Genomic DNA, 197,643 nt, shown 5'->3' on the forward strand with positions numbered 1-197,643 from the left:
GCGTCGACGACCTCGACGGCATCGAGTCCAAGGCGGTCACCACCGTCGCGATGGACTTCGGCCGCATCACCCTCACCGACGCACAGGTCGTCCTCTACCTGTTCGGCACACCAGGCCAGGAGCGCTTCTGGTTCATGTGGGACGACCTGCTGAACGGGGCGCTCGGGGCGATCGTGCTGGTCGACACACGGCGCCTCGACCGCAGTTTCCCGGCCGTCGACTTCTTCGAGAACCGAGGACTTCCGTTCGTGGTCGGCGCGAACTGCTTCCACGGCGACCAGCCGTACACCGCCGAGGAGATCCGGGCGGCGCTGCATCTGTGTGACCCGAGCACGCCCGTCCTCATGCTCGATGCCCGCTCCCGGGACGACGTGCGCGGTGCGCTGCTCTCGCTTCTGGACATGCTCATTGCCCAAGCGGGCGTCGTGGCGCCCGGCTGACACCCCTGACGCGTTGGAGATGGGTGGCGCGGGGGCAGAGGGGCCTCCGTCGGGCTTCGGCTCCGTGGAGCCACGAGCCGGACAGCGTGCGCGTACGGCGCAGGGCCGGGCACAGCGCTTACGCGGGCAGGAGGACCCGGTCGGCGGCCTCGGGAAGCCGGGCGACCTCCTCCGCGGTCAGAGCCGTACGGCAGCGGGAGTGGAGCACGGCGGGAAGACGGCGGGCCTCGACGACGAGGACGCCGTCAATCTCGAGCGCGCCCCGGCGGCCGACGGGGGCACCGCGGATGGCGAGCACCGGCGCGACGTCGACGCGTCCGCTCAACTCCCGGCTCAGAGCGGCGGGGGCCCGCTGTGCCTGCCACTTCACGCCGTCCAGCGTCTTGCACTGAGGGCGGCAGACCCGGTTGGCGTGAGCCCGGGGGCTTCCCAATGATGTTGTCAAGCAGCGCTGTTCGAGCGCTGGATGGGACGACCATCTGCGGCGGCACTCTGCCGGCGATGGAGCCCGAGGGGACGTTTCCTATGCGGACTGCGCTCATCGCGCGGTAAAAGGGCTCAGCATTCGGGTCCGCGTCGATCGTGAGTTGGGTGAACATCTGGCGTCGGGGCCGCGTCAGCTTCCCGGCATGCGAAGGTCCTGATCAACCCCCGAGCGGTCATGGGTCTTCGTGCTGCCGGGAGCCGTTGCGTGCGACCCTGGCCGGGGTGGTGGACTGGTGGAGCTGCCGGACCGGGGCCCAACCACGGTGACGGACCGGCAGCCCGGGAGCGCGGCTCCGTACGGCGCGGCGGGCTTCGTGGGGGCGGGTGGCGGTGGGGGCCGTGCCCGCACCGCGCGGTCAGCGCCCCTGCCAGGGGTAACGGCGGGTGAGTTTCGCTCCCGTTGCGCTGGGCGTCGTTGACGCGTCCGGGTCAGTCAAGGGCGCGGCCGACTTCGCGGAGGGCGTCGCGGGCCTGGTCGGCATCGAGGAGGAGCGCGAATTCTTCGAATGCCAAAGCCATCACCTCGTCTGGGGTGGGGTGCTGGCCCTCGGGCGCGCGACGGACGGCGAGCTGGGCGGCGCCACGGGCCACGATCTGCCCGCGTTCGGCGTCGTCGAGGGTGTCGTCGTTGAGCGGGGCCAGGACCTGCCGCCACAGCGTCACCGCTCGCTCTCGTTTCGGGGCGCGGGCACTGCGGTGCCGGGTGCGGGGGCGTCGTTGTCCTCGTCGTCCTTGGGCCAGCGGCCGAAGGGGCCGTCGGGCTGTTCGGGTGTGGCGCCGAGAACGCCGGGGCCCTTGGTGCGGTGCGGCGGCAGCGGAATCACGTCGGTCACCTTATGCGGCAGCGGTCCGGACAGGGAGCGGGCGGCGCCGGGCGCCGGCGCGGTCATGTGGCGTGACCGAGGGACTGGGCGAGGTACTGCGGGGTGGTCCATCCGCCGACCCAGTACCTGCGCGGCGGGTCGAAGCGGTGACGGACGACGCGTCCGTCCAGGGTCCAGGCGACGAAGTCCTCCAGGTCGGCCTCGACGGGGTACCAGTGCAGCCCGGCCCACCGGAACAGGCCGGTGATGACCCGCCAGGGAAGATGACGTTGGGTCGGGGGCCGTACGCGTATGGCGGGGACCTGGTGCATCTAGGTGTGCTGGCGCAGGAGGTTGACGATGCCGTGACCACGCTCGGTGATGCTCGTTGAGTCGGGTGGCAGGCCGGTGCTGATGTGCTGTCTCTCGGTGCTCTTCCCGCCTCGGGGTGGGGTTGCAGGGTTAGTGCCCGCCCTGTCATGGCAGGTGGCCCCTGGTCCTCACCCTCGGGGACTCTGTTGGTCAATTCGGCTATGCGATCGATCCCCGGTAGACAAGCGGCCGGAAGCAAGGTCAAGGAGATACGCACAGTGTCAAGGGAAGAGCCAGGCCGAAATGTTCTGTCTGAGGACTCGGCCTCTCGTCAGACTGCTAGCCGCGTGGGCAAGGCGTCCGTCCGCCCGTAGGTGAGCACCTGCGCGAGGACCTCGCGGAACCGGACGACGTCTTCGGCCGGAGCTTCGATGACGGCCGCGATCTCGCCGTCGTCCAACCGGAGGCTTTCGAGTGCCTCGGGATCCAGCGAGATGCGGAGGACGTTGCCGTCCAGGACGGCTTCGCGCACGCATCCGTAGGCTGTGCCCTGGTCAGCGGTGACGAGGCAGTGTGTATCCATGCCCAATGCCACCTCCTGTTCATCGGGCTCTTCCTCGCCCGCCATGAACATCAGGATGAAGCCGCTACCGTCTTCGCCTTCCGCAAGGCCGGCCTCCGTGAAGTAGCCGTCAGGATCGATCTCCGTGCTGGCGGCGCGAGCGGTGAATCGGTATGTCATGACGAGGTTGTATCAACGCGGTCGGACAAGGTGTCCAGGAGGGGGCATCGACGTCATCGCAGCCAAGGCGGGGCAAGACGACACCGTCACTACTGAGCTTGTTGCCGTGATGTCGTCAAGGTGAGGCTGGTTTCGGTGAGGCATCCGTCGATGAGGTTGCTGCGGTATTGGATCTGGCGGAGGCCATGCCGGAGGGTGCGCATCAGGTGGTCTGGGTCGGTGAAGGCGGTGTTGGCCTGGCTGCTGCGTCGTAGCAGTGACCAGAGGCCTTCGACGGGGTTGAGGTTGGGTGCGTATGCCGGCAGGAAGTAGCAGGTGATCCAGTCGTGTGCATCGATGAACGCTCTCAGCCGGGCGTCCTTGTGGACGTTCAGGTTGTCCCAGACGAGCACAATGGGTGCACCGAGCTGCTGATGGGCGGCGACGAGCAGGTCGCGGTAATCGGTCCAGGTGAAACTGCGTCTGCCGCCCCGCTTGTGATCGACGTGCCGCTTGAGCCGGTAGATCAGGCGTGAGCGTTCGCCCGGCTTGTAGCAGGCCAGGGCCGCGATGGAGAAGCGGCGCTGGGAGCGTCCCCGCACCCGGATGAGGGGTGTGTCCGCGTCGGGCCCAGCTGCGGGTGGTGGGCGGCGTCATCGAGAAGCCGGCTTCGTCTTCGAAGCACAGCCAGGCCCCGAGCGCCGCCGCGGTGTTTCCACGTGGGGCCATGTCTCCTTCACCCAGCCGGTGACCGCTTCTTCGTTGCGCTCCAGAGCGCGGCGGGCGGGGACCTGGTGGCTGAAGCCGTGCCGGCGCAGCATCTTCGCGATGGCCGAGAGCGACATGCTCTTGTGGAACCGGCGCCCGATCAGCGTCTTGATCCGCGTCAGCGTCCAGGTCTGGTCCGGCCAGCCGTGTGCGACGGGGCCCCTGGCCAGCTCCTGCTCCAGTACCGCGAACAGCTGCTCGCTCAGTTTGGGCAGCGACACCGGACCCACTGAGCGAAGACCGTCCGGGCCTGTTTTCTGCCAGGCCAGGCGCCACCGCTGAACGGAGCGCACGCTCACCCGTAAGCCTTTGGCGACCTCGGTGTTGGAGGCGCCGGCGCCGAACCGTTCGGCGGCCTCCATCCGGATCCGCTCACGAAACGCCTGCCGTTCAGGCGTCAGCCCACCACCCTGCGGATACCTCATACAAACGGCATACCGCGACGATCACACGCCGTCAGCCCCCAACGACACCACGCCAACAAGCTCAGTAACTACGCCTCCGGCCGGGCACTCAGCCGCTCCTCCGCCCTCATGGAAGCCCAGGCCCGCCAATGGGCGAACCCGCGCAGCCGGCTCGCCTTGGCACGGCGGATGTATCGGCTGCGCTTCCCGGACGAGGACCCCGCCGGCTTCACCCGGCACGAACTCCTTGGCCGCGAGGGCAGACGCGTTAAGGACTGCTACCGCGCCCAGGCGGCCCGCACCGGCGTTGCCTGGCGAGGCCGCCGCTACATTCCCGGCGACTTCGACAGCGGCGATGCCGTAAACCAGGCCATCACCGCCGCGGCCCAATGCATGTACGGCATAACCCCCTAGTAGGACTCCGTTAGGTCTGTCTTGATCTTGGTGTCTTCCTGTGGGGCAGGGGTTGGTGGCAGGTGGTGCAGATGCCGGTCCAGCAGTTCAGCAGGTCTTGGAGGGCGTCGAGGATCTGGTAGAGGGTGAGTCCGGTGTGTCGGTTTTTGGGGCCAGCCGCTGCTCGGTGAGGAAGGCGTGGGCGGCGGTGACCAGGGTGGTGTGGTGGTGCCAGCCCGGCCAGGAGCGGCCTTCGAAGTGGTCCAGGCCCAGGCCGTGCTTGAGTTCCCGGTAGTCGTGCTCGATGCGCCAGCGGGTCTTTGCCAGGCGGACCAGGTCGGCGATCGGGGTGTCGTTGGGAAGGTCGGACAGCCAGAAGCGGGTCGGCCCGTCCTCACCGTCGGGCCATTGGGCCAGCAGTCGCACCTGGGGCAGGACGCCGTCCCATCGGCGGTGCTCGGTCACCGCGGCCTGCTGGGCCAGCCGGCGCGGACGCACCCCGGCCGGCCGGACCGGCACCGCGAGGAAGCGGGAGGTCATCGGGCCGCGAGAGCCTTCGCGCCAGGTCACCTCCTCGAAGGCTTCCGCTCCGGCGGCCGTGGCCAGTTCCGCAACCGTCACTGGTGGCTGCCGGTAGCGGGGAAGCGGCGGGCGTCCAGTGCCGGAGAAGGCCGGGGCGACGGGGTGTGCGTCATGCGGCTGGAGGGTCAGATCACCGCGGATGCCGACCACGTACGGGATCTCTCGCTCGGCCAGGGCGGCGCGGAAGTCGGCGTTCTGGCCATAGCCGGCGTCGGACACCACGACCGGCGGCACGAGGTGCCACTCAGCCAGTTCATCAAGAGCGTCCAGGGCCAGCCGCCACTTCTCCCGGTGCCCGACGTCTGCTGGGACGCCGGTTCGCCGGCGCCGGACGGTGTCCTCGGTCCGCTCCTTGGGCAGGAACAGCCGCCAGTTCAGCGGGCAGGAGGCAGTTTCGGAGATCGCGTGCACGCTGACGGCCACCTGGCAGTTGGCCTGTTTGCCCAAAGCGCCGCAGTATTGGTGGGCGACGCCGACCGACATCCTTCCGTCCTTGGGCAACGACACGTCGTCGATCGCCCAGGCGTCCGGGGCGATCTGCGGCACCATCCGCTCGGCGATCCGCCGGCGCACCGGCACAGGATCCCAGGTGGACTGGTTCACGAACTGCTGCAGGTTCTGCTCGTTGCCGTCCGGCAGGCGAGAGGCCATGGCCTGGATGGACTTGCGGCGGCCGTCCATCATCAGTCCCCGCAGGTAGCAGTCACTCTTGGCCCGCTGGTCCTTGCGCGGCACCGACGCGAACACATCCGCCACGAATAACGCCAACTTCACCCGAACACGGTTCACTTCATGTGCGTCCACACAGTCACCATGCCCCTGAACACGGCCAGCAGACAGACCTAACGGAGTCCTACTAGGGCCTGTTGCGAAAGTTGATCAAGGTCGTGGATGATCGCCAGCCGTGGGACGTGGTGATCTGACGGACAACCAGTGGGAGCGTCTGGAGCCGTTGCTGCCGGCCGGGAAGAAGCCCGGCCGCCCTCGGACTTGGACACATCGGCAGCTGATCGACGGCATACGGTGGCGGACCAGGACCGGGGCGCCGTGGCGGGATCTTCCTGGGCGTTATGGGCCGTGGGACCGAGCTTATGACCTGTTCCGGCGATGGCAGCGCAACGGCACCTGGAATCGGATCTTGGAGAAGCTGCAGGCCGATGCTGACGCACAAGGTCTGATCAGATGGGACGTCAGCCTGGACTCCACAATCTCTCGGGCCCACCAGCACGCTGCCGGAGCGCGCAAAAGAGGGGACCTGCAGAAGGAGCCTCCCGGAGGCATCGACACCGAACCCGACGACCACGGCATCGGGCGCTCGTGCGGCGGCCTGACCACCAAGCTGCATCTGGCGGTCGAGCAGGGACAGAAACCACTGTCCCTGCTCGTCACCGCCGGCCAGCGACACGACAGCCCCCAGTTCCAGCTGGTCCTGGACGGTATCCGGGTCCCCCGAACCGGGCCGGGCCGACCACGTACGAAACCGGACAAGGTTCGCGCGGACAAGGCGTACGGCTCCCGCGCGAACCGCGCCTACCTGCGCAGACGAGGTGTGCGGTGCACTATCCCGGAGAAGGCCGACCAGGTTCGCAACCGCAAGAAGCTCGGTTCCCGGGGCGGCCGCCCGCCGGAGTTCGACAAGGACGACTACAAGGAGCGCCATGCCGTCGAGTGCGGGATCAACCGCCTGAAGCGCCACCGCGCGGTCGCCACGAGGTACGACAAGCTCGCCGTCCGATACCACGCGATCGTGCTGATCGCAGCCATCAACGAGTGGCTGTGACCAGCAGGGCCGCGACACCCCTTACTGGGTGGCGGGTTCACCGGAGTACCGGTCCAAGCCCGCCTTCCAGCGACGTTGCTGCGTGAGCCAGTGCACGTAGCGTGGTGAGGCGTCGCGGAGATCGATGCTGATCGGGTAAGGGTCGAACTCGTCCAGGAGCAGTTTGCGGAGGAATTCGACCATGCCGCAGGAGAACAGGGTGAAGTCCTCACGGGTGTGGCGACCGCAGACCAGGACCGGCCACCGATCAGGGTCAGCGTCGGTGGTCAGCCAGCAGAGGATGTCCGCGCCGGATGTGACACCCCAGGCGAGGATGTGGTCCGGGTCGATGTCGAGGCCCTCCTGGCCGTCCAGCATCTCCCAGGTGTAACGAGCGTTCTCCGTCTCCTCCTCGAAGGTCCCGGGATCCCATTGGATGTACTCCTTCGGCAAGGGCAAGAGGATGCAGACTTCCTCAAACGAGCCAGCACCCCACACGGACATGAAGGCCATGTAGTCCCGCGGGAGGCGCGTGCCCCACCTCGCCTCCGCGGCCGCCCAGTCGATCTCCTCGTCAGTGCCAAGATCAGCAGGAAGAATCCTGGCCAGCGCTGCGATACCTGTCGGGTCTTCCATGGCAATCCCTTCGATCAGACCGCCGAGAGCCTACGAGAACCCACTGACAACCAGCACGGTGGAGCCAGATGTTCCTGGCTGGGGCCAACACTTTCCCAACAGGCCCCAGTACTCCAGTGCGGTTTCGTGAGCTATCCAGCGGGTTCGTCGACGGTGGGCCCTGACCCCGGAGTTCGGACACCGGAGAGACTTGGATCTTGATGGTCCAGGAGAACGGAGTCCCCGTGGGGATGAAGCACTACCCCGCCGAGTTCAAGGCCGACGCGGTCGCGTTGTACCAGTCGCGTCCGGGAGCAACGATCAAGTCGGTCGCCGCCGACCTCGGAGTGAACACCGAGACGCTGCGGAACTGGATCCGGGCTGCCGACGGACGCCGCTCCGGTGTCCGCTCCGCCCCCGCGACGGCGTCGCAGCTTGCCGGTGACGCGGCTCAGGCGGAGCTGGCCGCCGCGAGGAAGAGGATCCGCGAGCTGGGGGAAGAACGCGACATCCTCCGCAAGGCGGCCCGGTATTTCGCAGGGGAGACGCGCTGGTGAACCGCTGCCAGTTCGTTGAGGACCACCAGCGCCGGTACGGCGTGAAGCGGCTCTGCGACATTCTCGGGATCGCCCGCTCGAGCTTCTATTACTGGCGCCGCACCACCCCGGCCCGCGTGGCCCGCCAGGCCGCCGACGACCGGCTCGCGGCCCGGATACGCAAGGTTCACCGGGACTCCGACGGCACCTACGGCGCCCCGAGGATCACCGCCGAGCTCCGCGACGAGGGCGGCCAGGCGGTCAACCACAAGCGCGTTGCGCGGATCATGCGGACCATCGGCCTCGAAGGGGTCCGTCTGCGGCGCCGGCACCGCACCACCATCGCCGACCCGGCCGCCGCGAAGGCCCCTGATGTGATCGGCCGCGACTTCACCGCGAACGAGATCAAACCAAGTACGTCGGCGACATCACATACTTGAGCGTCAGCGGCGGAAGATTCTGCTATCTCGCGACGGTGATCGACCTGTGTTCGCGCCGCCTGGCCGGCTGGGCGATCGCCGACCACATGCGCACCGAGCTCGTCGTCGACGCCCTCGCCGCCGCGGAACGGACCCGCGGCAGGCTCAACGGGGCGGTGATGCACACCGATCACGGGGCCCAGTACACCAGTCGGGTCTTCGCGGATGCCTGCCGCCGGGCCGGTGTCCTGCAGAGCATGAGCGCCGTCGGGTCCAGCGCGGACAACGCCGCCGCCGAATCGTTCAACGCCAGCTTCAAAAGGGAAACGCTGAAGGGCCGAAAGGGCTGGTCAAGCGAGCGCGAGGCCCGACTCGCCGCCTTCCGCTGGCTCCACCGTTACAACACCCGACGCCGTCATTCCCGGCTCGGCCAGCGAGCCCCGATCACCTACGAGAACGCCGTCCACCCAGCATCAACTACCCAGGCCCGAGCCGCATAGACGTGTTCAAACTCCGGGGTCAAGGCCCGCCGCCGGCAGTGAACGTCCACGCGGGCCGGTCCTCGCGCATCCGCTCGGCGTCGACCCGGATCATCGCATCCACCCCCTGCTCGCCGAGCCACTCGAGGATCAGCAGCGTCACGTCCTCCAGGCCCTGAGCCCCGTCCCCTCACACGCCGGACCTCAGGCACCCGCGGGCGCATACGGAACAGCGACAGGGCTGGCGTCGTGGCACGGTCACGTGGTGCGCGCCTGACCTCATGCCCGGTCCCCGCCCTGGTCCGGCCCGGCGGTTCCGGGGCGGCCGCAGGCCCGGACGTGGGAGCACGCCGGGCCTGCGGGTGTGTGAGGATCAGTCAGACGTAGTACGGGTGCATGAAGTGCGTCTGGCCGTATACGAAGCTGTTCGGTGAGGACTCCCAGCCCAGGAGGGCGCCGTTGAACATGGCGTCGGGCTTGGCCGTCCAGGTCCACAGGCGGACGACGCCGGTGGACGAGTCGCCGTACATGGCGCCGAGGTCGTCGCGGCCGTCGCCGTTGTAGTCGCCGACCACCAGCTGCATCGACGAGAATGTCAGGCTGCCGCTCAGGGTGAGCTTCGGCGTGGGACCGAAGGCGGTGCCCGTGGAGACAAGGGTCCGGACCGTGTCCGTGCCGTCGGTGTGGTCGTACCAGAACATCAGGTCGTCGCGGCTGTCGCCGTCGAAGTCACCGGTGCGCGGGTGGGCGCGGTTCCAGTCGAACGTGGTGGCCGCCGGGCCTGTCCACCACGTCGCCGGGGTGGTGAAGACACCGGTCGGCGTGGTGGGGAAGACGTACGTCTTGATGCTGTTGTCGCCCTGGCCGTAGAGCAGGCCCACCTCGTCGCGGCCGTCGCCGTTGAAGTCGCCGGTCACGAACTTGGAGCGGGAGGCCAGCCAGGTGCCCTTGGGGCCGGACCACTCGGACGGGATCAGCCGCACGACACCACCGTTGCCGTTCGACGTCAGCGTCCACAGCTTGGTGACGCCCGTGGTCCTGTCCACGTTCCAGATCGCCACGTCGTCGTAGCCGTCGCCGTTGTAGTCGCCGGCCAGCGGGGTCATGTAGGTCTCGTGGAAGGTGACGTGGTTCGGGACCACCTCCCACGCCTTGGTCGGCTCGCCGTAGGTGCCGTCCGCCTTGCCGAGCGCGATGAACAGCTTGACGCTGCTGTCCCCGTAGCCCTGGATCGCCATGAAGTCGGCGCGGCCGTCACCGTTGAAGTCGCCGGTGGCGCGCTTCATGTGCTCGTTGCCCCACTGGCCCACGGCCGAGGCGTACGTCTTCCGGTAGCCACTGAGGCTGCCGTCCGGCTTGCCGGAGAAGCTGTACGTGGCGTCCGTGCCCTGGGGGAAGTCGTACCAGGCCGACATGTCGCTGCGGCCGTCGTGGTCGAGGTCGCCCCGAACGGCGGTGTTGCTGGACCACACGGCGGCACCGGACGCGTCGCGGATAACGAAGTCGCCGGAGTCCAGGAGGGCCGCTCTGCCGCCGGTCGCGCTGGTGCCGGACTGCCACAGGATCGTGGTGCCTGCGGCGTCGCGGACCACGAGATTGCCGTCCGCGCCGAAGTGGGCCGTCGCGCCCGCGTTGCCGGCCGTGCCGGTGGACCACAGAGCCTTGCCCGCGACGGACGTGACGACCAGGTTGCCGTCCGCGCGCATCGCCACCCGGGCGGAGGCCGACACCAGGACGTCGCCCGCCCGGAGCGTCTGGTCGGCCGCGAGGGCCGAGCCGAAGCGCATGCCGTCCGTGCGGGTCGCCACCGCGCCCGTACGCGTCTGGGACGAGCCGAAGCAGCCGCCCTGCCAGGAACGGGTGTTGATGCCGACCAGCTCGAAACCGCCGCCGGACTTCTGGCGCAGGAGCGGGCCGCCGGTGTCGCCCGCGCAGATCGCGTCGTCGGCGGTGGCGCCCGAGAGGGACAGGGCTCCGCTCGTGACGGCGTCCACGCCGAAGGTCGCGGCGTGCAGCTTGTCGGGGCGCCACTCGGTCTTCGTACGGCCGAAGCCCGCCGCCTTCAGGACCTCGCCCTGGGCCACGGGCGTGGCGGCCAGCGGGACCGGGGTGACGCCGGTCGCCGGGGCGGTGAGGCGGGCCAGTACGAGGTCGGTGCCCTCGCGCGGCGCCAGCTCGACGACCTCGCTGACATGGCCGCCGGTGCCCGTGAGGTCGTTGCGGCCGACGGTCGCCACCGTCTTTAGGTCGGGTTTGCCCGCGGCAACCGTGCCACCCGCCACTGGGTCGGCGGCGAAACACGCGGCGGCCGTGAGGACCCACTGCGCGTCGATGAGCGCGCCCGAGCAGGATCGTGTCTGGTCGCCCTCACCGATGCGCAGGTCCGCGGTGAATGCGTACGAGGCGTCGGTGACGGCGGCGCCGACCACCGCGTTCGCGGGAATCGAGGTGCCGAGCAGACCGGCGGTGATACCGGCGGCTATTGCCGTCACCCAGGCTGAACGAGGGGATCTTCCGGTCACAGAGGTTCCTATCTGTTCTGTCGGAAAGGGTGATCAGCGGCCCGGAGGGATTCTCCAGGTCGCGGAGCTCCTCCACGGCGCGGCCGTGGAAGCGCATGGCCCGGGCCGGGCCGACGTCGTCGACACGGCGCTCCCAGAGGGCCGACGGGCCCTCTGGGTGGGATACGGGATGGTCGGGGTGCGCGTCGACGGCGACGCGGACCGCGCAGCCGGTGACGGTGACGGCGGTGACGGCCAGGTCAATCTCATGGGTCGTCATGCGGTCCGGAGTGAGCCCCACCACGAGGCGATGGAGCAGCGTCACTCCGGCCAAGCGATCGTCGTGGGGTTCGCTGCGCAGGTTGTGGGTGAACTCCCGGTGCTCGTCGAAGCCGTCGGCGTGCAGCAGGAGGCCGCTCATGTGATCAGCGGGCAGGCTGTTGACGAGGTCAGCTCCGCACCGGCCGCGGGCGCGGTGGTGGCGAGCTGGGCCGGGGTCACGTTGGTGACCGGCCGGTTGAGGCGGGCCAGGACCACATCGCGGTCCGTGCGCGGCACGATCTCGACGACGCGGCGCTCGGCGCCCTGCGTGCCGGGGAGGTCGGAGCGGCCGATGACGGAGGTGGTCGTCTTGGCGGGGACGCCGGACGGCACGGCGAGCGAGGCGGCCGGGTCCTCGGCGAAGCAGCTGGCCGCGGTGAGCAGCCATTCGGCGTCGACGAGGACGGCGGAGCAGCCGCGGTCGTGGGCACCGATGGTGATCTGTGCGGTGTAGGCGTGGGTGGTGTCCGAGTCGGCGACCGGTGTGCCGCCGGTGATGGCGACGGCGGGTGCCGCGCTCAGCGCGAGCGACCCGGCGGCCAGGACCGCGCCGAGCGCGGCCAGACGGGGACGTCTGATAGAAGACATACGAGTGGTTTCCTCAATCACAGGGCGAAGGCGACTAGCTGGTGACGCGGATCTCGACCAGGACGTGCTCGCGGCCGTCGACGGACTCGCCGACGCCCTTCCACGTGTCCGCGGGGATGTCGTACTCGACCTGGTCGCCCTCGGCGGTCATCTCCAGGTGGGTGGTGGTGGAGTCATCCGTCTTCACCCCGTGCACCGAGGGCAGTTCGAGGGTCAGAAAGCCCTCGTCGGCGGTGACCTTGAAGCAGACGTCCTCGTGGTCGCGCGCGAGGAACTGCAGGAGGTTGTCCCCGCTGGCGCAGTCGGCGAGCACGATGTGGCCGTCGCCGCGCTTGAGGACGACGTTCTGCTCGGCCAGGATCTTGTCGGCGTTGGGGTAGTTGTAGTCCTCGACGGCGTAGCCGGGCGCGGCCTCGGCGACGGTCCCGGTGGAGGACCCGGAGGCGGCACCCGCGCCGCCCTGAGCGAGCACGGCCCATGCCAGGGCGCCGGCGGTGGCCGCGGCGCCCAGAATGCGCACGAATGCGCTGCGTATCTTCATCACAGTCCTAGAAAGTCGACAGTTTTTGGGTTCAAGCCCCTTATCGAAGCGGGCACTTGGCGAGCACGTCCAATTCCTAAAACGGATAGAAATCGGGCGACCGGTGAGTGTGGATCGCGTTTCGCGCCACACTCGGGAAAGTGTTGTAGTGATCTTCGTAACGACTTCGTAATAGCTCGCAATGCGGCCCGCAGAGAGGCGGCGGGGAAGAAAGGAAATGGGTGCGAAGGAAAACTCCGCGACCTTACCGCCCTGCGCCGTCAGGCCACTCAGCTCGTCTTGTTGAGCTCCTGCGTGACCGGCCCGTCCGGATCGGACTGGAAGTACAGCGTGTCCTGATCGTCTACATAGAGCTGGATCCCGCCGGTCTTGCCGAGCCCGCCGTCCTCGACCCCCAAGTACACGAAATCGCTCGAAGTGCCCGGATCCTCATAATCCCAACTGCCGCTGAAATCGACCGGATCCGCGCCCTCGCTCGTCGTCACACGGGTGGCCGAGAACGTGCCGTCCGCCGAGAGCTCGATCTGCCCGCCGTCGTCGTTGCGGTACACGCCGGGCAGCTTCTCCGGGTCGACCGCCCCCGAGCACCCCGAGACGAGCACCGCGGAAGCGGCAAGCACAGCGAAGAGCCACCGTCCACTTGCCCTCTTGCGCATCACGGGCCCAGCGTAACGTTGAACTCGATCACCTGGGTCTTGGGCGACATCGGCCCCTCGTCACCGACGACCTTGTCGACGAACGCGCCCACGGTGTCGCTCCACCAGTCCGTGTACCCGATGACCGGCGGGTGCGTCGCCGACTCGATGTCCGATTCGTTGTACGCGGTGTAGCGCCAGGTGACCGATCCGTCCGGGTTCTCCCGGATGGGAGTCATACGGACCTGATGCGAGCCCAGGAACGTGTACGCGAGGTTGCCGGTGAGCCCGCCCGTGGTGAGCGTCCCGTAGTCCGTGACGTACTTGCCGGCGCCGTCGAAGCCGCTGAGCATGTAGTCGTCCATGTAGGTGTGACCCAGCTCGTACTTCCCGGTCCGCTGCCATTCGTTGAGGAAGTAGTCGAGGACCCCCTGCGTGTGCGCGTGCTCACGGTAGATGCGGGTGAACTCGTCGTCCGGGCCGAAACACTGTGACCTGGGGCCGGTGCCGGTGAGCCAGCTCCACCCCAGCTCCCACGGGTTGGTGTTGTTACGGTGCTCGATCGGGTCGCCGAACGGTGTCAGGCAGCTCTCGGCGCCGTCGGGCAGCCCGGTCTCGCCGTCGATCGGCACCTTCGAGTTGTCGATCGCGTCCTGGATCGCCTGCTGGATCGCGGCCTGGATGACCAGGATCCGCGCCTCGGTGGCGGCGATGGCCGCCTCGGCAAAGGACTTGCCCGCCGCGAGCTCCGCCTGCCGGGCCTTCGTCGCGGAGGCCTGCGCGTCAGCGGCGTAGGCCGCGGCGGTCGAGGCGGAGCGCACGGCCCGGTTGGCCGCGTCCCGCGCCACACTGCTCGCCTTGCGGGCCGCCGCGGCCGCGTTCGCCGCGGTCTGCGCGGACTGGGCGGCGGAGGCCGCGGAGGCTTCCGCGGCCGCCGCGTTCTTGCGGGCCTCCTCGGCGGAGGCCTTGGCGTCGGCCGCCCAGCCGTCGGCCTTGCTGGCCCACTCGGTGGCTTCCTGGGCGGCCTGCCGGGCGATGGCCGCGGCCTCGGAGGCGCGTGCCGCGTCCTCGAGCGCGTCCTCGGCGATCTTGGCCGCCCGCGCGATCGCCGCACGGATCGCGCTGATGTGCGTGGCGTGATCGTGGTCGATGCGCGCGAACTCGTGCTGCGTCGTGCCGATGAACTGGCGCAGCATGTGCGTATCGCCTTCGAGAGCGACCTTCGCCGCGGCCTGTACGTACGGGCCGCCGGTCTCCAGGAGCGTGGTGGCCGCCACCTTGTCGTCCTCGTGGACGGCCGCGGCGCGCTCCACGTGCAGGAAGGTGTGCAGCGCCTCGGCGGAGCCGTCCGTCAGGGCGGCCTCGGCGGCACGCCGTACGGCGGTACCGGTGGAGGAGTCCGCGAGGAGCGTGGTGATCTCCACCTCGTTGTCGTCCCTGGCCGCCTCGACCGCGCCCTTTTCCAGGAACGTCCTGATGGTGGCGGCGTCCTCGGTCTGCAGCGCCGCCGCTGCGGCCTCGGCCACGTTCTGCGTGGAGATGGCGGCGACGGCCGCGGCGTTCTCCGCGTTGTCCTGCTGCAGCGCGATGACCCGGTCGGCCTCGATCCAGCGCAGTACGTCCTCGTCCGAGCCGGCCAGCGCGAACTCGGCGGCCTCGCGGGTCCACGTACCGGACCGGTCGAGCAGATGGACGGCGGCCTGCCGGCCCTTGCTCACGGCCTCCCCGGTCCGGCCGTCGGCGAGCGCCGCCTCCATCGCGGTGATCAACGCGACGAGTTCGTCGGACAGCCGCGCCTCCTGCGTACGCTCCCGGTTGGCGCGCTCCAGACGGTCGGTCTCCTCCCTCCGCTGCTGCTTGGCGACCTCGATCGCTTCCTCGGTCTCCTCGTTGAGCCGCGCGATCTCGGCGTCCCGGGCCTCCTGCTCGACCGTACGCGCCTCGGTGACGGCGTCGTACGCCTTGTTCGCGGCCTCCACGGCGGCGTTCGCGGCGGCGGTGGAGCGGTTGGCGTAGTCCACGGCCTCGCCGGCGTGCCGGGCCGCTTCCTCGGCGGCATCGGCCGCCTTCTCCGCGTGGTCGGCCGCGCTGTCGGCGGCGGCGGACGCGGTACGCGCGGCGGCGGCCGACCTACGGGACAGGGTCGAGGCCCGGCTCGCGGCCGCCGTGGCCCGGCCGGCGGCGGCCTCCGCGATGGCGGCCTGGCGCTGCGCTTCGGCGGCCTCGGACTGCGCGGCACCGGCGGACACGGCGGCGTCGGCCGAAGCGCGCGCGGCGGCGGCCGAGTCGACCGCGGCACCCGCGGCGGCGTTGCCCGCGGCCTCGGCCGCATCGGAGGCGAGGGCCGCGAGCCTGGCCTTCGCGGCCACGGTGCGCACCCAGTCGACCATGAGCCGCGCGGCCTGCGCCGCCTGGTTGGCGGCCTCCGCCATGTTCGCGTTCTTGGAGGCGCTGATCGCGGCGCGGTAGGCACGCGATGCGGCGCGCCCCGCAGCGGCGGCGGCTGCCGCGGCGGCGTTCGCGGCGGCCACGGAACGCCGGGCCGCGGCCTGCGCGGTACGCGAGGCGGACACCGCGGTCGACGCGGCGGCCGCGGCACCCTGGGCGGCCCGCGCCGCCTTGTTCGCGGCTCTGGCCGAGCGCTGCACGTCCTGCTCGGCGGCCTGCGCCTCGGCCTTCGCCTCCAGCGCGGCCGCCTTGGCCTTCCCGGCGGCCTGGACCGCCTGCTCGGACAGCTCGACCGCTTCGTCGGTCTTGCGCTCCGCGCGCCGCCCCTCCGACTCCACGATCTTGACCAGCTGCTGGATCTCCGCCGACTCCTCGTCCCGCGCCCGGGCGATGTACTGCCCCGTCGTCAGGAACCACTGGATCGCCCGCGGCGATCCGTCGTCGAGCGCCCGCTCCGCGTACTCCCGCACCTGCGGCGAGGCGGTCACGAGGATGGAGGTCACCTGGACGCGCTGGTCCTCGCCGTGTGCGTCGTACTGCCCGGTGCTGAGGAAGTCCCGCAGTGCGAAGTCCGTACCGGTCGCGAGCGCCTCGGAGGACTCACGCTTCACGGCCTTGCCGCCATGCGCGTTGACCGTGGTCACGGCCACTTCGAGGTCCTCGTGCACCGCCGACTCGAAGCCGCCCTGCAGATAGGCGGCGACCGCCGCGTCCCCGCCGGACAGCGCCTGCCCGATCCCGGCACGCGTCGCCTTGCCCGCGCTGACCAGGGCCTCGGTGAGCGTGAACCGGTTGTCCTCGGCCGTGGCCGCCGGCAGCCTCTCGCCGAGGAACGTGGCCACGTCGTCCGCGCTGCCCACGAGCGCCGCCGCCGCGGCCGTGCGCACCGCGCGGCCGCCGGTCCGGTACGCCTGCACGACCTTGCCGCGGTCGGTATCGGGCAGCCGTGTACCGCCGTCGGCCGCCGCCGTGCCCGCCGCGTACGCGGGCCGGGACCCGAACGCCCCCAGGGGCAGTGCGGTACCTGCCGCGATCCCGCCGAAAATGGCCAGTGACTGACGTCTGCTAAATATCCGCGGTGGTTGTGACATCACGACTCCCGTCTCGATTACGAGGGGAAGTCTCGTCACCCCCCTGCGGTCCAAGACCTCTATCGAAGCCGGGGCTTGGTGGACTCGTCCAATGCAGAAACCGGGTAGAAACCGGGTAATCCTCGAGTATCCGTCATGATGTACGTCACGCTCTGAAAGGGTTGTGATGATCTTGATAACGAATTGGTGGAGATCCCGATTTGGGCTTGGAGTCACCGCCGTTCGGATGCAGTTGGGCCCCGGGGATCGCGACACGACGCTGTTGGTCAATTCGGGGGCAGGCCCTTCTCGGCCCCGCCGGGCTTCGGCTCGGCGGGGCCGAGTGCTGCGAAGTGGCGGGTGCGGGTGCGGGCCCGGGGTGCGCCGGTGAGGTGGGCGTCGATGCGGGCGAGTTTGATTGCGGCGCCGGTGAGCTGGTGCTGGGGGCCGGTTTTCGCGAGGCCGCGGTAGCGGGGTCTGCGCAGACCGCAGCGTTGGACGCCCTGGGCGATGGCGCCCTCGGCTCCGGCGCGGGTTTTGTAGCGGTCCTTCCAGGTGTCGTGTCCTGCTCGGCGCGGGCCTGGCGGAGGGCTTCGTGTTCTTCGCGGGGCCGCGGGGCCAGGCACCGACCGAGGCTTGAGGTGGTGCACTGCTCGCGGACCGGGCAGGGGCGGCACTGGCGGTCGTTGAAGATCCCGCACAGCTGCGGACGTACGCGGAAACGACCGTGATCAGGGGGCCCTTCCTGTCTGGAGGAGGGGCCGTCTGCTGTATGCAGTGCGCCACGGACGTGCGGTGCCGGACCTCGTCTCCAGGGGGGTGCCGACCTCGCGCTCGCCCACGATTCCGTCCCGGCCCGGCTCGCCGCACGGACGGTGCGGAGAAGCCCTCCTCGCCGAAGCGGTGCCAGGAGTCGCTGCGGGGTGGGGCGCCCACGCTCAGGGTGAACTGGGTGGTGGCGTTCGGGTGGTAGCCCACCGGGGTGGAGGAGAACGCGCCGAACTCGCGGCCGATGGGGTCGGTGTTCTCGTCGAACCCGATCGGCGCGCCACGCGGGGGCAGTGTGGGTGCGGCGCCCTTGAACTCCGCGTACCGCTGCTCGGCGAGCAGCTCGAGCGTCTTCCTGCGGTCCTCGTCGGTGAGGGAGTCGTGGAAGCCCTGGGAGTAGTTGCGGGCGATGTCGTACATGACGACCGCGGCGACCGCCTTGATGCGCTCGACGAACTCGCCGCCGGTCACTGACGAGGAAGGCGTACAGGCCGGCCTCGTCGGCGGTTCAGACCTTCTCGGCGGTCACGCGCGGGTGGTCGGTCGTGAGCATGGTGATGTCCTCGACGTCGGGCGTCAGGATGGTGATGCGGCCCGGCTGAGCGAGGGCGGTGGCGCAGAGCATGGCGTCGATGGCGTACTTGTGGCCATGCAGCCCGGCCGCGCGCAGTAGGGTGGCGGCGGCCTGGGCGAGGGCCTGGGTGACGGGCTCGACCCGGAGCCGGGAGAGCGTCCACTTGAGCGCGGCGTCGTTGATCTTGGGGTGGATCACCTCGACGAGGACCGCGGCCGAGGTGAGTACGGGAAGGTCGGCGTCGCGGGCGGCGGTGAGCCATTCGTGGACTTCCCGGTCGCGTTGTACGGCTTTAGTACTGCAACGGTGGTTGGTCTGAGTGCTGGGCAGTTTTCAGGGGCTGTTTCCGCGTCGTTTGTAGTGGCTGGTGCGGGCTTGGTGTTGGCGTCGTCGGCGCCAGTGTGACCAGTGCAGGATGTGCTCGGCAGGGGCGGGGCGGCGGTCGGTGAGGCGGGTGATCAGGCGCCGGATTTCAGCGAGGCTCAGGTGGGTGAGCTGGGAAGATCCGTTTCGGCTTTCTCCGCATCCAGCTCCCGCGCCCGCAGGACGGTCAGGCAGGCGTGGGCTGCCATGGCGAGGGTCATGTGCCGGTGCCAGCCGGGATAGCGGCGGACCTGGTAATCGTCCAGGCCGCACTCCTGCTTCGCCGTCTGGAAGCATTCCTCGACCGCCCACCTGCTTCCGGCGATGCGGATGAGCTCGTCCAGCGTGGTGCCGGCGGCACAGTAGGCGATGTAGTAGGAGATCTCCTCGGGGCGGCTGACGCTGCGGCGGGCGATTACCCAGTGGCGGCGGTCCGGACGGTGCCAGGGCCGCACCTCGACACGGGCCCAGTCGTAGATGCGCTGGCCGTGGGCGCCCTCGCCGCAGGACCGGCGTTTCCACTTCTGGCGGGGCAGGTTCGAAAACAGGTCGTGGACAGGGTGGTCGAGTGCCCAGCGGGTGACGACGGTGTCGTGGCGGGTGGTGGCCATGACGTGGAAGACGTCCGCCTGCTCCAGCTCGAACCGCCAGCCCTTGCTGAAGCCGTAGGCGGCATCCGCGGTCACCCAACCGAACGGAATACGGTCCGCGATGGCCCGGCGGACCATCGTCTTGGCCATGGCCATCTTCGTCTCGAACGCGACCTCGTCACTGATGCCCGCCCGTCGGCAGCGCTGGCGGTCGTCCGTCCAGGACGTGGGCAGATACAACCGGCGGTCGATCAGCGTGCGCCCGCGGCTGGTGGCGTAGGCGAGGAACACGCCGATCTGACAGTTCTCGGTGCGGCCCGCGGTTCCGGAGTACTGCCTTTGCACGCCGGCCGACCGGAGACCCCTTTCCAGGAAGCCGGTGTCGTCGACGATCAAAACGGCATCCCGGTCTCCGAGGTGTTCGACGACGTAGTCGCGGACATCGTCCAGGACCTCGTCGGCGTCCCACTCGATCCGGTTCAGCATCCGCTGGATACGGTCCGGGACGTCATGCCCGGCCTCCTCGGCCAGCGCCCAGCCGTTCTTGCGCTCAAGCGGAGCAATCAGCCCCCGCATGTACGCGAGAGCTGATTCCCGCCCGACCTGGCTGTCTGGCTGTTGCATTGTCGGCCCCGAGGGATGCCACCACGTGTGCTGGCGGGTGTCCGTGACCTCATAGGAGCTTGGCCACCAGTCCCATCACTGAGCTTCTTCAGCGTTGCCTCTCCAGGGTGAGGACGGCTTTGGCGATTGACGTCATGCGGTTTGGGCTGCATCGGGATCTGCGGAAGATCCGCCAGGACTTCAGTCGTGCGACGCCGCGTTCGACCGGTGCCCGGGCAGCGGCCAACGCCCGGTTGACGGTCTTCTCGGTGGTGGTGAGTTGCTGCAGGGGCTTGCGTTTGATGCCTGTGGTCAGCCAGGGGCCGCCGTCCTGGTAGGCGAGATCGGCCAGGATGGGGACGCCCTGGCGCTCGCAGATGCGGATGATGCGGTGGGTGCGGGCGGCGGTCAGGTCGTGGGCACGGCCCGGCAGCGCGGGTGAGAGCCACAGCAGCCGACCGCCCGGATCGGTGACCACCTGCACGTTCACCCCGTGCCGGCGGTGCTTGTGGGAGTAGTCCGCGCGTGAGTCGCCGACCCGGTCGCACTCGGCGAGCGTGCCGTCCAGCAGGACCAAGTCGGGGCCGGCCTCGCGCAGGACTTTCAGCAGACCCGGCGCTCGTTCGGCGAGCAGGTGGATAACCGTGCTGGTGTAGGCGTGGGCGGTGGACTCGCTGACCCCGAACCCGGCAGCGATCTTCGCCAGGGTCACATGTTCACGCAGGTACACCAGTGCCATCATCGCGCGCTGAGACGGGCGGAGCTTGCAGCGCCGGTCGCCCTCACGGGTGACGATGAGCATGGTGACCCACTCCACGAGCGCATGGGGCAAGTCGAGTGCGGCAGGATAGATGACCAACGAGGCCCCCGAGCAGCGTGATTGAGACGTCAGACACCTCGATCAACAGCCCGGGGGCCTCGTTCGTTGCGGCTCGCGACTGTCACCTGATCGGTGGCCAGCTCGAAGAAGCTCACTGTGTCCGTCTGCCCGGGCAGCACGCGCTGTTCATACGGCTCGGACGGAAGGACGGCAGACCGAGCATGACCCAGCCAGCGAAAGTGATGGGGATTCTTGGAATCGGCTCCGGCCGCAGTTCCGTGAGGCCGACGCGTGTGGCCATGCGGTGCGGGAAGCTCAGAGAGCCCCGGGGGCGCCCGTGACGGCGAACTGCTCAACGGCACGGCGAAGTTGTTCAAGAAAGTCTCTCAGGTCGGCAGCCACGGAATAGAAGTCGTCGTTCCAGGCTGCGGTCCTGGACTTGTGGACTGCGCCGTTGCCCGTCAGAGCGAAGAGTCTGCCCCCGCCGTCGCTGCCGAATACGACTCCGTGCGCGCCGTTCGTGAGGGGGACCGCGCCGTACTCATCCAGGTGCTCAGTCACAGTGGAGGGTGGGTGGATGAAGTACCCGTTGCCTATGTCGGGCATGGACACGCTGTCAATCACGGCGTAGAGCGACAGCAGGGCCCCATGTTCCGGCCGGTGGTTCGCCAGAAGGGCGACCGCAGCCCGCGTCTCATCATCTGCCGGCGCCACATTGTTGTTCCCCGCGGGGTAGCCGTGCGTCTCCTCGAAGGATCCCATCAGCCCGCTCACGCCTTGTGACACCTCCTGGCACCACGCGTGCAGCCAGGATGAGTCGAGACCACGCTCAGCCACGCAGTAGTCCTCTGAAGTCGAGTCGATGGTGCACGCCGCTGGCGTGCGGCTTCGCCATCTCATGGGCAGATCAGGATGTGGGACCGAAGGGGGGCGAACGAGGCCCGGCCGTACATCGCTCGCTTGAGTGTTTTGATCCGATTCACGTGTCCTTCGACGAAGCCAGAACTCGAGGGTCAGACCAGCGCCTGACGGCGTCGAGGTCATGGCGGAGGATGCGCCGAAGCCCTGCATCGGCTTCGGCGCATCCTGCTCGGCCTGACGGATCCACTCCAGCAGCAGGTGGCCGCGCCGGTGACGCACCAGGTCGGCGAAGACGCGGGCCAGGTCGCAGACACGGGTGAGGTCCGGGCAGGCGGGCCGGACCTCCAGCAGTCGCCTGCCCTGGCTCTCGGTCAGGGTCTCGCGGGGCCGCATGATCCAGGAGGTGATCTTGCGGGGGCCGGGGGTGTTTGCCCAGGGCGTCCGGGTCGGCTTCCTTGACGCCTTGGTGTAGGCGGTAGCCCGGTCATGGCAGATGATCTCCGCGCCGGGATGCTCCTGTCGGTGGACTTCAGGCGTCGACGGCCGCTGTCCTGGAGGCGGGACCCGATGGGCTCGGTGCTCGGCGGGCAGCGGTGGTGCTGGGCTGGGACAGTGCCTCCGCCTCCCGCGTCGAGGGAGCGGGAGCCCGTCTGAAACGGCTGGAGGGACGGGGCTGGCTGGTCGGTCGAACTGCGTGGCGTCATGGCCACCGCGATCACTCGAAGGCGACCATCCATGCCGACCCACCGCCAGGTACTTCCCCCGGAGGCTTCGGGTCACCGGGGATCAGCGCGTTCCTTGTCGCCTGCCACACCCTGCGCACGTGAGCGGGGTCGTAGTCGCGGTAGTCGTCCGTCGCCTTCAGCCAGAACGAACCGTTCGGCAGGACTTCGACCTCGCTGAAGGCTCCGGTCGAGCGGAGAGCGTCCGCGCCGCCGAGCGCCTGTGCCGCCGGTTCGGGAGCGACCGTGATCCAGGAGTACCCACGCAGCCGGTCCGGCCATTCCGTCGTGTTCGCCGCGGGGTCCGACCGCATGCCGCGCAAGCACTTTTCCCACTCCGTCTGGCTGTCCGGGGTCTCGTGCGAGAGATGGGCGAAGACGACGGGGTACGCGTGGGCGAATTCGCGCAGGACGGAGGCCAGCGTGCGCTGGTTCGCACCGCCTCTCCCGGTGCCGAGGAGCTGCTGTTCCTCCACGTGCCAGCGGAGCCTCACGTGGCCGGCCAGGTCCTCGTCGAAGGCGACGGACAGCCTGGCCGGGCCCGGCCCGCCTGACGTAACCTCCTCGCCCCCTCCGACCTCTACTGCGACCGACTCGGCCCGGGCCTCGATCTGCTCACGCAGCCACGGCACGGAATCGGGACCATACGGGTTGTACAGCACGCCCCAGGAATCGGCGGGAGAGGCGGTGATGTAGCCCCACGCCGCGCCCGTGTCGCCTCCGAGCAGGGCATGGGGAATGCTCTGGTATCCGCTGGCTGCGACCTTCACCGCCGGGTTGAACGCCTGAACGTCGAGGCCGCCGGAGGCGGACTGCACGCCGTCGGTCAGCCACGCCAACGCGACCCGGGTCGCCGAAGGCTCGTCGTCGCAGCGAACGGTCAGCTCGGCGACAAGGCCACGGCTGAGCCCCGGTGCCCGGGGCTCAGAAGACATGGTCACCGACTCCTCCAGAGGAGCTGCCCTGCAGACAAGCCAGCAACCAGTCGGGCTCATCGGGAACCCGTGCGGGCGTTGCCACCACTGGTTTCCTTAAGAATTGAGGCGGTCCAGGAGGACCGGGGTGTGGCTGACGGGTTTCTGCCGTTGATGGCTCGGAAGGATTGGCCGCCCGGTCCTCCGGGACGCTCCGACTGCTGATTGAGAGCTGCGGGCATCGCCGGTTAAGGAACTGTTGGCGGAGTGTTCCTCGGACCACGAAGAAGCTGGTCCACGGAGGAACGGAGCAACGCGGTTGAGCGCGCGTCACGCACGCATATGGGTCGGCATCGACGCCGGCAAGGGCCACCACTGGGCGGTCGCCGTCAACGCCGAAGGCGAGACGGTGTTCTCCCGCAAGGTCGTCAACGATGAAACCGAGATCCTCCAGCTGATCGCGGCGGCCTGCGAAACCGGGGACGAGGTGCGCTGGGCGGTGGACATCTCCGGCCGCGCCTGCACACTGCTGCTCGCCCTGCTCGTCGCGCACGGCCAGCCGGTCGTCTACGTGCCAGGCCGCACCGTGCACCGGATGTCTGGTGCCTACCGCGGCGAGGGCAAAACCGATGCCGAGGACGCCCTGGTCATCGCGGACATCGTCCGGATGCGACGGGACTTCACTGCGCTGGGCGTCCCGGACGAGACCGTGGCTACGTTGCGGCTGCTGACCGCGCACCGTGCTGACCTCATCGCTGACCGTGTGCGGCTGATCAACCGGCTGCGGGACGCCCTGGTGGGCATCTGCCCGGCCCTTGAGCGGGCCTTCGACTACTCCGCCGCCAAAGGCTCCGTCGTGATGCTCACCGAGTACCAGACCTCTGCCGCTTTGCGCAGGATCGGTGTCAAGCAGCTGACGACCTGGCTGGAGCGCCGCAAGGTGCGCGGCGCCGGCGACGTTGCGGCCCGCGCGGTGGAGGCCGCTCAGTCGCAGATCACCGCTCTTCCTGGTGAGAAGCGGGCCGCCAAGCTCGTGTGCGATCTCGCCCGCCAGCTCCTCGCCCTGGACGAGCGGATCAAGGACACCGACCGGGAGATCCGCGACACGTTCCGCCTGGACGAGCGCGCCGAGATCATCGAGTCGCTGCCCGGCATGGGGCCGATCCTCGGCGCTGAATTCGTTGCCATCGTCGGCGACTTGTCCGGTTACGACAGTGCCGCCCGCCTGGCCTCGCAGGCGGGCCTGGCTCCCGTGCCGCGTGACTCCGGCCGCCGCACCGGCAACAACCACCGGCCCAAGCGTTACAGCCGACGCCTGCGCTGGGTGTTCTACATGGCCGCGCAGACAGCGATGATGCGCCCCGGTCCCTCCCGGGACTACTACCTCAGGAAGCGCGCCGAGGGGCTGCACCACACCCAGGCGCTGCTCGCGCTCGCCCGTCGCCGGGTCGACGTGCTGTGGGCCATGCTGCGTGACAAGAGGCTGTTCACCTCCGTCCCGCCGGTCACGCAGGCGGCTTGACACGATCATTGAGAATCCTTCCCGTCTCTCCCCCCGGGGAATGCCGCGTTGCCGTGGTCGACCGTCCTCCGCAGCTGCCTCTTTCTTGCCGAACACCGGTTGACCGGCGACTTTCTCTGACCACCGCACTCTCTCTCAGGGCAGGAACTCCCAGAACGGGCCGTCAAGCGCAAGGCTGCGGGAACACACCGTCACATCCTCGCCCCTGAGATACGCCAGCAACCAGTCGCTGAACGTCATCTCGTGGAGAGCCCACGCCGGACTGTCGAGCTCCTGGACCACTACGCGCCAGGGCAACGAGGTGTTGTCGGGAATGCGAAGGAAAACCCATTCACCAGTCGTAGCCGAGGCCACCGGCATCAGCTCACCGGGGCTCGACCCTGCCGGACTGGGCAGGAAGTCTGCCATGTCCTGCTCTCGCCACATCTCGAGGTCGCCCCTGATTGTTCTTCCCAGGCTGTGCAGAAGATGGCCGGCGGGGTGCTCCAGGTACAGCTGCCCGTTGATCTGGACCGATCCGTAGGCGTCCACGATCTCGCGGAAATCCGCCGGGAATTCGAAACCGAATTCCTGCTCCAGTTCGACCCATGGCGCCGGGTCCGACCAGTTGAACCCCGGTTCTCCCAACAGGGCTGCTATCTCTGACATTGCTGCCACCATGGTTCCTTCCATCATGGCGGGCCGATGCCGCAGGGGCTGCCGGGCCGGTGCAGGCGAACGAACGTCCCGGCGTCGGTCAGGCGTGTGCGGTGTCAGCCGCCGAAGCGTCTGCCGCCGGTTACTGGATGTCCAGCACGGGACCGTGCCGGACGTCGTTCCGGCAGACGAAGACGCGGAGCTCGCCGAACCGGCCGACGTCCGCACCAGTCGGCTCGTAGGCGGCCTTGCGGGCCTGCGGGTCCAGCTCCCTGTCTTCCAGCGGCCACCACCGGTCGCTCGCACCGTCCCACTCGCTGCTGTCCGCCTTGAGGAGTAGCTCGACGTCTCCGTCGCAGTCGGGGCAGAGGAGATTTCTCTTGTCCGTCGCGTGCCAGCTCGGCCACCCTGCGACCTTCCAGCCGCGCGCGACCGAGAGAGCGTACTGGTACCGAAGGCCCCGGTCCACCTCGACCAGACGCCTCATGATGTCGTCGGGCAGCTCTTCCATCCAGGGAAATTCGGTGACCCGCTCGGGCGAGATGCTGCATGGGCGCAGCTCATACGAGTCATTGAAGGGCTCGGTCCGGTGGAAGGAGTGGTCGGCGGCACGCCCCGTGCTCTGGGCAGAATCCAGCCAGAGAAGTGAGACGGCAGGCCCCGCGTACTCCGAGTCGACGTACTCCACATAGTGATCGTTCGGGCACCAGTAGACCTGCAGGAGATCACACTCCGCCGGGTAAGGGATCTCCGGGAAATCACGCCGGAAAAACTGCGCCACGGATTCCATGGGGCGCGGCATACGCGGGCCGCGGTCGTCTGTCGGATGTTCCTCGCAGGCGGGGCGCGCAACGCCCTCTACCTCGAGCAGGGGGCCGCCGACATGGCTGTCGGCCTCCCGGGGGGCGCCCGGCCTGGGGTGCAGGCGCACGGTGGTCCGGCGCCACGGGGAGAGTTCAGGGATGACCTCGGTGATGTCCACCTCGGGATCACGGGTGGTGTGCACGAGTCCTCGGTCCTTTCAGAATTGCCGATTGCCTCGCCGCAGACGGCGGTCGCCGTGATTCCCGGAGCTTGGCGACCGGGGCCACGCGACCTGAAGCGGCGGAGCTGAGCCTGGCCGCCCCGCGCCGTCGACCCGTTGTTCGACGGGTCGACGGCTGCGCGTACTCCTGCCCCTCGCCGCCCCGCCCTGGTGTTCACGCACCGCACCCCCGCTGAGAGTGCCGATCTTACCGACGCTCGACGGCTTGCCTGGCGGTCGCCCGCGCCCGCCCCTGACCAAGGCTGATCCTTCAGGAGGCACCCCTGTAATATTGCTGCCGCCGCCCCACCTCACGAAGCAACGAGTCCCCGGCATATTTCCGGAACTTCTCCCAATTCTCCGGATAGCCGAGCAAGTGGTCGGTGATCCTGATGCTGGTCATCTCGCGGATGGACGCCCGCCCACTGCCCAGGAGGCGTTCCAAGAACTGAGCGCATCGGTGTGCGAGTTCCTCGTCCAGCGGGAGGGGTGCCGCCAGGAGCGGCGTCAGGACACCTTGGACGAAGACTTCGCTGGCAAGCGTGTAAGAACCCACCTCCACTGGGTCACAATGACCTGCGAAGGCAGACTCCTGTTCTTCCTCCTCCAAAGCGATGATCTCCTCCCGCTGCTCCGGGAAAAGCTCCCACAGAAACCTCCGCACTAATGCGGAGTCCGTGGAACAGGAGCCGTCCTGCCCTGCATATCGCAGATTCCCCACCACGGGGCCACACCTCCTCAAAAATCCCCAAGCGAACGAACCCGCTGGAAGAGTTCCCGCAGATCTTGCGGCACCATCCGACCAACACGTGAAGCAGTCACCGCCCCAGACCGCCTCCGCTCGGCCCACGAGGGTGGCTTGCACGGGCAGTACGATCCGTCCATGGTCGTGGACATGGCACGGGACGGGAGACAGGACACGCTCGAGCTGGTCTACCGGCTGACGCACGGGCCGGCGCCATGCTGGTGGTGATCGCACCGAATACCGCGGCGGTGTCGTTCGTGACCGCCGTCTTCTGAGCCGCGATGATCTAGGTCCTGTTGCGAAAGTCCCGCCTGCCCGGCGACGCCCGGCACGTACTCTCGCCGCACCGGGCACAGGACCAAGTACGTCCAGTACGAGGGCCTGCACCCGGCACGCCGAGAGCACGCACCGAACGCCGCCGGGCCCGCCCTTCGGGCGGACGACGGGACTTTCGCAACAGGCCCTAGTGGCTCATCCAGAACGTTGAACGGCCATGGAAACGGCGTTCGGTGAGGTCTGCCCGGGGGCGGCTCAGTTCGGCAGCCTTGCTGCATAGATCCAGTCGAGGCCGTCGTATCCGGTTTCGTCGAGGTGCTCTGCTCGGGTCAGGCCAGCGCGCATTGCCACGCGTTGCGAGGCGATGTTGGCCGGCCGGACGCGGGCGATCAGTGGGAGGTCGGGCACGTGGCGGAGTGCCCATGTAGTGACCGTCGCTGCGGCCTCGCTGGCGAAGCCCTGGCCCCAGGCCGGGGTGGCGAAGCGGTAGAAGAGGTTGAGGACTTTCATGCCGTGCAGGTCCATGGGCTTGATCCCGCAGAATCCCAGTTGCAGGGCGGAGCCATGGCGTCGGACGACCCAGTATCCGTATCCGCACCGCTGCCACTGGTCGTTCCAGCGGCGATACAGTTCCCCGGCCTCGTCGAGCCGGGTGAGCCCGTCGGAGGGGTTGTGCAGGCAGGTTTCGGGATCACGGTGGATTGCGAAGATCGCGTCGATGTCGGCTTCGGTCGGACGCCGCAACGACAGTCGGGAGGTCTGCAGTTGTTCGTCTGTCGGGTTCGGGTCGCTCATATGAAGATCGTAGAAGTGTGTCAGATAGCCCTTGCTTCATTGAGGGGGCAGGTGAGCGGAAGGACGCGCTCGGTCAGTTGCCCGGTAAGGTGGGCGTCGGTGAGCCAGTCCGCCTGCGTTAGCTGGTCGACCGGCTGCTGCAGCTCGCCGGGGGCAACCGTGGCCTGGGTGGCGAGAGTGGCCAGGGCGATGCCCCGGCCGCCGGGACCGAGGCGCCCCCAAGGTGTCGGTCTGGGTGGCCAGCGTTATGGCGAGCAGCCGGGTGCCGGCGGTGGCTTTCGTCTTGCGGAGCTTCTTGTCCGAGATGACCTTCTGGGCCCATCCGGAGAGTTTGGGCCGCATCTTCTTGCCGAACGTGAACGGGCCCGTCCCGTCCTCGAAGGGCGCCCGAGAGGGGACGGTGATCGGGAGGTCTCCGGCCGGGAGGCAAGCAGGTCACCGGCGGTGCACTCCTCCCACGAGGGAGACTGGATGGCCCCTCGGCGCCGCGCCTGCGTCCGGCCGATGCTGCCGTCGTCGGGGGGACTCTCCCCATGGCGCACCACTCCCGAGTAGCGTCGTATGCAGCGACTAGGAGGAGGTCACCGTGACTGCACAGCCCGAGCACCCCGGCACCGGCCCGTTCACCCCGCCGATGCGGACGCTTGCCGAGCTGCGTGAGGCGCTGTCGACGTGGGGATTTCCCGGCGACCGGCAGAAGTTCGAGGCCGAGCTGGACGCTATCGAGCTGGACGACCTGACGAGGGTCCGCGAGATCATTTAGGCGTACCGGCACCGTATCCTCATCCGGTACAGCCCCGGCGCCATGGCCGCGCTCGCCCGCCCCACCGAGGACGTCGAGGCGGAACTGAGCCGCAAGCTCACCGAGGCCGCCCGGTGACCCACGCGTTCTTCAGCGATCCCGCGGAGAAGCCTCACCGAACTCAGCCGGACCGAGCGGGGGCGCCGTCGAGAGCGTCCGACGCACGCTTGAGGACGACCCCACACAGGGGCGAAGCCTGCCGGACGCCGATCCACGCAGCGAATCCCGCGTGGTCGAGCTGCTGCCCGACCAGACCGGCGGGCGCGGCATCAGCATCGTGTACCGCTACAGCGAAGACCTGGACGCCGTCCTCATCCTCTGGCTGATCGCCGGCCCGTAGGCGGTCCGGCGTCGGTCGCTGAACAGACTTCCCCTCGACGGAGCCGGCAGATCGCCAGCACGACGGTCTGAGGTGGCCCCAGCAGCAGCCACGCTCCCGACTGGTCCCAAGAGACATCCGGACGTGCGCCTGGTCGTTGACCAGGCATGGCCGACCCCGTGACCATCACCGTGAGTACACCCCGCCCGGCGCGCCACATATCGACAGCCTCCACCTGGAGCTGCACGCCGAACCCGGCGCCCGTCTTACCGTCCACCTCAGCACGCCTGCGCTGACCTCGGCAGACATCCCCGCACCAACACCACCCTGCTCGGCCGCCTGCTTGTCGGGACGCTGGAAGGTCAGCCCCCCCGCCTGGGGTACTTGCCCACCCCGGGATCGGTGAAGCGGACCCCATACAGCTTGAGGATCAGCTCGCCTATCTGCCCCCGTGCCCACACTGACCCGAAAGTCCCCGGTCGGAGGGGATGTGACCGAGGACAGCCTGCCGCACGGCGGCCTGCTCGGCCGCCGACAGGACCTGGTGCTCGCCCACGCGACGGCCTCGCGGGCGGGACAGCAGTGCGTCCCGCCCGCCGGACTGCCACTTCGCCCACCAGTTGTCCACGGCCCTGGCAGACACCTTGAACAGGGCGGCGACCTCCACCCGGTCCCGGCCCTCCACCAGCGCGAACACCGCAAGCAACCGCACAGCCTCCTGCGTATCCGGCGACCAGGCCCGCGCATCCCCCACCAGATCACTCGCACACCATCAACCAGCCTGAACCCAAAGCGTTTCGGTCAATAGGCCCCTGAGCGAACTTACAAAGCAGATGTCGGCGGTTCGAAACCGTCCGCGCCCACCAGTGCACAGTAAGAAGGCCCCGACCGTCATGGTCGGGGCCTTCGTCGTCCGGGGGCCGGAGGCTGCTCCCCGACCCGTCTCAGTGCCAGCCGGGCTCCGCGCACGGGTCGTCGACAAGCATCGCCGTACGGTGTGCGCCGGCCGAGCACTCCCATGCCGGCGTGCCGTCGGCGAGGACGGGGTGGTACCCGAGGCTGTGTGTGGGGCACACGGGCCAGACCGTCGCGTAGCGCGCCATGATGTAGTCCTGCACGGCCTCGGCGGTCTCGCAGGCGACCTCGGGCCGGTGGATGCCCTGGATCGAGCTGTTGCCGACCTGGGTCAGCCCCGTCGGCTCCAAGTCGTCCGGCGGCGAGGACGACATCGCCTCCTCGATGTCGATGCCGGTGTCCTTCCTGGCCTGGCGGATGAAGTGGCCCATGTAGCAGCCGGCGAGAGTGATCCTCCGCTCCTGCACCAGAGGGGCCACCCGCTCCGGGGGGGCCTCGCCGTTGTTCACGTAGACCTGCCCCAGGAAACGCAGGAGGTCGTTCTCCGCACTGATCTCGCCGAGTCCGAGCCACAGCCGGTCGCACAGGTCGCGTGCCCAGGAGAGGAAGGCGTCGTCGGTCAGGGGGTCGAACGGAGGGGTGGGCACGGGTGACAGAGCTCCTCGTGTGACGGAGGCCGGGGGTCGGCCGTCGCGGTACGGACGGTCGGCCCCCGGCCGGTGGATCAGGTGCCGGAGGGCCCCTGGCTAACTACGGTGATAGCGTCCCCCGCCGGAGAATGTCTGCCCCGCGCTCCAGGCGTATTTCTGCCCGGACAGCGTTGCCACTCCCTTCCAGGAGACCAGGACCGTGTCACCGGGGTCGAGGTAGCAGGTCCAGATACTGCACTTGAACCAGCCGCGTCCCTTGGCCTTGTTGTTGCTGAACCAGTATCCGTGGAACTTGTACTTGCCGTTCTCGCCGTGGCTGTAGGTCTCCTTCTTGACGTAGAAACCGTCGACGTGGAGGGTCCACTGGGCTCCGGAGTGGATGTAGGCGTTGCGCCACTTCTTCCGGAAGGTCAGGTAGTGCGAGACGGCGCAGCGGTTCTTGCTGTTGCAAGTGCGGCGGATGCCGATGCACGTATATTTCGTGCACTGATGCTGGTCGCGGTACTTGAGGCTGGTGCCGCCGAGGTCGATACCGCTCACCGGGTCGCCGCACACGTACTCGTAGGCGTTGCAGCTGCCCCCGTACACGGGGTCCACCGAGAGGAACCGGCCGAGGGCCCGGTCGTAGAGCCGGACACCCATGACGATGTCGCCGGTGACCGTGCCGGAGGAGCGCTGGAAGCTGCCCAGCCACCCGTATGCGCTCCCCGACGATCCGGTCGTCTCCCGCCCGTACTCGTCGAAGTGCTGAACAGTGACGGCGCTGCCGTCCAGCGGAAGCTGTACGGAGATGTCACCGTGGATGTTCGCGAGCTGGAGCACGGTGGAGCCGTCGGCCGCCGTCCGTGCCGCCATGCCCCCGTCGAGGTCGGAGACGTAGCGGGTCACGGAGGTGCCGTCGGAGGTCCAGGTGGGGCTGTCGCAGGCGCAGCTGTAGTGGTTGGTCACCTTGGCGTCCTGCTGCCAGCCCGTCTCCGTCCGCGACTCGGTGGCCTGGACGGCGAGGCGGCCCGCCGCGTCGAGTTCCCAGGTGCTCCGGTCGGAGCCGCGGGTCTGCGAGGCGGCGAGGTCGTTGGCGTAGTAGGCCAGTTCCGTGGAGCCGTTGACCGTGGTGCGGCCGAAGGCGTCGTAGGTGTGGGTGGTGAGCCGGTCGGCGCTGTCGTAACTGTGGCCGACCGTCTCGGTGACGTCGTCCGGTGTGGCGCTGTCGCAGTCGTCCGAGCGGGTGGTCAGCGAGGTCCGGTTGCTGTTCGCGTCGAACGTGTAGGAGCGGGTGGTGCATCCGGCCGCCGTGGTGTCGGACGCCTCGGTGAGACGCCCCGCCCCGTCGTAGCCGTACTCCGTGCCGACCCCGATACCGTCGCTCTGCGTATGGCCGGCCTGTCGGCCGTGGGCGGTGTAGGTTGCCGTGTCCGCGAGGACCGGGGTGCCGTCGGCGGCGGTGTAGGTCCTGCCGGTCCGGTGCCCTTCGGCGTCCGATGTGACGGTCAGGGTGTAGCCGCCCGGCAGGGTCTGCCGGGTCAGCCGGCCGTCGGCGTCGTACTCCGCGCTGAAGGTTCCGGCCACCGAGTCCGTTAGCGTCTTCGGGTTCCCGGCGGTGTCGTAGGTGTAGGTGAGGGTCGACGGTGCCGAGTCGGTGACCTTCACGGGCCGGTCCAGGACGTCATAGGCGGTCCTGGTGGTGTTGCCCGCCCCGTCGTCGTAGGAGACGGCCCGCCCCAGGCTGTCATAGCCGTGGGCGATGGTCCTGCCGCCGGAGGACTGGGTGAGGGATCTGCCGGTGTACTCGTCGTAGGTGAAGGCGGTGGCCGGTACCGCCTTCCCGATGCCGCCGGTCACGTCGGTCCGCACCGTGCGGCCCGCCGCGTCCGTGGTCGTGGTCGTGGTGCGGGTGATCCCGGCCGCGCTCTCCGCCCTGCTCGCGACCTGTCCCCACCGGTCGTAGGTGTGGACGGTGGTCACCAGCGCCGTCGGGTTGCTTTCGCCCCCGGTGACGGCGGCGGCCGGTGCGGTCCGGCAGAGCAGCCCCGCCCACTCGGGGCGGTTCCCGCAGACGCCGGAGCCGTCCGCGGTGTAGTAGGTGTGGACGAGCGTGCCGGCGTCGGAGCCGTCGGAGGCCGGGCGCCGCGTGGTCGCGATCCGGTCGGCGGCGTCGTAGGTGGTACGCGTGGTGATCGCCTTGCCGCCCGGGTCCTGGGTCCGGCTGGTCTCCTGGCCGGTTGACCAGTCGTAGGTCGAGGAGGTCCGGCGGACGTCGCCGTCCGTCGGGTAGCCCTCGACCGAGGCGCCGGTCGCCGTCGTGGTGACCAGGTCCGAGACGTCCGCGTCGGCGGGCCGGTTCTCGTCGTAGGTGTAGGACACGTGGGTCCGCGCGTTGACGACCGTTCCGGCGGGAAGCGTGGCCGTGCCCGTACCGCCGGTCATCGCCTGGGTGAGGGTGACCGGGTGGAGCGGGCCGTACTCCTCGAGGAGCCGCCAGCCGTCGGCGGCGTAGACCGAACGGGAGGACAGCAGCTCCGCGCGCTCGGCCGTCGTCAGCCCGGTCAGCCCAAGGGACGCCAGCTGGTCCGCGGCCCCCTCGCCCTGTCCCAGTGCCAGCTCCCGCTCGCGCGCTCCGAGTTCGGCCACGATGTTTCCGTGCGTGTCGTACTCGGCGGCGCTCAGGGCACCGCCCGGAGCCGCCGCGTTGACCTCCTGGCCGTTCGCGTTGATGTAGCTGATGCTCGCCCGCGCGTACGACGTGGCGGACAGGTCGCCGCCGGTGCTGGAGGAGGGCACCGCATCGGCGGGGAAGAGCGCGGTCGCGTCGGTGGGCGCGTCGTTCTGGGCCCAGGCGGACACGGCCGCCTGGTCCATCTGCCGGGGCGCCCGGCCGCCCGTCAGCGGCACGTCGTAGACCACGGTGCTCACCGCGGTCCCGGACGTCTGGTGCGCCGATCCCTCGGCGAGAGTGGGCCGGAAGACCTTGAGGAGCATCCCCGCACCGGCGGTGAGCGCCGATCCGGCCTTCCCGTACGAGAAGGTCCAGGGCAGCTCACCCGGCTCGGTGAGGGTGGTTACCCGGCCGTCGGCGTCGTAGGTGTAGCCGACCTTCAGGGCGGGGGAGATCCGCGGGTCCCAGACCTGGCGCAGCCTGCCGGAGGCGTCGTAGGCGTACGTGGCGAGGGTTTCGGCCGTGGCCTTGTCGGCGCCGGGGTCGGTGGCCCATTGCCGCAGGGCCTTGACCTGGTTCACGTAGTCGCCGAGCGTGTCCGGCCCGGCGGTGGTGGAGCCGGCGTAGACGAACTCCAGTACACGGCAGCCCCGGGCCGACGGGGTGGTCTGGCAGACCGCCGCCGTGACCGCGCTGGTGGGGGAGATGACGTACTTGGGGCGGGCCAGCTTCTTGCCGCCCACGGTGATCGTCTCGGACGCCACGGTGACGGTGGTGTCGTCGGCCGCCGATGACGTGGACGCCAGGGTCCAGGTGGGCACCCCGGCACCGGACTTGGTGAATACGGTGACGTTGGCGTCGCTGTCCTTGAGGGTGAACGTCTCTCCCGACAGGCTCCCCGACAGCGAGAGCGAATCGGCGCCGGGCTCGGCCCGCCATCCCCCGTCACCGGTCGCGGTGAAGGCGACCGAACTGCCTTCGGAGCCCAGCAGTTCGACGGAGGTGTCGGAGGTCCTGCGGATCTGCGTGTAGCCGTTGTCGCTGCCGTCGGCCGTCACCGAGGCGGACCACTGGGCGCCGAAGATCGGGGCCTGGCCCTCGGTGTCGGTGTTGTTGGCGCGCGAGGAGTAGGTACGGGCCACGCCGGCGTCGAAGCCCGACGCGTCCGTGGCCGTCGCCGTGTAGTCGCCGGTGAGCTGGTTGACCTCGCCGGGGCCGATCTCGGCGTGCGGCGCGGTGCCCGCGTCGCGGTCCAGCGTGACCTCGGTGGTTTGGGAGTGGCCGCTGGTCGTGCCGTCCGTGAACACGGCGCGCAGGTCGATGAGGCCGTCCTCGGACAGCGAGGCAACGGTGTTCCACACCAGCTTCGGCGCCGTTCCGCCGGTCACACCCACGGGCCACGAGGGAACGGTGCTGCCCGAGGCGGTGACGTCAGCGACCGGGACGGTACGCCACACGTCGGTCTCGCCGCGCCGGTACTGCCAGGTCACTCCGGTGTAGGAGGGCTTGCCCCTCGCGGCCAGCGTCAGCCGGCGCGCGGTGGTGTCGCCGTTGCGCGGGGCGAGGACGGCCGCACCGTCCTCGCCGACGCCGAAGCTGTAGGCCGTCGTGGCGGTGGAGAGGTTCCCGCCGGAGTCCACGGTCCTGGCGTACAGGGTGTGCCAGCCCTCGGACGGCGAGATGGAGATCGTCGCGGCGTCACCGCCGGTGCCGTCGGTGGTGTCGAGCTTCTTGTTCGGCACCACGGGGTCGTTCAGCCCCCAGTGGTAGCCGGCACCGTCGGTGGAGGTGGTGTCGAGCGTGCAGGACACCGGGCCGTCGGCCTTGGCCGACCAGCCGTTCTCGCCATAGGTGTCGCAGGAGATGGACGGCGCGTTCGGCTTGGCGGTGTTCAGTACGAAGGTGGTGTACGGGCTCCAACTGCCGTAGTCGGTACCGTCGTGGGCCCGGACCCGGTACCGCAGGTGGGTGCCGGCCGGAAGCGCGTTGGCCGACGGCACGGTCAGTTTGGCCGTGGACCCGGACGCCACGGACGGCGAGGTGCCGGTGTACGTGTAGGTGGTGTCCGCGTAAGCCGGATCGGGCGTGATCTCGAACTGAGCCTTGGTGGCGGAGCCGTCGGGGTCGGTCACCTTCGCCGACAGCGTCGGGGTGAGCGAGGTGACGTACCGCCGACCGTTGTAGGCGTTGACCTGCGAGGGCGAGATGGCGAGTGAACCGGGCACCGACGGATAGGAGTTGTACGTCACCGTCAGGTGCGGCTCGGCCGAGTGGTCACCGGAGGCGAAGTTGGCCGAGCGAAAGCGCCGCCAGGTCAGCGAGTCGGTCTCGGAGACGGCGGCGACCCGGATGCCGTGGTTCGCCGCGCCGTCGGCCCATGCCTGCACGATGGCGTCGATGTCGAAGTTCATCGTGCCGGCCGGGCAGGAGCTGTTGTAGCCGAGCGCGGCCTTGTTGGTCACCGCGCCGGTGGTCGTAGTCGAGGGCTGGGCGGACCAGGTGATCTCCGACGAGGACCAGGCCGACGTGATGCGTCGTACCTGGGTGCCCGAACCGGCTGTGGAGCAGGTCGAGGAGTAGTACGAGTACAGCGACAGGTCGGTGTCGGTGATGTGCTTGCCCTTGAAGGGGGCGACATCGAACTTCAGGTACGACCGGGCCTTCGTCGTACCCCCGTCGTACGTACCGGACTTCAGCTCCGGTGAGGAGACCTGTGAATCGGTGTAGTTGGTGGCCACCCAGGTGTCCGTGGTCACCGCGAGGGTGGTGGTGGGGTCGACGGTGACCGGGTAGGTGAGGTCCTTCTTGAAGTAGTCGGCCTCCGGGGCGAGGACGAGGGCCTGGGAGCCGTCGGCCGCCGTCTCGATCGTGGTGGGGATCCTGGCCGGGTGCGCGGATTCGCCCGAGGCGTCGTTCTGGGAGGAGTCCCACATCATCGGTGCCGGGGCCTCGGCGACCAGCTTGCCGTTGCCGTTCTTGAGGAGTAGGCGACCGGACTCGGCCTGGGAGAGCTTCAGCCCCTCCAGTTTGACGGGGATCCTGTACTCCAGCGGCCCGTCGGGGGCCCGGTCGAGCAGGACGTTCTGGCTGAAGCCCTGGGACAGGGCGGTGACCGTGAGCTTCTGGCCGTCCGCCAGGCCGTAGACGGCCGTGTCACCCTTGATCTGCGGCTTGGGCAGACGGTCCTCCCAGCCGATCCCGAAGGAGGCCGTGCCCCTGGACACCGACGCGAGCGCCGTGTCCCCGCCGTCCGACAGCTTGATGTCGGCCGGGGTGTTCTTCGGCTTCAGCTTGGTGCCGGTGTCCGACAGCCTGGTGTCGATGTCGCGCCACTCGCCGTCGACCTCGGTACGTATCGGCTCCGCGTACGTGGCGGTCTGCAGCTGACCGTTGGGCAGTGCGTAGGTCGTGGAGGTGGCCGACCGGCGGTCCGTCACCTCGATCCTGCGCTTCTGCAGCCGGGCCGTCAGGAGCGCCTGGGCCACCGAGTCCGCCGAATCCCCCCGCGCGGTCGCGGGGTCGGCCTGCGCGGCGTTCCCCCGGGGGGCCGACTCCGCCGCGGGCGCCGAGCCCGTCACCGGTCCGGAGGCGAACGCCGCCCCCGTACCGAGGGACACGATCGCGGTTTCGGCCGCCAGGGCCATGGCGACCCAGAGCGCTATTCGCCCTCGGGTACGCGGAGTTGTCCTCCGCGTGCGCGGCGGGTATTCCCGCCGCCGGATGGATCTCACCTAAGTGCTCCTCGCGAAGATGCGCCTGCTCTGTCCGTTGGTCACAACAGGTACACGCATGTGAATGGATTGTGATGATAAGGGGACCGCGTGAGGGAGTTGACGGGGGGGCCTCTATTGACCGAAACGCTTTGGGTTCAGGCTGGTTGATGGTGTGCGAGTGATCTGGTGGGGGATGCGCGGGCCTGGTCGCCGGATACGCAGGAGGCTGTGCGGTTGCTTGCGGTGTTCGCGCTGGTGGAGGGCCGGGACCGGGTGGAGGTCGCCGCCCTGTTCAAGGTGTCTGCCAGGGCCGTGGACAACTGGTGGGCGAAGTGGCAGGCCGGCGGGCGGGACGCACTGCTGTCCCGCCCGCGAGGCCGTCGCGTGGGCGAGCACCAGGTCCTGTCGGCGGCCGAGCAGGCCGCCGTGCGGCAGGCTGTCCTCGGTCACATCCCCTCCGACCGGGGACTTTCGGGTCAGTGTGGGCACGGGGGCAGATAGGCGAGCTGATCCTCAAGCTGTATGGGGTCCCTGCGGGTCGGGCCGCGTGAGCACCACGTGGGCGTCGACTTCACAGGGCACGGCCCGTTCCTACCGGTGCGGGCGGTCGAGCACAATCCGACCCCCATGGACGATGAAGGCAACGCGCCCGCGTGGTGGGACCGGTCCGCAGAACCTTCCGCGAATGTCGTGCTACGCACCACGATGACGGACGACCCGGTCTTGCGCCGGAAGGTCATGGAGCGTTTCGCCGCGCCGGATTCCGGCTGGGTGGGGTTGTTCCCGACGGACACAGAGCTGGACCGGCTTTGGTGGGAGCTGCGTGGTTCGCGCAGCCACTCCGATCAGTAGCCGTCGATAGGGGCCGCTAGTGGCGGCAGGTCGGGTCCGGACATGCGCGATCCCTACGGACGGCTTCGGCTGCCAAGGCCCGCGCCGGAGCCGCGGCCGCGCGGGTCGCTGCCGTCCAGGCCGAGCCCGTGGCGCCGGTCATCGTGTCCGGCCGCCGCGCCGCTCCCGGCCGTCGACGACGTCGACCAGCAACAGCAGCTCGTTCTCGAGGACCTAACCCGCGAGCAGGCCATCGACTGGCGCACCCGCACCGGGCACCACCTCGTCCGCGTCGGCCGCCGCTGCGATCAGGCGACGGTCTGCCGTCCCTGGCCCTGCCCATCCGTGAGGCAGGGTCAGGGACGGGGTCTGTCAAACGAACGGTGTAACCAGGGTGGTTGGGTCACTGGTGGGCTGCTGAGAGTCGGCCGTCGAAGGTGATGTCGAAGGTGTTCAGCGCGGTCTTCCAGCGCATGGTCCAGCGGGCCTGGATGGCGTCTCTTGTCGTGGTGTAGCCGATCACGGTTAGGGAGTGCGCCGGGGGCGTGTGCTGATGGGCTTTCGCTCCCTGCCCGCAAGGTGGGCCATCGTGCCACTCTCCGTAGTGAACGGGCAGTTCAACGCGGGAGGTGCAGGATGGCCCTGTCTCAGCATGACTTACTCCGGCTGCTTGAGTCACTACGTTCGGCGGACGGGCTCGAACTCGTCCGCAATGTGGCTGAGCGAATGCTCCAGGAGCTGATCGAGGCCGAGGCCACGGCCCGGATCGGCGCGGAATGGAACGAGCACACCGAGACGCGCACCGCGCTTCGCAACGGCCACCGCGACAAGACGCTCAGCACCCAGGCCGGCGACCTGGACCTCGCGATCTTCAAGCTGCGGTCGGGGAGCTTCTTCCCCGCGCTGCTGGAGCGGCGCCGCCGCATCGACCAGGCCCTGTACGCCGTCATCATGGAGGCCTACGTCCACGGCGTGTCCACGCGGGCGGTCGACGACCTGGTCAAGGCCCTCGGCGCGGAGACCGGGATATCCAAGAGCGAGGTCTCGCGGATCTGTCAGGACCTGGACGGCCAGCTGACCGCGTTCCGTGCCCGGCCCCTGGACCACGTCCGCTTCCCGTACGTCTATCTGGACGCGACCTACTGCAAGGCGAGGGTCGAGCATCAGATCGTGTCCCGGGCCGTGGTGATCGCCACCGGGATCACCGAGGAGGGCGGCCGGGAGGTGCTGGGCGTGATGGTCGGCGACAGCGAGACCGAGGTGTTCTGGACCGAGTTCCTGCGCCACCTGCGCGAACGCGGTCTGACCGGGGTCCGGCTCGTCATCGGCGACCACCACTTGGGACTGGTCAAAGCCATCCGCAAGGTCATGCTCGGGGCCGCCTACCAGCGCTGCAGGGTTCACTTCCTGCGCAACGTGTTCAGCGTGATCAACAAGGAAGCGGCCGAGATGGCCGCCGCCACGATCCGCACGATCTTCGCCCAGCCCACCGCCGATGCGGTCCGCACCCAGCTCGACACCGTCGCCGACATGCTCGGCAAGCAGTTCCCCAAGGTCAAAGACATGCTGCTGGAAGCGAAGGACGACCTGACCGCCTTCGCCGCCTTCCCGGAGCGACATTGGAAGAAGATCCAGTCCACCAACCCGCTGGAGCGGATCAACCGCGAGGTCAAGCGCCGCACCGATGTCGTCCAGGTATTCCCCAACGACGACGCGCTCCTGCGGCTGGTCACAGCCGTGCTCTTCGAGCTGCACGACGAATGGATCGCCTTCCCCCGCCGCTACCTGCCCGAGGGAAGCATGGACCAGCTCTACCCCTCCGAGCGCCCCGAAAGCGCCCCCGCGCTACCCAACACCACCAACACGACCGCCGGATGATCGGCTACACCACGAGAAGGGACACGACCGCCTGCGCTGCGGTTTGATCCAGTCCATGTTGTGGCCTCTCGTGCCGTCCCTCATATCAAACCCGAGGAGGGCAGCGGCCGCAGACCCCTTGGCCGGCGTCTCGGGCACACGCAGCCCCCATCTGGCAGGCGCTGACCGTGCCTGCGCCAGAGCGGAGGTGCAAGGTTCTCCCACCGACTCGGCCCGTATCCCCGCACCTGGCTGAGCGACCTGTGTCGCTGCCTTGGGGCCGGTTCCGCCAAAGCGACGGCCACGGGGTTCGGGCGGTCGTTCAGTGGGAACCCGGGACAACAGCCGTCCGACCGAGCAGTGTTGCTCGGCACTGCCCACTGCAAGGGAGTACCTGGGTGATGGATTCACTCACGTTGATCACGGGTGAGGGGCAACAGGTGGAAAAGGGAAAGGAGTTCGCTCCGCTGGCCGTCATGGCCCGCGCCGGCGGCGAGCCGGCCGGAGGCCAGGTGGTGAGTTTCTACGTGGACGACCCCCAAGGAACCGGCACCGACTTCCAAGGCGGTTCTCCAGTCATGATCACCACGTCCTCGGACGGCACGGGCAGCACGGATGTTCCGCTCATCGCCGGTGAGTCCTCGGGCATTGTCCAGATCAAGGTCATCGCGGACGGAGCGCACACTGATTTCCCTCTGGAGGTCGTGTAGAGCCGTCAACCAGGGCGCGGGTGAGCGACGGATTCACGAGCAGGCTCATCGATCGCCGGAAGGATCTCGCGTCCGCTCGGCCTCGTTGACGAGGTGGAACCGACGCGCCGAGGCCGAGGAACGCAACGAGCCGGGCCCGGCCGCCGCCGATGCGCCCGCGCGGGTGGCGGCCTGAACAGTCACCGACGCCGAGTTGGCCGGGGCATATTGGGACGACGGCTGGTGAAGCACTTTCGGCAGACGCCGTCCAGCAGGGCGGGTGCGCTACCGGTGGGGGCGAGCGAGAGGCGCAGAACGGGCGAGGGAAGCCTGCCGTCGGGTGTCGCCTGTCGGCAGACGGTCGCAGTCATGACGCGGACCCTGCCCGGGCCGATCAGACCGGCCCGGCGTATTCGATCGCAGAGGACGGCACAGGCACGGACACCGGTGTTCGAAGAATCCTCGGTATATCCAGGCTATTCCTCGCCCGTCCGGAATGGACAGCCGGCCCACCCGACCATGAAGGGCTGGGCCGCGATGACGGTACCGGAGGTGAGAGGAACCCCGGCCGTTGCTCGGCCGGGGTTCTCGAGGCGGTGCCTGTCGGCCGCACCGCGTCACGGTCCCGTGCAGCGGGAGGTCAGCGCCGCAAGGTCAGGACACCCGGCCGCCACGGCAGGCGGTTGTAGTCGCCGCCCGCGTCCGGGGACTTGCCCTGGTAGAGGAACTGCAGGTTGCAGGGGTCGATGGTCATGGTCTGGTCGGGGTTGTCGCGGACCAGGTCACCGTGGCTGATGTCGTTGGTCCAGGTGGCACCGCTGTTGGCCTTGCCCGCGAAGGGGTTGCTCTCGCTCGTGGCCTGCGGGGTCCAGGAGCCGCTGAGGCTGGAGGCTGTGAAGGAGCGGAAGTAGCGCCCGTTCGCGCCCATCGCCTCAACGATCATGAGGTACTGGTTCTGCCCCTTGACCTTGTAGGCCTGGACGCCCTCGAAGAGGTTGGCCTTCGTGTCGCTCATGATCGTTGTGTACGAGGAGCCGAAGTTGCCCGGGAAGTCCCCGATCGGCATGCTCGCGCGGTAGATCTTGCCGTTGTCGCCGGCGAAGAACAGGTACATGGTCTGGCCGTCGGCGATCAGGGTCTGGTCAATCGGTCCGGTGTCGGATCTGGAGATGCTCCCGGTGAACAGCGGTTGTGGGGAGGACCAGCCGTTGGGGTCGGTGGGGTCGCTCGACGTGCGGTAGATGAAGGGCCACTGACCCCACTGGTACGCCAGCACCCAGATGTTCTTGGGCGCGAAGTAGAACAGCGTGGGCGCCACCGCGGCCTGGCTCATCCCGCTCTGGCCGGCCGACGCCATGTCCGACCAGTTGGTGAAGGGACTGAACATCATCGAGCCGTACGACGATCCGGTCACGTTCGACGCGTAGACCAGGTGCTTGCCGTTGTGCTTCACGGCGGTGAAGTCCTTCACTGCGGCCCACCCGTTCGCCGGCTGCGCCAGCACACCCGTCGACGACCACCGGTACGTCGACGGAAGGGAACAGGTGCCGTCCGGCGGGGTCGGGGTCCCGTTCAGGCCGGTCCACTTTTGGTTGCTGCCGCCGTTGCACGTCCAGAGCTGCACCGCCGTGCCGTTGGCCGTACCGGCGCCCGCCACATCCAGGCACAGCCCGGACTGCACGCCGACGACCGTGCCGTCGGAGTTAACCCGCCACTGCTGGTTCGCACCGCCGGAGCAGGTCCAGATCTGCAGGCGAGTGCCGGCCGTGGTGGCGTGGCCAGGAACGTCCAGGCACTTGTCGCCGTACACGGTGATCTGGTTGGTGTCCGTCAGCGTCCACTGCTGGTTGGCCCCGCCCCAGCAGTCGTAGATCTGCAGGTACGTGCCGTTGGCGTGGTTGGCACCCGGCACATCGAGACACCGGTTCGAACCGACACCGCGCAGGGCGCCGGTGGACGCCGCCTGAGCCGGGGTGGCGACGAGCATCGCCGCCAACGCGGCCAGCACCGCGACCGCGGCGGCGAGCGCGGCGTATGAATGCCTGCGGCTGAAACTTCCTCTGTGCATGGGAACTTCCTCAACCTTCAGTAGGCGTTCCGGGCGGCATCCTCGGAACAAGGCGACGCCCGACAGGCGTGACCAGGTCATGACATGCGCAGTGAATTGACGTTCGCTATATCGAACAATAGTCGACATGTCGAGCAAGCTGAATAATAAGGAACCGCCGAACGACGTCAATACCTTTCGCATAGGTCGCCACAGGGGCTGAAACTTTCGAGATCCGTGTGTGCGCAATCCAGCCAGCTCAGCCTCTTGGATCTGCTGACCGATGGCCGACTTCGAGACGGGTACGTCGGCCCACTGGCCGCACGGCGCAGACCTGGCAGGATCGATCGCCCTTCGCAGTCAGGGCTCGCCATCCGAGCGGGGTCTCGAAAGTTTCGACCGGGAAGTAGAAAGTTTCTCTGTGGTGAGTATTGACGACTCATCGCCGTTACCTCAATCATCCCTGTCTGAGCACCCGTCACAGTTCGCTGTTCCGAACCGCATCGGCACTCGGCGATCCGTGCTGCACGGCAGATCACGCACGGCTGCACGACAGTTCGCGATGCCGCGTGGCGGTCCCCCACTAAGCCGCGATGGAGCACACCACGCTGCCGGGCTCCGCCCCTCCCCGCCCGTCCGCCTGGCCGAGCAGGAGCGGGCGACACAATCCCTCGCAGTTCAGTCCTTCCGTAATCTCTACCTTGGAGGCGCAGTCATGGGTTCGTACGCCCTTCCCAGACCCGTTGTCCGCCGGAAGACCCGCGGCCTGCTGGCGCTGGTCGTCGGCGTCCTCGGCGTGGTGACCGCACTGGTCGCGCCGCCGACCGCACACGCCGCCGAGAGCACGCTCGGCGCCGCGGCGGCGCAGAGCGGCCGCTACTTCGGCGCCGCCATCGCCTCGGGCAGGCTGAGCGACTCGACGTACACGACCATCGCGAACCGTGAGTTCAACTCGGTGACGGCCGAGAACGAGATGAAGATCGACGCCACCCAACCCCAGCGGGGCCAGTTCAACTTCACCGCCGCCGACCGCATCTACAACTGGGCGGTGCAGAACGGCAAGCAGGTGCGCGGCCACACCCTGGCCTGGCACTCCCAGCAGCCCGGCTGGATGCAGAGCCTCAGCGGCAGCGCGCTGCGCCAGGCGATGATCGACCACATCAACGGCGTGATGGCCCACTACAAGGGCAAGATCGCCGAGTGGGACGTCGTCAACGAGGCCTTTGCCGACGGCAGCTCGGGAGCCCGCCGCGACTCCAACCTCCAGCGCACCGGCAACGACTGGATCGAGGTCGCCTTCCGCACCGCGCGCGCCGCGGACCCGGCCGCCAAGCTCTGCTACAACGACTACAACGTCGAGAACTGGACCTGGGCGAAGACGCAGGCCATGTACGCCATGGTCCGGGACTTCAAGCAGCGCGGCGTGCCGATCGACTGCGTCGGCTTTCAGGCGCACTTCAACAGCGGCAGTCCCTACAACGCCAACTTCCGCACCGCCCTGCAGAACTTCGCCGCGCTCGGCGTCGACGTGGCCGTCACCGAACTCGACATCCAGGGCGCCTCGCCCGCGACCTACGCCAACGTGGTCAACGACTGCCTGGCCGTGTCGCGGTGCCTCGGCGTCACAGTCTGGGGTGTGCGCGACACCGACTCCTGGCGGTCGGAGCAGACGCCGCTGCTGTTCAACGGCGACGGCAGCAAGAAGCCCGCCTACACCGCCGTCCTCGACGCGCTGAACGGCGGCACCACCACGCCCCCTGCGGACTCCGGACGGATCAGGGGCGTGGGCTCCGGCCGCTGCCTGGACGTGCCCAACGCCAGTACCGCCGATGGCACCCGGCTCCAGCTGTGGGACTGCCACAACGGCACCAACCAGCAGTGGACGCACACCGCCGCCGGTGAACTCAGGGTCTACGGCAACAAGTGCCTGGACGCCGCCGGCACCGGCAACGGCACCAGAGTCCAGATCTACAGCTGCTGGGGCGGCGACAATCAGAAGTGGCGCCTGAACTCCGACGGATCCATCGTCGGCGTCCAGTCCGGCCTCTGCCTCGACGCCGTCGCGGCCGGCACCGCCAACGGCACCCTCATCCAGCTCTACTCCTGCTCGAATGGCGGCAACCAGCGCTGGACCCGCACCTGATGGGGACCCGCCACACACGGGCGCGTGGATCGATGGCGGCCCACGGTGCGGCCTCCAGGAAGACATCGCTGGTGGTCCCGGGTCGCCGCGGCAGTGGCGTCGGCCCTCGCGATCGGCATGCTCACCGCGGTGAAGCCGACGCCCGCCGCGGCGGCGACGGTGGACACCAACGCCTGGTACGTCCTGGTCAACCGCAACAGCGGCAAGGCGCTGGACGTCTCCGGCGCGTCCACCGGCGACGGCGCGCGGGTCAGTCAGTGGACGCGTCATGACGGAGCTGACCAGCAGTGGCGGTTCCTGGACTCCGGCGGCGGCTTCTACCGCCTCGCGGCCCGGCATTCGGACAAGGCTATCGACGTGGCCGGCGCCTCCACCGCAGACGGTGCCGCGATCCAGCAGTGGGCCGACCACAACGGGGCCAACCAGCAGTTCCGCCTGGCCGACTCCGACGCGGGCCACGTCCGGCTGATCAACCGCGCCGCCAACAAGGCGGTGGAGGTGCAGGGCGCCTCCACCGCCGACGGCGGCAACGTCGTCCAGTACACCGACTGGGGCGGCGCCAACCTGCAATGGCAGATGATCAAGCTGTCGTCCGGTGGCGACGGGGGATGCGGCAGCGCCCCGACGCTGGCGAGCGGCACGCACACGATTCAACGCGGCGGCAAGAGCCGCACCTTCATCCTCAGGGTCCCCGCCGGCTACGACAGCAACCGCCGCTACCGGCTGGTCTTCGCGTTCCACTGGCGGGGCGGAACCGCCGGCGACGTCGCCTCGGGCGGCACGAGCAGGAACGCTTGATCCCACTACGGCCAACAGGAACAGCCGAACAACAGCGCGATCTTCGTCGCCCCGCAGGGCCTCGGTAACGGCTGGGCCAATGCGGGTGGTGAGGACGTCACCTTCGTCGACGACATGATCCGGCGCATCGAGGGCGGCCTCTGTGTCAACCGGGCACAGCGTTTCGCCACGGGCTTCAGTTGGGGCGGCGCATGAGCTACGCCCTCGCCTGCAGTCGGGCGGACGTCTTCCGGGCCGTCGCGGTCATCTCCGGCGCCCAGATCAGCGGGTGCAGCGGCGGTACCCTGCCCGTGGCCTACTTCGGCATCCACGGCATCAGCGACTCCGTCCTCGTCATCGTGCAAAGGACGGTCCCTGCGCGACAGGTTCGCCGGTAACAACGGCTGCACCTCCCAGAACCCGCATGAGCCTGCGCCGGGCAGCCGAACGCACATCACCACCACCTACTCGGGCTGCCGTGCCGGATACCCGGTCCAGTGAGCCGCGTTCGACGGAGACCACATACCCGCTCCGGTCGACGGCTCCCACGCCGATCGGTCGCCCGTCTCGACGACCGGCAGCCGGTCCAGTGCTGCTGGACAAGGTTCCGGCCGTGGCCGGCGTCGTCGGCCGACCCAGACACCGGCCCGGCTTCGGGAGGGCGCGCCCTGCCTGCAGGGAATCGTCGTCCTCTTCGGCGGGCGGACAGGGGACGGTCCGGTTCAAGGACGGTCAGGGCGCGTGGCAGGACGTGGATGCGTCGCTGGGGCTGGGACCGCTTTTGGGCCGCGCCGCCTCGCCCCGGCCGCGCACGCGACGGACATTGGCCATCAACTCGCCGTTGAGTAAGGGAACTTCCGACGGAGCACCGCTCTGACTGTCCTCCTCCGACCGAAGCCGTCGGCGAGCTGCCTCAAGCCGCGGGCATGTGCCGGTGCCCCTGCGCCCCGTGCTTTATGACGTGCCCGGAGGCATCGACGGACCGCTGATGAGGGGCTTGAGCACCGGATGGCGGCGTGCGCTTGGGGCTCCATCACCCCCTCAGACACCGGGATGGGACCGGTCGACCGTGCAGGTTCCAGCACAGCATGCGGCCACGTTGCAGCCGAGGCCACCCGGGTCCGCAGCATCGCCCATGCGAGGGCGGACAGCCGGCGAGCACACGCACACCGCCAAGGTCGGGGTGAAGGTCGCTCAGGACGGCGAACACCATCACCCTCATCGCGGTGGGCACCGGACCTCCGTCGACGGAGTGAAACCAGGATGAGGTCTCCGAACGGGCGTCCGTGGCCTCGATACGCTGGTTCTGGATCTTGGTGCGACCGTTGCCCTGCCAGCGCCGCAAGCCTGCCGTTCCCGCGGCTGCTCAGGTCCACTGGGCGGCGTGTCTCTCCTTGGGCACGTTCACCTTCACCCCGCCGGCCAGCGATGTGAAGGAAGTCCAGTGGAACCTGGACGGTGGCACCTGGCAATCGGCGGCCACCACGGGAGCGGCTGTCACCCGCAAACCGGCCTTCCGCGCCGGCAAGCACACCCTGAACGCGCGCACCAAGGACGCGGCCGGCAACGTCTCCTCCAGCACCAGTTACACCTTCTACGCCGGCTCCGGCGCCGCGCTGCTCACCCCGGGTGACGGGGACCGTACCGCGCGCCGCACTGAATTGACTGGACAGGGCAAGCCTGGCGATACCGGGGTGCGCTACCAGTACCGCCGCGGGGAGACGGACACTTGGAAGGACATCCCCGCCAACAACGTGCGTCGCAAGGCCGACGGTTCGACCCTGCCCGCGTGGCCCGCGAAGGTCACCGGCGGCGACGCCGAGGCGCTGACCTGGAACGTCACCGACACCTTCGCCGAGGACGGCCCGGTAGACGTCCGCGTGTTGTTCACCGACGGAAGCACGACGGATGCGTCTCCGGCGACCCGGATCACGGTGGACCGCAACGCCGGCGAGGCGCCCAGCGAAGGGGTCGGGCCGGGCAGTGTGAACACGCTCACTGGTGACTTCGGTCTGTCGGCTACGGATGCCTCCGGATTCGATCTGACCGCGACGCGGTCGTTCTCCTCCCGCCGCCCGGCGAACGGGGCGCAGCAGGAGGGGCAGGCTGCGATCTTCGGCCCGCAGTGGACGGCCGGCACCGTGGCCGAGCTGTCCGAGAGTGACTGGGCGTATCTGCGCACGACCTCCGCAGCATCGGTGGCGGTCGTTGACGTGGACGGCGAGGAGATCGGGTTCAGCGCGACCAAGGACGGCGGCTGGAAGCCGGAGGCCGGAGCGGAGGACCTGACGCTGACCGGATCGCTGACGGGCACCTTCACCCTGAAGGACACCGAAGGCACCACATCGGTGTTCAGCAAACTGGACTCCTCTGCCACCACATGGCAACTGTCGCGGACCTTCCTGCCCACGGAGAACTCCACCACGACCGTGATCTCGGAGAAGGCCACCGTCGACGGCAAGGCCCTGGCCCGCCCCAAGTACGTGATCGCACCTTCCTCCGCTGTCTCCGCCGCCACCTGCGCGGGCACGCCGTCGACCAAGGGCTGCCGGATGCTGGAGTACCAGTACGCCACCACGACCACGGCCAGCGGCAGCACGCTCGGTGACGTGGCCGGACAGGTCTCGCGACTTCGTCTGTGGACCACGGCCCCGGGAGCGTCGACCTCCACCGCCACGGTCGTCTCCCAGTACACCTATGACAGCACCGGCCGCCTGCGCGAGCAGTGGGACCCGCGAATCTCCCCAGCGCTGAAGACGACCTACACCTACGACAGTGCCGGACGTGTGGTCACCATGACCCCGCCGGGCGAACTGCCGTGGACATTCCAGTACGGCAAGGCTGGCTCCAACGCGGTGGCCGGGGACGGCATGCTGCTGAAGGCATCCCGTCCGACCTTGAAGGTCGGCAGCAAGGACGAGCAGGACGGCGGCCAGGCCGCCACCTCGGTTGTCTACGACGTACCGCTGTCCGGCACCAAGGCCCCGAACCAGGTCTCACCCGGCGAAGCCGCGAAGTGGGGGCAGACAGACTCGCCCACGGACACCACCGCCGTCTTCCCCGCCGACCAGGTTCCGTCCTCGCACACCGGCAGTGACCTAGGGGCGGCCGACTATGACAAGGCCACCATCACCTACACCGACGCCTCCGGCCGCGAGGTCAACACCGGACTGCCCGGCCGGCACCTGACCGCCAAGCAGTACGACCGGTTCGGCAACACCGTCTTCGACCTGACGGCCACCAACCGCGAACTGGCCCTCGGCAATGAGGACTACCAGGTCAACACCCAGAGCGAACTGGGCATCCTCGCCGACTCCCCGGCCGAACGCGCCCGCCGGCTCGGCACCGTCTCTGTCTATTCCGACGACGGCAAGCGCGTGCTGGAGCAGTACGGGCCGGTGCACCTGGCCACCCTCACCAAGGCGCTCAAGGGCGACGAGGGCAGCCCCGACCTCCCGGCCGGAGTCCAGGTCGCCGCGCGGGAGCACACCATCAACCGCTACGACGAAGGTCGCCCCACCGACGGCACCGCCACCGTCGCCGACCAGGTCACCACCACTGCGGTCGGAGCGGCGATCGACGGCTACCCCACCGGCGGCGACGTGCGCACCACCACGACCGCCTACGACTGGGCCAAGGGCCTGCCCACCAGTGAGACCACCGACCCCAGCGGGCTGAAGCTGACCAAGAACACCAGCTACGACGCACAGGGACGCGTGATCAAGACCACGCTGCCCAAGTCCAACGGCGCCGACGCCGGGGCCACAGTGACCCGCTACTGGTCCGCCACCGGCACCAGTACCTGCGAGGGCCGGCCGGAATGGGCCGACCTGGAGTGCTCCACCAGCCCCGCCGGCACCATCACCGGGGGCGGCAACCCAACCCAGCTTCCTACGAAGACGACCGAATACGACCGCTGGGGCAACGCGGCCAAGGTGACTGAGACCGCTACTGAGCTTGTTGCCGTGATGTCGTCAAGGTGAGGCCGGTTTCGGTGAGGCATCCGTCGATGAGGTTGCTGCGGTATTGGATCTGGCGGAGGCCATGCCGGAGGGTGCGCATCAGGTGGTCTGGGTCGGTGAAGGCGGTGTTGGCCTGGCTGCTGCGTCGTAGCAGTGACCAGAGGCCTTCGACGGGGTTGAGGTTGGGTGCGTATGCCGGCAGGAAGTAGCAGGTGATCCAGTCGTGTGCATCGATGAACGCTCTCAGCCGGGCGTCCTTGTGGACGTTCAGGGTGTCCCAGACGAGCACAATGGGTGCACCGAGCTGCTGATGGGCGGCGACGAGCAGGTCGCGGTAATCGGTCCAGGTGAAACTGCGTCTGCCGCCCCGCTTGTGATCGACGTGCCGCTTGAGCCGGTAGATCAGGCGTGAGCGTTCGCCCGGCTTGTAGCAGGCCAGGGCCGCGATGGAGAAGCGGCGCTGGGAGCGTCCCCGCACCCGGATGAGGGGTGTGTGTCCGCGTCGGGCCCAGCTGCGGGTGGTGGGCGGCGTCATCGAGAAGCCGGCTTCGTCTTCGAAGCACAGCCAGGCCCCGAGCGCCGCCGCGGTGTTTCCACGTGGGGCCATGTCTCCTTCACCCAGCCGGTGACCGCTTCTTCGTTGCGCTCCAGAGCGCGGCGGGCGGGGACCTGGTGGCTGAAGCCGTGCCGGCGCAGCATCTTCGCGATGGCCGAGAGCGACATGCTCTTGTGGAACCGGCGCCCGATCAGCGTCTTGATCCGCGTCAGCGTCCAGGTCTGGTCCGGCCAGCCGTGTGCGACGGGGCCCCTGGCCAGCTCCTGCTCCAGTACCGCGAACAGCTGCTCGCTCAGTTTGGGCAGCGACACCGGACCCACTGAGCGAAGACCGTCCGGGCCTGTTTTCTGCCAGGCCAGGCGCCACCGCTGAACGGAGCGCACGCTCACCCGTAAGCCTTTGGCGACCTCGGTGTTGGAGGCGCCGGCGCCGAACCGTTCGGCGGCCTCCATCCGGATCCGCTCACGAAACGCCTGCCGTTCAGGCGTCAGCCCACCACCCTGCGGATACCTCATACAAACGGCATACCGCGACGATCACACGCCGTCAGCCCCCAACGACACCACGCCAACAAGCTCAGTACTGACCTTCAAAGCGTGGTGTCGGAGGGCTGACGGTCCATGATCCCTGCGGTATCCCGAGTACATGAGGTATGCCCAGGGCGGTGGCCTGACCGACGAACGCCGGGTCTTCCGTGAGAGGTTGCGGATGGAGGCGGCCGAGCGGTTCCGGTACGGGAGGAAAACACGGTCATCGCGCACGACCTGCGGGTGAGTGTCCGGTCGGTGCAGCGCTGGCGCAGAGCCTGGTCGCAGGGCGGGCCGGAGGCCCTGACTTCGAAGGGCCCGGCGTCGCTGCCGCTGCTGAGCGACGAGCTGTTCGCCGTGCTGGAGCGTGAGCTGGCCAAGGGGCCGGTGGCGCACGGCTGGCCGGACCAGACCTGGACCCTGTCGCGGATCAAGACTCTGATCGGGCGCCGTTTCCACAAGAGCTACACCGTGCAGGGTGTGGCCGCCCTGCTCGAGCGGGACGAGGCTGCGGTGGCCGGCTGGGTGAAGGAGACCTGGCCGAGCGTGGAAGGACCGTGGCGGCGCTCGGCGCCTGGCTCGTCTTCGAGGACGAGGCAGGCTTCTCGATGACGCCGCCGACCGCCCGTACCTGGTCCCGCCGCGGCCACACCCCTGTGGTCCGCGTGCGGGGCCGCTCCCGCCGCCGCTTATCGGTGGCCGCCCTGGTCTGCTACAAGGCTGGCGAACCCCCCCCGGCTGGTCTACCGGCCCCGTTCCGATGCACGGCCCGACGGGCGCAAGAGTTTCTCCTGGATGGACTACCGCGATCTCATTCAGAGTGCTCACCAGCAGCTCGGCGGACCGATCGTGCTGGTCTGGGACAACTTGAACACCCACTTGACGGCCGGGATGCGCCGCTACATCGCCGACCGCGACTGGCTCACCGTCTTCCAACTCCCGCCCTACACACCCGATCTCAACCCCGTCGAGGGCATCTGGTCCGTGCTGCGACGCACCACCACAGCCAACCGCGCGTTCGCCGACCCCGACGACCTGATCACCGCCGTCCGACGCGGCTTACGCCAGCTCCAGTACCGACACGACGTCCTCGACGGCTGCCTCACCGGCACCGGCCTACGCAAACCATCATGACGACATCACGCTTTGAAGGTCAGTGAGGTTTTCTCAGTGAAATGATCGAAGCGAACCGGTGTGGATCACCGGCGAGAGCGGGCCGGCCACGGCCTCGGACAGACGTAAAGCCCCTGGTAGGACAGGTCTCACCACAAGATCATGTCCGTAACCACCAGAGGCTTCACGTTGGTCACCTATGTTGTCATGCTCGATGTCCCGCGCCATGTCGTGGAGTACCTGTCGCGTCTGCTCGCCGCGCACCGACGGCACATCGGTACCCCGCGCGGCAGCCGGGCGCTTGGCCCGTTCCGCCAGGCGGCGCTGGTGCTGCGCTGGTTCCGAGAGCGCGGCTGCGTACACTGCCTGGCCCGGGATGCCGGAGTCTCACAGGCCACCGGGTACCGCTACCTGCACGAGGGCATCGATGTCCTCGCCGACCAGGCCCCGGACCTGCATGAAGTCCTGGACCGTTGTCGGCGCGAAGGTATGACCCACGTGATCCTGGACGGCACGCTGATCGAATCGAACCGGCTGGCCGGTGTCCGCGACAACGGCAACGACCTGTGGTTCAGCCAGAAACACAAGGCGTTCGGCGGCAACGTGCAGTTCCTGGCCGCTCCGGACGGCACCCCGCTGTGGGTCTCCGGCGTCGAGCCCGGCTCTACCCCCGACATCACCGCCGCACGCATTCATGCCCTGCCCGCCCTCTACAAGGCGGCGGCCGACGGCCTGCCGACCCTGGCGGACAAGGGCTACATCGGCGCCGGCATCGGCATCCGCATCCCCGTCCGACGCCCAAAAGGCAAGTCCGAGCAGGCGCTTCACGTCGACACCCGCATGTCCAACACCCTGCTGCGACACCTACGGGCGCTCGGCGAGCGCACCGCCGCCGAACTCAAGCAGCGATGGCGCACCCTGCAGCACGTCACGCTCAGCCCCAGCCGCATCGGCGACATCGCCCGCGCGGCCCTCGTCCTCAACGGAATCTGGAAGTGATCACCGTTGAGAAAACCTCAGTACCTTGGCTCGACAATTCGTGATGATTGGCCGTCGGCGGCCAGCAAGCGGGCCGCCGGCGCATCGAACGATTACGGTCTTTCGTAGCCGTACCATGGGAAGTCCGCATGGCTGGCGGGCTGATTACGCGCTCTTCTTGCTCTTTGCGCGTCTGAAATGATCCCTGACGGCGCGGAAACCGTCTCGCAGGTTAATGTACTCCAGGAATCCGGATACTGCTCTCCCTGCGGCTTTTAGGACTCGAAGGAGCAATCCTGCAGTGTCGTCCATGATGTCTCCTTGCCGAGCTGCCGGGAGGCAGAAACCTATCACTCGCCTCCCAGCAGTTTGTGTATCAGGTGCAGCTACCTCGGCCACGGTAGCCGGTGTACCGTCTGCAGGTTCGCTGCTTCGCTGCGTACGTGAGCGCCTGGTTGTATGAGCGCATGTACCGGTAGTTCCGCGCCATCTTCCGCCCGTAGTTGAATGCGGAGGGCACTCCCCAGAAGGCGCCGGCACAGCCGGCAGCGTGCTTCCAGCCACGTGAGCACATGCGGGTAACACGGCGCGGGTTCTTGGCGTAGCGAACCACGTAGCGAGCCTTCTTGGCGGGGTTGATCAGAGATGCTCCCATGCGAGCCCCGTAGTACCAGTGACGGTAGTTGGGGTTGCGGCTCTTACGCCCCCACCAGCTCTTGAACCTCTTGCGGACGCTCCACTGACCGTTGAGGTCGTACTGGTTGAGTGGGTCGCCGTTGACGTACTCGTAGGCGTTGGCGCTGCCTCCGGGTACTGGGTCCACAGACAGGAACCGACCCTGGTTCGGGTTGTAGAGCCGTACCCCCATGAGTGTCACGCCGCTCGGGGTTTCGCTGGAGCGCTGCTTTCCGCCGAGCCAGCCGTAGCGGGCGGGGTCGGTGCCGGGCAGCGGGTTGCCGTACTCGTCGTAGCTACTGACCACTGGCGTGGTGGCGTCCACCAGGGGAATCTGTGTGGCGATGTCGCCGTGCAGGTTGGACAGTTGCAGGATGGTGTCCCCGGTCCTGCTGGTGGTGGCGATCAAGTTGCCTGCCAGGTCCTCCAGGCTGCGGCTGATGCCGCCGAAGGCGTCCTCGGTCCAGTCCGGACTGTCGCCATCGCCACCGTAATGGTTGGTTCTGATGAGTGAGTTCCTCCAGGAGCCGCTCTCGTCCTGCTCCTCGGTGGTCCAGGAAGCGAGGCGATTGTCCGCGTCCAGAGTCCAGGTAGTGCGCTCGGTATCCGCGGTGATCTGCCGGACGAGGTCGTTGGTGTAGTAGCTGTTCTTGGTGCCCTCAGCCTGTGTGGTGGTGCGTCCGAGGGCGTCGTAGACAGTGCCGGCGGAGATGAGCCGGTCGGCGCTGTCGTAGGTGTGGTTGACGGTGTTGGTGGTGGGGGTGCCTCCGTCGACGTCGTCAACGGTGGTGGTCAGCAACGTGCGGTTGGTGTTGTTGTCGAAGGCGTAGGCGCGGTGGGTGGTGACGCCGGCCTGGGAGTCATCGACCTTGGTGAGGCGTGCTGCCGCGTCGTAGGTGTACTCCTGGTAGGCGCCGCCTCCGGTGTACGTGGTGCGGCTGACGACCTGGTCGTGGACGCTCTGCTGGTGGACTCGCCCTGGACGGTCCAGCCGGACTCCCAGTGCCAGTAGCGGGAGGTTTCAGTGCCGGTGGGGTCGAGGTTGAACTCGACGTCCATGTTCCACGGCAGCTTCTGCTTGTAGAGGCGGCCGTCGGAGACGTAGAAGCCGGTCACGTCGCCGATGGTGCCCATGACCGAGTCGTGGACCCTGGTCGGCAGGCCGGCGGGGCTGTCGTAGTCGTAGGTGACCGTGGATGGGGCTGAGTCGGTGACGCGGATCTTCCGGTCGCGGTTGTCGTACTGGGTGTGGGTGACATTGCCCGCACCGTCGTCGTAGCTGATCTCCCGGCCGAGCCGGTCGTTGGTGCGGCGGATGGTGGCCGTGCCGTTGGTCACGGTCGCTACGGAGCCGTTGTCCGGGTCGTACGTAGTGGTCTGCGCCGGTACCGCGGTTCCAACACCGCCGGTGGTCTGTGTCTGCTTCAGGCGGCCGGCGGCGTCGTAGGTGTTGGTTGTGGTACGGGTGACGCCGTTACTGAGCTTGTTGGCGTGGTGTCGTTGGGGGCTGACGGCGTGTGATCGTCGCGGTATGCCGTTTGTATGAGGTATCCGCAGGGTGGTGGGCTGACGCCTGAACGGCAGGCGTTTCGTGAGCGGATCCGGATGGAGGCCGCCGAACGGTTCGGCGCCGGCGCCTCCAACACCGAGGTCGCCAAAGGCTTACGGGTGAGCGTGCGCTCCGTTCAGCGGTGGCGCCTGGCCTGGCAGAAAACAGGCCCGGACGGTCTTCGCTCAGTGGGTCCGGTGTCGCTGCCCAAACTGAGCGAGCAGCTGTTCGCGGTACTGGAGCAGGAGCTGGCCAGGGGCCCCGTCGCACACGGCTGGCCGGACCAGACCTGGACGCTGACGCGGATCAAGACGCTGATCGGGCGCCGGTTCCACAAGAGCATGTCGCTCTCGGCCATCGCGAAGATGCTGCGCCGGCACGGCTTCAGCCACCAGGTCCCCGCCCGCCGCGCTCTGGAGCGCAACGAAGAAGCGGTCACCGGCTGGGTGAAGGAGACATGGCCCCACGTGGAAACACCGCGGCGGCGCTCGGGGCCTGGCTGTGCTTCGAAGACGAAGCCGGCTTCTCGATGACGCCGCCCACCACCCGCAGCTGGGCCCGACGCGGACACACACCCCTCATCCGGGTGCGGGGACGCTCCCAGCGCCGCTTCTCCATCGCGGCCCTGGCCTGCTACAAGCCGGGCGAACGCTCACGCCTGATCTACCGGCTCAAGCGGCACGTCGATCACAAGCGGGGCGGCAGACGCAGTTTCACCTGGACCGATTACCGCGACCTGCTCGTCGCCGCCCATCAGCAGCTCGGTGCACCCATTGTGCTCGTCTGGGACACCCTGAACGTCCACAAGGACGCCCGGCTGAGAGCGTTCATCGATGCACACGACTGGATCACCTGCTACTTCCTGCCGGCATACGCACCCAACCTCAACCCCGTCGAAGGCCTCTGGTCACTGCTACGACGCAGCAGCCAGGCCAACACCGCCTTCACCGACCCAGACCACCTGATGCGCACCCTCCGGCATGGCCTCCGCCAGATCCAATACCGCAGCAACCTCATCGACGGATGCCTCACCGAAACCGGCCTCACCTTGACGACATCACGGCAACAAGCTCAGTAACGCCGTGGAGGCCGACGAGGGGACGGACGAGGAAACAGCAAAGCCTGCCCTGATCACCGGACGCCACTACAAGAACGTTATCGACGACGACGGCAACCACGTCAGTGCGGGCGAGATCCGCACAGTCCCCTGGGTAGCCATCACACCGGTGGTCAACGCCATCCGTGTCCTGGAGCGCATGGTGCCCCCCGGCGAATTCCTGCTCAGCTCCACTCACCACGATCCCCAGTAGGGGGGCAGGTATCACGGCAGCCTGACCCGGGGTGCGCTCGCGAAACGGATCAGGGAGTTCGTGGCCTGGATCAACCAGGAAGCCGTCACCCAGGGCCTGTCCGCACAGACGGTCCCCGCCGACCCCCACCGGGCCAATCAGCCCGAACCGCTGGCGGCACACCCTCGCCTGGCACATCGCCCGACGCCCCGGTGGGCCGGTGGCCCTCGCCATCCAGTACGGGCACATGCGGGCCTTCCTCGACGCCCGCACCTCCGCCGGCTACGGCGCCCGCGGCCGCCGGGGCATGCACGGCGTCCTGGACGTGGAAACTGTCCTGGCTACCGCAGATGCGGCCGCGAACCTACGCGACGCGGCAGCTGCCGGCGAGCGGATCTCCGGCCCCGCCGCCGGCCGGGCCCTCATCGACGCCGCCGACACCCCCCGCTTCGAAGGAGCCATCCTCACCGCCCGCGCCACCGGGCACCTGAAGAAGATGCGGGGCCACCTTCTCTACGACAACCCCGACAGCTTCCTGATCTGCGCTTTCAAAGCGGACAACGCGCTGTGTGAACCGGATGCGGGCGCCATCGCCCCGCTGCCGTTCGCCTGCCAGACCGGCTGCGGCAACGCGGTCCGCACCGACGCCCACGCCCGGGCCGCCCGCGCGCACGCCGACCGGCTCGGACAACAGGCAGCCCACGTCCCCGGGCCGATGGCGAAAGCCCTCCACGCCGCCGCCGCGAAGTGGCGCAACGTCGCCGACACCCACGATGCAACCGCCCGCACCGCACCGGAGATCCCCGCATGAGCCACGATCAGACCGCCCACACCGCCGAACGCGAGCGAATCAACGCCGCCATCGAACGCCTCCTGACAGGCGCCCCCACCCGCTCCAGCGGAAGCCTCACCGTCGAAGCCCTCGCCGCCGAAGCCGACGTCCATCGCATGGCGCTCTACAAGCGCCACTCCGACCTCCGCGAACTCTTCAACGAACGAGTCCGCAACGAAAGAAAGCAAATGCCCGCAAGCGAAAAACGACTCCGCAAGGAGAACGCCACACTCCAGCAATCCCTCAAAGACGCACGCACCGGCGAAGCCGAAGCCCGATGGATCACCGAACAGACCATCCTCGCTGCAGCCGTCCTCACCGCTGACGCGAACAGAAACAAATCCGAGGCTGAACAGAAAAAGGAAGGGAATGTGATCCCCTTCAGAAAACCCAAAACCTGAGAGCCCGCACCGCCCTCCGTGCGGACCCTGCAACGGGCCTTCGCCGCAGAAGGACAGTCGCTGAGTGCCTACATCCGGGATCGCCGCCTCGGCGAGGCACGCCGCGCGCTCGTCACACCGTACCGGCGTATGACCATCGCGGAGATTGCCGCCCGCTGGCAGTTCGCCGACAGCGGCCACTTCGCCCGCGCCTTCCGCAAACCCTACGGCCAGACTCCGACCGATTACGCCGCGACTGTCACTCCTGAATCGGGTCTGTACGGTCAGGTGTGACTCCCGGGCCGAAAACGGCGGTTGATGACTGAGGTGGTGAGTGACACCGAGGCCGGGGAGCCGCTGTGGGACCGACGAGCGCCGTGGACGACGGGCTGTCGCCGAGCTGGTGGTCCGGGCCCAGGCCCGGTGGCGTGAAGCTCACCCGGTCACCGACAGCGCGATGGCCGGCATGACCGGATGGCAGAACGAGCGAGGAGCGCGCGCAGGTATGCGATGGCGGCCGGACCGGTCAGGACCCTGGTCCCGCGCCCGGGGCGGGCCCGGTCGGCGCGGGGGCGGCTGGTGGGTGGGGCGAGCGATGGTGCAGGATCGAGCGACGATGGCTGCTCAACACATGTGGAACCGTTTCTTCGCCCCCGAGGCCCGCTACCGGGAGCTCGGCCTGGTCTGCCTGGGCGTCGGAGTGCAGCGCGGGCCTCTGCCCGTCGTCGGCCCCCGCACGCTGGACCGGCACGTCGCCGTGGTGATCACGGCGGGCGCGGGCTGGTTCCGGCACGGCAACCGGGCCCCGCGCCCCGTCCGGGCGCCCGTACTGCTCTGGCTCACCCCGGGGGTGCCGCACCACTACGGGCCCGCCCCGGGCACCGGATGGGACGAGACGTTCGTCGCCTTCACCGGTCCCGCCACCTCGACGTACACCCGGCTCGGGTACATCAGCCCCGACCGGCCGGTGGTACCGCTGGCCCGCACCGACGAGGTGAGCGCGATCGCCCAACGGATCATCGCGGCGGCCCGGCCGGGCAACCCACTGGCCGACGTCGAGGCCGCGGTCGCCGTGCACCAGCTGCTGCCGGCCCTGCGGGAGGCCCGCGCGGACGGTGCCCCCGGCGCCTCCGGGGGCGTGGACGACCCACTGCTGGAGGCACTCGCCCGGGACGCGTTCCTGCCGCTGTCGGTGGACGGTCACGCGGCCCGGCTGGGCATGTCGTCGACCGGGCTCCGCCAGGCTGTGCGCCGGGCGAGCGGCCGAGGGCCCAAGGACTTCCTGCTGTCGGTGCGGCTGGGCCGGGCCCAGGAGCTGCTGGCCGGGACGGACCTGCCGACGGCGACGGTGGCCCGCATGGTCGGCTACGCCGACCCGGCGTACTTCAGCCGGGTGTTCCATCGGCGCGTGGGCGTGCCGCCGTCCGTCTTCCGGGCGCGCGAGTCGCGCGGCGGGACGGTGGCGCGGCCGACCGACGGCTGACACGGTCGACCCGGACCCGGACCCGGACCCGGACGGACGACGGTTGACCCCTTCGCCGGGCCCGTCCGGCGGCCCGTCACTTCCGGCGCATCGTCTCCGTCATCTCCAGGCCGGTGACGTAGTCCAGCAGCCGGGGCTGGTAGCCGGGGTCGTCCGGCCGCTGGCGGGTCATGCCGTCGTACGCCCAGGTGGCCTCGCGGGCGTCGGTGCGCCAGGGCCTGGCCTCCCAGTAGTGACCGCGGAACGGGTCGCGGGTCTCGTTCATCCAGGCCAGCAGCCGGTCGTGCAGCCGGTCCCGGACGGCGGCGTGGTCCGGGTCGCCGATCAGGTTGCGCAGTTCCCCGGGGTCCTCGGCCAGGTCGTACAGTTCGTCGCCGGAGAGCAGGTGGACGACGAGCTTGTGCCGTCCGTCGAAGACGCCGCGCATCGGCTGGAAGCCGCCGAACCCGTCGTGGTCCACCTCGTAGCGGCCGAACTCCACGAACACCTCGTCGGCGGCCCGGTGTCCGGGGTCGGCCAGCGTGGGCAGCAGGCTGTGGCCCGGCAGCAGGTCGGGCACGTCGAGCCCGTGGTGCGCGAGCACGGTCGGGGCGAGGTCGATGTGCGAGACGGGGTCGGCGGCCACGCCGCCGTGCGGGGTGGTGCCGGGAAGGCGGGCCAGCAGTGGCACCCGGGCGATCTCGTCGTACATCGCGGGGCCCTTGGCGTACAGCCGGTGCGAGCCGAGCATGTCGCCGTGGTCGGAGGTGTAGAGGACGAGCGCGTCGGGGCAGTGCTCGTCGACGGCGCGCAGGACCCGGCCGATCTGGGCGTCGACGAACTCCTGGGCGGCGAAGTAGCGGGGGTCGCGGCGCTCGTAGCCGCCGGAGCGGTCCTCGGTGAGTCGGGGTCCGGCCCAGACGCGCTGGTGGGCGGGTTTGCCGTCGAGGTCGTCGAGGACGTTGTCGTCGTGCGGGAAGACGAAGTCCCGGTACTTCTCGGCGTATTCGGGCGGGGTGATCCCCGGGTCGTGCGGCTCGTCGTAGGAGACGACCAGCAGGAAGTCGTCGTCGGTGTGGCGGGTGAGGAAGTCGACGGCCCGGTCGGTGCACCGGTGCGCGTACGTGAAGGGGCTGTCGACGCCGGGGTCGTCGACGGTGGCGGGGTCGCGGGAGGCGCGGCGCTCGTCGGGGGTGAGTTCCTCGAGGTAGCGGCGCATGTCGTACCAGTACGCGGGGTCCCAGCCGTCGGGGCAGCGGCCGTTGCCGAAGTAGTCGGTGCCGTCCAGGTGCCACTTGCCGATGTACGCGGTGGCGGCGCCGTGGTCGCGCAGCCGCCGGCCGAGGGTGGGCACGTCGAGGCCGGGGGCGAGGTTGTTGGACCAGGTGCCGTTGGAGTGCGGCCAGGTGCCGGTGAACAGCGCGGCACGGGCGGGCGCGCACACCGGCTGGGTCGTGTACGCGCGTTCGAACCGGACGCCGGTGGCGGCCAGCCGGTCCAGATGCGGGGTGGCCACGCCGGTGTCGCGGTAGCTGCCGAGCATGTCCCAGCGGGTGGCGTCGGTCATCAGCAGCACCGTGCGGCGGTGCGGGGACGGCGCGGCGGTGGCTCCGGGCGCGGGTGCGGTCATGGGGGCGGGGCACCTTTCGGGTCGGTCGGGGAGAGCGCGGCGTCGTCGGGTACCGGTGCGCCACGACGAACTCGGGGGCGCGCGGCCTGTCCGCGGTGGGAGCCGGCGCGCAGGCGGCGGAGGCGGGACGGGGAACGGCGCCGCCGCCAGTGTGCGACGGGGAGCGCAGCGGTGACCATGCACAAAGACGCGTCCCGGCAGGACTTTCGCGTACGCCGTTCGCCACCGTCCGCCGTGCCGGGCACCGCGCTTGGACGGACGCAACGGTGATCTGGACTTTTTCGGCGCGGATCTTGACAGCGGTCGGTCCCGGGCTGGATCAATGGCGGCTGCACACCCGGAACGACGACGAGGGGACCGAGCCGGTGAACGAGAGATCAGGGGGCGGCTGCTGCGCGGGCGGTGGCGCCCGGGGGGATGCGGCGTCGGTCACGGTGGACGTCGCCGCGCCGGTGGGGACACCGGCGCCCCGGGTGCCCGACTGGCACCGGAAGGCCGCGTGCCTGCCGGGCGGGCGGTTCCTGATGGGCACCGAGGACGGGGACGGCTGTCCGGGGGACGCCGAGGGCCCGGTGCGGCCGGTGACGGTCGACGAGTTCAGCGTCAGCCGGTACGCGGTCACCAACGCCCTGTTCGCCGAGTTCGTGGCAGCCACCGGGCACCGCACCGACGCCGAGAGTTTCGGCTGGAGCTACGTCTTCGCCTCCTTCCTGCCGGGCGCGCTGCGCCGGGTGTCGCCGCGCCCGCCGGGGACCCCCTGGTGGTGCGGGGTCTCCGGCGCCGACTGGAGCCACCCGGAGGGGCCCGGCTCGTCGGTCGGCGACCGGTGGGACCATCCGGTGGTGCACGTCTCGTGGCGCGACGCGAGCGCGTACTGCGCGTGGGCCGGGGGGCGCCTGCCCACCGAGGCCGAGTGGGAGTACGCGGCACGCGGGGGCCTGGAGGGGCGTCGCTACCCGTGGGGCGACGAGCTCACCCCGGGCGGCGAACACCGCTGCAACATCTGGCAGGGCCACTTCCCCACCCGCAACACCGGGGCGGACGGCTACCGTTCCACAGCCCCGGTCGACGCCTTCCCGCCCAACGGTTACGGCCTGCACAACGTGGTCGGCAACGTGTGGGAGTGGTGCGCCGACCCGTGGGCGCCCGGCTGTGACGAGCGGGTGATGCGGGGCGGCTCGTACCTGTGCCACGCCTCGTACTGCAACCGCTACCGGGTGGCCGCGCGCACCCGGAACCAGCCGGACAGCACCAGCGGGAACGTCGGCTTCCGGATGGTCACGGACGGCTGACCGGTGGCCGCCCCGACCGGGGCGGCCACCGGGGTACCCCTTATCCGAGCCGCACCTCTGCCCGGTGCACCGCCCCGAGGGTGCCCGGTGTGATGCGCAGTTTCAGCGCGGAGCCGGTCGACAGCACCTGGACGGCGGCGTCCTTGGAGGTCACGGAGGCGACGGCGCGGTTCCACGTCAGGTCGATCGTGGCGCCGTCGCGCAGCGGCCCGGAGACGCGGACGGTGGCCGTGTCGCCGGTCTCGCGGATCATGACGCTCGCGGGCGCGGACGCGGTGACGGCGCCGGCCGTCCCGCCGAACCAGAAGTTGACGCCGGTGAAGCCGAGCGCGGGGACGGTGACGCCCTGCTGGTCGTTGGTGTTGGCGAGCACGGTGACCCGGCCCGTGTCGGCGGCGCGGGCGGCGGTCTCGGCCGCCGTGGCGCCCGGCATCAGGACGTACGCGTACGTCGCCCATGTCGGGTCCGTGCCGTGGTCGAACCACAGCGTCAGGTAGCGGCGCGTGACGGGGTCGGTCGTCGCTCCCTTGTTGATGTCCGACCAGGCGCCGGTGCGCGCCTGGCGCAGCGCCTTGACGGTGGCGCCACCGGGGAAGACGTACCCGCCGTGTCCGGCGAGGTGCGCCCAGCGCGCGCCGGTGAGGGTGGCGCTCCAGCCGAGGGTGGCGGGCTGGGCCGTACCGTCGACGGTGAAGGCGTGCACGCCGTTCGCGCCCAGGTTGCGGTTCTCGACGACCGACTCGACGCCCGTGCCGTCCCGGCCGTGGATGCCGGCGCCGAGGCAGACGACGGAGTCGTCCAGGAAGAACCATGACTTCTTGGCGAGGAGGGTGGAGGACAGGCCCTTCAGGTACTGGCCGACCGCCGCGTACGTTCCGTCCGTCGCCCCGCCCACCCAGCGCACGTCGGGCCGGGCCGCGCCCCAGACCCCGCCTTCCCCGTCGGCGAGCGTCTTGCGGGAGGCGGTGGTGCCGGGCAGCCGGTACGGGTCGACGGTGGGCCAGAAGTCGTCGCTGTACTGGCCGTTGGCGTAGGTGTCGCCCCACCAGTAGAGCATTCCGGAGCTGCTGTGCCAGGCGCGCAGGTTCTCGCCGTTGCCGTTCTCGTAGTACGTGATCCGGTTCGACGCCATGGACAGGGCCGCGGCCCAGCCGGGGCGGCGGTGGACCGCCCGGTCCATGCCGGGGAAGAGCCGGTGGCCGGCCGGCTCCGGGATCGCGGCACCGGCGCCGTCGTTGACCGCCTTCAGGCGGGAGAGCTGGGCGATGCCGAGCGCGGGGCTGGTCAGGAGCGGGCTGAAGTAGTCGCGGGCGATCCAGCCCTTGACCATTCCGTCCCAGCGCGCTTTCTCGGTCGCCGAGGCGCTGCGCGCGAGCAGGGCTATGCACGCGATGATCGAGTGTCCGCGCAGGTGGTCGTCCTGGCGGATCTGCCGGGTGTCCGTCTTCTGTACGCCCCGGCTGGGCGCCCGCCCGGAGACGCCGTCCATGGCGAGGCCGTTGAAGAGGAAGGGTGCGTACGCCTTCTCGACGGAGTCCAGGATGATCTGCCGGCCGGGGTCGGTGACCTCCCAGGCGGAGCCCTTGAGCAGCGCGAACAGCATCGACAGCCCGCCCAGCATCACGGCGCCGTACGACCCGGCGTACGGCACATAGGTGTGCTGGATGAAGCTGCCGTCGGCGTAGAGGCCGTCGCCGCTCGTCACGTACGGGAAGACCGGCGAGAGCGCGTCGCGGGCGAGGGCGAGCTTGGCGGAGCTCTTGCCGATGACGCCGCGCAGGGCGAGGACGCGGCACAGGTCGACGCGGTTGGCGCCGGTGGAGGTGCCGGTGTAGTTGACGACCGCGCTGTCGGGGACGAAGTGGTCGACGGCGGCGCAGTGTTCGGCGATGCGGGCGGCGCCGAGGTGGTCGTACAGCAGGACGTCGATGTCGAGGAGGGCCTGCGGGATGCCGATCTGCCAGTTGTACCAGTTGCCGTAGCGGGCTTGGGAGGCGTTGTACGCCTGGTCGTGGAGGTGGTCGAGGCCGGTGAGGATCTGGGCGCGGAGGGTGGCGTCGCCGGTGAGGCCGGTGCCGGGCTGGGCGTACGCCTCGGCCATGGTGCGCAGCCGGTTGTAGCTGGTGCCGAGGTTGCCGGAGTACGTGTACGACTCCGTGTCCGTGTCGGGTTCGGGGTCGGCGTAGGGCAGGTCCGGCCAGAGCGAGCCGGCCCGGGGCGCCATGGCGGCGCGCAGAGTGGAGGCGGTCGAGCCGAGGGCGGCGAGCTTGCCCGCGTACGGTTCGGTGGTGGGGTCGAAACCGGCGCCGAGGATCAGCTCGCGCCAGGTGAGGCGCAGGGCGTCATAGGCGTCGGCGGCGTGGGCGGACCACGCGCCGAGAGGGGAGGCGACGGCGGCCGCGGCGAGAGCGGTGGCGGTACGTAGGAGGGCGCGGCGGGAGGGCATCGGTGGAACCTCCGGGGGAAGGGGGTGCGTCGTTGAACCCAGAACCACACTTGGGTGAGCGGTTTCTAGCACGGAGGCAACAGACCGGCAATGAATCGCACGTTCCGCCGCCAAATTGATTGTTCGAGCGAAAACGCTCACGGATCGATCAGGTGGCGGCTAGACTTCCCCTAGGCGATCGAAACCACCGAAAAGGGGAACCGGAGCGCATGCAGGCGGAAGACAGGCATCGGGCCATACTCGACACGCTGCATGAGCGGGGCTCGCTGCGGGTGACCGACTTCGCGCACGAGCTGCGCGTTTCCCCCGTCACCATCCGCCGGGACGTGGAGGCGCTGGCCGAGCGCGGGTTGCTGACGCGCGTCCACGGGGGCGCGGTCCGGGCCGAGACGCGCGGCGCGTCCGCGCCCGGTGAGGCGCTGGTGTTCGGCCTGATCGTACCGGCGGCCGACTACTACTACCCGGAAGTGATCAAGGGCGCCCGGGAGGCCGCCGCCGAGCACGGCGTGCGGCTGGTCCTCGGCATCTCCCAGTACAGCCCCGAGCAGGAGCGGGACCAGGTCCGCCAGATGCTCGCCGACGGCATCCACGGCCTGCTCATCACGCCGTGCAGTTCGGCGGACGCCGAGCCGTGGGCGGCCGGGCTGACCATGCCCCCGCACGTCCTGGTGGAGCGGCGTCCGGGCGACGAGGTTTCCGGCGCGGAGCGGGTGGTCACGGACCACGTGTACGGCGCCAGGCTCGCCGTACGGCACCTGGCGGACACCGGGCGCCGGCAGATCGGGCTGATGCTCCGCGACGACAGCCCGCACGGCGCGCTGGTGCTGGAGGGCTACCGGAGCGGGCTCGCCTCGGCCGGGCTCGACGCGCCCGAGCCTTCGCTCTTCCGGCTGCCGCCGCCGGCCGGGGACACGGCCGAACGGGAGCGGTTGCTGGGCGCGTTCACCGACGCGGTGGGTGAGGGGCGGCTGGACGCGGCGCTCATCCACAACGACCACGATGCGATCATGCTGCTCCTGCGGCTGCGGGCCTGCGGCATCGACGTACCGGGCGATCTGGCGATCGTCGCGTACGACGACGAGGTGGCCTCGCTCGCCGATATTCCGCTCAGCGCGGTCGCCCCGCCGAAGCAGGCCGTCGGCGCGGCCGCGGTGGAGCTGCTCGTACGCCGGCTCGCCGACCCGGGGCGGGCCCGGCACCGGCTGGCGATCCTGCCTGAGCTGCACGTCCGCGCCTCCAGTTCCTGACCCGCCCACGCCCCGGAGCGGGCCGCACCGTCCCGCGCCCCGCGCACACCTGACCCCGGCACGCCCGTACGCCCGCACGCACCGACCGCACCCACGGAGACCCCTCATGTTCCGCGTATCGACCGAGGGGTTCTCCCTCGACGGCCGCCCGCTGCGCCTGCTCTCCGGAGCCCTGCACTACTTCCGCGTCCTCCCCGAGCAGTGGCCGCACCGGCTGCGCATGCTGTGCTCCCTGGGCCTCAACACCGTGGAGACGTACGTCCCCTGGAACCTGCACCAGCCACGGCCCGGCGCGTACGACTTCACCGGCCTCGCCGACCTCGACCGGTTCCTGCACGCCACCCGGGAGGCCGGGCTGCACGCGATCGTCCGTCCCTCGCCGTACGTCTGCGCCGAGTGGGAGAACGGCGGCCTGCCCTGGTGGCTGCTGGCCGACCCGGAGGTGCGGGCGCTGCGCTGCCAGGACCCCGCGTACCTGGCCCACGTGGACCGCTGGTTCGACAAGCTGGTGCCGCTGGTCGCCGCGCACCAGGTGACCCGGGGCGGCAACGTGCTGATGGTGCAGGTGGAGAACGAGTACGGCTCGTACGGCACCGACACCGGCTACCTGGAGCATCTGGCCGCCGGGCTGCGGGCGCGCGGCATTGACGTACCGCTGTTCACCTCGGACGGGCCGGACGACTTCTTCCTCACCGGCGGGACGCTCCCGGGCCACCTGGCCACGGTGAACTTCGGCAGCCGGGCCACCGAGGCGTTCGTGGACCTGCGGCGGCACCGGCCGGACGACCCGGCGATGTGCATGGAGTTCTGGTGCGGCTGGTTCGACCACTGGGGCGCCCAGCACGTCGTACGCGACCCCGAGGACGCGGCGGACGCGCTGGCTGAGATCCTGGCTGCCGGGGCGTCGGTCAACCTCTACATGGCGCACGGCGGCACCAACTTCTCCACCTGGGCCGGGGCCAACACCGACGACCCGACCACCGGTGAGCGCTACCTGCCGACGGTGACCTCGTACGACTACGACGCCCCGATCGACGAACGCGGTGGTACCACCGAGAAGTTCCACGCCTTCCGCCGGGTGCTGGCCCGGTACGCGGACGGGCCGCTGCCGGAGCCCCCGGCCCCGGCCCCGCTGCTGCCGCCGGGAAGGGTGGAACTCCCCGAGTCGGTGCGGCTGTTCGACGCACTGGACCGGCTCGCGGGCGAGGAGGTGCTCGCCCCCGAACCGCCGTCCTTCGAGGAACTGGGCCTCGCGCACGGGCTGGTCCTCTACCGCTCCCGGATACCGGGGCCGCGCGGGCCCTACCCGCTGTCCGTGCACGGGCTGGCCGACCGGGCGCACGTGTTCCTGGACGGCGAACCGGCGGGCGTCCTGGAGCGGGACGCCGCCGAGGTGCTGGACGGCGTCGCGGTGCCCGGTGCGCAGGCGCGCCTGGAGCTGCTGGTGGAGTCGATGGGCCGGGTCAACTACGGGGCGGGGCTCGGCGACCGCAAGGGCGTGCGCCGGGTGCTGCACACCCGGCAGACGCTGCACGGCTGGTCTGCGCGGGGGGTGGAGCTCGGCCACGGCACGCCCGAGGGGCTGCCGTGGGGGGCCGGGCAGGCGGGGCCCGGACCGGTGTTCCACCGTGGCTTCCTGGAGGTGACGGAGCCCGCCGACGGGTACCTCGCGCTGCCCGGCCTGCACAAGGGCTACGTCTGGGTCAACGGCTTCTGCCTGGGCCGCTACTGGCAGGACCGCGGTCCGCAGCGGACGCTGTACGTACCGTGGCCGCTGCTGCGCTCCGGGCGCAACGAGATCGTCGTACTGGAGCTGGACGGGTGTGAGGGACCGGCGGCCGTGGAGCTGCGGGACGCGCCCGAACCGGGCTGACGAGCAGCCGGAACAGCCCGGAGCGGTCGAGCGGAAACCGCTCAACTACGGCAACACCGCGATCGATACCACTCCTTAATGTTCAGTTGTTCATTTGCTATTGACTCTGATCGTTCGTGGTCGAAAGATGTGCGTCATCTCGCCGCCTTCCACAAGGCCGTCGCGGCCCTCCCGTAGGAGTTCCCCATGCGCCCGTCCTCCCGTACGTCCTCCCTCGTGCTGACCGCCGCGGTCGCCTCGCTGGCCCTGCTGGCCACCGCCTGCGGGGGCTCCGGCGCCGATTCGGCGGACGCCGGGACCGGCACCGCCGAGAAGCCCGTCGAGATCACCTACTGGTCCTGGCAGCCGGGGACCAAGGAGATGACCGAGGAGTTCAACCGGACCCACAAGACCATCAGGGTCGTCCACTCCGAGATCCCGGCCGGCCTCAACGGCGGCTACGACAAGATCGCCAAGGCCGTCAAGGCGGGCAACGCGCCCGACGTCGTGAACGCCGAGTACCAGGCCATCCCGGACCTGGTCACCCAGGGCCTGCTGCGCGACTCGACCGCCGAGCTCGGCGAGACGGTGAAGAGCGCCCCGGAGTCCGTGCGGGGCCTGGTGACCCTCGGCGGCAAGACCTGGGGCGCGCCCTTCGACGTCGGCCCGCAGACCCTCTACTACCGCACCGACCTCTTCGAGAAGTACGGCGTCGAGGTCCCCCGGACCTGGGACGAGTTCCGGACGGCGGCCGAGAAGGTCAAGTCCGCCTCCAAGGGCGAGGCGCGCATCCTCGACTTCTGGGGCGACGACGTCGCCACCTGGGCGGGGCTCGCCCAGCAGGCCGGTGCCCACTGGTACGGCACCGAGGGCGACGCCTGGAAGGTGAGCATCGACGACGCGGCCACCCGCAAGGTCGCCGACTACTGGAAGGACCTGGTCGAGAAGGACCTGGTCCTCAACCACAAGGGCTGGAGCCCGGAGGCCACCAAGGCAGTCACCGACTCGAAGGCGATCGCCCTGCTCGGCGCCTCCTGGAGCGGCGGCGGCATCAAGACCACGTACCCCAAGCTGGCGGGCAAGTGGGCCGAGGCCCCGCTCCCGAACTGGGGCACCCCGGCCACCGGCGCGGTCGGCGGCAGCTCCTTCGCCCTGACCAAGGGCACCGAGAAGGCGAAGGCCGCGGCCGAGTTCGTGATCTGGGCGACCACCGACCCGGCCGCGGTGAAGGCCCGTCTCGCCACCGGCACCTCCAGCGCGCTGCCCGCCAACGAGGCGCTGCGCTCCGCCGCCAAGGACACCTTCGACACGGAGTTCTACGGCGGCCAGGACATCTACGCGGTGGCCTCCGCGCAGGTGCCCACCATCGTCAAGGGCTGGAGCTGGAGCCCGGTGCACAACTCCACCTCGCTGACCCTCCAGAACGAGCTGGGCAAGGCTCAGAAGACCGGCGAGTTCTGGCCCGCCTTCCAGGCCGCCCAGGCCGCGGCCGAGAAGGGGATCACGGACCGGGGTCTCATGCTCGCCGAGTGACCCGGGCACGCGCCCGCGCCCTTCCCCCTCCCGCCCGGGCCGCCGGGGACCCGTTCCCGGCGGCCCGCCGGCCCGTCCACGCAAGGGAGTCACCACCGATGGCATCCCGGCTCGCCCGCGGTCAGCGCAGCACACCGGCCCTCTTCATCACCCCCTTCCTGCTCCTCTTCCTCGCCACCCTCGTCGCCCCGATCGCTTACGCGCTCTGGATGAGCCTGTACCGCGAACAGGCCGCCTCCGGGCTCGGCTTCGGCGGCACCGAGACGCTCTTCGTCGGCGCCGACAACTACCTGCGCGCCCTGACCGACCCGGTCTTCCGCCGCAGCTTCCTGCACATCGCGCTGTACTGCCTGGTCTACATCCCGGTGATGGTCGGCGGCGCGCTCGCGCTCGCCCTGCTGGTGGACTCCGCGCTGGCCCGCGCCAAGCGGTTCTTCCAGCTCGCCTACTTCCTGCCGCACGCGGTGCCCGGCCTGATCGCCGCGATCATCTGGGGCTTCCTGTACACGCCGGGCCTCAGCCCGGTCATCGACTTCCTGTCCGCCTTCGGTGCGGACGTCCACCTGCTCGGCCCGGACGCGCTGGTCTTCTCCCTGGCCAACGCGACCGCCTGGCAGTGGATCGGCTACAACATGGTGATCTTCTACGCCGCGTTGCAGGCCGTGCCCCGGGAGACCCTGGAGGCGGCCGTGGTGGACGGTGCCGGGCACCTGCGCACCGCCTGGTCGGTGAAGCTGCCGATGATCCGCTCCTCCGTGGTGCTCACCATGCTGTTCACCGCGGTCGGCGCCATCCAGCTCTTCAACGAGCCCGAGGTGCTGCGCAGCAGGTCCTCCGCGATCTCCACGGAGTGGAGCCCGGTGATGTTCATCTACCAGGCGGCGGTGAGCCGCAACGACTACGGTCTGGCCGCCGCGGCCTCGCTGCTGCTGGCGCTCCTCGGCGCCGCGCTGTCCTTCGTGATCACCAAGTTCGGCAACCGCTGGAAGGACGCGTGACCATGGCCCTCGACACCACCGCCCCGGCCGCCGCCACCGCCGCCACCGCCTCCACGCCCGGGAGCGCCCCGCGTCCCGCGTCCGCGCGCCGCGGGCCGGGCACCGGCTCCGCGCTCTCCTCCCGGGTCACCGTCAACACGCTGCTCGCCCTGGTCGCCGTCTACACGCTGATGCCGCTGACCTGGCTGCTGGTCAACGCGACCAAGAGCAACGGCGACCTGTTCGGCCGACCCGGCTTCGCACTGGGCGACTTCCACCTGTTCGCCAACCTCGCCGACATGTTCGCCTACCAGGACGGGCTGTTCGCCCGCTGGCTGGGGAACAGCCTGCTGTACTCGGTCGTCGGCTCGGCCGGTGCCACCCTGCTGTCGCTGCTCGCCGGGTACGCCTTCGACAAGTACGCCTTCCCCGGCAAGGAGAAGCTGTACGGGCTGGTGCTGGTCGGCATCCTGGTGCCGCACACTGTCATCTCGCTGCCCATGTATCTGCTCGCCTCCGACCTCGGCCTGGTCAACACGTACTGGTCGGTGCTGATCCCGGGCCTGGTCAACCCGTTCGGCGTCTACCTGGCCCGGATCTTCTCCGAGTCGTACGTCCCCGCGGAGACCCTGGAGGCCGCGCGGCTGGACGGCGCGGGCGAGCTGCGGATCTTCCGGTCGGTCGCGTTGCCGATGCTTTCCCCCGCGTTCGTGACGATCTTCCTGTTCTCCTTCACCGCGAGCTGGAACAGCTTCTTCCTGCCGCTGGTGATGCTCAACGACGCCTCGCTCTACCCGATCGGCGTCGGCCTGTTCAACTGGAACGCGGTGCTGCCCCAGGAGCCGCACTACTACGCCTTCGTGGTGACCGGCTCACTGGTGTCCGTACTACCGCTGGCCATCGCCTTCCTGTCGCTCCAGCGCTACTGGCGCTCCGGTCTGACCGCGGGAGCCGTCAAGTGAACGACGCGACACCCCGTCACCCCCGCACCGTGCTCGCCATGGCCCCCCCGGTCCACCGGGCGCTCTTCGACGCCGAGGCCCTGGCACGGCTCGCCGCGGTCGCCGACACCGACCCCGCGCTGGTCGTAGAGGACTTCACCGCCCCCGAACACGCGGCGGCGCTGCGCGAGGCCGAGGTGCTGTTCACCGGCTGGGGCTGCCCGCCGCTGACCGCCGGGGCACTGGACCGGATGCCCCGGCTGCGGGCCATCGTGCACGCGGCCGGATCCGTCAAGCACCACATCACCGACGCCTGCTGGGAGCGGGGCGTCGCGGTCGCCTCGGCGGCCGGGGCCAACGCCCTGCCGGTCGCCGAGTACACCGTCGCCGCGATCCTCTTCTCCGGCAAGGGCGTGCTGCGCGCCGCCCGGGTCTACGGCGAGAAACGCGAGTGGGTCAGCCCCATCGACGTGATCGGCACCGGCGGCAACTTCCGCCGCACGGTCGGCGTGGTCGGGGCCTCCCGCATCGGGCGGCGGGTGATCGAGCTGCTGCGCCCGTACGACCTGCGGGTGCTGCTGTACGACCCGTACGTGACGGACGAGGACGCCGCCGCCCTGGGCGTGCGCGCCGTGGACCTGGACACCCTCGCCGCGTCCAGCGACGTGGTCACCGTCCACGCGCCCGAACTCCCGGAGACCCGCCACCTGTTCGACGGGTCCCGGCTGGCGCTGCTGCGTGACGGGGCCACCCTGGTCAACACCGCGCGCGGCTCACTGGTGGACACCGAGGCGCTGACCCGGGAACTGCTCTCCGGCCGGCTGAACGCGGTGCTGGACGTGACCGACCCGGAGGTGCTGCCGCCCTCCTCGCCGCTGTACGACCTGCCGAACGTGCTGCTCACCCCGCATGTGGCCGGGTCACTCGGCAACGAACTCGGCCGGATGACGCACGCGGCCCTCGACGAGCTGGAACGGTACGCCCGGGGCCTGCCGTTCGCCGACCCGGTGCGCAGACATGCGCTGGAGCGTTCCGCCTGAGCAGATCACGGCCGTCAGCCGCGACACTCCGCCGTGGAGAAGACAACCTCGCCGGTGACCGTGGTCGACAGGTGCCACATGGCGGCGGTGCGCACCAGCGTGGGCCGCTCGGGCACGTTCAGCGCGCCGCAGAAGGGCGTGAGCGCCTCCTGTACGGCGGCCACGACGACGGCGTGCTCGTGCAGGTCCTTCTCGGACTCCAGCAGGGCGACCGCGCGCCGCACGTCCTCGGCGAGGTCCGTGCTGCGCGGCGCCGATCCCGCGAGGGGGTTGGCGGTGAGCCGGCCGCCCCGGCGGGAGACCAGCAGTTCGGGGCTGGCGCCGACCAGGGTGCGGCCCGGTCCGCTCGGCACGGCGAAGGTGTAGCCGGCCGGGTCGCGGCGGGCCAGGCGGCGCAGCATGGCCGGCAGATCCGGTTCCCTGGCGGAGGTCAGCTCCAGGGTGCGGGCGAGGACGACCTTGTCGAACTCCCCGGCCCGCATCCGCGCGACCGCGGCGGCGACTGCCTCGCCGTACCGTCCCGCGGCAGGGACCTCCCGGACCCGCCACTCGGGACGGTGCCCGTCCTCGGGCACGGGCAGCGCGATCAGCGGGTCCTCGCGCAGGGGCGGTGCCCAGCGCACCGAGTCGGGCACCGCCAGCGCGGCCGGGGCGTCCGGGGCGAAGGGCAGCGCCCCCACGACCACCGGCACGGGGGCGCCCGGGCGGCGCAGCGCCTCCAGCGTCTCCCGCACCCGCCGGGCCGGGGGGCGGGAATCCTCGGGTATCCCGGCGGCGGTGCCGCGTCCCAGGATCGTGCGGTGGGGGGTGGCGAGGAAGCGGTCGGTCGCGGGGCGGTAGGACTCCAGCAGCGCGGTCGCGGCGCCGGGGGTGACCGGTGCTCCGGTGGGCCGGTGCGGGGTGTCAGGCAGCGGTTCGTGCAGGGAAAGGGACATGGCTGTCTCCAGTGGGGAGGACGTGTGCCGAGGGCCCGGGTCAGGCCCGCAGGGTGGCGCCGCCGTCGACGTACAGGTCGTGCATGGTGATGTGCCGGGCGCGGTCGGAGGCCAGGAAGACGACGGCGTCGGCGATGTCGGAGAGGTTGGCGATCCGGCCGAGCGGGATGCCCGTGCGGTAGGTCGCCGGGTCGCCCTCGATCACCCGCCGGGCGGAGGCCTCCTCCTCGCCCGCCGTCCACAGGGCGCGCTGCATATCGGTCATGGTCGAGCCGGGGGAGACCGTGTTGCAGCGCACGCCCTGCCGCGCGACCTCCAGGCCCAGGCACCTGGTGAACATGACCGCGGCGGCCTTGGACGCGGCGTAGGCGGCGAAGCCCGCGCGGGGGACGCCTCCCGCGTTGGAGGCGACGGTGACGATGCTGCCGCGGCCACGCCCGGCCGTGCGGCGGGAGGCGGCGCGCGAGACGTGGAACACCCCGGTGGTGTTGACCGCGAAGTGCGCTGCCCAGTCCTCGTCGGAGAGGCCGGCGACGGGTCCGTCGCGCAGGATGCCGGCCACGTTGACGGCGATGTCCAGCGGGCCGAGGGTCTCCTCGGTCTCGGCCACCAGCTTCTCCACGGCAGTGGCGTCGGTGACGTCCAGCGGGCGTGCGGTGACCCGCCCGTCGTGCCGGGCGGCGAGTGTCTCCACGCCCGCGGGGTCGAGGTCGGTGGCGACCACGCGGGCGCCCTCCTCGATGAGGGCCGTGACCACCGCCGCGCCGATGCCCCGGCCCGCCCCCGTCACGAGGGCGAGCCGGCCGTCGAGTCCGGGCGTCACGAGGCGAGCGCCTTCGTCACGTCGTCCAGGACGATCCGGGCGGCCAGGGGGCCGCCGGCGCTGTTCCAGGCGGAACCCTGGACGACCACGACGTGGCCCTCCTGCTCGGCCTTGAGCCTGCTGAAGTTGGGCACCTTCTCGGCCTCGGCGTACGCCTTCTCGCCGTCGGCCTTCTCGCCGAGGGTGCCGAAGAACAGCCAGTCGCCGTCGATGGTGGACAGCTTCTCCAGGCTGACCGGCTCGCTGTGGCCGGTGCCCACGCCCTGCTGGTCCTCGGGCCGCTGAAGGCCCAGGGCGGTCAGGGTGGCGCCCACGTGGCCCACGCCCCGGCCGACCGCCGACGGCGCCTTGCTCTGCCAGCGGATCACGCTGACGACCGCTCCGGCGTTCTCGCCGAGCTTCCCCTTGGCGGCCGCGACGTCGGCGTCGAAGCCGGTGAGGATCTTCTCGGCCTCGGCCTTCCGGTTCAGCGCGTCGGCCGTGGCGGTGAAGGCTTTCTTCCAGTCCTCGTTCAGCTTGGCGGTGACCACGGTCGGGGCGATGGACTCCAGCTTGGAGACCTCGCCCTTCACCGCCGTGGTCTCGTCGAGCAGGATCAGATCGGGCTGGAGCGCGGCCAGCTTCTCCATGTCGGCCTCCGCGACCGTGGCGACCACCTGCGCCTCGGCCGCCTTGTCGGCTAGGTACGTGGACACGCCCTTCTGCCCGCGCCCGGCGGTGGCGCCGACTGGCTCGATGCCGAGGGCGAGGGCGGCGTCCAGGGTGGGCTCGCTGAGCGTCACGACCTTCTTCGGCTCGGCGGGCACGTCGACCTCGCGGCCCGTGGCGTCGCCGCCGCCGTCGTCACCGCAGCCGATCAGGAGCAGGGCTCCGGCGACGACGGCGGCGGAGGCGAGGACGGTTCTGCGGGAGGCACGTGCAGGGGACATGAAGGAGCCGCTCCTAGGGAGGGTGGTGGGAAACGGAAAACGGGGCGGGACAGGGAGACGGGAACGGGGTGGGACGGGGAAACGGGATGAGACGGGGAAAGGCGTGAGAGACGGGGGAAGGGGAGACCCGGGCGGGGAGTCGGAGGGCGGAAGGGGGCGCGAGGCGACGGGTCAGGGGGTGGGACCGCCCAGCAGGCGAACCAGCCCGTCCGCCAGAGCGCCGTGCCAACAGGCGTAGTCATGACCACCGTTGAACTCGGTGCGGGTGACCCGGTGGCCGGTCGTGCGCAACGAGTCGTACAGGGCGCGGCTGTGGTCGACCATGACGCCCTCGTGCAGTCCGACGTCCAGATGGACGCGCACCGGCCGGGCGGTTCCGGTGGCGTAGCGGGCGACGAGCCAGGGCGTGCCGTGGACCGGCGGTTTGGGTCCGGCCGGCGGCGGCTGGCCGGGCCGCCACCACAGGGAGGCGGACTGGGCGAGGACGTTGCCGAACCGGTCGGGCCGCAGGTAGGCGGCGTACAGCGCGGTCACGCCGCCGAGGCTCTGTCCGGCGACCACGGTGCGTTCCGGGTCCGTGGCCAGCGGCCAGCGTCCGGCCGCCCAGGGCAGCAACTCGTCCGCCAAGAAGGCGACGAACGGTTCCCGGCCGCCGAGGTCGCGCCAACGGGTCCGCCGGTCCACGGCGTCCGGTGCCAGCACGGCCAGCGGCGGCAGCGCGCCGTCGGCGATCAGCGCGTCCAGCGTGTCGCCGAGACGGAGCCGCCCGAACCACATGTCGCCGTCGCACAGCACCACGGCCGGCAGGGGCACACGCGCGCCCGGTTCGTGACCCGGCGGCAGGTAGACCCAGGCGTCCCGGTCCCCGACCGGCGCCGAGCCCGGGACCCGGTGCCGCTCGACCCGCCCGGCCGGCAGCGTGCCCCGGCGCCCGGCCCACCGCTGGGCGGGTGCGTCGGGCAGGGCGAAGACCGAGGCGTCGGACTCCTGCCGGCGGGTGGCGACGGTACGGCGGTTGAGCGGGTCGGCCGCGGCGAACGCGGTCAGCGACCGCAGCCGCTGCTGGAGTCCGTCCGGGTCCGAGGGCGGTTGCCCGAGCGAGTTGTCGGCGGCCAGCCGGTAGGAGCCGCGGTGGTCGGCGCGCAGCCGGAGCCCCAGATGCCAGACGTCGGTGCCCGGGACCCGCTCCAGCAGTGAACCGGCCAGGTGGGCGCGGTCGGTGAGGCGGTTGCCGAGGAACAGCACCTGCCGGGTGGCGCGGTGACCCCGCCACAGGAACGTGACCGCCCGATGGCCGGGCGCACCGTCGAGCTCCTCGACGAGCGGGGTGCCCAGGCTCTCCGCCTCCTGCCAGAACTCGGCGGCCAGGGCCGCCCGTCGGGCGTCGTCGGCCCCCTCCACGGCCTTCAGGAGCCGCGCGACGCGCGGTCCCGTCACCCGCTCCGGGCGGACGTCCGGAGCGGTGGCACGGCGAGGGGTGGGTCGAGTGAGCGTGGTCATTGGCGTTCTCCGTGAACCGCTGGTCGGAGGGTGCAGGGCAGGCCAGTACTGCCGACGAAATCGTCAACAGTGAAGGTAAGGCTAGCCTAAGCTAGGCACATGTCCATCGGAATGTGTGCCCTGCACCCAGACGCTCCGGTACCCGCCGTCCGGCGCCCCGCCCCCCGGACGGCCGCCTCGTGAGCACCGCGACGTCCGCAGCCCCGCCGAGGCGGGAGCAGGGTGGGAAGAGGCCCCCCAACCCCCACCGGGGCTCCCCGGCGCGCGGCGGGCCTGCTGCTCGGCGTCCTCCTGCTCGTCGGGGCGACCGCCCTCTCCCTGGCCGTAGGGGCCAGGCAGATACCGCTCGACCAGGTCTGGTCCGCGCTGTTCGACCCGTCCGGCAGCGAGAACGACGCGATCGTCCGGGACCTGCGGCTGCCCCGCACGCTCATCGGCGCCGCCGTCGGCGCCGCCCTCGGCCTCGGCGGCGCCGTCATGCAGACCCTGACCCGCAACCCGCTCGCCGACCCCGGACTCCTCGGCGTCAACGCGGGCGCGTCGGCCGCCGTCGTCACCGCGATCGGGGTCCTCGGCATCACGTCGTTCACCGGATACCTGTGGTTCGCACTCGCCGGCGCGGCCCTCGCCGCCACCGCCGTCAACGCCCTCGGCGGCGGCCGGTGGGCGACACCGGTGCGGCTCGCGCTGGCCGGAACCGCCGTCAACGCGGCCCTGTTCGGCTACGTCAACGGCCTCTCGCTGTGGCACCTGAGCACGCTGGACGAGATGCGGTTCTGGTCGGTCGGCACCCTGGCCAACCGGGAGGCGTCCCTGCTGGCCACCGTGGCACCGCTGCTCCTGGGCGGCGCCGTGCTCGCCCTCGCCCTGGCCCGGCCGCTCGGTGCCGTCGCCCTCGGCGAGGACCACGCGCGGGCGCTGGGCACCCGGGTGCGGCGCGTGCGGGTGCTCTCCGTGGTCGCCATCACCTTGCTGTGCGGCGGCGCCACCGCCGTGTGCGGGCCGATCGGCTTCATCGGCCTGATGATCCCGCCCGCCGCCCGCGCCTTCTGCGGGCCCGACCCGCGTCGGCTCATCCCCTGCTGCGCGGTGTTCGCACCGGTGCTGCTGCTCGTCTCGGACGTGATCGGCCGCGTCGTGATGCCTCCGTCCGAGATCGAGGTGGGCACGGTCACCGCGTTCCTCGGCGGACTGCTCTTCATCCATCTCGTACGGCAGCGGAAGGTGGCCCAGTTGTGAGCCTCGTGAAGGACACCCCCGTGCGGACCCGCGCGGAGGTGCGGCGCGGACTGCTGCGCACCGGCCGCTGGTCGCTGCGCTACGGCACCCGGACCCTGCTGGTCTGCGCAGTGCTCGCCGTGCTCACGGCAGGCGCCATGGTGCTGGCCATCGGCACCGGGAGCTATGAGCTGTCCCCGCCCGAGGTGCTGAGCACGCTCGCCGGCGACTGCCCGCCGGGCGCCGAATTCGTCGTCCTCGACCTGCGCCTGCCCCGGGCCCTGGTGGCCGCGCTGGTCGGCTTCGGGCTGGGCACGGCGGGCGCGGTCTTCCAGACCCTGGCCCGTAACCCGCTGGGCAGCCCCGACGTCATCGGCTTCGGCCACGGCGCCTCGGCCGGCGCGCTCGTGGCCATCATCGTCCTCGACGCGGGCGCCGCGCAGACGGCCGTCGGCGCGGCGTGCGGCGGTGCGGCGACGGCCGCCGCCGTCTACCTGCTGGCCTGGAAGCGCGGGGTGCACGGATACCGGCTGGTCCTCGTCGGCATCGGCGCTTCCTCGGTGCTGGGCGCGGCGACCAGCTTCCTGTACCTGCGCGCCGACATCGGCAAGGCCGCGCAGGCCGCCGCCTGGACGGTCGGTTCGCTCAACGCCCGGGACTGGAACGACGTCCGAGTCGCCGCGCTGGGCCTGGTGGCGCTGATGCCGGTCGTCCTGGCGTACGGACGACGGCTGACCATGCTGGAGATGGGCGACGACACCGCCGCCGCGCTCGGGGTGCCGCCCGAGCGGAGCCGCCTGGTGCTGCTCGGCGCGGGCACGGGCCTCACCGCCCTGGCGGTGGCAGCGGCCGGCCCCGTCCCGTTCGTCGCGATGGCCGCCCCGCAACTGGCCCGCCGGGTGACCCGGGCTGCGGGCCCGAACGTCCTGGCCGCGGGGTGGACCGGAGCGTTCCTGGTGACCGCCGCGGACCTGGCCACCCAGCGCCTGACCGGCTCCGCCCTGCTGCCGGTCGGTGTGGTGACCGGCGTGGCGGGCGGGGCCTACCTGGCCTGGCTGCTGCGCGCCGAGCGCCGGGGCTCCCGGCTGTGACGGGGGAGCCGGCCGCCGAGCGGGACTGACGTGCGCCACACCGCGAGCGGTGGATCATGGCCTCCCCGCACCTCCGCCCCCGGCGGTCCGCCTCCCCGGCGGCGACCTGGACCGAACGCGCTCCGGTCCGCGCCACCCGCCTGCCCCGCGACGTGACCGGCCCGCGGGTCATCGGGACGCGGCGGTTGCCGCCTCTCGGGGGACACCGCGACGACGGCGCGTGAGCGGCCGGTGCGTACCGGAAGGCGCCGAATCCGTAGACGAAATTGTTGACAATCTTGTTTGGCTAGATTTACGTTCGACAGGCACTCACTCAGGGAGGGCGACCATGCCGAACCAAGACCGTCCGGGCACCGGGGAGCAGGCCAGACAGCTTGCGCTCGGGCAGCTGCGGCAGGCGATCCTGCGCGGCGACATGGCGCCGGCGCAGCGGCTGGTGGAGAACGAACTCGCCGAGCAGTTCGGCGTGACCCGGGCCAGCATCCGGGCCGCGCTGATCGACCTGGAGTCCCAGGGGCTCGTGGAGCGGATCCGCAACCGCGGCTCACGGGTACGGGTGGTCACCGTGGAGGAGGCGGTCGCCATCACCGAATGCCGCCTGGTCCTCGAAGGGCTCTGCGCGGCCAAGGCGGCCTCGGCCGTCGACGACGGGCAACTCGGCGAACTGAGGGATCTGGGCATGGCCATGCGCAAGGCCGTGGCCGACGGTGAGCCGTTGACCTACTCGGACCTCAACCACGAACTGCACGCCAGGATCCGGGAGTTCTCCGGACAACGGACCGCCGTGGAGCTTCTGGAGCGGCTCAACGCCCAACTGGTGCGGCACCGCTTCCAGCTGGCGCTGCGCCCGGGGCGTCCGCAGCAATCCCTGAACGAGCACCTGGCCATGATCGAGGCGATCGAGGCCAGGGACCCACAGGCGGCCGAGGCGGCCGTCCGGGCCCACCTCACCAGTGTGATCGAGGCGCTGCGCGACTGACACACGCGTCGAGGCGGGCGTCACCTGTCCAGCAAGGAGATTTCACTCATGACGCACGGCAACGCGCCCGCCGCCACCCCACGGTCGACACTGGTGGTCACCGCGCACGCGGGGGACTTCGTGTGGCGGGCGGGCGGCGCGATCGCCCTGGCCGCCTCGCGCGGGGAGAAGGTCACCATCGCGTGCCTGACCTTCGGCGAGCGCGGCGAGTCCGCCAAGGCCTGGCGCGAGGGGAAGAAGCTGGAGGAGATCAAGGCGATCCGCCGGGAGGAGGCCGAGAAGGCCGCCGCCACCCTCGGCGCCGAGGTCCGTTTCTTCGACGCCGGCGACTACCCGCTGATCGCGACCCCCGAGCTGACCGACAGGCTCGTCGGGGTCTACCGCGCCATCCAGCCCGACGTGGTGCTCACCCATCCGGTCGAGGACCCGTACAACGGCGACCATCCGGCCGCCAACCGCATGGCCCTGGAGGCCCGCGTCCTCGCCCAGGCCATCGGCTACCCCGGCGAGGGGGAGATCATCGGCGCGCCGCCGGTCTTCTACTTCGAGCCGCACCAGCCCGAGATGAGCGGCTTCAGGCCCGAGGTCCTGCTCGACATCACCGAGGTGTGGGAGACCAAGCGCAGGGCGATGGAGTGCCTCGCCGCCCAGCAGCACCTGTGGGACTACTACACCGACCTGGCCGTCCGCCGCGGTGTCCAGCTCAAGCGCAACGCGGGCCCCAACCTGGGCCTGGCCCACAGGACCATGGCCGAGGCGTTCATGCGCCCGTACCCGCAGATCGCGAAGGAGCTGGCATGAGCGGCGTCATCGTCACCGACCCGCCGAGGGCCGCGGCCGAGGACGTCGAGGCGCTCGCCGGGTACGGCGTGGCCACCGTCAGTGAGGCCATGGGGCGCACCGGACTGCTCGGTCCGGAGATCCGTCCCGTTCAGCAGGGCGTACGCATCGCCGGCACCGCGGTCACCGTGCTCAGCTGGCCCGGCGACAACCTGATGATCCACGCCGCGGTGGAGCAGTGCGGCGAGGGCGACATCCTGGTCGTCACCACCACCTCCCCGTCCACCGACGGCATGTTCGGCGAGCTCTTCGCCACCGCCCTCCAGCGGCGCGGCGTCCGCGGCCTGATCATCAACGCGGGCATCCGCGACACCCAGGAGCTGCGCGAGATGGGCTTCGCCGCCTGGTCCCGGGCCGTCTCGGCCCAGGGCACCGTGAAGGCCACGGGCGGGTCGGTCAACGTGCCGGTCGCCGTGGACGGCCAGGTGATCCGTCCCGGTGACGTGATCGTCGCCGACGACGACGGCGTGGTCGTCGTGCCCCGTGAGAAGGCCCGGCGGACGGCCGAGGCGTCCGAGGCCCGCGAGGCCAAGGAGGCCGGCGCCCGCGCCGCGTTCGTCGAGGGCCAACTGGGCCTGGACCGCTACGGGCTGCGGGAGAAGCTGGAGCAGCTGGGGGTCACCTACCAGTCGTACGACGAGTACAGCGCGGGGGAGAGGCCGTGACCGGCCCCGAGGGGGTGCGCTGCACGCTGATGCGCGGCGGCACCTCCAAGGGCGCCTACTTCCTGGCCGACGACCTGCCCGCCGACCCCGGTGCCCGGGACGGGCTGCTGCTGCGGATCATGGGCAGCCCCGACCCGCGTCAGATCGACGGCCTGGGCGGGGCCCACCCGCTGACCAGCAAGGTCGCCGTGGTCTCCCGGTCGGCCGACCCGGACGCGGATGTCGACTACCTCTTCCTTCAGGTCGCCGTGGACACGCCCGAGGTGATCGACCGGCAGAACTGCGGCAACATCCTCGCCGGGGTGGGCCCGTTCGCGGTCGAACGCGGGCTGGTGGCGGCCGGGGACGAGGAGACGTCCATACGCATCCGCATGCGCAACACCGGAGAACTCGCCGTCGCGACGTTCCCCACCCCGGGCGGACGCGTCGACCCCACCGGGGACGCCGAGATCTCCGGTGTCCCCGGGTCCGCCGCCGCGGTGGTCATGGAGTTCCCGCAGGGTGCCGGTCCCCTGCTGCCCACGGGCAACGTCCGCGACACCGTCGCCGGCACCGAGGTGACTTGCGTCGACAACGGCATGCCGGTCGTGCTCATCCCGGCGTCCGCGCTGGAGGTCACCGGTTACGAGACGCCCGGGGACCTGGAGGAGAACGCCGCGCTCGCCGACCGGCTGCGGGAGATCCGGCTCGCCGCCGGACGGCTGATGGGCCTCGGCGACGTAGCGGGCACCACGGTGCCCAAGCTGACCCTGCTCGCCCCGCCCGCGGACGGCGGCGCGGTCATGACCCGCACCTTCGTCCCCGTGCGCTGCCACACCTCCATCGGCGTACTGGGCGCCGCGAGCGTGGCCGCCGGACTCCGCCTGCCCGGCGGGGTGGGGGAGCCGATCGCGGAACTCCCGCACGACGGCGACCGCCTGCGCATCGAACACCCCACCGGATTCCTGGAGGTCGGCATCGACGTCGACCCGGGCTCCGACACGGGGCCCGCCGTGGTCCGCCGCACCGCCGTCGTGCGCACCGCACGGAAGATCTTCGACGGCACCGTCTTCCCGCGGTCCGCCGAGACGGCACCGATCCCCGCACAACGCCCTGGAGGCCCCCATGACTCCGCCGCTCGGTGACATCGCCCATGTCGGCCACGCCCAGCTGTTCACGCCCGACCTGGACGCGAGCGTCGCCTTCTTCACGGACTACCTGGGCCTGACCGTCAGCGGTCAGGACGGCGACACGGTCTACCTGCGCACCTACGACGACTACGAGCACCACAGCCTGGTCCTCACCGCCCGCGAGCACCCCGGCCTCGGCCGGCTCGCGCTGCGCACCTCCAGCGAGGAGGCGCTCCGGCGCAGGGTGGCGGCGCTCGAGGCGGCGGGTCGGCCCGGCACGTGGACCGAGGACGAACCGGGCCTCGGCAAGATCTACCTGACCACCGACCCCGACGGCCACGAGCACGCCCTGTACTGGGAGAGCGAGCACTACCGGGCACCGGACGAGCTGCGGCCGGCGCTGAAGAACCAGCCGCAGGCCAAACCAAACCGGGGCGTGGGCGTACGCCGCCTCGACCACGTCAACTTCCTCGCCGCCGACGTGCTCGCCAACGCCGAGTTCCAAGAACAGCTCCTGGGCGCCCGGCCCACCGAGCAGATCCGGCTCGACTCCGGGAAAATTGCCGCCCGTTGGCTGACCTTCACGAACAAGTCGTACGACATCGTCTACACAGAGGACTGGACCGGCACCTCGGGACGCCTCCACCACATCGCCTTCGCGGCCGACACACGCGAGGACATCCTGCGCGCCGCCGACCTCGCCATCGACACCGGCGTGTTCATCGAGACGGGCCCGCACAAGCACGCCATCCAGCAGACCTTCTTCCTCTACGTCTACGAGCCGGGCGGCAACCGCATCGAGCTGTGCAACCCGCTCACCCGCCTGGTACTGGCCCCCGACTGGCCGATCGTCACCTGGACCGAGGCTGAACGGGCGAAGGGACAGGCCTGGGGCCTGAAGACCATCGAGTCCTTCCACACCCACGGCACCCCGCCCGTCGCCTAGCGGAAGATCGGACGACGGGGGTGGGCCGCGCGGGTCGCGCGCGGCCCACCCTTCGCCGTACGCGCCCCGAGCCTCCACGGCGGCCACCAGATCGTTGCTGAGATTGTTAACAAAAGTGTTGACGCGCGGTGAACGCGGTCCTTAGCGTCGCCCCATCACACGTCCCCTCCAGGCACCGCCTCCTGGACGAGAGGAAAACAACGATGTCCTCCTCACCCGCCGCGCTGTCCGCCCGCGGCAGCAGACTGGCCCTGCTGGTCGTCGGCCTCTGCTGGCTGGCCGTCCTCTTCGACGGCCTGGACATGTTCATCTACGGCTCGGTCCTGCCCCACATGCTCGAGGAGAAGGCCCTCGGCATCACTTCGGGCCAGGCCGGCGACCTCGGCAGCTACGCCACCTTCGGCATGCTGGTCGGCGCGCTGGCCGCGGGGACGGTCGCCGACCGGATCGGCCGCAAGCAGCTGATGGTCTCCTGCGTCGCGCTCTTCTCGCTGGCCTCCGGCCTCTGCGCGGTCGCGAACAGCGTCGCCGTCTTCGGTATCGGCCGGACGCTGGCCGGCGTCGGCCTCGGCGGCCTGTTGCCGACCGCGATCAGCATGGTCTCCGACTACGCCCCGCGCACCCGCGCCGCCCTCACCATCGGCCTGCTGATGACGGCCCACCACACCGGCGGCATCCTCTCCGCCTACGTGGCCCTGTGGATCGTCGAGCCGCTCGGCTGGCGCGCCGCCTTCTGGGTCTGCGTCGCCCCGCTGCTCTTCGTCCCGGTGCTCGCCAAGTGGCTGCCCGAGTCACTGAGCTTCCTCGTCGCCCGGGGACGCACCGCCGAGGCCCGCGAACTGGCCGCCCGCTACGACGTCGAGCTGCCCGCCGCGGCGACCGGCAAGCCCGCCGCCGGCGCCCGCTGGAACAGCCTGCTGGGCCTGTTCCGCGGCGGCGAATGGGTCCAGACCCTGCTGTACTGGCTGGCCTCCTTCGGTGGCCTGCTCCTCGTCTACGGCGTCGCCACCTGGCTGCCCACCCTGATGCGCGGCGAGGGCTACGAACTGGGCTCCGCGCTCACCTTCGTCGTGCTGTTCAACCTCGGCGGCATCGTGGGCATGCTGGTCGCCGGCCGGGCCTCCGACCGGTTCGGCGCCCCGCGCATCTCCGCGATCTGGTTCGCGCTGACCTCCGGCGGTGTCGTCCTGCTCAGCGTCCACATGCCGCTGGCGCTGACCTTCGTGGTCGTCTTCCTCACCGGTGTGTTCCTCAACAGCGCCCAGACCATGATCTACGCGACCGTCTCCATCGGCTCCGCCCCCGCCAACCGCGCCACCGCCGTCGGCTGGACCTCCGGCATGGGCCGCTTCGGCGCCGTCTTCGGTCCCTGGCTCGGCGGTCAGCTGCTCGCCGCGGGCAAGGGCGACTGGGGCTTCACCGCCTTCGCCCTCGCCGGCTTCTCGTCCACGGTCTTCATCGGCATCGCGGCCCTGCGCACGGCCAAGCGGACGGCCGCCGGCAGCCCGGAGCAGAAGCTGGTCGGCGCCCACTGAGCCCGGCACCCGTCGCCGTCCCGGCCGGCGCCCCACAGGGTGCCGACGGGGCCGGCCGGGTACGTCCCGCGCAGGCGAGCGGGCCCGGTGCGGCCTCCACTCCTGTTCCGTGCCTCGGTGACGCGCCCCGTACGGACAGGACAGGTGGACGAGCGAGCCGGGCCGGCTTCGGAGAGGTCCGCCAGGTGGTGAGCGAGGGAGCAGCGGTGCAGCGGGTCGCCGGTGCCTTCGACATCGTCACGCGGGTGGCGGCCTCGCCCAGTGACACGAGCATCAGCCGGTAGTCGGGGAACGGCTCGGGCAGAAACCGGCAGTGCCGGTCCTCTCGCCCGGCCATCCGAAGCCAGACGCCGTGTGGTGCCGCCTCGAGCCGTACCAGCGCGCTGCGGCGGATCTAGGCGGCCGCGATCCGCAACTCGCCACCGTCGACCGTGCCCGCCCACGTCTGCCGCGGTGGTTCGGTCGGGGCCAGGGTACGGGTGGAGAGCCGGTAACGGTCCGTCGCGGTCAGGGTGATCGCCTCGTGGCTCACCTCGACGTGCAGGTCGGCGAGGACCGGCGTCCCGGGCTCGTGCGCGGTCGCGGTCAGGACCTGCTCGACCGCATGCGCCAGCACGGGTCCCTTCATCACCGCGACCAGGGAACCGGGCACGTTGCCGAGCGCGGACTTGATGACAGCGGCCTTCCGCCGTGCCGCTGCCGCGTCCCCCGCCACCTTGGCTACATGCTCGTCGAGCAGAGGGAGCGCCTCGTCGGCTCCTGAGCCGAGTACGGCCTCGACACCGGTGAGGGGCATGGCGATCTCACGGAGCTGACGCAGCGCGGCAGCCCGTGCCACCTGGTCATCGTGGTAGTAACGGTAGCCCGAGACCGGGTTCACCTCGGCAGGAGGCAGCAGCCCGGAGTCGGCGTAGAACCGCAAGGCGCTGGAGGTCGGACCACAGCGTCGGGAGAAGGCCCCGATCGGCACCAGCTCGGAATTCGGCACAACGCCATCATCGGGCTTCAAGCAGCTCGAAGGTCAACACCTGTGAAGAGGCCTGTCCCCATGGACGGCAACTCTCCTCTCAACCAGGGCAGTTCGAGCTGTCCTCCTCGGTCGCCATCGACTGGTTCGACACCCACCTTAAGGCCGCTGCGGACCGGCAGGAGGACTGGCCCGGTCGGACGGGTGGCGCACGGACGCGGTCCGGCACCGCGACGACGGGATGACAGGGGGGCGACCTCACGGCCGGCTTCCTGCGGCGCCGGCCCGTGCCCCCGCGGACACCGGTGCGGCGAGGCGATAACCACCGGTGATGACCGCAGTAGGAACTCTGTGCTTCTGCGCACGTCCGCGCCGACCTAGCTTGAGGAAAGCCCGATCACCTCGGGTGTCGCCGCGCGTTCACGGGCGACTGTGTCCGGCAATCCGGAAGGAAGTGCGAGTCGTATGCCCCCTACCGCCGACTGGTCGGTCGCCATCGCCGGCGAGTGCATGGTGACGAGGCCGTTCTCCATGCACTCCGAGGCGGAGTTCCTGCGCATCCGGGAACTGTTCGACAAAGCCGATGTCGCCTACGCGCACCTGGAGATGAACTTCGGCGACGCCGCCGAGGTGCACCCGGGCCGCGGTGACTGGTACGGCAGTTACATGCTCGCGGAACCCCGCGTGGCCGAGGACCTGCGGTGGCTCGGTGTGGACGTGATGTCGACGGCGAACAACCACAGCCTGGACTTCGGCTCGGCCGGGTTGTTCTCGACCGTGCAGGCCCTCAAGGACGCCGGACTGGCCTGCGCCGGCACGGGCCGGGACCTGGACGACGCCCGGATGCCCACCTACGTCGAAACGCCCCGCGGCCGGATGGCGCTGATCTCGACCACCTCCGGCAACCGGCCGCACGAATGGGCCGGCCGCCCCAAGGAGACCATGCAGGGGCGCCCCGGCATCAACCCGCTGCGGGTCACGACGACCTACGTCGTGCCTCCGCAGGCCGCGCAGCCCCTCAGGGTCGCGGCGCAGGGGCTGAACATCCTGCGCACCGGCAAGGACTGGAAGCCGGGGAAGACGGGCCGCGTTCTGCGGGACGACGAGTTCCAGTACAACCTCCCCGGAGGACAGTCGGCCGCCGGTGAGATGGTCTTCCGCGAGGGTGACGAGTACAAGATCCTCACCGAGTGCCATCCCGGTGACCTCGAAGGCAACCTGCGCGCGATCCGTTCGGCCGCCGCCATGGCCGACCTGGTCATGGTCGCCCACCACTTCAACATCGCCGAGGGCCCGCGCGGCGACCGCCCGCCCCGCTTCGTCCGGGAGTTCGCCCACCGCGCCATCGAGGCCGGCGCCGACATCTTCGTCGGCCACGGCTGGCACAAGACCCTCGGGATCGAGATCTACCAGGGCAAGCCCATCTTCTACGGGCTCGGCAACTTCTTCGCCCAGTCCGAACTGCTCGAACGCGTCCCCTACGACAGCTACGAGACCTGGGGCCACGACGTCGACGCCCTGCCGACGCTCACCCCGGACTTGCATCCCCTGCACCCGGGGCTGGACACCCCCACGCCGACCTGGTGGAGTTCGGCCGTGATCGAGGTGCACCTCACCGACGGCCGGCTCACCGGCATCACCCTGCACCCCGTCGAACTGGGCCGGGAGGTGTCCAAGGAGGCGAAGATCACCCGAGGCACCGGCAAGTCGGCGCAGCACCCCGCGACCGAGGGCCGCCCCCTCATCGCGGACCAGGTCAACGGCGCCGAAGTGCTGGAGCGCTACCGGCAGCTGTCCGCCGAGTACGGCACGACCCTGGAGACCGACGGGCACGTGGCCCGGCTGCGGCTCGGCGACTGATCCCCGCACGATCACGAACAGGAGGTACCGAGACGCATGGTGACGCCGACCCGACAGCCGACCTCCCCGCCGCGGGCGACCGGGAGGCGGGCGCGGACGCGACGACGGGGTCCCGGGGCCCTCATGGTCCTCGTCGTCCTGCTCCTCGCCGTCCTCGTCTTCCTGCCGACCGCGCTGGTGTTCGTCCGTGCCGTCTCTGAAGACCCGCGCGACGCCCTGTCCACCTTCACCCTGGACGCCCTGAAGGACTCCTACGGCTCGTGGGAGATCTGGCGGGTGCTGGGGGAGACCATGGCCATGTCGCTGGCGTGCGGTGTCATCGCCACCGCCCTCGGCGGCGCGCTCGCCTGGGTGCTGGCCCGTACCGACGTACCGCTGCGGCGGTTCTTCGAACTGGTCGTGATCGCCCCGCTGTTCCTGTCCCCGTTCATCGGTGCGCTGGCGTTCCTGGAGCTGGGAGCGCCGCGCACCGGCCTGCTCAACCAGCTCGCCCGGGACGTCGGGCTGCCCGGCTGGGTGTCGATCAACGTCATGACCTTCCAGTGGCTGATCGTCATCCTGGCACTGCACTACGTGCCCTACGGCTACCTGCTGGTCTCCGGCAGCCTGCAGAACATGGACGCCGGCCTGGAGGAGGCGTCCCACATGAACGGGCGGGGGACCCTGCAGACGGCGCTGCGGATCTCCCTGCCGGCCATCCGGCACGCCACCCTGTCGTCCGTCATGTTCGTCACCATCAGCGCCACCGGCATGTTCTCCGTGCCGGCGCTGCTGGGCGCCAAGATGGACTTCCAGCCGCTGGCCGTCACGGTCTACCGGGCCACCAACGGCTACCCGAGCGACTACGCACTCGCCGCCGCCCTCGGCACCATGCTGGTGCTGCTCAGTGTGATCGGCCTGTGGCTGTATCAGCGGGGGCTGCGGCAGTCCTCCAAGTTCGTGACCGTCACCGGCAAGTCCCGCAACCGCAAGCGCATCCACCTGGGCGGGATCAGGTACCTCTTCGTGTTCCTGCTGATCCTCTACGCCCTGATCACCACCGTGCTGCCCTACGCGGCCCTCGGCCTGCGAGCCTTCAGCACCTCCACCAACCTCGACGAGATCGACCCCACCTTCGACGTCGTCCGGCAGGTCATGGCGGCTCCCGAGCTGAAGAACGCGCTCGGCAACACGGTGATCGTGGCCGTGACCACGGCCCTGTGCGCCGTGGCCGTCGGCATCCTGACCTCCTACGTCACCGAGCGGGTCCGGCACCGGGGCTCCGGCCTGCTCAACGCCGTCGCCATGTCCCCGCTGGCCGTCCCGGGCATCGTCTTCGCCACCGGTGTGTTCGCCCTCTACCTCGGCACCCCGCTCTACGGCTCGCTCGCCATCATGGTGGTCGCCTACGTGGCCTCCTACCTGCCGCACGCCACCCGTGTCACCGGCAACGGCTTCGCCCAGATCGACAAGTCCCTGGAGGAGGCGTCCCGCATGTGCGGGGCGGGCCAGGGCCGCATGCTGTGGACCATCCTGCTGCCGCTGATGCGGCCGTCGATCGCCGCGGGCGTCATCATGGTGTTCCTGTTCACGGTGCGGGAGATCAACACTGCGATCCTGCTCTACACCCCGGACACCATGCTGCTGTCCATCCTCTCCTTCAACTACGCCCAGCAGGCGTCGCTGCCGGCCGCCGCCGTCGTCGGTCTCCTGGAGACCGCCCTGATGATCGGGTGGATCGTCGTCATGCGGGTCCTGCTCCGGCCCGGAAAACTGCACCAGCGCGCCTGACGCGCACGGACCAAGCCGCCCGAAACGCGAACGAGGTGAACAGATCGATGGACGAGCCGCACCGCGACCCATGGGACCACGGCCTGGTGGTGGAAGGACTCTTCGCCGACTACGGCGGCACGACGGCGGTCTCCGACCTCGGTCTGGAGATCGGGCGGTCCGAGTTCGTCACCCTGCTCGGACCCAGCGGATGCGGGAAGACCACCACGCTGCGCTGCGTGGCCGGCCTGCACACTCCCACGTCGGGGGAGATCACCCTGGGGGGACGGCCGCTGTACGCGCCCGGCGCGAACATCCCGCCGCACAAACGGGACATCAACATGGTGTTCCAGTCCTACGCCGTGTGGCCGCACATGACCACCGTGGAGAACGTCATGTACGGCCTCAAGGCGAAGAAGACACCCAAGGCGCGGGCACGCGCCCAGGCCGAGCAGATGCTGGAACTGGTCGGCCTCGGCGAGTTCACCCACCGCAATGCCACCGAGCTCAGCGGCGGACAGCAGCAGCGCGTCGCCCTGGCCCGCGCGCTGGCCACCGAGCCCAGCCTGGTGCTGATGGACGAGCCGTTGAGCAACCTCGACGCCCAGCTGCGGGCGCGGATGCGGGACGAGATCCGGCAGATCCAGCGCCGTACCGGCATCACGGTGCTCTACGTGACGCACGACCAGTCCGAGGCGCTGTCGATGTCCGACCGGGTGGTGGTGATGAACAAGGGGGTCATCCAGCAGATCGGTGACCCCTGGACGCTCTACCACCGGCCGGCCAACGGATTCGTGGCGACCTTCGTCGGCGAGGCCAACGTGGTGCCCGCGGCCGTCGTCGACGTGGGGGTGCGCACCTTCTCCGTGAAGGTGCCCACGCTCGGCCCGGACACCGTGCTCGACATCGCCCACGCCACCGCCACCGCCAGCCCTTCCCAGGGCGACCGGATCTCGGTGGTGTTCCGTCCCGAGTGGGTGCGGGTGGGCCGGGAGACCGAGCCTCCGCCGGACCGCCTGGACACCAACGAGTTCCGGGCCCGTCTGGTCGCCAGCGAGTTCCTCGGCGACCACTTCGAGCGCACCTACGAGGCGGGGGAGCACCGGCTGCGTGTCCAGGCCGTCACCGGTCCGACCTCCCGGCCGCCGGAGATCGGCGCCGAGCAGACGTTGCTGCTGACGCCGGACAACGTGACCTGGTTCCCCGCCGAGGACGCCGGCCCGCACGGTGACGCGGCCGGGACGGCCGCCGTGGACGAGGACCTGCCAGTCGGTGTGCGCACCGAGGTGCTCGGCAACTGAAACCCCGGCGCGCCGGTGCCCTCACGCGGGCACCGGCGCAGCCGTGCGCTGGGCGGGGCTGAGCGAGGACTCGATCTTGGCCGGCAGCATGCCGAGGAAGGTCCGGGCGGCCCGGGAGACCTCTCGGTCGGGCGGCGCGAGGATGACGGCACCCCGGGTCAGGGGCAGTCCCGGCGCCGCGGCGCGGCGCAGCAATCCGGACCGCTGGTCCTCGCGCACGCAGAACTCCGGGAGGACGGCGAGGGCCAGCCCCCGGGTGACGTAGGTGCGCATCGCCTCCAGACCGCGTGATTCGAGCACCACCCGCAGGGAGACGCCGACCTTCTCGGCCCAGCACTCGACCAGCCGACGGCTGCGCATGCCGTCCGCGAACGTCGCGAAGTCGGCCTGCGCGAGGTAGGGGACGCGGTCGGCCTCGGGCAAGGCGTGGATCTCGTCGTCGGGCCGCGCGTAGAGGTACATCTGTTCTTCGATGGCACCGAGGGTGGGGAACTCGCTGGGGGCCGGGTAGCGGCAGATGCCGAAGTCGGCCCGGCCCTGCGCGAGGGCCCGTGTGCACGCCTGCCGGGACGGCTCGTGCTTGATGACGACCCGGACGGACGGTGTCGTCTCCTTCATGGTCATGACCGCGCCGACGAGCAGGTGCTTGATGTGGTCGGAGTCGCTGACGACGGTCACGCTCGAGCTCTCCGGCAGTTCCTTCATCCGCTCCAGATGCTTGTGGAAGCGGTCGGTGCGGGCCAGCACCTCCTCGGCGAAGCCGAGCAGTTCTCGTCCCGCGGCGGTCAGTTCGGACCGGGCACCCTGCCGGCGTTCCAGCAGGGTGCAGCCCAGCAGGCGTTCGAGGTGCCGGATGCGCTGGGAGACGGCGGGCTGAGTGAGAGCCAGCTCGGCAGCGGCGGCGCGGAAGGAGCCGGCGCGGACGAGGGTCTGGAAGGTGTACATCTGGTCGAATGTCAGTCCCGCGATCAGCCGTTGGCGGCTGGTGTGACGCCAGGCGGTGGTCTCGAACGTCATTGTTCCTCCTGTCGGGCGGGCAGGGCGGGCAGGCGTGAGCCCGGGGCGGACCTGGGGTTGCCAGGCCCTCCCCGGGACGGGTGGGAGGCGTCAGTGGCGACCGCTCACTTCTTCAGCGTGGCGTTGACCTTGCTGACGAAGTCGGCGAATCCGTCGCCCTGCAACTCGGACTGGGTGGCCATGCCGTACCAGATCTCCGGCTTGGAGTACCACAGTTCCTTGGCGATGGCCCGTTCGTCCACCCACCCGGTCCGGGTGCCGGCCCCGGTGCCGTAGGTGGCCATGAGGTCGTGGCCCCCGTCGGAGCTGGCCCACTCCAGGAAGAGGCGGGCGGCATACGGATGGGGGGTCGCCGTCGGCAGCCCCATCATCCACAGGGCGGCGTTGGTGGGTGTCGGGTAGGCGTACTCGATGGGAGCGCCGTCGTCGATGTAGTCGTTGTAGAGGGTGTCGGTGCCGAACGTGACGGCGTACTCGCCCTTCACCAGCTGTTCGGCGATGGGGATCTGGCTCTCGAAGAGCGCCGGGTCATTGTCGGCCACGCCGTCCAGCCAGTCCCAGCCGTACTCGTCGGACTGGTGCAGGATCACGTTGGCGTAGTTGCCCGCTGTGGTCGCGCCGCCGGTGTCGCCCAAAGCGATCTTGCCTTTGAACGCGGGATCGGCCAGGGCGGCCACCGGGTCCGCGCGCAGCAGCTTCTGCTGCTCGGGCGTGGTCACCTCGGTGTTCCATGCGATGGCACCGATGCTCTGGTGCAGGGGGTAGATCTTTCCGGCGAGTCCGGTGCCGGGCAGGATCTTGTCGTAGTCGTAGGCGTCGTAGTTCTGGGTGCGGTAGTCGGTGATCCAGCCTTCCTTCTCGCCGTCCTGCCAGAGCTGGTAGACGTTCTGGATGACGACGTCCGCGTTGTCGACACCGCCGCCGACCTCCTGGGCCCACCTCTGGAAGAGCGTGGTGCTGCCGTCGCGGTAGAGCTTGACCTGGATCCCGTACTTTTTCTCGAAATGCTCTGTCCATGCGGTGGTCGACTTTTCCGTGGTGGCGGCGTACAGGCTGACCTCGCCCTCTTCCTTGGCCTTTTTGATCAGCGAGTCCATGCCCCCCGCGTCGGCGACGTTCTTCGGCAAATTCTCGGAAGTCCCGCTCCCGGAACCGCCGCACCCCGCCAGCAACAGCGTACTCGCGGCCGCTATTCCGACGAGTACCTTTCGGATTCTCATGCTGCCCCAGCCTCCAACTTCCTTGTTCTCGGGGGGAGACGCAAAAGTCCGTAACTTCTCGGAAACAGTAGGGCCGTGCGTCAGGGCCGGTAAGCGTCGGGTTTCTACTCCACCGATAAGGCTGGTCTTATCGCCGGGACGGAGAACATCACGGGCGGCCCTCTTGCGCACTGGTCGGGTACGGAGAAGCGTCGACAATATCGTCGGCAGTAGCGATGACGTCAGGGACAGTACACGTCACACCGCGCGTGCGGAACGGTGCTGACATGACCGAACGCGCCCGTCGGACCGGTCCGTGCACCACCCGGGACAGCTAAGGAGACTGATGCGCGTGTCAGAGCCGGCCGTTCCCTGGCGGCAGTTGCTGCCGACCGCCCTCGTCCCGAACGTGTTGCACGGCTGCGGTCAGGGCGCCGCGATGCCCGTGACGCTGCTGGCCGCGAGGTCGCTGACCGGCTCCTCGGCCACCGCCGCGACGGTCGCGGCCCTGCTGACCGCGGGACAGTTGCTGCTAGCCCTGCCGGCCGGATGGCTGGTCGGCCGGTACGGGGAGCGGCGCGTCATGCTCCTGGCGACAGCGGTGACGGCGGTGGGCGGTACGACGGCGTACCTCGCGCGCTCCGTGTGGCTGCTCGCGGCGGGCGTGCTGGTGATCGGCAGCGGCGCCGCCGTCTTCACCATGGCCCGCCACACCTGGGTCACCGTCGCCGTGCCTGCCCGGGTCCGCGGCCGGTCACTGTCCGCTCTCGCCGGGGCCACCCGGCTGGGCCTGTTCGCCGGCCCCCTGCTGGCCGCCGCCGCCATGCGGCTCACCGGCGGTGTCCGGGGCGGATTCCTGGTGGTCGTCGTCGCGTGCGTCCCGCTGGCGGCACTGGTCGTGTCGGCACCCTTCCAGGAGCCAGGCGCCGTCGGCACGGGCGACGAGGCGGCTCCGCGCGTGTTGCGTACCGTCTGGGAACGCCGCCGGGTACTGCTCACCCTCGGCCTGACGCTCTCCGTCGTCAGTACGATGCGGACCACCCGACGCATCCTCGTGCCGCTGGTCGGGACCGCCGTCGGTCTGGATGAGGTCACCGTCACCATCGTGGTCGGTCTCGCCGCCGGGCTCGACTTCTCACTGTTCTACGCGGGCGGAGTGGTGACCGACCGCTGGGGAAGGGTCGCGGTCGCCCTGCCGGCCCTGGTGGTGTTCGGTGTCTGCCATCTCGGGCTCGCGCTCGCGCCGCGACTGCCGCTCGCGGTGTACTGGTTCCTCGGCAGCACCGCGCTCATGGCGATCGCCAATGGGTGGAGCGGGGGGGTTGTGCCCACCGTTGGATCGGACCTCGCGGACCCGCGGTCACCAGCCCCGTTCCTCGGTTCCTGGCGGTTGGCCACCGAACTGGTGCCGTCCGTGGCGCCATTCGCCGTCGCGGCGCTGGCCGGCGCGCTGTCCCTGACCGCCGCCTGCGCCGCGGTCGCGGGCCTCGCCGCGCTGGCCGCGCTGCTCCTGCCGACCCACGCGCGCAAACATCTGCCCCGGCGGACCACCTGACGTCCGGGGCACCGCGGCTGCTTATCGGCTCATCACGGATGCTTTCACGCCGGGCATTGCGCTTCGCGGCACCGGCTTCCGACCATAGCGGGAACCGGAGAGGAGAGTCACATGACATTCCCAGGGAAGAGACACCGCCTCGGACGCCGCGCGGCGAGCGTCGTGACGTCCACCATTCTCGTCGCGATGTGCCTGGCGGTGGCAGCCCCGTCGGCCGCCGGAGGCGCCGGCAACGCGAATTCGGCCGCTGCTCGGGCGGAGCGGGATTCCACCGGAACCGTGCTGCGTGTGAAGGTGCACGGGAACTCACTCGAAGGAAATCTGGAGGGCGATTCACCGGACCGGGACGTCTCGGTGTACCTGCCTCCCGGCTACAAGTCCGACTCCCACCGGCGCTACCCCGTGCTGTACATGCTGCACGGGTTCACCAACACGGACCTGAGCTACTTCGGCGACGGCGCCGGGACACACATCCCCACCCTCGCCGACCGCGCCATCGCGGGCGGCACCGCACGCGACATGATCATCGTCACTCCGAACGCGATGACCGTCTACGGCGGCAGCAACTACTCCAGCGGCGCGACCACGGGGGACTGGGAGTCCTTCATCTCCCAGGACCTGGTGTCGTACGTGGACAGGCACTTCCGCACCATCGACCGGGTCGAAGCCCGCGGGCTGGCAGGTCACTCCATGGGCGGTTACGGCGCGATGCGGATCGGGATGAAGCACCCCGAGGTCTTCTCCTCCCTCTACATCCTCAGCTCCTGCTGCATCTCCCCGACCAGCAACATTCCGGACACCCCCGAGGAGATGGCGGCGTTCGAGGCGTTCACCGAGCGTCCCGACGACTACACCCAGATCCCGTCCGGCATCAGGACGGCGGTCGCCGCCGCCGCGGCGTGGGCCCCCGATCCCGCCAACCCGCCGCTCTACTACGACTCCCCGGTCAAGAACAGCGGACTGGACCCGGCGGTGTTCGCCCGGATGACCGCCAACCGGCCGCTCGCCATGGTCGACCAGTACATCAGCAACCTCAAAAAGCAACACATCGCCTTCGACGTCGGGGACGAGGACACCAACATCCTGGCGAACCTCACCGAGTTCGACCGCGTTTTGACCTCGTACGACGTGCCGCACACCTTCGAGGTCTACCAAGGCAACCACGGCAACCGTGTCCCTGAGCGCTTCGAGAACGAGGTGCTCCCCTTCTTCTCCAAGTACCTCGCGCGAAAGCCGGCGAAGGAGTCCTCTTGAGCAACACCGACCTGGCCGCCGCGACCGGCACCCAGGCCCGCACCGCCACGCGGGCCACGGCGTTGGCCGACGCCGTGGCGCGCACCGGTTGCACTCATGTCTTCGCCCTCATGGGCGACGGCAACATGCACCTGCTGCTGGCGCTGGAGGAACGTGGCGTCGGCGTGGTCGAGGTCCGGCACGAGAGCGCCGCCGTGGCGATGGCCGAGGGGTACACCTGGTCCGCGGGCCGGACCGGCATCTGCTCGGTCACCCACGGCCCCGGACTCACCCATGTGGCGACCTCACTGGTGGTCGCGGCGCGCAACCGCACGCCCCTCGTCGTGATCGCGGCCGAGACACCCGCCGGCTACCAAGGCGCCCAGGCCTTCGACCAGGCGTCCTTCGCCGCCTCCTGCGAGGCGGAGTACCACGCCATGGGCCGGGACGACGACCCCGAGGACGCCCTCGCCGCGGCCCTCGCAGCGGCAGGGGGACGGTCGCGACCGGTCGTCCTCGGGATCGCCGCCGACCTCCTCAACGCGCCGGCGCCCGAAGGCACCGCACGCGGACCGGCGGTGACGGCGGACGCCGCCGGGGCACCGACCGCCGAGGACGACGCGGTCGCGGCCGACCGGCTGGCCCGGCTGCTCACCGACGCCGAACGGCCGGTGCTGATCGCGGGCCGAGGCGCGGCGGGCAGCCACGCTCCCGACCTCCTGCGCACGCTCGCGGACCACCTCGGCGCCGGCCTGGCCACGACCCTGCCCGCCAAGGGCATGTTCGACGGCCACCCCCTCGACCTGGGCATCGCCGGCGGACTGGCCCACCCCGCCGCCGAGCGCCTGCTCGGCTCCGCCGACCTGGTCGTGGCGTTCGGCGCCTCCATGGGCCGCAGCACCACGCAGTCCCGGCACCTGTTCGCCCAGGCACACGTCGTCAAGGTCGTCAACGAGACACCCGGCGCGCAGCCGATGCGGCCACCGGGGGACGGCGGACGGACGGAGACACTGCGAGGCGACGCGACGGGCACCCTGCGCCGCACCGTGTCCCTGACGCGGGCGTTGACCGGTTCGCGCCGACCGTGGTTCAGCCCGGTCGGCCCGGCCGCCGACTGCTGGCAGGAGGACCTGCGGGACTTCGCCCCGCCGCTCCCCGGCGGCACCGTCGACCCCCGGCGCGCGGTCGCCGAGATCAGTGAGCGCCTCCCCGAGGACGCCACCGTCGTCATCAGCAACGGCCACTGCTCAGGATTCGCCGCCGCGTTCGTCACCGTGCCCGCCCGGGGCCGCTTCTTCACCGCCCAGGGCTTCGGCTCCATCGGCCAGGCGCTCACCACTGCCATCGGCGTCGCCCTGGGCGCTCCGGGACGCAAGACCGTGGTCTTCGAAGGGGACGCCGCGTTCATGATGCACGTACAGGAACTGGACACCGCGGCCCGAGCCGGGGCCGACCTGACGGTGTTCGTCCTCAACGACCAGGCGCTGGGCACCGAGTACCAGCGCCTGCACCGCGACGGCGACAACGCCGGCGCCGCCGTCGTCCCGCCACCCGGCCTCGCCCCGCTCGCCACCGCCTTCGGCGCCCGCTCGGCGACCGTGGACGCGGCAGGGAAGGGGGAAGTCATCGAGGAGGCGCTACGCCCCGGGCTCGCGGTCGTCGACGTACGCACCGCCCGGACGGTGCTCAGCCGGCACATGCGGCTCCCGCACACGCTGACCGGCCAGAACGGAGGGAAGGGACAGTGAGCGAGGAGCCGACGGCGGACGTCTGCGACCGGTTGCAAGGCACCGTCCAGACCTGCACCACCCAACTGCGGTCGTACGGCGGCCGGACCCGGTTCTCCGGGGTCGTCGACACCGTCTCGTGCCTGGAGGACAACCTGCTCGTGCGCGAGGCCCTGTCCCGGCCCGGACAGGGCCGGGTGCTCGTGGTCGACGGGGCGGGATCGCTGCGCACGGCGCTGATGGGCGACGCGATGTCCGACCTGGCGAGGGACAACGGCTGGGTGGGGGTGATCGTGCACGGAGCGGTGCGTGACGTGGCCCGGCTGCGCGAGACCGATCTGGGAGTGCTCGCCCTCGGGTCGAACCCGCGCCGCAGCGGGAAGACCGGGACCGGCACCGCCGGGCAGCCGGTGGTGTTCGGCGGCGTGGTGTTCACTCCGGGCGACACCGTGCACGCGGACGAGGACGGTGTGGCCCTGGTGCCCCGCGAGACGGAGTGAGATGACCCGGACACCGCGGTTCGCCATGCAGTTCACCGTTCTCGAACCGGTCCTCACCCGCGGGCACGCCCGCCGGCTGACCGACCTGGCCAGGATGGCCGACGACTACGGTTTGCACTCCATCGGTGTCGGTGACACGGGCTTCCGCCTCAACGAGGCGGCGGCCCGTGTCACGCTGCTCGCGCTCGGCACCACGCACACCTACGTCGGGATGCGCCCCACCAACCCCTGGACCCGCGACCCGCAGATCGCGGCGGCCTTCCTGGCCACGATCGACGGCATCACCGGTGGCCGTGCCTTCATGGAGGTCGCCACCGGTGACTCCGCCGTGCGCAGTGTCGGCCGCCGTCCGGCCACCCGGGCCCGCCTGGAGGAGTACGTCACCTGCGTCCGCGATGTCCTGGCCACCGGCCACGGACGCTATGACGGACGCGACATCCGCGTCTTCACCGGCCCACGTGACTCGGTACGCATCTCGGTCGGCGCGGAGGGACCGCGCATGCTGCGGCTCGCCGGGGCCATCGGCGACGCCGCCTCCATCGGCACCGGCCTCACCCCCGAGGTCGTCACGTGGTCCCTGGAGCAGCTCCGGGAGGGGGCACGCGAGCGTGGCCAGCGGGTTGCCGCCGAGCCGTGGTTCACCGTCCGCTGCGTCCTGGACGACGACCGGGAGGCCGCACGGGACCGGCTGCGTCCCTCGCTCGCCTCGATCCTGCACCACAGCATGCGGCAGGGGGTCGAGGGCCGGCTGGTCCCCGCACGCCACCACGCGGTGGTGCGGGAGTACGTACGCCGCTACACCCTGGCGGACCACCAGCGGGCAGGTGGCGGCAACGCGCGGCTGATGGGGGAGCTGGGTCTGGCCGACTTCGCGATGGACCGCTGGGGCATGGCGGGTGACGCGTCCGACTGGACCCGGCGCATCGAGGCACTGACCGCCCGTGGAGTGCACCGCGTGTGGTTGGCCAGCCGCGGCGGCCTCGACGAACTGGAGCGCGTGCTGCGGACCTTCGGGGAGGAGGTGTTGCCCCGGGTGCGCTGAACGGCACACGGGTGGGGCCCAGCACGCGGGATGCGTGCCGGGCCCCGTTCGCGTACGGGCCGGTCAGGACAACAGTTCCTGCCAGAAGGACAGGTTGTGCTCCTTGGGGAAGTCACGGCTCGCCTTGGAGCAGGCTGCCGGGGCGTCGCCGCTCGCCGGTGAGGTGTCGCAGGCGATGAGCGACATCAGCGTGCCCGTCCGGTCGCTGAACTTGGGCCAGGACGGGGTGCCCGGACCGTTGGGGTCGCCGGACGCGGTGAACCGGCCCCAGTACTCGATCATCTGGCGGGAGAGTTCGAGCTGGTCGTCGTCGTAGGGGAGAGTCTGGCCGAGGTAGTCCCAGAGGTAGCCGAGGTCGTCGACGTGGATCGCCCCGCCGAACGCGAAGTCGCGGGCCGCCTGGCTCTCCTGCTGGATGCGGAAGATGGACGTGAAGTGCGGGGTGTCGCTCTCGGCGAACTCGTAGGCGTAGGTGGGTACCCACTTCGACAGGGTGCGGGTGAGCTGCCAGCGAGTGAAGGAGGTGGAGCCGTTCTGGGCGTCGGTCCACGCCTCCCCCGGGGTGGCGTACTCGCTTAGCGGGTACTCGGCGAGCACGGCGTCGGCGTTCTCGCCGTAGGCGGAGCGAACGGCGGCCTGATACTGGCCGGCCGTCATCGGCGTACCGAGGTAGTCGTAGTTCTGGAAGGTGGACAGGCCGCGTTCGCTGTCAGTCTGGCCCAGCATGACCGGGACCCGGTTGAACCGGCCGGTCTGCACTGCGGTGGCCGGGTTGACCGGGAAGGCGCGGCCGCCGGTGGAGAGGCTGACGCCGGCCTTCTGCTGCGCGGCGAGCAGGTCGGCGGCGGGCCTGGCACGCAGGCAGGCCAGGACGTCGGCGGCGGTGGCGCAGCCGACCTCCTCGACGAAGGCGGTGCTCTGCGCCTGGCCGGAGGCGGCGGACTGGAGGTTGCAGCCGCCGCTCATGATGACGGCGCGGGAGAAGAGTCCCTTGGCGGTGGGGGAGGTGAGGTGGTCGCAGACCGAACCGGCACCGGCGGACTGGCCGGCGATGGTGACGTTTCCCGGGTCACCACCGAAGCGGGAGATGTTGGAGTGCACCCAGCGCAGGGCGGCCTGCTGGTCGAGGAGACCGTAATTGCCGGGGCCGTCCTCGCTCTCGGCCCGCAGCTGGGGGAGGTTGAGGGTGCCCAGGACGCCGAGGCGGTAGTTGATGGTGACGACGATCGCGCCGGTCTGGGTGACGAACTTGCGCGGGTCGGTGTCCTGACCGGCGCCGCCGGTGAAGCCGCCGCCGTGGATCCACACCAGGACGGGCGTCTTTGCGCGGGCGGAGTCGGGGACGTAGACGTTGAGGTCGAGGCAGTCCTCGGTGGTGATGGTCTTCTCGTAGCCGGGGTCCCAGCCGGGGTTCTGGGCGCACCGGTCGCCGAAGGAGGTGGCGTCGCGGACGCCGGACCACTTCGCGGCGGACTGGGGTGCCTGCCAGCGGCCGGCCCGGGCGTAGGGGATGCCGAGCCAGGCGTCGTAGCCGGTGCGGTCGGTGCCGCGGACCTTGCCGTGGCTGGTCTGCACCACGTCCGAGGTGGGCCGGCTGCCCGCCGACGTGGACGACTGGGCCTGCGCGGCGAGCGGGGTGAGGCCCAGGGCGAGCAGCCCGAGGGCGGTGAGGGCGGCGCGGACGGTGCCGCGCCGGGTGCGGGACGGTCTCATGGCTCCCTGATCTCTGCGTGCGGGTGTGCCGGGAACGGTCGACGGGGCGAGGACGTCAGGAGAGCCAGAAGTCGCAGCGGTGGTCGGTCGAGTAGCCGCTGATCACCTTGCTGGCACCGGCCGTGCGCAGCTCCATGACCGGCCAGTTCGCCGCCTTGGTGTAGCGCGGCCAGGCGGGCTCACTCTTGGCCTTCGGGGCGCCGCTGTGGGCGAAGACGCCCCAGTAGGCGGTCATCTGGTCGGCCAACTGCTCCTGCCGTGCGGTGAGGGGCTTCTCGCCGAGGGCGAAGTCGAAGAGGTAGGCGAGTTCGGCGCTGTGCGCGTTCGACATGTCCTTGCCGGGGATGGCGAAGCCGTACAGCGTCGGCGAGGTCGGGTCGTCGAACTCGTACCGGTAGACGGGCGCCTCGGCGGAGATCAGCTGCGCGGCCTGCTGGTTGGTGCAGGCACGCTGGGCGTCGGTCCGGATCTGCGTGAGGGCGTCCCAGGGGTTGTCGAAGTCCGCCAGCGGATACAGGTCCAGCACGCGCTCGGCCCGGTCGCCGTAGTCCTCGCGGACCCGCTCCTCGAAGCCTTCCGGGGTGAGGCTGGCGTACGCCTCGGAGGCGAGGCGGTTCTCGGAGCGGGTGTTGCCGGTCAGCAACGGCACCGCGTTCCAGGTTCCGTCGGCCAGCGCCTGCCGAAATGTCTTGGGCAGCACCGAGCCGCCGACCTTGGAACCGCCCAGGTACTCGCCCTGGTGGGCGACCAGGGTGCCCGGCCACGCCTTGCGCAGGCAGGCGACGACGGTGGCCGCGTCGGTGCAGCCGACGGCCTCGGCGTAGGCGACCCCGCTCTGTTCGCCGGCCGCGAGGGCCGACTGCGACTGCAGGCACTGGGAACTCTGAACCGCGGCCTTGTCGAACAGGCCGCGCGCGGACGGCATGGCCATCAGGTCGCAGACGGCACCGCCACCGGCGGACTGGCCGGCGATGGTGACGTTGCCGGTGTCGCCACCGAAATGGGCGATGTTGTCCTGGACCCACTCCAGGGACGCCACCTGGTCCATGCGGGCGTAGTTGCCGGAGCCGCCCGGGGTCTGTTCGCTCAGCGCCGGGTGGGCGAGGAAACCGAGGGCGCCGAGGCGGTAGTTGACGGTGACGACGATGACATCGCTCTTCGTGGCCATGCTGCCGCCGCCGTAGATGACGCCGGTGCCCTGGGTGTTGGCGCCGCCGTGGAACCACACCAATACGGGCAGCCGAGCACCTGGCTTGGTGCCGCTGGGGCGGTAGACGTCCAGGTAGAGGCAGTCCTCACTGACGGCCTGCTCCTCCCGTACGCCGGAGGGCTGGAACTGGAGACAGGCGGGCGACTGCTGGTCCGCCTCGCGCACTCCCTTCCAGGACGCGGGCGCGGCGGGCGGTGCGAAGCGCAGGTCCCGTACGGGCGGGGCGGCGTACGGCAGTCCCAGGAACCGGTCCGCCCGGTCGGCGGTGACCCCTTGGACCAGGCCGCTGTCCGTCCGCACGACGGGAACGGTTCGGCCCGCGTCCGGTCCGGAGGCCGAGCTGGCGGTGGACGCGGAGGCCACCAGGGCGAGGGCGGGAAGCAGGGCGGTCGCCGCGAGTGCGGCCAGAGGGCGCATCAAGGCATGTCGGAACACACAACCTCCAAGTATGGAGCCGCCGTCACGTGACCGGCGGGGCGAGCTGTGGGATGTGCGTTGTCTGTGGCCGACAGCGAACGTAACTGGTCGGCAATATTGTCAGCAATATGTGCGACATATTTTCTTCGGTCGGTGAAGGCGGATCGTGCGCGGTCACCCTCTTGTCGACCCGGGATGAGCGGCGGTTTCGGTAGTCGAACGCTCAATTGCCGCGAACTGCCCTTCCTGCTTGAAGTGTTGACCACGGACGCCACCCCGTCGACACTCGGACCGCACCCGCCCGGCGCCCGGGACCGGGCGACCTCCTCAGCCCGGCCCGTGCCGGGGGAGCGCCGGGCGGCGTGCCTGATGACGTGTGCCGCAGGGAAGGCCACGTACTGTCCTGCACCCGTTCCGGGTACGGGCGGCTGTCGGTGCGCGCGGTGCGCGGCGGCCTGGAGGTGTCGTTCACCGTCACCAACACCGGCGACCAGCGCGGCGCCGAAGTCCCGCAGGTCTACGTCGGACCGGCGCCCCACGCGCCCGTCGACATGCCGGTCAGGACCCTGGCTGCCTTCGAACGGGTGGAACTGTGCTCGCGACAGTCCCGCCGGCTCACCCTGCGCGTCGATGAGCGCCGCCTGCCCTACGGGGACACCGGCAAGGGGCGCTGGGCCCTGCCCGCCGGCCGACGCAAGGTCGAGGTCGGCTCCTCTTCCCGCGACATCCGCCTCACGGGGACCGGCACGCCGCCCTCGACGCCCTCCGCTCCCTGGCGGCCATGCCCTGCTGTCCGCCGCCCAGGGCGCCGCGCCGGCCGCGAACTGGACTCCGCGAGCGCGGCGGTCGCCGACTACCGTCGGACGCTGCTGTGCACCTACCTCTCCGCGGCGCTCCTGGCGGGCCTGGTCCTGAACGCCGCCCTCGGCTGGTCCCGGGCCGAGCCCGTCGCCGCTCTCGTCATCGCCGCCCTCGCCGCGAAGGAGGGCCTCGACGCCTGGCAGGGCAAGGGGTGCTGCGCGCCGTCGGCGCGTGATGGCGCAGGGGTACGGTGACCGCCCGTCCGGATGCGGCTGTTGTGACGTCACCGGGCCGCGCGTGCGGGCGGACGGCCGCTGAGACCGCCGGATCCTGGGGACCGGGCCGTCGCCCGGCTCCCCACAGGTCGCTCGCGCTCGCGGACGATCCGCTCTCGGCTGCCCTCGATGCCGTAGGCGATCCGCCAGGTGATGAGGCGGGTGCCCAGCGGGTCGTCCGCCGGAAGGCACCGCGGCGTCGGAGGCTGGGGTGTCCGGACGCGCAACGCCTTCACAGCCACGGCAAAGGCGCGCCCAACCGTTTCCTCAGGCGGCGACCGGACAATCTTCGACATGAACACCTCTCACCTGTCACGACGCGGTTTCCTCGCCGCCTCGTTCGGCGCAGTCCTCCTCGGTGCCACCGCCTGTGGCAACTCCTCCGACGGCTCCAGTGCCTCGGCGTCCAGCTCCTCCGGGGCGCCCAGCGGCACCCCCGCCGCCGAGGCCGCCACGACCGGCGGCGTCGAGGAGCCGCCCAGCCTGGAGAGCCTGACCTCGGAGGTGAAGAGCACGTTCCAGCAGTTCACCTACGGGGACTCCCAGACGGCGAAGTCCCTGCCCTACAACCTGTACGTCCCCGAGGACTACGACGCCACGAAGTCCTACCCCCTCGTGCTCTACATCGCCGACTCCAGCCTGGTCGGCCAGGACGTCACCGCCCCGCTGTCACAGTACGGCGCACTGATCTGGGCGAGCGCCGGCGAACAGGCCAAGCACGCCGGCTTCGTCCTCGTCCCCGAGTTCCCGTCCGTCATCATCGACGACCACGGCAGCTACACCACCACGGACTACGTCGAGATGACCACCCGCCTGCTCAGCTCGGTCACCGGCGAGTACAGCATCGACGACAAGCGGATCTACGGCACCGGCCAGTCGATGGGGTGCATGACGGTCATGTACCTGGCCGCCCAGCACCCCGACCTGTTCGCCGCCGAGCTGTTCGTCTCCGGCCAGTGGGACGTCGGCGAACTGGACGGCCTGGCCGAGCAGAAGTTCGTCTACATCGCCGCCGGCGGCGACGAGAACGCCTCCGGCGGCCAGGCCGACGTCAAGGACATGCTCGAGGAAGCCGGGGTCTCGTACCAGAGCGCCACCTGGGACGCGACCTGGTCCGCCGAGGAGTACGCCACCGCCGCCAAGAAGCTCTTCGCCGCGGGTGACGACATCAACTTCGCCACCTTCAAGACCGGCACCGTCCTGGAAGCCTCCGACTCCTCCACCTCTTCCGGACCGGCCATGAACAGCGAACACATGGCCTCCTTCGAACCCGCCTACAGGATCACCGCCCTGCGCGACTGGCTCTTCGAGCAGAAGACGGCCTGAGACCGAACGGGTCGGGGCGCGCGCCGCGACGACGCGTGGACCGGGTGAGGGGCCGCAAAAAATGGCGTCGATATTGCTGTGTATATTGTTAACAATCTTGTAGCGTGCGTAACGCCTCGACCCCGAGGCATCGGCGATGTACTTGATGCTCAGTGAGGGGAGACCCCGTGCAGCGGCTCTCTGCGTCCTTCGGACGCGACGCACTCACCCGTCCGACCGGTACAGGTAAAGGACACCCCGTGACCCGCACACGTTTCCTGAGGGGTGCGGCGTTCGCGGGTTCCCTCGTCCTCGCGGCGGTCGCGATACCGGTCTCCGCCGCGGTGGCGGCTCCCGCCACCGGCCGCGGCCACGCGGTGGACCGCGAGGACGCGGCGCTGGACTTCGACTCCGCCGCCTACACGACGATCACCGTCACCGTCGACGGCCGGCCGACGAACGTGCGCTGGTACAAGCAGATCTGCTATGTCGCGAACCCCGTCGCGGCGGCGGCGCAGCAGTCCGGCGGCCCCGGCGGCGGTACGACGATCACCGACACCGCCTGCGGCTACCAGAGCATGAACGTGTTCGTGCCCGAGAGCGCCTTCGGCGACCAGCGCGCCCCGGTCTACTTCGCCGTCAACAACAGCGGCTGGAAGGCCAGCTACCTGCGGGCGAGCGTCACCGCCGGCACCTCCTACGACAGCGCGACCAGCACCGTCGGCGCCGCGCTGAAGGCCGGTTACGTCTTCGTCGACGTCGCCAACCGCAGCCGTGGCCTGGTCGGAGCGGACGGTACGGCTCCCGGCAAGGCCCCCGCGGCGGTGGTCGACGCCAAGGCGGCCGTCCGCTACCTGCGTCTCAACGACGCCGCGATGCCCGGCAGCGCGGAGCGCATCGTCATCAACGGCACCAGCGGCGGCGGCGCCCTGGTGTCGATCCTGGGCGCCTCCGGCAACAGCGCCGAGTACAACTCCTACCTCGCCGCCATCGGCGCCGCCGGTATCGACGCCAAGGGCCGCAGCACCCTGCGCGACGACGTCTTCGCCGTCAACGCGTACTGCCCGATCACCGACCTCGGCAACGCCGACATCGCCTACGAGTGGCTCTACAACGTCCTCGGCACCCGCGACACCACCGGCTCCAACCCCTCGCCGTCGGCCGCCGCCGAGATCGCGGCCCGGTTCGCGGCATACGAGAAGAGCCTCGGGCTGCGCAACCCCGACGGCTCCAGGCTCACCGCCGCGACCATGCTCGACACCATCAAGAAGGAAGTCGTCCGCTCCGCCGAGACCTACCTGAAGGCCGACCCGGCCCACACGATCCCGCCGCTGGGCGGCACCTTCCAGATCACCTCCCGCGGCACCACCAAGTCGTACGTCAACGACTGGATCGACGTCGACACCGCCACCGGCAAGGTGCGTTCCGTCGACATGACGAAGTACCTCGCGTTCGTCGCCACACAGGCCACGCTGAAGACGACCCCCGCCTTCGACGCCGCGGGTGTCGACGGGAACATCACCAGCGGCACCGAGACCGACCTGTTCGGCCCGCCGACGCAGAAGTACATGAACTACACCGAGTACAGCTGGAACCACAACGACGTCGCCGACGACGGCAGCGGCCTCGACGACACGGGGCTGACCTGGAAGCAGTACACCGCGAAGAAGAGCACCACCGTCGACGACCAGGTGCACCTGATCAACCCGATGGACTTCATCGGCACGAGCGCCGACACCGCGCCCAACTGGTACGTCCGGCACGGCACCCGCGACCGGGACACCGCGTTCACCGTCTCCGTCAACCTCGACCGGGCGCTCGCCGCCGACAAGCAGGTCGAGAGCCTGGACTACCAGCTCGCCTGGAACCAGCCGCATGCCGGCAACTACGACGTGCCCGAGGCCATGGCCTGGATCGCCGACGTCGTCGACAAGGCCGGCGACCCACTCACCTCCCGGCACAAGCGCTGAACCGTCGGCAGCCCCGAGGCGCACAGCCGGTGCGGCCCCGTGCCGGAGCGGTGACCAGGGAGCGGGTCATGCCGCCTGGCGGACGACGATCCGGGCGGGCGGCGGGCGAGGGTCGTCCGTGTCGAGGTCCAGGGCGAATCGGGCGCTGAGCCGGCCGTGGGCCTCGGCGTCGACATGGACGCTGGTCAGCCCCGGAACGTCGGCCGCCCCCGGACCCAGCTCCTGCTGCGCCGGGGAGCGACGGTCACTGTCGCGCACGCGTTCACCGCCGACCTCGCCGCCGTCACCAGGCCGGCCGATGTCGTCGTGGTCGCCCCCGGCGTGCGCGGCCTCATCGGCCCCGAACGCATCAAGCGGCCGGGGCCACCGTCATCGACGCCGGCATCAACCGCGCCCCCGACGGCCCCACCGGTGACGTCCGCGCCGCGGAACTCGAGGGCGTCGTCGGCCGTATCACGACCCGTCCCTGGCGGTGGGTTCTCGATGACCATCGCCATGCATGTGGTCAACACTCTCCGGGCCGCCGAGTGGGCTGACGAATACGAGTCCGTCCCCGCCTAGCGGTTCCGCCTCGGGTGCTGCCTGATGGCGTGGGCAGCACCCGGCACACGCCCTGCCGTATTCCGAGGCAGCCGCGGCCGCCGGGCGACGGGTAGCTCCCGGGCAGTGGCCGTTCCGGCACGGCGGATTCCGTCAGCGTGTCTCGCGACGTGATCGACGACATCGGTGCACGGGTCAGTCCTTGCCCATCTGGTCCTCGTCCGACAGGTGCTCCACCGTCTTGCCGGTCTCCGTGAACGTACGGGTCACATGACCCGAGGAGTACACCCACAGGATGCGCAGCGGGGTGTCACCGACGTTGCGGAACAGGTGGGGGACGGGAGAGGGGATGTAGGTGGTGTCGAACCGCTCCAGCTTCGTCACCTCGCCGTCGACCCAGACCTCCGCCTCACCGTCGAGGATCGTCACGTGCTCGTCGCAGTTGTGCGAGTGCATCGGAGCCCCAGAACCCACCGGGTACACACTCATGCCACTGGTGATGAGGTTCTCCCCGCCGGCCGACGGCGTCGTGATCAGGGGCGTCGTCACCACGGCACCGCCCCGGTCGAGCAGGGGCACGGACGCGGCCTTGATGATGGTGGTCATCGTGGGGGCTCCTCTCCGGTTCAACGTCTTGCGTCGGACGACGTTAGGTCGCGCGGGCGCGGATCGGTGCCCTGTCACGCGCAGGTTTACGTTGCGCTCCGGGAGGGGTGTGCTTCCTCCGCCCGGCTGTACCGTCACCTGTCACCGCAGGGCTTCGACCCGTTGCGGAAACGCGTCGGAAAGAAAAGGCAGGTATCGGCCGGATGAGGCTCCCCGTTCTCACCGAAGAGGAAATGGACCAGCGACAGAAGGAGCTGGCCGCGCGTATCGCCGGCCGCCGTGGCGCGGTCCGCGGCCCCTTCCGGGTCTGGCTGCACAGCCCGGAGATGTGCGAACGCGCCGAGTCCCTCGGCGCGTTCGCCCGCTTCGACTGCAGCCTGCCCAAGCACCTGCGGGAACTGACGCTTCTGATGGCGGCCCGCAACTGGGACGCGCAGTACTCCTGGAACGCACACGTCCACCAGGCCGTCGAGGCCGGCGTCCCGGAGGCGGCCGTCAAAGCCATCGCCGAGAAGCGCGAGGCGGTCTTCGACAACGAGGCCGACCAGGCGTTCTACCAGTTCTGCAAGGAGATCCTGGAAGAGCACTTCGTCACCGACGCCACCTTCGCCGCCGCGCAGCAGCACTTCGGCAACAAGGGCCTGGTCGACACCATCGGCGCGCTCGGCAACTTCACCATGCTCGGCATGTGCCTGAACACCTTCCAGGTGGACCTCCAGCCCGACAGGGAACCGCCCTTCCCGGACATCCGCGGCTACGGCCGCACCGCCGGCGGCCGGGCCCCCGAGCTGCCGTGACCCACCACTCCTTCTTCCCGCAGTGCTTGGCGCAAGGAGGCGTCAGCTCATGAGAAGCAGCAAGAGCACCAGCACGTCCAAGATCCTGGCTGTCGCCTGCCTGGCGACCGCGATGGTCGTCACGGGCTGTTCCGGGAGTGCGAAGAGCCCGGGCAAGTCCACCTCCGGCACACTGGCCGTCAACTGGGGCGGTTTCCCGGAAAGCTGGGCGCCGGGCGCCGAGATGGAAGCCGGCTACATGCGCGTCCCGTACGAGAACCTGGTGGCCCTGGACGCGAAGGGCGAGATATCCCCCGCCCTGGCGACCAAGTGGGAGCAGACCGAGAAGGCGCTGACCCTCACCCTGCGCGAAGGGGTCACCTTCCACGACGGCACCCCGTTCGACGCCGAGGCCGTCAAGGTCAACCTGGAGTCCATCCGCGACGGCAAGACCGCCTACGCGGGACCCCTGAAGGTGATCGAGTCGGTCGACGCCGTCGACGCGCACACCGTACGGATCAACCTTGCCGAGCCGACCCCGTCCCTGCTCACCACGCTCTCCACCCGAGGCGCCCCCATGGGCAGTCCGAAGGCCATCGAGGACGGCACGATCGCCCAGAGCCCCGTGGGCACCGGCCCCTGGGCCTACGACGCGGGCTCGTCCACCAAGGGCACCCGCATGGCGTTCACGTACTACGACGGCTACTGGGGCGGCAAGGACAGCGTCGGCTTCCAGACGGTCGAGCTGTACGCGATCCCCGAGGACAACGCGGCCACCGGCGCCCTCGCCACCGGCGAGATCGCCCTCACCGACACCGAGACCACCCAGCTCGGTCGTATCGAGGGCAATTCCAGCCTCGAGCACCTCTCCTACCCGGCGATCCGCAACAACCCGATGTTCTTCGACCGCGGCCCCGGCGGCGCCTTCGAGGACGCCGACGTGCGCCGCGCCGCCTGCTACGCCCTGAACACCGAGGAGATCGTCAAGCTCGAACCCGACTTCAAGGCCCGCACCCAGCACTTCGCCGAGGGAGAGCCCGGACACAACCCCGACATCGCCGGGTACACCCACGACCTCGACGAGGCCAAGCAGCTCATGGCCAAGGCCGGCAACCCGGAGGTCTCCGTCGAAGTACTGGCCGCGCCCTTCAACGAGAAGCAGCTCCAGGTCTACGCCCAGCAACTGGAGAAGATCGGCATCAAGGTGTCCGTGCAGTCCGCGGCCCCGCCCCAGTACTTCTCGCAGTGGAACAGCGGGCGCTACGCCCTCGGCCTCGGCTCCAACGACGAGCTGACCCCGTACGACTGGTACAAGGCGTGGTTCGCCGCCGACGCCCCCGGCAACCCCTCCCACGTGGAGAGCGCCGAGCTGAAGGCCGCCGCCGACGCCGCCATCGCTGCCGGTGCCTCCGAGGAGGCCGACGCGCTGTGGCAGAAGGTCACCAAGATCATCTCCGACGAGGCCCTCACCTGCGCCCACGTGGCGGGCGAGGAACTGGTCGCCTGGAACACCAAGGCCGTCACCGGGGTCAAGCCCTCCTCCCAGCCGTGGGAGACCAACCTCGTCGACTACAGGGCCCTGCGGCCGGCGGGGAAGTGAGCGATGAGCAAACTCATCGCCTACCGCCTGGCCCTGGCCCTGCCGCAACTGGCCACGGTCTCCCTGCTGGTGTTCCTGCTGACGTACCTGGTGCCGGGCAGCCCGGCCGCGGCCGTCCTCGGGGCCGGGGCCACACCGGAACGCCTGGCGGAGGTCGAGGCCGACCTCGGCCTGGACGCGTCCTTCCTCCAGCGCCTCGCCGACTGGTTCGCCGGCGCGCTCGGTGGTGACCTCGGCACGTCCTACACCAACAGCCTGCCCGTGACCGACCTCGTCGCCGAACGGCTGCCCGCCACGCTCTCCCTGGTCGGCGGTGGCTTCCTGTTCGCCGCCGTCTTCGGGCTCCTCCTCGGCGTGCTCGCCGCACTGCGGCCCGGCCCCGTCGACCGGCTCGTCAACGGCGTGACGTCACTCGGGCTCGCCATCCCGGAGTTCTGGTTCGGCCTCGTTCTCTCCCTGGTCTTCGCCGTGCAGCTCGGCTGGGTCCCGGTGGTGGCCTACACCCCGTTCGCCGAGGACCCCGCCGCCTGGTTCACCGGCATGATCCTTCCGTCCGTCGCGCTCGGCGCTCCGGCCGCGGCCATCGTCGCCCGCCAGACCCGCAGCGCCATGGCCAAGTGCCTGACCGCCCCCTACATCGACAGCCTCACCGCGGTCGGCGTGCCTCGCGGCCGCATCGTGCTGCGCTACGCCCTGAAGAACGCCATGATCCCCGTGCTCGCCTCCACCGGGCTCACCTTGCGCATCCTGATCGGCGCGAGCTTCGTCGTGGAGACGGTCTTCGCCATCCCCGGCATGGGACAGCTCCTGCTGCACAGCGTCATCGGCAAGGACTTCCCCGTCGTCCAGGGCGGCGTCCTCGTCGTCGCCGTCCTGGTCATCGGCGTCAATCTCGTTCTTGATGTGGGCTACGGCCTGCTCGACCCGAAGGTTCGCCCGCAATGACCGTGACCGAAGCAACGACACAGGGAGCCGGCCGGCCCGGCCCCGGCACACCGCGCAAGCAGGGCGGCCGTGACCTGCTGAGCCGCCTGCGGCGGCAGCCGGCGACCCTGGCCGGCGTCGGCGTCCTGATCCTGATCGTCCTCGTCGCCGCCGCCGCGCCCCTGCTCGCACCCCACGACCCCACGGCGCACAACTACGACGCCGTCCTCCAGGGGCCGGGCGCGGAACACTGGCTCGGCACCGACGACCTCGGCCGGGACACCCTCAGCCGCCTCCTGTACGGCGCCCGGATCGCCCTGCTGGTCTCGGTCGGCTCGGTCGGCGTGGCCCTGCTCATCGGGGTGCCCATCGGCCTGCTCCTCGGCTACCGGGGCGGCTGGACCGACCGGCTCGGCTCCCGGCTGCTCGACGTCTCGGACGCGCTGCCCGGCATCATGGTCGGGTTCACCGTCATCGCCGTCATGGGCCGCGGTCTGGTGCCGCTGATGCTGGCGGTCGGCCTGATCTTCTGCATGAGCTTCGCCCGGCTGACCCGCGCGGTGACCCTCGCCGAGCGGGAGCGCCAGTACGTGGAGTCCGCGCAGGTCGCCGGCCTGCGCACCTCGGAGATCCTCTTCCGGCAGGTGCTGCCCAACCTCACCGGCCCATTGGCCGTGCAGGCGGCCGGCTTTCTCGGGCACGCGGTGGTCATCGAGTCCGTCCTCAGCTTCCTCGGCCTCGGCCTCGAGTCCGACACCGCCTCGTGGGGAGCGATGCTCTCCCTGGCCGCGGAGCAGCAGGCCGAACAGCCCTTCCTGCCCTTCCCGCCCGGTGTCGCCCTCGTCGTGACCGTGCTCGCCTTCAACGTGATCAGCGACGGCATCAACGACGCGCTCATGGGAGGCGGCCGCGCGTCGGCGCGGCGCCGTTTCCGCGGAGGCGTCAAGCCCGTGCCCTCGCAGCCCCCGGCGTCCGGGAAGGGCGCGGCCGACACGGACGACGACGCCGTACTCGCCATCCGCGACGTCACGGTCACCCTCGACGGGCCGGACGGCCCCGTGCCCCTGGTCCAGGACGCGTCCCTCACGCTGCGCCGCCGCGAAGTCCTCGGGCTGCTCGGGGAGTCGGGATCGGGCAAGTCGATCCTCGCCCGCTCCGCGCTCGGCCTGCTGCCCCGCGGCGTCCACCTGACCGAGGGCTCCGTCCGCCTCGGCGGCGTGGAGATCGCCGGGCTCGGCGAGAAGGAGATGCGCGCCCACCGCGGCTCCGGGATCTCCGTCGTCCTCCAGGACCCCATGACCGCCCTGTCCCCGGTGCACACCGTGGGCCGACAGCTGTGCGAGCCGCTGCGCCTGCACTTCGGCATGACGAAGGCGAAGGCCCGCGAGCGCGCCGTCGAACTCCTCACCCGGGTCGGCGTACGGGACGCCGAACGGCGGCTCGACGACTACCCGCACCAGTTCTCCGGCGGCATGGCACAACGCGTCGCCATCGCCATGGCCCTCGCGGCCGGTCCCGACGTCCTCATCGCCGACGAGGCCACCAGCGCGCTCGACGTCACGACGCAGAGCCAGGTCCTCGACCTGCTCCTCGAACTGCGCGACGAGTTCGACATGTCCATCGTCCTGATCACCCACGACCTGGGGGTGGTCGCCGAGACCTGCGACCGGGCGGCCGTCATGTACGCCGGCCAGGTCGTGGAGGTCGGCGAGGTGTCCGACCTGCTGCACCGGCCCCGCCATCCGTACACCGCGGCGCTCTTGGCCTCCAGTCCTTCGGGCGAGGTCCCAGAGGGACGTCCGGGGCGCCTGCCCACCATCCCCGGTCACGTCCCGCCCGCCGGGTCCTGGCCCGCGGGCTGCCACTTCGCCGACCGCTGCTCCTACGCCGAGGACAGCTGCCGGCAGCGCCCCGTGTCCTTGGAGGAAGACGTGCGCTGTGCCCGTGCCGAGGACCTCGTCCTGGAGGTGTCCAAGCCGTGACCACCGCGTCCCCCGCCCCGTCCGCCACCCCGGTGGCGGACCGCGGCCCCCTGCTGGAAGTCCGCGACCTCTGTGTCGGTTACCGCACGGGCCGCGCCGCATCCTGGCGGAAGACGGCCACCAACGTGGTCGACCACGTCAGCTTCGACATCCGGCCCGGCGAGACCCTCGGTCTCGTCGGCGAGTCCGGTTCCGGCAAGTCGACCATCGGCCGCGCCCTCCTGCGCCTCGTCGATCCCGCCGCCGGCACCATCACGTTCGACGGCCGCGAGGTCACCGCCTTCGGCCGGTCCACCCCCCTGTCGTACCGGCGCGACGTGCAGGCCGTCTTCCAGGACCCCGCGTCCTCGCTCAACCCCCGCCACACGGCGGGCGAGGCCGTCACCGGCCCGCTGCGCCGCCACGGCAGGGGCGTCCGCGGCGAACGCGAGGACGCCGCCGCCGAGGCGTTCCGCATGGTCGGCCTCGACCCGGCCCTGCGCGCCCGCTATCCCATGGAACTCTCCGGCGGCCAGCGCCAGCGCGTGGCCATCGCCCGCGCGATCGCCCTCAGGCCGCGCCTGGTGGTGTGCGACGAGGCGGTCAGCGCGCTGGACGTCTCCACCCAGAGCCAGATCGTCAACCTCCTGGCCGACCTCCAGGAGGCCACCGGGATCAGTTTCCTGTTCATCACCCACGACCTGCGACTGGTGCGCCACATCGCACAGCGCGTCGCCGTCCTCCAGTCCGGCCGGCTCGTCGAGTTCGAAGAGACGGAGCAGCTCTTCCGCTCCACGCGCCAGCCCTACACCCGCAGGCTGCTCGCGGCGATCCCCGCCACCGACCCGGAGGGCAGGGAACACCGTCGAGCCCGCCGCGCTGCCCACCGGAGTGCCCCGCCCCCGAGGAAACTGTGAGGTCAGAACCCTTTACACAGTTGAACGATCACTTAACCTGAAGCCCCCGCCAAGAGGCCGTCCCGTTTCGGGTCCTGTCCTGGCCCGGAGCGGGACGCCGTCACGGCCCGGGAGGAACCTTGGACCGCCTTCTCCTCATGCACAGCTTCGTCACCGTCGCCCAGGTGGGCAGTTTCAGCGGCGCGGCCAAGAAACTGGGCTCGTCGGGCTCTCTGGTGTCCCGGCACGTGGCCGAACTGGAACGGCAGATCGGCGTACGCCTCGTCAACCGCACGGCCCGCTCGGTGAGCCTGACCGAGCCGGGCCAGCGTTACGCGGAGTTCGCCGCCCGCATCCTGGACGAGATCGAGGCCGAGGACGCCGGCATCGCCCAGCGCCACGACCGCGCCGAAGGCACCCTCAGCGTCATCTGCCCGAAATGGATCGGCAGCCTCGACCTCGGCGACGCGATCGCCGCGTTCTCCGCCGCCCATCCCAAAATCCACATCCGCTTCGAGCTGGGCGGCATGTCGGACCGGACCTACGACTTCCTGGACAGCGGGTTCGACGTCGCTTTCCACACCCGGGACCTGCGGGACTCGAGCGTCCGTCTGAAGAAGATCTCCTCGCTGCCCTTCGTGCTGTGCGCCTCCGGGGAGTACATCGAGCGGCACGGGGCCCTGTCCCACCCCAACGACCTCGCCCACCACGACTGCCTCGTGCACGTCAACGACCCGGTCTGGCGGCTCGGCCACGGACACGCCAGCACCCTGCACAAGATCCGCAACATCGCGTTCTCGTCGAACTCCTACATCGCCCTCCAGAAGGCCGCCGTGCACGGCCGGGGCATCGCCCTGCTGCCCCAGCGCCCGGTCCACGACGACATCGCCGCCGGCGCCCTGAAGGTGCTGCTGCCGGAACTGGCGGTGCCCGACCGCCCGCTCTACGCGATCTACGGCCCCGGCCAGGACACCCCGCGCAAGGTGAGCGTCTTCCTGGACTTCCTCGCCGAGTGGTTCTCCCAGAACCCGATCCCCGCCATCCGGCCCTGAGCCTCGCCCTACGGGCCCGGAGCTCGGAGCCCCGCCCTCCGGCCCTGAGCCCGTCCTCCGGCTCCCTGGTCCCGCGGCGCAAGAAAGGGTTGCGCACCCGGCGCCCCTCGGGCCATTGAGGCCCCGCGCCCGCAAACCTACGCTCACCAGGCGAGACGGAAACGAGGAATCCATGGGAATCCAGAGAATCGAGTCGGTCACCTACAGCATCGACGACCTCGGCGAATGCGTCCGGTTCTTCGAGGACTTCGGGCTCTTCCTGGTGGAGCGCACCGACGAGCACGCGGTGTTCGAGACGCTCACCGGACAGACCCTCCACCTGGACACCGACCCGAGCCCCCTGCTGCCGCCGGCGGTGGAGGACGGCCCCACCCTGCGCGAGGTCGTGTGGGGCGTCGACACCCAGGAGGAACTGGACCGGCTGGTGGCCACCGTCGCCCGCGACCACACGGTCCGCGCGAGCGCCGACGGCGTCCACCACACCGTCGACCGCAGCGGCTTCGGCGTGGGCCTCACCCTGGCCCGGCCCAGGGAGGTGACCGTCGGCCCGCGCCGCGCCAACACCCTCGGCAGCGTCAACCGCTGGAACGAGGCACTGGAGCCGCTGACCCGCGCCTTCCCGCTGCGCATGTGCCACGTCGCCCTCAACATCGCCAAGGAGGGCAAGGACGAGGCCGTCGCCTTCTACACCGGCCTCCTCGGCTTCCGCCCCACCGACGTCGTCGAGCCCATGGGCGTCTTCATGCAGGCCCCTGGCGACGACGACCAGCACACGATGCTGCTCTGCCACCGCCCCGACCGCGTCTCCATGAACCACATCGCCTACGAGGTCCCCGGCTTCGACGACGTCATCGAGGGCGGCAACCACATGATCGAACGGGGTTGGCGCGAGGCCCGCAAGCTGGGCCGGCACACCGTCGGCTCCAACGTCTTCCGCTTCCTGCACGCCCCCTGCGGCGGACGCGTGGAATACGCCGCGGACATGGACCGGGTCGACGACAGCTACGAGACCCGCGTGCACCGGGAGACCCCGCCGCACCACATCTGGGCCCTGCGCACCAACCGCGACAAGGACGCCCCCGCCTCCTGAATCCCTTGAGAGGGCACCCACCCATGACCACCGACCACGGCTACCCCGCCGTCCGCATGTACATCGCGGGCCAGTGGTGCGAGGGCGAGACCGGACGTACCGCACCGATCGTCAACCCCGCCACCGAGGAGGTGATCGGGGAAGTCCCCCTGGCCACCACGGCCGACCTGGACCGCGCGCTCGACGCCGCGGCCCAGGGTTTCCAGGTGTGGCGCGCGACCCCCGTCACCGAGCGCACCCGCATCCTGCACGCCGCCGCCGACCTGATCGGCGAGCGGGCCGCGGAGATGGGGCGCACCTCCACCCGGGAGCAGGGCAAGCCCCTGAGGGAGTCCACCGGCGAGGCCCGCCGCACCGCCGGCACCCTGCGCTGGCACGCCGACGACGCCCGCCGCGCCTACGGCCGCATCATCCCCACCGACCCCGGCACCGTTCTGACCGTGCGCCGCGAGCCCCTCGGTCCCGTCGCCGCCTTCGTCCCGTGGAACTTCCCGGTCGGCGGCCCCAACCGCAAGATCTCCTCCGCGCTCGCCGCCGGCTGCTCCCTCGTCATCAAGGCGTCCGAGGAGACACCGGCCACCGCGATGGAACTGGTCCGCTGCTACGCCGACGCGGGCCTGCCGCCCGGCGTCCTCAACCTCGTCTTCGGCGAGCCCGCCGAGGTCTCCGAGCACCTGATCGCCTCGCCGGTGACCCGCCTGGTCGCCTTCACCGGCTCCGTCCCGGTCGGCAAGCTCCTCGCCGCCAGGGCCGGCCAGGTCATGAAGCCCTCCCTGATGGAGCTGGGCGGCCACGCCCCGGTCATCGTCTGCGCCGACGCCGACCCGGTGAAGGCCGCCCGCAAGGCCGCCCAGGCCAAGTGGGCCAATGCCGGACAGGTCTGCACCTCGCCCAGCCGCTTCCTGGTCCACGAGTCGCTCGTGGAGGAGTTCACCGCCGAGTTCGTCAAGACCGCCGAGGCGGTCACCCTCGGTGACGGCCTGGACGAGTCCACCGGCATGGGCCCGCTCGCCAACGAGCGCCGCCTGAAGGCCATGGAGCGCATCACCGCCGACGCCGTCGCCCGCGGCGCCAGGATCCTCACCGGTGGCGAGCGCCCGGACCGACCCGGCTACTTCTTCGCACCGACCGTCCTCACCGACGTACCCGAGGACGCGGAACTGCTGAGCGAGGAGCCGTTCGGCCCGCTCGCGCCGATCATCGCCTTCAGTGACCTCGACGAGGCGCTCGCGCTCGCGAACAGCCTGCCGTACGGACTGGCCGCCTACGGCTTCACCGACTCCGCCGCCACCGCCGAGAGACTGTCGGCGGAGCTGGAGGCCGGCATCCTGTCGATCAACCACTGCGGCGGATCCGTCCACGAGGCCCCCTCCGGCGGTGTCAAGGACAGCGGCTACGGTCGCGAGGGCGGCCCCGAGGCGCTGGACGCCTACCTGGTCACCAAGCGCGTGTCCCACCTGCTGGCGCCATGAGGTACGCGCGCATCTCGATCGGCGGGCGGGCGGTCTGGGGCCGCGTGGGGGAGCGGGACATCGAGCTGCTGGCCGACTCCCCGCTCCAGGAGGCGGACCCCGACGTACTGGGCGCCGTGCCGCGCGAGGGCGCGCACTGGCTGCCACCCGTCGTCCCGTCCGTCTTCTACGCCGTCGGCATGAACTACCCCCGGCACATCGCCCACGCCGGCGCCGCCACCCCCGAGCGCCCCGAGGTCGGCTACCGCGCCAACAACGCGCTGACCGGCCACCGCACGCCGATCGTCAAACCGGCCGAGGTGACCGGACGCTTCGAGGCCGAGCCCGAACTCGTCGCCGTCATCGGCCGCACCCTCAGGCGCGCCACCCACGAGGAGGCCCGCGCGTCGATATTCGGCTGGACCATCGGCAACGACATCAGCGCCCGCACCTGGCAGCACCAGGACCGCTCCTTCTGGCGCAGCAAGAACAGCGACACCTTCAAGCCCATGGGGCCCTGGATCGAGACCGATGTCGACGCCCTCGCGCAGACCACCACCCTCCGTGTCAACGGCGGGACTCGCGCCGAGTTCGCCACCGGCGACATGGTGTTCGACCCCTTCGACCACATCGTCGAGCTCACCAAGCACGTCACCATGCACCCCGGTGACGTGCTGTGGATGGGCGCCGAGTCGACCTGCCAGCTCGAACCCGGCGACACCGTCGAGGTCGAGATAGGCGGCATCGGCGTGCTGTCCAACCCCGTACAACTGGAAGAGGAACGAGGAAACCAGCCATGAGCGCAGCACCCCGCTACATCCACCACGTCAACTTCCCCACCACCGATCCCGACCGCACCGCCGAGTGGTACACCAAGGTCTTCGGCATGAAGCGGATCATGCCCAAGTCCAACACCCGCGTGGTGCTGATGACCCGCGGCAACTTCGACCTGCACTTCACCCCGGTCGAGGAGATGGAGCGCATGGCGCCCTACCACTTCGCCGTCGAGGTGGACGACTGGGACGACTTCCTGGCCCACCTGGGGGAGCTGGGTATCCGGCACACCCGGCCCATCGAGCGCCCCGAGAACCAGTCCAAGTTCTGCTACATCCACGACCCCGACCACACCATGATCGAGCTGGTCTGGCACGGCAAGCGCCCCAACTGATCAGCGCCGCTGAGGAGTTCCTTCCATGCCTTACGCCGATTCCGACGGCACCTCCCTCTACTACGAGCGCCACGGCAGCGGCCCGGCGATCCTGTTCGTGCACGGCAGCGGCGGCCACCACGCCGCCTGGTGGCAGCAGGTCGCGGCCCTGCGCGACGAGTTCACCGTCGTCACCGTCGACCTGCGCGGCTTCGGCAAGTCCGACAGCTCCATGCCCCAGTTCGACGGCCAGGACTTCCCCGGCGACGTCGTCGCGGTCCTGGAGGCCGAGGACCTCACCGACGTCATGCTGGTCGGCCAGTCCATCGGCTCCGTCGCCGCGCTGCGCGCCGGCCTGCTGCGTCCCGACCGGGTCTCCTCCGTCGTCCTCGGCCACTCCCTCGGCGGCATCAGCCACCCCGAGCTGAGGGAACTGTCCGCCGCCGACCGCGCCGAGGCCGTCAAGCTGCCGGTCATCGACCGCCTGCTGACCAAGCCGTTCCAGCGCGAGCGCGCCGACCTCACCTTCCTGTTCCAGCAGATGGGCACCTTCAACGTGGCCAGGATGCAGGACCTGCGCAACCTCGACACCAACGGCCCCTCGCTGGAGGAGATCCAAAACTCCGGCGTCAAGGTCGCCTTCCTGGCCGGCGAGAAGGACGCGGTGCTCGGCGTCAAGACCGTCACCCGCGCCCACGAACTGCTGCCCGGCTCGCACCTGGAGATCGTCCCGGGCGCCCCGCACTCCATGTACTGGGAGACGCCCGAGCCGTACAACGCCGCCATAGCCAGGCTGCGCCGCACCCTCACCGCCCCGAAGGAAGCCGCATGAGCAACATCAGCCTCGACGCCGCCGAGGAGATCATCGAGGCCGCGCAGAAGCGCGCCCAGGCCATCGGCAAGGCGGTGAGCGTCGCCGTCGTCGACGCCGGCGGCTTCGTCGTCGCCGTCCGCCGCCCCGACGGCGCCCGCCCGCTCACCCCCGACATCGCCCGCGCCAAGGCGTACACCGCCGCCGTGATGCAGCGCCCCGGCAGGATGCTGAAGAAGTGGCAGGAGAGCCAGCCGGTCTTCTTCTCCCAGCTCTCCCAGCTGCCCGGCGCCGCCATGCCCATCATGGCCGCCGACGGCAGCGTCACCATCAAAAGGGACGGCGAGATCATCGGCGGCCTCGGCATCGCCGGTGGCACCGCCGACGAGGACCAGGCCATAGCCGACGAAGTCCTCGAATCCCTGGGCTACGAACTGGAGTTCGCCGCCTGGGGCGTCGCGGGCAAGCCCGCCGGCCCCGACTCCCCGAAGGAGAACTGACCATGGCGGACACGTTCAACTACCGCATCGACCACCACGGCAGCCTGGTCCGCCCGGCCGGCCTCGTGCCCGGCGACCCGGAGTCCGTGGCGGCCGCGGTCCGCGAGGCCGTCGTCTACCAGCGGAAGCTGCGCTCCACCGTGGTCACCGACGGCGACTTCCCCCGCGAGGACTTCCGCGGCGCCGTCCTCGACACCGTCACCGGCTTCCGCCGTACCGACGAGACGGGACCCGACGGCCTGGTCCGCTGGGTCGCCGAGTCGCTGCCGAAGGCCGACGGCCCGCTGCTCGCCGACTGGGCCGGACGGCTCGCCGAGCAGACGGTGATCGCCCCGAAGGCCTCCCTGCCCTCGCCCGCGTACCTCGCGGCCACCACGTACCAGCCGGGCCTCGGCGTCTCCTCCGCCCGCGAACTGGGCGAGGCCCTCGCCGAGATCATCCAGGCGGAGATCGCCCTGCTGGTCGCCAGGGGCGTCCGCCTGATCCAGCTCAACAACCCGCTCCTGCTCGGCCAGACCGGCACCGAACCGGCTCCCGGCGGCGCCCTCGTCTTCGAGGACGCCCTCGCCGTCGACGCGGCGGCGGTGCGCCTGGACGAGCGCCCCGAGGGCGTACGTGTCGGGGTGGCGCCCGGCTGGGCGGCCCCGGACGCGGTGGACCGGGCCCGCGCCGAGCGGATGTACGCCGCGATCCCGGCCGACCGCTGGGTGCTGCCGTTCGACCAGGGCACCGTCGCCGAGACCGACCTCGTGCGGGCGCTGCCCGAGGGACGGGACTTCTGCCTGGGCGTGGTCGACGCGACCCGGCCGGAGCTGGAGGACATCGGCACGGTGATGTCCCGCATCGACCCGCTGGAGGCGTTCGTCGACCTGGAGGACGCGGCCGTCGCCCCCTCCCGGGGCTTCGCGGACGTCGCGGCCCGGCCGCTGCTCGACGCGGAGGACCAGCGCCGCAAGATGGTGCTGGTCGAGACGATCGCCCGGTACTGCTGGGGGAACGAGTTCTGACCGGAGGCGGCGGGGGCCGGTCCGGGCCCCGGTTCCCGGGCACTCCGGCCCCTCGCCGCCCTCCGCCACCGGCGGGACGATCGCACGGCCGCGTGCATGCGGGGTACGCACAGCCACGCGCGCACGAGGTGCCGTCGCTGGCCGGGCGGGCCCGGACGCCCGCCTTCGGCACCCCGCACGTGCCGTGCGGCCGGTGCCGAGCCTCCTCGGCGTTCGGCGGCGCCGGCCCCCTCGCTCCGCCCGGGCGCACGGGTCCCGCCATCGGGCCCCGGCACCGGTGACGGCGGCCGGCGCCAAGTCGTACGGCAGCACCGGCCGAACCGGCCGGTGGCGCCGCCCCTCGGGGCCGAGCACCACCGGGCGGCGCACCCGCGCGTCCAGTGCGTCGACCGGCCGGACCCTGGCGGCTGGCCGGCCGGCGAAGCGGCCGACCGGTCCGGCGGGTGCCGGTACCTGCCCGGGGCCCGCGCCGTCAGAGCACCTCGGCGAAGGTGACCGACCGGTCCGTCAGCAGCGGCCACACGGTCTCGACGATCTGCTCCTTGAAGTGCGGGGCCGCCTTGTGCGCCTCGAACCCGGCAGCGTCCTCGTAGCGCTCGTACAGCAGGAAGCCGCCGGGCTCGTCCGCCACCGCGTGCACGTCGTAGGCGAGGTTCGCCGGTTCGGCACGGGTCGCCTCCCGCGCCGTCAGCAGGGCGGCTCGCACCGCGTCCGCGTCGGCGGGCGCGCAGCGGTAGTGGGCGACGACTGCGTAGGCCATGATGTGTCTCTCCTCGGCTGCTCACGACTGACGGGCGTACCGTCCGGCCAGCAGATTCCAGCACGGATCAACTCCCGGTCCACCTGCGCGCGGTGCAAGCAATGCCTGCCGCCGCCGGGCTGGTGGGCCGGCCCCGCATGGTGTGTTGTCGCTTCCGGCCCTGCACGGCCGACCCGTTGGGACCGTGGTCACCGATACCGCGGTCGACGAAGGAAGTGATCTGATGCGCAACCTGGAAACGCTCCTGGGCGGAGAGTGGGTGACGACCGGCGAGTGGATCGACGTCCACGACCCGGCCGACGTCCGCGCTCCCGTGGCCCGCATTCCGGCCCTGTCCGCGAAGGACGTCACCCGGGCCTACGACCACGCCGAGCAGGGTTTCACCGTCTGGAAGCGCACCAGTCCCTTCGAGCGTGCCCGCGTCTTCACCGAGGCCGCCCGGCTGCTCCGCGAGCGGCTCGACGAGATCGCCGCCGACGTCACCGCCGAGAACGGCAAGACCGTCGCGGAGGCCCGCGGCGAAGCCGGCAAGGCCGCCGACTTCCTGGACTACTACGCCGGCCTCGCCCGTCAGGGTTACGGCACCCTCCTGCACGACGCCCGTGCGAACACCCGCACGCACACCCAGCGCGAACCCATCGGTGTGATCCTGGTGATCAGCCCCTGGAACGACCCGCTGATCACCCCGGCCCGCAAGCTCGCGCCGCTGCTCGCCACCGGCAACGCGGCCGTCTTCAAGCCCGCCACCGACACCCCGATGTCGGGGCTGCACTTCGCGCGCGCCCTGCACGACGCGGGGCTGCCGGCCGGTGTGCTGAACGTCGTCACCGGACGCACCCGCGAGATCGAGGACGCCCTCCTCGACGACCCGCGGATCGCGGCCGTCACCTTCACCGGCTCCAACGAGGTCGGCAACTCCATCCGCCGCCGCCTCGGTTACCGCAACGTCCGTTTCCAGGGCGAGCTGGGCGGCAAGAACGCCTCCGTCGTCCTCAAGGACGCCGACCTCGCCGCCGCGGCGAGGACCGTCGTCGCCGGCTCCTTCGGCCAGGCCGGACAGCGCTGCACCGCCACCAGCCGGGTCGTCGTCGAACGGCCGGTGTACGAGGAGTTCACGCGCCTGCTGGTAGCGGAGGTGGAGAAGCTCACCGTCGGACCCGGCAGCGACCCGGCGACCACCCTGTGCCCCCTGGCCGGCCCCAAGCAGCGCGACAGCGTCCTCGCCGACCTGGCCAGGGCGGTCGAGGAGGGGGCCCGGGTCCTCACCGGGGGCGGTGCCGACACCGAGGGCGACCGCGCGCACGGCTGCTATGTCCGACCGACCGTGCTCGGCGATGTCACCCCCGAGATGGCCGTCTGGCGGGACGAGGTCTTCGGCCCGGTCCTGGCCGTCCGTGCCGTCGACGGCTTCGCGCAGGCGGTGGAGGCGGTCAACGACTCCGTGTACGGACTGGCCGCGGCCGTCTTCACCCGCGACATCGGCGCCGCCTACCGCTTCGTCGACGAGGCCGAGTGCGGCCAGATCGCGGTCAATCACCCCACTCCGGGCTGGGACGTGCACCTGCCCTTCGGCGGCTTCCACGACTCGGGCACGGGCTACAAGGAGCAGGGCGACGAGGTCCTGCGCTTCTCCACCCGCGTCAAGACGGTCGCCGTCCACTTCGGTGCCTGAGCACGTCGTGCACGTCATGAGAGAGGAGGATGCCGATGGCTGACGAGACGATCGGCGTCGTCGGCGCCGGCATCGTGGGTCTGGCCCTGGGCCGCGAGATCACGCTGCGGCGCCCCGGCACCCGGGTCGTGGTGTTCGAGAAGGAGCGGGAGGTCTCGCTCCACCAGACCGGTCACAACTCGGGCGTCGTGCACGCCGGCATCTACTACACGCCCGGCAGCCTGAAGGCGGACCTGACCGTCCGTGGCGTGGCGCTGCTGCGCGAGTACTGCCAGGAACGCGGGCTGCCCTACCGGGAGATCGGCAAGCTGGTCATGGCGGTCCGCCGGGACGAGCTGGGCCGCATGGAGAGCCTCTACCAGCGGGCGAGGAACAACCACGTGCCCGACCTGCGCAAGGTCTCCCAGGAAGAGATCAGGGAGCTGGAGCCCCACGCCGGCGGCATCGCCGCCCTGCACTCGCCGCGCACCGCGATCACCGACTACCCGGCGGTCGCCCGGGAGTTCGCCAAGGACATCACCGGCTCCGGCGGCGAGGTGAAGCTCGGCTTCCCCGTCACCGGCATCACCAGCGTCCCCGGCGGCATCGAGGTCGCCTCCGGACAGCAGCGCGTCATGGCCGACCGGTTGATCCTGTGCGCCGGTCTCCAGTCCGACTCGGTGGCCAGGCTCGCCCAGGACAAGCACGAACCGAAGATCATCCCGTTCCGCGGTGAGTACATGCTGCTCAAACCCGACCGCGCCCACCTGGTGCGCGGCCTGATCTACCCGGTGCCCGACCCGCGCTACCCCTTCCTCGGCGTGCACTTCACCCCGCGGGTCGACGGCACCGTCGAGGTCGGCCCCAACGCCGTGCTGGCCCTGGCCAGGGAGGGTTACACACTCGCCAGGATCTCCCCGAAGGACCTGCTCGGCCTGGCGGCCTACCCTGGTACCTGGAGGATGGCGGCCCAGCACTGGCGTACCGGCGTCAAGGAGTACCGCGGGTCGCTGTCCACCACGGCCTTCATGCGCGACGCGGGGCGCTACGTCCCCGGTGTCGGCGCGAAGGACGTGGTACGCGGCGGAGCGGGCGTCCGCGCCCAGGCGCTGGACCGGGACGGCACCCTCGTGGACGACTTCCGCATCCACCAGGTCGGCCGGATCACCGCCGTGCGCAACGCCCCCTCGCCGGCCGCCACCGCCTCCATGGCGATCGCCGAGCACATCGCCGGCGCCGTCTTCGGCGACGCGTGACAGCGTGCCGCACGACCTGCCGCGCAATCTGAGAGGGCGGTTCGTGAGTTGATGTCCGTTCCGAGGTGAGGTTGGGGCAGGGCTGCTGGTCGCGGACCTTGTCGGTTACTGCTTCCTGGCGAAGCTGCCGGTGTCGATCTCGGTGAGTATGCCGAGCTTGACCAGGCGTTTCAGCTTGGCGCGGGTGCCTTCGATGTTCTTCGGCAGCAGTACGTGGTCGAGGGCTTCGCAGACATCACGGGCCCGCATCGGGCCACTGTCGTCGTTGAACACGGCGAGGATGCGGGGGTAGTCCGGGTGGTCGGGCAGTTCGGGTGAGGCGGCCTGGGTGGGGAGCCGGTCGGCGAGGACGGTGACGGTCTTCCGGGTGATCGCCAGGTGCTCGAGGTGAGTCTCGGCCTCGCGCAGTCGCCCCTGCAGTTGCGTGATCTGGGTGCGGAGATCGTCGGCCAGGGACCGGGCGGCCTCCTCCTGGAGGCCGAGTGCGTCGAGTAGGGGCTCGATGTTCACGCTGCCACCGCCTGCGCATCGCGCCAGGTGGGAGTGTTCGCGCCGGTGAGGCGTCGGGCCATGACATGGGTCATCGCCCAGTAGACGCGGGAGGCGGAGGAGGACGGGCGGTGCTCGTAGTCGCGGACCAGACGCCGGTGCAGTATCAAGATCCCGTAGGTCTGCTCGACCCTCCACCGCTTCGGCTGCGGAACGAACCCCGCCTGATGCGGGTTGCGTTCGACGGTCTCGACGTCGATGCCCAGGCCGGCGCCGTGTGCGACGACCTGGTTCTTGAAGCCCTGGTCGACCAGGGCTTTGCGGACGGTGCCGCCGGCGTGCTCGACGACCTGGTCCAGCAGGGCGATGCCCGCGGCGTTGTCGTGGCTGTTCGCGGCCAGCACGATGACGGCGATGACCAGCCCGAGCACGTCCACGGCCAGTCCCCGTTTGCGGCCCGGCACCCGCTTCGCCGGATCCCGGCCGGTCGTGGAGGCGGGGACCCCGGCGGCCGCGTGGACACTCTGGGTGTCCAGCACCATCAGGGTCGGGTCCTCTAATCGCCGGGCCTTCTCACGGACCTGGCAGCGCAGGAGTTCGTGGATGACCTGGTCTGTTCCGTCGTCCCGCCAAGCAGCGAAGTAGTAGTACGTCGCGCTCTTCGGCGGTAGATCGTGAGGCAGGTAGGCCCACTGGCAGCCGGTCCGGCCCTGGTAGAGGATCGCGTTGACGATCTCCCGCATCTCGTAGACGCCCTGGTGGCCGCTGACCGAGCGGTGCCGGTCCTTCCACGCGGTGATCACCGGCTCGATCAGAGCCCATTGCTCGTCCGATAAGTCGCTCGGGTACGGCTTGCGTTCACTCACCCCGCCACACCAGCAGACCACCGGCTGCGGACCGGCAGATTCCGCCCGTGCCCACACCATCAGGCGACGACAGAGCCACTCAAAAACTCACGAACCGCCCTCTGAGAACCCCCTGCGTGCGGCGTACTTTCGCGCAACAACAGCTTGCATCCCGGGCTCTCTGCAAGGCCCCGGTACCCGCCTAGCGTTCCTTCCGCGACACCGCACCACCCCCCTACGAGAAAGAGAGCCCACGACATGTTCGTCGTCGACACCCAGATCCACATCTGGAAGGAAGAGACCCCGGACCGCCCCTGGGTCCCGGGCGCCCGCGAGCGCATCCGCCTCAACGGCCACCGTGAGGACCCCTTCTCGTACGAGGAGGCCCTGGAGCTGATGGACGAGGCCGGCGTCAACCGCGCGCTGATTCTCCCGCCGTCCTGGGAGGGCAACCGCATCGACTACGCCCTGGAGGCGTGCGAGGCCCACCCGGACCGCTTCGGCATCATGGCCCGCGTCCCGCAGGACAACGAGGCCGAGGGCACCGCGATGCTCAAGGACTTCGCCCAGAACCCGCACATCAAGGGCACCCGCCTCACCTTCCACCGCCCGCAGGACCGCAACTGGATGATCGACGGCACCAACGACTGGTACTGGCCGATCGCGGCGGAACTGCGCATCCCCACGATGGTCCACGCGCCCATCTGGAAGCGGGAGCTGGGCGAGATCGCCGCCAAGCACCCCGAGCTGAAGATCATCATCGATCACATGGGCATCATGGCCCGCTGCGTCGACGACGCCATCGGTTACTGGGTCCAGGAGACCGCCGACCTCGCCCCGCACCCGAACATCTACGTGAAGGTCTCGGCGCTGCCGGGCTACTCCACGCAGCCGTTTCCCAACATGAACATCCAGAAGTACGTGCGCGAGATGGTCGACAAGATGGGCCCGCAGCGCTGCTTCTACGGCACCGACATGACCCGCCTGCTGGGTCACGGCATCACCTACACCGACACGATCGAGCAGTTCACCAAGCACTGGGACTTCACGCCCGAGGAGCTTGAATGGATGATGGGCCGCGGTATCTCCGAGGTCCTGAACTGGCCGTACGAGGGCTGAGGGACCACACGAGATGACGGAGAGCAAGAACAGGCCGGGCGCCGACGGCGGTGACGCCGTCGTCTCCGCCTTCAACGCCGTCGGCGCCGACTACATCTTCTGCTCATCGGGGTCCGAGTGGGCCCCGGTGTGGGAGTCGCTGGCCCGTCGGCACCGCGACGGCGAACCGGCGCCGACGTACCTGGACCTGACCCACGAGACGGTGGCGGTCGGCATGGCCACCGGGTACGGGCTGGTCGAGCGCCGCCCCCAGGGCGTGCTGCTGCATGCCGCCCCCGGCCTGCTCCACGGCTCCATGGCCGTGCACGGGGCGCTGCTGGCAGGCGTCCCCATGGTGGTCACCTCCTCGGAGTCGACCACGTACGGCGACGGCCCCGGCCAGGACCCGGGCGGCCAGTGGTACCGCAACCTGTCCATCGTGGGCGGCCCGCACCACGTGGCCCAGCCGTTCACCAAGTGGGCCAACGAGGCCGCGCACATCAGCACCCTGCCCACGATGATCACCCGGGCGGCGGAGCTGGCCTGGCGGGCCCCGGCGGGCCCCGCCTACCTCAACATCCCGTTGGAGATCTTGCTGGAGGACTGGAACGGCCGTGAGGCCAAGCCCGTTGTCAAGCCGGGCTCCATGCACTCCTCGCCCGAGGAGGTCGAGCCGGTCGCGCAGATGATCCGCGAGGCGAAGAACCCGGTAGTCGTCACCGAGACGGCGGGCCGCGAAGCGGGCGGCTTCGAGTCCCTGGTCGCCTTCGCCGAGGCGTGGAACATCCCCGTCGTCGAGCCGGACTCGGCGGTGTGTGCGAATTTTCCCCGCACCCACCCCCTTCACGCCGGCAGCGACATCGGGCCCTGGATGGACGAGGCGGACCTGATCCTCCTGGTCAACTGCCGGGCCCCGTTCTACCCGCCGAGCCGCAAGCCATCCAAGGCGAAGATCGTCGTCATCGACCAGGTGCCGCAACGTCCGCACATCGTCTACCAGGTGCTCTTCGCGGACGTCTACCTGGAGGGCAACGTCGCCAACACCCTGCGCCAGCTCGCCAAGCGGGCGAGGGATCTGGACGAGGCCGCGGTCACCGCGCGCCGCGCCGCCCAGGAGGAACGCCACACCGCCGAACGCGCGGCCGTCACCGCAGCCGAGGCGAAGGCCGAGCAGTCGGAAGGGGTGGACCCGGTGCTGGTCGCCGCCACCCTCCGCAAGCTGCTGGCCGGCCGGGACGGCATCGTCGTCGACGAGACCATCACCCACAGCAAGGCCGTGAAGCGGCACCTGCAGACCGACGCCCCGGACTCGTACTTCTACGTTCAGGGCGGCCTCGGCCAGGGCATCGCGGTCGCGCTCGGCGTCAAACTGGCGGCCGGGGAACGCCCGGTGGTCCTCACCATCGGCGACGGTGCGTTCACCTACAACCCGGTGATCCAGTCGTACGACGCGGCCAACACCTACGACCTGCCCGTGCTGATCGTGGTCTTCAACAACCGTGTCTACAAGTCGATGAACCTCAACCACCGGCGCTTCTACCCCGACGGCGCGGCAGCCGAGACCGGCGAGTGGCTCGGCACCGACCTGCACCGCCTGCCCCGCCTCGCGGCCTTCGCCGAACCCTTCGGCATGCACACCGAGACCGTCGACACCACCGACGCCCTCGCGCCCGCCCTGGAGCGCGCGCTGAAGGCCGTGGCGGAGGGCACCACCGCCGTCGTCGACGTCCTCGTCACCCGCTGACCCAGGAGACCTACGCACCATGACCGACACTCCGACCCCGGCCCCGAAGCCGGGCAAGGTCCGCGTCCCCGCCGACGAACTGCGCACCTTCGCTGCCGCCCTCCTGGAGAAAGGAGGCATGAGCCCCGAGCACGCCCGCACCACCGCCGACGTGTTCGTCTGGGCGGCGCAGCGCGGCGTCGAGTCGCACGGCGTGGCCCGCGTGCCCGCCTACCTCGACCTGCTCGCCAAGGGCGTGGCCAACGCGAAGCCCGAACTCAGGGTCGAGTCGACCACCCCGGCCGCCGCCGTCATCGACGCCGACCGCGCCCCCGGCCCCGTCGCGCTGAGCGCCGCCGCCGACGAAGCGGTCGAGCGGGCCCGCACCTACGGCATCGCCTCCGTCGGCGTACGCCGCACCGTGCACACCGGCGCCATCGGCTACTACGTCTCCAGGATCGCCGAACAGGGCCTGGTCGGCCTCGGCTTCGTGGCCGGCATGCCCAACATGGGCTACACGGGCGTCAAGGGCGCGGCGGTCGCCACCAGCCCCCTCGCGATCGCTGTCCCGGCCGCCGACCACGCTCCGCTCCTCCTCGACATGGCGACGGCAACCATCGCTCTCGGCAAGATCCGCCAGGCCAAGGCGAACGGCACCCCGCTGCCCGAGAACGCCGCCGCCACCGAGGACGGCACCCCCACCACCGACCCCGCGCTCGCGACCATGCCGCTGCCCCTGGGCGGCGCCAAGGGCTCGGGCATGTCCCTCGCCTTCGAGCTCCTCACCAGCGTCCTGGTAGGTGCGCCGATCTTCTCCGCCTTCCACTCGGACGACCCGGCCGGCCGAAAGCACCGCCAGAACGCCCTGCTGATCGCCGTCGACCCAGCGGCCTTCGGCGGCAGCGCCGAGGACTTCACGGGCGCCGTCGACACCACACTGGACACGCTGAAGGGCCTGCCGGTGGCGGAGGGCGCGTCCGGCGTGTACTACCCCGGCGAGCGCAGCGCTGCCGTCGCGGCGGAACGCGGCGCGAACGGCGTGCCGGTGGCACCCAAGGTTTGGCGCGACCTCTCGCAGGCTGCCGAGCAGTTCGGCGTCAGGCGGCCCGACGCCACCTGACACGGGGCCGCACGTCGCCGGCCAAACTAAAGGAGGGACGGCCGGCGACTTCCTCCACCTCGCGCCCGCGGTGGACTTGAGCTGCAAGTTCACCGGGACGTAGCGCTGTGTGGCGTCGCGCAGGACAGCGGTTGAGATGCGCTCGCTGCGCGGGCCGGTAAACAGGTGGCGTGGGGATTGGGCCAACGGACAGGATGTGCAGCTCAGTAGCCAGCGAGGTGTCGGCGGGCAGGTTGGACAGCCAGAACTGCACGGGTTAGTACTGCAACGGTGCTTGTTCTGGGTGCTGGGCAGTTTTCAGGGGCTGTGTCCACGTCGTTTGTAGTGACTGAGTCGAGCTTGATATTGCCGTCTGCGGCGCCATGTCGACCAGTGCAGGATGTGGTCGGCCGGGGTGGGGCGGCGGTCGGTGAGTCGGGTGATCAGGCGTCTGATCTTGGCGAGGCTGAGGTGGATGAGCTGGGAGGATCCGTTTCTGCTTTGTCCGCGTCCAGCTGTCGGGCTCGCAGGACGGTCAGGCAGGCGTGGGCGGCCATGGCCAGGGTCATGTGGCGGTGCCAGCCGGGATAGCGGCGGACCTGGTAGTCGTCCAGGCCGCACTCCTGCTTGGCGGTCTGGAAGCATTCCTCCACCGCCCAGCGGCTGCCCGCGATGCGGATCAGCTCGTCCAGCGTGGTGCCGGCCGGGCAGTAGGCGATGTAGTAGGAGATCTGGCTCGGGTCTGCTGACGCTGCGGCGGGCGAGAACCCAGTGCCGGCGGTCCTCGCGGTGCCAGGGCCGGACCTCGACGCGGGCCCAGTCGTAGATCCGCCTGCCGTGGGCTCCGTCGCCGCAGGAACGGCGTTTCCACTTCTGCCGCGGCAGGCCGGGGAACAGGTCGTGGACGGGATGGTCGAGGGACCAGCGGGTGACGACGGTGTCGTGGCGGGTGGTGGCCATGACGTGGAAGACGTCAGCCTGCTCCAGTTCGGACCGCCAGCCCTTGCTGAAGCCATAGGCGGCGTCCGCCGTCACCCAGCCGAACGGAATCTTGTCGGCGATGGCCCGGCGGACCATCGTCTTGGCCGTGGCCACCTTCGTCTCGAAGGCGACGCTGTCGTCGATGCCGGCCCGGCGGCAGCGTTCCCGGTCGTCCGTCCAGGACGTGGGCAGATACAGTCGCCGGTCGATCAGGGTGCGTCCGCGGCTCGTGGCGTAGGCGAGGAAGACGCCGATCTGGCAGTTCTCGGTGCGTCCCGCGGTACCGGAGTACTGCCTTTGCACGCCGGCCGAGCGGATGCCCTTCTTCAGGAACCCGGTGTCGTCGACGATCAGGACGGCCTCCTGGTCTGCGAGGTGTTCGACGACGTAGTCGCGTACGTCGTCCAGGACCTCGTCGGCGTCCCACTCGATGCGGTTCAGCAGCCGGTGGATGCGATCGGGGCCCGCGTGCCCGGCCTCCTCCGCCAGCGTCCAGCCGTTCTTCCGCTCCAGCGGAGCTACCAGCCCCCGCATATAAGGGTTGTCCCGTAAATGATCTTTGATGTGCCTGGTGACCTGGTGGTTTCTGGGTCATCCGGCCAGCGTGAGGTTGTGCAGGCGGGCGATGCCGAGCATGGCGTGGTGGACGCCGTCGCCTTTGAGGCGGCAGTCGCGGAGGATCTTCCAGGTCTTCATCCGGGCGAAGGCGTGCTCGACGCGGGCGCGGACCTTGCGGTGTGAGCGGTTGTGCTCTTCCTTCCAGTCCGGGAGTTCACTCTGGCCGGGGTCACGGCGGTGCGGGATGACCAGGCCGGTGCCCCGGTAACCGCCGTCCGCGATCACTGTGGTGTGGCCGACGGCCTCCTTGGCTCCGGACAGCTCCCATGCCTTGCAGTCGTTGCGGTTGCCGGTGACCGGCCGGCCGACCGCGACGACGAGGCGGGTGTCGGCGTCGATGACGACCTGGTGGTTGGTGGAGTACCGGTAGTTCTTGGACTGCTCGGCGATGGTGTGGTCGCGGGTGGGGACCAGGGTGCCGTCCACGATCAGCACGGTGTCCTTGCGGAACCGCTTGCGCTGCTGGAGCGCGAGTGTGGGCCCGAGGTGGCCGATGATGCGGTCGGCCGCCGACTTGGACACCCCGAACAATGGTGCCAGTTGGCGCAAGGTGAGGTTCGTGCGCCAGTGCGCGGCGACCAGGAGCACGCGGTCCTCCAGTGGCAGGCTCCAGGGCCGGCCCTTGCGCACCGGGTCCGCACCCTCACGCCGGAGCGCGGTGATCAGCTTGCCGAACTGACGCGGGCTCAGCCCGGTGAACGGGGCTATCCAGGAAGGCTCCGACGCCGTGATCACACCAGACACAGCAAGATCATCTCACCTGTGACCAGCCGTTACGGGACAGCCCTTAGGTCGCCGGCAGCCGGTCGGGGCGGCCTTGCCGGGCCCATCAGGTCCCGCCGGTGGGGCGGACGCCCAGGGGGCCGAACTCGTCGAAGGCGAACGTGCGGTCGGGCCAGTTCTCCAGGACGTGCTCGATGCGGTCGAGCTTGGCGTCGTGCTCGGGGTCGGTCGACTCCTTCCACGTCTGCTTCCTCCACCTACTTCAGTCGCGCGACGCTTGCTGGCGGACCGAGGCCGCAGCCGCAACGACGAGACAGTTGACGTTGGACGGTGAGGAGCAGGGGGTCCTCGGGGTTGCGCAGTCGTTCGAGATCAGTGAGCAGGCGCTGAAAGGTCACGGTGGCCCCGGCCGCGTCACCCGCCAACCCTTTGTTTATCGCTAGGTATTGACGGGTGGTGAGGTGTGGGGGTGGTCCGGTCCGAGGGCTTGTCCCATTCTCTCCGCCACCTGCTCCAGCATGACAGTGGCCTCCGCCGCTTCCCCCCGCTCTCCCTGCCACCGGGCGAGGGTGCCGCGGGGGCGGCGAGCCGGTAGGCGACAGCGCGGCGGGCCTCCTGCTCGGCCTCGCTCACGCCGCCGGGTGTGAGCGGGAAAACCGCGGCCTCGTAGACGGAAATACCCGCAACGACTGCGTCAGCCAGCCCCTCTTCCTCTCCGCGGGACCCGGCGGCCGGCAGGGAAGCCACCACACGCCGAAAGTAGAAGAACATCACGCCGACCGCGTACACACTGGTCAGGCTCGGCCCCGTCACGGCTCCCCACCAACCCCACAGCGAATGACCGAGGCAGGCGGCATGATCACGAATGCCTATGCGCGCCACGCAACAGCACGATCGCGTTCGACCTCATACTCTGGCATGTGCCAGTAGAGCGGCAGGGTGGTCATCCGAGCAGCTAGCCGGTCCGTCACCGGCAGTGCGGAGACGCTTCGGAGCGGTACGCGGTTTGCCGGTGCAGCGGCGGGTAGAAGTAGAAGCGCTGCCGATACTTTCGGCGGACAGCAGGCGGAAGGGGCGGTGTCCTTTCCCCGGTCGAGTCCGTACGATCCTGTCATGTTTCCACGACTGGGAGCGGCCCGGACTCGCCCGCTGCTGCTGGCTGTAGCTGCTGGAGCACTGCTCACCGCCTGCAGCGATGATCCCCCTGCTACTGCTCCCTCGGCATCTCCATCGGTGTCGACATCGCAAACACCGGCGCCAGCTTCCACCTCGGCTGCCCCGGCCTCCTCTGCACCGACGACAACATCGCCTCTGACGCAGGACAGCCGGGCTGCCTTCCAGGCCGCCATGAAAGCACATCCGGGCGCGGACCTGGACAAGTGCACGAAGAGCACTGCACTGGACGACACGGACTGCGGGGCAGCGATCACCGCGGCCGAGCAGGTCGCCGCCGACACAGAACGACGACTGCGGCAGAAGGATCCAGAAAACGCCGAGCTGCTCTACGGCCCGGCACTCCTCACCGCCGGCGCCGTTCAGGACGGCGTCGACCGGCTGCGCCACCCGATCCCTTGCTACGGGCTCAGTGACGAACCACAGCCTCCGCCTCCACTTCGCGCAGAGGCCGAGAGCATCTGCGCCGAGGGCGCCGACATCCTGAAAGGCGAGTGGCGGATCTTCCTTACCACTGTCACTCCCTGACCTTGGAACGTCATGCTTGTCCGAGCATCCGCGCCCCCGACGTCCACGACGAGCAATCCCGGTCCCGCCGTGCGCCCTTCTGTGGTCGGCTCCACGTACGCCGGACGATGTGCCGCCGCCAAAGACACGGTCCGTGACTGCGACGGTGGGTCGTCTGCAGGGCGGTTGGGTGTCACAGCCGTTCGCCTACCAAGGCCACGTCCCGGCATGCGTTCGTTTGTGCGACTTGGTGTTGTGCGTTATGCGTTGGGGTCGGCACCGCTGATGTCGCCCAGGGGGAGTCGGGGTCGCATTCCACGGCCAGGTCTCCTAGTACTCCAGTGCGGTTTCGTGATCTATCCAGTCGGTTCGTCGCCGGAGCGTCGTCGGTAGTGGCTGCGGCGGGCTGTCGCCTGGTGTTGTCGCCGCCAGTCGGACCAGTGCAGCAGCTTGGCCGCTGACACGGTTGGTGGGGTGAAGACGGCGGCAAGTAGGTGGCGGATCTCCGGGACGGTCAGCCTGATCGGCGGGTGGCCGCGGGTGGGACGGGTTGACTGGGCGGGGCGCTGGGGCGCCGAGCTTGCGGCGACGGCGGTCAGGAAGGCCAGGGCGAGCATGGCGAGGGTGATGTGCCGGTGCCACGAGGTCCAGTTACGGACCTGGTAGTGGTCGAGTCCGACCTGGCCCTTGGCGGCCTGGAAGCACTCCTCGACGCTCCAGCGGACACCGGCGACACGGACCAGTTCCGCGAGGGTGACCGTGGCGGGTGACCAGCACAGATAGAAGGCGAGTTCGCCGGTGGTGCGGTTGCGGCGGATCAACAGGTGGCGGTGGCTGCTGGTGCCGATGTGGACCCAGGCCCAGTCGTAGTATCGAGGGCCTTTCGCACCGGCTCCGGCGCTGTGCCGCTGCCAGGCGGTGGCGGGCAGGCGGCCGGCGACGGTGTCCGCGCGGACGGTGGTGCGGCCGTGGTTGATCCGTACTCGTGTCGAGCAGGCGACGGCCATAACGTAGCCGGTGCCGCGGGCTTCCAGGGCGGCGCGAAGCTGTGGGTCCTGCCCGTAGGCTTCGTCGCCGGTCACCCACCGTGCCTTCACCCCGGCCTTCAGAGCGGCGGCGATCATCTCCCAGGCCAGGCGGGGTTTGGTCTGGAACTGCACTTCGTCGGGTATCCCGGCGGCGTGGCGGCGCTCGACGTCAGCGCACCAGGAGTGTTCGGGCAGGTAGAGCCTGCGGTCGATCAGCGTCCGCCCCCGGTTGGTGGCGTAGGCGAGGAAGACCCCGACCTGGGAGTTCTCGATGCGTCCCGCGGTGCCGGTGTACTGGCGTTGCACTCCCGCCGAGGCATGGCCCTTCTTCACGAAACCGGTCTCGTCCACGATGAGGACACCACCGTCGGTGCCGAGGTGTTCGACGGCGTAGGCGCGGATGTCGTCGCGGACGGCATCGACGTCCCAGCGGGCGTAGCGCAGCAGCCGCTGCATCGGCCCCGGCCGCGCGTGACCAGCCTGTTCGGCCAGCCGCCAGCAGTTCTTCCGCTCGACGCAAGACAGTAGTCCGAGCAGATAGGAGCGGGCGCTCGCCCTCGGCTCAACTCGGCCGAACCGGCCCGCGATCCGGGCCATGGCCTGGTCGAACATTGCCCGCCAGCGGGCGGGGTCTACGCTATGGCCAGCGGCCACCGCACGATCTTCGTTTGTCCACACACCAACCGATGATCACGCGGTGGCCGTACCCGTTCCCCGCCGGGTACGGCCACAAGATCGCAAAGTCAGACTGGAGTACTAGCGCGACGATGCCGACCAGCTGGCCGTTGTCGACGACCGGTAGCCGGCACAGCGCCTTGGATCGCGTCAGCTGCGGTCGTGGACCTGATCGAGATGGGCCGGTGGCACGTCGGCGACCGCGACACGGAGCACGAACAGGATCCCGCACAACGCCTGCCGGTCCGGCACCCGCGGACGGCCTGCCACCAGCTTCGGCCCTGGCTCGGGCAGTAACGGCTCGATGAGCGACCACAGTTCGTCCGACACGATCCACGGCCGCGACTGACGCTTCCCCACGAAGCGCCCAACGAGCAGACAAGCCGATCGTTACTTGATCCACAACTTCTGTTATGAACCGCTCCGGGTTCGTTGGAGGCTCTATGCGTTGACTCCAGCTGCCGGTTGGGGCTGGCGTTGAGCGTAGTGGTTGGTCTCGTGCTCGTGGGGCGGGATGTCTCCGATCGCGGTATGGAGGCGCTGGTTGTTGAACCAGTCGACCCATTCCGCGGTGCCGAGTTCCACGTCGGCCAGGCCGTGCCAGGGCCTGCGGGGCTTGATCAGCTCGGTTTTATAGAGGCCGATCTGGGATTCCATGAGCGCGTTGTCCAGGGCGTCGCCGACGGTGCCGATCGAGGCGTCGATGCCGGCCTCGATGAGGTGGGCGGTGAACGCGAAAGACGTGTACTGGCTGCCCGCGTCCGAGTGATGAACGAGCCCGGGACCTGCGGGGATGCCGGCCCGGTCGCGGCGCCCAGGGCCATGTCCAGAGCGTCGAGGACGAGCTTGGACCGCTTGCTGGTGGCGACCGACCAGCCGACGATCGCCCGGGAGAACACGTCCACGACGAAGGCGACGTAGACGATGCCGGACCAGGTCGCGACATAGGTGAAGTCGGCAACCCACCGCTCGTTCGGACGGGATGCGGTGAAGTCACGTTCCAGCAGGTCACAGGCCCGCCCATGGCCATCGTCGCGGATGGTGGTGCGGATCTTCTTCCCGCGTCGGGCACCCTCAAGGCCGAGATCACGCATCAGCCGGGCGACCGTGCAGCGGGCCACGGGTATGCCCTCACGGTGCAGCTGCCGCCAGACCTTCCGCACTCCGTAGACGCCGAAGTTGTCGGCGTGGACGCGGCTGATCTGCGTCTTCAGCTCTGCGTCGCGGATCGATCGTGCACTGGGAGTGCGGCTTTTGGCGGCGTAGTAGGTGCTCGACGCGATCTTCAGTCCGTGGCTGGTCAGGACTTTGCAGATCGGCTCGACTCCGAACACCTGCCGGTGGGCGTCGATGAACGCTACGAGCGTTTCGACGGCCGGTCGAGCTCGGCCGCGAAGAAAGCCGAGGCCGCCTTGAGGATCTCATTCGCCCGGCGCAACTCGGAGTTCTCGGCCCGCAGCCGCTTGATCTCCGCGGCCTCCTCGGACGTGACACCGGGCCGCCGACCGGTGTCGACCTCGGCCTTGCGGACCCACGTCCGCACTGTCTCAGCGGAACCGATGCCCAGCTTCGCGGCGACCGCCTTCATCACGGCCCACTCCGTCGGGTAGTTGGGACGGATCTCCGCGACCATGCGCACCGCACGGCTCACGAAGCTCGGGAGGGTAGGGGGACGGACGTGCCATGACTCGATCCTCTCAGGGAATCGAGCCTCCATCAGACCCGGAGCGGTTCAGAGCCGAAAGGCCCCACCCGTTCGGGTTTGATTGCAGCATCTCGTGACGCGACTGCGTCACGAGCCAAGGGGGGACGGGTTGTTCATCTTCGGTGTGTTGGCCGTGGTGCTGTTCATCCTGGCCATCATCTGGGCCGTTCTCGGAGTGCACGGTCTACTTGTCGGCCGTATGCCGGGTCACTGGCTGCAGCAACGAGTGCGGCAGCCGAGGATCTGGGGAGCGGGCGCCCTGCTGATGCTGGTCAGCTGGAACGCGCACTCACCATCACTCCTCGTCGTGGGAATCGGCCTCGTCGCACTTGGACATGTCATGAAGCCCACGCGATGAATCCGCTGACCGGGATCCTCCAGAAGTTAAACAACAAGCTAAAGGCCTGCACTCACTGCCAGCCCGACGTCCAACTCCACATCATGGACTTATCCCCCAGCCCGCAGGTGGCTCTGACTGGGAGAGCGGCGTCGCGGCCTCCTGGCCAGATGGCCCGGCCGGTCTGTCGGCCGGCGTCAGTTCTCCGAGGGGATGCGGACGGCTATCGCTTTCGCCAGACGGTCCGCCTCCCGTGACATAGGCCCGCCCTCCTGCGAGAGGGTCACCAGGCCGAGCACGTCGGAGGCCTCCTCCCGCGCCAGCAGCACCAGGTGCTCCGTGGCCTCCACCGGCGTGGAGAGGATCTCGTGCAGGTCGCTCTCGTCGAGGTCGATGCGCTCGTAGTCGTCCATGACCGGGCACCGTACCCAGCACCGCCCCGGCCACTCCGAGACCAGACGCAGGTCAGCCCCGACCGGCACGTGCCGGTCGGGGCGGACCTGAAGCCATGCGGTTGTGAAGGGCGGTCGCCTACGCGGCGAAAGGCACTGCAGGGCTTCAGCCGAACGATCTTCCCTGCAGGCAATAGGTGAGGCCCGGGGACACTGTCCCCTTCACAACCACACCCCTGCCAACACGGAGACCCCCGCCGGCATTCCCGACCCCGCGCAAGGAGCGCCGTACAGGGGCGGGGGGGATAGAAAGGTCGGAGGCCCGAAGCCGAGTCTTGGCGCTGATGCGTGGCTGCGTCAGGAGTGGAGGTGGGCCTCGACCATGCTCAGGGTCTCGGGGGCGGACAGGCCGGCTTGTCGTGCGAGGTGGACGAAGTGCCGACAAGCGTCGACGGCAAGCGCGCGGTCGGGGGCTGCGGCGGTGACGACCGCGCCCCGACCAGGCCGCATCTCGATGAGATCTTCCTCCTTGAGGATCTGGTAACCGCGGAGCACGGTGTGCATGTTGATGTTGAGTGTCTTGGCCAGGGCTCGAGCGGCGGGGAGGCGCTGGCCTTTGCGAAGGGTGCCTTCGGCGACCGCACGGCGGACGCTGGCGGCGACCTGTTCGCCTAGGCTGACCGGGGAAGCGTGATCGATTTGAACCAGCATGTCACTGGGTTCCGTTGTCTTGCTCGAGTAGCTGGTTGATGAGGGCCGCGGCGGTTTCGGCGTCGTCGATGGTGATGACGAACTGAGTCGCGTCGATGCGGGTGATCCAGAGGGCGTCGCCCTCACGCAGTGAGACGGCGCTGAGACCGGGGTTCCAGCGGTAGCCCCATCCTCCGATCTCGGTGGGTCGGGTCCATCGGGCCGTGGCGTTCTCGATCTGGCCGAGGGGGAACCGTCGGCGCAGGAGTGGGAACAGCGCCGAAGCCGCGGTGACGCCGCTTGGGGAGACCGTGACTGTGATGGCTCCGGTGGCCAGGAAGGCGGCTGGGACGATCAGCAGCCAGAGCGCCATGGGCCGGTGCGCCCCGACGAGGACGGCGATGACCAGTAGGCCGATCGCGGCGACCGCGCCGGTGGCGAGCATCCAGCCGGATGTCACGGAGCGGTGCCAGACGGAGACGGTGCCACGTGCCGGAGGCCGGTTCACGGGCGCCTCCGCTCGATCAGCCATGCCGCTCCCGATGTGGCGAGGCCGGCGACGACGGCGATGGCGAGCTGGTACGACGGGAGCTTGGCCGCCCCGTCCTGGAGGTCGGTGCTGGCCTGCAACACCACCACGAAAAGGTAGGCCGTCGCGGCGGACAGCCCCCAGGAGAAGACGGCTACCGAGCCTCCTGCCCGAGGGCCTTTGATCGAAAGGAGTGCGGCAACGGAACCGGCGGCTTCGATTCCGAATACCAGTAGATACAGGCCAAATGCGGCTCCCGGGGAGTGAAATCCGTCGGCTGTCCCGTCCAGCGTGAAGTGAGTGGCGATCTTGTCCGCGAAGGAGCTCCTGAAGAGCAGGAAGGCCCCGCCGGTGACGGCGGCTCCCACGGCGTAGGGGGTGACCGTCGACGCAGCACGGCGTCCGAGTCCGGTGCGGGGTGCTTCCCTGGTCGTCATGTGCCTCTCATCCCTTCTGTGTAACTTACAGACGATCTAGTTGTTCGCTTGCAACTAGAACATCTCTGAAGGTGTCCCCGAATTCCCTTATGTGATGTGTAACGGTCAGACAACGGCTCGATCTTGCGGTTCGGTGGCCGGTCACCCCAGAAATCGATAGCGCTTTCGGGTGTCGTTGTTAGCGTGTTGGCGTCCGTGATCACAGCATCGCGGGCAGTAACCATCCATCTAGGACGGGGAGTTACACATGCACAGACGCGCAAGTGTCGCCGTAGCGGGCGTTGCCGTGCTCGCGCTCAGCGGCATCGCTGTCCAAGGGGCCATGGCCAACCCCGCGACACCCCGAGCACACGCCGCGGCGGCCGCCGCAACCCCTGCCGAGGCCACCGCGGAGGGGCGTGCGCTCTTCGCCGGCCTGACCTTCGCCCAGGGAGATGTGGCCCAGGAGCTCGCCGACTCCGGCAAGTTCGTCGACGTGGCCGCCCTGCGCAAGGAGAACAGCACGGCGGAGCAGAGGAGGGCCGCCACGGCGCTCCTCGACAAGATCCAGAAGGAACGGCCGCAGTTCTTCGGCAGCTTCGCGGGCAAGCTCCGCTCCGGCGACCCGAACAAGGTCCAAAGCGGTATCGACGAGGCCCGGGACATCATGAAGACCCTGGCCGCGAAGGCCGAGGGCCCGGAAGCCGGGCAGGGCGTGGGCCGGTGCGCGACCGTCGTCCTCGCCGTCAACGTACTCGTGGCCGTGAACCTGGGTGGGGCCGTCAACGTCTCCGTCGCCGTCAACATCCAGGCCGGGGCGAACGTGGTCAACGAGACCAACTTGTGGTTCTCGCCCCCGAGCGGCGGGGACCAGCTCTCCAAGGACGAACAGGTTGCCGAGCTGACCAAGGTCCTGGCCGCCTGAGACGCCTCCGACGCAGCAGGTGACGGGCCTCTCCAAGGCGCCTGGAGGGGCCCGTCGCTCCCGGGAAGTCCCTTCACAGCTGTCCGCCGGCCGCCACTCCCCTTGGACATTCAGATCATGCACATACCCCGCACTCTTCGGATAAGATCTGCCCGGCCAGCCCACCGTGTCCCAGTCCCGCGCTCCTGGGTCACCGCGCTCACCGCGGGCTGGACCGTCGTGGCCCTGTACGTGGCGCAGAGTTTCCTTCCCCACAACGTCATCTCCCTGCCCGGCCAGGATGGCGCCCGAAACGTGGCCACGGTCGTCGCACCACAGGGGTGGGCCTTCTTCACCAAGTCGGCCACCGACCCCCAGTACGCGCCCTACCGCTTCCTGGACGGCCAATGGGAGAGCGCCTCGTTGACCCCCCACTCACGGGCCAGCAACGCCTTCGGGTTCGACCGTGCCTCCCGGTCACAGGGAATCGAGATCGCGCTGCTCCTGCACGAGGAGGGCATCAAGTGGACGGAGTGCGACACATCCGCGCCGTTGCGTGCATGCCTGGAACGTGCGGCCGACCAGACGACCACCCTGACCAACTCCTCGCCCTCGCCCACCCTGTGCGGGCGGGCCGCTGTAGCGGAGATGCACCCTGTCCCCTGGGCGTGGCGTCAGCTCTCCCCGGACCAGCACACTCCCAAGCGCGTAGCCGTCTGGAACGTGAAGTGCCCATGACCGAAAAAATGATTGTGCTGCCGTGGACCAACGTCTACGGACTCGCCCGCACGCTGGTAGCCCTGGGCACCGCTGGCACCCTCGCCGCGTCAAGTGCCGAAGCCCTGTTCCGCCCCGTGGCCACGGTCGGCGACTACCCTCTGTGCGACTCGACCACTTCTGCCAGCCTGTTCTGCCTGGCTCCGGACAGCTACGCACACCTCACCTGGCTCAAGTGGGGCTGCGTCGCAGCGCTCCTGGTCATCGCGTCCGGATGGCGCCCGCGGTTCACGGCACTTCCACACGCCTACATCAACTACAGCGTCTTCGCGGGCATCGCCATCGTCGACGGCGGAGACCAGATCGCACTGATCCTTTCGATACTCCTGACGCTGCCGGCTCTCGGGGACCGTCGCCGATGGCACTGGCAGACCGACCGCGACCGGACGATCGACACGACGACCGGTCGTGCTCTCGCCCTGATCGGCATCAGCGCTCTCGTCGTACTGCGCCTGCAGATGGTCGTCGTCTACCTCCAGGCGGCCGTCGCCAAGCTCCCACACCAGGAATGGCAGAACGGCACAGCCATGTGGTACTGGGGGAACAACCTCGAGTTCGGGCCCGCCCCCTGGCTCGACACCTTCGTCGCCCCCGTCATCTCCACCCCGCTCGGCGTGGCACTGATGACGTGGATACCGCTGGTCATCGAGGCATCCCTCGTGCTCTGCCTCCTTCTGCCCCAGCGATTGCGCTGGTGGGCCATGGGCGCGGGCATCGCTTTCCACCTGGCGATCGCCCTGACAATGGGACTGTGGAGTTTCGCCCTGGCCATGTCCGGAGGCATCGTCGTGCTGTGCCTGCCACTCGGCTCGACGATCCACGCCTCGACCCCGGCCAGACCGCACCGGGACACGGCCGAGCCGGACGCTGCCCAGAAGCCGACACACCAGGTTCAACCGCAGTAGAGGGCGTCTGAAAAGCCTGTCAGCGGGCAAGTCCCTGGTAGCGGGGTGGTGGCGCACGTTCGGGGGCTGGGGTGTGCGGGCTGCGTACCCGTTACTCGACGGATCTGACCGATCAGGAGTGGGAGATCCTCCGTCCGCTGGTTCCGGCGGTCAAGCTTGGTGGGCGACCGGCGAAGCACGCGCGGCGGGAGATTCTCAACGCGTTGGCGTACTGGCTGCGGGCCGGCTGTGCCTGGAGACTCCTGCCGCATGACTTACCGCCGTGGCAGACGGTCTACCACTACTGGCGTCGCTGGCAGAAGGACGGCGTGTGGGAAGAGATGCTGACGGCGCTGCGTGAGCGCGAACGGGAGCGGCTCGGCCGGGATCCCACTCCCAGCGCGGCCGTTGTGGACAGTCAAAGTGTCCGGGCCAGTGAACGTGGTGGTCTGCACGGTTACGACGGCGGCAAGAAGGTCAGCGGTATCAAGCGGCACCTGCTTGTCGACACCCGCGGCACCGTCCTGGTGACGTGCGTGAGCCCGGCCAGTGTGGGTGACCGTGATGGCGCCGCGGTGCTGTTCGCCCGGGCTGCCGATGCCTTCCCGCACCTACGGCATGTGTGGGCGGACCAGGGCTATCGCGGTGCCGACTTCCACGCCAGGGCTCTGGAGGTCACCGGCATCACCGTGGAGATCGTGCAGCGCCGTGACGGTGGTTTTCGCTCGACCTGGGCCCGGGTGGGGACACCGCCACCAGCAGTGCCCCAGTTCGCGGTGGTCCCGCGTCGTTGGGTGGTGGAGCGGACGTTCGCCTGGCTGGGACGGTGCCGCCGCCTGTCGAAGGACTACAAGTTACCTACGTGTCTGCTCGGAGAATGCCATCTACCTCGCCATGGCCATGCTCCTGGTGCGTCGCCTCGCAAGACCAGCCCGCTGACAGGCTTTTCAGACGCCCTCTACTGACTTCGGCTCTTCAAGGTGAAGTGGGTTTGTCGAGGGTCAGGCCGGTGCCGGTTATGAAGCCGTCGATGGTCTCTGGCCGGTACTGAAGGCGTTTGAGCCTGTTGCGGACGAGGCTTCGAGCCGGTCGAGGGCGACGACGGCGAGGTTGGCCAAGCTGCGCTTGACGTGTGCCCAGACCCACTCGACGGGGTTGAGATCGGGCGAGTAGGCGGGCAGGAGGAACACCGTCAGCCACTCGCGCTCGGCGATCAGCTCGCGCATGGCGTGGGAGACGTGAGTGTTCAGACGGTCCCAGACCAACACGATCGGCGCCTTGACGAGCTGGTGGACGCCGTCAACGAGTGCGATGAAGTCCCGCTCGCCCATGCTGCGGCGTGCGCCTTTGCCCGCTTGGTGGGTGCGCAGTCGGTGGCACAGCCGGGTTCGTGAGCCCGGCCGTATCGCGATCAGCCCGGCCACAGACAGGCGCCCCGAGCGGCGTCCGCTGACGGTCACGACCGGGGTGCGCCCGCGCCGGCCCCAGGTTCGTCCCCGGGGCGGCTTCCGGGTGAACCCTGCTTCGTCCTCGAAGCAGATGGAGCCCCCGCAGGCCGCCCTGGCTCTTTTACCTCCGTCCAGGTCGCCTCCTTCCACGCGGTCACGGCCTGCTCGTCGCGCTCGGCGACCCTGCGTGCGGGGACCTGCGGGCTGAAACCCAGCCGGTGCGTCAGCCTCGTGGCACCGGAGAGGCTGTAGGAGACGTGGAACTTCATGCCGATCAGCGTGGCCACCCTCGATGCGGTCCACACCTGGTCCTCCACCCAGCCGTGGGCAGCCGGGCCCTCATCGAGGTACGCGGCCAGTTTCTCCAGACAGCGCGGGGACAGCCGGCAACGGGATCCGCTCGGGCCGCGGGAAACCAGCGCCTCACGACCACCGTCTCGCCACAACTGATGCCAGTGGTAAGCCGACTTCACGCTCACCCGCAGCCGCCGAGCGACCTCTGACGGCTTGATCTCCTGCTCGAACCACTCGGCCGCCGCCATCCGTACCGACTCCCGGCGCCGACGTCCCGCAGGGGCCAGCCCGCCCCCATCCGCGTATCTCACACCACCCGGATACAGCCGCTCACCCACACCGATCAGGGGCTTCGCGAAGATTCACCCCGACGAGCCGAAGTCAGTATCCACGCCGGCTGCGCAGCCGTGATCACAGCAGTCACGGCTGGATCGTTCCAAACACCACCCCTCGCTGTTGGAAATTGTTGTGTGGGTCAAGGCGCCAGCGCGGTGGCCACCTGAGACAAGCGATCGGTTGACAAGGCGAAGAGGTTGGTGGGGTTGCGGAAGGAGTACTCGCCATCGTTCACGGAGAATCCGTGCCCGGCTACCGTCCAGCGCGCGGGGCCGGGGGCCCCTTGATCGTCCAGAAGAGCGGAGGCGAGGGTCTCGGGGTCTTCCACACTCGTGCGGGCGCGCAGCGCACCCGCCAGGCGGCCAACAGCGTCGTCGGGTACTGCATCGTCGCCGAACGCAGGCAGCAGGAGCAACAGACGGGAGTGGGGATCGGTGGTACTGCCGCCGGGCAGCATGTTGTCCGCAGCTGCCACGAGTTCGGGCCAGGACAGGCCCGGCCCCATGAAGTGCCCGTCATCCCGGGCGAGGACCTCGGCCTGGCCCCAGTCGGGGTGGTGAAGGAGGTAGTCGGTTCCGGTGTCGTCCGCGACAGTCCGGTAGACCACGTGAAGACGATGATCAGCAGCGAGCGGAACCGTGAATGCCGGCCACTCGGCCCGCTCCCAGAGTTGCCGCTGGAAGTCTCCGGCCGCGTCGTAGTCCGCGCCGAACAGCAGTTCCTCAGCCTCGTCGCTCTGGATACACGAGGAGAGGTGCCCCAGCCAGAAGAGCGGCTCGTCCAGGAGCCCGACCTGGTACGTGAGGGGACCACCGTCGTAACCCGCTATCCGGGCAGGCTGCAGGTCTGCACTGTTCATCACGGAGGACATCATGCCGCCCTGGCTCCGCGCCCTTGAGGCCGGGCGCACCAGCCGATCATTGCGGGACAGCCCTTAGCAGTAGGGCATCTTCCAGCTCATACCGCAGGTGAGCGATCCGGTCCAGACGTTGCCGGCGTAGCTGTGAGCGGTCCTCCGGTACGAGGTGCGCTTGGCGTGAGCACGTCGGCCGGCGGCATGCCTGCCGCCTCTTGTGTAACCCCGGCTCGATTTCCACCACGAGCCAGCGGCAAATCGTCCTGCGCCAACCCCGACCACGGTCCACGCCGCGTTCCTGGCAATGGATCCTCGCGACTTGCGCCAGCCGTGCCTTCTGACGTCCGCGTACGACGTGGCGGCGAAGACGGCGACGCTGGCCACGGCACAGGCTCCGGCTGATGCCACGATGCAGGCGGCGGTGGCGCCGTATCCGGCGTAGGTACGCCAGTTCTTTCGGACGCGTCGCTTGACGCGCTGGTAACCGCGCTTGATCTTCTTCCAGCTCCACCACTTGCCGTCCAGGTCGTAGCGGTTGAGCGGGTCGCCGTTGACGTACTCGTAGGCGTTGGCTCCGCAGCCGTAGACGGGGTCGATGGACAGGAAGCGTCCGGTGGTGGAGTTGTAAAGGCGGACCCCCATGAGCGTGAGCCCGGTGAGGGTCTCGGTGGAGCGTTGCTTGCCACCCAGCCAGTTGTAGCGGGTGGCTGCCTGGCCGCTGCGGGGGTTGCCGTACTCGTCGCTGTCCAGGGCGACGGGGGCCTGGGATCAGCGGAAGCTGGAGGGCTACATCGCCGTGGATGGTGGTGAGCTGTAGAACGGTGCCGCCGGTCTTGCTGGTGGTGGCGGCGAGGTCACCGGAGGCGGAGTCGACGTTCCGCGTCAGGGCTCCGGTGGCGGTGTTCTCGGTTATCCAGCGGGGGTTGTCGCCGTCGCTGTCGTAGTGGTCGACCTTGGACTGCTCCTGTGTCCAGGTGGAGCCGCTGCCGGCTTCGACCTTCCAGGAGCGGAAGCGCAGGTTGGCGTCGAGTTGCCAGGTCTGGCGCTTGCCGTTGGCGGTCTGCTGGTAGGCGAGGTCGTTGGCGTAGTAGCCGATGGTGCCGTTGCCCGGGGCCGTGGTGGTGCGGCCGAACGCGTCGTAGGTGTAGCCGGTGTCGACGATGCGGTCGGCGCTGTCGTAGGTGTGGCTGGTGGTGGTGCCTCCAGTCGTGGGGCAGTCGGCGCCGGGTGCGCCGGTGGCAGAGGTGAGGGACTTGCGGTTGGTGCGCGCGTCGAAGGTGTAGGCGCGGCGCGTGCACTGGGTGTTCCAGGTGTCCTCGACCGTGGTGAGTCAGCCGGTGGTGTCGTAGCGGTAGGTCTGGTCGGACCAGCCCGCGTGGGATGCGACCTGGCCGGGGATGGACTCGGTGACGGTGTCGGAGTAGACGATCGTTCCGTCGCTGTCGCGGGTATAGGTGCGGTCGATGGCCGCGCCGGTGGTGTCCTCGGTCTGCTTGAGGGTGTAGCCGCCGGGTAGTTTTTCGCTCGACACCGAGCCGTCGGCATCGTAGGTGGCCTGGAAGACGCCGGCGACGGAGTCGGTGGTCTTGGTGGCCAGGCCGCGCGGCTCGATGGCCGTGTCGTAGGTGAAGGTGACGGTGGAGGGGACGTTGTCGGTGACCTTGACCGGACGCCCGAGCAGGTCGTACTCGGTGTTGGTCACGCCGCCGTCGGCGTCGGTGTAGGAGATCTGGCGGCCGAGCTTGTCGTACACCTTGGTGATCGTGCCGCCGGTGGGCGAGGTGGTCTTCACGGCCTGGCCGGTGGCCGGGTCGTACTCGGTGGTGCACTCGGGGACCGCCTGGCCGATGCCGCCGGTGATGGCGACCTTGGTCTGACGGCCCGCATTGTCGTAGGTGGTTGTGGTGGTGCGGGTGACGCCGTTGGCGGTCTCAGTGACCTTGCCGGGGTTGCCCCACCAGTCGTACTCGGTGCTGGCAGGGACCCACGTGCCGTTTCATTACTCCTTGACCGGGGTCGCCTTCAGCAGGGGCAGCCACTGTGATGGCAGCGCTTGCTCGGCCCTGAAGATGTCGGCGAGTTCGGCGGGGCTGAGCACTGTGATCGTGCGTGCTCGGGCGGTGCGCCACGACCGGATGAGGCGGTCGAAGACTTCCAGGACCGTTGGCGGGCGTACGAGGTAGGTCTCGTCGTTGGCGAGCATGCGCGCGGCGGCCATGATCTTCGGCTTGGGGGACATGAGGAGCGCGATGGAGCCGCTGGGCGCAGAGGCCTTTCGCTCTGCCTCCGTGTACGTGAGGTGTCCTTGGGCCTGGCGGACATTGTCGGGGCCGATCTCACCGGTGGGCGTTGCTTCGCTCTTCGCCTACCAGGTGACCCAGCGGACGTCGTCGAAGATCCAGACGGCATCAGGGGCTGCGGGGTTGGCGTCGTCGTCGTTGCCGTAGCTCTCCGAGGCGCCGGCGAAGGTGCCGAGGTGGGCGAGCCCGGCTTCGTAGGCGCGGTACTCGGTGCCTGCGAGGCCGGCCCGCGCTTCGGTGAGGGCCCGTTCGAAGGGCTCGGGACGGTGCAGTTCGGTACGGGCGATGACGGCGAGCATCGCGGCTTCATCAACGGGGTCGAGGTCGCCGAGGACGGGCGCGTGGGCCCGGTCGCTCGGCGAAGCGATGTGGGCGAGGAAACTGCTGGTTTGCGCCTTACGCTGGAGCTCGCGGTAGTAGCGGGCCCCGGTGCCGCGGTGCGTTGAGTCTCCGCTCTGCTGCGCGAGCCGCTCGGCGATGCTGTACCCGAGGTAGTTCCACAGTGCGGCATAGCGCTGGGGTGTCCGCTCGCCCTTGAGCTGGTCCAGGGCGCGCTGTACGGCGGTGAGGGCCCAGTCCCATTGGTTGTTCCAGATAGCTTCCCAGGCTGCGACCTCGTGCCGGGCCGCGTTGTGCAGCTCACGGCAGCTTGGGGCGACGGTACGGGTGTACTGCTCGCGCTGGGAGGAGATATGGATGTCGACCCCAGCCCAGTCCTGATCATGCCTTCGGAAGACGGCGAGGTTGTCGAGCATCTCGCTCGAGGTGGTGCCCAAGCTGTTCGTCCGTCCGAACTCGACCTCGGCGTGGACTTCCGGGTGCAGCGCCCCCTGGACGTCTGGACCGGACAGGTACGACGTCAGGGACCGGCCGAGCACCATGACGGCCGCCCAGTCCTTGTTGTTGCGTGTGGCTCGGCCCGAGCCCTGCACGATGCGCGCGCGGATGCGCTCCTGAAGATGCAGTATCGACGACCGCTCCGTCACCGACGTGACCGCACTCATCGCCTCACTGGAGACACTTTCAGCCGGAATCCGGACCAACCGAGTCCTCGACGCCACGGTCCGCGACTGGGACCCCCACCGCCAGGCCCGCCTGGTGATCGCCCTCGAAGAACGCTCACTGACCGGATGCGCCCAGCGACTCGAGTACGACGCCAGCCAGTCCAAAGATTTCGTCGACGCGCTGAAGAGCCTGCGCAGCGCACAGAAGGAGACCGCCTGGCAGGCGCTGACATTCTGGTGGCCCAGAAACGGATGGCCCGACAGGAAACGCCGGACGCCCTCGCCGCACGATCACGCGGTATACGTCGTCAAGGAAGACGACACCGTCTACAGCATCGCCACGCGCTACGGTGTGCGCTGGGCGAGCATCGTCGAAGCCAATGACTTGCCCGTGCCCTTCCACCTGCGGGCGGCCCAGCAGCTCCGCATTCCCTTCGAAAGCGAAGGAAACCGATTCGTCCCCCCGCCCTTTCCACGCAGACTCCTGCCGGAGCGCACGCATCCCAGCGTGCGACAGCTCCAAGCGGTCCTCAAGCAATCCGGCTACCTGCCCGGCTGGGTGGTGGACAGTGATCACTACGGCACTGCCACCAGCCAGGCGGTCGCCCGCTTCAACAAGGAGCACGGCCTCTCACAGGGACCACCGCATTGGCTCGACACAGTCATCACCCACCGCGGCTGGGACCTGCTGCACCGCCTCGCCCACGGCAAACTGCTGCAAACGCATGAGACGGCGGACCACCCAGATGCGCCACCACCGCAGATCTGGTCCGGGCCGATCGAGGCAGAGCACCAGGAACTGAAGGACCAATCCACCCCGGAGGTCGGGGAGAAGAGCGCGCAAGCACAACAACTGCCCCAAACGATGTGAAGCTCGCACGCACAACGCAGTACTCCCCACTTGTGGGAAGTCACTCCCGCTCGCTCGGGCTCTACATTGCGCGTCCGTCTTGAACCAGGGGTCGAGGGGCACTCCCCGCTCCCGCGGGGCCGAGGGGACCTGGGGTCGCTGAATCTGGGGAACTGGGAGTCACCCCCGCTCGCGCGGGGCCGAGGCGACGGTCCTGGACGCCGACACCGCCTGGGAGGAGTCACTCTCGCTCGCGCGGGGCCGAGGCTTGCTCACCTGCAGCGTAGCAACCGGGCAAGTCGATTTTCAGTGATGTTCATAACTGATCATTTCAGAATGAGTTTGGTTCAGGGGCTTGGCAGTTGGGCGGGTAGGCGGCACAGTTCTGCAGGTGTCGGATGATCTTGTTGCTGATGACCTGTGGGACCGTGTCGCTCCGCTGCTCCCTCCTCGCCCGCCGCGGCGTCGGCGGTATCCGGGCCGGCTGCCAGTGGATGACCGTGCGGCGCTGCGCGGGATCGTCTACGTCTTGCGCACGGGCGTGACCTGGGCGGACGTGCCGACCGAGACGATCGGCTGCAGTGGGGTGACGTGCTGGCGGCGTCTGCGGGACTGGACCGAGGCCGGTGTCTGGCCTCGCCTGCACGAGATCCTCCTCGCGGAACTCCGCAAAGCCGGCCTGCTGGACATGGAGGACGCCGTGGTCGACGGCTCGCACGTCCGGGCCCTGAAAGGGGGGCTCGCACCGGACCTTCGCCGGTCGACCGTGGCCGCCCCGGCAGCAAGCACCACCTGATCACCGACCGGCACGGAACGCCCCTTGCGGTCTCTCTACAGTAACCGGCGGAAACCGTCATGACGTCACCCAGCTCATCCCCCTGCTGGACGCGATCCCCCGCATCCGCGGCCTGGTGGGCCGGCCTCGTCACCGACCACGGCGGCTGTTCGCCGACCGTGGCTACGACTACGACAAGTACCGTCGGCTCATCCGCGCTCGCGGCATCTCGCCGAAGATCGCCCGCAAGGGCACCGCCCACGGGTCCGGCCTGGGCAGGAACAGGTGGGTCGTGGAGCGCACCTTCGCCTGGCTCCACCAATTCAAACGCCTGCGGACCCGCTACGAGATACGTGCTGACCTCCACCTCGGACTGTTCCAACTCGCCTGCAGCATCATCTGCTTGAGACGACTCCGAACCTCATTCTGAAATGATCAGTAAGCCCGGAGACACCTCCGCAAGACCCGGTGCTCGACCACTCGCATCACCGCTCTCGGCCAGGCCGTGCTCACCCTGCATCTGGCCAGCTCAGAGTGAGGATGGAAAGAGCTCGGTGGCCGTGCCCGACACGCGCCGTATCAAGCCTTCTTGTCTGCGTACGACGTCACCGGCACCCCTCGCGGGCCGACGGCGGGAGGAGGGCCGTCAGAGTCCGACAGGCCCTCCCTCCTCAGAGACGTTCCCACTCCGCAGTGCGCTCCTGAGTGGCGTTCAGGCGAACTGTGCCGCGTCCTTCTGGACGAAACGCACGCCAGGAAAAGCCGGATGTGCTCTGGGCATGCCCGGTGGCAGGGCCGGAGCTAGAGCTCTGAGGACCCTTTCCATCGCTTCTTCCGAGTACCCTGTCATGGTCTCCGTCGCCTGCAGCAGCGCGCCTCCACCCTGGAGCGGAACAACCCGGAAGAACGCACCGGTGGCAGCCAGTTCCTTGCATCCGCCAAGGTGTTCCACTAGCTCCTCGGGGCAGATCGTCACCCATGCGTATCCGCGGAGCACTGCCCTAGCCGCCCGAAGGAACTCTTCCGGCTTACGTCGGAGAGCGATATCGAGGTTGGCGCGGTCAGAGAACTCGCCATACTCGATCCGGCCGAATGCGGGATTTGCCCCGGTCACTGCCGCACTCACGGACTCCACGATCCACGCACAGTATTCGGCGTTACTCAGGGCCTCATGGCCGCACTGCATGGCCGTTGAGAGACTTGAGTACGCTCCGCCATCGATCAGATGAGAACTCCGCAACCTTGCGAGTTGAAGATCTCCTCCCCCTGTAAACTCGAGCTGCGCCCAGTAAGGAAATGCACTCAATTCACTGAGGAAATCATCTTGCCGAGTGATGTCCCCGGAATATCGCTCAGCCGGACTGTTCTCGTCTCTCGACAAGGACGCGAACCAAGAGACCCCATCGATCGACCGAAGACCTGAGAACATCCTGGACAGGGATTCACTGAACCATTGCCGCACTGCTTCTCCGCGATCGCGCGGGTCAGCCGAGTCGAGTTGAACCTCAATGTAGACGTCCATCAAACCCCCTTTACCTGTGATAAGCGGCAGCTGCCACGCCGAATCGGCGTGGCAGCTGCTCTATTTTGGCACCTCCAGGTCAGCAAGCGCCACCGAGGACGCAAGCTGGCCCCTGCGAGAATATGCTAAGCGCCCATGCTGTCATCGCGGCCAGGCCGAAGCCCGATCCGGCAGCCACCCCGGGTGCATAGCCTTGCGCACCGGGGACAGGTGAACTGTACATACCCGTTGCCGAGGGCGAAGGTTCGGGCATCGGCGGCTGCGTGGACCGTGGCAGTGGGATGCTTGTCGGCCCCGGACTGGGGTTCGGGCTCGGACTGGGAGTAGAACGCCTCTTGTCGAATCCGTAGAACCTCATGCCCGGTGCCTCCGCCTCGGACCACACTCTTCCTCGTCCCTGGGCGGAAACGAATGGCTTGGCCATCAGAGCCGCACCTGCAAGGACGTCTCGACCGTCCTGCATGGACGTGAACTGTGCCCGCAGCTTCGTTACATACCGGTTCAGGTCCTTCGGTCCGTCTGACCTTCCGTAGGCGTTGTTCGGCTTCACCTCCCAGACGTAGACCTCATCGTTCCCCCAGAAAATCACATCTGCGAAGCCGTCGTTCCTTTCCTTATTCCCGCTGGCGCCTGGGATTTTGTTGGCAGCATGTCCGCTCGCCCCCTTGTCCACCGTGACGTATCCGGAAATGCCGTTCGCCTGCGCCCATTCCTGGGCCGCGAAACCCGTCTGGCACACAGCAGCGTCGTGGCCGGTCATTCGGGCCATGGCGGAAGGCGTGCATTCACTCGCCACATTCGATGTGCCGCCATTACGCACCATGGTGGCCTTCGCCCGGACGTCCCAACCACCGGCGCTGTTCATCCGACACGTGTAGCCTGACTCGTCACACTCGGCGGGGCGGTGTCCGTCGAGTTCCACGAACGACACCGGGTTCCCGCCGGTGAAGGCGTAGCGGTTGCCCGTATAGGGGTCGGTGCCGAGGCTCATGTCGGCGAGGGCGCCGTTGTACATGTCCCGGGTGGTGAAGCGGTTGAGGCCGGGGCTGTAGTCGCGGAAGCCCATGTCGTAGGTGCCGGTGTGGGCGTCCCAGCGCTTGGCGTTGTAGCGGTAGGGGTTGTAGGCCTCCTTGGTGGGGTCGGCGGCGTCGGGCTTGTCGATGCCGGTGAACTCGGACTCGTCGTCCTTGCCGTAGGCGGTGTAGCCGTACGTCGCCTTCGTGTTGCCGCTTTCGTCGGTGAGGGTTTCGACGTCGGTGTGGCTGTTGTAGCCGTAGTAGCCGTCCTCGGTCGTGCCGTCGCTGTTCTGCTTGACCTGTGACAGGCGTTCGCCCCACGGGCTGTACTGGTACGACTTGCTCAGCGCGCCGGAGACTTCCTCGGTCAGCACCTCGCCGGACAGGCCGAGGTAGCCGAACGTGGTGGTCTTGCCGTCCGCGGTCTTCGACGCGGTGCGGTCCAGCGGGTCGAAGGTGTACGTGGTCGACTTCATCGCGCCCGTGGAGTCCATGCTCTGGGACTCCACGACGTGGTCGAAGCCGTCGTACACGTTCCGGCTGATCACCTTGCCGCCCGACGTCACCGATTCCTGGCGGCCGAACGGGTCGTAGTTGTAGGTGGACGTGGTGCCGCCGACTGCGGTGGCGCTCAGCAGCCGGTTCCGGTCGTAGTCGTACGTGGTGGTCGTGCCCTTGACCGTCTGGCTGATGACGTTGGCGTTGTCGTCGTGGACGTAGGTGTCTGTGTCGGCACCGTTGCCGGTCTTGACCGACTTGGCGAGCCGGTCGGCCGGGTCGTAGGTGTAGTCCGTGGTGGAGGAGAGGTACGCCGTGTGGTCGTCGGCGTTCATCTTCTTCGCGATGTCCTGTGCCTTGTTGCCGTTGGGGTCGTAGGCGTAGGTGTGCGAGGAGACGAGGGTGCCGTTGGGTTTCTTCTCCGTCGTGGACTTGACCGGGCCGTCGAGGTAGTAGGTGTAGTCGACGGTGTTGCCGTTGGCCTTGGTCTCCTTCAGGCGCTGGCCGCGGTCGGTGTACGTGTACGACGTCACCTTCGGCGAAGCGTCCGTGGCGGACTTGCCGACGGAGACCGTCTTGACCAGGTCACGCAGGTCGTACGTGTACGTGGCGTGCTGGTCGGGGTGGGTGATCGTCTCCGGCAGGCCGTTGGCGTCGTAGGTGTAGGACGTCGACTTCTTCGCCGTGCCGTTGAGCGACTCCGTCACCTTCTGGACCTGGTTGAGGCCCGTGTAGGCGATGGCGTAGTTGTCGATCCTCGCGCTCGACGAGGTGTCGTCGATCGTCGTCAGGTTGCCGTTCGCGTCGTAGGTGTACGTGAACGTCTTCTGCTCGGTGTCGGTGTCGGCCGAGTTGTCCCGGACCAGCTTCACGCCGTCCGCGACGACCGTGCCGCCGCTGTTCTCGAACAGCTCCAGCTTGGCCGCGTTGCCGCGCTTGAAGGTGTAGGAGCCCAGGGAGACCCAGGTGCCGGCGCCGGTGGTCTGGTCGAGCGTCTTGTCGGTCGTTCCTCCGTCGTGTGTCAGCGTGTACTTGGCCGTGGTCGCCGCTCCCGTCACGTCCGGGTACTTCACGTACGCGGTGTACGTGCCGTCGGACGGGATGTTGAGCGTCCAGGTGAAGGCGTCCGTTCCGGTGCCCGCCGCGTGTGTGGCGTGGTTGTAGCCCTGCTGGCCGGTGATGTCTCCCGACGTCCACGTGCCGGTGGAGGATGTGTTCTGGGTGTCGGAGTTGTCGACCAGGACGACGTCCCTGCCGACCGGCACGCCGTCGTCCGACCGGGACTTCAGCTTGCCGTCCGGGTAGTAGCCCCAGGTCATCGTGCGGTTCGAGGAACCGCCCGCCGACGTGAGCGTCCTGGCCGTCTGCCGGCCCAGGTCGTTGTAGTCGTAGCTGGTGACGATGTCCCAGGGGTCCGTGGAGGACTTCACCCAGCCGTTGTCGAAGTAGTCGTAGACGGTGGTGTTGCGGACCGACTGCCCCTCGGACGGAGGCAGCGAGGTCGACTTGACCCGCCCGACCGCGTCGTACACCGTCTCGGTGTAGACGTTGGGGTCGTTGTAGCGGGAGTCCGCCGGGTCGTAGGGCTGGAACTGCTTGACCGGACGGTTCAGCGCGTCGTACTCGGTACGGGCGGTGAACGCCTCCGTCGTCCCGGCCGCCACGGCCCGCGGTGTGATCACCTTGGTGGTGTTGCCGACCTGGTCGTACTCGTACTTCGTCGTGCGGTACGTGATCGGCGAGGTGCCCTTGTGGGGGACCTTCACCTCGGTGGTCTTGCCGCGCTCGTCGTAGGTGATGAGCGTGGTGTTGTTCTCCGCGTCCGTCGTGGAGACGACCCGGCCGTCCTTGTCGTAGGACCGCTTCGTCGTCTTTCCGGCCGCGTCCGTGACGGCCGTGACCCGGTGGTTCAGGTCGTAGGCCGTTCTGGTGGTGTAGTCGGTGGTGTCGGCGGTCGCGTTCTTCTTCGGGTCGATGACCGTGACCAGGTTGCCGACGTTGTCGTACTCGTAGGAGAGCTTGTCGCCGTCGGCGTTCACCACCGACGTGAGCTGGTTGATGACGTCGTAGTGGTTGGTGGTGACGTAGTCGGCCGGGTCAGCTGTGGTGAGGTTACCCTTGGGCTCCGTCTTGCTCTTGAGGTTGCCGACCTTGTCGTAGGTGTAGGTCGTCCTGCGCTCGTCCGACGTGGAGGTGTCCTTCGGTGCGGTCGCGGACACGATCTGGTCGGCCGCGTCGTACACCGCCGTCGACACCGCGCCGTTCGGCGCCGTCGACTTCGTGACGTTGTCGTTGGCGTCGTACACCGGCGCCGGAGTGGTGATCAGATCGCCGGCGTCCTGGTCCTTGGGCACCGTGGAGACCAGCGGACGGCCGTAGGTGTCGTACGTCTGCGTGGTCTTCTTGCCGAGTGCGTCGGTGACCTCGGTGACGTGTCCGCGCTCGTCGTAGACGAACGTCGTCAACTTGCCCAGGGCGTCGGTGATCTTCGCCGGGTATCCCGTCGGACCGAACTGGCTGTTGGTCGTCGGGTTGCCGTTGGCGTCGGTGGCCTTGGTCATTTGACCGTAGGAGTTGTACGCGTACGACGTGGTGTAGTCACCCGCGGTCGTGGTGGCGACGCCCTTGGGGTCGGTGACCGTGGTCAGGTTGCCGAAGTCGTCGTAGCCGAACTGCCACGCGTGGCCCTCCGGTGAGGTCTTGCGGTACAGGTCGGCGGCGTAGCCGTCGGCACGGGTCTGGTACTCGAACGTCGCCGCGTTCGCCGGGTGGATGCCCGGCGCGCAGTCGCTCGCCGGGGGCACGCCGCTCTTGTTGTTCTCAGCGTCGCGCTGCCAGAGCGGGTAGCCGGTCCTGGCGTCGTAGCAGTACGCGGTCTTGGCGCCGTTGGCCTCCTCAAGGTACGTGACGTTGTTGTCGGCGTCCCAGGTCATCTTGGTGGTCTGCGACTTGGCGTTGGTCGTCTGGACCGGGCGGCCGAAGTCGTCGGTGACGTACCGGGTCTGGTGCGACTCGGCGTCGGTGACCGTGGTGTCGGTGAACTTGGTGTTGTTCCCGTTCACGGCGTAGGTGAAGCCCGTGTCACCGCCCAGGCGGTCGGTGATGGTCTTGGTCCACCAGTGGTACTTCGGGTCGTCGCCCGTCTGCGGGTAGTGGTACGCCAGCTGGGTGCCGTTGCCCCGCGGGTCGGTGACCTTGACGAGCTTGACGTTCTTGTTGCCCTGGGTGGCGTCGTAGGTGAACGCGAACACCTTCGGCTGGGTCGAGCCGTCACCGTCGGTGAACTGTCCGAGCAGGCCCTTCGTCGTGTAAAAGAAGGAGATCTTCCGGCCCGAGATGTCGGTGATCGACTTGATGTGGTCGTAGATCTTGGAGTTGGTCAGGTTGGTGTCGCTGACCTTGGCGCCGGTGTCGTCGATGTACTCGTACGACGCGTCGCCCTTCCGGTAGTGGTCGACGGTGAGCGTCTGCCGGCCGGCCGGGTCGGTGATGTACTTGAGGAACTTGGTGGGCTTGTTGTTGGACTTGCGTTCCTCGTAGGTGAACGTCTGGGTGTTGCCGTTCTTGTCGACGACGGACGTGAGGTAGCCGTCGCAGCCGAAGAGGAAGCGGGTGCCGTCCGGGCGGAGCATGGTCCAGGCGTCGGGGACCGGGTCCTTGGCCGGTGTGCAGTCCAGGCCCGCCTTGGCGGTGATGCGGTAGTGGACGCCCGCGGGGGCCTTCCAGCTGCCGTCGTCCTGCTTGCGGAAGACGTGCGTGGTGCCGTCGCCGTCCGGCAGGCGTATCTCCGTCGGGTGCGGGTTGGGGTGGAAGTCCAGCGGGGCGCCGAGCCGGATCGGGCCGGCCGCCTGGAACGACCAGCCGTGACCGGCGACGGTGTCGCTGGTGTCGAGCGAGTTGTAGGCGACGCGGAAGAAGGTGTTCAGTCCGCGGCCGGGGTTGGTGAACGCGTTGTACGACCAGACGCTGTTGCCCGCGGCGAGGTTGTTCATGACCGTGGCGCCGGCGCCGGTGTTCTTGCCGGTGTAGGAGTAGAACTTCTCCAGGCCGAGGGTGTTGGAGGTGGGGTCCTCGACCGCCACGTTCTGCTTCAGCGACGGTATGCCGTCGGTGCCGGCGGACAGCCAGCTGCCGTCGGAGACCTTGCGGATGTCCCAGCCCAGGACGTACTCGGTGCGCTTGTTGCCGGAGTCGGAGTTGATCGGCGTCTTCACCGTCGCCTGGATCGTCGCCGACTGGCCGGGCAGCAGGGCCGGTATCGCGGTGGCGGCCTGGTTGCCGCCGGTCGTGACGTCGGTGCCGTCGGGGAGCTTCCAGGTGTAGGACAGCTCCCGCTCACCGGCCGCCCAGGCGGAGGAGGTGGTGTTGGTGACGGTGAAGTCCACCGTGTACGTGGAGTTCGGCGTCATCCGCGACGGCGTCTGCGGCGCGTAGTAGGTGTCCTGCGTGGTGGAGTCGACGTAGATCACCCGCAGCAGCGGGCCGAGCTGGTAGTCGGCCGCCTCCGACGCCAGGAACAGGGTGCGTTCCTGGGGGCCGGTGGAGGACTCGTCCCGCAGCTTGACCAGCGCGCCCTCGTTGGACGACGGCGTGTCCACCCAGCCCTGGGTCAGGCCGGTGGCGTCCCACCAGTGCCGGCCGACGTCGTTCGACCACTGCGGGGTGTAGTCGGAGACCGTGGCGGAGTGGTCGCCGCCCGGCTTCGTCCAGGCCGTGGTCGAGGTGGCGTTGTTCCAGGTCGCCGTCGTCTCGTCGAAGCCGCGGGTCAGGCCGTGCAGCTCGTAGACGGCGCCGTCGGTGCCGGTGGTGGTCTGCGCCGCCCACATGAACAGCCGTGACTCCAGCACCGTCGCCGTCGTCGGGATGTCGGCGGTGTCGAACTTCAGCGCCGTGCGGGTGGTGCCGTAGGTGCTGGAGTTGTTGCCCACGCTCAGCCACTTCTGGCCCACGTTCCAGGAGTCGATGGTGTCCTGGTTGGTGGACGGCTGCGCGGACGACAGCGTCGTGTCCGTCACCCCCGACGTGCCCTGGATCAGGCGCATCGTGCGGCCCGCCTTCGGCACGCCGACGATCCGGGTGGGCGAGCCGAGCAGTTCACCGCTGACGGTCTTCACCGCGAGCTGGTAGTAGTACGACCGCCCGATCTCCGCCGAGGAAGAATCGGGCGTCGGGGTCGCGGTGGTGTCGGTGTAGGCCGTCGCCGCCTTGTCGATCGGCGCGACGAGGGTCGCCGCGGACGGCGTGAACGCCTGCCGGGTGGAGCGGTGCAGCTGGTACTCCACGATGTCCAGACCGCTGTCCCCGGATGTGTTCCGGTACGGCTTCCAGGACAGCTCCGGGCCGGTGGAGTGGATGACCGTCGGCGAGTTCAGCGTGGTGCCGACCTTGCCGTAGGTGACGGTCAGCCGCGGGATCGTCGCCGTCTCACCGCCGTAGTCACCGTCCCCCGACTCATACCGCGGACCTCCCAGCGGGCCGGAGGTGGACTCGTCGGCGGCGGTCAGCACGAACCCGTGGTTGGCCGCCGTACCGTCGACCCACTTCTGGACGGTGTCGGTGACCGGGAACTTGTGCCACTGGTTGTACTCGCCCTTGTTCTTCACGATCGACGCCGGATTCACCCAGCGCACCGCGTCCGCGATCACCGCCGTCGACGTGGAGGCGGGCCCGTCACCGAGGACGACCTTGCCGGACGTGCCCTGGGAGAAGCCGATCTGCGAGCCGCCGTTCAGCGACGTCCACTCACCGCCGGAACCGGCCGACTGATCCACCGTGTGGGTGGCGGTGCCATTCTTCCCGGTCACCGTGTACGGGGCATTGGTCGCCCGGTCGGTGGCGGCGACGTAGTGCACGTCCACCCGGTAGGTGGCCGTCTCCGGCAGCCTCGGCTGCCAGGTGTAGGTGTCGCCGCCGACCGAGTCCTTGTTGTAGCGGTAGTCGTCACCGACCGCGTACTGCGTCAGCGACGAGCCCGACGCCGGCCAGGTACCCGACGCGGCCGTGGTCCCGGCGTCTCCGTCGTCGACCTGGACGCTCGTGCCGGACAGCTCGCCCACCAGAGCGCTGGTGCTGTCCCAGGTCGCCGACGCCTCGTCCCAGGCGCCCGTGGCCCGGTGCGCCTCGATCGGCACATCCGTGCCGCCCGTGGTGTGCGCCTGGTCGAAGTACATCTCCAGCCGCGCGGCGTCGATCTTCGTGCCCGACGGGATCTCGTCCAGCGGGAACTTGATCAGGGAGCGGGCGGTGCCGGCGTCCGTGCGGCCCACTGACAGCTTCCACGACTGCCCGTAGTTCGCCGCCGGCGCCTCCTTGAGCACCATCGCGTCCTGCGACACCGACGGCGACGGTGCGATCGTGACCGTCGGATCGATGACGACCGGGTACTGGCGTTCCTTCGCCGCCAGCCACGTCGCGTCCGGCGTGACCGTCAGCCGCCAGTTCTTCCCGTCGCGGGTCAGCCTCTGCGTGACCCGGTCGCTGTAGGCGTGACCGTACGGGGAGGCGGCGTCCTTGCGGGCGTCCGTCATGAACGGGGCCGGGATCACCATCACCGGTGTCTCCGGCAGCTCCCCGAACAGCGCGATCGAACCGTCCTTGCGCGCCTTGGGCACCAGACCGTCGGTGTCCAGCGTGAACGTGAAGCTCACCGGGCCGTCCGGGCGTTCGGCCAGGACGATGTTCTCCTTCACCCGGCCCGGGCCCACCCGGTACTCCAGGTCCGCACCGTCGAGGGCGTCGTCGTAGGTGACCGTGGAGCCCTTGGCCACCGGCTTCAACGAGCCCCTCGTACCCTTCAAGCCCAGGGTGATCGCCGAGCCGTCCGGTGCCTGGAACCGCAGCAGCCGCTCCGGGTCGGAGCCGAACCAGCTCCTGCCGGTGTTCGTGGTGTTGGCGAAGTCGAAGCCCTTGGCCTTCGTGGCCCGTACGGCGGTGTCGATGGCCTTCCACGCCTTCGACTTCGCATCCCGGTACGCGCTCGGCCGGGCCGTCAGCTCGGCCTCGACCCGGCCGTCCGACAGCTGCCAGAACCGCGCGTTCGGCGTCCGCCGCCCCGTCAGCTCCTTGACCCGCTTCGCCTTCGGCTCGGCCTTGCCCTTGGCGAGCTTTTGCCTCTCGGCCATGCCCAGGTCATTATGCGGCGGGGGTCTGTCCAATTCCTTGTCGTCATCGTCCGCGAACCACCCCTTGACGGCGTCGACAATTCCCTTGTCGTCACCGTCCGAAGCGGGCGCGGCATAAGCCACCTGGGGCAACGCGGTGCTCGTCACCGCGGATACCACCAGGCACGCGACCAGCCTGCCCAGTCTGGGTCTCACGCCAGCATTTCCCTGTCTCTCAACGTCCAAACATGGATGCCGCACAACCACCTGACCTGCTGTCAGAGCTGGTCAGAGGAGACGGCGCAGGAGTTCTAGCCACGTGACTGACGCCATGTCAAGCGAACTCACAATCAGGGAATTACGGACGTTCACGGGCGCGGATGTCCGATATTTCCGCTCACTGGAAATCGACAGCCGGAGTCATGTATAAGAGCCCGGTTCCAGGAGTTCCGATGCACCTGCTCGAATTCCAGCAGTCCATCTCGAGGACGTCCGAGGGAAGATTCATGGGCGACGAAGACAGGAAGACGGCGGCGACGACCGGCATGGAAGTCAAAGGGGCGGACGGAGCCGACGGGGCCGGCGAGGCCACCGCCGACGGAGGTGCTACGCCCGACGGAGCCGCCACCGGCGACCGCGCCGCTCGGGCCGGACGCCCGGGCCGCCCCGACCGCGCCGCGCTCCTCGCGGGCGCCGCAGTGCTGGCGGCCTGCGCCGGGCTGGTCCTCTACGGCGTCCTGGACACGGGCGACGGCAACGGCAAGCCCGAGCATCGCACCGCGACGACCTCGGTGACCTACGAAGTCACCGGCCAGGGCACGGCCGACATCACCTACCAAGGCGGCAACGCGTCCGGGAAGGGCAGCACCGTCGACGGCGCCCGCCTGCCCTGGCGCAAGACCGTCGACGTCCCCGCGGGCACGCAGCCGGTCGTCAGCATCGTCCTCGGCGACCAGGGCGGCCAGGCCCGCTGCGCCCTCGCGGTCCGCGGACAGCACGTCCAGAGCGCCAGCGCCGCCGGCCGTTTCGGCCGCGCCACCTGCACCGGTTCCCTGCCGTCCCCTGTCGCACCCGCGGACGGCACCGAGGAATGACCGTTCCGGGAGCGAAGGCCACACGAATTCCCGGGAGCAGAGCGCGCGCGAGGGCACCCTGTGACCGCTTGCACGACCGCAACCGGCTGATCACCACCCCACCAGCGAAACGACAGCGAACTACACCTACGACCCCTTCGGCCGCCAGCTGTCGGTCACCAGCGGCGGTCCGACGTCGACGCTGACCGAACGGCAACGGTGGCACCAAGGCCACCTACGGCTACACCGAGCCTTTTCCTATCTCGGATGGTGAGGACGGGCGTGGTGGCTGGGCTGAAATCCGATGGACATCGCAGCCTGCGTTGACCAGGATGACGGCCGTGCCTGAGCGACGCCGAAGCTCCACCCGGCCGAAACGATGGCCGATGGTGACGAAAAGGTCGTCAAGCTCCAGGTCCCATTGCGCGGCAGAACGCTCGGTCGTCACGAGGAGACCTTGCCTTCGTCGCTGTCATTATCTGCGGCGTTGTCGCACGTTCGAGGGGCGCTCTCCCTGAGACCGCCCCAGACCATACCCCGGCCCGCTACACTCCAGCCGCCCAGCCGAACCCACAGGTCAGACAGCGAAATCCTGCTGGAGTACTAGTCGGCAGGGCCCCAGGCAGACCTGAGACCGCGGTCCCGCCGGCTCCGAGGCGCCGGCTCACCGTCCACCGCGGACGGCGGTGGCGACGGCGTGCAGCAGGGCGAGCGTCTCGCGGTGCGGCGTCCCCGAGCCGGGGGCGGTGGCGTCGGCGAGCGCGGTCAGGTCGGACTGATTGAGCGAGCCGACGGGGCGCAGCAGGCGGGCTAGTGGGTGGTGGAAGTCGTAGAGGGCCATCGTGTGTGCGGGCACGCCGTCGGGCTTGGGGGCGAGGAAGCCGTTCACCACGGCGAACCGGCCGTCGGCCGATCCCGCGACGGTGTGCACCAGCCGCGGGTCCCACCCGGCATCCAGCAGCGGCCGCGGCGCGGCCACCGGCGCCAGGGTGTCGGGGTCGAAGTACCGGTGCTTGCCGCCCGGCATCCTGGCGCTGTGCGTCACCCCGCTCGCCGACGGGCGAGTGATGTGCGTCGACGAGTTCGGGCCGCTGAACCTGATGCCGCGCAAGGGCAAGGCATGGGGGCCGGTAAGGCGGCCGCGCAGGCTGCGGGCCACCTACAACTCCATGGTCCGGCGCTCGTCGCGCTGCGCGGTCCTGCGGTTCGGCAACTGCTGCGACTGCGGACCCAGAGGCGGCTTTCACGGGGGCGTGTGCGCCTTGCGGGGGAGTGTCTGGGGGGGAGCGGATCGTGTGGAGGTGGCTCGTACAGGCCGAAGCCGAGCCACGCATGGGGGACCGTCCGGGGGGGGGCCGGTGGACCGGTTCGAGGTGGCGTCACAGGTGCGGGTGCTGCTGGTGTATTGGCGGGGAACGCGTCGGCGGTTCACCGACAGCTGGTCGTCGGTGCTTGGGCCGCAGTCCTGCCTGTCGACGGGTTTTACCCGGACGAGCCATGGCGGGCTCTGCGTATCCGTCACCGCTGATCGGCAGGGTTCGCAGAGGTCCTTGCCCGCAGTGGTGGTCATGGGCGGGGGGTCAGTCGATCAGTGGTCCTGCCTCGGTACGCGTGTGAGCTGTTGGGGTTGCGGAGGAGTCCGGCCGATGACTGGCCGGTGGCGGGGGCCGGTTTTGGGATGGCCGGTGGGCGTGGAGCGATGAGCGGTTGATGTTGGCGTGTCGGGGCGGTTACGGAAGCGTGATCTTGTTTCGTGCAACCCTGTCTAAACGTCGTGTTGATCACATCGGGTTCCGGAGCTTGGCGTGTCGTTGTCCCGTTTCCTGCCCGTTGACCTGGCGTTTGGTTGTGGCGTTGGGTGCTCATGGCAATCTTTGTTGTGAGCGTTGTGGGTGGGGTGTGGCGGGGATGTGGACCCGGTTGCGGGGCGGGGACTGTGCGGTGTCCGGACGGGGCAGCCGCGCCGGAGATCCGGAAGGCAGACGCAGTCGGCATTGGGCTGCCGGGGTGACGGTGGCGGTCTGTGCGGCGGTGGTTGCGGCGCTGGTGCCCGGCCCGGTGGCCGCTGCTGCTGACACGGGCTCGGGTTCGTTGTCGGAGGGCCGGCAGGCGTTGCAGCAGGCGCAGGAGTCCGGTGAGCGGGTGGAGGTGCTGGGCCAGCGCACGGAGCGGACCACGGTGTTCGCCAACCCTGACGGGCTGACGTTCACGCTGGAGGAGTCCGCAACTCCGGTGCGTGTCAGGGCTGCTGGTGGTGGCTGGCAGGAGCCGGATGCGACGCTGGTCAAGCGGGCGGACGGCACGGTTGTCCCGAAGGGTGCCGCCGTGGAGATGACGTTTTCCGGCGGCGGCAGCCAGAGCCCGCTGGCACGGATCGAGGACCAGGGCCGTGCGCTGGCGTTGGACTGGCCGGGCAGTCTGCCCGCTCCCCGCCTGGACGGCCCGAGTGCCGTCTACCCGGACGTTTTGCCGGACGTCGATCTGAAGGTGACGGCGACTGCGGAGAGCTTCCAGCACATTTTGGTGGTCAAGACGCCCGAGGCGGCGGCCAGCGAGGACCTCAGGAAGCTGACCTTCGGCCTGGACGCCGACCATCTGACGGTCCAGGAGGGCGCGGCGGGGAATCTGGCCGCGGTCGACGGCAACGGCGCCACCGTGTTCCGGGCGCCGCCGGCCAGGATGTGGGATTCCGCCGGCCAGGACGCTGTGGCCGACCCGCAGACCCAGTTGCTCACCACCGCCACCGGCAGCACCGGCGACGGCGTCACGGCGAGTGAGCCGTCGGACCCCGCCGAGACCGCACCGTCCGGCTCGGGCATGGAACCGGGCCAGGGCGACACCGTGGCCCGGATGGACGTCGACGTCGACCAGGATTCCCTGTCGGTGATCCCGGACCCCCAGATGCTCACCTCCACCGACGAAACAGCGTTCCCGCTGTTCATCGACCCGACCGTGACCTGGGGCGAGTCGGAACGCACCCTGCTGCGCAGCGACGGCTATGAGTCCTACGGCTGGGGCAACGGCAGCGACAACCTCGGCAAGGGCGCGGGCAAATGCGGCACCTGGAACGGCTACTACTGCGGACCCGGCTACGTGCAGCGACTGTACTTCGAGTTCTCCTCCGCCAGCCTGAAGGGCAAGAAGGTCCTGGACGCCACCTTCCGTGTGACGGAGCCGTGGGCGTTCCAGTGCGACCCGCGCTGGGTGGACCTGGTCCGCACCGACAACATCTCCTCCTCCACGACCTGGTCGTCGCGGCCCAAGGAGCTGGACTGGATGGGGGACCGGTGGGTGTCGGCCGGCCGCGGCTCGCTGTGCGACCCCGACTCACCGGATGCCCCGATCGAGTTCAACGACAACCCCGACGAGCCGAACGAGAACCTCACTCCGACCGTGCGGGACTTCGCCGCCGGCAAGTTCGACCGGCTGACGCTGGAGATTCGCGCCCACGACGAGTCGGACACCTCCGCGTGGAAGCGGTTCCGTAACGATGCCGTCCTCGCGGTGGACTTCGTCGGCCTGCCGGACAAGCCCACCGGCGTCGGCCTGCAGGGCGGCGGCACCAGCACGGCCCCGGTCTGCGAGCGTAACGCGAGTGACCCGGCGATCATGTCGGATTCCACGCCGAAACTGCTGGCCATCACGCAGACCAAGCCGGGCGGGGAGAGCGATGCCCAGCTGCGCATCTACTTCGACGTCGACGTGCAGAACGCCGACAAGACCTGGACCGACGTCACCCCGCCCTCCAGCGGCTCCCTGCGACCCACCACCGGCTACGTCGGCGACGGCCGGACGATGTCCATGAGCTGGTCGCAACTGGCGGAGAACAAGCTGTACCGGTACCACGCCTGGACCTGGTCCTACTACGGCTCCAAGCACCTGAGCAGTGCCGCCTCCGACGGCTACTGCTACTTCCGCGTGGACACCACCTGGCCCAAGCCTCCCCAGGTCACCGTCGGCAGCCCGTACACCGAATGCACCAGCACCGCCTGCGCCCCCGGGGGCGCGCCGGGCACGCCGGGGACATTCACGTTCAAGCCTGCTACCGGTGACGTCAATGTCGCCTACCAGTACAAGCTGTCCTCCTCGGCCGCTTGGTCGGCCGAGCTGCCGGGAGCCACGGCCACGGCGAAGATCACGCCCACCCGCGGCGGTCTGTACCGCGTGTATGTCCGGGCCAAGGACAGCCTCGGCTGGGGCGCGCAGTCCGTGACGGACTTCCTGGTCGACTCGGGTGACGGGCCGGTCGGGCGGTGGCACTTCAACGAGGCCTCCGGAGCCGCAGCTGATTCGGCTACCGGCGACGGCCGTGACGACGCGGCCCTGACCGGGGGAGCGGCACGGGACGACCGCGGCCGCCGCGGCCTGATCACCCACGATGCTCAGGACACCTCGCTGGCAACGCCGGTGACCGACAAGGGCCTGGCCCTCAACGGCAGCACCGGCTACGCGGCAACCAGCACCGCGACGGTGGACACCCGCGCCTCCTACACCGTCTCCGCCTGGGCCCTCCTCGAGCCCGGCGTCGCGGACAACCAGACGGTCCTGGGCCAGAATGGCGACTTCTACAGCGGCTTCTACCTCACCTATCGGGAGGCGGAGCAGACCTGGACGCTGAGCACCTCACCCACGGACGCCGCGGACGGCAACCTGAGCGACCAGATGGTGGTGGCCAGGCAGCCGGCCGCACGCGGGGTATGGACGCATCTTGCCGCGGTGTACGACGCCGCAGCCAAGCAGATCCGTCTGTATGTGAACGGCCGTCTGCAGGGAAGCGACACGGTTGCGCCGTCTTGGGCGGCCCAGGGCCCGTTGCAGATCGGTCGGGTGCTGTGGCGCGGCAATTACACGGACTACTTCGCCGGCTCTATCGACGAGGTCACCGTCTGGCAGCGGGCCCTGACCAGCGACCTCATCGCCGACGAGGCACAGTTGATGAACTCGCCGAGCTACGCGGCGGTGGAGCTGGTCGCGGACTGGTCGGCCGGCCGAGGCAGCGGCACCACCATCTCGGACACGACCTCCGGCTACGGCAAGTCGCTGGCCCTGACCGGCGGTGCGGTACTGGACGGCGAGGCGATCGTGCTCGACGGTACGGACGACGCGGCAACGACGTCCGGACCGGTGGTTGACGACACCGGCTCCTTCTCGGTCACCACCCTGGTGTCCCTGGACGCAGCCAAGCTGGCTGCCAAGCCGGTTGGCTACACCGGCCAGGTGCTGGGCCAGCGCACTGCGGGCGGCTCGGCGTGGGGCATCTGGTACGAGCGGACCGGCAGTACCACGGTGCTCGACGAGGAGACGCTGGAGCCGAAGACCGTTCCTGCGGGCGTCTGGCGCTTCGGCCGCCTCAACACCGACGGCACCTTCTCGGCGGTGGTTTCCGAGGACAAAGCCGCGATGGACGGCATGGTCCGCCTGACCGGCGTCTTCAACGCCTCCAAGGGCACGATCAGCCTCTACCTCAGCAACGTCCAGAACGGGGACTCGCAGGCTTTCACCGCGAAGATCGGCTCGGGTGACCTCGCCATCGGCAAGGGCTTCACCGGCGGCTCGTGGAAGCACTATCTGCCCGCCAGCGTGGCCGAGGCGCGAGTGTGGGCCGGTGCGATGGCGACTCCACGGCAGGTGGGCGAGGTCGTGGGCGACTGACGAAGCAACGGGTGAAGGACAGCCGCTGGACGGTTGTCCTTCACCCATCGGATGACGGCAGACCTGCGGCGGTCTGCGAAAGACGTGGGGCACTTCTTCCTTTCAGTACCGGGTGGGGCGAGAACGATGGTGTTTGGCATAGGCACTACAAAGAGCCATGGCGGCAGGGCGCGTCGCCGTGTGACACGGCTATTGGGGCAGTCGCTGGCCCTGGCCCTGATCGTGCCGACCGGCCTGGCGCAGGTCGCCCAGGCCGCGGACGCAGCGGGCTTGGGCCGCCCTGACGTGCCGAAGTCGCCGGTGACCCAGGTCAAGGCTTTCGACGGACCCGGTGCGAAGAAGGCGCGGGCCAAGGTGGCCAAGGAGCGCAAGGCCAACGCGGCACAGGCAAAGCGGGCGACGGGGGAGCGTAAGGCATCCTGGCCCAAGCACGGCGCCGCATCGATCGCACTCCAGCACGGCGCGGACAGCACCGCAGAGCCAGGCGGTGTCTCCGTAGCCCTGCAACCGGCACCGTCCAAGTCGCGTTCGTCGGCGGACTCCGTCGCTGCGGCCGGCGACGCGCAGGTCACCGTGCTGAACCAGAAGGCGGCCCGGAAGGCCGGCGTCACCGGCGTCCTCCTGACGGTCGCAGCCGACACCCCGGGCACGGCGGAACTGAGCATCGACTACTCCGGCTTCGCCTCGGCGGTCGGCGGCGGCTGGTCCCAGCGCCTGCGCCTGGTCCGGCTGCCCGAATGCGCGCTGACGACGCCGAACAAGGCGGAGTGCCGCAAGCAGACACCGCTGCCCACCGACAACGACCTCGAGGACCAGACACTCTCGGCAAAGACTCACCTCGGCCGGTCCCAGGCGGGGGCGTCCACGCAGCTCATGGCCGAGGCCGGCAGTGCCACGTCCGGCGCGACGGTCCTGGCGGTCACCGCCGCCTCGGCCGGTGCCGGCCAGTCACCCAACGGCGCAGGCGACTTCTCGGCGACGAAGCTGTCGGAGTCCTCCTCCTGGCAGGCAGGCGGCAGCTCGGGTTCCTTCACCTGGTCGCACGACTTCACGATGCCGCCGGCCGCGGCGGGCCCGGTACCGCCGCTGTCCCTGTCCTACGACTCCGGCAGCGTCGACGGCCGCACCGCGACCACGAACAACCAGACCACCACCGTGGGCGAGGGCTTCTCTCTCACCGAGTCCTACATCACCCGCACCTACGGGACTTGCCATGAGGACGGCCACAGCGAAGTCTTCGATCAGTGCTGGAAGTACGACAACGCGAGCCTGGTCCTCAATGGAAAATCCACACGGCTGGTCAAGGACGACACGAGCGGCCAGTGGCGCCTGGAAGACGACGACGCCTCGAAGGTGACCCGGTCTACCGGCGCGGACAACGGGGACAATGACGGCGAGTACTGGACCATCGTCACAGGTGAGGGCACCAAGTACGTCTTCGGCCTGAACAAGCTGGACGGCGCGGCCACCCAGCGCACCAACTCCACCTGGACGGTGCCGGTCTTCGGCGACGACTCCGGCGAGCCCGGCTACTCCAGCGGCAGCGCGTTCGCCGGCCGGGCGCTGACCCAGGCCTGGCGGTGGAACCTGGACTATGTCGAGGACACCCAAGGCAACGCGGTCACGTACTGGTACGCCAAGGAAGCGAACTACTACAAGAAGAACAAGGCCACCACGGCCAGCGCCTCCTACACCCGCGGCGGCTACCTGACCCGCATCGAGTACGGGCTGCGCAAGGGCGCCCTGTTCACCGACAAGGCCGACGCCAAGGTCACCTTCGCCCACGCCGAACGCTGCACCGCCTCCGACTGCTCCAGCCTGACCAAGGCCACCGCGGAGAACTGGCCGGACGTCCCGTTCGACGCCATCTGCTCCAAGGACGACACCGAGTGCAACGCGGCCGGACCGTCCTTCTTCACCCGCAAGCGGCTCACCGGCATCAACACCTACTCCTACAACGCCACCAACAGCGCCTACGACCCGGTCGACTCCTGGAGCCTGACCCAGGCATACCTGGACGGTGGCGACATCGGCGATAGCTCCGACCAGGTCCTCACCCTGAAGTCGCTCAAGCGCACCGGCAAGGCCGGCGACACCCCGATCACGGTCGACCCGATTTCCTTCACTTACCAGCTGCGGCCCAACCGGGTTGATGCCACGGACGACATCCTGCCCCTGACCCGCCCGCGCATCTCCACGATCACCTCGGAGACCGGTGCGATCACCGAGGTCACCCTCTCCTCCCCGGAGTGCGTCCGCAGCCAGCTCCAGGACGTGGCACCGGACAGCAACACCCGGTCCTGTTTCCCGCAGTACTGGCACATCAACGGCGCCGAGAACGCCTCCATCGACTGGTTCCACAAGTACCGCGTCCTGGCCGTCGGCGTACACGACCCGGCCGCGAACAACCCGGCCGTGGAGCACGCCTACTCCTACAGCGGCGCCGCCTGGCACCACAACGACGACCCCTTCACCCCGAAGGACGAGCGAACCTGGTCCGACTGGCGCGGCTACCGCAAGGTCACCGCCTACACCGGCCCAGCTGGCGGCACCCGCTCCAAAACCGTCTCCCTCTACATGCAGGGCATGCACGGTGACAAGAACAAGGACGGCACCACCAAGTCCGTCACCGTCCCGCCCCTGCTCGACACCGACGTCGACTTCGGCGCCGCCTACGACAGCGACCGCTACAAAGGCCTGCTGCGCCAGCAAGTCACCTACAACGGCAGCCAGCCCATCAGCAGCACCTTCCACAACTACGCCTTCAAGAACACCGCCAGCCAGACCGTCCCGGACGCCACCGACCACCTCGCCCTGTGGGTCCGCAACACCACCACCTACAACAGCACCTACCTCACCGGCTCCAGCAACTGGCGCACACACGCCGTGACCAAGCGGTACGACACCCTCGGCATGGTCGAGGCCGTCGACGACTGGGGACAGGGCGGCGTAGGAGGCGACGAGACCTGCACCCGCACCTGGTACGCCCGCAACCTGGATGCCGGCATCACCAGCCTGGTCTCCCGCACCCGCACCGTCGCCAAGCCGTGCTCGGTCACCGACGCCAGCCTGAACCTGCCCGCCACCAGCAGCACCTCCGGCGACGTCCTGGCCGACACCGCAGTCGTCTACGACAACCCTGCCGCCACTACCTGGCTGGCCACCCAGAAGCCCACCAAGGGCGAAGCCACCTGGACCGGACGAGCCACCGGCTACACCACCACCGCAGGCAGCGACGGACAGCGCCTGCCCTCCGGCTGGCAGACCACCGCCACCACCACCTACGACGCCCTGGGCCGGGCCCTCACCACCACCAACGCCGCCGGCCACAAGACCAGCACCGCGTACACCCCCGCGGACTCCGGCCCTCTGACCCGAACAGTCACCACCGACCCCAAGGGCTACCGGTCCGTCAACTTCATCGACGCGCGCCGTGGCCAGGAGTACAGCAGCTACGACATCAACCTCAAAAGAACCGACCTGCAATACGACTCACTCGGTCGGCTCACCGCCGTCTGGCTACCCAACCGCGACCGCGAAGCGGCTCAGAGCCCGAACACGAAGTTCGCCTACCACGTCGACAACAGCACACCATCCTGGGTGTCAACCTCGACACTGACGAACTCGGGAACCTACAACACCAGCTACGCGATCTACGACTCCCTGCTACGCCCACTGCAGACCCAGTCACCCACGCCGGTCGGCGGACGCGTCCTGACTGACACCCGCTACGACGAGCGGGGCCTGGCGTACGAGACGTTCGCGGACATCTTCGACAGCGCCAGCACTCCGAACGGCACCTACACCCGCGCCGAATACGGCCGCGCACCCAAGCAGACGCAGACCGCCTTCGACGGCGCCGGCTGGCCGACCACCAGCACCTTCTACGTCGGCGGCACCAAGAAGTGGGCCACCACCACCAGCTACACCGGTGACTCCACCGCCACCACCGCCGTCCAGGGCGGCTCCGCACAGCGCACCATCACCGACGTTCGCGGCCGCACCATCGAGACCCGCGCCTACGAGGGCGCGAGCCCGGCGGATGCCGACTTCGGCACTGCTCCCGGTGTGAAGTACGCCTCCACAAAGTTCATTTACGGCCTGGACGGCCGGCAGAAGACGATCACCGGCCCGGACGGCGCCACCTGGTCCTACGGCTACGACCTCTTCGGCCGCCAGACCAGCACCGACGACCCGGACAAGGGCAAGACAACCACCGAGTACAACGCCCTCGACCAGGTCATCAAGGCCACGGACTCGCGCGGCAAGTCGATCCTGAGTGCCTACGACGAACTCGGCCGACCCACCGCCACCTGGGCGGGCTCGAAGACCGACGCCAACCAGCGCACCGGCTACACCTACGACACCGTCCTCAAGGGCCAGCCCGCCACCTCCACCCGCTACATCGGCGGCAAGACCGGCGCCGCATACACTCACGCCGCCACCGCCTACGACAACATGGGCCGCACCACTGTCACTGAACTCCGGCTGCCCGACAGCGACCCATTCGTGAAGGCAGGCGAACCCGCCACGCTCAAGTTCGAGACGAACTACCACATCAACGGCACGGTGAAGCAGACCACGGAACCGGCACTCGGCGGCCTGTCCGCAGAAACCGTCGCCTACGGATACACCGGCCTGGGCAACCTGACCTCAATCGGCGTCTACCTTTCCCACGTGGACTACTCGGCCCTGTCCGAGCCGTGGCAGATGACGATGGGCACCGACAAGAAGGTCTTCGTCCAGAACACCTTCGAAACCGGCACCGGCCGCCTGACCAGCAGTTACGTCCAGGACAACACGCACGCATACCGGCTGCAGGACCTGAAGTACACCTACGACCAAGCCGGCAACATCACCCAGATCAACGACGCCACCCCCCTGGGCGGCACCAGCAGCGCCGAAACCCAGTGCTTCACCTACGACGGCCACCGACGCCTGACCGAAGCCTGGACCCCCGCCTCCCACAAGTGCACCGACGCACCCAGCGCCAGCGCACTGTCGGGCCCGGCCCCGTACTGGACCAGCTACACCTACAACACCGCAGGCCAGCGCACCAGCGAAACCCAGCACACCAACAGCGCCACCACCAAGACCACCTACTGCTACACCAACAAGGACCAGCCCCACACTCTGACCGGCACCACCACCAAAACCGACTGCGCCAGCCCAGAGCACACCTACACCTACGACGCCACAGGCAACACCGCCAAGCGCCCCGGACAGGCAACCAGCACCAGCCAGGACCTGAACTGGTCGGAGGAAGGCAAACTCTCCCGCCTCACCCAGGACGGAAAGTCAACCGACTACCTCTACGGCCCCGACGGCACTCTCCTGATCCGAGCCACAGAAAACGGCGAACGAGTCCTCTACGCTGGCAAGACCGAACTCCACCTCCGCGCCGACGGCACCACCTGGGCCCAGCGCTACTACGCCGCCGACGGCATCACCGCCGCCATGCGCACCAATGAGACCGGCAGCCACAAGGTCAAGTTCGTCATCAGCGACCACCACGGCACGGCCAGCCTGGCCGTCGAGAGGGACAGCAGCCAAGCCTTCACCAGGCGCTACACCACTCCCTTCGGCGCCGACCGCGGAAAGCCCATCCACGGCCCCTGGCCCAACGACAAGGGATTCCTCGGCAAAACCCACGACACGAACACCGGCCTCACCCATATAGGCGCCCGCGAGTACGACCCGCAACTTGGCCAGTTCATTAGCGTCGACCCGCTCCTGGAAACCGACAGACCCCAGACCCTCAACGGTTACAGCTACGGAGCCCAGAACCCTCTGGTCTACTCCGACCCCACCGGCATGGGCCTCGCCTGCGGCTTCGGCGGCAACCCGGGATGCCCGAAGCGCCCCGACGGTACGGCGGGGAACGGGCGCCCCAACGAGGCTGTCGACTACTCAAAGCCGCAGACGCCTCGCACAACTAATAACAACGTCAGCACAGGAACAGGTACTGCCACGGTCGGCACGCCGACATGTGGAGTCGTTCCTCTCCGCCCGTGCAACGCTACGACCGCAGGACCCATCGTGGGTCCCGTTCCAGCGAACCTCCCTTACATACCGCCTGCTATTGCAGCTCCTGGGTATCTCGAGAAGCGTGAATGTGCAGCGGTCCCCATTCTGCTGCACTGCAACCCAGAAGACGCGGTGCTGGGAGGCGGAGACGACGGCCTGCGCCTAATAGGCTACAAGTGGTTCATAGGGGATCTAGAGCCTGGAACCGTCTATGGGGAAGACAGTCAAGTAGCCCAGCAAGTCATGGCGAGTGACATAACAGCTACTCAGAAAAAGGAAATAGCCCGGAAGTGGGCACAGAATGGCGATACAAAAGATTTGCTGCAGCCCTACTCCATCGGGAAGGAGAAATCCAAAGTCCAGCAGTTCACGAAAGATGCCTGGTCAATGATCACGGGCGACCACAATATGGCAACTGGGGTGCTTGGGTCGTACACCACGAAGTATGAGATACTCCGAGCTAACGCCAGAGGTATCCAGGCCCGCCTGACAATCCAGAACTCGATGACTATGTCCTCGTTCGCCCATATAGTAACCGGGTACGGTACCCCTGCCGACAGATTCGTCCAGAAGTACGACCACGACGGCATCGTCGCATTTGAAAATGCGGCGGTCTCGCACCATATGACAATCACCTTCCGGGTGCTCATACCGAACTGATCGGGTGTACGAGCCGGGGCGGACGAGCCCCGGCTCTCTAGATGGAGTGAAGATTAGTGCCACGAGGAAAATGGACGGATGCTGCGGGAGGTGCACGAGCAGCAATATGTGCGCTGCTCCTCGGAGGGCTTCTTGCTGGATGCTACGTCTCCACGGAGGGGTATCCTTACCCGGAAGACGCACACCTGGATCGACAGCACATGGTGGATAAATGGTTGGCCAACGATGCTCGACTTGAGTTGCGGGATGATGGAAGCTTCTCCGCGTCAAAATTGAGGTTGGAATACTTCCACTGCGATCCCGAAGGTGTCGACGAAAAGTCAGGAAACGGTGCTTGGCGCGTTGATAATGGGGGTAGTGCAACAGAAATTTCGATTCGTTTCCGTGACGGATGTACTGCTTCCTTGTGGGGTGGCAAATTGCAAGGTGAAGTGGTGCTTTGGAGTTCCTACTCTGATCGGGACGAAGCCCTGGTTCTCAACGCTGCTACACAATGAACCTCTTTCATCCTGAATGGCTGCAGGTGAGGAGCGTGTGGACGGCCTGGACGATCGTGCCGATGCGACGGTGGAGCATCTGGCTCGCCGGAGGATTCTCCAGGTCTTCTGCTGGGCGAAGGCGCGTTCGCCTGGAGCTCTCAGCCGGGCGTGGTCGCGGTTGAACTGTTGGTGGTGCTCGGGTTGGTCGCGGTGGTGGTGGTACGGGGTGCGGAAGGTGGCGCCGGCGCCCTGGTGAGCGCGGTCGGCGAGGACGAGGATCTGCCGGGTCAGCGTGGCCTGGACGATGCCGTGCGTGCGGGCCGCGGTCAGGTCGTGGGTGCGTCCTGGTACCGCGCGCGAGAACCAGAGCGGTGTGCCATCGGGCCGGGCGATCACCTGCGCGTTCATACCGTGTTTGCGGTGCTTCATCGCGTAGTACGGCTCGTCCGCGCGGATCCGGTCGATAGGGATCAGGGTGAGCAGCGCCTGCTTGAAGCAACCGAGCTTGCGCCAGCGGGTGTTGCGAGACCGGCGGTGCTCATACAGCAACCAGGAAACATGCTCAACGAGCTCATACGGGACATCGAGCATGGCAGGATACGGAACCAACAGGGCCTCTTCGGTCGCCGGTGTGATGAGTGGAATCACCACGCCAACGACGAGGGTCCCTGCCTCGTCACTACATCCGCTGACCAGCCCATTTCACCCTCCAGCACAGGATGAAAGAGGTTCACTATTGATCAGAAACGGTTTGGGTTCTGGGTCGTTGGAGGGGTGTGAGCGATCTGGTGGGGGACGTGCGGCATCTGTCGCCGTCGGCGCAGGAGGTCCTGCGGCTGCGGGCGGTGGCCGCGTTGGTGGCGGGGCGGGACCGTGAGGACGTGGCGGCGGTGTTCGGGGTGTCACTGAAGGCAGTCGACATCTGGTGGGCGAAGTGGCAGGCCGGCGGGCGGGATGCGCTGGTCATGCGCCCGCGGGGCAAGCCGGCCGGGGTGCACCAGGTGCTCGGGGAGACCGAGCAGGCCGCCGTGCGGCAGGCGGTCCTCGATCACCGGCCCTGTGACGTGGGGTTGAGTGGGCAATTGTGGACGCGGCGGCTGATCGGCGAGCTGATCGCGAAGCTGTACCGGGTGCGGCTGACCGAGGTGGGGGTCGGCAAGTACCTGAAGCGGTGGGGGCTGTCCTTCCAGCGCCCCGACAAGCGGGCCGTCGAGCAGTACCCCGAAGCTGTCCGACGCTGGCACCAGGAAACCTGGCCCAAGATCCGTGCGAAGGCGAAGGAGGACGGCGGCGAGGTCCTCTTCGCCGACCAGGTCGGCATCCGCTCGGACCAGGTCACCGGCCGCACCTGGGGCGAGAAGGGGAGGACTCCTGTGGTGCGGCGGAGCGGGAACCGGTTCTCGGTGAACGCGATGTCGGCGATCAGCACCAAGGGCCGGATGCACTTCATGGCCTTCACCGAGAGCTTCACCGCCGAGGTGATGTGCCGCTTCCTGGAGCGCCTCGCCGGCCACTTCGACCGCAAGGTGCATCTCGTGGTCGACGGGCACTCCGCGCATCGCTCGAAGAAGGTCCGGGAATGGCTCGCTGCCCATCCCGACTATGTCGAGCTGCACTTCCTGCCGCCGTACTCGCCCGAGCTGAACCCCGACGAGCTGGTCAATGCCGACCTCAAGCACAGTCTGCCCAAGCAGCACCGCGCCCGGAACCAGGACGAACTCGCCACCGAGACCCGCCGCTTCTTCCGCAGGCGCCAGCGTCAGCCCCACATCGTCCGCGGCTACTTCGGCGGCCCGCACGTCCGTTACGTCCTGAACGAGAACCCCATGAGTTTCTGATCAATACGTGCTCGAACCCGCCGACCTCGAACCCTGGCTCGCCGCAGCGGTCCGAGCCCTCACCCACGGCAGCGCATCGGGCAAGTGGGACATCAACAAGTGGGTCAGGGCCCACCAGGACCTGCTCGCCCAAGTCGACGCCAGCCGTGAGGAAGAGCCCCCGCAGCGGCTCCTCCCCGCTGCGGGTGTCTATCAGTGGGAGGGAGATCGGGCCGCGTAAATGCGGGGCCGGTATGGAACACCCTCGGGCGTAAATTTATCCGAGGGTGTTTCGTGTTCACCGCAGTGTCCGACTGGTCGACTAATAGGACTCCGTTAGGTCTGTCTCGATCTTGGTGTCGTGTGCGGTCTGCTGGGCAAGGGCTGGTGGCAGGTGGTGCAAAAGCCTGTCCAGCACCTCAGGGCATCTTGGAGGGCGTCGAGGGTCTGGTAGAGGGTGAGCCCGTTGTGGGTGCTTTTGGGGCCAGACGCTGTTCGGTAAGAAAGGCGTGGGCGGCGGTCACGAGGGTGACGTGGTGGTGCCAGCCGGGCCAGGACCGGCCTTCGAAGTGGTCCAGTCCCAGGCCGTACTTGAGTTCGCGGTAGTCGTGCTCGATGCGCCGGCGGACCTTGGCCAGGCGGACCAGATCGGTGATCGGGGTGTCGGCCGGCAGGCTGGACAGCCAGTAGTCGGTGGGCGCCTCGGCGTCCTGGGGCCGCTCGACCAGCAGCCAGCAGTCGGGCAGGACGCCGTCCCACCATCCTTGTTCGGCCGAGGCCGAGGCCGCGGCCCGGATCGGGCGCTCGACGGCCTTGCCCGCGGGGCGGACGCGCACGGCGGCGAAGCGGGAGCGTAACGCGCCGCGCGAGCCGTGCCGCCAGGTGAGGGAGACGAAATGCGTCCTGTCCGAGGCCGGCGGCCAGGGCTGCCACCGAGGGCGCGGGCTGGCGGTAGCGGGGCTGGTGCCGGCACCCGGTGGGGCCGTTGCGGTCCGGGGCCACGGGCTTGGCGTCGAGCGGGTGGGCACTCACGTCCGTGCGGACGGCCGGCACATAGTCGATTCCGCGCTCGGACAGGCGACCGGGGTGGGGCGGCGTGTGGTGAGTCGGGTGATCAGGCGTCTGATCTCGGCGAGGCTGAGGTGGGTGAGCTGGGAGGATCCGTTGGTCAGCAGTCACGGCAAGCACCGTTGCAGTACTAGGCCGTGCCGGGTGAGAACGGACACGAACTTCCGTGACCGGAACTGCGAGCCGCGATCCGAATGCACAATGCACCCGGCCACTTGGCCACGGCGGGCGACGGCGGATTCCAGCGCGTTCACCGCGAGGCGGGACTTCATCCGGGAGTCGATGGAATAGCCCACGATGCGGCCGGAGAACACGTCCTTGACCGCGCACAGATACAGCTTGCCCTCGCCGGTCGCGTGCTCCGTGATGTCGGTGAGCCACAGCCGGTTCGGTCCGTCGGCGGCGAAGTTACGCCGCACCCGGTCATCGTGGACCGGCGGTCCGGCCTTGGCGTTCTTCCCCCGGCCCCTGCGCTTGCCGAAGGCACTCCACCAGCCGTTGTCCCGGCAGATCCGCCAGGCGGTCCGCTCGACCATCGCCTCACCGGCGGCGCGTGCTTCGTCGAGCAGGAAGCGGTGACCGAACTCGGGATCGTCGCGGTGCGCGTCGAACAGGGCGTTGGCTCGGTACGCCTCGGCCAGTTCGGCGTCGGTGACCGGGCAGGCCAGCCACCGGTAGTAGGGCTGGCGGGCCAGCCCGAGCACCCGGCACGTCACCGCCACCGGCACCCGGTAAGGGGCGTCGGTGGCGGCCAGCTCGCGGACGAGCGGGTACATCATTTTGCCGGCAGGTTCGCCTGCGACAGATACGCCGCCGCCCTCCTGAGCACCTGGTTCTCCTGCTCCAGCAGCCGGATCCGTTTGCGTGCCTCGCGCAGCTCGGCCGACTCACCCGACGCCGTCGCGGGCCTGGCGCCCTCGTCGACCTCGGCGCGACGCAGCCACTTCGACAGCGTGATTGGGTGGACGTCGAAATCGGCAGCGATCTCCAACGTGACACCGGGCTCGCGGTTGCGCGCGACCCGCACGACGTCCTCGCGGAACTCCTTCGGATACGGCTTGGGCACTGCAACATCCTTCCAGGCCGCTTCTCAGCAAGCCAGGTCAGGTGTCACCCAACCGTGCAGCAGTCCCCCGCACCATCACCACGTGAGACAACCTCTAAGGGTTGACACCGCCCATGCATACTGCACCAAGCTTGCCCCAGCCCTTGGGGGCATTGCTGCTGAATCCGCCGGGGCGGATAGTCCCTTCGAGGAGGTAAATCTCGTAGAAGTCGTCCCAGCGATACACGACGGCATTGACCGGGAGGTTGTTAACATACGAGCGGATTCCGCCACGGAATCCATACGTACCGTGGTGCTGCAGGTAGATGCACGCCTTTGTGCTGGTCGATGTGACATCGATGGTTCCATAGTCGGGGGTGTCCCAGAGGCAGAGCTTGCCGCTCGGGCATCCACCTACGGCAGCGGCAGGTGTTGCGTTAACCAGTGCGCTGCCAGTGACAACGGCGAGTGTAGTGACGAGTGCTGCGCCTATGCGCTTAAGCTTCATGCGGGAGTGTCCAATCCTAGTCACTGCGGAATGTGTCGCCAGGAGGTCAGCGAGGCGCCCGCCACCCGGACGTCCTGGTGTATCGCCGAAGGTCATGAACCGTCTGACGGGGCTCTGAACTATGGCGGTTGCTCCCGGCCGTCGCCCGGTATGCATCAGCACGGGGTCGTCAGGCGGTGGCAGCGGTAGCTTAGCTGATCTTCACTTCAGCGCACCTGAATTACTGACTTCGGCTCGTTAGGGTGAGGTTGGGTCGTCGAGGGTCAGGCCGGTGCCCGCAATGAAGCCGTCGAGGGTTTCGGGGCGGTACTGGAGGCGTTTGAGCCGGTTGCGTACGAGGGCTTCGAGCCGGTCGAGGGCGACCACGGCGAGGTTGGCCAGGCTGCGCTTGACGTACGCCCATACCCACTCGACGGGGTTCAGGTCCGGCGAGTAGGCGGGCAGCAGGAAAACCGTCAGCCAGTCACGCTCGGCGATCAGCTCGCGCATGGCGTGGGAGACGTGGGTGTTGAGCCGGTCCCAGACCAGCACGATCGGAAGCTCTGCCTCTGGGACACCCCCAGTTCACCCTCGACGAGCAGCTCGCGCAGCTCCTTCGGGGCGAGTAGGCCATGGCCCGCAGCCCTTGCCGCCCGGCCCAGCCTCTGTCGGAGCACTACGGCGACCTGGTCCGCGTCGCGCTGATGGAAGCCAGACCGGCTGGCCTGCACAGGGTCCAGCTCGTTGCCGCCACACGGCTGAAGCAGTCCCAGGTCCAGCGCGGTATCCGGCACCTTCGCGATGTCGGCGCCGCGGAGAACCTCACCCCGATCACCTGGCGGCGCAAGGACGGCTACATGTTCTCCGATGACCCCGCGGACTGGATCGAGTACGAGAAGAGGCAGCTCGCCCAGGCCCTCGGCCGCCTCACCCGGGTGATCACGGGCACGCTCGCCCCGCACCTTGCCCGCTGCCCCGACGACGAGTTGGCGACTTCACACAAGGCGATCACATGTTCGATATCCGTGCTAGGGTCGCACCTGATCAGTGACTAACAGTCAGGACTGGGGACATTATGGGTTTCGTTCGCAGGCGTTGGATGTCGGTGGCTGCGCTCGCGGCCACGCTGGGGCCCATGGCGGCCTCTCCGGCCTGGGCTGCCTCAACAGTCTTCGACTTTCCGGTGAACGGACGCGACGAACCGGACATCTACCGGGACATCCCCGGCACCGCGACCACCTTTGACGCCGCCGCTGGTGAGAAGTCCTACCTCTGGTCCCGCAACCTGTCTGCAACCGCGGTCACGGCGCTGCGAAGCGGTGACAACATCGGTACGACCTTCGCCGTCCGCTGCCGGTACGCGAGCGGTGCCGTGCTACCGCAGGGTACTGAGACCGGCGCCTACTGGGCGGCCAACCTCGTCCCGCCCGGCGAGACGAGCTTGAACCCGGGGCTGCGCTGGATGTTCCAAGCGCCCACCACCAGCACCTACACGTGCCGGTTGTCGGTGACGAGCTACTCCAGCATCATCAACGCAGACCGTCAGGTCACGATGCGGATCCCGGCGGGCGCCGAACTCGGCCGTCTGGCCACCAGCTCGGCATCCCGCTGGACCCTGCCCGCCGCGAGCGCCACCACCGTGGCACGGGGCACGACCGCCACCACCCTCGGCTACACCCACACCGTGCCGGCCGGCGGCGAGCGCACCACGATCGTCCAGGACGCCAACCTCACCACCTGCGTCGCCGGCTCTCCCTACTGCGACGGTGGCAGCACCGCCTACCACGGCACCGACGTGGAGACCTGGATCGAAGCGCAGCCACAGACACCCAGTGGCGCCCTCTGCGGCGGCCCCATCAAGGGGCCGGTCGCCAAGTGGAGCATCTCCAACGCCAAACACCACCAGACGGCCACCAACACCCTCAACATCACCACGGCCCAACTCGGCGGCTGCAACCAGGTCCGCACCACCCTCAGGGTGCGCCACACCGCAGGCAACCCCGTACACGTCCACGCCGGTCACGCCTCCGAGCAGATCGCCGCCACCCACGGCCTCGCCTACACCCTCTAAGAGGGCGGTTCGTGAGTTTTTGAGTGGCTCTGTCGTCGCCTGATGGTGTGGGCACGGGCGGAAGCTGCCGGTCCGCAGCCGGTGGTCTGCTGGTGTGGCGGGGTGAGTGAACGCAAGCCGTACCCGAGCGACTTATCGGACGAGCAATGGGCTCTGATCGAGCCGGTGATCACCGCGTGGAAGGACCGGCACCGCTCGGTCAGCGGCCACCAGGGCGTCTACGAGATGCGGGAGATCGTCAACGCGATCCTCTACCAGGGCCGGACCGGCTGCCAGTGGGCCTACCTGCCTCACGATCTACCGCCGAAGAGCGCGACGTACTACTACTTCGCTGCTTGGCGGGACGACGGAACAGACCAGGTCATCCACGAACTCCTGCGCTGCCAGGTCCGTGAGAAGGCCCGGCGATTAGAGGACCCGACCCTGATGGTGCTGGACACCCAGAGTGTCCACGCGGCCGCCGGGGTCCCCGCCTCCACGACCGGCCGGGATCCGGCGAAGCGGGTGCCGGGCCGCAAACGGGGACTGGCCGTGGACGTGCTCGGGCTGGTCATCGCCGTCATCGTGCTGGCCGCGAACAGCCACGACAACGCCGCGGGCATCGCCCTGCTGGACCAGGTCGTCGAGCACGCGGCGGCACCGTCCGCAAAGCCCTGGTCGACCAGGGCTTCAAGAACCAGGTCGTCGCACACGGCGTGGCCTGGGCATCGACGTCGAGACCGTCGAACGCAACCCGCATCAGGCGGGGTTCGTTCCGCAGCCGAAGCGGTGGAGGGTCGAGCAGACCTACGGGATCTTGATACTGCACCGGCGTCTGGTCCGCGACTACGAGCACCGCCCGTCCTCCTCCGCCTCCCGCGTCTACTGGGCGATGACCCATGTCATGGCCCGACGCCTCACCGGCGCGAACACTCCCACCTGGCGCGATGCGCAGGCGGTGGCAGCGTGAACATCGAGCCCCTACTCGACGCACTCGGCCTCCAGGAGGCCGCCCGGTCCCTGGCCGACGATCTCCGCACCCAGATCACGCAACTGCAGGGGCGACTGCGCGAGGCCGAGACTCACCTCGAGCACCTGGCGATCACCCGGAAGACCGTCACCGTCCTCGCCGACCGGCTCCCCACCCAGGCCGCCTCACCCGAACTGCCCGACCACCCGGACTACCCCCGCATCCTCGCCGTGTTCAACGACGACAGTGGCCCGATGCGGGCCCGTGATGTCTGCGAAGCCCTCGACCACGTACTGCTGCCGAAGAACATCGAAGGCACCCGCGCCAAGCTGAAACGCCTGGTCAAGCTCGGCATACTCACCGAGATCGACACCGGCAGCTTCGTCAGGAAGCAGTAACCGACAAGGTCCGCGACCAGCAGCCCTGCCCCAACCTCACCTCGGAACGGACATCAACTCACGAACCGCCCTCTGAGAGGATCGAGTCATGGCACGTCCGTCCCCCTACCCTCCCGAGCTTCGTGAGCGTGCGGTGCGCATGGTCGCGGAGATCCGTCCCAACTACCCGACGGAGTGGGCCGCGATGAAGGCGGTCGCCGCGAAGCTGGGCATCGGTTCCGCTGAGACAGTGCGGACGTGGGTCCGCAAGGCCGAGGTCGACACCGGTCGGCGGCCCGGTGTCACGTCCGAGGAGGCCGCGGAGATCAAGCGGCTGCGGGCCGAGAACTCCGAGTTGCGCCGGGCGAATGAGATCCTCAAGGCGGCCTCGGCCTTCTTCGCGGCCGAGCTCGACCGGCCGTCGAAACGCTCGTAGCGTTCATCGACGCCCACCGGCAGGTGTTCGGAGTCGAGCCGATCTGCAAAGTCCTGACCAGCCACGGACTGAAGATCGCGACGAGCACCTACTACGCCGCCAAAAGCCGCACTCCCAGTGCACGATCGATCCGCGACGCAGAGCTGAAGACGCAGATCAGCCGCGTCCACGCCGACAACTTCGGCGTCTACGGAGTGCGGAAGGTCTGGCGGGCTGCACCGTGAGGGCATACCCGTGGCCCGCTGCACGGTCGCCCGGCTGATGCGTGATCTCGGCCTTGAGGGTGCCCGACGCGGGAAGAAGATCCGCACCACCATCCGCGACGATGGCCATGGGCGGGCCTGTGACCTGCTGGAACGTGACTTCACCGCATCCCGTCCGAACGAGCGGTGGGTTGCCGACTTCACCTATGCCGCGACCTGGTCCGGCATCGTCTACGTCGCCTTCGTCGTGGACGTGTTCTCCCGGGCGATCGTCGGCTGGTCGGTCGCCACCAGCAAGCGGTCCAAGCTCGTCCTCGACGCTCTGGACATGGCCCTGTGGCGCCGCGACCGGTAGCATCCCCGCAGGTCCCGGGCTCGTTCATCACTCGGACGCGGGCAGCCAGTACACGTCTTTCGCGTTCACCGCCCACCTCATCGAGGCCGGCATCGACGCCTCGATCGGCACCGTCGGCGACGCCCTGGACAACGCGCTCATGGAATCCCAGATCGGCCTCTACAAAACCGAGCTGATCAAGCCCCGCAGGCCCTGGCACGGCCTGGCCGACGTGGAACTCGGCACCGCGGAATGGGTCGACTGGTTCAACAACCAGCGCCTCCATACCGCGATCGGGACATCCCGCCCCACGAGCACGAGACCAACCACTACGCTCAACGCCAGCCCCAACCGGCAGCTGGAGTCAACGCATAGAGCCTCCATCGAACCCGGAGCGGTGCAACCCAGCGTCTGGGGATGACTTTGAAGCCCTTCTGATTTGGGTCGCGGCGGACGACGTCGACGTCGATACCCAGGCGGGCGCCGTGCTCTATGGCTTTCGTCCGGTAGCCGGAGTCGGCCCACGCCTTGGTGACGCGTGGATGAGCCTTGGCGATATTCGAAAGCAGGTAGATGCCGCCGGTGTTGTCGGAGACGCTGGCGGCGGTGACCCACACGGCCAGGAGAAGCCCGAGAGTGTCCACGCCGATGTGGCGCTTGCGTCCTGCGATCTTCTTGCCCGCGTCAATGCCCTGGTAGCGGCCGGGACGTTGGCGGACGTCTTGATGCTCTGCGCGTCGAGGACACGCACTCGGTTCGGCGTCCCGCCCTCGGCCTCTCACAAGTCGGCGGAGGAGGCCGTTGAGCTGATCGAACACGCCGTCCTTCTGCCAGGCCGCGAAGTACCCGTACGCCGTCTCCCACGGAGCGAAGTCATGAGGCAGGTACCGTCATGGGATCCCGGTCCGGTCGACATAGAGGATGGCGTCCATGACGCGGCGCTGGTCGTGCTCGGGTGGCCGGCCGATGTCCAGACCCTTCCCTCTCCGCTCGGCCCGCCAGGCTGTCAGAGTTGGTTCCAGTAGTTCCCATCGGGCATCGGACAGGTCACTCGGATACGGCCGGTGTCGAGGCATGTTTCTGGCAGTACCGCCGACAGCTCCTCGACTGCAGGGCGCAAAAAGGGCTGAACGGGGCGCGTTGGGATCAGACAGGAGCGAAGGGACCGAAACGGACCCTCGACCGTCATCACCAGCCGCAGGCGGCGCGGCGGTGGCCAGCAGCCTCAACAGTCCCAGGCAAGTCGACCACCCAAAAAGCAGCCAAACACCCCTGACGGGACAAAACTCTTTGACTGCCTGTTTCTGAATGTCTGTTGGGCAACTCGCGTTCTTAGGCTGACTGACCAGATCGGTCGCTCGGTGGGAGCGCACCGCTCGCGTCTGGTGGTATGCCGTATGCCGTATGCCTGTGGCGCCAGGGGCCCTGCGGCTGGTTTCCGCTCTGTCGTTCCAATGCGGAACGCAATAGAACTATCGGGCTGAGTGATGGGTGTGCGGGTGGTGGCCCCTCTGGTCTGCGGGCGTGTGGCAACACGTCTGTCTTGTAGTGGTCCGCTGCCTTACTCCTGTCCCGGTACGGCCGCCGGTTATGTACATCGGGCATCGGATTGTTCGATCGGCCGGTGGCCGGGCGGCGCGCGCGCTCGCGCGGCAACCGTTCGCACTCTGCACTGCTGCACCGCACCCGGTCCCGACCGAAGGAGCTGTTCATGCAGAGACCACGCCACCTGATACGCGCACTGCTGTCAGCCGTGCTGCTGGTGGTGGGGCTGATGGCCTTCCCTGCCACCGCCTCGGCCACCACCACCGCCGACCCGCTGCCCACGGGATGCGTCGATGTCAGCGATGACGCCACCGTGCGGATCACCTGCAAGGTGACGGTCGACCTTCAGGTGGTCGACATTGACGTCCGGTGCGACGGCCACGACAAACCCGGCGTCAACGGCACCACGCTGATCTTCAACGAGCAGAGGGGCACCTGCAAGACCGACATCGAGACCGCCGCGGGCAAGGTCAGCATTGCCTGCATGGGCAGCGGTCCGAACAGCTTCGAGTTCAACACGGCGACGCTCACCTTCAAGGACTACAGCAGGGGCCAGTGCAACACGACCGTCAAATCAGCAGGTGGCGACTCCGCGACCGTGGACACCAAGGGCAGTACGGAGACAGAGATCGTCCTCACCGCCACGACGATCGAGGTCACCAGCACCGGCCCTGCCACCGTTTCGGTTGGCAATGTCACCTTCAACTGCGCCAACTCGAACAAGGTACGCGTCGACCTCAACCAACCTCTGGGTTCGCAGGTAAAGGTCACCGGCTGCAACTACTGACTTTCAAAGCGTGGTGTCGTAGGGGCTGACGCCTCATGATCCCTGCGGTATGCCGACCGCATGAGGTATGCGCAAGGGCGGGCTGACCGACGAACGGCGTTCCGCGAGAAGTTGCGGTTGCAGGCAGCCGAGCGGTTCAGGCAGGGCGACGAGAACACGGTCATCGCTCACGACCTGCGAGTCAGCGTCCGGTCGGTACAGCGTTGGGGCAAGGCTTGGTCGCAAGACGGGCCGAGAGCCCTGGCCTCGAAGAGCCCGGCGTCGCTGCCGCTGCTCAGTGAGGTTTTCTCAACGGTGATCACTTCCAGATTCCGTTGAGGACGAGGGCCGCGCGGGCGATGTCGCCGATGCGGCTGGGGCTGAGCGTGACGTGCTGCAGGGTGCGCCATCGCTGCTTGAGTTCGGCGGCGGTGCGCTCGCCGAGCGCCGTAGGTGTCGCAGCAGGGTGTTGGACATGCGGGTGTCGACGTGAAGCGCCTGCTCGGACTTGCCTTTTGGGCGTCGGACGGGGATGCGGATGCCGATGCCGGCGCCGATGTAGCCCTTGTCCGCCAGGGTCGGCAGGCCGTCGGCCGCCGCCTTGTAGAGGGCGGGCAGGGCATGAATGCGTGCGGCGGTGATGTCGGGGTAGAGCCGGGCTCGACGCCGGAGACCCACAGCGGGGTGCCGTCCGGAGCGGCCAGGAACTGCACGTTGCCGCCGAACGCCTTGTGTTTCTGGCTGAACCACAGGTCGTTGCCGTTGTCGCGGACACCGGCCAGCCGGTTCGATTCGATCAGCGTGCCGTCCAGGATCACGTGGGTCATACCTTCGCGCCGACAACGGTCCAGGACTTCATGCAGGTCCGGGGCCTGGTCGGCGAGGACATCGATGCCCTCGTGCAGGTAGGGGTACCCGGTGGCCTGTGAGACTCCGGCATCCCGGGCCAGGCAGTGTACGCAGCCGCGCTCTCGGAACCAGCGCAGCACCAGCACCGCCTGGCGGAACGGGCCAAGCGCCCGGCTGCCGCGCGGGGTACCGATGTGCCGTCGGTGCGCGGCGAGCAGACGCGACAGGTACTCCACGACATGGCGCGGGACATCGAGCATGACAACATAGGTGACCAACGTGAAGCCTCTGGTGGTTACGGACATGATCTTGTGGTGAGACCTGTCCTACCAGGGGCTTTACGTCTGTCCGAGTGGTGTGGCGCCTCTCGCCGGTGATCCACACCGGTTCACTTCGATCATTTCACTGAGAAAACCTCAGTAATCAGCAGCCGAGTCGTCGGGGGGTGTCGGGCGGCGAATCGTAAGAAGCCACGGACGCAGACCACTGAAAGCCACACCCGACACCCCTGGGTGAACCAACCCTACGAATGGCTCGCTCATCCCGATCAACAAGGTAGGGACCACTCAGCCACATCGGAACTACTCGTCTAGCTGCAGGTCAGGTAGTTGTAGGCAAGCCGCGCGTTGCCTTCGGCGTCGTAGAACTTGTACCTGCCGTTGGCGTCGCGGGTGAGCTTGAAGCCCTTACGGGCTACGTATTCGTCCGGGTTACCGTCACCGTTGGTGTCCCTCAGCCAATCGGGATGGCCCATCGCATCGGTGAACGTCTCCCGGCCAGCGATCCCGTCCCAGCTGGAAAGGAGGCGCCTATATTGATAATTATAGGTGGCTGTGGCTGTTTTGGTGCCGTAAATGCCGTCGATGTCGGACCAGTCCAGAAGGCCGTGCGCCCACAAGACCTTCTGCCACAGGCAGGTGGCGTTGGAGTAGGCGTGTGCTGGTGGACAGGACGCCTTCGTCATGGAAGTCGTCCCGGTAGTTGCCAGCACCCTGGATATAGGGAAGCCCGCTGTAGGTTCCGCTGGCGGACGCGGGAGCGGCGGTCAAACCGCCGATCGCCAGCGCAGCCACGGCGGCCGTCAGCCCAGTCGCAAGGCGCGATGTGATTCGCGCAGGCATAGTTTCCCCCTTGAGGAACGAAGAAGGGCTGTCAGCCCATCTCTGGTGGACCCTTGTGTTCCCAGAACGTACGGTCCACACCATAAGACCGCGTCCCACGGGTTGAACCCTCGCTCAGACCAGCGCGGTAGCCGCCCCGGTTCCTACAACTTCCGTGGTACCGCAGAAGTTGGACACTCATCCTCCGGGAACCCCGCATTCTGAACTACTCGTCTAGTACTCCAGTCTGACTTTGCGATCTTGTGGCCGTACCCGGCGGGGAACGGTACGGCCACCGCGTGATCATCGGTTGGTGTGTGGACAAACGAAGATCGTGCGGTGGCCGCTGGCCATAGCGTAGACCCCGCCCGCTGGCGGGCAATGTTCGACCAGGCCATGGCCCGGATCGCGGGCCGGTTCGGCCGAGTTGAGCCGAGGGCGAGCGCCCGCTCTATCTGCTCGGACTACTGTCTTGCGTCGAGCGGAAGAACTGCTGGCGGCTGGCCGAACAGGCTGGTCACGCGCGGCCGGGGCCGATGCAGCGGCTGCTGCGCTACGCCCGCTGGGACGTCGATGCCGTCCGCGACGACATCCGCGCCTACGCCGTCGAACACCTCGGCACCGACGGTGGTGTCCTCATCGTGGACGAGACCGGTTTCGTGAAGAAGGGCCATGCCTCGGCGGGAGTGCAACGCCAGTACACCGGCACCGCGGGACGCATCAAGAACTCCCAGGTCGGGGTCTACGGCACCTACACCCTGACCGACCGCAAGTCCGGTACCAGTGACACGTACGACGAGCACGGCACGCTGCTGAGGGTGACGGACCAGACCAGGACGATCACGGTCGACCAGCACGACGAGGGCGGCGAGCACAAGGGCTTCAAGCTGACCGAGATCCGCTCCGGCTGCTGGATCGACCTGGTCAAACGTACGGCAATGGGGGGCTGGGTACCGGACGGCCGGTCGTTCGCGCGGAGCGTCTCGATCGCTTCCGTCGTGCGGTTCGCCGCCTGGTCGAACTCGCCGAGATATGCGTGGATCAGCCCCGTGGTGTTGAGCGCCCGGGCGAGTAGCGTAGGCGGTCGAGGCCGCGGAGCGGGCGTAGCCGCTCTGTTGGCAGTCGACCGCCTGGCAATTTCGCCACGATGGCCGTGGCTGCGACCGGTGGAGCGGCGCACGGCGGGCTCAGGTCACGGCTGCCGTTGAGTATTGCCTGGTGCAGGCGCTGCAGTTCCTGCCCCGGGTCGCTACCGAGTTCATCGGCGAGCAAGCCTCGAAGGTGCCGGTAGTGGGCGAGGGCGTCGGCGCCTGCGGTACAGGGCAAGCATGTACTGGGCGGCCAGCCGCTCGTCCAGCGGATGGGTGGCGCTGTGCTGGGCGGGCATGGCAAGCAGCGCGGTATGTTCCCCCAGGCGCAGCCGCAGGTCTGTGTAGTCCAGCTCGGCGGCCCGTCGCTCCTTGCAGAGAGCGCGTCGCGGGCCGTGTTGAACCAAGGGGTATCGATGGCGAGGGGCTCCCCATTACCGTTTTGGTGGCCCCGCAATGGGGCGCCCGGCCTTCGGAGTTGGCATGACTTTCTCCCCTGTCGAACGCATGGCCCGGGGTGGTGTCACCGGCTCCGGAGGCATCGACAGACCGCTGATTAGGGGCATGACCACCGGCTTCTTCGCAGGTCGGGAGGCTCTTCGTAATGTGGATGTGGCGATCGGTGCCGTGGGACGGCTGGGCGGGAACGACCGAAGGACGCACGTGATCGACGTCAGCGACATCGGCGCCTTCCTCGGACTGGACGTCGGCAAGGGCGAACACCGCCACCGCCGTCACCACGACCGGGAAGAAGGCCTTCGACAAGCGGTTACCCAACAGCGAACCCAAGCTCCGGGAGGTCTTCGGCAAGCTGCAGGCCAAGCACGGGACCGTGCTCGTCGTGGTCGACCAGCCGGCCTCCATCGGCGCTCTGCCGCTGGCAGTCGCGAGGGACATGGGCTGCCCGGTCGCCTATCTGCCCGGCCTGACGATGCGGCGGATCGCCGATCTCTATCCGGGCGAGGCCAAGACTGATGCCCGCGACGCCTTCGTCATCGCGGACGCGGCCCGGGTCATGCCGCACACGCTCCGCTCGGTCGAACTGGAAGACGAGACCATCGCCGAACTGGAGATGATCGTCGGCTTCGATGACGACCTGGCCGGAGAAGCCACCCGGATCAGCAACCGGCTCCGCGGCCTGCTCACGCAGATCCACCCGCACGTGGAACGAGTCCTCGGCCCGCGCATCCAGCACGCCGCCGTGCTCACGCTGCTGGAACGGCTCGGGTCTCCGGCCCAGATCCGCAAGGCCGGACGCCGCAAGCTCGTGACCCTCCTGCGGCCGAAGGCGCCGCGGATGGCCGAGCGGCTGGTCGAAGAGATCTTCACCGCGCTGGACGAGCAGACCGTGGTCGTCCCGGGCACGGATGCGGCCGCGCTGATCGTTCCGAGCCTGGCCAGCTCGCTGACCGCTGTCCTTGACCAGCGGAAACTGCTGGCCGGACGGATCGAGGACCTGCTGGAGGCCCACCCTCTTTCCAGGTCCTGACCTCGATGCCGGGCATCGGCGTCAGGACCGGAGCCAGGATCTTGATCGACGTGGGCGATGGCAGTTCGTTCCCCTCCGCCGCCCACCTCGCCGCCTATCCGGCCTCGCCCCGGCAACCCGCAGCTCGGGTTCGTCGATCCGTGGCGAGCAACCGTCCCGGAGAGGAAACAAGCAGCTCAAACGGGCCTTCTTCCTCTCCGCGTTCGCTGCCCTGGCCGACCCGGCATCCCGCACCTACTACGACAAGAAGATCAGCCAGGGCAAGCACCACACCCAAGCCCTCCTCTGCCTCGCCAGACGACGAACCGACGTCCTCTTCGCGACCCCAAACCGCCCCATCAGCTTGACCAAACCCATAGGGGCACCCCCCCCGCCACAGGGCCAGTGCCTCCTCGAACAGAGCCACCGCCCGCGCATCGTCGTCGGCCTGTTGAGTCAGCCCGAGCAACCGGTGAAATCGGTGCACGTCGACCCTCGATTCGTCGGCGGTGAGCACATATCCGCCGCCCGCCGTCCGGGTGATCATCCCTGGCAGCAGGCGGCGCAACCGGGAGACATAGCCGTACAGGGCCTGCTTGGCACGTTGCGGCGGCCCGTCCCCCCAACACCCGGTGCACTAGCGATCAACCGCCACCGGCCGATTGGCGTCCACGAGCAGACCGGCCAGCACCGTCTGCTGTCGTGCCGTTCCAAGATTCACCGAGGGCATCATCCGTGTGTGCCTCAAACCCACCCAGCAGGCACAACTCCACGCCCGACCCCCGTCCCTGTCCGGCCGCAGACACGGCCCCACCAGGAAATTCTAGATTTGCTGCAGGTTCGCTGCACGACTGCGAGGCACGGTTGTACCCGCCACCGCGAAGCAGCAGGGAAGTGCGGCAGAGTCCGCGCTTCCTCGCTGCATTCACGGCCGGGCGGACACTAGGTCGCTGCCGATGTGTAGTCAATCCCAGGAGCGCTATGCGTGGTATCATCCACAGAGCGGGGCGCCGCCCCAAGCGCCGTGCGATGGCCCGCTCGGACGGTGCAACTGTCGCCACCCTCACAGGCACGCGTTCAATGAGTTGTGCGGCAGGCGGGTTCTGGCGGTGGACGGCAAGGTTGGCCCCGCGACGTGGCCGTATCTGCGTCAGAGGGCGGTTCGTGAGTTGATGTCCGTTCCGAGGTGAGGTTGGGGCAGGGCTGCTGGTCGCGGACCTTGTCGGTTACTGCTTCCTGGCGAAGCTGCCGGTGTCGATCTCGGTGAGTATGCCGAGCTTGACCAGGCGTTTCAGCTTGGCGCGGGTGCCTTCGATGTTCTTCGGCAGCAGTACGTGGTCGAGGGCTTCGCAGACATCACGGGCCCGCATCGGGCCACTGTCGTCGTTGAACACGGCGAGGATGCGGGGGTAGTCCGGGTGGTCGGGCAGTTCGGGTGAGGCGGCCTGGGTGGGGAGCCGGTCGGCGAGGACGGTGACGGTCTTCCGGGTGATCGCCAGGTGCTCGAGGTGAGTCTCGGCCTCGCGCAGTCGCCCCTGCAGTTGCGTGATCTGGGTGCGGAGATCGTCGGCCAGGGACCGGGCGGCCTCCTCCTGGAGGCCGAGTGCGTCGAGTAGGGGCTCGATGTTCACGCTGCCACCGCCTGCGCATCGCGCCAGGTGGGAGTGTTCGCGCCGGTGAGGCGTCGGGCCATGACATGGGTCATCGCCCAGTAGACGCGGGAGGCGGAGGAGGACGGGCGGTGCTCGTAGTCGCGGACCAGACGCCGGTGCAGTATCAAGATCCCGTAGGTCTGCTCGACCCTCCACCGCTTCGGCTGCGGAACGAACCCCGCCTGATGCGGGTTGCGTTCGACGGTCTCGACGTCGATGCCCAGGCCGGCGCCGTGTGCGACGACCTGGTTCTTGAAGCCCTGGTCGACCAGGGCTTTGCGGACGGTGCCGCCGGCGTGCTCGACGACCTGGTCCAGCAGGGCGATGCCCGCGGCGTTGTCGTGGCTGTTCGCGGCCAGCACGATGACGGCGATGACCAGCCCGAGCACGTCCACGGCCAGTCCCCGTTTGCGGCCCGGCACCCGCTTCGCCGGATCCCGGCCGGTCGTGGAGGCGGGGACCCCGGCGGCCGCGTGGACACTCTGGGTGTCCAGCACCATCAGGGTCGGGTCCTCTAATCGCCGGGCCTTCTCACGGACCTGGCAGCGCAGGAGTTCGTGGATGACCTGGTCTGTTCCGTCGTCCCGCCAAGCAGCGAAGTAGTAGTACGTCGCGCTCTTCGGCGGTAGATCGTGAGGCAGGTAGGCCCACTGGCAGCCGGTCCGGCCCTGGTAGAGGATCGCGTTGACGATCTCCCGCATCTCGTAGACGCCCTGGTGGCCGCTGACCGAGCGGTGCCGGTCCTTCCACGCGGTGATCACCGGCTCGATCAGAGCCCATTGCTCGTCCGATAAGTCGCTCGGGTACGGCTTGCGTTCACTCACCCCGCCACACCAGCAGACCACCGGCTGCGGACCGGCAGATTCCGCCCGTGCCCACACCATCAGGCGACGACAGAGCCACTCAAAAACTCACGAACCGCCCTCTCAGGTGTACGTCTGCTGGGACGAGAACGACTGACACCAGCCATGGCTAGGTGTATTGCCCTGTGAGGTTGGGGACGCGGCTGGCGGGTGGCTGGCCCTTGAGCGCGGTGTGTCCGCGGTGGTGATTGTAGGTGTGCAGCCAGCTGGGGAAGGCGTCACGTCTTTCCTGCTCTGACTGGTAGGGGCGGGCGTAGGCCCACTCGTCGAGCAGGGTGCGGTTGAAGCGTTCGACCTTGCCGTTGGTCTGGGGCCGGTAAGGCCGGGTTCGCTTGTGGGTGATCCCGGCCGCTGCCAGCGCGTCGCGCCAGGCACGGGAGCGGTAGCAGGAGCCGTTGTCGGTCAGGACCCGCTCGATGCTGATTCCCGCCTGTGCGAAGAAGGTCTGGGCCCGCTGCCAGAAGCCGGTGGCGGTCTCCTTCTTCTCGTCGGTGTGTATCTCGCTGTAGGCCAGGCGGGAGTGGTTGTCGACGGCGGTGTGCAGGTAGCTGTAGCCGACGCTGGACCGTTTGGCACGACCGGCCTGGCGGCCGAGGACCTTGTGGCCGCCGCCGTCGGGGATGTTGCCCAGCTTCTTGATGTCGACGTGGACCAGCTCGCCGGGCTTGTCGCGTTCGTAGCGGCGTATGACACGGCCCGTTGCCCGGTCCAGATGGGCGAGGCGGGCCAGGCCGTAGCGGGTCAGGACCCGATGCACGGTCGAGGGCACCAGGTGCAGCAGGTGCGCGATGCGAGCCGGGCCCCACCGGCGCAGCACGCGGACCTTGATGATGCGCCGCTCGGTGCGGGTCGGGGTGCGGCGCGGGCTCGTGTGCGGGCGGGAGGACACATCACTCATCCCGGCCTCGCCGGACGCCCGGTAGCGGTCGGCCCACCGCTGAGCGGTGGTGGGCGAGACCTGGAAGCGTTCAGCGGCCCGGCGAAGAGTCCAGCCGTCCTCGACCACGCAGCGGGCCAGACGCAGCCGTCCAGTCTCGGTCAGGGGTGCATTACGGTGGGGCACGAGGGCCTTTCTGTTGGTGTAGACGTCGCAATCCACACCGAACCGGAAGGCCCTCACCTGTTCAAGATCCCTCAGCCGAGACCTGGCTCACCCGTCCACAACCTCCCCGGACAGAACAGCTAGGGCCCAGACCGGCGTCCGCTGAGACAAGGCCGAAGTGGCGCGGGAGCTGCTGAGTATGGCGCGCACGCCCGATGACACGCCTGCATGGCGCCCTGGCTGCCCGACCGAAGAGAATGGGTATCGGCAAGTACGACGACATGGTGCGAGCTGCCTTGCCCTCGCGGGGACCGGTCAGTCTTGACGTCGACAATGGAAACTTTGTTCAGGGGGAACTTGATGAGGGTTCACAAGAGGCTCGGTGTCGCGATTGCCGCGCTCTCCATCGTGGGAGCGACGCAGGCGACAGCGGCGGCTACCGGCTCCGGTGAGGTCGGGGTGCAAGCGAAGTCCGACTGTCCGCGCGGATGGTTCTGCGTGTGGCCGCGGGCCAACTACCAGGGCACGATGCAGAAGGTGCAGTACGACAACGCGGACCTCTTCCAGTACGGAGGCGCCTTCAAGAACGGCGTCGTGTCCATGTTCAACAACGGCAACAGCTGCGACGTGACGGTGTACATCAACACCAACTACCGGGGCAACGGAGGGACCCTGGAACGCGGAGAGTCTGTGTCTAGCATGCCGTCCACCCCGATCGGCTCCAACGACTGGGTCAACTGCCGCTGACCACACGGTTGAGCGTGACTCCGATCCACTGACTGCCAGCGGGCGACAGCAGAACGATACCGCCCGCCGGCAGTCAGGTCGTCGCCCAGTTGACGCCGAGGTCGGCCAGCGCCTAGCGACCTGAGTCAGAGATTCGAGCGTCACTGACCTTTTCGCAGGGTTGTCGCTGTCAGTGAGCCGGGAGTCCTGCCAGGTGAAGCCGCGGTGATCGCCTCGCAAGTGCTCGACGGCCTCGGTGATGTACCGGTACGCGGTCGTGACTACGGTTCGAAGGCCAGCGGTACCGCTGGCCTTCGAACCGCTCACACCCGATGACGCGCCGGGCCTCTCCGCCGTGCCCCGCCCCTTCCGCGGACGCGCCGGGTCGGGGGCGAAGCTTCGATATCCGTCCGGAGCGTCCCCTACCCTGCCCTCGTCGGCGGGGGAGGGCCGCTCTCAAGAATCGGGGAAGGGGACGGATCCGTGTACAGCATCATCGTCGTACCACCGGCTTGCGCCGGGCCGGACGGCCAGATCAGGATCGCCACAGGCGAGCGGCTCGCCTTCGGCAGGGCGCCTGCCGACGACCGTCTCACCATCGCGCACGAAGGGGTGCCCCGGGCCGCCGGGGAGATCACCGCGCACCTGACCTTCTGGCTGCTGAGCAACCTCAGCGAGGACCAGACCTACGTGGTCGAGAACCCGGAGGGCGCGGGGGAGCACATCAAGGTCGCCCCGGGCCGCGTGGACGCCCCCGTGCCGTTCGAGTTCTCGCGCGTGGTCCTGCCCGCGGCGGGCGACCTGCTCGCCTTCGACGTCTGGGCGCCGGGCCACGCCTTCCGCAGCGTCGCGCGGACCGGGCTCTCCGGGGACGTGACGGCCCCGGCGTTCCTGCTTGACCGCACCAAGCGATACTTCGCGGTGCTGACCGCCCTGTGCGAGCCCCGCCTGCGTGGCGAGCCGCACGCTCCCCTCCCGGCGGTCGAGCAACTGGTGGAGCGTCTGCGGGCGGTGTGGCCGACGGTCACCAGGAGCGCGGTCTACTGGAACATCGACTACCTGGCCGTCAAGCTGCGCCTCCGGACCGACCCGGACACGGCCGGACCCGCACGGCGAGCCAACGGGAAGAAGGACTCCCTGGTCTCGCTCGCCCTGCGCTTCGACCTCGTCCGCGAGGACGACCTGGCCCTGCTGGCCGCGGCACCGGGCGAGGCGGCCGGATGACCTGGCAGCAGCCGCACGCGGTCCCCGTACCGCGGGGCTACCGCGTGGGGGACTGGGAGGTGCGGGAACCGCTGGCGTCGGGTGCCTTCGCGACCGTCTACGCGGGCAGGCCGGCCGCCGGGGCGGATCCGGCCCTGCCCCGCCGGGCCGCCCTGAAGTTCCTGCCGACCGGCACCCGCACCCCGCGCCAACTGCGCCACCTGCGCGAACTGGCCGAACGCGAGGTGGAGGTGCTGGCCCGTCTGCGGACCCCCCGCCTCATCCGCATGTTCGAGACGCTGACCGTCGACGACCCGGACCACCCGGAGCTGGATGGGGCCACCGTCATCGTCCTGGAGCGGGCGGAGGGCTCCCTGGACGCCGTACTCGCCCACGACCCGAGACCGGCGTCGGGGCCCGCGATGCTGGCGCAGGTCTGCGAAGGCCTGTATCAGCTGCACCGCGCGGGCTGGGTCCACGGCGATCTGAAGCCACCAACGTGCTGCTGATGGAGGACGGTTCGGTACGGCTGGCCGACTTCAACATGGCGGCGGAACTGGACGGCACCCACGCCTATGCCCCGGTTTTCGCCACGCCCGACTACACCCCGCCGGAGCTGCTGTGGCCGGAGATGGACGAGCGGGGCATCCGGATCCGCCCATCCGCCGACATCTGGGCCTTCGGCGTCTTCGCGCACCTCGTCCTGACCGGTACCTTCCCACTGCCCGGCGGCAGCGCGGAGGCCCGCGCCGACGCGGCGACGCGCTACGCGCGCGGCGCCGAGGAGCTGCGCCTGTCTCCCGAACTCCCCGAACCCTGGAGGATAATCGTTCTGGCCTGTCTGGCCCCCACCCACGCGCGGCGCGTCACGGCCGAGACCCTGCTGCGGCAGGTGGAGCGGGCGGCACACGTTCCCCACTCGGCCCGCTCGCCGCGCCTGCGCGCCCCCTTCCGGCGCCGGCACCCGGTGGCGGCGGTGCTGCTGACGGCGATGCTGGCGCTCCCGGCGCTGCTGATCGGCGGGGCGTACGCGTACGTCCACCACGATGACGGGACGCCGGTGTACGAGGCGCTGCCGGCGGCGTCGAGGGCCCCGACCCACACGGGCGGCGCGAAGCCGTTCGGCTACCACCGCTGCCCGCCCGACAGCGTCTGTTTCTTCAGTGAGCACAACGGCAACGGCGAGATGTGCGACTGGCGGGGCGACGACGCGGACTGGCAGGCGGGGGAGCGGACGTGTGCGTGGGCGGACGGCCGACCGGTCCGCTCCATCTTCAACAACCTCACGGACGAACGGAAGAACCACGACGTGGCCTACTACCGCGGCACGGACTTCCAGCCGGCTGGACTCGACCGCTCCCGGGAGGCCCAGCGCACCGGTTGCACCAAGCTGCACGGCATGGGCAACCTGTCGGGCACGTACGCGCCGCGCTCACACCGGCTGGTCGACAGTTGCGCCACCGGGGAGACGTCGATGGTGGGGCGGATCCTGTCGCTGTTCGACTGAGCCGACCGGCGACGGGGAAGGGGTGCCGAGCCCCCGCGGGCGATCCTGGAACGTTCGAGGTACCACCCGCAGCCCGGGGATCCGCGGCGATGCCTGCGCCGCCACGGTGGACCGGCACGACACATCGGAGGAACCCTCCGGCGCCATCGACCAGGAGGAAGATCCATGAAACGCGCAGGTGTATGGGGGAGCAAGGCCGGACTCGTCTCCGGGGCGCCGCTCCTGGCGGGCGTGGGCCTCGGGGCCGCCACCGCACCGGTGCAGGCCGGAGCCCTCGCGTAGAGCTGACCCGGAGGGGGTCGTCTGCTTCACCACGGGCGACGACGGCACCGGGGACCGGCGCGCGCTTACAGACCCACACCCGCGAGTCGGAGCGGCGGGCACGGACGCGCAGGAAGCAAGAGAGGCTCCTCGGTGCTTTTGAGCATGGCAACTGCCAGCTACCGAGGAGCCTCTCCTTCATGCGCCATCGCCCCAGCGATCACCCGATCCAGAACCCAGTTCGACTGAACAAGCCCACCGAGCGGTATACGGATGGCCTCTCGGCAGGGACATGCCCAGCAAAGGGGCTACGCAACGATCAGTACCACGATCGAGCGATCACGCACCGAGGAAGATCGGACTTAGCGCTCACTCAGGCGGTGATGCGGTTGAAGTTGTTCCAGCCGTGGCCGATTTGGCGGCTGCTGCTGTACGGCTTGCCGTCGTCACGGATGAAGTTGTTGGAGTAGAGCCACATGGTGCCGTCGGGCTTGAGTGCCACCAGGTCGGTGAATCCGTCGCCGGTCGCATCGGCCGCGATGATGCGGTTGAAGTTGTTCCAGCCGTGGCCGATTTGGCGGCTGCTGCTGTACGGCTTGCCGTCGTCACGGATGAAGTTGTTGGAGTAGAGCCACATGGTGCCGTCGGGCTTGAGTGCCACCAGGTCGGTGAATCCGTCGCCGGTCGCATCGGCCGCGATGATGCGGTCGTAGTTGTTCCAGCCGTGGCCGATTTGGCGGCTGCTGCTGTACGGCTTGCCGTCGTCACGGATGAAGTTGTTGAGTAGAGCCACATGGTGCCGTCGGGCTTGAGTGCCACCAGGTCGGTGAATCCGTCGCCGGTCGCATCGGCCGCGATGATGCGGTTGAAGTTGTTCCAGCCGTGGCCGACGGCGGCTGCTGCTGTACGGCTTGCCGTCGTCACGGATGAAGTTGTTGGAGTAGAGCCACATGGTGCCGTCGGGCTTGAGTGCCACCAGGTCGGTGAATCCGTCGCCGGTCGCATCCGCCGGGATGATGCGGTCGTAGTTGTTCCAGCCGTGGCCGATTTGGCGGCTGCTGCTGTACGGCTTGCCGTCGTCACGCAGGAAGTTGTTGGAGTACAGCCACATCGTGCCGTCGGACTTCGACGCCACCAGGTCGGAGAACGAGTCACCCGTCACGCTGTGGGTGGTCCTTCCGGGCTCCTCCCACTGCCACCAGCTCGTCTGCTT

The 197,643-nt window shown here is 69.2% G+C and carries 143 protein-coding genes, 33 pseudogenes and 1 other annotated feature (1 of these 177 cut by a window edge); of the genes and pseudogenes, 94 read left to right on the plus strand and 82 right to left on the minus strand.

Annotated elements, in window-relative coordinates:
* A protein-coding gene (locus tag ACLGIH_RS34115; RefSeq protein WP_416529109.1) for a GTP-binding protein crosses the window boundary here: on the plus strand, nt 1-440 show its 3' portion. The gene continues 151 nt to the left of window position 1, outside the view; 440 of the gene's 591 nt are visible here — the last part of the coding sequence; the start codon falls outside the window, past its left edge; it ends in the stop codon at nt 438-440.
* A 118-nt stretch (nt 441-558) separates the two neighbouring features.
* Here ACLGIH_RS34115 and ACLGIH_RS34120 read toward each other — a convergent pair whose 3' ends face one another.
* The 7 genes and pseudogenes from ACLGIH_RS34120 to ACLGIH_RS35075 form a co-directional block, all read right to left on the minus strand.
* A complete protein-coding gene (locus ACLGIH_RS34120; protein ID WP_416529110.1) occupies nt 559-810 on the minus strand; it encodes a P-loop NTPase family protein in 252 nt (83 codons plus the stop codon).
* 100 nt (nt 811-910) lie between these two features.
* Nucleotides 911-1,048: pseudogene (locus tag ACLGIH_RS34125) on the minus strand (GNAT family N-acetyltransferase); the annotation flags it as partial.
* 307 nt (nt 1,049-1,355) lie between these two features.
* Nucleotides 1,356-1,589 carry a hypothetical protein gene (locus ACLGIH_RS34130; RefSeq protein ID WP_416529111.1) on the minus strand — a complete coding sequence of 78 codons (234 nt, stop codon included), beginning with the start codon at nt 1,587-1,589 and terminating at the stop codon, nt 1,356-1,358.
* On the minus strand, nt 1,586-1,750 hold the full coding sequence (locus ACLGIH_RS34135) for a hypothetical protein (RefSeq protein ID WP_416529112.1): 165 nt from the start codon (nt 1,748-1,750) through the stop codon (nt 1,586-1,588). The genes ACLGIH_RS34130 and ACLGIH_RS34135 overlap by 4 nt, the downstream gene beginning before the upstream one ends.
* A gap of 62 nt (nt 1,751-1,812) precedes the next feature.
* Complete coding sequence (locus tag ACLGIH_RS34140; protein ID WP_416529113.1) at nt 1,813-2,061, minus strand: hypothetical protein; 249 nt, start codon at nt 2,059-2,061, stop codon at nt 1,813-1,815.
* A 311-nt stretch (nt 2,062-2,372) separates the two neighbouring features.
* Nucleotides 2,373-2,783 carry a hypothetical protein gene (locus ACLGIH_RS34145; RefSeq protein ID WP_416529114.1) on the minus strand — a complete coding sequence of 137 codons (411 nt, stop codon included), beginning with the start codon at nt 2,781-2,783 and terminating at the stop codon, nt 2,373-2,375.
* An 89-nt stretch (nt 2,784-2,872) separates the two neighbouring features.
* Nucleotides 2,873-3,955 (minus strand): annotated as a pseudogene (locus tag ACLGIH_RS35075) (IS630 family transposase).
* A 69-nt stretch (nt 3,956-4,024) separates the two neighbouring features.
* Here ACLGIH_RS35075 and ACLGIH_RS34160 point away from each other — a divergent pair.
* Nucleotides 4,025-4,339 (plus strand): annotated as a pseudogene (locus tag ACLGIH_RS34160) (CRISPR-associated endonuclease Cas1); the annotation flags it as partial.
* Nucleotides 4,340-4,435: 96 nt separating this feature from the next.
* Here the strand turns inward: ACLGIH_RS34160 and ACLGIH_RS34165 are convergent.
* Nucleotides 4,436-5,713 carry an IS701 family transposase gene (locus ACLGIH_RS34165; RefSeq protein ID WP_416529115.1) on the minus strand — a complete coding sequence of 426 codons (1,278 nt, stop codon included), beginning with the start codon at nt 5,711-5,713 and terminating at the stop codon, nt 4,436-4,438.
* Between the two features lie 100 nt (nt 5,714-5,813).
* On the opposite strand from ACLGIH_RS34165, the gene ACLGIH_RS34170 reads away from it, so the two are divergent.
* Nucleotides 5,814-6,689 (plus strand): IS5 family transposase, encoded by an 876-nt coding sequence (locus tag ACLGIH_RS34170; RefSeq protein WP_416529116.1) that lies wholly within the window; start codon nt 5,814-5,816, stop codon nt 6,687-6,689.
* Between the two features lie 21 nt (nt 6,690-6,710).
* On the opposite strand, the gene ACLGIH_RS34175 is transcribed toward ACLGIH_RS34170, so the two are convergent.
* The gene (locus ACLGIH_RS34175; RefSeq protein ID WP_416529117.1) at nt 6,711-7,304 is read right to left on the minus strand and encodes an SMI1/KNR4 family protein; all 594 of its coding nucleotides are present in this window, start codon (nt 7,302-7,304) and stop codon (nt 6,711-6,713) included.
* A 224-nt stretch (nt 7,305-7,528) separates the two neighbouring features.
* Between ACLGIH_RS34175 and ACLGIH_RS34180 the strand changes: the two are divergent.
* Nucleotides 7,529-8,738, plus strand: a pseudogene (locus ACLGIH_RS34180) (IS3 family transposase).
* Between the two features lie 19 nt (nt 8,739-8,757).
* Here ACLGIH_RS34180 and ACLGIH_RS34185 read toward each other — a convergent pair.
* The 8 genes and pseudogenes from ACLGIH_RS34185 to ACLGIH_RS34220 form a co-directional block, all read right to left on the minus strand.
* Complete coding sequence (locus tag ACLGIH_RS34185; protein ID WP_416529118.1) at nt 8,758-8,880, minus strand: hypothetical protein; 123 nt, start codon at nt 8,878-8,880, stop codon at nt 8,758-8,760.
* A gap of 214 nt (nt 8,881-9,094) precedes the next feature.
* The gene (locus ACLGIH_RS34190) at nt 9,095-11,200 is read right to left on the minus strand and encodes an FG-GAP-like repeat-containing protein (protein WP_416529560.1); all 2,106 of its coding nucleotides are present in this window, start codon (nt 11,198-11,200) and stop codon (nt 9,095-9,097) included.
* Nucleotides 11,085-11,639, minus strand: coding sequence for a hypothetical protein (locus tag ACLGIH_RS34195; RefSeq protein WP_416529119.1), 555 nt, complete (start codon nt 11,637-11,639; stop codon nt 11,085-11,087). Before ACLGIH_RS34195 ends, ACLGIH_RS34190 begins: the two co-directional genes overlap by 116 nt.
* Before the next feature lie 26 nt (nt 11,640-11,665).
* Nucleotides 11,666-12,127 (minus strand): annotated as a pseudogene (locus tag ACLGIH_RS34200) (trypsin-like serine protease); the annotation flags it as partial.
* A gap of 34 nt (nt 12,128-12,161) precedes the next feature.
* A complete protein-coding gene (locus ACLGIH_RS34205) occupies nt 12,162-12,668 on the minus strand; it encodes a hypothetical protein (RefSeq protein WP_416529120.1) in 507 nt (168 codons plus the stop codon).
* 269 nt (nt 12,669-12,937) lie between these two features.
* A complete protein-coding gene (locus ACLGIH_RS34210; RefSeq protein ID WP_416529561.1) occupies nt 12,938-13,324 on the minus strand; it encodes a hypothetical protein in 387 nt (128 codons plus the stop codon).
* Nucleotides 13,324-16,842, minus strand: a complete 3,519-nt coding sequence (locus ACLGIH_RS34215; RefSeq protein WP_416529121.1) for an ALF repeat-containing protein — start codon at nt 16,840-16,842, stop codon at nt 13,324-13,326. Before ACLGIH_RS34215 ends, ACLGIH_RS34210 begins: the two co-directional genes overlap by 1 nt.
* Before the next feature lie 266 nt (nt 16,843-17,108).
* Nucleotides 17,109-17,512: pseudogene (locus ACLGIH_RS34220) on the minus strand (transposase); the annotation flags it as partial.
* Between the two features lie 275 nt (nt 17,513-17,787).
* On the opposite strand from ACLGIH_RS34220, the gene ACLGIH_RS34225 reads away from it, so the two are divergent.
* On the plus strand, nt 17,788-18,063 hold the full coding sequence (locus ACLGIH_RS34225) for a hypothetical protein (RefSeq protein WP_416529122.1): 276 nt from the start codon (nt 17,788-17,790) through the stop codon (nt 18,061-18,063).
* Nucleotides 18,064-18,097: 34 nt separating this feature from the next.
* Here the strand turns inward: ACLGIH_RS34225 and ACLGIH_RS34230 are convergent, their stop codons facing one another.
* From ACLGIH_RS34230 to ACLGIH_RS34245, 4 genes are all read right to left on the minus strand, one after another.
* Nucleotides 18,098-18,493 (minus strand): DNA-binding protein, encoded by a 396-nt coding sequence (locus tag ACLGIH_RS34230; RefSeq protein ID WP_416529562.1) that lies wholly within the window; start codon nt 18,491-18,493, stop codon nt 18,098-18,100.
* A 152-nt stretch (nt 18,494-18,645) separates the two neighbouring features.
* Entirely contained in the window at nt 18,646-19,740 is a 1,095-nt protein-coding gene (locus ACLGIH_RS34235) for an IS701 family transposase (RefSeq protein WP_473246766.1), read from the minus strand.
* 88 nt (nt 19,741-19,828) lie between these two features.
* Complete coding sequence (locus tag ACLGIH_RS34240; protein WP_416529123.1) at nt 19,829-20,578, minus strand: transposase; 750 nt, start codon at nt 20,576-20,578, stop codon at nt 19,829-19,831.
* 276 nt (nt 20,579-20,854) lie between these two features.
* Nucleotides 20,855-21,793, minus strand: coding sequence for a hypothetical protein (locus tag ACLGIH_RS34245; protein ID WP_416529124.1), 939 nt, complete (start codon nt 21,791-21,793; stop codon nt 20,855-20,857).
* Between the two features lie 137 nt (nt 21,794-21,930).
* On the opposite strand from ACLGIH_RS34245, the pseudogene ACLGIH_RS34250 reads away from it, so the two are divergent.
* Nucleotides 21,931-22,227 (plus strand): annotated as a pseudogene (locus ACLGIH_RS34250) (hypothetical protein); the annotation flags it as partial.
* Here the strand turns inward: ACLGIH_RS34250 and ACLGIH_RS34255 are convergent.
* Nucleotides 22,116-23,057, minus strand: coding sequence for a hypothetical protein (locus ACLGIH_RS34255; RefSeq protein WP_416529125.1), 942 nt, complete (start codon nt 23,055-23,057; stop codon nt 22,116-22,118). The pseudogene ACLGIH_RS34250 and the gene ACLGIH_RS34255 sit on opposite strands and share 112 nt — an antisense overlap.
* Nucleotides 23,058-23,355: 298 nt before the next feature.
* On the opposite strand from ACLGIH_RS34255, the gene ACLGIH_RS34260 reads away from it, so the two are divergent.
* Nucleotides 23,356-24,558 carry an IS110 family RNA-guided transposase gene (locus ACLGIH_RS34260; RefSeq protein WP_416529126.1) on the plus strand — a complete coding sequence of 401 codons (1,203 nt, stop codon included), beginning with the start codon at nt 23,356-23,358 and terminating at the stop codon, nt 24,556-24,558.
* 135 nt (nt 24,559-24,693) lie between these two features.
* Here ACLGIH_RS34260 and ACLGIH_RS34265 read toward each other — a convergent pair whose 3' ends face one another.
* From ACLGIH_RS34265 to ACLGIH_RS34280, 4 genes are all read right to left on the minus strand, one after another.
* Nucleotides 24,694-25,218 carry an SMI1/KNR4 family protein gene (locus ACLGIH_RS34265; RefSeq protein WP_416529127.1) on the minus strand — a complete coding sequence of 175 codons (525 nt, stop codon included), beginning with the start codon at nt 25,216-25,218 and terminating at the stop codon, nt 24,694-24,696.
* A 118-nt stretch (nt 25,219-25,336) separates the two neighbouring features.
* Nucleotides 25,337-26,200, minus strand: coding sequence for a hypothetical protein (locus ACLGIH_RS34270; protein WP_416529128.1), 864 nt, complete (start codon nt 26,198-26,200; stop codon nt 25,337-25,339).
* Nucleotides 26,201-26,489: 289 nt separating this feature from the next.
* Complete coding sequence (locus tag ACLGIH_RS34275; protein ID WP_416529129.1) at nt 26,490-26,942, minus strand: hypothetical protein; 453 nt, start codon at nt 26,940-26,942, stop codon at nt 26,490-26,492.
* Between the two features lie 552 nt (nt 26,943-27,494).
* Nucleotides 27,495-28,034 (minus strand): GNAT family N-acetyltransferase, encoded by a 540-nt coding sequence (locus ACLGIH_RS34280; RefSeq protein WP_416529130.1) that lies wholly within the window; start codon nt 28,032-28,034, stop codon nt 27,495-27,497.
* 586 nt (nt 28,035-28,620) lie between these two features.
* On the opposite strand from ACLGIH_RS34280, the gene ACLGIH_RS34285 reads away from it, so the two are divergent.
* Nucleotides 28,621-28,797 (plus strand): hypothetical protein, encoded by a 177-nt coding sequence (locus ACLGIH_RS34285; protein ID WP_416529131.1) that lies wholly within the window; start codon nt 28,621-28,623, stop codon nt 28,795-28,797.
* A gap of 797 nt (nt 28,798-29,594) precedes the next feature.
* Here the strand turns inward: ACLGIH_RS34285 and ACLGIH_RS34290 are convergent.
* From ACLGIH_RS34290 to ACLGIH_RS34300, 3 genes are all read right to left on the minus strand, one after another.
* Nucleotides 29,595-29,867 (minus strand): helix-turn-helix domain-containing protein, encoded by a 273-nt coding sequence (locus tag ACLGIH_RS34290; RefSeq protein WP_416529132.1) that lies wholly within the window; start codon nt 29,865-29,867, stop codon nt 29,595-29,597.
* 232 nt (nt 29,868-30,099) lie between these two features.
* The gene (locus tag ACLGIH_RS34295; RefSeq protein ID WP_416529133.1) at nt 30,100-30,657 is read right to left on the minus strand and encodes a hypothetical protein; all 558 of its coding nucleotides are present in this window, start codon (nt 30,655-30,657) and stop codon (nt 30,100-30,102) included.
* A 99-nt stretch (nt 30,658-30,756) separates the two neighbouring features.
* On the minus strand, nt 30,757-36,957 hold the full coding sequence (locus tag ACLGIH_RS34300) for a DNRLRE domain-containing protein (protein ID WP_416529134.1): 6,201 nt from the start codon (nt 36,955-36,957) through the stop codon (nt 30,757-30,759).
* 297 nt (nt 36,958-37,254) lie between these two features.
* On the opposite strand from ACLGIH_RS34300, the gene ACLGIH_RS34305 reads away from it, so the two are divergent.
* From ACLGIH_RS34305 to ACLGIH_RS34320, 4 genes are all read left to right on the plus strand, one after another.
* Nucleotides 37,255-37,527, plus strand: coding sequence for a helix-turn-helix domain-containing protein (locus tag ACLGIH_RS34305; protein ID WP_416529135.1), 273 nt, complete (start codon nt 37,255-37,257; stop codon nt 37,525-37,527).
* Nucleotides 37,528-37,584: 57 nt separating this feature from the next.
* The gene (locus tag ACLGIH_RS34310; RefSeq protein WP_416529136.1) at nt 37,585-37,878 is read left to right on the plus strand and encodes a hypothetical protein; all 294 of its coding nucleotides are present in this window, start codon (nt 37,585-37,587) and stop codon (nt 37,876-37,878) included.
* Between the two features lie 615 nt (nt 37,879-38,493).
* Entirely contained in the window at nt 38,494-39,735 is a 1,242-nt protein-coding gene (locus tag ACLGIH_RS34315; RefSeq protein WP_416529137.1) for an IS256 family transposase, read from the plus strand.
* 380 nt (nt 39,736-40,115) lie between these two features.
* Entirely contained in the window at nt 40,116-40,424 is a 309-nt protein-coding gene (locus ACLGIH_RS34320) for a hypothetical protein (RefSeq protein WP_416529138.1), read from the plus strand.
* Nucleotides 40,425-41,043: 619 nt separating this feature from the next.
* Here the strand turns inward: ACLGIH_RS34320 and ACLGIH_RS34325 are convergent.
* Nucleotides 41,044-42,471 (minus strand): non-reducing end alpha-L-arabinofuranosidase family hydrolase, encoded by a 1,428-nt coding sequence (locus ACLGIH_RS34325; RefSeq protein ID WP_416529139.1) that lies wholly within the window; start codon nt 42,469-42,471, stop codon nt 41,044-41,046.
* Between the two features lie 694 nt (nt 42,472-43,165).
* Between ACLGIH_RS34325 and ACLGIH_RS34330 the strand changes: the two genes are divergently transcribed.
* The 3 genes and pseudogenes from ACLGIH_RS34330 to ACLGIH_RS34340 all read left to right on the plus strand — a co-directional run bounded on the left by ACLGIH_RS34330 (nt 43,166) and on the right by ACLGIH_RS34340 (nt 49,353).
* Nucleotides 43,166-44,593: an endo-1,4-beta-xylanase gene (locus ACLGIH_RS34330; RefSeq protein WP_416529140.1), complete on the plus strand. Its 1,428-nt coding sequence runs from the start codon at nt 43,166-43,168 to the stop codon at nt 44,591-44,593.
* 117 nt (nt 44,594-44,710) lie between these two features.
* Nucleotides 44,711-45,946, plus strand: a pseudogene (locus ACLGIH_RS34335) (RICIN domain-containing protein); the annotation flags it as partial.
* Between the two features lie 818 nt (nt 45,947-46,764).
* Nucleotides 46,765-49,353: an RHS repeat domain-containing protein gene (locus tag ACLGIH_RS34340; protein ID WP_416529141.1), complete on the plus strand. Its 2,589-nt coding sequence runs from the start codon at nt 46,765-46,767 to the stop codon at nt 49,351-49,353.
* Here the strand turns inward: ACLGIH_RS34340 and ACLGIH_RS35080 are convergent.
* Nucleotides 49,319-50,403 (minus strand): IS630 family transposase gene (locus ACLGIH_RS35080; RefSeq protein ID WP_473246767.1). Its coding sequence is split into 2 segments (ribosomal slippage): nt 49,319-49,878 and nt 49,878-50,403, totalling 1,086 coding nucleotides; the frame shifts between segments, so codons are not numbered across the junction. The genes ACLGIH_RS34340 and ACLGIH_RS35080 overlap by 35 nt on opposite strands.
* A gap of 130 nt (nt 50,404-50,533) precedes the next feature.
* Here ACLGIH_RS35080 and ACLGIH_RS35085 point away from each other — a divergent pair.
* A pseudogene (locus ACLGIH_RS35085) lies at nt 50,534-51,549 on the plus strand (IS630 family transposase).
* 168 nt (nt 51,550-51,717) lie between these two features.
* Nucleotides 51,718-52,527, plus strand: coding sequence for a transposase family protein (locus tag ACLGIH_RS34365; protein ID WP_416529564.1), 810 nt, complete (start codon nt 51,718-51,720; stop codon nt 52,525-52,527).
* 355 nt (nt 52,528-52,882) lie between these two features.
* Here ACLGIH_RS34365 and ACLGIH_RS34370 read toward each other — a convergent pair whose 3' ends face one another.
* Together ACLGIH_RS34370 and ACLGIH_RS34375 are read right to left on the minus strand one after the other, a co-directional pair.
* Nucleotides 52,883-53,980, minus strand: coding sequence for an RHS repeat-associated core domain-containing protein (locus ACLGIH_RS34370; RefSeq protein ID WP_416529143.1), 1,098 nt, complete (start codon nt 53,978-53,980; stop codon nt 52,883-52,885).
* Nucleotides 53,974-54,519: a hypothetical protein gene (locus ACLGIH_RS34375; protein ID WP_416529144.1), complete on the minus strand. Its 546-nt coding sequence runs from the start codon at nt 54,517-54,519 to the stop codon at nt 53,974-53,976. The genes ACLGIH_RS34370 and ACLGIH_RS34375 overlap by 7 nt, the downstream gene beginning before the upstream one ends.
* Nucleotides 54,520-54,723: 204 nt before the next feature.
* On the opposite strand from ACLGIH_RS34375, the gene ACLGIH_RS35090 reads away from it, so the two are divergent.
* The 6 genes from ACLGIH_RS35090 to ACLGIH_RS34410 all read left to right on the plus strand — a co-directional run bounded on the left by ACLGIH_RS35090 (nt 54,724) and on the right by ACLGIH_RS34410 (nt 58,714).
* Nucleotides 54,724-55,808 (plus strand): IS630 family transposase gene (locus ACLGIH_RS35090; RefSeq protein WP_473246767.1). Its coding sequence is split into 2 segments (ribosomal slippage): nt 54,724-55,249 and nt 55,249-55,808, totalling 1,086 coding nucleotides; the frame shifts between segments, so codons are not numbered across the junction.
* Between the two features lie 4 nt (nt 55,809-55,812).
* Nucleotides 55,813-56,040: a hypothetical protein gene (locus tag ACLGIH_RS34390; RefSeq protein ID WP_416529145.1), complete on the plus strand. Its 228-nt coding sequence runs from the start codon at nt 55,813-55,815 to the stop codon at nt 56,038-56,040.
* Between the two features lie 199 nt (nt 56,041-56,239).
* Nucleotides 56,240-56,830 carry a hypothetical protein gene (locus ACLGIH_RS34395; protein WP_416529146.1) on the plus strand — a complete coding sequence of 197 codons (591 nt, stop codon included), beginning with the start codon at nt 56,240-56,242 and terminating at the stop codon, nt 56,828-56,830.
* Nucleotides 56,827-57,252, plus strand: coding sequence for a hypothetical protein (locus ACLGIH_RS34400; RefSeq protein ID WP_416529147.1), 426 nt, complete (start codon nt 56,827-56,829; stop codon nt 57,250-57,252). Before ACLGIH_RS34395 ends, ACLGIH_RS34400 begins: the two co-directional genes overlap by 4 nt.
* Before the next feature lie 18 nt (nt 57,253-57,270).
* Nucleotides 57,271-57,525, plus strand: a complete 255-nt coding sequence (locus ACLGIH_RS34405) for a helix-turn-helix transcriptional regulator (protein WP_416529148.1) — start codon at nt 57,271-57,273, stop codon at nt 57,523-57,525.
* Nucleotides 57,526-57,847: 322 nt separating this feature from the next.
* Entirely contained in the window at nt 57,848-58,714 is an 867-nt protein-coding gene (locus ACLGIH_RS34410; RefSeq protein ID WP_416529149.1) for a helix-turn-helix domain-containing protein, read from the plus strand.
* 76 nt (nt 58,715-58,790) lie between these two features.
* Here ACLGIH_RS34410 and ACLGIH_RS34415 read toward each other — a convergent pair whose 3' ends face one another.
* On the minus strand, nt 58,791-60,323 hold the full coding sequence (locus ACLGIH_RS34415) for a sulfatase-like hydrolase/transferase (protein WP_416529150.1): 1,533 nt from the start codon (nt 60,321-60,323) through the stop codon (nt 58,791-58,793).
* A 365-nt stretch (nt 60,324-60,688) separates the two neighbouring features.
* Between ACLGIH_RS34415 and ACLGIH_RS34420 the strand changes: the two genes are divergently transcribed.
* Nucleotides 60,689-61,615 (plus strand): formylglycine-generating enzyme family protein, encoded by a 927-nt coding sequence (locus ACLGIH_RS34420; RefSeq protein ID WP_416529151.1) that lies wholly within the window; start codon nt 60,689-60,691, stop codon nt 61,613-61,615.
* 40 nt (nt 61,616-61,655) lie between these two features.
* Here ACLGIH_RS34420 and ACLGIH_RS34425 read toward each other — a convergent pair whose 3' ends face one another.
* The gene (locus ACLGIH_RS34425) at nt 61,656-64,061 is read right to left on the minus strand and encodes a polysaccharide lyase 8 family protein (RefSeq protein ID WP_416529152.1); all 2,406 of its coding nucleotides are present in this window, start codon (nt 64,059-64,061) and stop codon (nt 61,656-61,658) included.
* A 209-nt stretch (nt 64,062-64,270) separates the two neighbouring features.
* Here ACLGIH_RS34425 and ACLGIH_RS34430 point away from each other — a divergent pair, with 209 nt between their 5' ends.
* From ACLGIH_RS34430 to ACLGIH_RS34455, 6 genes are all read left to right on the plus strand, one after another.
* Nucleotides 64,271-65,308, plus strand: a complete 1,038-nt coding sequence (locus tag ACLGIH_RS34430) for a substrate-binding domain-containing protein (protein WP_416529153.1) — start codon at nt 64,271-64,273, stop codon at nt 65,306-65,308.
* A gap of 106 nt (nt 65,309-65,414) precedes the next feature.
* Nucleotides 65,415-67,181 (plus strand): glycoside hydrolase family 35 protein, encoded by a 1,767-nt coding sequence (locus ACLGIH_RS34435; protein ID WP_416529154.1) that lies wholly within the window; start codon nt 65,415-65,417, stop codon nt 67,179-67,181.
* A gap of 186 nt (nt 67,182-67,367) precedes the next feature.
* On the plus strand, nt 67,368-68,693 hold the full coding sequence (locus ACLGIH_RS34440) for an ABC transporter substrate-binding protein (RefSeq protein WP_416529155.1): 1,326 nt from the start codon (nt 67,368-67,370) through the stop codon (nt 68,691-68,693).
* Between the two features lie 98 nt (nt 68,694-68,791).
* Nucleotides 68,792-69,691: a carbohydrate ABC transporter permease gene (locus tag ACLGIH_RS34445; protein ID WP_416529156.1), complete on the plus strand. Its 900-nt coding sequence runs from the start codon at nt 68,792-68,794 to the stop codon at nt 69,689-69,691.
* 2 nt (nt 69,692-69,693) lie between these two features.
* Nucleotides 69,694-70,632: a carbohydrate ABC transporter permease gene (locus ACLGIH_RS34450; protein WP_416529157.1), complete on the plus strand. Its 939-nt coding sequence runs from the start codon at nt 69,694-69,696 to the stop codon at nt 70,630-70,632.
* Nucleotides 70,633-70,670: 38 nt separating this feature from the next.
* The gene (locus ACLGIH_RS34455; RefSeq protein ID WP_416529158.1) at nt 70,671-71,651 is read left to right on the plus strand and encodes a hydroxyacid dehydrogenase; all 981 of its coding nucleotides are present in this window, start codon (nt 70,671-70,673) and stop codon (nt 71,649-71,651) included.
* 50 nt (nt 71,652-71,701) lie between these two features.
* Here the strand turns inward: ACLGIH_RS34455 and ACLGIH_RS34460 are convergent.
* From ACLGIH_RS34460 to fes, 4 genes and pseudogenes are all read right to left on the minus strand, one after another.
* A pseudogene (locus ACLGIH_RS34460) lies at nt 71,702-72,586 on the minus strand (chorismate-binding protein); the annotation flags it as partial.
* Nucleotides 72,587-72,626: 40 nt separating this feature from the next.
* A complete protein-coding gene (locus tag ACLGIH_RS34465; protein ID WP_416529159.1) occupies nt 72,627-73,409 on the minus strand; it encodes a 2,3-dihydro-2,3-dihydroxybenzoate dehydrogenase in 783 nt (260 codons plus the stop codon).
* A complete protein-coding gene (locus tag ACLGIH_RS34470; RefSeq protein ID WP_416529160.1) occupies nt 73,406-74,338 on the minus strand; it encodes an ABC transporter substrate-binding protein in 933 nt (310 codons plus the stop codon). Before ACLGIH_RS34470 ends, ACLGIH_RS34465 begins: the two co-directional genes overlap by 4 nt.
* 171 nt (nt 74,339-74,509) lie before the next feature.
* A complete protein-coding gene (gene fes / locus ACLGIH_RS34475) occupies nt 74,510-75,838 on the minus strand; it encodes an enterochelin esterase (RefSeq protein ID WP_416529161.1) in 1,329 nt (442 codons plus the stop codon).
* 222 nt (nt 75,839-76,060) lie between these two features.
* On the opposite strand from fes, the gene ACLGIH_RS34480 reads away from it, so the two are divergent.
* The 8 genes from ACLGIH_RS34480 to ACLGIH_RS34515 all read left to right on the plus strand — a co-directional run bounded on the left by ACLGIH_RS34480 (nt 76,061) and on the right by ACLGIH_RS34515 (nt 84,221).
* Nucleotides 76,061-77,077, plus strand: coding sequence for a FecCD family ABC transporter permease (locus tag ACLGIH_RS34480; protein WP_416529162.1), 1,017 nt, complete (start codon nt 76,061-76,063; stop codon nt 77,075-77,077).
* Nucleotides 77,074-78,147, plus strand: a complete 1,074-nt coding sequence (locus ACLGIH_RS34485) for a FecCD family ABC transporter permease (RefSeq protein WP_416529163.1) — start codon at nt 77,074-77,076, stop codon at nt 78,145-78,147. The genes ACLGIH_RS34480 and ACLGIH_RS34485 overlap by 4 nt, the downstream gene beginning before the upstream one ends.
* 328 nt (nt 78,148-78,475) lie before the next feature.
* Nucleotides 78,476-79,126: a GntR family transcriptional regulator gene (locus ACLGIH_RS34490; RefSeq protein ID WP_416529164.1), complete on the plus strand. Its 651-nt coding sequence runs from the start codon at nt 78,476-78,478 to the stop codon at nt 79,124-79,126.
* Nucleotides 79,127-79,174: 48 nt separating this feature from the next.
* A complete protein-coding gene (locus tag ACLGIH_RS34495; protein WP_416529165.1) occupies nt 79,175-79,927 on the plus strand; it encodes a PIG-L deacetylase family protein in 753 nt (250 codons plus the stop codon).
* Nucleotides 79,924-80,631 (plus strand): 4-carboxy-4-hydroxy-2-oxoadipate aldolase/oxaloacetate decarboxylase, encoded by a 708-nt coding sequence (locus tag ACLGIH_RS34500; protein ID WP_416529166.1) that lies wholly within the window; start codon nt 79,924-79,926, stop codon nt 80,629-80,631. The genes ACLGIH_RS34495 and ACLGIH_RS34500 overlap by 4 nt, the downstream gene beginning before the upstream one ends.
* On the plus strand, nt 80,628-81,755 hold the full coding sequence (locus ACLGIH_RS34505; protein WP_416529167.1) for a 4-oxalomesaconate tautomerase: 1,128 nt from the start codon (nt 80,628-80,630) through the stop codon (nt 81,753-81,755). The genes ACLGIH_RS34500 and ACLGIH_RS34505 overlap by 4 nt, the downstream gene beginning before the upstream one ends.
* Nucleotides 81,736-82,686 carry a catechol 2,3-dioxygenase gene (locus tag ACLGIH_RS34510; RefSeq protein ID WP_416529168.1) on the plus strand — a complete coding sequence of 317 codons (951 nt, stop codon included), beginning with the start codon at nt 81,736-81,738 and terminating at the stop codon, nt 82,684-82,686. The genes ACLGIH_RS34505 and ACLGIH_RS34510 overlap by 20 nt, the downstream gene beginning before the upstream one ends.
* Before the next feature lie 203 nt (nt 82,687-82,889).
* A complete protein-coding gene (locus ACLGIH_RS34515; protein WP_416529169.1) occupies nt 82,890-84,221 on the plus strand; it encodes an MFS transporter in 1,332 nt (443 codons plus the stop codon).
* Between the two features lie 226 nt (nt 84,222-84,447).
* Here the strand turns inward: ACLGIH_RS34515 and ACLGIH_RS34520 are convergent.
* A pseudogene (locus tag ACLGIH_RS34520) lies at nt 84,448-85,209 on the minus strand (DNA polymerase III subunit beta family protein); the annotation flags it as partial.
* 444 nt (nt 85,210-85,653) lie between these two features.
* Here ACLGIH_RS34520 and ACLGIH_RS34525 point away from each other — a divergent pair.
* The 3 genes from ACLGIH_RS34525 to ACLGIH_RS34535 all read left to right on the plus strand — a co-directional run bounded on the left by ACLGIH_RS34525 (nt 85,654) and on the right by ACLGIH_RS34535 (nt 90,098).
* Entirely contained in the window at nt 85,654-87,048 is a 1,395-nt protein-coding gene (locus ACLGIH_RS34525) for a CapA family protein (RefSeq protein WP_416529170.1), read from the plus strand.
* Nucleotides 87,049-87,171: 123 nt separating this feature from the next.
* Nucleotides 87,172-88,818 (plus strand): ABC transporter permease, encoded by a 1,647-nt coding sequence (locus ACLGIH_RS34530; protein WP_416529171.1) that lies wholly within the window; start codon nt 87,172-87,174, stop codon nt 88,816-88,818.
* A 47-nt stretch (nt 88,819-88,865) separates the two neighbouring features.
* Nucleotides 88,866-90,098 (plus strand): ABC transporter ATP-binding protein, encoded by a 1,233-nt coding sequence (locus ACLGIH_RS34535; RefSeq protein WP_416529172.1) that lies wholly within the window; start codon nt 88,866-88,868, stop codon nt 90,096-90,098.
* 21 nt (nt 90,099-90,119) lie between these two features.
* Here the strand turns inward: ACLGIH_RS34535 and ACLGIH_RS34540 are convergent, their stop codons facing one another.
* Together ACLGIH_RS34540 and ACLGIH_RS34545 are read right to left on the minus strand one after the other, a co-directional pair.
* Nucleotides 90,120-91,115 carry a LysR family transcriptional regulator gene (locus ACLGIH_RS34540; protein WP_416529173.1) on the minus strand — a complete coding sequence of 332 codons (996 nt, stop codon included), beginning with the start codon at nt 91,113-91,115 and terminating at the stop codon, nt 90,120-90,122.
* Nucleotides 91,116-91,219: 104 nt separating this feature from the next.
* Nucleotides 91,220-92,242: an ABC transporter substrate-binding protein gene (locus ACLGIH_RS34545; protein ID WP_416529174.1), complete on the minus strand. Its 1,023-nt coding sequence runs from the start codon at nt 92,240-92,242 to the stop codon at nt 91,220-91,222.
* 424 nt (nt 92,243-92,666) lie between these two features.
* Here ACLGIH_RS34545 and ACLGIH_RS34550 point away from each other — a divergent pair, with 424 nt between their 5' ends.
* The 5 genes from ACLGIH_RS34550 (at nt 92,667) to ACLGIH_RS34570 (ending at nt 98,371) form a co-directional block, all read left to right on the plus strand.
* Nucleotides 92,667-93,869 carry an MFS transporter gene (locus tag ACLGIH_RS34550; protein ID WP_416529175.1) on the plus strand — a complete coding sequence of 401 codons (1,203 nt, stop codon included), beginning with the start codon at nt 92,667-92,669 and terminating at the stop codon, nt 93,867-93,869.
* 111 nt (nt 93,870-93,980) lie between these two features.
* Entirely contained in the window at nt 93,981-95,123 is a 1,143-nt protein-coding gene (locus ACLGIH_RS34555; RefSeq protein ID WP_416529176.1) for an alpha/beta hydrolase, read from the plus strand.
* Nucleotides 95,120-96,850 (plus strand): thiamine pyrophosphate-binding protein, encoded by a 1,731-nt coding sequence (locus ACLGIH_RS34560; RefSeq protein WP_416529177.1) that lies wholly within the window; start codon nt 95,120-95,122, stop codon nt 96,848-96,850. The genes ACLGIH_RS34555 and ACLGIH_RS34560 overlap by 4 nt, the downstream gene beginning before the upstream one ends.
* Nucleotides 96,847-97,329, plus strand: coding sequence for a ribonuclease E activity regulator RraA (rraA, locus tag ACLGIH_RS34565; RefSeq protein ID WP_416529178.1), 483 nt, complete (start codon nt 96,847-96,849; stop codon nt 97,327-97,329). The genes ACLGIH_RS34560 and rraA overlap by 4 nt, the downstream gene beginning before the upstream one ends.
* Before the next feature lies 1 nt (nt 97,330).
* Nucleotides 97,331-98,371, plus strand: coding sequence for an LLM class flavin-dependent oxidoreductase (locus ACLGIH_RS34570; RefSeq protein WP_416529179.1), 1,041 nt, complete (start codon nt 97,331-97,333; stop codon nt 98,369-98,371).
* A gap of 63 nt (nt 98,372-98,434) precedes the next feature.
* Here the strand turns inward: ACLGIH_RS34570 and ACLGIH_RS34575 are convergent, their stop codons facing one another.
* Nucleotides 98,435-100,084 carry a carboxylesterase/lipase family protein gene (locus tag ACLGIH_RS34575; protein ID WP_416529180.1) on the minus strand — a complete coding sequence of 550 codons (1,650 nt, stop codon included), beginning with the start codon at nt 100,082-100,084 and terminating at the stop codon, nt 98,435-98,437.
* A 55-nt stretch (nt 100,085-100,139) separates the two neighbouring features.
* The gene (locus ACLGIH_RS34580; protein WP_416529181.1) at nt 100,140-101,711 is read right to left on the minus strand and encodes a carboxylesterase/lipase family protein; all 1,572 of its coding nucleotides are present in this window, start codon (nt 101,709-101,711) and stop codon (nt 100,140-100,142) included.
* A 362-nt stretch (nt 101,712-102,073) separates the two neighbouring features.
* Between ACLGIH_RS34580 and ACLGIH_RS34585 the strand changes: the two genes are divergently transcribed.
* The 3 genes from ACLGIH_RS34585 (at nt 102,074) to ACLGIH_RS34595 (ending at nt 106,062) form a co-directional block, all read left to right on the plus strand.
* A complete protein-coding gene (locus tag ACLGIH_RS34585; protein WP_416529182.1) occupies nt 102,074-102,766 on the plus strand; it encodes a fibronectin type III-like domain-contianing protein in 693 nt (230 codons plus the stop codon).
* 315 nt (nt 102,767-103,081) lie between these two features.
* Nucleotides 103,082-104,113: a carboxylesterase family protein gene (locus ACLGIH_RS34590; RefSeq protein WP_416529183.1), complete on the plus strand. Its 1,032-nt coding sequence runs from the start codon at nt 103,082-103,084 to the stop codon at nt 104,111-104,113.
* A gap of 239 nt (nt 104,114-104,352) precedes the next feature.
* Nucleotides 104,353-106,062 carry a subtype B tannase gene (locus ACLGIH_RS34595; protein ID WP_416529184.1) on the plus strand — a complete coding sequence of 570 codons (1,710 nt, stop codon included), beginning with the start codon at nt 104,353-104,355 and terminating at the stop codon, nt 106,060-106,062.
* 66 nt (nt 106,063-106,128) lie between these two features.
* On the opposite strand, the gene ACLGIH_RS34600 is transcribed toward ACLGIH_RS34595, so the two are convergent.
* Nucleotides 106,129-106,320 (minus strand): hypothetical protein, encoded by a 192-nt coding sequence (locus ACLGIH_RS34600; RefSeq protein WP_416529584.1) that lies wholly within the window; start codon nt 106,318-106,320, stop codon nt 106,129-106,131.
* Between ACLGIH_RS34600 and ACLGIH_RS34605 the strand changes: the two genes are divergently transcribed.
* On the plus strand, nt 106,237-106,623 hold the full coding sequence (locus ACLGIH_RS34605; RefSeq protein WP_416529185.1) for a hypothetical protein: 387 nt from the start codon (nt 106,237-106,239) through the stop codon (nt 106,621-106,623). The two genes, ACLGIH_RS34600 and ACLGIH_RS34605, sit on opposite strands and share 84 nt — an antisense overlap.
* Before the next feature lie 174 nt (nt 106,624-106,797).
* Here the strand turns inward: ACLGIH_RS34605 and ACLGIH_RS34610 are convergent, their stop codons facing one another.
* Nucleotides 106,798-107,208, minus strand: a complete 411-nt coding sequence (locus ACLGIH_RS34610; protein ID WP_416529186.1) for a cupin domain-containing protein — start codon at nt 107,206-107,208, stop codon at nt 106,798-106,800.
* Nucleotides 107,209-107,441: 233 nt separating this feature from the next.
* Between ACLGIH_RS34610 and ACLGIH_RS34615 the strand changes: the two genes are divergently transcribed.
* The 13 genes from ACLGIH_RS34615 to ACLGIH_RS34675 all read left to right on the plus strand — a co-directional run bounded on the left by ACLGIH_RS34615 (nt 107,442) and on the right by ACLGIH_RS34675 (nt 120,423).
* The gene (locus tag ACLGIH_RS34615) at nt 107,442-108,005 is read left to right on the plus strand and encodes a carboxymuconolactone decarboxylase family protein (RefSeq protein ID WP_416529187.1); all 564 of its coding nucleotides are present in this window, start codon (nt 107,442-107,444) and stop codon (nt 108,003-108,005) included.
* 49 nt (nt 108,006-108,054) lie between these two features.
* Nucleotides 108,055-109,584, plus strand: coding sequence for an ABC transporter substrate-binding protein (locus tag ACLGIH_RS34620; protein WP_416529188.1), 1,530 nt, complete (start codon nt 108,055-108,057; stop codon nt 109,582-109,584).
* 3 nt (nt 109,585-109,587) lie between these two features.
* Complete coding sequence (locus tag ACLGIH_RS34625; protein ID WP_416529189.1) at nt 109,588-110,529, plus strand: ABC transporter permease; 942 nt, start codon at nt 109,588-109,590, stop codon at nt 110,527-110,529.
* On the plus strand, nt 110,526-112,490 hold the full coding sequence (locus tag ACLGIH_RS34630; RefSeq protein ID WP_416529190.1) for a dipeptide/oligopeptide/nickel ABC transporter permease/ATP-binding protein: 1,965 nt from the start codon (nt 110,526-110,528) through the stop codon (nt 112,488-112,490). Before ACLGIH_RS34625 ends, ACLGIH_RS34630 begins: the two co-directional genes overlap by 4 nt.
* Nucleotides 112,487-113,386, plus strand: a complete 900-nt coding sequence (locus ACLGIH_RS34635; protein WP_416529191.1) for an ATP-binding cassette domain-containing protein — start codon at nt 112,487-112,489, stop codon at nt 113,384-113,386. Before ACLGIH_RS34630 ends, ACLGIH_RS34635 begins: the two co-directional genes overlap by 4 nt.
* A gap of 119 nt (nt 113,387-113,505) precedes the next feature.
* Nucleotides 113,506-114,417: a LysR family transcriptional regulator gene (locus tag ACLGIH_RS34640; RefSeq protein ID WP_416529192.1), complete on the plus strand. Its 912-nt coding sequence runs from the start codon at nt 113,506-113,508 to the stop codon at nt 114,415-114,417.
* 172 nt (nt 114,418-114,589) lie between these two features.
* Nucleotides 114,590-115,507 (plus strand): VOC family protein, encoded by a 918-nt coding sequence (locus tag ACLGIH_RS34645; RefSeq protein WP_416529193.1) that lies wholly within the window; start codon nt 114,590-114,592, stop codon nt 115,505-115,507.
* Nucleotides 115,508-115,530: 23 nt separating this feature from the next.
* Entirely contained in the window at nt 115,531-116,979 is a 1,449-nt protein-coding gene (locus ACLGIH_RS34650; RefSeq protein WP_416529194.1) for an NAD-dependent succinate-semialdehyde dehydrogenase, read from the plus strand.
* A complete protein-coding gene (locus ACLGIH_RS34655; protein ID WP_416529195.1) occupies nt 116,976-117,758 on the plus strand; it encodes a fumarylacetoacetate hydrolase family protein in 783 nt (260 codons plus the stop codon). The genes ACLGIH_RS34650 and ACLGIH_RS34655 overlap by 4 nt, the downstream gene beginning before the upstream one ends.
* Entirely contained in the window at nt 117,755-118,126 is a 372-nt protein-coding gene (locus ACLGIH_RS34660) for a VOC family protein (RefSeq protein WP_386316111.1), read from the plus strand. The genes ACLGIH_RS34655 and ACLGIH_RS34660 overlap by 4 nt, the downstream gene beginning before the upstream one ends.
* 25 nt (nt 118,127-118,151) lie before the next feature.
* Entirely contained in the window at nt 118,152-118,937 is a 786-nt protein-coding gene (locus ACLGIH_RS34665) for an alpha/beta fold hydrolase (protein ID WP_416529196.1), read from the plus strand.
* On the plus strand, nt 118,934-119,416 hold the full coding sequence (locus ACLGIH_RS34670) for a GlcG/HbpS family heme-binding protein (RefSeq protein WP_416529197.1): 483 nt from the start codon (nt 118,934-118,936) through the stop codon (nt 119,414-119,416). The genes ACLGIH_RS34665 and ACLGIH_RS34670 overlap by 4 nt, the downstream gene beginning before the upstream one ends.
* 2 nt (nt 119,417-119,418) lie before the next feature.
* Nucleotides 119,419-120,423: a methionine synthase II (cobalamin-independent)-like protein gene (locus tag ACLGIH_RS34675; protein WP_416529198.1), complete on the plus strand. Its 1,005-nt coding sequence runs from the start codon at nt 119,419-119,421 to the stop codon at nt 120,421-120,423.
* A 472-nt stretch (nt 120,424-120,895) separates the two neighbouring features.
* Here ACLGIH_RS34675 and ACLGIH_RS34680 read toward each other — a convergent pair whose 3' ends face one another.
* Nucleotides 120,896-121,183, minus strand: a complete 288-nt coding sequence (locus ACLGIH_RS34680) for a putative quinol monooxygenase (protein WP_416529199.1) — start codon at nt 121,181-121,183, stop codon at nt 120,896-120,898.
* A 223-nt stretch (nt 121,184-121,406) separates the two neighbouring features.
* On the opposite strand from ACLGIH_RS34680, the gene ACLGIH_RS34685 reads away from it, so the two are divergent.
* Nucleotides 121,407-122,855 (plus strand): aldehyde dehydrogenase family protein, encoded by a 1,449-nt coding sequence (locus tag ACLGIH_RS34685; RefSeq protein WP_416529200.1) that lies wholly within the window; start codon nt 121,407-121,409, stop codon nt 122,853-122,855.
* A 35-nt stretch (nt 122,856-122,890) separates the two neighbouring features.
* Entirely contained in the window at nt 122,891-124,090 is a 1,200-nt protein-coding gene (gene lhgO, locus ACLGIH_RS34690) for an L-2-hydroxyglutarate oxidase (RefSeq protein WP_416529201.1), read from the plus strand.
* A gap of 105 nt (nt 124,091-124,195) precedes the next feature.
* Here the strand turns inward: lhgO and ACLGIH_RS34695 are convergent, their stop codons facing one another.
* Both ACLGIH_RS34695 and ACLGIH_RS34700 read right to left on the minus strand, forming a co-directional pair.
* The gene (locus ACLGIH_RS34695) at nt 124,196-124,600 is read right to left on the minus strand and encodes a hypothetical protein (RefSeq protein WP_416523145.1); all 405 of its coding nucleotides are present in this window, start codon (nt 124,598-124,600) and stop codon (nt 124,196-124,198) included.
* On the minus strand, nt 124,597-125,445 hold the full coding sequence (locus tag ACLGIH_RS34700; RefSeq protein ID WP_416523144.1) for an IS5 family transposase: 849 nt from the start codon (nt 125,443-125,445) through the stop codon (nt 124,597-124,599). Before ACLGIH_RS34700 ends, ACLGIH_RS34695 begins: the two co-directional genes overlap by 4 nt.
* A gap of 237 nt (nt 125,446-125,682) precedes the next feature.
* On the opposite strand from ACLGIH_RS34700, the gene ACLGIH_RS34705 reads away from it, so the two are divergent.
* From ACLGIH_RS34705 to ACLGIH_RS34715, 3 genes are read left to right on the plus strand one after another with little or no spacing between them, the layout of a single operon-like run.
* Nucleotides 125,683-126,543 carry an amidohydrolase family protein gene (locus tag ACLGIH_RS34705; RefSeq protein ID WP_416529202.1) on the plus strand — a complete coding sequence of 287 codons (861 nt, stop codon included), beginning with the start codon at nt 125,683-125,685 and terminating at the stop codon, nt 126,541-126,543.
* Between the two features lie 13 nt (nt 126,544-126,556).
* Nucleotides 126,557-128,266 carry a thiamine pyrophosphate-dependent enzyme gene (locus ACLGIH_RS34710; RefSeq protein WP_416529203.1) on the plus strand — a complete coding sequence of 570 codons (1,710 nt, stop codon included), beginning with the start codon at nt 126,557-126,559 and terminating at the stop codon, nt 128,264-128,266.
* Nucleotides 128,267-128,285: 19 nt separating this feature from the next.
* Nucleotides 128,286-129,365 (plus strand): Ldh family oxidoreductase, encoded by a 1,080-nt coding sequence (locus tag ACLGIH_RS34715; RefSeq protein WP_416529204.1) that lies wholly within the window; start codon nt 128,286-128,288, stop codon nt 129,363-129,365.
* Nucleotides 129,366-129,787: 422 nt separating this feature from the next.
* On the opposite strand, the pseudogene ACLGIH_RS34720 reads toward ACLGIH_RS34715, so the two are convergent.
* The 3 genes and pseudogenes from ACLGIH_RS34720 to ACLGIH_RS34730 all read right to left on the minus strand — a co-directional run.
* Nucleotides 129,788-130,889 (minus strand): annotated as a pseudogene (locus tag ACLGIH_RS34720) (IS701 family transposase).
* A gap of 27 nt (nt 130,890-130,916) precedes the next feature.
* Nucleotides 130,917-131,687 carry a transposase gene (locus ACLGIH_RS34725; RefSeq protein ID WP_416529205.1) on the minus strand — a complete coding sequence of 257 codons (771 nt, stop codon included), beginning with the start codon at nt 131,685-131,687 and terminating at the stop codon, nt 130,917-130,919.
* 88 nt (nt 131,688-131,775) lie between these two features.
* Nucleotides 131,776-131,919: pseudogene (locus ACLGIH_RS34730) on the minus strand (IS630 family transposase); the annotation flags it as partial.
* Between the two features lie 1,094 nt (nt 131,920-133,013).
* On the opposite strand from ACLGIH_RS34730, the gene ACLGIH_RS34735 reads away from it, so the two are divergent.
* On the plus strand, nt 133,014-133,367 hold the full coding sequence (locus ACLGIH_RS34735; RefSeq protein ID WP_416529206.1) for a hypothetical protein: 354 nt from the start codon (nt 133,014-133,016) through the stop codon (nt 133,365-133,367).
* Nucleotides 133,368-133,702: 335 nt separating this feature from the next.
* On the opposite strand, the gene ACLGIH_RS34740 is transcribed toward ACLGIH_RS34735, so the two are convergent.
* From ACLGIH_RS34740 to ACLGIH_RS34750, 3 genes and pseudogenes are all read right to left on the minus strand, one after another.
* Nucleotides 133,703-134,986, minus strand: a complete 1,284-nt coding sequence (locus ACLGIH_RS34740) for an IS701 family transposase (RefSeq protein ID WP_473246754.1) — start codon at nt 134,984-134,986, stop codon at nt 133,703-133,705.
* A 261-nt stretch (nt 134,987-135,247) separates the two neighbouring features.
* Nucleotides 135,248-135,382 (minus strand): annotated as a pseudogene (locus ACLGIH_RS34745) (transposase); the annotation flags it as partial.
* A gap of 108 nt (nt 135,383-135,490) precedes the next feature.
* Nucleotides 135,491-136,766: pseudogene (locus ACLGIH_RS34750) on the minus strand (IS3 family transposase).
* Nucleotides 136,324-136,452, minus strand: a sequence feature (AL1L pseudoknot). Its footprint overlaps the pseudogene before it by 129 nt.
* A 97-nt stretch (nt 136,767-136,863) precedes the next feature.
* On the opposite strand from ACLGIH_RS34750, the gene ACLGIH_RS34755 reads away from it, so the two are divergent.
* A complete protein-coding gene (locus ACLGIH_RS34755; RefSeq protein WP_416529207.1) occupies nt 136,864-137,112 on the plus strand; it encodes a hypothetical protein in 249 nt (82 codons plus the stop codon).
* Between the two features lie 176 nt (nt 137,113-137,288).
* On the opposite strand, the gene ACLGIH_RS34760 is transcribed toward ACLGIH_RS34755, so the two are convergent.
* The 4 genes from ACLGIH_RS34760 to ACLGIH_RS34775 form a co-directional block, all read right to left on the minus strand.
* Nucleotides 137,289-137,504, minus strand: coding sequence for a DUF6417 family protein (locus tag ACLGIH_RS34760; protein ID WP_416529208.1), 216 nt, complete (start codon nt 137,502-137,504; stop codon nt 137,289-137,291).
* Between the two features lie 336 nt (nt 137,505-137,840).
* Entirely contained in the window at nt 137,841-138,194 is a 354-nt protein-coding gene (locus tag ACLGIH_RS34765) for a GntR family transcriptional regulator (RefSeq protein WP_416529209.1), read from the minus strand.
* A 1-nt stretch (nt 138,195) separates the two neighbouring features.
* A complete protein-coding gene (locus ACLGIH_RS34770; RefSeq protein ID WP_416529210.1) occupies nt 138,196-138,681 on the minus strand; it encodes a hypothetical protein in 486 nt (161 codons plus the stop codon).
* Nucleotides 138,678-139,139: an SdpI family protein gene (locus ACLGIH_RS34775; RefSeq protein ID WP_416529211.1), complete on the minus strand. Its 462-nt coding sequence runs from the start codon at nt 139,137-139,139 to the stop codon at nt 138,678-138,680. Before ACLGIH_RS34775 ends, ACLGIH_RS34770 begins: the two co-directional genes overlap by 4 nt.
* Nucleotides 139,140-139,386: 247 nt before the next feature.
* Here ACLGIH_RS34775 and ACLGIH_RS34780 point away from each other — a divergent pair, with 247 nt between their 5' ends.
* From ACLGIH_RS34780 to ACLGIH_RS34795, 4 genes are all read left to right on the plus strand, one after another.
* Nucleotides 139,387-140,043 (plus strand): sporulation delaying protein family toxin, encoded by a 657-nt coding sequence (locus ACLGIH_RS34780; protein ID WP_416529212.1) that lies wholly within the window; start codon nt 139,387-139,389, stop codon nt 140,041-140,043.
* 294 nt (nt 140,044-140,337) lie between these two features.
* Nucleotides 140,338-140,760, plus strand: coding sequence for an SdpA family antimicrobial peptide system protein (locus tag ACLGIH_RS34785; RefSeq protein ID WP_416529213.1), 423 nt, complete (start codon nt 140,338-140,340; stop codon nt 140,758-140,760).
* Entirely contained in the window at nt 140,757-141,704 is a 948-nt protein-coding gene (locus ACLGIH_RS34790; protein WP_416529214.1) for a sporulation-delaying protein SdpB family protein, read from the plus strand. Before ACLGIH_RS34785 ends, ACLGIH_RS34790 begins: the two co-directional genes overlap by 4 nt.
* 71 nt (nt 141,705-141,775) lie before the next feature.
* Nucleotides 141,776-142,622 (plus strand): IS5 family transposase gene (locus ACLGIH_RS34795; RefSeq protein WP_416529215.1). Its coding sequence is split into 2 segments (ribosomal slippage): nt 141,776-142,537 and nt 142,539-142,622, totalling 846 coding nucleotides; the frame shifts between segments, so codons are not numbered across the junction.
* A gap of 36 nt (nt 142,623-142,658) precedes the next feature.
* On the opposite strand, the pseudogene ACLGIH_RS35095 reads toward ACLGIH_RS34795, so the two are convergent.
* The 5 genes and pseudogenes from ACLGIH_RS35095 to ACLGIH_RS34825 form a co-directional block, all read right to left on the minus strand.
* Nucleotides 142,659-143,736 (minus strand): annotated as a pseudogene (locus tag ACLGIH_RS35095) (IS630 family transposase).
* A gap of 164 nt (nt 143,737-143,900) precedes the next feature.
* Nucleotides 143,901-144,620 carry a hypothetical protein gene (locus tag ACLGIH_RS34810; protein WP_416529566.1) on the minus strand — a complete coding sequence of 240 codons (720 nt, stop codon included), beginning with the start codon at nt 144,618-144,620 and terminating at the stop codon, nt 143,901-143,903.
* Nucleotides 144,621-144,695: 75 nt separating this feature from the next.
* Nucleotides 144,696-146,592: pseudogene (locus tag ACLGIH_RS34815) on the minus strand (RHS repeat-associated core domain-containing protein); the annotation flags it as partial.
* Nucleotides 146,593-146,616: 24 nt separating this feature from the next.
* Nucleotides 146,617-146,856, minus strand: a complete 240-nt coding sequence (locus tag ACLGIH_RS34820) for a hypothetical protein (protein WP_416529217.1) — start codon at nt 146,854-146,856, stop codon at nt 146,617-146,619.
* 126 nt (nt 146,857-146,982) lie between these two features.
* Nucleotides 146,983-147,921 (minus strand): hypothetical protein, encoded by a 939-nt coding sequence (locus ACLGIH_RS34825; protein WP_416529218.1) that lies wholly within the window; start codon nt 147,919-147,921, stop codon nt 146,983-146,985.
* On the opposite strand from ACLGIH_RS34825, the gene ACLGIH_RS34830 reads away from it, so the two are divergent.
* The 3 genes and pseudogenes from ACLGIH_RS34830 to ACLGIH_RS34840 form a co-directional block, all read left to right on the plus strand.
* Complete coding sequence (locus tag ACLGIH_RS34830; RefSeq protein ID WP_416529219.1) at nt 147,908-148,792, plus strand: PGRP and LysM peptidoglycan-binding domain-containing protein; 885 nt, start codon at nt 147,908-147,910, stop codon at nt 148,790-148,792. The genes ACLGIH_RS34825 and ACLGIH_RS34830 overlap by 14 nt on opposite strands.
* A gap of 370 nt (nt 148,793-149,162) precedes the next feature.
* A pseudogene (locus tag ACLGIH_RS34835) lies at nt 149,163-149,976 on the plus strand (IS5 family transposase).
* Between the two features lie 18 nt (nt 149,977-149,994).
* Nucleotides 149,995-150,084, plus strand: a pseudogene (locus ACLGIH_RS34840) (IS5/IS1182 family transposase); the annotation flags it as partial.
* Between the two features lie 174 nt (nt 150,085-150,258).
* Here the strand turns inward: ACLGIH_RS34840 and ACLGIH_RS34845 are convergent.
* On the minus strand, nt 150,259-151,068 hold the full coding sequence (locus ACLGIH_RS34845) for a hypothetical protein (RefSeq protein WP_416529220.1): 810 nt from the start codon (nt 151,066-151,068) through the stop codon (nt 150,259-150,261).
* 79 nt (nt 151,069-151,147) lie between these two features.
* Complete coding sequence (locus ACLGIH_RS34850) at nt 151,148-159,703, minus strand: golvesin C-terminal-like domain-containing protein (protein ID WP_416529221.1); 8,556 nt, start codon at nt 159,701-159,703, stop codon at nt 151,148-151,150.
* A 485-nt stretch (nt 159,704-160,188) separates the two neighbouring features.
* On the opposite strand from ACLGIH_RS34850, the gene ACLGIH_RS34855 reads away from it, so the two are divergent.
* Nucleotides 160,189-160,776 (plus strand): MmpS family transport accessory protein, encoded by a 588-nt coding sequence (locus ACLGIH_RS34855; RefSeq protein ID WP_416529222.1) that lies wholly within the window; start codon nt 160,189-160,191, stop codon nt 160,774-160,776.
* A gap of 220 nt (nt 160,777-160,996) precedes the next feature.
* On the opposite strand, the gene ACLGIH_RS34860 is transcribed toward ACLGIH_RS34855, so the two are convergent.
* Nucleotides 160,997-161,203, minus strand: coding sequence for a hypothetical protein (locus ACLGIH_RS34860; protein ID WP_416529223.1), 207 nt, complete (start codon nt 161,201-161,203; stop codon nt 160,997-160,999).
* Between the two features lie 216 nt (nt 161,204-161,419).
* Entirely contained in the window at nt 161,420-161,866 is a 447-nt protein-coding gene (locus ACLGIH_RS34865) for a hypothetical protein (protein ID WP_416529224.1), read from the minus strand.
* Between the two features lie 797 nt (nt 161,867-162,663).
* On the opposite strand from ACLGIH_RS34865, the gene ACLGIH_RS34870 reads away from it, so the two are divergent.
* Nucleotides 162,664-166,407 carry a laminin G domain-containing protein gene (locus ACLGIH_RS34870; RefSeq protein ID WP_416529225.1) on the plus strand — a complete coding sequence of 1,248 codons (3,744 nt, stop codon included), beginning with the start codon at nt 162,664-162,666 and terminating at the stop codon, nt 166,405-166,407.
* A gap of 126 nt (nt 166,408-166,533) precedes the next feature.
* Complete coding sequence (locus ACLGIH_RS34875) at nt 166,534-173,094, plus strand: RHS repeat domain-containing protein (RefSeq protein ID WP_416529226.1); 6,561 nt, start codon at nt 166,534-166,536, stop codon at nt 173,092-173,094.
* Between the two features lie 504 nt (nt 173,095-173,598).
* Here ACLGIH_RS34875 and ACLGIH_RS34880 read toward each other — a convergent pair.
* Nucleotides 173,599-174,224 (minus strand): annotated as a pseudogene (locus ACLGIH_RS34880) (transposase family protein).
* 125 nt (nt 174,225-174,349) lie between these two features.
* On the opposite strand from ACLGIH_RS34880, the gene ACLGIH_RS34885 reads away from it, so the two are divergent.
* Both ACLGIH_RS34885 and ACLGIH_RS34890 read left to right on the plus strand, forming a co-directional pair.
* Nucleotides 174,350-175,411, plus strand: coding sequence for an IS630 family transposase (locus tag ACLGIH_RS34885; protein WP_416529227.1), 1,062 nt, complete (start codon nt 174,350-174,352; stop codon nt 175,409-175,411).
* 7 nt (nt 175,412-175,418) lie between these two features.
* Nucleotides 175,419-175,631, plus strand: a complete 213-nt coding sequence (locus ACLGIH_RS34890; protein ID WP_416529228.1) for a hypothetical protein — start codon at nt 175,419-175,421, stop codon at nt 175,629-175,631.
* A gap of 178 nt (nt 175,632-175,809) precedes the next feature.
* Here the strand turns inward: ACLGIH_RS34890 and ACLGIH_RS34895 are convergent.
* From ACLGIH_RS34895 to ACLGIH_RS34910, 4 genes and pseudogenes are all read right to left on the minus strand, one after another.
* Nucleotides 175,810-176,467: pseudogene (locus ACLGIH_RS34895) on the minus strand (IS701 family transposase); the annotation flags it as partial.
* A gap of 122 nt (nt 176,468-176,589) precedes the next feature.
* Nucleotides 176,590-177,524 (minus strand): annotated as a pseudogene (locus ACLGIH_RS34900) (IS3 family transposase); the annotation flags it as partial.
* A 94-nt stretch (nt 177,525-177,618) separates the two neighbouring features.
* A complete protein-coding gene (locus ACLGIH_RS34905; protein ID WP_416529229.1) occupies nt 177,619-178,011 on the minus strand; it encodes a peptidase inhibitor family I36 protein in 393 nt (130 codons plus the stop codon).
* A gap of 237 nt (nt 178,012-178,248) precedes the next feature.
* Nucleotides 178,249-178,548: pseudogene (locus tag ACLGIH_RS34910) on the minus strand (transposase); the annotation flags it as partial.
* 74 nt (nt 178,549-178,622) lie between these two features.
* Between ACLGIH_RS34910 and ACLGIH_RS34915 the strand changes: the two are divergent.
* The 5 genes and pseudogenes from ACLGIH_RS34915 to ACLGIH_RS34935 all read left to right on the plus strand — a co-directional run bounded on the left by ACLGIH_RS34915 (nt 178,623) and on the right by ACLGIH_RS34935 (nt 182,735).
* Nucleotides 178,623-179,045 (plus strand): hypothetical protein, encoded by a 423-nt coding sequence (locus ACLGIH_RS34915; protein WP_416529230.1) that lies wholly within the window; start codon nt 178,623-178,625, stop codon nt 179,043-179,045.
* Nucleotides 179,046-179,173: 128 nt separating this feature from the next.
* Nucleotides 179,174-180,061, plus strand: a complete 888-nt coding sequence (locus ACLGIH_RS34920; RefSeq protein WP_416529231.1) for a hypothetical protein — start codon at nt 179,174-179,176, stop codon at nt 180,059-180,061.
* Between the two features lie 102 nt (nt 180,062-180,163).
* Nucleotides 180,164-181,010 (plus strand): annotated as a pseudogene (locus tag ACLGIH_RS34925) (IS5 family transposase).
* Nucleotides 181,007-181,408: a hypothetical protein gene (locus ACLGIH_RS34930; RefSeq protein ID WP_416529232.1), complete on the plus strand. Its 402-nt coding sequence runs from the start codon at nt 181,007-181,009 to the stop codon at nt 181,406-181,408. Before ACLGIH_RS34925 ends, ACLGIH_RS34930 begins: the two are co-directional and overlap by 4 nt.
* Before the next feature lie 88 nt (nt 181,409-181,496).
* A pseudogene (locus ACLGIH_RS34935) lies at nt 181,497-182,735 on the plus strand (IS3 family transposase).
* Here the strand turns inward: ACLGIH_RS34935 and ACLGIH_RS34940 are convergent.
* Nucleotides 182,732-183,436 (minus strand): annotated as a pseudogene (locus ACLGIH_RS34940) (IS5 family transposase); the annotation flags it as partial. The pseudogenes ACLGIH_RS34935 and ACLGIH_RS34940 sit on opposite strands and share 4 nt — an antisense overlap.
* Before the next feature lie 548 nt (nt 183,437-183,984).
* On the opposite strand from ACLGIH_RS34940, the gene ACLGIH_RS34945 reads away from it, so the two are divergent.
* Both ACLGIH_RS34945 and ACLGIH_RS34950 read left to right on the plus strand, forming a co-directional pair.
* Nucleotides 183,985-184,692: a hypothetical protein gene (locus ACLGIH_RS34945; protein ID WP_416529233.1), complete on the plus strand. Its 708-nt coding sequence runs from the start codon at nt 183,985-183,987 to the stop codon at nt 184,690-184,692.
* Between the two features lie 60 nt (nt 184,693-184,752).
* Nucleotides 184,753-184,974: pseudogene (locus tag ACLGIH_RS34950) on the plus strand (helix-turn-helix domain-containing protein); the annotation flags it as partial.
* A gap of 16 nt (nt 184,975-184,990) precedes the next feature.
* Here the strand turns inward: ACLGIH_RS34950 and ACLGIH_RS34955 are convergent.
* Nucleotides 184,991-185,798, minus strand: a pseudogene (locus tag ACLGIH_RS34955) (transposase family protein).
* A gap of 311 nt (nt 185,799-186,109) precedes the next feature.
* Nucleotides 186,110-186,484 carry a peptidoglycan-binding domain-containing protein gene (locus ACLGIH_RS34960; RefSeq protein WP_416529235.1) on the minus strand — a complete coding sequence of 125 codons (375 nt, stop codon included), beginning with the start codon at nt 186,482-186,484 and terminating at the stop codon, nt 186,110-186,112.
* A 532-nt stretch (nt 186,485-187,016) separates the two neighbouring features.
* Between ACLGIH_RS34960 and ACLGIH_RS34965 the strand changes: the two are divergent.
* Nucleotides 187,017-187,375: pseudogene (locus ACLGIH_RS34965) on the plus strand (transposase); the annotation flags it as partial.
* 286 nt (nt 187,376-187,661) lie between these two features.
* On the opposite strand, the pseudogene ACLGIH_RS34970 reads toward ACLGIH_RS34965, so the two are convergent.
* Nucleotides 187,662-188,115, minus strand: a pseudogene (locus tag ACLGIH_RS34970) (BTAD domain-containing putative transcriptional regulator).
* A 256-nt stretch (nt 188,116-188,371) separates the two neighbouring features.
* Between ACLGIH_RS34970 and ACLGIH_RS34975 the strand changes: the two are divergent.
* Nucleotides 188,372-189,519, plus strand: a pseudogene (locus ACLGIH_RS34975) (IS110 family RNA-guided transposase); the annotation flags it as partial.
* Nucleotides 189,520-189,600: 81 nt separating this feature from the next.
* Here the strand turns inward: ACLGIH_RS34975 and ACLGIH_RS34980 are convergent.
* The 4 genes and pseudogenes from ACLGIH_RS34980 to ACLGIH_RS34995 all read right to left on the minus strand — a co-directional run.
* A pseudogene (locus ACLGIH_RS34980) lies at nt 189,601-189,723 on the minus strand (hypothetical protein); the annotation flags it as partial.
* 679 nt (nt 189,724-190,402) lie between these two features.
* Nucleotides 190,403-190,807, minus strand: coding sequence for a hypothetical protein (locus tag ACLGIH_RS34985; protein WP_416523145.1), 405 nt, complete (start codon nt 190,805-190,807; stop codon nt 190,403-190,405).
* Complete coding sequence (locus ACLGIH_RS34990; RefSeq protein WP_416523144.1) at nt 190,804-191,652, minus strand: IS5 family transposase; 849 nt, start codon at nt 191,650-191,652, stop codon at nt 190,804-190,806. Before ACLGIH_RS34990 ends, ACLGIH_RS34985 begins: the two co-directional genes overlap by 4 nt.
* Nucleotides 191,653-191,800: 148 nt before the next feature.
* Entirely contained in the window at nt 191,801-192,754 is a 954-nt protein-coding gene (locus ACLGIH_RS34995; RefSeq protein ID WP_416529236.1) for an IS481 family transposase, read from the minus strand.
* A gap of 339 nt (nt 192,755-193,093) precedes the next feature.
* Between ACLGIH_RS34995 and ACLGIH_RS35000 the strand changes: the two genes are divergently transcribed.
* From ACLGIH_RS35000 to ACLGIH_RS35010, 3 genes and pseudogenes are all read left to right on the plus strand, one after another.
* On the plus strand, nt 193,094-193,480 hold the full coding sequence (locus ACLGIH_RS35000; protein WP_416523143.1) for a peptidase inhibitor family I36 protein: 387 nt from the start codon (nt 193,094-193,096) through the stop codon (nt 193,478-193,480).
* A 462-nt stretch (nt 193,481-193,942) separates the two neighbouring features.
* Entirely contained in the window at nt 193,943-194,683 is a 741-nt protein-coding gene (locus tag ACLGIH_RS35005) for an FHA domain-containing protein (protein ID WP_416529237.1), read from the plus strand.
* Nucleotides 194,680-196,169: pseudogene (locus ACLGIH_RS35010) on the plus strand (serine/threonine-protein kinase). The gene ACLGIH_RS35005 and the pseudogene ACLGIH_RS35010 overlap by 4 nt, the downstream one beginning before the upstream one ends.
* Before the next feature lie 634 nt (nt 196,170-196,803).
* On the opposite strand, the gene ACLGIH_RS35015 reads toward ACLGIH_RS35010, so the two are convergent.
* Nucleotides 196,804-197,643: FG-GAP repeat domain-containing protein (locus ACLGIH_RS35015; RefSeq protein ID WP_416529238.1), on the minus strand; the 840-nt coding region annotated here is incomplete at its 5' end.

This window comes from Streptomyces hamibioticus (assembly GCF_047946815.1).
Classification (GTDB): Bacteria; Actinomycetota; Actinomycetes; order Streptomycetales; family Streptomycetaceae; genus Streptomyces.

What these genes read in the sequence shown, in the direction of transcription:
- ACLGIH_RS34140 (WP_416529113.1), bottom strand. Translation starts at nt 2,061, where the DNA reads ATGCACCAGGTCCCCGCCATACGCGTACGGCCCCCGACCCAACGTCAT.
- ACLGIH_RS34145 (WP_416529114.1), bottom strand. Translation starts at nt 2,783, where the DNA reads ATGACATACCGATTCACCGCTCGCGCCGCCAGCACGGAGATCGATCCT.
- ACLGIH_RS34175 (WP_416529117.1), bottom strand. Translation starts at nt 7,304, where the DNA reads ATGGAAGACCCGACAGGTATCGCAGCGCTGGCCAGGATTCTTCCTGCT.
- ACLGIH_RS34195 (WP_416529119.1), bottom strand. Translation starts at nt 11,639, where the DNA reads ATGAGCGGCCTCCTGCTGCACGCCGACGGCTTCGACGAGCACCGGGAG.
- ACLGIH_RS34205 (WP_416529120.1), bottom strand. Translation starts at nt 12,668, where the DNA reads ATGAAGATACGCAGCGCATTCGTGCGCATTCTGGGCGCCGCGGCCACC.
- ACLGIH_RS34210 (WP_416529561.1), bottom strand. Translation starts at nt 13,324, where the DNA reads ATGCGCAAGAGGGCAAGTGGACGGTGGCTCTTCGCTGTGCTTGCCGCT.
- ACLGIH_RS34215 (WP_416529121.1), bottom strand. Translation starts at nt 16,842, where the DNA reads ATGTCACAACCACCGCGGATATTTAGCAGACGTCAGTCACTGGCCATT.
- ACLGIH_RS34235 (WP_473246766.1), bottom strand. Translation starts at nt 19,740, where the DNA reads ATGCAACAGCCAGACAGCCAGGTCGGGCGGGAATCAGCTCTCGCGTAC.
- ACLGIH_RS34245 (WP_416529124.1), bottom strand. Translation starts at nt 21,793, where the DNA reads ATGCGGCCCCGCGAGACCCTGACCGAGAGCCAGGGCAGGCGACTGCTG.
- ACLGIH_RS34255 (WP_416529125.1), bottom strand. Translation starts at nt 23,057, where the DNA reads ATGTCTTCTGAGCCCCGGGCACCGGGGCTCAGCCGTGGCCTTGTCGCC.
- ACLGIH_RS34265 (WP_416529127.1), bottom strand. Translation starts at nt 25,218, where the DNA reads ATGGTGGCAGCAATGTCAGAGATAGCAGCCCTGTTGGGAGAACCGGGG.
- ACLGIH_RS34280 (WP_416529130.1), bottom strand. Translation starts at nt 28,034, where the DNA reads ATGAGCGACCCGAACCCGACAGACGAACAACTGCAGACCTCCCGACTG.
- ACLGIH_RS34300 (WP_416529134.1), bottom strand. Translation starts at nt 36,957, where the DNA reads ATGGCCCTGGCGGCCGAAACCGCGATCGTGTCCCTCGGTACGGGGGCG.
- ACLGIH_RS34315 (WP_416529137.1), top strand. Translation starts at nt 38,494, where the DNA reads ATGGCCCTGTCTCAGCATGACTTACTCCGGCTGCTTGAGTCACTACGT.
- ACLGIH_RS34320 (WP_416529138.1), top strand. Translation starts at nt 40,116, where the DNA reads ATGGATTCACTCACGTTGATCACGGGTGAGGGGCAACAGGTGGAAAAG.
- ACLGIH_RS34325 (WP_416529139.1), bottom strand. Translation starts at nt 42,471, where the DNA reads ATGCACAGAGGAAGTTTCAGCCGCAGGCATTCATACGCCGCGCTCGCC.
- ACLGIH_RS34330 (WP_416529140.1), top strand. Translation starts at nt 43,166, where the DNA reads ATGGGTTCGTACGCCCTTCCCAGACCCGTTGTCCGCCGGAAGACCCGC.
- ACLGIH_RS34400 (WP_416529147.1), top strand. Translation starts at nt 56,827, where the DNA reads ATGAGCCACGATCAGACCGCCCACACCGCCGAACGCGAGCGAATCAAC.
- ACLGIH_RS34410 (WP_416529149.1), top strand. Translation starts at nt 57,848, where the DNA reads ATGGCTGCTCAACACATGTGGAACCGTTTCTTCGCCCCCGAGGCCCGC.
- ACLGIH_RS34415 (WP_416529150.1), bottom strand. Translation starts at nt 60,323, where the DNA reads ATGACCGCACCCGCGCCCGGAGCCACCGCCGCGCCGTCCCCGCACCGC.
- ACLGIH_RS34425 (WP_416529152.1), bottom strand. Translation starts at nt 64,061, where the DNA reads ATGCCCTCCCGCCGCGCCCTCCTACGTACCGCCACCGCTCTCGCCGCG.
- ACLGIH_RS34430 (WP_416529153.1), top strand. Translation starts at nt 64,271, where the DNA reads ATGCAGGCGGAAGACAGGCATCGGGCCATACTCGACACGCTGCATGAG.
- ACLGIH_RS34435 (WP_416529154.1), top strand. Translation starts at nt 65,415, where the DNA reads ATGTTCCGCGTATCGACCGAGGGGTTCTCCCTCGACGGCCGCCCGCTG.
- ACLGIH_RS34440 (WP_416529155.1), top strand. Translation starts at nt 67,368, where the DNA reads ATGCGCCCGTCCTCCCGTACGTCCTCCCTCGTGCTGACCGCCGCGGTC.
- ACLGIH_RS34445 (WP_416529156.1), top strand. Translation starts at nt 68,792, where the DNA reads ATGGCATCCCGGCTCGCCCGCGGTCAGCGCAGCACACCGGCCCTCTTC.
- ACLGIH_RS34450 (WP_416529157.1), top strand. Translation starts at nt 69,694, where the DNA reads ATGGCCCTCGACACCACCGCCCCGGCCGCCGCCACCGCCGCCACCGCC.
- ACLGIH_RS34455 (WP_416529158.1), top strand. Translation starts at nt 70,671, where the DNA reads ATGGCCCCCCCGGTCCACCGGGCGCTCTTCGACGCCGAGGCCCTGGCA.
- ACLGIH_RS34470 (WP_416529160.1), bottom strand. Translation starts at nt 74,338, where the DNA reads ATGTCCCCTGCACGTGCCTCCCGCAGAACCGTCCTCGCCTCCGCCGCC.
- fes (WP_416529161.1), bottom strand. Translation starts at nt 75,838, where the DNA reads ATGACCACGCTCACTCGACCCACCCCTCGCCGTGCCACCGCTCCGGAC.
- ACLGIH_RS34490 (WP_416529164.1), top strand. Translation starts at nt 78,476, where the DNA reads ATGCCGAACCAAGACCGTCCGGGCACCGGGGAGCAGGCCAGACAGCTT.
- ACLGIH_RS34495 (WP_416529165.1), top strand. Translation starts at nt 79,175, where the DNA reads ATGACGCACGGCAACGCGCCCGCCGCCACCCCACGGTCGACACTGGTG.
- ACLGIH_RS34500 (WP_416529166.1), top strand. Translation starts at nt 79,924, where the DNA reads ATGAGCGGCGTCATCGTCACCGACCCGCCGAGGGCCGCGGCCGAGGAC.
- ACLGIH_RS34510 (WP_416529168.1), top strand. Translation starts at nt 81,736, where the DNA reads ATGACTCCGCCGCTCGGTGACATCGCCCATGTCGGCCACGCCCAGCTG.
- ACLGIH_RS34515 (WP_416529169.1), top strand. Translation starts at nt 82,890, where the DNA reads ATGTCCTCCTCACCCGCCGCGCTGTCCGCCCGCGGCAGCAGACTGGCC.
- ACLGIH_RS34525 (WP_416529170.1), top strand. Translation starts at nt 85,654, where the DNA reads ATGCCCCCTACCGCCGACTGGTCGGTCGCCATCGCCGGCGAGTGCATG.
- ACLGIH_RS34530 (WP_416529171.1), top strand. Translation starts at nt 87,172, where the DNA reads ATGGTCCTCGTCGTCCTGCTCCTCGCCGTCCTCGTCTTCCTGCCGACC.
- ACLGIH_RS34535 (WP_416529172.1), top strand. Translation starts at nt 88,866, where the DNA reads ATGGACGAGCCGCACCGCGACCCATGGGACCACGGCCTGGTGGTGGAA.
- ACLGIH_RS34540 (WP_416529173.1), bottom strand. Translation starts at nt 91,115, where the DNA reads ATGACGTTCGAGACCACCGCCTGGCGTCACACCAGCCGCCAACGGCTG.
- ACLGIH_RS34555 (WP_416529176.1), top strand. Translation starts at nt 93,981, where the DNA reads ATGACATTCCCAGGGAAGAGACACCGCCTCGGACGCCGCGCGGCGAGC.
- ACLGIH_RS34570 (WP_416529179.1), top strand. Translation starts at nt 97,331, where the DNA reads ATGACCCGGACACCGCGGTTCGCCATGCAGTTCACCGTTCTCGAACCG.
- ACLGIH_RS34575 (WP_416529180.1), bottom strand. Translation starts at nt 100,084, where the DNA reads ATGAGACCGTCCCGCACCCGGCGCGGCACCGTCCGCGCCGCCCTCACC.
- ACLGIH_RS34580 (WP_416529181.1), bottom strand. Translation starts at nt 101,711, where the DNA reads ATGCGCCCTCTGGCCGCACTCGCGGCGACCGCCCTGCTTCCCGCCCTC.
- ACLGIH_RS34590 (WP_416529183.1), top strand. Translation starts at nt 103,082, where the DNA reads ATGAACACCTCTCACCTGTCACGACGCGGTTTCCTCGCCGCCTCGTTC.
- ACLGIH_RS34605 (WP_416529185.1), top strand. Translation starts at nt 106,237, where the DNA reads ATGGACGCTGGTCAGCCCCGGAACGTCGGCCGCCCCCGGACCCAGCTC.
- ACLGIH_RS34610 (WP_416529186.1), bottom strand. Translation starts at nt 107,208, where the DNA reads ATGACCACCATCATCAAGGCCGCGTCCGTGCCCCTGCTCGACCGGGGC.
- ACLGIH_RS34615 (WP_416529187.1), top strand. Translation starts at nt 107,442, where the DNA reads ATGGACCAGCGACAGAAGGAGCTGGCCGCGCGTATCGCCGGCCGCCGT.
- ACLGIH_RS34620 (WP_416529188.1), top strand. Translation starts at nt 108,055, where the DNA reads ATGAGAAGCAGCAAGAGCACCAGCACGTCCAAGATCCTGGCTGTCGCC.
- ACLGIH_RS34625 (WP_416529189.1), top strand. Translation starts at nt 109,588, where the DNA reads ATGAGCAAACTCATCGCCTACCGCCTGGCCCTGGCCCTGCCGCAACTG.
- ACLGIH_RS34630 (WP_416529190.1), top strand. Translation starts at nt 110,526, where the DNA reads ATGACCGTGACCGAAGCAACGACACAGGGAGCCGGCCGGCCCGGCCCC.
- ACLGIH_RS34645 (WP_416529193.1), top strand. Translation starts at nt 114,590, where the DNA reads ATGGGAATCCAGAGAATCGAGTCGGTCACCTACAGCATCGACGACCTC.
- ACLGIH_RS34650 (WP_416529194.1), top strand. Translation starts at nt 115,531, where the DNA reads ATGACCACCGACCACGGCTACCCCGCCGTCCGCATGTACATCGCGGGC.
- ACLGIH_RS34655 (WP_416529195.1), top strand. Translation starts at nt 116,976, where the DNA reads ATGAGGTACGCGCGCATCTCGATCGGCGGGCGGGCGGTCTGGGGCCGC.
- ACLGIH_RS34660 (WP_386316111.1), top strand. Translation starts at nt 117,755, where the DNA reads ATGAGCGCAGCACCCCGCTACATCCACCACGTCAACTTCCCCACCACC.
- ACLGIH_RS34665 (WP_416529196.1), top strand. Translation starts at nt 118,152, where the DNA reads ATGCCTTACGCCGATTCCGACGGCACCTCCCTCTACTACGAGCGCCAC.
- ACLGIH_RS34670 (WP_416529197.1), top strand. Translation starts at nt 118,934, where the DNA reads ATGAGCAACATCAGCCTCGACGCCGCCGAGGAGATCATCGAGGCCGCG.
- ACLGIH_RS34675 (WP_416529198.1), top strand. Translation starts at nt 119,419, where the DNA reads ATGGCGGACACGTTCAACTACCGCATCGACCACCACGGCAGCCTGGTC.
- ACLGIH_RS34680 (WP_416529199.1), bottom strand. Translation starts at nt 121,183, where the DNA reads ATGGCCTACGCAGTCGTCGCCCACTACCGCTGCGCGCCCGCCGACGCG.
- ACLGIH_RS34685 (WP_416529200.1), top strand. Translation starts at nt 121,407, where the DNA reads ATGCGCAACCTGGAAACGCTCCTGGGCGGAGAGTGGGTGACGACCGGC.
- lhgO (WP_416529201.1), top strand. Translation starts at nt 122,891, where the DNA reads ATGGCTGACGAGACGATCGGCGTCGTCGGCGCCGGCATCGTGGGTCTG.
- ACLGIH_RS34705 (WP_416529202.1), top strand. Translation starts at nt 125,683, where the DNA reads ATGTTCGTCGTCGACACCCAGATCCACATCTGGAAGGAAGAGACCCCG.
- ACLGIH_RS34710 (WP_416529203.1), top strand. Translation starts at nt 126,557, where the DNA reads ATGACGGAGAGCAAGAACAGGCCGGGCGCCGACGGCGGTGACGCCGTC.
- ACLGIH_RS34715 (WP_416529204.1), top strand. Translation starts at nt 128,286, where the DNA reads ATGACCGACACTCCGACCCCGGCCCCGAAGCCGGGCAAGGTCCGCGTC.
- ACLGIH_RS34735 (WP_416529206.1), top strand. Translation starts at nt 133,014, where the DNA reads ATGAAAGCACATCCGGGCGCGGACCTGGACAAGTGCACGAAGAGCACT.
- ACLGIH_RS34740 (WP_473246754.1), bottom strand. Translation starts at nt 134,986, where the DNA reads ATGTTCGACCAGGCCATGGCCCGGATCGCGGGCCGGTTCGGCCGAGTT.
- ACLGIH_RS34760 (WP_416529208.1), bottom strand. Translation starts at nt 137,504, where the DNA reads ATGGACGACTACGAGCGCATCGACCTCGACGAGAGCGACCTGCACGAG.
- ACLGIH_RS34765 (WP_416529209.1), bottom strand. Translation starts at nt 138,194, where the DNA reads ATGCTGGTTCAAATCGATCACGCTTCCCCGGTCAGCCTAGGCGAACAG.
- ACLGIH_RS34775 (WP_416529211.1), bottom strand. Translation starts at nt 139,139, where the DNA reads ATGACGACCAGGGAAGCACCCCGCACCGGACTCGGACGCCGTGCTGCG.
- ACLGIH_RS34780 (WP_416529212.1), top strand. Translation starts at nt 139,387, where the DNA reads ATGCACAGACGCGCAAGTGTCGCCGTAGCGGGCGTTGCCGTGCTCGCG.
- ACLGIH_RS34790 (WP_416529214.1), top strand. Translation starts at nt 140,757, where the DNA reads ATGACCGAAAAAATGATTGTGCTGCCGTGGACCAACGTCTACGGACTC.
- ACLGIH_RS34810 (WP_416529566.1), bottom strand. Translation starts at nt 144,620, where the DNA reads ATGAACAGTGCAGACCTGCAGCCTGCCCGGATAGCGGGTTACGACGGT.
- ACLGIH_RS34820 (WP_416529217.1), bottom strand. Translation starts at nt 146,856, where the DNA reads ATGTCCCCCAAGCCGAAGATCATGGCCGCCGCGCGCATGCTCGCCAAC.
- ACLGIH_RS34825 (WP_416529218.1), bottom strand. Translation starts at nt 147,921, where the DNA reads ATGAGTGCGGTCACGTCGGTGACGGAGCGGTCGTCGATACTGCATCTT.
- ACLGIH_RS34845 (WP_416529220.1), bottom strand. Translation starts at nt 151,068, where the DNA reads ATGGACGTCTACATTGAGGTTCAACTCGACTCGGCTGACCCGCGCGAT.
- ACLGIH_RS34850 (WP_416529221.1), bottom strand. Translation starts at nt 159,703, where the DNA reads ATGGCCGAGAGGCAAAAGCTCGCCAAGGGCAAGGCCGAGCCGAAGGCG.
- ACLGIH_RS34855 (WP_416529222.1), top strand. Translation starts at nt 160,189, where the DNA reads ATGGGCGACGAAGACAGGAAGACGGCGGCGACGACCGGCATGGAAGTC.
- ACLGIH_RS34870 (WP_416529225.1), top strand. Translation starts at nt 162,664, where the DNA reads ATGTGGACCCGGTTGCGGGGCGGGGACTGTGCGGTGTCCGGACGGGGC.
- ACLGIH_RS34875 (WP_416529226.1), top strand. Translation starts at nt 166,534, where the DNA reads ATGGTGTTTGGCATAGGCACTACAAAGAGCCATGGCGGCAGGGCGCGT.
- ACLGIH_RS34905 (WP_416529229.1), bottom strand. Translation starts at nt 178,011, where the DNA reads ATGAAGCTTAAGCGCATAGGCGCAGCACTCGTCACTACACTCGCCGTT.
- ACLGIH_RS34915 (WP_416529230.1), top strand. Translation starts at nt 178,623, where the DNA reads ATGGCCCGCAGCCCTTGCCGCCCGGCCCAGCCTCTGTCGGAGCACTAC.
- ACLGIH_RS34960 (WP_416529235.1), bottom strand. Translation starts at nt 186,484, where the DNA reads ATGACGAAGGCGTCCTGTCCACCAGCACACGCCTACTCCAACGCCACC.
- ACLGIH_RS35000 (WP_416523143.1), top strand. Translation starts at nt 193,094, where the DNA reads ATGAGGGTTCACAAGAGGCTCGGTGTCGCGATTGCCGCGCTCTCCATC.